Genomic DNA, 230686 nt, shown 5'->3' on the forward strand with positions numbered 1-230686 from the left:
CGGCATCCGGATAAATGGAGAAAAAGTAAAGGATATCCACGATGCTGTTCATGTAACAGACGGACTCATCATACAAGTAGGAAAGCGGAAATTTATAAAATTGCAGGCCGGGGAAGTCTGACAGGCAGCTGGGAAAATGAAGTGCGGCAGGGGCAGATCCGTTTTCAATACTGACAACGTGGACAAAAATAAGTCTTATGTGAAGAAATTTCTTCTTTCCTAATAGGGGAGCTGCATCGCGGGCATGGCTCATTTTCTCTGCCGTGAACGTACATTTGATAGCGTCCCGTTTTGCCATCTCCCACGTGCAGCGGATGTTCCATATAACCTCCCTGCTCAATCCCTTTATGAAGGATAAACCGGATCGACTCATACAAACGGGCGAGTTGCTGATTGTCAAGATGACCTGCTTTTTGATCCGGCCGCAACTGCGCGTGCCATAGCATTTCATCGGAATACCGGTTTCCAATCCCGGCCAGCACTTCTTGATTAGTTAATACTGTTTTAAGAATGCCTCTTCTTTGCTGCATCCGTTGTTGAAAAGCAGCTAATGTAAAATGGGGATCAAGCGGTTCGGGGCCGATTTTTTCAAACGCCGCCTGAACCGCTTCCGGTGTTAATAGGTGCAGGTATCCTAAACGCAAACCAATGAAAAACAAGTGCCGGTCTCCAAAAGAAAGTTGGATTTGTATTGTCCGGTCCGGTTTGTCTTCCTCTTTGCCAAAAAACATCCACCCGCCGAGCATTAGATGCAGAAGCAGGCACGAACCGTTTTCGAGCTGGAAAATTAAATACTTTGCGCGCCTTGAAATCGATTGGATCTTCTGATTAGTCACTGCCTTCATAAACTTGCCGGCAGGTATATTTATCGATTTTTCCCGCTGAATCATGGCATTTGTAATGGTCCGGCCGCCAATCAATGACGCCAGCCATGTTTTATAGGTCTCCATTTCCGGCAATTCAGGCATCACGTTTCCCCCATTCATGCGAACTGTATTAAACAGTTTCCCCGAATGGCGGGGATTCATGAATCATGTTTGGCTGTCCTGCCACTTGGCAATGTGCGGGGATTCAATGAACCGGGGATTCCGGCAGTAAAATTTGTCGCATAGCAAAAATAAAGAGCGGCGTTTAACGAGAAACAGCACGGGGACAAACCGGAATTTTCCTGTTTATCCTCGTGCTGCAGCATGACTTCTCTTATAAGCTGAAATTTGCTATATATGAACTGAAGTTTTTACATCCAGCGTGTGCACCATTTGCATGAGGGTTATTTTTTATAGCAGGCAACAGAGCCGAGATATTTTGTTCAGTTTATATTTTTATAAACTAAACTTCTGGAGAGACTCATTTATTTTATGGGCTAATTGATGCTGGTGGTCTACCATTTCTGCCGTTTCTTTCATTGCCAGTGACACTTCGGAAATATTAAATGACATTTCCTCCGTACCCGCAGCGGATTGCTGGCTTGTGGAAGATACATGTTGTATCGCCTTGTTGACTTCCTCAATTGCGTTTGCCATGTCATTCGAAGCCTGGGCGATTTCAAGCGACATACGGTCTAAAAATTCCGCATCGTGTTCATACTGTTCCCCTATACGGACCATTTTTTCATAATCGGGATTCACTTTAGTGTCTACATAGTCCAGAATTTCTTTTGAATGATGAATAAGGTTTGAAAAGGCTTGCTGGACCTGGCTGGTGACAACCCGGATATTTTCAACCGATTGGGTGGATTGTTCAGCCAGCTTTCTGATTTCTTGAGCGACTACTGAAAAACCTTTTCCTGCTTCCCCTGCCCTTGCCGCTTCGATCGATGCATTTAAGGCAAGGAGATTGGTCTGATTCGCAATGTCTCCAATCGTATCAGCCAGCATTTTGATTTCCTCCACAATTTCCGCTTGTTGAATGGATTTCAAAATATTCTCCGCTTTTTCCGTATAAATTTGATTGGAAGAGCCTGCAGATGCTGTTGCTTCCTCTCTTACTTTTGTCCCGCGTTTCTTAATTTCCTGCGCGATATTTTTTCCTTCATTTGCTTTTTCTGCTAATTTCTTCGTTGAACTTTCAATTTGTTCAGCAGATGCGCCAATTTGCTGCGTACTTGCACTTAGTTCCATTGCGCCTTGCTCCATCTCATTTATCGTTTCTTTCACATCTTCCATCACATAAAACAATTCCGTCATGGTTGCCGATAATTCATCTGAATTGGCATCTACACGATCTATTCCTTTTTTTAAATCTCCAACCAGATTTCGCATATTGCTTGTTGCATTATTTAAGAAGTTAGAGATCGTGCCAAATTCATCTGCACCTAAAATTTCCAGCGATTCAGCCAGGTTTCCCGACTCCAGGCTGGAAGCGTATTGCTTCATTTTTAATAACTTCCCGGTTAACCGGAAAGATGACCATAAACCTACACCAAGATAAAGGATTGCGGCAACAGACACAAACCAAATGGTTAAGTATTGGGGGATGATGAACATGCTGCCAACCAACAAAATGCCAATGAGAATATAAGGCAGGATAACGGTTTTGATTTGGCCCATTGTAATGGCTTTGGACAATTTTTTAATTCCCATGGTACGGCTCCCTTCATTTGAAACAGATTCAATACATTTAATGTTTATACAACATGGCACAAGCAGAAGTTCCCGCACCAACCGACCAAAATATGGCATAGCTGCCCCTCGTTATCCGGCCGGTGCTTACAGCTCGTTCAAAAGCCATAAACGGGCTAGCGGCTCCTGTATAGCCATATTCCGTGCCCACAATTGGGAACTTGCTTATGTCTTCTTTGAAGATTTCCTGGATTTTGTATATATTTTTCCGTGACAATTGGGAAAAGCAAAAAGCCTGAATATCCTTCGCGGTTAAATGATTCCGGCTGAGCAATTTTTCAACAAGCGCGGCAGTAGACAGAAAAGCATTGTCATTGTTTACATTCTCCCATTTTATTTTTCTATTCTTTTGTTCGGCTTTTCCCTCAACCAGTTGGGATACGCCACAAGCCGGAAAAGTAATTTTATCAATTGATTCTGTGTTCACTTGATAGGCTGAGTCGATAAACCCTGTTTTAACATGATGGCTTTTTTCCAGCAATACTGCAGCGGCCCCGTCTCCGAAACTGGCATATGTAACCGCATCCCCCTCGTTTGCAAAGCGGTGCATTTGCTCGGAGCCCACGACAAGCGCACGCTTGATATGCGGATTTGCGAGCATATTGCGGCTTACTTGATCCACTGCTACCACCATTCCGACACATGCCGCATTCATATCATAAACAACAGCTTCTTCTTTTCCGCCCAAAGATTGATGAATGGCAACCGCATTCGGTGGCCAAAAGTATTCAGGTGTCCCTGATACAAATACAATCATATCGAGATCCCGGCCGGCCAACCCGCTTTTTTCCAGCACTTTCTTTGATGCTTCCACCGCCATTGTTAAAGTGGTTTCAGTTTTATAATCTGCTATGTATCTGTTTTCTCTGCCAAGCGCTTGCAAAAGTCTTGTAATATCTTTTCCTTGCTGGCGAAAATGGGCCAGGTAATAATCGTTATGGCGCACCTTTTCAGGATGATAGACAGAGACTTCTCTTATTGTCACACTCGAATCCATTTTTACTTAACTCCTTCAAGCTGTTTTTAACGTGAAAGTTCCAATCCCGCTTGTAAACTATTGATAAATTCACCCGTAAAATTCACTTTTTTCGCGATTCTCTTCAGCTGTAAACGCGGCGTCACCCTTTTCGGTGTAATCATCAGGATTTTTTTAAATCCTAAACTCATATACAACGCATAGCTCTTTTCAAGCACCGGCAAAATTTCGGGCTTAAATGTCCTTAAATCGGATGAATCCACAATTAACGAATAATTTTTCACATTAATTTTTGAAACTTCTTTTTTTAAATCGTCTACAAACGTAGATGCCTTTTCTGTTGCGGCAAATCCGCCTAATGTAATGATAAAAGCTTTATGCTTGTTATCTGTTTGAAACTGTGCCATCCTTGCTTCCTCCTGCTTGTTAAATGAAGTTCTTCACATTTGATATCCGCACAACGAAAAAAGGACTAATCCCCTACCGATTAGTCCTTTTGATGTAAAATCGGTAACTGGCTGACATGGTCATCTGACTTTAGTCCCTTTAGCTTTGCGTCTCCACCTTTCGATGAATTTGCCTTTTTCAATTTTTATTGGAATTTTGCCGGAAAGCATGGAAATCCTGCCAAGTATTTCCACAGCCTTTATCATTATATAAATATATTATTATGTATGTCAATAGAATCATTTTTTCGGACTGCATTAAGCATAATTGCCGCATTTTTTTTGAAAAAATGAATGAACCGGCTTTCATAGTTTTAAAATTGTGGATAACTTCAAATGAGATTCATATGACATGGTCGTTTTCCAAGCAGCCAAAGTCCCGGAAGGTCTCATCCTTTCCCAAAACTGCAGAAAGAGGCAGCCTGCTAAAATTTGTAGTTTCAACGCATATTTGATTTTTGAGATAGAGGTGATATCATTCACCTTAAAGGTGCCCTCCTTTCTGGTTGGCTTTTTTGCTGTTCGGGGCCCACCTTTTCATTTTAAGCTTCTGTTTTACTTTCATCATTCAGGTCTATAACAATAATGAAACGGTATCGCCTTTTTCATTTGGTGATATTATCTGCCAACACTATACCAAGCAAGACATTAATCAAAACAGCATGAATCAAATTGGCGCTTTTGACCTTGAACTCGAACAGGGAACAAATCGATACATTTGCGAATCAGGGTTATTCTAAAATAACCATTGAGTTAGATATTTTGGTCGGGATCATAAGCAGACAAAAAGAAGCGTAATGGGAAAAGTTTTTACAAGGAGGGAGTAACCTTGAGGCAAACTTCTTTATTTGAGAACGACAATGACCAAAACCGTCCCTTGGCCACGCGAGTACGTCCTAAAAATTTAGACGAATTCGTTGGACAAAAGCACCTGATAGGTAAAGGAAAAGTGCTTAGAGAAATGATTGAACATGACCGTCTTTCTTCCATGATCTTCTGGGGTCCCCCCGGCGTAGGCAAGACAACATTGGCGAAAATTATTGCAAATCAAACGCAATCGGAATTTATTAATTTTAGTGCTGTTACCAGTGGGATTAAAGATATTCGAAACGTTATGAAAGAAGCTGAAGAACGCCGGCAATTAGGCGAAAAGACAATTTTGTTTCTCGATGAGATCCACCGATTCAATAAGGCACAGCAAGATGCCTTTTTACCGTATGTGGAGAATGGTAGCATTATCCTTATCGGCGCAACCACTGAAAATCCGTCATTTGAAGTCAATTCGGCCTTGTTATCGAGGACTAAGGTTTTTGTCCTACATAAATTAACGAGTAGTGAAATCGTGGAATTATTAAAACAGGCCATTGTAAATCCCCATGGGTATGGCCTTCAAAAGATTGAAATTGAAGATCAAACTTTATTGGCCATTGCAGAATTTTCCGATGGGGACGCCCGTACTGCGTTGAACACGCTGGAAATGGCTGTTTTAAATGGGCATAAGCAGGAGGATACCATCATCATCAGGAAAGAAGACCTTTCCCAAATGATCAACAGAAAATCATTATTGTACGACAAAAATGGTGAGGAGCATTATAATATTATTTCTGCCTTGCATAAGTCGATGCGAAATAGCGACGTGAATGCGGCGGTCTATTGGTTATCACGGATGTTGGAAGCCGGAGAAGATCCGCTGTTTATTGCGCGAAGATTGGTCAGATTTGCAAGTGAAGATATCGGTTTAGCCGACAATCGGGCTTTAGAAATTGCGGTATCTGTTTTTCAAGCATGTCAATTTATTGGTATGCCTGAATGTAATGTACACTTAACCCAAGCTGTCATTTACCTTTCACTGGCACCAAAATCTAATTCAGCATATTTAGCTTATATGAGCGCAAAGAAAGATGCACTGAACTCAATGAATGAACCTGTTCCCCTCCATTTACGCAATGCCCCTACCAAATTGATGAAAGATTTAAATTACGGAAAAGGATATAAATACGCGCATGATACAGAAGAAAAATTAACAACGATGCAGACGATGCCGGATTCGTTAGCAGGGCACGCGTATTATCATCCGACAAATCAAGGTTCAGAGGCCAGATTCAAACAAAGACTTGAGGAAATCTCAGAATGGCATAAAAGGAACCGTAAATCGTAGTGTGAACGAAGATGTTCGATCGTAAAAAAACCATTGTGAGGCAATCTTTATGATTCAGCTGTTGAATGTTTTTGCCATCCAAAAATAGCCGAAAGTTGACGGTGTTGCCTGTCACTTTTCGGAAATTATCGCGTTTCGACATACTCCGGAAAGGGGTAGATACCCTTCATTTGGATCTTCTGATTAGATTACTGGTATACAATTTACTCGAAATCTTTATTGGCAAAATGAAAAGCATCCACTCATTTGGATGCTTACTTTTTTAAAATATTCAAATTGCTTATATATCTATCATTTTATCCAAAGTGAAAGGAAACCCATATCCTTTCGTGGTGTTTTGTTGGATATTCAAGCAACATTTTCACTTAAATGATGTTCAGCAACCATAATGAGTAAGAAGACCTTCATATCGTTTCCCGTTACGATTGATAGGATTGCTTGATTATCCGAATTTCAAATTAACCCTCCCCCTTAATATAGGTGGGGGATTTTCGCGAGTACCACTACGTTTAGAAAGTGTGTAGCAGCTTCTATTGTCTTCTTTACAGAGCATCCCGTCATTACCTTTTCTGCCTGTCCCAGTATTTTTTTCGGGCCCACACAACTAATAACCCAGCAGCCACGACAAGCAAAGAAACATCCACTATTTTTTCCATCATACTATTGGCCCCCTATACTACCCCTTCCAGCCTAATTCCCAGTTTACCTTTTTTATTGTGATTCACTCTGTTCAAGATAAGATACTGGTGGAAGGCTTTCCAATTGATTGTCAGCTTCAGAATTTGAATGATTCATTCTATTTCTGAGACTTTTCTTATTCTTATTACAATTGTAATGCATCCGTTATTCAAATGCGAGTTTTGTATGCTAAATAAATATAAATTTCTAAAAAAAGAAAAAGGCTTATTTTGACCGAATGCTCTTGAAACGAGAAATTTGAATTTGGGGAAAAGGAGGATCATGATGGCTATTTTCTTCCAAGGACTGGCTTACTTTTCTTCAGACTCCACCAAAGATCCAGTACCATTGAACCATATTTTCTTAAATCCTTCATCCCCCAAAAAATTTCACCCCAATGAAAAAAGCATTTTTTACACTGTATCGTGAATACTTCTTTACATGGCCGGTGTATCTACCTTAAATTGTTCAGCGACATATTTCGCATACGTTTCATGCGTACGTACCAATTCATCATGTGTACCTGATCCTGTGACTTGACCTTTTTCAATAAAGTAAATCTTATCGCTGTCCACAATGGTTGCCAAGCGGTGGGCGATGACTAAAGTCGTACGACCTTTCATCAAGTTTGTTAAGGCTTCTTGGACTTTCATCTCTGACTCACTATCAAGACTGGCAGTGGCTTCATCCAGCATTAAAATCTTGGGGTTGCGCAAGAAGGCCCGGGCAATGGCAATACGCTGACGCTGGCCGCCGGAGATTTTCACGCCGCGTTCCCCCACTTCTGTTTCAAGCTTGTCAGGCATTTCTTCAACAAATTTGCGTGCAAAGGCTAAATCTAAAACGTTCCAAAGTTGTTCATCCGTAAATGTACCATCTAATCCGTAAGTCAAATTGTCACGGATTGTACCGGCCATAATCGCAGAATCCTGTGAAACGTATCCGATTTGGCTGCGGTAATTTGTTAAATTGATCTCTTCAATCTTCACATCTCCAAATTTGATTGATCCGCTTGTAGGTGCATAGAAACGTTCAAGCAAACTAAAGATTGTCGATTTGCCACCGCCGGAAGGACCTGCAAAAGCAATGATTTCATTTGGATTTGCCGTAAAGGATACATCTTTCAGAATGGGTTCATCCGGCGCATCTTCGTAGGCAAAATCCACATGTTCCACTGATAAGGTTTTACCAGCCAAATCCAATTCAATGCCTTTCGTAAAATCTTCCGGCTTTTCAGCAAGCAATTCTTGTACACGGCGCGTTGAACCGGCAGCCTTTGCCATTTCTGAAAATAGGGTTGCAATGACCGGCATGGCCCCAATCAAGTTAAACAAATACATCAAGAAGCTCATTAATATGCCGATTTGCATTTCACCAATTGCAATCCGGTGCATCCCATAAGCAAGAAGCCCAAACACCATACTCATAAATACCATCATCATGATGGGTTGCATCGTTGCATCAAAGACCGCTTCTTTTTTTCCAACTTTAAACAATTTATTTATTTCTTTATTGGCACGAACTTGTGCTTGCTTTTCTGCATTTGAAGTTTTTACCAATCGGATTTCACTTAATGTTTCACTCGCAATCCCATTAAATTGAGCCATTGCCTCTTGACGGATATGTCCTATTTTCGTTCCAAATGCCATGATTGGTATCATGAGGATCACGACGACCGGTACAGCTACAATCATGGCTGCAGTCATGTGCCAGTCCATCTTGAACATCATGTATACTGTCCCAATAACTGTAATGATGCTCGCTAATGTTTGCGGGAATGTTACAGCCAGCAATTGTTTGACTTGCGCTGTATCATTTACCAGACGGCTTGAAATTTCACCAGCCTTGACAGTGTCAAAATAGCTCACTTTCAAAGTGGTTAACTTTTGCCACAAGCTTTTTCGTAAGTTTTGGATTACATTTTCTCCAAAAATCCCCAGAACCGTTCCGCCAATTGCAGAAACAATAGCTGAGATAACAAATAGTGCTACGACTTTCCCTAATAACCCATAGTCAATTCCTTTTGAAAAATGATTGACAAGGGATGACGCTAATTTTGGCACATAAATTTGTATACCGGATGAAACAACCAGCAATAAGACACCCATTGCCAGCAACAGATATTTCGGTTGCGTCGTTTTGATGAGTTTTATAAATTGTCCAATTGAAAATTTGGTTTGATCTTTACGGACTGAACCATTGAATCCTCTTTCCATTATCTTTTACGTCCTTTCTTCCAGCCATCGAACCCGCCGCCCATAAATCCGCGGCCGCCAAACCCACCAAACCCGCTGCGTTCCAACATTTGTTCTCGTGCACGACCGAAACGGGCACTCATTTTTCCAAAAAGTTCCCAGCGTTTATCATTGCTGAAGACTTCGAGGAGCTTATCCTGAAATGCTTCACTTGAAATATTGGAAACCATGCGTTCAAGATATTGATCCAACATTGCAAGCTCATCCTCTGCAAACCCTTGGAAGAGGACATCTTTTAGCGTCGTTGAAATGGAACTGCGCTCTTTTAAGCTTTCACGTCCTTTATCCGTAATTTTTACAATCGTTACACGGGAATCTTGCCCGGATTTTTCACGCCGGGCAGTGCCGGCTTCTTCAAGTTTCTTGATAATTTGCGTCACACTTGACGGCTTAATATCAAGCATTTCAGAAATGCGGCCCGCTGTCACGTTTTCTTCCGCTGCCAACAACTTCAACGTTTCAAAAGCATTATCTGTTTTTTCTTCTACTTCATTTACAAAAATGAGAAATGGCTGATGCGTAATTTCCAATAATTTGTCCAGAATTTCATCTTTTTTCATTTTAGAACCTCCAAGGATATTTACTTAGTTTTCATTCCTATTAACAAAGTAAATAATATACTGGTTTATTTTGTTTGTCAACAGAAAAACTAAGTAAAAATGAGAGAAAGAAAAGGAGCATCAGGAAAAAGCAGGGATGATACCGTTTGGACAAAAAAAGCCCCTGAAATCGGAATGTTTATGATTCCGAAAACAGGGCCTTTTTGCTAATAATTAAATATCTTTTTATTTCCATTGTAATCCATCTCACCAGCTACTAGAGGCAAGTGATCATCCATATGAAATTTCATACTTTTCTTCGCACGCCTAGATATGGCTGCTCAATTACCTTTATTTCTTCATTATTCGTATGAAAAATGTATAACTCCCGGTTTTGATTTTCCGCATGTAGTTTTTTATACACTTTCCATGCTGCATTGCCGTTTTCAAAGTCATCAATGACTGACATTTCCTCGATGATTCTTTCTTTTCCTCTTGTTTCGGATTTTAATGCTTCCACTAAGACACAACGTTCTGGAAAATGTTCACGAACTTCAGACCATTTCATACATATGCGCCTCCGGTTTCATAAATGATTTTTATCAAATTAACCCAGAAAAGGAATCCGTATTGGCTTTTAACATCTATCACATCTGTTATGGCCTTAAGTGAACAGTCCTATTTCTCCACCCTTGACATCGAGACCACACACTCTACGTGCACCGTTTGCGGAAACATATCTACAGGCTGCATGTAGGCTACGTTATAAGCCTTGCTCAATATGTGTAAGTCCTTCGCCAAAGTGGAAGGGTTGCATGACACGTAGACAAATTTCTTTGGCTTTACCTTCAAAATCGTCCGTAAAAGGGATTCGTCACAGCCCGAGCGCGGCGGGTCGACGATGACAACGTCCGGGCGCCAGCCTTCGTTCAGCCATTTTGGCAGGAGGACTTCTGCTTTACCGGCAAAGTAATGGGCGTTCGGGATGTTGTGGGCGGCGGCGTTTTTCTTAGCATCTTCAATCGCTTCCGGAATCACATCCATACCGCGGATTTCGGATGCGCCATCCGCGAGCCACAAGCCAATGGTGCCGACACCGCAGTAGGCATCCGCAATTTTCTCCTTGCCGGTCAACGCAGCGGCTTTTTTCACCTCATTGTAAAGCTTCACCGTCTGGATCGGGTTCAACTGGAAAAAGGCGCGGGCGGAGAGTTCATATGTGAATTCTTGGAGCCGTTCTTCAATGATTTCTTTTCCGGATAAATGAATTGTTTCGTCGCCGAAAATAACCGACGTTTTTTTGGCATTCACATTTTGCGCAACCGATACGACTTCCGGCAGGCGCTTTTTAATCTCGGAAAGGATGACATCTTTGCGCGGCAGTTCCCGCTTGGCCGTAATCAGCACAACCTGAGCCTGGCCGGTCTCGATGCCGACCCTTGTGACAATGGTTCGCACGATGCCTTTCCCGGTTTTTTCATTGTACACCGGGACATGGAAATCATTTAAAATTTGTGTCACCACTTGTGTCACTTTGTTTGTCAGCGGATGCTGGACAATGCATTCCGGGACGTTGATCAGCCGGTGAGAATCAAGGCTGTAAAGGCCGGAAATGATTTTCCCATGGTCTTCACCGAGCTGGAACTGGCTTTTGTTCCGGTACAGCCATGGGTTAACCATACCGATCGTCGGGCGGATATCGAGTTCGTCCACTTTTAACTTTGTATGGCGTTCGAGCGCCTGGATGACAATGTCGCGTTTTTCGATGAGCTGCTGCTTGTACGCAAGGTGCTGGAGCTGGCAACCGCCGCACTGCTCGTAGACGGGGCACGGGGCTTTTACCCGGTGGGGCGAGCGTTTGCGCACCTTTTTGACAATGCCTTCCACATATTTCGGGTGTATCCGTTTGGCTTCCACGACCACCTCTTCGCCCGGCAGCGCACCCGGCACGAAAACGACGGTCCGTTTAAAATAGCCGACCCCTTCCCCGTTGATGCCGAGCCGTTTGATCGTCAAAGGGAATTGCTGTTTTGGTTTAATGGTGACTTGTTTTTGCATAAAATCCGTCCTTCTATTCAATGCTGCGCCATAAGTACAGGGAGGCATAGCTCAAATACGGCTCCCAGTCTTTTGCGTAAGCGTCCATTTCTTTATAAGTCGGTTTTTTCTCAAGCTGGAAAAGTTTTTTCAATGCCTTTTGAATGCCGATGTCAGCTTTTGGAAAGTGATTCAGGCGGCCGAGTCCGAACATGAGAAAATTTTGCACGGTCCACGGGCCGATGCCGCGGATTTTCACGAGCGTTTTTAAAATTTCTTCATCCGGTTTCTTTTCAAGTGCCACCAGATCTAATTCGCCTGATGCCACCAATTTGGAAAGCCCGATCACATACTCCGCTTTCCGCTCGCTAAACTGCAGGGCGCGTAAATCTGTAACTTGCAATGCAGCCGTTTTTTCCGGAGACGGATAAAACCAGACACCGTCTTTTTGGAAACCAAAGTTATAGACGAAACGCTCTGTCAACGTGTGAGCAAATTTCATATTGAGCTGCTGGTGGATGATGCATTTGACCAGGCAGGCATATGGCGAAAAGTCTAGCACAAACGGCGTGCCGCGGTGTTCTTTAAAAAGCGGTTCAAGGGCAGTGCCGGTAAAATGCTGTGAGATCCCGGCGATATCGGTATCCCATTGAAATAAATGGAAAATCCGTTTTTCCACCATCTGGGCTGTGTCCGCGTTTTCCCCCTGAATCCGGAATTCTGGTTTTTCGGTTGTGCCGGTTGCGGTAATGACTGCTACCTCCGGCTGTTTGTCGTATATCGGGATTTTCACTGTCCGGCTAAGCGGATCCACCGCCTGCAACGGGTCGAGGCTTAATCTTTCGAGCGCACGGTCAAAATTGTACGGGCCATTGATTTTAATGATTTTCTCCCACATGGCGTCCTCTCAATTCGTTTTTAAGTATTATAGCACAAGCGCTCGCCCTTTTCATTGCCGATTCAACGCGGCATGAAAACATCACAGGATAAAAAGACCCGGCCGGTTATCTGTCTAATTAGGTTTTCAATGGGACAAATGCAGGAGGGATGCGCGGGCATTTGTACAGTTAGACCTTCCAACAATGAGACAAACGTGGGCGAGCAGCACGGTCATTTGTCTAATTAGCTTTTTCAATTAGATAAAAGCAGGCAAGCGGCACGCCCATTTGTCTAATTAGCGTTTCCAATTAGACAATTGCAGATGAGCGGCGTGGTCATTTGTACAGTTAGAGCTGCCAATTAGACAAAAGTGGGAAATCGGCACGGTCATTTGTCTAATTAGCTTTTTCAATTAGACAAAAGCAAAAGATCCGCGTGCGCATTTGTCGAATTAGACGCCCATGCGGCAGTGAACGCGGCACCATAGGAACTTTGCTTATGCAGCAAACCCTCATTCGACCCGGCAAGCACTTTTTCTTCTGGCCGGCAAGAAAAACAGAGCTGCCCTTCACTTTTAAGGCAGCCCTCTTTGGTTACTTTTTCAATTTCTCGGTTTTCATGAACTCATCCATGCTTTTGAATTTGTAGCCTTGTTTTTTCAAGTCTTTGATCACGCGTTCCAAAGCGTTGGCGTTGTCTTTTGACACGGTATGGAGCAAAATAATGGCTCCGGGGTGGATTTGCGACATGATACTGTCATAGGCAAATTGTGTGCCGCGCTGGCGGTTCACATCCCAGTCGAGGTAAGCCAGTGACCAGAGGACATGGGTGTAGCCTTCTTCATTGCCCAGTTTCAGCGTCCGCTCGCTCAGGATGCCGCGGGGTGGGCGCAAATATTTCATTTCTTTCTGGCCGGTAAGGCGGGCGGTTTCCGCTTTCACTTTTTCCAATTCTTCACGTACTTGCGCATCGGAAATCTGTGTCATGTCCGGATGGCCCCACGAGTGGTTGCCTATGATATGGCCTTCTTTCACCATCCGTTTCACCAGATCCGGATGTGATTTTAAATAGTGGCCGGTGACGAAAAAGATGGCGGGGACTTTTTCTTTCTTCAAAACATCGAGTATTTTCGGGGTGTACCCATTCTCGTATCCATTGTCAAACGTCAAATACACATACTTGTCATTCGGATTGCCCTTATAAATGCCGCCGTATTTTTGCAAAAGGGCGTTATAAGCGGCGCCGGCATCCGCCTGCTGCCCGTTTTTGCCTTTGTTAAATCCCCAGTTGATCGGGGCGTTGGAAATGGCAAAAGCATCTCGCTCTGGGCATACTGAAAAAAACAGGAACACTGCAAAAAGTGTCGCAAAAACTTTTCTCATAACCAAACTCCTTTGTTGTTTTCCTTATCTTTTTCATTTCTGCAGGCGGAAATGCTGGCAGTTTCTGTTAGCGCTGAAAAACAGGGCAACATCGTTCCAAAACGGCATTCCTCCCCCGGTCCACACCCGAATTCCCCGCTGCCAGATAAAAAACCGGCCTTTACAAAGAAGGGGCCGGTTTGCGCTTTTTAAATTGGTCTATTTTCAGTTCGATTTCATCGATCATTTGAATAAGCCGATCTATATCTTCAAGGCTTGCCGCTTCCGGATCAATCGAATCCAGAACCTCCAAAAAGATATTCAGCCGTTCCCTTAAATAAGTCAGTTGCTGGTCCTTATCATATACCGCTTTCCCCAAAAAAATCCTCCTCACGTACTACTTTCTTATTATAGTATACCCCATTTCCGGCACAGAAAAAAGCTGCCGTTCAGACAGCTTTTTCTTATTGGCGTTTGCCCATAGAAAATTGGCATGAGACAGGCCTCCTCAGCAGCTAAACCAAAAACCGGTGAACCTGCCCGGGCCAATCTTAATAAACTTCCTTATTTTGGCTGTTCGCTCACAGAAAAACTGAACGAAACATAGTCCTGAATGGGAATCCAGGCGCCAATACCGTGGGAAGTGACGTTTTTAACTAAAATTTCCCGTTTCGTCCCTTTAAGAACAAGGTACACTTCGCCGTATGTGACTTTTCCTTTTTCATTCACAGCCGGGGCATAAGCATACAAATAGCCGAGCCGTTTTTTCGGGACATTGTATTCATGGCCTTTTTTTGTGCCGGCCCCGATAATCGTGTCAAAGGAAAGCGGCAACTTCGAGTTTTCCATTGCTTTTAACAGCATCATTTTCTTGACATCGTCCGCTTGCGGAATCCTGGCAGTCAGGCCGCCGCGCACGATCTTTTGCGCTTCCTGGACGTAGTGCATTTTATAATTGGCATCGCCGCCGCGGTTATCAAAGTAGTTCGTATTGATTTTTTGGTATTGCCAGTTTGGCGACGTTTCGCTGGATTCATAATTCAGCGGCCATTCGCCCAGGTAAATTTTCGCGCGCAGACCGAGCGATAAAAACGAACGGTTCACGCTTGTTTCATTCAACATCCGCACGAGATTCGGGTTTTCAATTCTCACATTGGATGTTTTCAGCAATGTTTCGGTAAACTTGCTTGGCTGCAAGTAGGGCAGATCCTGTGACGAGTTCGGATACGTATTTTCTTTTGTAATGTTTAGGACCGACTGTGGAATTTGCACCTGTTTTTCTGTCGGCTTTGCTTCTCCCGCCGGCGCAGCAAAAAGTACGGCGAGCAGGAAAATCAGGATCGTCCGCATCCATTTCATTGATGTTATCTCCTTTCACAAGAGGTTCACGAACGTACCGTTATTTTTTCCTGCCCGGATTAAAATATCCGCTTCCAGCAAATAAAACCTGATCCCTATATGCATCGTGCACTCGCCGCTCTGTGCAAGCTTAACGGCCGGTAACATTCCGGCGTTACTAAAAAAACTGGTTAGCCGCATGACAACTTCTGGCATTACAGCAAGTAAAAGCCGATCCCCATGATAATGTAGGCTGCCAGCATAGTAGCCCCTTCAAACCAGTTTGTTTCGCCGTCATTTGCCAAAATGATCGTAAGCATGACCGCAGCGATCATCGAGACGAGCTCCGGTATGGAAAAGACAAGCGGCATGGCTTTTTCAAAAAACAAAGATGCAAGCACAAGGACAGGGACGACAAACATAGACACTTGAAGTGTGGAGCCGAATGCAATTTCAACCGCAATGTCCATTTTATTTTTCACCGCCATCAAAATAGCAGAAGCATGTTCCGCAGCATTCCCGACAATGGCGACGATGATAATCCCGATAAACATTTCGCTCCATCCGAAACTTTTTGCAACGGACTCAAAAGTATGTACGAGATTTTCCGAGATATAAGCCACTGCAAGCGTCGCAAGGGCAAGCACAATGATTGATTTTCCTTTTGACCATTCCGGCTCTTCGTGTTCTTCCTGCTCCTTGACCCGGGCTTCCCTGTCCTGGTAAATCCCGCGGTGTGTCACCAGTTTAAAAAACAGGGCAAACAAGTAAAGCAGGATTAAAATAATGGAAATGCCAATGCTGAGGCTGACCGTCTTCCCTTCTGACATCTTCATGGAAAAGATTTCAGGAATCACAAAAGCGACAAAAATCGCGAAAATTAAAAGGCCTGAGTTATGCCGTGCATCATATACGTTGAATTTTTGGCGTTTGTATTTGATCCCCCCGAACAAAAACGACATGCCTGCAACAAGCAGCAAGTTTCCGAGCACAGAGCCCGTCAAAGAAGCAAGCACGACTTGATGGAGCCCGGCCGCTAGGGAAAACAATGAAATAATCAATTCTACCGCATTCCCGAATGTGGCGTTTAACAAACCGCCGATCCGCGGACCCGCTATAATGGCGAGACTTTCGGTTGCCCGCCCCATAAAGCTGGCCAGTGCAATGATGGTCAGGCAGTAAACGGCAAACATCAACACGTTCGGCCAGTGCAGAAGTGCTCCAGCAACCGAGACGGGAACCCCGATGATCACCATAATGGCAAACATTTTATTCATAGCCATCCTCCTATCTGCTTTCTATAAAATTTTACAAAAGATCGGTTGGCTTGCCAAATTTTTCTGATCTGATTATGCTATAGAGAGCGAATGCACAACGAGAACAAGCCGGGTGAGAGCAATGAATCGTTATGAAAATATGCGTTTTTGGATTTTGGTGTTGATGACTTCTGTTTCCGGATTTACACAGGGCATGCTTTTGCCGCTGATTTCCATTATTTTTGAAAAAGACGGAATTGATGCATCATTGAATGGGCTAAATGCAACCGGCCTGTATATCGGTGTTTTATTTGCGTCCCCGCTCATGGAAGCGCCGCTGCGGAAATTCGGATATAAACCGCTTATTTTAACAGGCGGGCTGACCGTTTTTGCCTCACTGCTTTTATTTCCGTTCTGGAAATCGTTATGGTTTTGGTTTATTTTGCGCCTTTTCATCGGCATTGGAGACCATATGCTGAATTTTTCGGCGCAGACATGGATCACGTCTTTCTCCCGGAAAGGGCGGCTCGGGCGGAACATCGCGCTATACGGGCTTTTTTTCAGCCTTGGATTTGCCGTCGGGCCGTATATGACAAGGCTTGTAAATGTGGATGAACGCCTTCCTTTTATTACCTGCTCCATCATCAGCCTTTGTTTCTGGCTAACCGTTTTTCTTTTAAAAAATGAGCACCCGGAAGCGGATTTAGAAAATGTTTCTTTTCTGGCCACATTTCAGCGTTTTGGAAAGGTGTGGAAATTGGCGTGGGTTGCATTGCTCCCGCCGCTCGGTTACGGATTCATGGAATCGTCTTTAAACAGCAGTTTCCCGGTTTATGCATTGAGAAACGGAATAAATGTCGATGCCGTTTCCATGATTATCCCTGCCTTCTCGATCGGAAGCATTGTTTTTCAACTTCCGCTCGGCATGTTAAGCGACCGGTTCGGAAGGCGAAAAGTGTTGATTGCAGTCCTTTTGATCGGCTGCGCCTGTTTTGCGGGGGCTGCTTTTAGCAAATCAAACGCCATCGCGCTGTTTGCCTGCTTTTTCGTTGCCGGTATGGCCGTCGGCTCGACGTTTTCCCTCGGGATCAGTTACCTGTCCGATCTGCTGCCGCGGCCGCTGCTTCCCGCCGGCAACATCATGTGCGGCATTCTATACAGCTTTGGCAGCATGGCCGGCCCTTATCTTTGGGGCGTGATCATTAAATATACAAAAGGGCCCGTATTTTTCCTGCTGATTTGTATGCTATTGCTTGTTTTGTCCGTTTTGATTTTCCGTTTCAAAAAAACGGCCGCTGCTGTTCCCCGGCACTCCTGACAGCTGCCCGCTTCCGGCTTTGCCTTTTGTCCGCCGTTCTCAGCAACCTCCTTTGCTGAGAACGGCTACGATAAGATCTACCTGAAAAACCGGCCGCGATCTTAACCCGGGGATCTCTGCGTTTATCGCTTGGCATTTTGACTGCCTTCCTCTAACGAAGAAATTTGTCCGCCTTTCTTCACTTAGAACGCTTCGATTTTTTATTAAGATGTCACGGTAATTTTCCGCTTTTTTAATATGCGCATAAAAGCAATGATCCAAATTAGCAATTTTTGTGTTTATCATTTAAAACGGCATTCAGTTCACCGCCAAAAATGAGGATGATGCCGCTAATATAAAACCAAAGCATCATGATGATCATCCCGCCGAGGCTGCCGTATGTGGCATTATAATTTCCAAAATGGCTGACATAAAACGATAAGGCGAGTGACGCCACAATCCAGCCGACTGTTGCAAAAATGGCTCCGGGGACAACCGTCAGGCAGCCAAATTTTTCATTCGGCGCAAAAAAGTATAACAAGGAAAACACGATAAACAGCAGTACCGGCGTAAGCGCCCATCTTAAAATATTGATCAAATTTTTCAAATCATTCGGCAGCCCGAAGTAAGAAAACACATAATGGATGAGCTGCTGGCCGAACACAGGAATTAAAATAACGGCTATAAACACGATGATCATCCCAAGTGTCAGCATCACCGACATGAGCCGTTGCATGACAGGCGGGCGTGATTCCTCTACTTTATAAGCCCTGTTTAATGCTTTAATGACCGCGTTCATTCCGTTTGAAGCGGACCACAAAGTCGCGATCATCCCGAAAGAAAGCAGGCCGCCGTGCCGATTGATCAGCACTTCTTTCAAGGTGGTTTCGATCAGCTTGAACGACTGGCTTGGCGCAAAATGCCGAACCATATTTAATACATCATCCGTTTTAATCGGCAAATAAGGAAGCAAGGTAAACAAAAAGATCAATAGTGGAAATAGAGATAAAAGAAAAAAGTAAGATAACTGCGCAGCCATCCCGGTAATATCGTTCCGTTTTGAGTTCTCAAACAAAGCCGCAATGGTTGAACGCTTTTTTTCTGCCTGGAGTGCAATTTTATCCAATTTTATCACCCTCTGTCCGTTCGGTTTACCATTATATTTCCCTCTCCGTTTCGTATGAAACGTTTCCGGATCGGTAGTCATGCGGTATAATAAAACAAGAAAAACACGAAAAGGGTGAAAACGTTGGATCTTTCGGAAAAATCAGCGCAAAATATGGCCTATATGGTACAGGCAATCACAGCGAAATTAAAAATGGTCAATACGGCGGCACTGCAGTCGTCCCAGTTTAGCATTGACCGTTATGACGATTTGTTTGACTTATACGAAATGGTAATGAAAAAAAATACATTCAGCCCGAATGAAATGCAAGCCATTGTGGAAGAGCTCGGAAGCCTGAAAAAAGATTGATGCCGGCTGGTTTTAGAATGCAAAAAATTGGGAGCCTTTATTGTCTCCCTGATTTTGGGATCGAAGCATGGGAAGCCTTTGAAGGTTTCAGAATGTAAAAAAGCTGGGAGTTTTATTGCCTCCCAGCTTTTTTAAGTTTCCGGAATAGAAACCCGGATCCGTGTTTCAGTGCAGCATTAATCTTCCTGATCGGTAATGATCACAATGCCGTCTTTTGTAATCGCAATGGTGTGTTCATACTGGGCGGAAAGGGATCCGTCCATGGTTCGGGCTGTCCAGCCGTTGTCATCCATCTTCGTTTCATAGCTGCCGATATTCACCATCGGCTCGATCGTGATGACCATCCCTTCTTTGATGCGCGGTCCTTTATGCGGCAGCCCGTAGTGCGGCACTTCCGGTTTTTCGTGGATCGTCGGGCCGATGCCATGGCCGATAAAATTGCGGACAACCGAGAACCCCTGTGCTTCCACATACGTCTGAATGGCGTGGCCGATGTCACCGATCCGGTTGCCCGGTTTGGCCTGTTCAATTCCTTTATAAAGCGCTTCTTTTGTAACATCAAGCAGTTTTTGCGTCTGCTCACTTACTTTTCCGACCGGATAACTCCAGGCGGAATCAGCCAGCGCGCCGTTCAGGTTGACGACCATATCAATCGTGACGATATCTCCTTCCTTTAACGGCGTTTTCCGCGGAAACCCGTGGCAAATTTCATCATTGATGCTTGCACATGTCGCATACTGATAGCCTTGGTACCCCTTTTGTTCAGGGGTTGCCCCGTGCTCCCTTAAATAACGGTCAACAAATTCCTCAATTTCCCATGTTGTGATCCCCGGCTTGATCATTTTTGCAATTTTTTTATGCGTATCAGCAAGCAGTTTGCCTGCTTTTTTCATCATGTCAATTTCTCTTTGCGATTTCAGTGTAATCATCTTCTACTTCCTTTCATTATGGCAACATTATTCTATGTAAAAGTTCATTTTCTGTTTCCCCGCTCCATTTATCATATCCCTAATTTGCATTGTGCGCAAAGTAAAAAAACTGCTGCCCGGAAAGAGGCAGCAGTTTTTACATACAAGCTCATCCGTTCAGGAGTTTCAGCGATTCCCTGTTAAATGCAGGGATGTCATCCGGCGTACGGCTTGTGACAAGTTGGTTTTGGCATACGACAACTTCTTCGTCGCGGAAGTTCGCACCGGCATATTCCATGTCAACACGGATCGATTTGTAACCTGTAGCAGACCGGCCTTCTAATGCTTTTGCTGTAATCAAAAGCTGCGGGCCGTGGCAGATTGCAAACACCGGTTTTTTCGAATCCATAAACTGTTTTACAAATTGGACAAAGCGATCGTCGGCGCGGAGTTGGTCCGGAGAAAAGCCACCCGGAATCAGAAGGGCATCAAAATCACCCACGCTGACATCATCGATGCCTTTGTCAATATGGATTTCGGTGCCGTGTTTCCCTTTTACCGTTTTTCCGGCTTCCATTTCAATATTGACAATTTCATGGCCGGCTTCCTTATATGCTTTCACCGGTTCGGTGTACTCTGAATCTTCCACTTCATTGGTGACAAGTACAGCGATCTTTTTAGCCAATCGAACCATCTCCTTTTCTAATCTTTGGGACGTTTATATTTTACCTCGTTTGTGCGGTTTTAAACAAACAGTTTGCTTCACGGAACGATGGGGCGATTGGAAATACGGATCCGGGCGCTCTTTTTGCGTGGTTTTACCAGTCGCTTCCTTCCTCATTTTTCGGGAGAATGAGTACTTCCACCCGCCGGTTTTTTGCCCGGCCATCCGGCGTATCATTCGATGCAATCGGATGGTATTCCCCATATCCTTTTGCCGAAAAATATTTCGGATTTAAATTTTTGTTTTCTAAAATGATCTTTAAAAAATTGGTTGCGCGCATCACGCTTAAGTCCCAGTTTGATTGAAAGACGGAGTTGTGGATCGGCACATTATCCGTATGGCCGCTCACGATAATGCTTCTTGGCGGATCCATTACGAGCAAATTGGAAAGGGCTTTGGCTGTTTTGATATCTTCTTTCCGGACCTCCGCTTTTCCCGAATCAAACAGGACATTGTCTCGGATCGTAATCAAAAGCCCTTCGCCTGTCAAAGACGTTTCAAACTTTCCTTCCAATTTATTGTGCGCTATGTACGTGTTGATTTTTTGCTGGGTTTCTTTTAATTGGGCGTCCCCTTGCCCATTTGATGCATTTGTTGTGCTGTTGCTTTTTGAACCATTTGTTGTGCTGTCCCCATTCTTTTGTGCATCATTTTTCTTTTGCTCGATAAATTTTTCTGTGTCGGATGTGCCGTTATCATCTCCGGATGTCTGCTTCGTATAATCGAAAAAACTCGTCCCGCCAACAAACACCCCGTTTAAGACTTTAGAAAATCTTTGAAACTTCTGGGCATCGATGGAACTCATTGCAAACAGAACGATAAACAGTGCAAGAAGCAATGTCAAAAGGTCGGAATAAGGCAGGAGCCATGCCTCGCTGTTTTCCTCTTCTTCTTGTTTTTTCTTCCTCTTTTTACTCATTTGTTGCCACGCTGCCTTCTGTAATCTCTTCCATCAGTTGTATGCGTTCTTCATTTGGCAAATAAGACGCCAGTTTCTGTTCGATCACGCGCGGGGATTCTCCTGCCAGAATGGAGAGAATCCCTTCCAGCATCATTTCCTTGTTTTTTGCTTCGTTTTTGGACTTCCGTTTTAATTTATTGGCAAACGGATGCCACAATACGTAGCCGGTAAAAATTCCGAGCAGTGTGGCCACGAATGCGGCTGAAATGGCATGCCCGAGCACTTCTGTGTCCGACATATTTCCGAGGGCAGCGATCAGCCCCAATACAGCACCGAGCACCCCGAGTGTCGGGGCATACGTGCCTGCCTGTGAAAAAATGGCAGCCCCCATCTGATGCCTTTCTTCCATTGCTTCAATTTCTTCGCTCAGCACATCGCGGATATATTCGGCGCTCTGCCCGTCAATCGCAAGGCTCAGGCCGTTTTTCAAAAAAGCGTCATCGACTTCATCCAGCCTTGCTTCAAGCGCCAGCAGCCCTTCTCTCCGAGCAGTCTGGGCCCAGTCGGAAAAAAAGCGGATCATTTCTTCCGTGCTCATCAGTTTTTGTTCCGTAAAAATAATCTTCAACAGTTTCGGAACTTTTTTCAATTCACTCATTGGGAAACCGATAATGACGGTCGCAGCCGTTCCCGCCAGTATAATCAAAAGGGCAGCCGGGTTGACGAGGACAGCCGGGCTTACCCCTTTTAACACCATGCCGGTACCAATTGCCACAACACCCAGAATTACGCCGATAATTGATGATTTATCCATTTTTTTCACCTGAATATCATAATGTCTTCTTTCATTATATCGGATGGATGGCGGCAATTTATAGTAAAAAAAGCGGGAAAAATGATGCGGTTTTTAAACGCCCTTGTAAATGGGACAGCTGATTTCAGTTCCCTAGTCTTTAGTAAGCGATTACAATTCAACAGCACCCTGTACCATATCCGGGACGCCGCCCATTTTCTAACGGGCTGCCTGAAACGGAACCGCTTCACTTCCGGTCGTGTTCGCGGCGTCCCTTAATCAAACAGCTTTTTTTCAATTTTATCCTGATAATTTTTAAAAATAGCGCTGTTTGTTTTGATCCGTTTTTTGGAGAGCATTTGGTTATACGCCAGCAGTTTCTCGCTCAGTTTCTTTTGTAATCCTTCTTTTTCCATTTCATTTTCAGATTGTTTGATTAAATCTTCAATGGAAAGCAGTTCTTTCTTTAAATTGGCTTCTTCCGGGGAAAAACCGGCATTCTGTAAAATCCGGTAAGCCATCCGCAAATCTTCCGGCACGCCGGAAAGCGGGTCTTTCGGAAGTGGCTTTCCGTACCCCGGCAGATTTTCAAATTGCCCTTCTTCATACGCTTTCCGGATTTTATCTTCCGTCATTCTCATGAAATCCACAGGTCGGCACCCCTTTCGCTTTTTTACTATTATACCGTATTCGGGTACATATTTCCTTTTGTTTAAGGGACGCTATAGGCAGGAAGGGGGAACGATGATGGGACGCGGAGAAATGTTCGACCATAAAAGAAAAGGTCATCCGGGTCGTTTTCCGAAAGACCAGATGACCGATGAAAAGCAGCACAAAGACAGCAACTATGACGAAGAGCAAATGATCCCGCACGAAGCGTTTAAAAACCGTATGCACAACCCATAATAACAGGCGCCGCAACGTATGCGGCGCCTTTCGATTATGCCCGTCCTTCGAGGTATTCTTTTAACACCACCGCCTGGTTGTGCTTTTCGTCTTTTGCCGCGTAGAGCAATGTCACCGTTCCAGCCTTTCCCCATTCGATCAGCCGGTCCAGTTCCGTTCTGTCTTCCAGCCGGTCCAGCTCTTCCTTATAAAGCGCAGCAAATTCAGCAAAAAGCGCAGGATTATGATTGAATTTTTTCCTGAGGGAACTCGTTGGTGCAACTGTCTTCATCCAGGCATCGAGTGCCGCTTTTTCTTTTGATATGCCGCGCGGCCAGAGCCGGTCGACCAGCACGCGTCTGCCATCCTCGCCAGGTTCTTCATAAATTCGTTTTATCCGGTACATTTGGCAAGCCCCCTTTCAATCCTTGCCCAGTCCTTAACTTTCTTCATTGTTTTCCCCGCTTTTTCTGGTATCATAGGATTGATACCAATTCTGGACAGATGAGGAAATATTTATGAGAATACGTGATTGGGATCAAAATTTAAAAGTCCGTCTGCTTGGGGAATCATTGATGAATATCACCTTTTGGATGTTTTTCCCCTTTCTGACCATTTATTTCACCGAGGCGTTCGGGGCCGGGCTTGCGGGTGTCCTGTTGATTGTCTCACAAGTTTTTTCCGTCATTGCCAATTTACTCGGAGGATACTACGCCGACCGCTTCGGCAGAAAGAAAATGATGGTGGTGGCTTCAATCGGGCAGGGCGTGTCTTTTTTCATTTTCGGATTTGCCAACTCGCCATGGTTTCATTCCGCCGTGACAGCTTTTATTTGCTTTACGGCTGCCGGCGTTTTCGGTTCTTTTTATTATCCGGCAAGCCAGGCAATGATTGCCGATGTTGTCGATGAGAAAAACCGCAGCCATGTGTTTGCCGTTTTTTACACCTCCATGAATATCTCCGTCGTTATCGGCCCGGTAATTGGCGGGATATTTTTTGCGGATTATCGTTTTGAACTGCTTGTTTTTGCTGCTATTGCCTGTTTTCTGCTTGGCGTTTTGCTCGTCAAATATACGCGGGAAACAGCACCGGTTTGGGCAGGCGGGCAACATCGCGTCCGTAAAAAATGGTACAGTACGCTGATTGAACAGGCAAAGAGCTACCATGTGATTGTCAAAGATAAAATATTTATGTTGTTTATTTTTGCCGGAATCCTGATTTCCCAAACGTATATGCAGCTTGATTTAATTTTGCCGGTATTCACGAAGCAGGCCATTCCTGAAACAGATTTGCTCCATCTGCTTCACTTTACCGGCGAGCAGCTGTACGGTTTTATTTTATCCGAAAACGGGCTAATTGTCGCGCTTTTTTCAGTAGCGGCGACGAAATGGGTAACAAGGTACCGGGAACGGAATGTGTTTGTCCTTTCCTCCCTCCTGTATGCCATTTCGATTTATTTGTTTGGCGTCTGGATTTCAAGCATTGGCTTTATTTTCTCGATGCTGTTGTTCTCGCTTGGCGAACTGATTGTAACCGGGATCCAGCAAGACTTTGTGTCGAAGCTTTCCCCGCCTGAGATGCGCGCGCAATATTTTGCCGCTGCCAGCTTGCGCAATACAATCGGGCGCACAATTGCCCCTGTTTCCATCCCGCTTGCCGGCTGGATCGGCTATAAAGGAACGTTTTCCATCCTGGCCGTGCTTGCGGTCATGAGCGCGGGGATGTATGTGCTGATGTTTCGCCAGTATGAAAAGAAACGCCTGTCTGCTTGAAAAAACGAGCACGATCCATGCACAATATGCTAAAAAGTCTGTCTGTTTAAACGGGCAGACTTTTTTTCATGAACAGCGGCATTTTGAACCATACTAGTTTTAGAAAAGTTTGCGGACTTTTTCCCGGTGGTAAATAGACTCTAACACGATTGAACCCATCTTTTTTAAAGAAAGAAGTGGTGAGTATGCTGACTAAAGAACAACTGGCGCATTTCCGTTCCATTTTAACCGCGCAGCTGAAAGAATTTGAAGCGGAATTCGGGAAAAATGACCATTTCCAAACGGAAACGGCACACCCTTACGATTCCGTTGGGGAACTGTCCAGTTACGATAATCATCCCGCCGATACCGGTACCGAACTGTTCGAGCGGGAAAAAGATATTGCTTTAAATGACCACGCTGAATATGAAGTGGAAAAAATCAAAGCGGCCCTCAAAGCCATTGAGGACGGCACTTACGGAAGATGCAAAGAATGCGGCAAAGAGATCCCGCTTGAGCGGCTTGAAACGCTTCCTTCCACGCTGTACTGCAAAGAGCACACCCCGGATCGGACCATTCCAAAGCACCGCCCGGTTGAAGAAAACGTGCTGAATCCGCCGTGGGGAAAATTCGTTTTTGATAATGGAAAAGATGAATCGGTCGCTTTTGACGCGGAAGACTCCTGGCAGGCTGTCGCAAAATGGGGCACATCCGAGTCCCCTTCCGATTTTGAAACCCCACCAGACAGTTACAATGATATGTATACGGAATCAGATGACCATGACGGCTATGTGGAAGATTTTGAAAACTTTTCCGGCAATGACATCAACGGAAAAAACGTGGAAATCTATCCAAATGAGGAATACAAAGAATATGAAGAAGAATTGGATGAAACCCATACGATGACGCCGTTCGGGGATCTGCCCCGCAACGAAAAAGATCCTTATGTGGAAGACGAGAAAAAAAAGAAATAAGCAAGCAAAAATCAGGTTGAAGTGCCGGACCTGATTTTTCTTTTGAAAAAATTCCGGATGAAAGCCTTTTTTCTATACATTTTTGTTCGTATATGCCAACTGATTTTGCTATAATTTTCTATATGGTAAAAGGAAATTTAGATCGCGTTTGACAGCGCCGACATAATGGAGTGAGACTTTTGGAAGACAGACCGAAAAGATACATGCGGGAAACCCGTACAGTAAGAACCAGTTATGTTTTTCCCCCGGACACAAACCATCTTGGCACACTGTTCGGAGGAAAACTGATGGCGTATATTGATGATACTGCATCGATCGCCGCGGCCAAATTGGCAAGATGCACCGTTGTCACGGCTTCGACTGACTCTGTTGATTTTATCGCACCGATCCGCGTCGGAAACGTCGTTACGGTAGAAGCCATGGTCAGCCGGACAGGGCGGACATCAATGGAAATATTTGTAAAGGTCACCGCGGAAGATTTGAAAACAGAAGAGACAAAAATTGCCGCCATTTCTTTTTTGACCTTTGTCGCACTGGATGAGGATGGAAAACCTACACCGGTGCCGGAAATTATCCCGGAAACCGACGAGGAACGATGGTTAAACCAAACAGCCATCCAGCGTGCCGAACAGCGGGTGCTGCGGAAACAACAAAGTGAAGAATTGGCGCGCTATTTGTCCAAAATGCCGCTGTAATGCTTCTGTAGAAAAAATTCCTTTTGAAACAAAAGGAATTTTTTCCTATCCTCCATTGTGAACAAAATTACAAAAAGATTAAATTTGGGGTGCCGGCTATAGCTGTTTTTCGCATATTTTATGGACTTGCCGCGATCATATTTTTGTAACATAAGAGAATGGAAGAAAATGTAACCTTTCAGAACGAAGAAAAAAAGCTATACTAAATGGGAGAGACTACAGTTAATCCGTGCGAAAAGATGATAAAGGTTAGGTGACATGCATGTTTTCAGGGAATGAAATTGGGATCGATCTAGGAACTGCAAATGTTTTAGTATATTCGAAAAAAGAAGGCGTTATTTTAGACGAGCCGTCCGTTGTGGCGATTGATCATTCGACAAGGCAGGTGCTCGCTTTCGGGCAGGAAGCCAAAGCGATGATCGGAAAAACACCTGAAAAAATTACTGTCATCCGCCCTTTAAAAGGCGGGGTGATCGCTGATTTCGATATGACAACAGAAATGCTAAAGCAAATTATGAAAAAAATCAATCAGCAAAGCGGCATCTCGATCCGCAAACCGAACGTCGTAGTATGTGTCCCGTCAGGCGCAACATCGGTTGAACGGCGGGCCATTGAAGATGTCGTCAAAAACAGCGGAGCAAAAACCGTCCATTTGATTGAAGAACCGGTTGCTGCCGCCATTGGTGCCGATCTTCCCGTAGACGAGCCGATCGCCAATGTGATTGTCGATATCGGCGGCGGCACTACGGAAGTCGCCATTATTTCCTTCGGCGGCGTCGTGACGTATAACACGATCCGCATCGGCGGCGATAAAATGGACGATGATATTATGCAGCATGTCAGAAAAACGTATAATCTGCTGATCGGCGAACGGACAGCGGAAAAAATTAAAATGGAGATCGGGCATGCCCTTGTCGACCATCCGGAACAAACGATGGATATTCGCGGGCGCGATCTCGTGGCAGGACTGCCGCGAACCATTACATTAAGTTCATTGGAAATTCAGGCTTCGCTCCGTGATTCCCTGCTCCAAATTTTGGAAACGGTCCGTGCCACGCTGGAAGACTGCCCGGCAGAGTTAAGCGGCGATATTGTGGACCGCGGGATTGTTTTAACAGGGGGAGGCGCCCTCCTTCAAGGCATGCAGGAGTGGCTGAGCAATGAAATTTCCGTGCCTGTCCATCTCGCGCCAAACCCGCTGCAATCTGTGGTAGTCGGCGCGGGCCGCTCCCTCCAGTTCATCCATAAAATGACTGCAGGGGCAGGAAAATAACCGGACACATTTAATTTTTAAAAGAAACGGCGTGCTTTTGCCTTTTGATTTGGCAAAAACACGCCGTTTTTTTCACCCTTTTGTGCTTTGTTCCAAGGCTTCCGGTTCTGGTTCCGCTGTTTGTTGCGGCTTAATCCCGGAAAGGCCTTCCAGCATTTCCCGGACATCAATGCCGCTTGAAGCTTTCAACGTTTCCTGTAAGGTCGACATCAAATCGGTTGCATAGCCGGTGATTTTATTCGCACCGCCGTTTGCGCCGCTTCCTGTATCAACAACGGTGATTTGGTCAATATTGGAAAGCGGGCCTGCTACTTGTTTCGCATACTCAGGCAACACTTTCAAAATCATATCGAGCACAGCCGCCTGGCCGAATTGTTCGTATGCTTCCGCAATTTTTCGTTTTGTTTCCGCTTCGGCCAGCCCTTTGAGGCGGATGACTTCGGCTTCCGACTCCCCTTGGGCGCGCTGGGCATCGGCTTTAGCCGTCCCATCAATGCGGACGCGTTCCCCTTCTGCCTTCGCCATCGCTTCCACCCGGTATTTGTGGGCGTCGGCTTCCGCCATTTGTTTCGTTTTTTCTGCAACTGCAGCCTGTTCAACCGAATAACGATCTGCATCCGCTTTTTTCTTGACTTCGGAGTCGTATTGCCGTTCGCGCCGCAAAATTTCTTTTTCTTCGAGCTCGATTTGTTTTTGCCGCTCGATGATTTTGATTTCCATTTCCTGTGCGGTGACATCCTGTTTCGACCGGGCCGTTTCCAAATCGTACGCCTGGTCGGCTTTTGCCCTTGCGATGTCCTGTTCGCGGCGGAACTCGGCAATTTTCAACTGGTTGAACTTCTCCGCTTCCGCAATTTCAGTTGCCCGCTCCAGTTCTGCGCGTTTTGCTTCTTTTAATGCTTCCGCTTTCCGGATTCTCGTTTCTTTTTCGGCTTCTGCCGTGGCAATATCCGCATCGCGCTTGACCTGGGCAATCCGCGGTTTGCCAAGCGCATCAAGGTAGCCGTTTTTATCCTTCACTTCTTTAATCGTGAACGACACGATGATAAGCCCCATTTTTGCCAAATCCTGTGAGGCAACACGCTGGACTTCCTGTGAAAACTTATCACGGTTTTTATAAATTTCTTCAACCGTCATCGAACCGAGAATTGAGCGCAAATGGCCTTCCAAAACTTCCCGCGCTTCATTTTCGCGGTCTTCTTTTGATTTCCCGAGAAATTGTTCGGCAGCTGTGGCAATTTCACCGATCGACCCGCCGATTTTAATAATGGCAATTCCATCTGCCATCACCGGGACACCTTGTTCGGTGTAGACTTCCGGGGTGGTCACTTCCAGCTTGCTCGATAATAAGCTGAGCGGTTTTGCCTGCTGGAATACCGGGAACACAAATGTACCGCCGCCACGAATGATTTTAATTTTATTTCCAGCTTCGTCGACATGGACATTTTTACCGCCAAGAAAACTCCCTGTCACGATTAACGCTTCATCCGGCCCTGCAGTTCGGTATTTTGAAATAAAGACGCCGATAAGGGCAAGCACCAAAAATACAACAACACCGATGACAATCCAAATTCCGCTCGCAAACATGCGGATCCCTCCTTATCATTGACTAAAATTTTCAATTTTCAAACGATAATTCTCATAAGGTACAACATATAACACGCCTTTTTTCACTTCAATCACCAATACCTGCGTCCCTTCTTTAATTTCCTCGTCCTGTATGCTGGCTGCCGGCTTGGAGATGGTTCCTGTTTTGCTGTCAATCACCACTTCACCAAAACCGGCTTTCGGAATCGAAAGAATCGTTTTCCCAACCCTCCCTTTCAGCGAATCTTCCGTGTAAACAAGCGATTCTTCAGCCGAAGACAGCGGAACAAGTACAAACACATTGAGCAGAATATCAAGAATCACCGCGATCACGGCGGAAACGACCATAATCAGCACGTGGGAAAGCGGTGTCACTTTTTCCAAAATATACCCGCCTGCCGAGAAAAAAGTAAAAAATGCCAAAATCAAAGCTGGATGGATAAAATTGATGGCGTCTGCCATTCCTCCAAGCAAGTCATTGAACAAAAGGTAAAGCACCGTCAGGCATCCCGCAATGATCAGTACAGCCAAATACGCCGTCTCTATCGGCACGCCGAACACTTCCATAAACATCACACCCCTTCCTTGATTGGGATTTTCTTTCAGATGACGCCGGCTATGATTGCTTACTCATCATTACGTTTAAAAATGGTTTAAGTTTCGTGAAAGAGGAAATTTTTTTAAACTGTGGATTTGTCGTTGCGGGCTGGCGGCATTAAGTTTTATACCAAGCCGCGCACCAATTCGCAAGATGATTATGTTTTACAGCAGGCAAAAACGTGGTAAAAATTTTTTCATTCATTTCGTCAAGACCAGGCGGTAGGAAACAAAGCACCAACATTTTCCATTTGATAACGTTACAAAAAGCCTGCTTCCCCATGAGAGCAGGCTAACTTTTTACCTTAGCGCATTTTCCAGATCTTCCAACAAATCTTCGACGTCTTCAATGCCGACTGAGATGCGGATAAGCCCGTCTTCGATGCCAAGTTCGAGACGGCGTTCACGCGGAATGGATGCATGCGTCATAAGCGGCGGGAGCGAGATCAGGCTTTCCACCGCACCGAGGCTTTCCGCCAACGTAAAGTAACGCGTTTTTTTCAATATTTCAAGGGCTTTTTCCTGGGATGACACTGTAAAAGAGGCCATGCCGCCGAATCCGCCGGCCTGGGAACTGTGCACTTTATGCCCGGGATGATGGATAAGCCCCGGGTAATATACCTTTTCAACGGCAGGATGTGCAGAAAGAAAATCAACAATTTGCTTTGTGTTGGATTCAATTTCTTCCATGCGTATGCCGAGTGTTTTAATACCGCGGATCAACAGCCAGCTGTCCTGCGGCCCGAGAATGCCGCCGGTTGAGTTTTGGATAAAATGCAAGTCTTCTGCAAGCGCTTCGTTTCGTACGACAACAAGGCCTGCGACCACATCACTGTGCCCGCCGAGATACTTCGTCGCGCTGTGCACGACGATATCCGCACCTAAAGTGAGTGGATTTTGCCAATACGGGGTGCTGAATGTGTTGTCCACGATAAATGTTAAGCCGTTTTCACGGGCTACACCGGCAATGGCCCGCAAGTCTGTTATTTTTAATAGCGGGTTCGTCGGCGTTTCCACGTAGATGGCTTTTGTATTCGGGCGGATCGAGGCACGGACCGCATCCAGATCGCTCGTGTCCACAAAAGTGACGTCGATATGGAAACGGTTCATCACTTTTGTTAAAACGCGAAAAGTACCGCCGTATACATCATCGGTTGCCAAAATATGGTCGCCGGCCGAAAACAGCTGGATCACCGCTGTAATCGCGGCCATTCCGGATGCGAATGCAAAACCGTGTGTACCTTCTTCAATATCCGCAATCAGTTTTTCCAAAGCTTCACGCGTCGGATTGCCGGTGCGTGCGTATTCGTATTTAAAATGGCCGACGCCATCCTGCTTGAATGTGCTCGCATGATGGACGGGCACCGAAACTGCGCCTGTATATGGATCACGGCTAATGCCGGCATGAATGAATTTTGTTTTTTTACGCATGACAAACTCCTTCTCATCAAGAATAAATGCTGCGGCTGAGATACCGTTCGCTGCTGTCCGGAAAAATGGTGACAATATGCGTGCCCGGTTTTGCCTGCTTTGCTTCGCGCAGGCTCGCCTCCAAAGCAGCACCTGAGGAACTGCCGATCAAAAGGCCTTCAAGCCGGGCTGCTTCCGCAAGCCGTTTAAAAGCTGTATCGTCGGGAATCGTATGGATGGCATCAAAAAATGTACGGTCCATAAATGGCGGTAAAAATTCCATGCCGATCCCTTCCGTACGGTGGCTGCGCGGCTCGCCCCCGTTTAAAATCGAGCCTTCTGGTTCCACGATGGCTGCCTTCAAGCCCGGATTTTTCTCTTTTAAATAGCGGGCAGTCCCCATAAACGTGCCCCCGGAACCGGCACCTGCGACAAAAACATCGATATGGCCATCAAGTGCTTCCCAAATTTCAGGCCCAAGCGTCTTATAATACGTTTCCGGGTTGGACGGATTTTCAAACTGTCCCGGGAAATACGCATTTGGTGTTTCAGCGACTAGTTTTTTTGCTTTCGCAATTGCGCCTTCCATACCAAGTTCGGTCGGCGTGTTCACGACTTCAGCCCCGAGCGCCCGCATCAGCGTCTGTTTCTCCACGCTGAATTTTTCCGGCACAACAAAAACAGCATGCACGCCGTAACGAATCGCAGCAAGCGCAAGCCCGATGCCCGTGTTGCCGGCCGTCGGTTCTATGATCGTCCCACCGCGCTTCAGCTTACCTTCCCGAAACGCGCGCTCTACTAGATAAGCGCCGAGTCGGTCTTTTATGCTGCCGCCTGGGTTAAAGTATTCCAGCTTTGCAAACAGCCGGACGCCTTTTGGCAAATCAAATGCGGTTAATTCAACCAATGGCGTGTTGCCAATCAGTTCGTGTACGCTTTTCGCATACTTCATTTCACTCGTCTCCTGTTATCAGGCAAATACTTGCGTCCACTCATCGCGTTTTGCCAGCATTTTCCGGGCAATTTCCTTTGCGCCTTCCAAAGAATGGCTTGCCGCCCAGCCGCACTGTGTTTCATTGCAGGCCGGTACTTCTGTGGCATGCAATACATCGTTTAACGTTTTTTCAATGATGTCAAGCACCTCGCCATCATCATCCAAATTGATAACGGAAAAATAAAAACCGGTCTGGCAACCCATTGGGCTGATGTCGACAATTTTATCCGTGTAATTGCGGGCGAATTCCGCCATCATATGCTCGAGCGAGTGGAGCCCCGGCATATCCATATGTTCCTTGTTCGGCTGGCAGAAACGGATATCGTATTTGCGGATCACATCGCCGTGAATCCCTTCTTTTACTCCTGCAAGGCGAACATATGGCGCTTTGACTTTTGTATGGTCCAAATTAAAGCTTTCTACGTTCATTTTTTTCATCTCTGTCATGATGATCATGCTCCTTTCATTTTTGCATCCATTAGCCACACAAACCGGTTCATCTTCCGGAAAGAGACATCAAAACCATTTTCCTCAAAGATGGAAGATAAAGCGGGAATGGTGGTGTAATATTCCGTTTCAAGATCTTCCGCAAGCCGGCAGAATCCCCTTGCTTTGGCTTCCTTGATCATCTCCTGTTTTGCTTCTTCCGTCTCAAAAACCGTATCGGCGAACACGATTTTGCCGCCCGCCTTTAACCGGGTGTGGAAAAGGGATATGGCAGCCCTTTTTTCTTCGTCTGTTAAATGGTGGAACGCATACGTGCTGGCAAATGTATCCGCCTTTTCCTGCACATGAAAATTCAAAAAATCCCCGTCTATTATTTTAACATCCGGATGCTTTTTTTGAGCGATTTTTCTCATATTAGCAGAAGGTTCTATCCCGATTATCTTTAGCCCTTTCTCCAAAAGCTTGCCCGTCAAATTGCCTGTTCCCGGGCCGAATTCAACAACAAAACCGGTTGCCCGGTCTCTGACGGCATCCAAAATTTTATCGTATTGATAGAATACTTCTTCGTATTCGGCATCATTACCGGTAACGGTTTGATCATAGGAGCGGGACCATTCATCAAACAGCGCGTCAAACTCCCTTCCCAATCAAATCCCCCATTTCCCATAAAATAACTCTGAATTAAATGTAACACGCCCCTGGTTTTTTCGCAAACCATAAGGTGAAGGATTTACTCCCATTTTTAACGTGTATACTTTTATTTCCGGCCATTGTATTTTAAAATATGCTTAAAGGAGTGAGATGTGATGACATTGTTAGATGAAGTACTTGCATTTAACCAGGAATTTGTGGAGAAAAAAGCTTACGAGCCTTACCTGACTTCCAAATTCCCCGACAAGCGGATGGTGATTTTCACATGCATGGACACAAGGATCATTGAATTGTTACATAAAGCAATGAATATTAAAAACGGGGACGCAAAAATCGTAAAAAATGCAGGCGCCATTTTAACGAGCCCGTTCGACAGCACGATGCGGAGCCTGCTTGTTGCCATCTATCAGCTGAAGGCGGATGAAGTGTTTGTGATCGGCCATTATGACTGCGGCATGACCGGGTTAAAAGGCGAAACCGTGCTTGAGAATATGAAAAAACGCGGGGTTGACGAAAATGCGATTGAAACACTCGTTCATGCGGGAATCGACCTTGACGAATGGCTGAGCGGTTTCGACAAGGTCGAAAGCAGCGTAAAAAAGAGTGTCGGCATCATTAAAAACCACCCGCTGATGGATAAAAAAGTGCCGATCCATGGGCTTGTCATTGACCCGGAAACCGGGAAACTTGATCTGATCGTAAACGGCTACGAAAATTAATCCCGGGCGCCAAATCCATGGCGGAGACCTTGACGGGGTTTTCTTCATTTTTTAATCGAAACTTCATGAAATGATGATGTTGCTTTCATTGTTTTTTAGGGTAACCGGTTTACAATTAATCATGTAGCGAGGACAGCAGAGCAGTAAGCATGCTGGACAAATACCCACTGTTTTATCCCCTTTTTAAGCCGGCCTGTGTGCCGGTTTTTTTGTGAGCAGAAATTTAAGGGAATTTTAAAATGGCGTTAGGCTAATAAAATGAGCGTAAGTTTTTACATGAAGACCAAGGATCAGTTTGGTTTGCTGATGATGACGGTTTGCAGCGGAAACGGTGTAATCCACGTTTCGTTCATTTTATATAATAGGGTATATAAGCTGCTGAAAGACGGGGAGATTAGGGAAACAGGAGGAAGGTGTTTCAGACAAAAAACGGGTAAAGGCCGCTTGTACGGCTACTTTACCCGTAATCTTTCCCCCACACGGATGGTATAATCATCATCTAGATTATTCCATTTCTTTATTTCTTTGATGGTCGAACCGTATTCTTTGCTTAAAGCGTAAACGGTATCCCCCTTAACGACTTTATGATACGTTGCACCGCTTTTCTTTTTGAGCTCGAAAGCTTTTGCCAGCCCGTTGACATGCCCCTGTGCCACGTCTTCAATCCAGCTGCTTTTCTTCATTTTTTTCGCATCACTTGCTGTGTCAATAAAGCCGTTTTCGGTAAGAAGTGCTGGCATGATCGATTCCCTGAGCACATGAAAATCGGCCGTTTTTCTGCCCCTGTCTTTTAAATCATTCAGCTTCACCACTTCCTGGTGGATGGTTTTCTGGTAGGTTGCCGTAGCAGAGCCTGATTTTGGATAAATATAGCTTTCAAAACCCGTTCCATTTCCTGAATTGATATGAATGGAAAGAAAAAAAGTGGCGCCCCAGCTGTTGGCGGCATCCGTCCGCTCTTCCAAAGAAACAAATTTGTCCGTCGTCCGCGACATTTTTACTGAAGCATTTTGGTAATGGTTTGTTAAAATGTCCTGAATCTGTTTGGCAATCTCCAAAGTGATGTCTTTTTCTTCCAGCCCGTTTCCCTCAGCGCCCGGGTCTTTTCCACCATGTCCCGGATCAAGAAACAGTTTAAACAAATACTTCACCCCTTTTCAATCATGCTCAATTTCCACATATCTTTTTTAAAGTTAAATGGTTACTTTCCTGTCATGTTTTTTTGCACAAATGGAAACCATCCTTTTTGCCGGCAGCCGGAATGGCAAGCGGCCGGCAAAATTTTACCGGGCATCCGGCAAGTTGAGGCGACAGGGGCAGATTGCAAATACAGGTCAATACTTCGGTAGAAAAACCTTTATCTCACGCAGAGAACCAAATCTCTATCCTATCGTATGTAAAGCATGTGCCATTTGTGACAGGTTGTCCGCCTGTTTTGGTCCGTAAGCGTTTTAAGGAAGAATTTGGATATTGGGAAATAGAATTGTTTCTTTAAGTGTTTTGGCAGTTGAAGCGGGAAGAACCATGTTTTTTCGGAAAAGCGTATGTGTAAAATATTTTACTCGAAGGATCAGGCGAGTGAAAAAAATGGGAAGGCACTCTATCATCTAAATGTACACTTTGAGATAAACATCTAGAGAGCGGTCTACAGGGGTATTGACACAAAACGACAGATTCACTATAATATTTAAGGTGACATCGAACGGATATTAGCAATTTACGGCTCCGTAGCTCAGTGGATAGAGCGTCGGTTTCCTAAACCGTGCGTCAGAGGTTCGAGTCCTCTCGGGGCCGCTTAACAGCAACGCCCGCAGACCTTTAATAGCAAGGGTTTGCGGGCGTTTTGCATTTCTTCTGTGCAAAATCCGTGCAAAATTATTTTGTTTCTGCAAAAGTGAGTGCCTTAACATTTGCGGGTGCGGGAGAATTCTTTCGGCGAAAAAATCTTTAAAAAATCCCATTATTTCCGTTTCCTTCTTATTTGTCAGAGAATCAGCCCATTTTCACTAAAATTCTAGTCGAACTTAGCTAAGCATGATCCAGATTCAGCGCCGTGATAAACATTTCGAAGAGAAATTGTGTGAAGAGAGCCAGCTGTATTGTGTAGAAAAAAGAGCAGGCCGAAACCTGCTCTTGCAGGCGTTCTTCTAAAAAAGATTTAACAAAAATAGGGGGGTATTTTTTGTTGTTAAACTTAAACACTTAATCGAAAACCTTTTTACGCCTGCATAACAAATTATAAGAAAATTGATTTATTTTGTCTAGATCTCCCATTTTTTTGGGAGACTTTTATTTTGTCAAATTTACAGCCCCCGTAAATTCGGGGGCTTTGAACTTTGCAGCAGACTCTAGGATGTAAAAGTATTTTACCCGGACTTCGATCATTTTACACACAATTTTTTACCTACGTAGGATTTGCTGTATAAGCAAAATCCCCAAATTTGGCATGGATGCTGACCGCTTTGGCAAAAATTTTTACAACAACTCCAGGGAAAAGCTAGCACTCGAAAACCGACTCAACGTATTAAGAAGACAAAATTACACATTTTCGCAAATGGATTCTTCTATACTTTGAGACAGGGCTTGCTGACAAATTGGGTACAAACTCAAAATCGGATTCGTTCAGCAAGCCCTCATGACTTCGCCTTTTAAAAAAAGTGCATAACGGAGGAAAATGGCGAGTTCAATGAATCAGCCCAAGCCGCATTGCTTTTACAGCGGCTTCCGTCCGGTTTCTAGCGTGAAGCCGCTTCATCAGGCTTGAGACATAATCCCGGACCGTATACTCGCTCAAATGCAGCATTTCCGCTGCTTCCGTCGTCGAGGCCCCGTCCGCCAAGAGCTGCAAAATATGGATTTCCCGGGCGGACAGCTGGACGAGTTCCGGCTGCTTTTCGTCCCACTGGTTCGCTTTTAAAAACTTGGCCAGCAGTTCACCTGCGCTCTGACCGAATTTCAACAGCGCCGTAAATGTGCTACTGTCCACTTCAAAAAACTTCCCCGGCCCCTGGTCCAAAATGGCACCGCCAATTAACACCCCTTCTGACGGCACATAAATCGGGGCAACCACGACCGATTCCAGCTCAAACTCCTTCACATACTGCATCGGAAACTCTTCTGACGCTTTTGGGATATACAGCGGCTGGAAATGCTGTACCATATTTACCTGCTGCCCTTTCCCCAGCAATATTTTGGAAATGGAAGGAAAACGGTCGATCGTCTCCTTTATATTCCGGATTGCCGTATTGTTAAAATGGTAGCCGAACAGGCCGAATCCCGCGGCATCGCTCTGCGAATAACGGAACAGGGCACAGCGCTCAAACGGCAAATATTGTGCGTAACCAAAAGCGATGTTTTGGATCGCTTCATTTAAATCCTGGGAGCGCATAATCCATTCGTTAAATAAAATGACTGCATCTTTCCACTGGTCGCCCGCATATACTTTTCCGTTTCGTTCCTCCTCCATCTGCAACAAATGCATCGCATAGGTTAAAAACGGGATTGTGGCCGAAACATCCTGGTCGCTCATACAAAAAATCAACGTCTCGTTTTTCCACGGAACCGGAAACACATCCCGCCTTTCATCCGGTTTCCGGCGCGGCGTCCGCTTCAGCAGCGCTTCCGACAGCCAAAACCATGAAGGATCCGTCCGTTCAAACAGCCCGCTGTCAATCGCGTTCTCCTCCATCCCGATCACTTTCTTCAGCCGGTACCCCCCATCCACATGGCTGACCCTTGCAATCCACTCGATCCGGAGCTGCTCGGATTTGGTTAGCTGCTCACAAAATGAATCCATTTGAAAAGTTTCCTGTTTGGAAATGAGCAGCATTTCTTCGCAGATTTTCGAAAACAGGTACTGGACGGAAGGATGTAAATGAAAAGACCGGGTCGTGCTTTCCTTTATGGCTTTATGAACAGAGTTTTCAATCAGTGTTAAAATAAAGATGAGAACATGCGGTTCCGGCGGGCGGTGGAATTCCTTCACCCATTGCGACCGGATATCGTCAATCAGCGTCTCAACCGATTGCTGGCCGGAACGGAAAAAGGCGACAAAACAATTGAAAGCGAATTCAAAAGCATCCGCACTGCCTTTATGTGTTTCTCTCAAATACTGCAAAATTCCCGTACATTCCGCAATAATTTGCTGCTGGTGCGAGCGCAAAAGGTCCACTCCATGTTTCATGACCATGTCCATATGCGCATTTAACGACAGCGACACCTTTCTCCCTCCTTTGTCTAACCCCTTACCGGTCTTTTTTCCTATAATATTATCATAATCATGCCTGGTTGGCGCGCAAAAAAACATACCGGCTTTCCGACACGATATTTGTAGGCCATAAGCCATTGAATTCCCTACAATAATAGGAATATATTTTTTTGTCCAAAATGAATAAAATAAAGAAAAATGTAAGCGATATCATTTGGAAAGGAGGGGATTTTTCACCTAAATATTTTAGCGTACCATCTTTTTTAAATGATCAAGTTTTAAAGGGGAGGATTGTTACATGAACGAAGGGGCATTAGTCTTACAAGGACAAGGGAGAACTTCAAAAAAATGGTTTTTTACCGCTCTGCTTTCAGGCCTTATTTTTTTGGGGGGACTTTTAGCTGTACTCGGCATTAACGGGGTTGCCGTTGCAGCAACTGTCGGCGGCATCGGCAAATTCAATGTTTCATTCAAACAAATGCAAGGTACCGGGTTTAAATTATACGGGAGTTTATACGGGGATCCATCCAAAGGGGAGGACCATGTCAAACCGGTCTTTGTCAATGAAATTGATAAAGTGACGATCCAGGACTTGGTTATTTCAAAAGATGTTAAGATTCCGGTTCTTGGCGATTACCAGGTGAAAATTACGGCGGGCGACGGAAACACACCTGTACACCTTAATGGGCTGATTCAAAAAGCTGCGCTTGTCCAGGGGGATGCAGTCTTCACCAATATGAATATTTCAGAAAATTATGTCACTGCCGATGACCCTCAAGCTGCTTCCAAGGCTTTTACACAAGGGGCAGATACTTTAACGATCAAAAACGGCAGCCTGGATACACATTACCTATTCCAAAAAGTCGCAAATCTTCCGAACCTAAAAGTGCAGTTTGTCAAAAAATAGGCTTTTCTTCAAGGAGTGATCATAATGGGCAAGTTCCATATGTTCCGCATGAAATTTAGAAACTGGAGAAGAAGCCGGCCATTCTGGGGGGCAACGTTTACGTTGCTCTCCGGGATGATCATTTTATATGTGCCGGTTCAACTTCTTGAAATTGCAGCTGCGCCCGGAAGCATGGTGTCGATCGGCCTCATTTTCGGTGGCTTGATTTTTCTGATCGGCGGAATGGGTTATTTTTTTCCGAAATTTAATATGGTGTTCGGCATTTTGGCCATTTTTCTGTCTGTTCTTTCCATCATGGGGGCGATGGGCGGATTTTTCATTGGAACCCTGCTCGGTATAATCGGCGGGTCTTTATCTGTTTCATGGCGGGTAATCAGGCAGGAGGAAGTGCCGGCTGGTGTGGGCCCGATGGAAGAAATTGCCGCAGGGAGTGCAGAAGAAAGATAAAGACTATACACAGAAATGGTGAGGCAAGTGAAGAAAACAAAATCTTTCCTATTGACAGCCGCATTTATTGCATTTAATTTTTGCTTTTTTACAAACATTTCAGTGGCTGAATCCCCCGTAACAGACGGCTTCATCATTGAAGCAGACCGCGTGGAAGGCGCGATGCTTCCGCCCGGGATTACAGCAGGCGATACAGCGACAAAACAAAATCAGGTCATGCTCCGCCTGCAGTATGCGGATGTCACCATTTACGGCCTGAAAATCACAAAAGTGCTGCAAACGCCTGAGGGACCGGTGACGATCCATATGAATGCCCCCGGCCCGATTCAATTGAAAAATATGCGGGTCGATGCCACAAAGGTGAACTTTGGCGGCATTTACGTTCCGGAAAAAGCCAGACAGATCGGCATGAAAAACGTCCGCCTTGTTGCCCATCAACAGCTTGCTGACAATGCCGATCTGCCGGGTCTTAACCTATCGATGGAAACCGGCGCAGCCGATATTGACACTTCCGGTTCAGATGAGGAAACATTGCGAAAGCAGGCTGATCAGCTGACACAACTGCTGCAGGGCGGCACTCCTGAAAAAAACAAAGAAGAAAAAAACGACAAGTCTGATACGGCTGATAAAGCGAAGGATGGCACGCAGGATAAAGCGAAAACAGAAAAACAGGATACAGAAAAACATAACGATGCGAAAACGGATGGCAAGGTTACGGATCAAAATAAAAATAAGGAATCAGAAAACACAGATGATACAAAATTGGACAACACTGGCACAGAACCTGCTTCCGGTCAGGAAACGGAAAAGAATCGCACCACTACAAAGACTGCTCAGGATCAGGGCAGCACAGATCAAAATGTTCAACAAAAAGAAGGCAGCAGCGCCGGAAATTAGGGGCGCACTGCCTTCTTTCCCATTATTGGAATAATCCCCGGATCGCGTCAAAGATGTTTTGGAAAAAGTCTTTTACGCTTTGCCAAAAATCTTTGTCTCCGGCCGCTTTGTTGATCTTATCGCTCAGTTTGTCGGACAAGGAACTCAATTCGCTTTTGACCGAACCAAAATTGATGTTGAGCTTACGCATCTGGTCGAATAAATCATACAGCAGCTGGCGGTCGGAATCGCTCAAATTGATGTTTAAATCCTTCAATTTATCATCAACGATTTTTTCAATATCTTCTTTTGTTGCCGGATGCTGGTTTGCAATTTCCTGCTTAATTTCCGTAAGAAGCTGGGTCACTTGATCATTGCTTAACCCTTCCTTTTTCGCCAGATCCGTTGCAACACTCAGTTCCTGGCTGGCCACTTCCGTCCGGTCTGAATTAAGTTTATCCCCGGATTTATCCGAATTGTCGTAAGCTTTATAAATACCGACAAGCGCTGAATGTCCGGTTACTTTGAGCGGGGAAGCCACTTCCACTTCCGCATTTTTAATTCCAGCAGTGAGCAGCGCATTTTTATACATATCTGCCGTTACTTCTGTAATATTTTCCGGTGTTACAATATTCACCTGGATACCGCCGGAATCCGTTCTTGTAATTTTTGCGGATGAATACATATTCGAATTGCGGTTGCCATCAGGGATGTAATGGACAAGATCATCGCCGGTTACGGTAATCTCTTCGACATTGTTTGCATCGTCCACGCCAAGTTCCTTTTCCACCTCTGCTTTTTGCGAGGCAGAAAGAGCCGCGCCTGTCGCAACGATCGGTTTCCCGTATTTTTCATCGATCACTGTACTGTTATCGCCGGACGCTTTTGCCACGCCGTTCATGGTGAACCCAAGCGCAATCATAGCGATGAACCAGATCCATCCCAATCTTTTTAGCATTCTTTTTTTCCTCCCTTTTTGAAATGTTGCGGGCTTGCCGCGCTGCCATTTCAAAAGCCTACAAACCTGCTCATCATGATGCATCATTTCTATTATACACGATTGCACCTTCCGTTTTCCCTAAAAATATGATGAGAAAACCAGGGCCTAGTGTGGGGAGGTGCGACAATTTTAACCATGTACGGAAAGTTTATTTAGAGCGTCCCTATGTTAAGATAGACGCAATTTTTCATGCCCCTCCTTCACTTAGAACGCATCTACTTTAAGATAGATGCAGATTTTCACGTGCTTCCTTAACATAGAACGTCCCTATGTTAAGATAGACACGATTTTTCATGCTCTTCCTTCACTTAAAACGCATCTACGTTAAGATAGACGCTGGTTTTCACGTGCTTCCTTTACTTAGAACGCATCTATGTTAAGATAGACATGATTTTTCTCCAGCTTCCTTAACATAGAGCGTCCCTATGTTAAGATAGACACAATTTTTCATGCCCCGCCTTCACTTAGAACGCATCTACTTTAAGATAGATGCAGACTTTCACGTGCTTCCTTAACATAGAACACCTCTACGTTAAAATATGCCCCGCCGTCCTCTTCCTTCACTTCAATGCCCATGCCGCAACAAAGGCGGCATGGGCAAATTAGTTTCGACTATATAAAGTAAACTTGGACCCCAGCACGTTTTTTTGCAGCTCGGCGGTCATTCGAACAATATCCGGATCCGGTCTAACGATGGATTTTGCCTGTTGATTGTGGATGGCATATACCGGTTTCGCCTCCGATTGTGCCTGCGTCATCTCCCACTTCTCTCCCTTTTTTTCCAAAGTGAGACTGATCACACCGAGATGACTCCCCCACTTGCCGGGCATTACTGCTGGCACGCCATTGATTGTCCCTTTCCGGATATCGACGCCGGGGACGCCGGCAAAAAATTCGCTTGGGAACACCCTATGCTGATGCCCAAACAGAATGGCATCGATCCCTTTTACCTCGCTTAATAAATATACGGCATCGCCTGTATAAAACGGTTGTTTCGCAGCCGGATCCACACCACAATGGGCAAGCGCGATGATCAGGTCGGCTCCTTCCGCCTTCATTCGCGGGACAAACCAGGCAGCCGTATGCAGGATGTCCTTTGCTTTGACTTTGCCGCCAAGGCTCGGTTTTTCCCATTCAATGACTGAAGGCGTAACAAATCCGATGACCCCGATTTTCAGATGATGATGGTGCCCGCTCCGGTCTTCCACTTTTTTATCCAGAATCACATAGGGTTTGAAAAAATTTTGGTCATCTGTATCATTTTTTTCGAAATTATAGTATATATTGGCATTTACAAACGGAAACTTTGCTCCATTGATCGTCTGTTTCAAAAAATCAAGTCCGTAATGAAAATCATGATTGCCCACGGTCGCTGCGTCGTAATTTAAATGATTCATCACGCGGATAAACGGATGAATTTCCCCTTTTTTTAACGGGCGCCGGGCAACATAAGCAGCCATTTCGTTCCCTTCAAGTAAGTCCCCATCATCAAACAGCATCGTATTTTTTGCCGTCTTCCTCTCCGCTGCAATGAGTGAAGCCGTAAGAGCAAGACCATAAGTCTCCGCCTCAGTGCGAGCGGCATAATCATAATTCAGCATATAGCCGTGCAAATCCGATGTCTCCAGCAAACGCAAGTCGACAGTGGCCCGTTTCGATTGAAACCAAAAAGCCGCATCCGCATGTTCCGTCCGGGGAAAAAGAGCGAGGGACAGTACCGCTACCCACAGTAGCATTTTTTTGTCCATCTTTATCCCTCCAAAAAATCAATACATGCTGCTGTGAATAGTTTGTGCCCTAGGGCGCTCATTATTTCAGTCCAACCGGTAACAATCCTTGGAAAGAGAGGCACAATTTTTCCCGACAAAAATCTGTACCGCTCCAAAATCAAAGCCGATCAAGGTAAGCATTTCTTCTGGCGACACATCAAGAAGGAGTTCAACTTATACGGATGAAGTTTTCACACCGAGTCCAAGCGCCAATTTGCATCATGACTCCAGTAGGCAACAGAGCTAGCATAATTTGATGGAAATGTAAAAAACTACCGACGTTCTTTACTCGCAAACAAAAAAGGCGCGCTGCCTCTATTCCGGCAGTGCACCTTTTTTAACTTCATCGCTCATCTTAAGATTCCGTTACATATTTGTGATCTTTGGAATCGTGCCCGCCACCGCTGATTTCGGCAAGGTACGCTTCTGCTTTTTCTTTATCATATTTTCCTTCCCATTTTGACACAATAATGGTTGCAAGCGTATTGCCAACGACATTGCAGGCTGTTCTTGCCATATCCAGAATACGGTCAATGCCAGCAATAAATGCTAAGCCTTCAAGCGGAATCCCGACCGTCCCCAGCGTCGCCAAAAGGACAACGAATGAAACTCCTGGAACACCGGCGATGCCTTTTGATGTAACCATCAGCACAAGCACCAGCGAAATTTGCGCACCGATGGACATGTGAATCCCGTACATTTGCGCAATAAACAGCGCCGCCAGCGACTGGTACAAGGTCGAGCCGTCCAGGTTGAATGAGTACCCGGTCGGAATCACCAGTGTAGTGATCGATTTCGGGCAACCGAATTTTTCCATTTTCTCCATGAGCCTTGGCAGCACCGCTTCCGAGCTTGCAGTGGAATAAGCAAGGATCAATTCGTCTTTCAGGATTTTGAAGAGATTGAAAATATTTACACGGAAAAGCCAGGCAATCAGGCCAAGCACGACAACCACAAAGAAAATAATCGTGCCGTAAACCGTGAAAACAAGTTTGCTTAGCGGAATCAATGACTTGAGGCCGAATTGTGTAACGGTTACACCAATCAGGCCGAATACACCAATTGGAGCCACTTTCATGACCAAATTAGTGACATAAAACATTGCTTCACTGACACCCTGGAAAAAGCGGAGCACCGGTTTTCCTTTTTCCCCGATGGCTGCCACCCCAATCCCGAACATGACAGAGAAGAAAATGATCGGAAGCATATTCCCTTGTGAAAGGGATTCAAACAAGTTCGTCGGCACGATACTTAAAATCGTATCGACTATGCCATTGTGTTGCGTCTCTTTTGTTGTTTCCACATAGCTGCTGATCGATGTTTTTGCCAATGAGCCCATATCCACCCCTGTCCCCGGATGAAACAAGTTTCCGGCCAGCAGTCCTACTACAATCGCGATGGTCGTGACAATTTCAAAATAAATCAATGCTTTCAGGCCAAGCTTTCCAACCTGTTTCATATCGCCTGCGCCGGCAACACCGACAATCAAGCTTGAAACGACAATCGGAATCACAATCATTTTAATCAAGCGCAAAAAGAAGTCGCCAAACGGCTGGAGAATATGGGCCACGGTGTCATTGCCGTGGAAAATGCCGCCAATCGCAATACCTAGTATCAGGCCGATAAAAATCTGCCAGGCTAAGCTCACTCTTTTCATGAAGTTTCCCTCCCAGATGCCAATATTTTTCAAAAAGCGCAGTACGCAAGCTGCATACCGGATTGTTTGTAAAACTCAAATCGCAAGTCCTGCCAGTTTCCGGCTTTACCCCGAAAACCAAATTTGTGAATTAAAAAAACCACGAAAGAGAGAAATTCCTTCGCAGCATTTTTGCTTAAAAGGCGTGTCCAAAAAACACACACAGTTCTCTCCAGACGCTTACGAGGTTAGCTGACGGATTAGGGAATAAAGAGTTTCCCTACCTTTCATTGAAAGGTTTCACCCCTGGTGCATAAAACACCTGTTGGTTCCCCCGTTTACATAAACATGTAATTGAGCGATGATATGAAGTTTTTAAAAAATAAAAAAACAACTCATCCTTCTTCAATGTTTTAGCGTCCTTTGTCATTATATAATATTTTACTCAACTTTCGCACCTAGAAAATCATAATAAATTCAGTGCTGGCTAATGTCTATTACGTCTCAGATACAGCACTTGACAGTAAAATTAATATATGAAAAAACACCTCTACTTTTGGTATAGTTGATTTATCGAAAATCACTACCAAATAGAAGAGGTGTCTCCTACTATGATAGCGAAAAACAGCCTGAATAATCAACTACCAAATGAAATAAAATCAACATTTAAAGAGTTGAATATGTTGAAACACTTGCGAATCGCCGGTATTACGAAGTCCTTTGGTTTTTCTTGTGCCTACATTTTTCAATTGATTTTTTGTATGATCTTTGAAAACAAAAACTGGTTCAGGATGTTGGAAAGTAAGAAAGCTACAGACATTCCAGCCAAAGATACCGTTTATCGGTTTCTCAACCAATCAACGTTCAACTGGCGTCGTTTCCTCCTTTCACTGGTTGCCTCAGTGATTGGAAAAGTTTCGAAATTGACACGTCATGACCGTCCGAAAGTATTGATTTTAGATGATTCATCTTATGACCGGAACCGAAGCAAACACGTTGAGCTTCTGGCTCGCTGCTTTGATCATGCATCTCAAAAAATGCGTTTTTACAAAGGATTCCGCATGTTGACATTAGGATGGTCTGATGGCGCAACATTCCTACCCGTTGACTTCTCATTATTGAGTTCGAAAAAGAGCCAGATCAACGGCATATCCGAAAATATCGATAAACGCAGCTCCGGTTATAAGCGCCGAAAAGAAGCATTACAAACGGCACCAGAACAGATTCCTGGCATGATTGCCCGGGCGATGAATTCTGGTATCGATGCTTCCTATGTTCTAATGGATTCGTGGTTCACCCAACAACCTCTCATCAAGGAGATTACAGAACAAGGTCTTGACGTAATTGGTATGGTCAAAAAATTAAAACAACGCTATTTTGTCGATGGTAAGCGTGTTAGCCTAGATGAATTGTATCGTCTAGCTAAACCGACTAGTGGAAAGAAAGGAATCTTGCGTTCCATCCATACAACGCAGGCCAATGGCGTGCCAATTAAAGTTGTCTTTGTTCGCAACCGCAACAAGAAAAGCGACTGGTTGGCGATTTTGAGTACAGACTGTACACTGAGTGACCAGGAAATCATCCGTATTTACGGGATGCGTTGGGATATTGAGGTTTTCTTCAAAACAACAAAGTCCCTATTAAAACTACAAAAGGAATTCCAGAGTCGTTCATATGACGCGCTTATCAGCCACACGACCATTGTGTTTGCAAGGTATATTGTCTTGTCATGGCAAAACCGTTGCAGTGTAGATGACAGAACATTAGGTGGCATGTTTTATGAATTATGTGATGAAATAGATGACCTTGATTGGGCTGTTGCATTGCAGCAGTTAGTCGAGATTCTTGAAGATACTCTGGATAAAAGTAATAAGAAAATTCAACAACTGATCAAAAGTCAACTACAACAATGGATTGCGGGTCTGCCGAATTATATCAAGGTATACCTACCTGTTTCAGTCTGCGAAAGTTGAGTATTTTAATATAATATAGCAAATAAATTTTTTATAGGGAGGGCTCGGACGCAATCGTGTTGCATATCCGGCAATTCGGTATTTGTAAAACTTTACTTGAAGCGGCGAATGAGTGAAAAAATGAGAAGACACTCTATCACCTAAATGTACACAGCTAAATGAACATCTAGAGAGTGTTCTTCTCATGGATTATGAAAGGAATCTTATTGACCGGAAATAGCATTCCACTCCTCAATTTGTTAAAATAAAACCAGTTGATACTTTGTGAAAAGGGGTACATTATGACACTTTTTTATTTTGTGCGCCATGGCCAGACAGAATGGAATGCCGACCGGAACAGATATTGCGGGAGAAGCGATATCGGTTTGTCGCAGACCGGCGTGCGGCAGGCGGAACTGGCGGCAGGGTTTTTAAAGGACATTCCGTTTAATGCTGTTTATGCATCCACATTGGGCCGGGCTACCCGTACGGCAGAAATTCTCGTTGAGGGGCGGAATTTGAAAATCCATCAAGATCCACGTCTTGTCGAAACGGACTTCGGTGCCTGGGAGGGAGAACGCCAGGAAGATTTTTCCGTTAAATATGCGGATAATTGGGAGGCCTGGCTAAAAGATCCGGGTGCGACACATGCAGGTTATACGGGGGAAACGGCCATTCAGGTCTATAACCGTGTCCGTGCCTGTATCGATGAGCTGGTGGAGAAACATCCGGAAGAAACTGTCCTTGTTGTTGCCCACAGCATGGCAATCCGCTTTTTCGTCGCCGGAACCCTTGAAGTCCCGTATAAAAATTACCGGATGATCCCACAAGACAATACTGGAATTACGATTTATAAAGAGACACCGGAAAACGCCGGATTTCTGGCCATTAATCTTAATACGCACTTATCTTCCATAAAAAATTGAGAGTTGCACCTATGCTGTAGAACCCTGCCCATGCCGGTTGAACAATGGAACCGCATGGGCAGAGGCTATATTGGGGCTGGGGCATTTTGAACGTAAGCTACAATGCTTTTTTATAATTGATTTCCTCTAAACCTGGGATAAGGTTGGTGGACATGAACGTCATGTAAAGGAAAACAGGGAATGTCGATTTTATAAAGGCATGGAACTGTCCTGCCTGCTTGAAGGGGTTACGAACCGTGGACTTGATAAAGAGACTGACCGCTTATCCGGACTTATCTTTGCCCGCATAAGCCGGTTCAACGTATAGAGAAGGTAGCATCCCCCATTTGCGACAGAGGCATCCTTCTATATATTGAGGCAAAGCCAGAATGGAATTCGTTCAGCAAACCTTTTGCGTGCCAGTATGGGACTAGCGTCGTTAACGGTGTTATGGAAGGGTGGGTAAATAGACCCGTCATTTTAATGAAAGCGTTTACAATTTAAAAAGGGGTTAAAACAGCATCGTTTTCATGCTAAACTGGAAGGGAGACTGTAAAAAAAGAGCCTGGAGACCATATTACTCTTACTTTGAATTTGGGAATAGTAAGTAAGAATTATGAGAAAATAGGGGGGTATTTTTTGCTGAAGCATCTATTTTCTTTGTGTCTCCGGCTCTTTGTCAACTTTTTGTACAGATGCTCATCAACAAAATAATTTCTATACACTTATATTATACACAATTATTTTGGAAGTCAACCATCTTTTTTGATTTTTTTTAAGGAGCAGTAGCAATGGCCGATCATGGGAATGAAAACATGGAAAACGTTAAAGAAATATTCGCAGCCCGATTGAAAAAAGTGCGGACAGCTCAAGGCTACAGCCAGCCTGAACTTGCGAAAAAAGTCGGGGTAAGCGACCGGAACATTTCGAACTACGAAACTGGATACAGTTTTCCTTCTATTAAGGTGCTATACCGAATTTCGCAAGTGTTGAAAGTTTCAATTGATTATCTTTTGGGCCTTACCAACCATGCCGGCCTGAAGACAAATGAAGCGGTCAGTAATCCGGAAAAGAAACTGCTTGAAACGTTGAGCCATGAGCCGGATTTATACCAAATGATGCTGAAAGATCCTGAGAAAATGGCAAACCGGATTTATCAGACTTGGAATTTGATCAGGGAACTGGACGACGAGGATGACAGAAATACATAATCGGGGGCTGCTGAATAAGGAAAGCCCTGGTCCCGGTTCCAGGAACTATAAAAACAAGAGTTACTTTACAAAAAGGGTTTGTCACTGGTATCTGCGCGTTCAGCGCCACTTTTCGGGTCTAAGGTTGATGGAAGGAACAAAGAAGGCGGCATCAACCAGATTTGCGGCTGAGCGAACCAGATACAAGGCTTTGTCTGGTTTGCTCAGCAAGTATTCATTAGGGAGCGACTTGATGATCCTAGGGATCGCAAATACAGCAAACGATTTCAATCCACGCCCCCATGTAGGGAGCGACGGGTGAAGGTTGACGATCTATACATATTGGAGGAGATTTCAATCCACGCCCCCATGTAGGGAGCGACCTGCAAACTATGGGGATGTTTCCGCGTATTTAAAGATTTCAATCCACGCCCCCATGTAGGGAGCGACTACAAGCGTGGACGGGGTGGAGCATGGAGGAATGATTTCAATCCACGCCCCCATGTAGGGAGCGACAAAGTGGGAAAGATTAAGGCTCCCTGCCATTGCAATTTCAATCCACGCCCCCATGTAGGGAGCGACTAATGCTGGATAGCTGTATCCAGGTCCTCCGGCAATTTCAATCCACGCCCCCATGTAGGGAGCGACGTGCACCATATTGAAGCACTCAAGGATGCACCGATTTCAATCCACGCCCCCATGTAGGGAGCGACCCAGTATTCAGTCAGTCCCGTGCATTCAAACAGATTTCAATCCACGCCCCCATGTAGGGAGCGACCCACTCATCCCATACTTTATCCCTGATCGTTTGGATTTCAATCCACGCCCCCATGTAGGGAGCGACAGCCCTGTAAATTGTCTGACGTTAACTGTTCCAATTTCAATCCACGCCCCCATGTAGGGAGCGACACCGCCCATTTGCCAACGTGCTTTCCGCTTGATATTTCAATCCACGCCCCCATGTAGGGAGCGACGTTGACGAGTGAAATTCATTTGTATTTGTCGGCGATTTCAATCCACGCCCCCATGTAGGGAGCGACAGCGGAATTTGGTCAAAAAGGCGAATGTACGTTTTTAAAACAACCAAATTTCGCCATTTCCTCTGATAAACAAAGGACTATTTTTCCACATTTAACCAATATATGTAAAATATTGGTTAGCATATTGGTGCGAACACACGGGAAAATCGTGTGCACTACACCTTCGCACTAAAAGATCAAGGGGTCTTCTAAATCCAAAGATGGTTTTGCCCCGATATGCATTACTTTATTTTTATAGTTGTTTCCCAACTGATAAAATCTCAGGCTATCTTCATCTGGGTCAATAATATTAGACAGTTCAATCTTCAAAGAGGCAAATTGTGTTGCATCAACGAAACACTCAAAAACGGAATTCTGGACACGCTGGCCATAGTTTTGACAAACTTTCGCTACTTTTCTTAACCTCTTCTGCCCTGCTCCGGTCAAAGTACTCACATCATAAGTAATGACAACAAGCAAAATTTTCCACCTACTTCCACAGAAAAGGAGGATACTCATCTAAATCTCCTCTTAAAAACCGGGCCAACAACAGAGCTTGTGCATGGGGAACCAGTCCCCATGAAATCTTTTCTCCAAGAAACGGATGAGTAATCTTTTCCTGTTTTTTATTTTGCCAGGCTTTTAGAAACTTTTTTCTTGCTTCATCTGTCATAATGACGGTTCCATTTTCCTTTTTTAAAAAATCATCTTTATTGATTACCTTGGTATTGATTAATGAAAGTACAAAACGGTCCGCATACACACCTCTTAATTCTTCCATTAAGTCCAGAGCAAGTGAAACCCTGCCCGGTCTGTCTTGGTGCATAAATCCAACATAGGCATCAAGACCTACTCCTTCCAGTGCGGAAGCTGTGTCATTTGCCAGTAATGTATAAGCAAAGGACAACATGGCGTTCACGTTATCCAAAGGCGGCCGGCGTGAACGGTGATGAAAGAAAAAATCATCTTTTTGCTGTAGAATCATTTGGTCAAATAATTTATTGTAATTGATGGCAGCCTGTCCTTCTAACCCCCTCAATGTTTCTAAACTATCGCATAGTCTGACCTGTTTGATAATGGCGGATAAAAACCGGGAAACATCCTTAAATTGCGTAACATCAATACGCAACGGATAATCTCTTGTCATTCTTTCAAGAATCCATTTTTGGTTGTATATCTTCCCGATAATAAAATTCCTGGCAATTTGAACCGAAGCGATTTCATCATCTGAGATACGGTATTGTTTTTTTCGCAAAACAACATTTCCCCTGCTTTTACCAATTACTCTGGCAAGAAAGCGGCCATTCATTGTAAAGAAAATGAGAGAAATATTCCTTTCGGCGCAATACCCCATTAAGGCAGGGCTGGCCCCTGTATAGCCAAAAGCAACGACCGATTCCAAATTGTGCAGTGGCAGTCGCCCCAATTGTTCCTTCTCTTTTAAAAGCACAATATTGTCTCCATCCAAGGATAAATAAACTTCCGGCTGCGTAATAAATAAAGTGTTCAGGAGTTTTTTCACTCATTTATCTTCCCTTCTATATAACTGGAAACAGCACGTTTACGAATGATATTCGGCAAACAAATATTCTGGAGGGAACATTGGTTGCAGAAGGGGCCGGTTTTTACTTTTGGCGTATAACGGCGTTGATAGTAATCTTGCATCTCAGCAGCAATCTTTCTAACTTTATTTTTTTCATCCAAGGTTATCGGAATTTCAATCCGGCGTTTGATTTCGTTATAAAAAATATAGCCCTTGTTAACCTCACATAGAAGCATTTCCTCAAGACACATCGCCTGCGCAACAAGCTGTAAAATATCCGAATCATTCTTTTTCGGTTTGCCGCGTTTGTATTCAACCGGATAAGGAATATATTTTCCTTCATTCCCATAAATTTCAACGCCATTCTTATCCTTCACAAATTCAACAACATCACATATTCCAGTCAATTTCAATTCATTTGATTTAATTGGCATTGCCCGGACAATTAATTTACTACCTCGCTTTTCACGGATAAAGGGGCTATCCGTTTTTTGATGGATATTTTGCCCCTCAACCGTTCTTACATTTTCTTCCCACGCTTGCTCTATATGAATCAATGCCCATTGCCGCTTGCAAAATTGAAAATGTTGAATACCCGACAACATTAAGTATTCATCTTCATCAAATGCCATCGATGACGTCAACCTTTAAACCGCTCAATTCATTTAAAGTAATTTCATAGTCCTCAAACGTTTTAGGATTATCCACAAGTGGTGTAACAGCTAATGACCGATGCACTTTCGCCGACGAATACTGGCCCAATTTGGACTGGTGTTCCCACCAATATACTTTTTTGACTTCCATGCTCCCTTCAGGACGTGCAGAAGAAGCATCATTTTCAAATAACGTGACCAAGGCCTGCTTAATTTTCTCGGCATCCTCATTTGAAAATCCTGTTTTTTCGGCCAACTGTGGATTGATACTTCCATAAAATACATAGACACCAAAGTCTACGCGGTGTTTCATTCCCATAGTGTCGGAACCCCGGTCTTTACCAGGCTCAGAGTTTACACTTTTGGTAATTTGCATGCTTGTAATATCAATTGGGGATACACTGGTAGCAGTATGGATTGAAACAGGGCCTCTTACCCCTACAGATACACCTTTATTGCCGGATCCTTTAAATGCAAATACTTGGCCGAAACTGCGGACATCAATCCACTCTTGGCATGCGATAGCAGCAAAAGTTTCACCTGATCCGTCTTTGGACTTAAAAATCTTATTCAATTCCGGATTCGCATCCGCCCGTTCTTTTAAACTGTTGTACGAATCATTTTTTCGATCGTTTGATTGCACAAAAATTGATTCGCCCATGTCTTGTAGACGGTTTCTGATTTTGCGTTTAATCGCAACATCAGAAATTTCCCCGTAACCATCATAATTTTGGCGCGGGCGGTTTCCGTTCAACGGATCTCCATTGGGATTAGCTTTTGTAACAGACAACACAACGGCAAAATCAATCTTATGATCTAAAGCTGGCATAATTAGTCCCCTCTCAATCTTTTATTCTTTAGTTTGTCCAACAGTACTGGTATCTTTCTTCTGATATAAATCATAGCGCTGGCTATAAAAGCCAAGCAAAAACTTACCCGATAAAGGCCTGTCATTAAAATCTTCATATTTAAGTTTAGAAGCGACTTCATCTATTAACATGGCGTAGTACGTCCCTTTTTTCCCCAGACGGACTTGATATGGCTGCAAACTGGCCTGAATCGTTCCCCAAGTTCGTGCAGGATGCTGTGAAAATGCATTCATATATCGGATGGCATTGGTAGCACGATTTTCGCCGGAATCCAAAGCATTTCGTTCGAGTACATCCGCAATTGCGAGCAACCTTCCGAATAAATAATCGCGGTTGGTATTTTCTTTATCAAGTGCCAAATTATATCCCTCCTCTTTATTAATAAGTGCACAAGCAATGCTTAATGTTTTTTCCCATTCCCATTTTTCCAAAGCGACCGGATTAGATGCACGCCGAAGGGCACTTCTGACAATATCTGTTGGGATTCTTCTCCCTTCCACAATACACGGAAGCATTCTTTCCATTAAGCCCTTTACAACTTTATCACTTGCATTTGGACCATACGCTGCGAACGCGATATCTTTCGTCGAAGGTGCACCGAAAAATGAAATCGGTTGGTTGTCCTCATTTTTTCGATAACGGTGGAGCCAGGCACAAGTTGTATGCCATTTTACTAAATTTTTAAAATAAATCTCTTTATTTAAATTTCGATAATAAAGGACAGCCATTCTTCCGGTTGTTGCCGAATCTAAAACCAAAATATTAATACTGGCTTCAGTCGAAAGATTGCTTTTATATCCATCCATTGCCTTAGAAAATTCACGTGCAAATTCCTGGTTTGTAAAAGCTATTTTTGGATTGCTCCCATTTGCAAAAGGATCAAGACTGGTAATGTCATATGAATCTTCGGTGACCGACGGCACTTCATTTCCGCCGTTTTCCCATACAAGAAATACTCTGTTATCGATTATTTTTCCCTGCTTGTTGATCAACCATTTCAGCGCATTATGAGCTTTTTGCGATGCTTTATAACTAATACTTGCCACTTGTTTGCTTTCAGTAAATCTTCCTCTGTACGTAAACCCTCTTGAGTCATTCGCAGATATCAGTTTGGCTTTATCTCCGGAATTTCTGATTTTATTAGCATGCCTCTCTGTGCTTGGCAAAAATTCACCCGTTACATAACAAAGATCCCGGTCACTTAAATGTTGATTGTAAAATTTTATAAATGATTCGTACATTTCCGGATCTTTCCATACTTTGGTCAGGATTTTTTCAGGCGAATAAACAGTAAACCTTACAAAAGTGCTCTCAACACTCCCTGTAACTGTTGAATATAATGGAGGCTTATCACCATACTTACTGTCCCATTTATCAATTAACTGCCCGTTGTTATCCAAAAACAAAATTCCCGCTTCTACAAGATCGTGGATTAACTGTTTCTTTTTTAAATATGCATAGATACTCTGCACTTTCGCATTACTAAACGGAGAATTTGCCCACTCACCTAATTGTTGAATATAATAAGAGAAAGGCTCTTCTATTTTTCCTCCATAAGCCACAAAGTCGCCGGCTACATAAATCAATTTATCATGCAATGGGTAAGGAGCTATTTTTTTACCGGCACGGCTGGATGATTCTTCTGTGCACGGGATTAATGTAACCGCATCCTTTTTATCATTAATTACCTCCGCATAATAAAAATTTCCATCCTCCGTTACCTGCACTTCTAAATGTGCAGTTTGTGTGGTATGTGAAACCGGAAGAAGCGTGTACTCCTGATCATTTCTTTTCTTTTCAATTTTCCCGACCTGCTCTTCATTCGCTTGATAAGTCTCATATAAGTTTAGTAACCAGCTCACTCACAATTCCCCTCCCCTCTCTAGTTCTTTTAAAAGCACATCGGCAGACTCCACATTATCCTTGGTAAAGGCTTTCATTTCCATTTCTGCAACTCTTCTCACCAGTTTACACTCGTCCGGCCGGATAAAATGAATCACGCCGTTTTTCATAACAGGGTTCCACAATCTGACTTCCATTTCATTACGGCCGGTTTCATCTGGATAATTTATGCCGTGAACCATTGTTCCAAAATACACTTCTTCTGTTTGGTCATAGTAACCCTCACCTTCCTCGAATACACAGGGTTCCACATAACCCTGGCACTCCCGGGCGCCAAGGAAAATGTCTCTTCTTCCGCCAGCTTTCAAGGATCGTTTCAGAATATTATGATGCTTATGTTCGTTACGATCAAATGCCAAATCCGGCCTGTGTGGGTTAAAGATGAAATGAGCCCTCACTTTGTAACGCACATCACGCAAATATGTGTAATTTGCCAGTGTATTGCCGCCGTTGTATTCAATCGGCCTGACACCCTTAGACTCCATCTTGATAGGATTCATCACACGCAAATCATCAATTATCATTAGAATAGTAGGTTTCCAGTAGATCGATTCGACTATCCCCTTTAGCGCTTGGTAGGTCGGTATTTGGTAGGATAATTTTTCACCTCCCATTTTTGTCAACGGATCAGTAAACAAAGCATATTTGCCATATACCTCAAATTCAATAGAATTCCTCATTTTTCCCCTCCTCTCATTTTTTGGCTGTTTTGATAAATTCAGTATACAATGTGCCTTTTTTTAAGTCAATAATTAATTATATATTATATGAAAAAATTTTTCTTTCCCTTTTTGTGTTATGATAATATAGTCGCTGGTAAAGCGCGGATTGAAATATATATTATATGATTTAAAAACCTATCTGTTATGATAGGTTTTTAAATTGACAAAAAATCCAATTCGCTGTCATTCTCCACATTCAAACCGAATTCATGATCATATGCACCTTCTTTGAGAGCCAATATTTTACCGTCAAACAAACTTATGATTCCGCCATTTCTTTCAAGCTTTCCAAGTTCCTGGCTGTAAAGGTTAATAGTGTACTGTTGTGCCTTTTTCATGAGTTTGCTGAGATCTTCAATGGTTGCGTTGCTGCTTAATTCGGCTATTACGTCATTTCCTTTCCCAAATGGAACAATAACGGAAGTTGTCTTATCATCTATCACACGAAATTTTTCTGCAGCTGTATAAAAACTGCTGCTTAAGAACAAGGGATACTTCTTTTTCGTATTACTGCAATAAGCCCTCACATAACTATAGTTGTTGGGATCAGTTGTTAACATTTCCACCATATTCTTCTGAAGAGACGGAACATTGTAATCTAAATTTGCATCAAACGCTGTATAAAACTCTTTAAAATATTTTTCCATTGCTTGGATAGACAGAACATTTCCATTATAGATAGATGGTGTATTTTTTAAATCGATAAAAATTCGCTTTGAAGTCTCTTTTCCCTTTTTTATTTCCGGAAGCCTGCTTAAATTTTCTTCTTCATGGTTGATCACATATACAAAACCGGTCTCTTTCTCTCCATGCCGATTGCAACGTCCTGCCGCCTGTGCAATTGAATCCAGACCGGCTAAGGAACGGATGACACACTCGAAGCTCACATCAACACCCGCCTCAATTAATTGGGTGCTTACACATATTACTTTTTTACCGGCATCCAGACAGTGCCTTACCTCTTCTAAAATTTGATTACGGTGGGCTGCACACATAGACGTACTTAAATGGAAAATGTTGATATTATTATCGTTTGAATTTAAATGTTCATATAATTTTTTTACAACACCCTTGGTATTCAATATAACCAGAACACTGGAAACCTCCGTCATTCTTTTCTCAATAAAGTTTGCAAGCTTTTCGGTGTTAAAGGTTTCATCAGTTGCCCTGTCAACAATTTCAACTCTTTTAAAGGCGTCTATTACGTTATCCAGACCACGGATAATCTCCGGATTTGGGCTGACCTGTAATTGATGTTCAACATAATTTAATGCCGGCTGGGTTGCCGTACAAAGCAGAATGCTGGAATGGCAATATGTTTTTAAAAAATTTAGTGCTTCATTGAATAAGGAAATGCAAGGCACCGGAACTTTTTGCACTTCATCAAAGATTAGCACCGCTTCACTCATATTGTGAAGGCGTCTAATATTTCTACTTCCCTTCGCATAAAATACATTTAAAAATTGCACCATCGTGGTAAAAATGATCGGAACATCCCAATTATCCTTTGCAAGTTTCAGTCTTTGCTGCACACTCATTATTCCGTCCTGTTGTTCATCATTCTCATCAGCATCTTCGACGACATTTGAATGATGCTCAAGAATATTTACATCGTCTTGCAAAACTTTCCGCACTTCCTCAGCATTTTGTTCGATAATTGTTGTAAAAGGCACGATATAAATGATACGCTTTTTGTTATAAAGTTGGGCATGTTTTAATGCGTATCGCAGGCTGGCAAAAGTTTTTCCTCCTCCTGTCGGGATCGAAAGCGTATAAATACCAGACGGTTTCTCGGCAAAGGCATCGCATTGCTCGGACATTTCGGATCTTAATCGATTGATACGGGCATTAGCGCTCGAGTTTTCCTTATAACTGTCTAAAGTAAGTAACAGTTTTTCATAGTATTGATTAAACAACTTTGAAACCGAAAATTGTTCTTTTTCTGGTTTATTTTCCTCAAACAATCTCGTATTCGTCCGGTCAGCATCAATTAATGCACTGAAAATATACTTCGTTAAAAACATCATCTTATGTGTGAGCGTTTTCGATGCGTCTTTCATAATAAAGTTCTTCAATTCAATTTCAGCCTGATTTACATAACTGGAAAAGCGTGTTGGGCTCATGACTTTTTCAAAGAAATTTTCTTTTGCCGTTTCAAATTCGTCAATTTCCTTACTATCAACTCTGTTTAAATACTTTAGGTCCATTTCCGGGCTGATAAAATCCTGCAAATAAGAATGGTGAGAAATGATTGCATTACCCACAATTTCAGCTAATAATGCTTTATGAGGGCTGGCTTTTCCTGAATGGAACATTTTGAATAAAAGCTTTCCTCCGGCGGTAGAATGGTCTACGCTTCCTCTTTTTGGCGGATGATCAGGGTTGTTTACCGCTTCCAAAACATAATTGCGGAATGCACTTGTATATTTCCCCAGATCGTGAAGCAGAGCAGCAAGCCCGGTTATGTGCTTCACACCAATCTTTTCTCCATAAGTTTCAGCTAATTCCTTTGCTGCCAATAAGTGTTCTTCAACTGTCTGTACCTTCTTGTCGCTTTCCCGAATATGCGCAATGTACTCCATGATTTTCCTCCTTTCATCCTCCATTATATAACAATAATCGGAATTACTTTTTGAATAAAAATAAAAATTTCCATTTATTAACCGCCCCTCCCATCCCAAAAACCCCCCGCAGCCAAATAACCGCGGGGGGTTTTCTTACATATCGGTCGCCACCAGGCTGGGAAAGCTCCAACCAGGTATGCGCAAATTCTCTTTTATACACCCAGCCATCTCCCGGGGAAGGGAAAGCCTCGCAATCGGGAGGCCTGAAGCATCCTTGCTGAAAGCTGCGAAAACTTTGTTTAGGGCGTCAGCAAAGGCTTCCCGTAATCGGGAAACCTGAAGCATCCTTGCTATCCTTGCTGAAAGTCCCGAAGTTTCAATTCTCGGCCAGCTGCTTTTAATTTTCAAAAATGCCGATCTTTGAATGTTCAAAGCCTCCTTACATACCGGTCCCCACCAGGCCGTAAATGCAAACGCATCAGCATTTTCTTTACATGCCTAGCAGTTCTTTAATTTCCTCTTCATTCAGGCTGTTCAGCATGGTTTCGCCCGGCTGGATGACTTGTTCGATCAGTTCTTTCTTTTTCTGCTGGAGTTCGTATATTTTTTCCTCGATGGTGCCGCGGGCGATCAGGCGGATGACCTGGACAACGTTTTTCTGGCCGATGCGGTGGGCGCGGCCGGCTGCCTGTTCTTCAACAGCCGGGTTCCACCACAAATCATACAGCACAACAGTATCGGCGCCGGTCAGGTTTAAGCCGGTACCACCGGCCTTGAGCGAAATCAAAAAGACATTTTTCTCGCCGCTGTTAAACCGGTCTGCCATTTCGACCCGCTCCCGTGACGGCGTCTGGCCATCAAGATAAAAAGAATCGATGCCCTCGTCAGAAAGCCGCGTCCGGATCATCTGGAGCATGCTGGAAAACTGCGAAAAAATCAGCAGCCGCTTCCCGTTTTCAATCGCCGTATGCGCCAATTCAACGAGCTGCTCAAGTTTCCCGGAGTCGCCCCGGTAATTTTCCACAAACAGCGACGGATGGCAGCACAATTGGCGCAGACGGGTAAGCCCCGCCAGAATCTTAATCCGGTTCCGGTTAAAATCCCCTTCAGCCAGCGTTTGGGCTGTTTCATGCCGGATTCTGTCCAAATACGCCAGATAAAGCTCTTTTTGCGGTTTCGTCAGCTCGGACAAATGATTGGTTTCAATTTTATCCGGCAGCTCCTTCAATACATCTTTTTTGACGCGCCGCAGAATAAACGGCCGCACCATCCGCGAAATTTTTTCCTGCTCCATTTTCCGGAATTCAGGCAGCGGCGGGAAAAAGCCCGGGAGAACCGCCTGAAAAATCGACCATAGCTCATCAATGGAATTTTCAATTGGCGTGCCGCTCAACGCAAATCTTCTCCCCGCCTGCACATTCCGGACGGCGGCGGCTGTTTTTGTCGCATAGTTTTTAATCGCCTGGGCCTCATCCAAAATCAAAGTATCGAATTCAATCTTTTCGTACTCCTCGATATCCTGGCGCAGCGTCGGGTACGAGGTGATCAACACATCCGGCAGCTCGCCCGCTTCAAAAAAGGCTTTCCGCTCGGAAGGCGTGCCGGCAATAACCATCGACGACAGCCCCGGTGCAAATTTTTCAATCTCGCTTTTCCAATTGTAAATAAGGGATGCCGGCGCCACAACCAAAAACGGCTTGATATCCGGATTCGCTTCTTTTTCTGATAACATGTAAGAGATGCTCTGCAATGTTTTCCCGAGCCCCATGTCATCAGCCAGAATCCCGCCAAGACGGTAAAAGGCGAGCGACTTGAACCATTGAAACCCGGTCACCTGATAATCACGCATCTTTGCCTCAAGCCCTTTTGGCAGTTCGAAATCCGTATCTTCCGGATTTTTCAGCTGCTGGACGAGCTTCCGGAACGCTTTGCCGAATTTAACAGCATATTTATCACGCGTCTTCATCAGCTCTTCCACCTGGAGCCCGCGGTAAAGCGGAACTTTCAGGCGGTTGTCTTCAAGCTCTTTCTTCGGGACATGCAGTTCTTCGAGAAGCTGCCCGATATGTTCGAATGCATCGCTTTCAAGGGAGACAAAAGCCCCGTCCGGTAGCCGGTAATACCGTTTTTTCTCGATTACGGACCGGAGCACATTGCGGATTTCTTCTTCATCAATCCCATCCATGTCAAAATTGACTTCCAGAAAATTTCCGCTCGTATCCATATCCACCGATGTAACCGGCGTGTAGCGGCTCGTCTGGAAATACGATTTGATGCCGCCTGCAATATACACTTCCACTTCTTCTTCAAGCTGCGGTAGAATCGTAAAAATAAATTCGTACAGCGCTTCTTCATCGTCTTCCAAATACAGCTGTTTGCCGTTATATTTGAGCGGCGACTGCTCGATCATCATCATGATTTTCTGCTCTTTTTCCACATCGCGTAGCAAAATCTTATCATCATCCGGCGTTTCTTCGTCCGTAAACGGATCAATGACACGGGATCCGTAATGATGTTCAATCCGCAGCGTAATCTTTTCGTCTTCGTTGTCCATAAAAATTTTCGTTTGCAGTTTTGGCTGGACGATTTTCCCTTTGATTTCATTTGCGAGCCTTACTTTGCCGATCCGCTTTAGGCCCGGCAGCACATTGGAAAGGAACGGGCTCATCTGCTCTTGCTGGACCTCTACTTCATCGCCACTTTTCTTGTAAAAATCTTCAAGTGCCGCTAAAAGGGTAAGCTGGTCCGGGGACAGCTCATAAAATCCCCCTTTGTAAAATGCAAGCCCGTATTGTTCAAATAAAAGCAAATCCTTTAAGCTCTTCAGCTGCAGTAAAAAGCCCGGACCGTCTTGCCTATTGCCGTCAAGCCGGAAAGAAAGCGGTAGTTCTTCTTCCTGATGCAAGACAATCGAATCTGCCGCGTAACGTTCATATTTGAATTTGCATTTGCGGTTTGCCAGTTTCTTTATAAGTGGCCTTGCGATAAACGGCGGAATGACCAGTTCCCGCTCCAATGCAAATCTGTACCAACGATCCATGGAAGCCTCGTACAATTGCTGGGTGGACAGCATATAAAGCAGCATCTCCACAATTTCCTTATCTTCTTCTTCGAACGCATGTTCATCCGGATCATAAATGAAGTTTTTTGTAAATGCATGCGGGTTCCCGCGGCTGACATTGCCGAGGAAATCTTTTATGTCGCGGACCACATATGTCCGGCCGGGCCCGATTTTAATTTCAATGGTTAAAAAGTGGTCAGAGCCAAAGCCGGAAACGTTCGTAGCTTTTAAAAAATATTCAAGACGGAGTGGCTTTCTCGCGGCATTGTGTTTTGTTTCCATCATGCTTTGTTGAAGGCCGGAAAAAATATTCATCAATTGTAAAGTTTTCATATGCTGGTGCGTCTCCGAAACATCGCCAATATTCGGTTCTGCCGCCTCTTCCTCCCCATTTGCAATCGCAAGCATGGCCGCTACTTCATGCTTGCACTCGCCGTATTGTTCATGTGCCGGGCATGTACATACGTTTGAAAATTCCCCGAATTCTTCGTCATAGTAAATAGTGACGTAATAGGTTTTGGACCCTTTTACGATTGCCGTCCAGGTGGAGTCTTTATTAAAAATCAATTTTTTGACCCGGCCCTGCATATAATAACTCATTCCCCGATGGAAAATAGCAGGGGAATACATCATCTCGACATCTTCTTCGAAAAGCAAATAATCAACCAATTCAGATCATCCTGTTCGTATTTTCTCCTAGGTCTATTATACAATATATAGGTGCACAAATACATTTTTCGTCCGAGTTGAATCGTTTGTAGATCGAGTTGAAGTATTTTAATATAAAAAAGATACGACATCAATAAGGAGGAGTCCCCATGGTAAAAACATTATCGCCGCGGGAAGCGCAATATGATATCGATCCAGTCTATTTGGAAAGATGGTCACCGCGTTCTTTTTTGGAAAAAGAAGTACCGGAAGAGGTGCTTTTGAGCCTGTTTGAAGCAGCACGCTGGGCGCCGTCCGCTTATAACCATCAGCCTTGGCGCTTTATTCTTGCACGTACAAAGGAAGACAGGGAAAAAGTTCTGTCGTTTCTCGGGGAATACAACCGGATGTGGTGCAAGAACGTCCCCGTTTTTGCGCTTATTCTCTCGAAAACAGAAAATGAAACCGGCCCGATCCGTTCGCATGCTTTTGATGCAGGGGCCGCGTGGGGATACCTCTCCCTTGAAGCCGTCAGAAAAGGGCTCGCTACGCATCCGATGACAGGCTTTGATTTTGAAAAAGCACGTGAAGTATTGAACATCCCGGCTGATTATGCAATTGATGCCCTTATTGCCATCGGATACCAGGGTGAAAAAGAGGCGCTGCCTCCTTCCCTGCAGGAAAGAGAGACGCCTTCTGCACGCAGGCCTGTGAAAGAATCGGTTTTCGAAGGAAGTTTTGGAAATCCGGTAAAATAAGGAACCGGAGCATGATCAAAACGGCAACGGACCTTGGGTAAGCGGTTTGCGAATGGAAAGGGAAGGAAACGAATCAAAGCGGTAAGCTTGGCTTGCCGCTTTTTTAATGTTTTGTTCACAAATGTGAAATATATCACAAATTCTTGACAACTGTCCGGAATCCATTGTAATTCCGTTGCAAACGCTGTATTCTAAAAATGTAAGATATGTGAAGAAATTCACATGTTATCATCATTTATCCTAAGGGAGATGTTAAAAATGAAATGGTATCATGATTCCAAAGTCAGCATTATCTGGGCAATCATCCGTATTTGGCTCGGCATTCAATGGCTTGAAGCAGGTTTGCATAAATTGACGGGAGGGTTTGATGCTGCTGGATTTTTAAAGGGGGCACTGGCAAAAACGGCTGGCGAAAATGCCGAAGTTCAAGGCTGGTACGCAGCGTTCCTCACCCATTTTGCCATACCGAATGTCCATGTTTTTAATGTGCTGATCCCTTATGGGGAAGTACTGGTTGGCCTCGGCCTGATCGTCGGGCTGGCAACCATCCCGGCTTTAATTGCAGGCGCGTTTATGAACCTGAACTTTATGCTTGCCGGCACAACGAGCACCAACCCGGTCCTTTACACCGTCGCCATCATTCTGCTGTTTACAGGCAGTGCATCTTACTACTGGGGACTTGACCGTATCGCCATCCCGGCAATAAAAAATTATTTCCAAAACCGGGCCCATAAACCACGTCCTGCCCATTAACCGGTTCATATTAAAGCAAACCTTTTGCGGGTTTGCTTTTTCATTTTGGCTTTAAACTGTTTAATTCCGCATGCAAGGGGAAAAGTACAAACATACGAAAAAAGAAGGGATGTGGTGGATCATGAAAAAATCGATGGCCATGACAGCAGTCGCTTTAGGTGCTGCCTACTTGTTGCGGAATAAAAGATCACGCAGCAAACTGATGAACCAACTGTCAAATTTTGCAGGCGCGAAAAAATAAAAAATCCCGGCCTCCCAAAAACGGGAGCCGGGGTTTTTTATGCAGCCGGTTCACATTCCTGACCGGGACTTTTATACTCGTGTCTCCACCGGTCTAAAACATACAACGTTTACATCTGCCAAAGGCGGTTAAAATTTCCAAAACCAGGTGAAATTCTCGCCTCCCGCCGGCTTAAAATATCCCGCGTTTACATCTACAAAGCTGGTTCGAGTTTCCAAACAAATAATTTTATGATCATTTCACCGCGGTAAAATTTCCGGACCGTGTTTTTTATACTCATGTCTCCACAGGTCTAAAACATCTGGCGCTTTCAACTGGAAAAGACAGGTAAAATTTCTAATCAAATTATTTTGATGGCCATTTTACCCGGGTGAATTCTCGTCTCCAGCCGGCGCATACATTTGTCAAAATCGATTACAATTTCCAAACAAATATTTTTATGATTATTTCACCGCGGCCCCGGCTTAAATAACCGGCGTTTACATTTGGCGAAAACGGTTAAAATTTCTAAACAAATATTTTTCCGCCCGAAACTTCCGGGCCAGCCGGCTTCAAATTTCTAAGCAGCGGGGTTGTCTTGATAGATTTTTCTAGCCCATCTATTTGTTTCGTCAAGCTTATCAATCCAAACCGGCACGCGTCCAAACCAGGCCATTATTTACATTTTTTTCAAAAGCGGTGTTTGTTTCAAAGCGGACAAGTCTTTTGCCCCGATTCCGAACATTGCAATCTTCAGCTCAAGCTCTGTTTGTTCATAAGTAGAAAGCAGTGCATCCACTGAATGGACGGCATCATGCAACAGCTTTCTTCCAAATCCCGCCAAGTCAGCTCCGAGGGCGATAGCTTTGGCGGCATCCACTCCGTTTTTCAAGCCGCCGCTTGCGACCAAAGTACCTTGAAGGCCAAGGTTGCGGGCTTGGGTGATGCACGCCGCCGTCGGGTTTCCCCAGCCGGAAAATGCCTCTGCTGCCGCTTTTTTCAACGGATCGGACGTTAAATATTTTTCCACCTGGCTCCATGATGTCCCGCCTGAGCCGGCAACATCGACAAAAGAAACGCCAACGGAATAAAGCTTTTCGGCGAGGCGGCCGTTGATGCCCCACCCGACTTCCTTGCAGCCGACCGGCACTTCTAGGCGGCTGCAAAGGTCTTCAATTTTCACAAGCAGATCTTTAAAATTCGTATTGCCGCCTTTTTGAAAGACTTCCTGTAAGGAGTTGAAATGCAGGATTAAAGCATCCGCCCCGGTCAGTTCCACGATCCGGCGGCACTCGTCAATTCCGTAGCCATAATTCAACTGGACGGCACCGAGGTTGGCCAAAACCGGAATATGCGGCGCGACATCCCGCACTTGAAACGTATACGCCTGTTCCGGGCTTTCTAACGCAGCCCGTGTTGACCCTAACGCAAACGCCCAGCCTCTTTTCTCCGCCGCCTGCGCCAGGTTCCGGTTAATGGTGCGGGCCTGAGCAGTGCCACCGGTCATGGAGCTGATCAAAAACGGGGCTTTCAACGGCTTACCGAGAAAAGTCGTTTCCGTCGAGATTTCTTCAAAATCTAGTTCAGGCAGCGCCTGATGCTCAAAACGATATTTTTCAAAGCCGGTTGTGGTGTCTTTCCCGGCAACATTTTCCTCAAGCACAACGCGGATATGTTCCGCTTTCCGCTTTGATATAGATGATTCTTCCATTTTTCACTTCACCTTTCGTATGAGAGCCATATCTTCCTGTATCGGTTTACATTCCTTATAGAAGCCGCTTCTGCTGCTTACCCAGCATTTTCATTAAGCTTTTTATGACCTCATCGCCTCTGCGAATTTTTTTGTAATCAGCTGCGGCCTTGTAATGGCTGAACCCACCACAACTGCAAACGCCCCGAATTCGAGCGCTTTTTTCGCTTCAGCCGGCGTATCAATATGCCCTTCTGCAAAAACGGGAATCGTTAAAGCGTCCACAAGCTTCTTGAGCAACGCAAAATCGGGCTCTCCCTGTTTCGGAGAATAGGAGGTGTAGCCGGAAAGCGTCGTGGAAACGCAATCCGCACCGAGCCTTGCTGCCTGCAATCCTTCTTCCTCTGTGGAAATATCGGCCATCACCGGGAGACCGGCTTCATGGATATATCCGATTAAACCGGAAAGCGTTTCGCCGCCCGGGCGTTTCCGGCCGGTCGCGTCAAGCGCGATCATATCCGGTTTTACGGCAAGCAGTTCGTCAATTTCTTTTTTTGTTGGAGTAATATACACTTCCGAACCTTCATAATCCCTTTTGACAATGCCGATAACAGGCAGCCCTGTTTCCGCTTTGATGGCCCGGATATCTTCAGCGCTGTTTGCCCGAATGCCGGCCGCTCCGCCTTCTTTTGCTGCAAGCGCCATTTTCGACATGATGAACGGACTGTGCAAAGGTTCATCCTCCAGCGCCTGGCATGACACAATCAGCTTTCCTTTTACCATATCAAACATTCCAAATCCTCCAATATCCGTTTAGTCCTCGTCTTTGATGTCCGGATCTTCCGGAAGCGGTTCATTCAGCCATTCTTCCACAAGTTGCCTGTATTTTTCGAGCTGTTGCAAATAGATATCAAACTGATCCCGGTTAATCAAATACTGTTCTCCATCATGCACGGCGCGTATGCGTCTTTGCAAGATCAATTTTTCAATCACCGGTTCCGGAAAAGACAGATATTCCGCTGTTTCCTGAATGGTTAAATACATTGCAGGCACCCCGATTCATCTTTTTTTGAAATACGGAAAATACAACGAGGCTTTCAATCCTGGATCATGTTCACTATACAAAATGACGCCGGGTTAACAATAGAAGCGGCCAGATTACGCCATTTTATACCAGCCCGTGTGCGGAAAAAGCGGTACAAAGGTCAGTCCTGAAAGGCTCCCGGATGCCGCAATCGTTCCGGCACAGGCTTCTAAGATGATTATATCATGCATGGAGTTGATGTTCTTCCATCCAATACACTTCCCGGATATTGATTTGCTTGCGGAGTTTGCGGGCCGTCTCCCTTGAAATTTTCCCCCGTTCAAACAGCGCCTGTACAGCGTTTCGTTCGGCCTGAAAAGCCTTTTCCTGCAGCTCCCTTTCCATCTGGGTATACTTCAGAGATGCCTCCATATTTTTCGGCCTGCTCAAAATTCTGATAAACTTCCGGTATTCGCTAATGACTAGAAACGAAATTTCCCTGTTTTCCTCTGTCATCCCAGATTTAATGGCCCGGATCGCCGCTTCCGCCATTTCAATTTTAATTTGTCTGATTTTCGCATAGCGGTTAATCCGCTGTTTGCGGCGTTTTTCCTTATTCGGGTAAAAGAGGAAAAGAAACCTGGGGGCGCCTTTCCGGAAAAGGGTCCATAAATTCAAAAACCTGAACTTCATTTTATCGGTAACGGCAATTTCCATCCGGTGAATATATTCAAGGAACAAAAAAGCCATCTCTTGGTCAATGCGTTTTGATTTCATCAAAGCATTAATATATTCTGTTTCCGCCTCCAGTGCCTTCATCCTGGTCTCCGTTTCAATCCGTTTGAATTCAAGTGAATCTATTTCACTTTCTTCCGCTTTCAATTGATGCAGCATATTTTGATAGTTGTCAATCACAGCCGCTGCCGCTTCCCGGTTCTCGTCATTCACTTCCTCACGCACAGACTGGATTGCCGCTTCCCCGATAAAGATTGAAGCATTTTTTTCCGCTTTCCGTTCTGAACGGTCCGCCTCATTTCCTTCCCGCCTCGCCAAAAGCGGCAGGAACACACTTGCGATCACAAGCGTCAGCAGGATGACACCGGCCGCAATAAAAATCAGCAAAGAACGTTCTGGAAAAGGCGCTCCGCTTGCAATGGTGTACGGAATAGAGAATGCGCCGGCCAGCGTGACCGCCCCCCGGACGCCAGATATCGTTGTAATCGCCGTATGCTTTAGGGAAGGCTTTGCAAGGCGCTGTTTTTTTGATTTCCATCCGGCCCACCACACGGCGTACACCCAGAGAAACCGGAGCAGCAAAAGGGCGGCCGTGACCACAATGATATACAAAATCACCGTGCCGTTATTAAAAGCCGAGCTTGTCCAAATTTCGCCGAGTACAGCCGGCATTTGCTGGCCCAAAAGGACGAAGACAAGGCCGTTTAAAATATAGGCTAAAACCGTCCACGTGCTGCGCGAAACGATCTGGTAGGAAAAATTCGGCGACTGTTCCCGTTCACGCTCAACAGCATGGACCATTCCGCCGGCGACAACCGCCAAAATGCCGGATAAATGAAAATGTTCCGCAGTAAGGTAAATGAAAAACGGAGTTAAAATTTGGATGAGCATATGGACCGTGACATCTTCCATCCCGAGGCGGCGAATCAGCACCCTGAAGCGGATAATGAAAAATGCCAGCAATGCCCCGCCTAAAAAGCCGCCGATCGAGATGAGCAAAAAACTGCCACTGGCTTCAGCAAGCGAAAACGACCCGGTGACCGCTGCCGCAATCGCAAATTTAAATGCAACAAGGCTGGATGCATCATTTAACAGCCCTTCTCCCTGCAGCAGGTTCATGATCACGCGCGAAATTTTTACCCGCTCGGAGATGGCGCTGACCGCTACAACATCGGTCGGGGATAGAATGGCGGCCAGGGCAAATGCGGCCGCAAGCGGGAGTGAGGGAATCATCAGATGGGTAATATACCCGACCGCAAACACCGTCACAAAAACAAGCCCGAGCGCAAGCAGCAAAATCGGATTTCGCAGTCTCCACATCGCTTCGCGGGATACATTTCTTCCATCATGAAACAACAGTGGCGCAATAAATAACACGAAAAACAATTCCGGTTGAAGCGGAACATGCGCCCCGACCGGCACGGCTGCGAACGCAAGCCCGAGTGCAATTTGAATAAGCGGCACCGGAATAAATGGGATAAAATGATTTAAAATGTCGGAGATGCCAACAAGTAAAAGTAAGATCAATAAAATCAGAAACATGTTCATATGGAATAATTTCCCCTTATTCTCTTTGTCTTATGTCTAATAAATCCACTAATACAACTATACCCAAATATCCGTAAAAAGCGTGTAAAAAAACGAGCTGTACCGAAATTTTTTGGCGAAGATGGCAATATCTTGATGATTTTATGTTAACGCGGACCGGCCGTTGCTTCAATCTTTTGCCCTGCTGAAGCAGAAAATGGACGAAACAATGGGTGAACCTGTTTTCGCAACGGAAGTCAGCACCAGTACAAGCGATTTGGCCGGACCTGTTAAAAAATGTCAGAAATTAAAAAAAGACCGGTCAGAAATACCGGTCTTTTTTCGCTTTCCAATTAACTTTATATCCAAAATATCTTTCACTGCATTAACCGTTTTTCTGTGCAACAGGCCGTTTCCACATCCCGAGAATCAGGCCGGAAACAATGGCACCAATAATAATGGAGACAAGGAACAAGATTGCATGGTTGGCAAGGAATACAACGAAAATCCCGCCGTGCGGAGCCGGTATGTTAATATGCCAGAATTGCGTCAGCCCGCCGGCTATCGCCGAACCAACAATGCTTGAACCAAGGACACGGAGCGGATCGGATGCCGCAAACGGGATCGCCCCTTCTGTAATAAAGGACAGCCCGAGCACATAGTTTGTAATGCCTGCTTCTTTTTCCTGATCCGTAAATTTATTTCTGAAGAACGTGGTGGCAAGCGCAATCGCAAGCGGTGGAACCATCCCACCGGCCATTACAGCAGCCATCATCAGGCCGTTCGTGTTGCCGCTCGAAGTAAATACCCCGATCGCAAACGTGTAAGCCGCTTTGTTGAACGGGCCGCCCATATCGATGGCCATCATGCCGCCCAGAACGATACCAAGCAGGACAGCATTGCCCGTGCCAAGGTTATTCAAACCACCGATTAGACCGGTGTTGATCCATTTGAAAATCGGGTCAAAAATATAGTACATCAATCCGCCGGTAATCAGGAGGCCTAAAACCGGGAAAATCAAAATCGGCTTTAATCCATTCAGCGCCTGTGGCAGCCCTGCAAATACTTTTTTCAAAAAGACGATAATATACCCAGCAAGGAAACCAGCTGCGAGACCACCGAGGAAACCGGCATTCGAGCTAGACGCAAGATAGCCGCCGACCATACCAGGCATGAGTGCTGGGCGGTCACCAATGCTCGATGCGATAAACCCGGCAAGAATCGCAATCAAGAAGTGGAATGCCCCTGTATCGCCGCCTGCAATCGCACTCAGCATTTTAAAAATCGTGTTATGTTCACCAGCTGTTCTTTCAATCAGGAACGAAATCGCAAGCAAAATCCCGCCGCCAACAACGAATGGCAGCATGTGCGAAATCCCGTTCATCAAATCTTTGTAAATGGTTCCCCATACCGACTTTTTCTCTGCCGGCTCATCGTCATTGCTGCGGTCCGTGCTGTCTGCATGGTAAACAGGCGCATGCTGTTCCAGTACCCGGTTGATCAAATCTTCCGGCTTGCGGATGGCATCGCTGACAGGCGTTTGCAGCACGCGTTTGCCGTTAAAGCGCGCCATTTCAACTTTCTTATCGGCTGCGACAATGACCCCGACAGCACGGTTGATTTCATCTTTTGTCAGTTCGTGCTTAACACCTTCCGAGCCGTTTGTTTCCACCCGGATCGGAATGCCCATTTCTTCCGCTTTTTTCTTCAACGAATCTTCTGCCATATACGTATGGGCGATCCCGGTCGGACAGGCGGTAACAGCAACGATCAATTTGTCATCCGAACCATTGCCGGCACCCGTTTCCGCTGCTTCTTTTCCTTCTTTTTCCGCTTGTTTTTCATCGAACAGCCTCGCCACTTCAGCCGGCGTTTCGGCCTGTTTTAATTGCTGTACAAACTCCTGGTCAATCAAAAGCCTCGACAATGCTGCCAATGTTTGCAAATGCGTATCCGCTGCGTCTTCAGGCGCTGCAATCATGAAGAATAAATAGGATGGCTGGCCGTCCAGCGCCTCGTAATCGACGCCTTTTTTGCTGCGCCCGAATACGACTGTCGCTTTATTGACCGCTTTTGTTTTTGCGTGCGGCATGGCGATTCCGTCGCCGATTCCTGTACTCGACTCCTGCTCGCGTTTTAAAATCATTTCTTTAAAAAGAACCGGGTCATTGATGCGGCCGCTTTTTGACAGGCTTGCAATCAATTCGTCAATTGCTTCTTCTTTTTTCGTCGCCTGCATATCCATAACCATGGTCTCCTGGACCAATAAATCGGTTATTTTCATTTTATTTCACTCCTTTTTCCAGTACAGAAAAACAATACCTCTTATCATGACATCCAAACCGGATGCCTGAGACAGCCATTTTTTATTTTGTTTCAACTGCGGGCTTTTATCATGGCGGAGGAAAACTTTTTTATGCGCCGCTTTGCTCACATATTACCTTCGTTTTACTTAAAATGGAAGATTTTAAGGAATCCGGTAATTCATCCGTGATAATATAAGCCTCCGAAATGTCAAACATCTTGCAAAAAGCTACTTCCTGAAATTTGCTACTGTCTGCAAGCACATAACACTGTTCGGAAAGTTCTTTTGCCCGCCGCTTGATCAATGCTTCTTCCGGGTCCGGCGTGGTAAAGCCCATTTCAGGGTCAACGCCGTTTGCCCCAAGAAATGCTTTGTCAAACCGGAAGCTGTTTAATGTCTGCATGGCAACGCTACCGATCACCGCCCTTGTCGTCCGTTTCATCATCCCGCCGAGAAGGTAAGACTTGATTTTTTTCTCGACAAGTGCTTCCACATGCGGGAGCCCGTTCGTGACAACGATTACATTATTCCCCTCTATATAAGGGATCATTTCAAGCGTGGTCGTTCCGGCGTCCAGGTAAATGCAGTCATTGTCATTGATCATTTTTGCCGCCAATTGGGCGATGATTCTTTTCTGTTGAACGTTTTTGAGCGTTTTCGTATCCATATCCGGTTCTTCACTTCTGCGTTGCAAAAGCGATGCGCCGCCGTGGATGCGCCTGAGCAGATTCATTGCTTCCAGGTCCTGAAGATCACGCCTGACCGTCGATTCTGAAGCATTAAGCAGGTTAACCAGCTCCTGCACTTTTACGATATGCTTTTCTTGCAAATGCCGCAAAATGATTTGATAGCGTTCTTCTGCTAACATCCTTCATTCCTCCGTCTGATGATATTTTATCACATAGTTATTCATAATCAACCGTTTTCAATCAAAAAATATCATTTTTCTTCAAAACACATCATATTTCTGTCACATTTTGTCGATACAGCTCTATTTTACTTGTTATTCCCCGAAAATTGAACGTTTTTGAAAAAGTATGGATGATAGGATGAAAGGGTTTTCTTATTTGCAAAAATAAGTTATGATGGAATTGTGCTTGTTATATTTTTCACAAAAAGAGGAGGCATTTCTATGACGAAAATCATTACCTCTCCAAGCAAGTTTATACAAGGCCCCGATGAATTGTCCAGGCTTTCGGCGTATACGGAAAGGCTTGGCAAAAAAGCATTTATTATTGCGGATGAATTTGTCACCGGCCTTGTCGGCAAAACGGTCGAAGAAAGCTATGCCGGCAAAGAAACGGGGTATCAAATGGCATTATTCGGTGGCGAGTGTTCTAAACCGGAAATCAAACGGCTTTGTGATGCCTGCAAAGCGCAAGAAGCCGATGTCATGGTCGGGATCGGTGGCGGAAAAACATTGGATACCGCAAAAGCAGTCGGGTATTACAATAACATTCCGGTGATTGTCGCGCCGACCATCGCTTCCACCGATGCCCCGACAAGCGCCCTGTCTGTTATTTACAAAGAGAACGGCGAGTTTGAAGAATACTTGATGTTGCCGCTGAACCCGACTTTTGTCATTATGGATACGAAAGTGATTGCCTCTGCCCCTGCCCGCCTGCTCGTTTCCGGCATGGGAGATGCGCTTGCGACGTATTTTGAAGCGCGCGCCACTAAGCGGGCAAATAAAACGACGATGGCAGGCGGTCATGTTACGGAAGCGGCGATTGCGCTTGCAAAACTTTGTTATGACACGCAAATTTCGGAAGGTTTAAAAGCAAAACTGGCAGCGGAAAAACATCTTGTTACGGAAGCAGTGGAAAAAATCATTGAAGCGAATACTTATCTGAGCGGAATCGGTTTTGAAAGCGGCGGCCTTGCTGCGGCACATGCGATCCATAATGGGCTTACCGTGCTCGAAGAAACCCATCATATGTACCACGGCGAAAAAGTGGCATTCGGTACCCTCGCCCAGCTGATTTTGGAAGATGCGCCGAAAGCGGAAATTGAAGAGGTGGTCTCCTTCTGCCTGAGTGTCGGACTTCCCGTCACGCTCGGGGATTTGGGCGTGAAAGAACTGAATGAGGAAAAGCTCCGGAAAGTGGCTGAACTTTCCTGTGCGGAAGGCGAAACGATTTATAACATGCCGTTTGAAGTCACGCCTGACCTTGTGTACGCAGCAATCGTTACCGCAGATTCCGTCGGGCGGTATTATAAGGAAAAATGGGCATGACAGTAAAAAGGGGCTGCTCCCGGTTCCGGGGCAGCCCTTTTTGCCCATTTTCACTGTAATCCAGTTGTACAGACTTTTTCTTCCAACTCGTCTTTTTCAGCCGCTGATAGCAGGTTTTCAGCCATTGGAAACAGGACGTTTTCTTCTTTGAAAAAATGGTTTGTGAGCAACTCATACATTTGTACGATATAGGAAGCGAGCACTTCGGCCTGGTCTTCATCCATTATTTTCGTGCCATTTAAGAAAATCTCAATATATTTTTCTGCTTCATCATGCTCGTATTCCATCATGGCGATCGGCCCGTTTTCGCGTCCAATGTAACGGGCCATCATGGTAAATAGCACGTTTTCTTCCCGTTCGGCATGGTGTTTCAACTGCGCGGAAAAGGATTCAGTCCCTTTCCGGAGTGCGTCAAGGGCTTCTCGCTTATTTTCGAGTTCACCGTTTATTATCTGCCCTGCCGTTTCATACAATGCGCGTTTTCGTTCATTCAAGTGCCCATGCTCATTTTTCAACTGGTTGAGGCCTGCGCACAATGCAACATCACTCGCGCCGCCGACCATGGCACAATGCGGCATTTCCATGTGGATTCCCTCTTTCTTTGTCATATCCTTTATTTTAAACAAGACGGCGTAAAAATGGCGTGATGCAGATCATAGTTTGCAAATTTGTCCTATTTGGAAGATACCGTTTAGGGTCGCCCAAATAGGGGGAGTTGAACTTTTTACCTTATGAAAGTACACTCAATACAGAGAAGAAAAAAGATAGGAAAAGACTGAATATTATTTTTAAGAAGGACAACCTGTCTGTAAGATACATCACAAAAAACCAAAAGCCGAACAGTTAAAACTTTTTTAGAATGGGGTTTGATCCAATTGAAGAAAAAGAAGCAGGAAAGGGAACATGAAGATTTTGGGCGTGTGATGTTTTACTGTAAGCACTGCAACAAGACTTTCGATATGGAATGGGAAACGATTTGGGATATGCAGGAGATGACGCACGGCTATGTCGGGTATCATTTGTATGACACCTATATTTGTTGCCCGGATTGCGGTGAACTCGCTGAAGCACTGGAGCAGCCCGGCCCGAATCCAATTTAAAGAAAGGTGCCTGCCTTCCGCCGGCGGGCACCCTTCTTTTTTACGACAACACCAGCTTCTCAATTGCATATGCGACGCCGTGTTCGTTGTTCGTGCGCGTTTCGAAATCGGCAATCGCCTTAACTTTCGGGACAGCATTGCCCATCGCCACCCCGCAGCCGGCATATTCAATCATAGTCAGGTCATTTTCATTATCGCCGATACAAACCACTTCCTCGCGGCGAATGCCGAGATGGCCGGCAAGGAGTTTCACAGCATTGCCTTTGCTCGCCTCTTTATGCAAAATTTCATAATAAAATGGCATGCTTCTGACCATCGTGTATTTCTCCTGCACCCAGTCCGGAATCGCTTCAATTGTCCGGCTCAGTTTCTCCGGCTCGTCAATAAACATCACTTTTGGAATTACCATATCCCGCGGCAGCTCTTCCAATGTCCGGTAATGCACCGGCATCTGTGTCAAATAAGATTCCACAACTGTATAAGGACTGAGATCCCGGTTCGGTGTATACAAATGTTCCGGATCAAAAAAATGCATCGGCGTTTTCAGTTCGAGGCTGAGCCCGTACAGACGCACCAAATCCCCGTAACCAATCGACCGTTCCGCGACAACCCCGTTCGTATGCGTATTTTGCACAAGCGCACCGTTATAGGCAATGACATAATCATCCTCTTCGTTCAGCAATAAATCTTCAAGAAAACGGCGGACGCCCCCGATCGGCCGCCCTGTGCACAGTACGATTTTGACGCCTCTCTTTTTCGCTTTATGTAAAGCTTCCCGGACTTCCGGAGTGACTTCATGCTGGTCGTTTAAAAGCGTTCCGTCCATATCAATGGCAATCAATTTATACATATTTTTCTGCTCCTTGGTGATGAAAGAATTTCATACGGTTTTATCATAATATATTCAGCCGGATAAATCCATTTATGTAAAATCATTTACAAATCATGCATCACCCAAACTTATTTTTTTAATAAATGCCGGATGGAAAAAACGGGATGGTACAAAAGCATCCACGGGCCGGAAAAACGCATGACCGCCCTGATTTTTTCACGGTAGTCTTTCCGGTAGCAATGGACCTTGCAGTTGGAACACGCGCTTTTTTCCTCGCCAAACCGGCAGTAGGAAAGCCTTTTTAAGCAGTAGTTTTGTAAATCGAGGCATTCTTCACAAAGCGTCTTGCGGTGGTGTTTTTTCCGGCAATAAATGGCAATCATTTGTGACACGGTTTCCTTTTCTTTTTGGATGACCGGCCCGTTGTTTAACTCCCTTTTTGGCATGGCGATCGACCTCCTGTTTTCACCATACCACAGCCACGGAAAAGCAATTTTAACGATTTTTCTACAATGCACACAAAAATGCCGTAAAGAACAAAAGCCTTTACGGCATTTCTATGTCCCTTTTAACAAACGGTAAAAAATGGGAGCCACCTTCTTTAAAAAAGATTATTCCCGGTTCCCTGATTTCATTTTTACCCGCATCACCCAGTCATCGAGGCCGATTGTCTGAGCCGGCGGGACTTCCATGCTTTCGACTTGATCCATATTGGCAACGGAGACAGAGGAGTAAAGATTTTCTGTTTTGGCATCTGTCAATTGAAAGGAAAATTCCATGAGCGGAGTTCCGGCGGTAATGTGATCGCCTTCTTTGACCATGATCACAAATTCTTCACTTTCCATAGCGGCTTCTTCTGTATTGAGGCGAATTGTAATTTCAAGCCCCTGGTCTGTCAATATACTGATGGCGTTATCTTCCGGAGAAATATGCGTAATTCTTCCTGCTGCGGGCGAATGCACCCTTCCTTCAAGCGGCTGGATGGCAATGCCCTTACCTGGCTGGCCCGTATCTTTGCACGGAATCATATTGCCGGCTATCGGGGAAACAAGTGTAACCACTTTTGAATTTTTTCTTTTCAGCCAGTTGAACATCTCACAACACCTCCTTTAGTCAGTAAAATCTGTATTTTTCACTTCTATTATACACCTATTTTGAAACACTGTCTTGTTCGGCGTCAGGAAACTTTACATCTTTTTGGAAAAACTTCTTATTCTATTATATGTTCGGACAAGCGAAAAGGGCCCGCGCCGGACCCTTTTCGAAAAATTTTTTACCGGTCCATGCCGCTGTGATGTAAGTGCTGCGGCCGGTTGCTCCGGTTAAAGGTTGATTTTCTTCTGCGTGCAAAGTAACGCTCCTTCCGCGCATGGAAACTTTGCTCAATTTCTTCAAGCGACCGACCCTTCGTTTCTGGTACGAATTTTTTTACAAACAGGATGGAGAGGATGCCAAACCCGGTAAAAATGAAGAATGTTGCCGACAGGCCGATTGCGTTTAACAAAACCGGAAACAACAGACCGACAAGGAAATTCGTCATAAATAGACAGAAAATCGAAATCCCCATCGCAAGTCCTCTTAAATGGATCGGGTAAATTTCCGACTGCATGAGCCATGTTACCGGAGACACGCCGCCTTGCTGGGAAGCGAGAAACAGGACGGTCAGGCTTAAAATGATAAACGGCAGGGCCGGACTGTTTTTTAACGTGATGGAAAAAATTCCGATCAAAAGCAACGCGGTGCTTGTCCCTGCAAGCCCTGTGATCAGCATTTTTCTTCTGCCGACTCTGTCCAAAAGTGCAATACCTGCAAAAGTTGCAAGAACGGAAATCAAACCGTTGGCAATATTTCCAATCAGGGCTGCGCCTGTCGAAAACCCGGATTTCTTTAAAATTTCCGTCCCGTAATACATAATGGAGTTCACGCCAGTCAGCTGCTGGATCATTGCGATGCCGACACCGATCAAAATGATGCGGCGGACAAATGGAAGTTTTAAATCTTTCAAAGTTGCCTTTTTCATTTTGGCATCTTCTTCGACCGTTTGGCGGATCTCATTCAACTCCATTTGCGCCCGTTTTTCCTTGCGTATTTTCCGCAAAACATCAAGCGCGATCGCAAATTTGCCTTTTGCCGCGAGCCAGCGTGGGCTTTCCGGCACAATTAGCATGCCGAGCCATAAAACGACAGCCGGCAATGTTGCGATTGCCAACATGTATCTCCAAATGTTTCCGGCTTCCCCGAACGTGTTGGCCAGTATTGCATTAAAAATATAAGCAAATAATTGTCCGGTGACAATCATCAGTTCATTTTGTGTAACGATCCGTCCGCGGTGTTCAGCAGGTGACAATTCTGCCAAAAAGGCCGGGACTGTGACGGATGTCGCGCCAACGGCAAGGCCCAAAATCATCCGGAAAGTAACCATAGTGGCCACATTCGGCGCCATCGAACAGCCAAGCGTGGCGATGACGAAAATAAAAGCGACGCTTAAGATCGTTTTCCGGCGCCCTTTCCGGTCAGAAAGTCTTCCGCCGAACACGGCGCCGAATGCTGCCCCTAAAAGCAAAGTACTTGTGACAAGCCCTTGTGTAAACGGCGTTAAATCAAGTTGATCGGCCCTTGACATGAATGGCAGTGCCCCGTTGACAACGCCAGTATCATAGCCGTATAGTAAACCGCCAAACGTAGAGATAATTGTAATCAGACGTAGAAAAGTTTTTTTGGAAAATGATTTTTTTCTTGTTCCCGCTTCTTCGGTACGGACTGAAACACGCCTGCCCTCGTCTCCATCATCTTTTCCTCTCATTACGCTCATTCCTTTCCTATCTTGTGATCTTCATATATTGTTAAAATACTTTTTCAGCATATAATTGCTGTACCCTATACCTACCCTGTTTGTTCGTTTTTTTAAACGTAAAAAAACCCGCTCCGCTTTGGATAAAATCCAAAATACGGGCGAGCTCGCTGTTACGCCGTTCTGTTTGCTTTTTTGATCTGTTTACTGCGGAGCTGGCCGCATGCAGCATCGATGTCTGTGCCGTGTTCCTGGCGCACAACGCAGTTGATGCCATTTTTTTTGAGCGTATCGTAAAATGTCATAATCGATTCTTTTTCGCTTCTTTGATAACCGTGCTCATTAACAGGGTTGTACGGAATGAGATTGACATAGGCAAGATGACGCTTGTCCTGCAGCAGTTTTGCAAGCTGCAGCGCTTCTTCCTTATGGTCGTTGACATCTTTCAGCAAAATATATTCGAACGTGATTCTGCGATTTGTTTTTTCTAAATAATAATCGATGGCAGGCATCAGTTTTTCAAGTGGGTACGCGCGGTTAATTTTCATGATGCGCGACCGCAGTTCATTATTCGGCGCATGCAGGGAAATGGCCAAATTCACCTGTAGGTCAAGATCAGCGAACGCATAAATTTTCGGTGCAAGGCCGCTTGTGGAAACGGTGATATGGCGCGCACCGATCGCCAGTCCCTTTGGCGCATTGATAATTTTAAGGAAGTTCACCACATTCTCAAAGTTATCGAACGGTTCTCCGATCCCCATGACAACAACATGGCTGACCCGTTCGCCCTTTCCGGCTTCATCAAAATGTTTTTGAACGTACATAATCTGCTCGACAATTTCCCCGCTTTCAAGATCGCGGTTTTTGCGGAGCAGGCCGCTCGCACAGAAGGAACAGCCGATATTGCAGCCAACCTGGGTCGTCACGCAAACCGACAAACCATAATGCTGGCGCATCAAAACCGTTTCAATTAAATTGCCGTCCTTCAGCTGGAACAAAAATTTTACCGTGCCGTCCTTTGATTCCTGTTTCACCACTTGTTTTAACGTGTGAATATGGAAATGTTCTTCGAGTAACGCAAGGCAGTCTTTATTGACATTCGTCATCTCTGCAAAGCTTTTCACTCTTTTTTGGTACAACCATTCCCACACTTGTTGGGCGCGGAATTTTTTCTGTCCGTGTTCAAGCATCCAGCCGGTCAATTGATCTATCGTCAATCCAAAAATGGATTTCTTTTCCATTCTACCCCTCTTTTCTGGCGTTTTTCGCATAATTCCTATTGTAATCGAATTTGCCGCCGATTTCCACAGGCAGATGTTGCAAAATGGGCCGCAGCGAAAGCAGGAATTCTGGCGGCAGGGAACGAATATAGTTTAGATAACTACATTTTTTCAGGGAGAGACAGACATGGGCACAAAAACATTATTCCTGCCATACCGATGGACCGTTGTCATTCACGAATCATACCATTTGTACACAAATCAGGAAGACCAGTATGCCTTTGCCGTGCTGGATGGCGAACTGGATACGGTGGTTGCTTTCTCTGTTCGTGATGCATCCGTTCAGGTGTCAAACTGCGGATACGATGTGAATTTGGACATCAACGTGGAGACGCGCTTAATCACAATCGGGCACGAACCGGAAAGAGAATAGCTTTTTTAGGGTGCTTTTAAAAATTTGAAAGCGCTAATGTATAAAAAAGGGGCAGCCCGCTATATTGTTAGCAGCATGCAAAGTGTTTCGGTTTCGCCCGTTTTCCGGCTATTCTCACCAAGAAGCCGCATGGCGAGAAAAACTTGCATGGAAACGCCCGGCCTATCGAGCGGGCAAAAATCCCCACGCATCCAGACAAACGAGCGTAAAAATGCCGCAGGAGTGTTGGATTTTCCCATCCGTCCATAAAAATTCAAAGAATCCGCACGCCATCAACGGGCCGTGCGGATTTTACCAAAGCTCTTTTTTTCTGTTTTGCTCTTCTTCCAAAAAGTGGATAAAATGGAGGAAAATATTCGTCGGTTCTTTTTCAATTAGTGCCGCATAGCGTTTTTTCACCGAGTCCGGGACAATACTGCTTTTTTCAATCCGTTTTTTCATATAGGAAAAACTGAGTTTCGTAATTTCTTTTCTCAAAACGCGCGCTTCCTGCGACAGCGCCATGCCGAACGCCCCAGCAACCGCACAGAAAAGGAGGAGCGGAATCGAGCGGTCCTCCGCCGGCATCACGAGAAGCAACAAAAACAAATTGAGCGCTGCCACAAAGATCAGCGGTTTGGACCAAAATGCATACTGGTTGGCTTTTTTCAGTTTCGGGGCGATCATTTCCCCTAATTTCTCCATTTCAAACCGGACAAATCCCGGCATTTCGTTCAAATTAATGATCAAATGGATCCCTTCCCATCCGTTTCATTTAAGGCCGCTTTTAAAAAATCTTCAGGGATTCGAAGCTTTTCAGTATCTACAATCAGTTGGTGCACGCTGTTTTCACTGTTTCGTTTTTTGACTTCCTTCATTTCTTTTTGGATATTCTCCATTTTTACATCGAGTTGTGCTGCCTGCAGTGCTGCTTCTTTCAGTTCTTCCTTCAAATGTTGCGGCACATCCTCATCGTATTTATAGTATATTTTATGCTCCAGGCTTGCCCAAAAGTCCATGGCGATTGTCCGGATCTGAATCTCAACATACACTTCTTCCGACCTGTCCGACATGAAAACCGGAATTTTGATGATCATATGGAGGCTTTGGTAGCCGTTCGGTTTCGGATTTTGAATGTAATCCTTGCACTCAATTAACTTTACATCTTTTTGTTGCTGGATCATTTTGCTGATCTCATATATGTCTGAAATAAACGAACATGTAATCCGAATGCCGGCAATATCGCGGATGTTTTCACGGATTGAATCAAGCGATAACGCACAGCCTTTCCGGTACGCTTTATTCAGAATACTTTCCGGTGACTTTAGGCGTGATTTTACATGCTCAATCGGATTGTAGTCATGGACGTACTGAAATTCTTCTTTTAAAATATCAATTTTTGTCATCACTTCATGGAGCGCGAATTTATACGACATCATAAACCGCGTCAACTCTGTTTTGACTTCTTTCATCTGCTCAAAATCTATCGGGATGGCAACTTCCATTTTTGTCTCTCCTTCAAATTTGCAATGCAAATCCGTTATCCCCATCTTAAAGGCAGGAGGGGGTTTTGTCAAAGAATCGCATTGCCCGCCTTATGCATATCAGGAGGGATCATGGCGGTTTTATTCGCTGTTTACCCGCTATCCAAAAGATGAATCAAAAAACGATAAATTTTCCTTAAAATGCGTTTGTTTTTTTGCAATATTTGTAATATCATAATCTTGTAAAAGGACCATAATGACAGATCGGTTACATCCATATCATCAACTAATAAAAAGGAAGCGTTAAAATGACAAATGCAAATGTATACTCTTCTCTACCGGGGCCGCTTTCGAAAGAACTGCTGGAAAGAAGGGAAAAAGCCGTTCCCCGCGGTGTCAGCAACGGCATTCCGGCTTTTGCAAAAGAAGCAAAAGGCGCGCTTGTTACAGATGTGGACGGCAATACGTATATTGATTTTGCCGGCGCAATCGGCACGCTGAATGTCGGGCATAACCACCCGAAAGTTGTCGCAGCTGTCAAAGAACAGCTTGAACGTTTTATCCATACCGGCTTTAACGTCATGATGTATGAACCTTATATTGAACTGGCTGAAAAATTGGCAGCGCTCGCTCCGGGGAATGCGGAGAAAAAGGTCATCCTTTTAAACAGCGGGGCAGAAGCCGTCGAAAATGCCGTTAAAATTGCCCGCAAATATACGAAGCGGCCGGCCATTATCAGCTTTACCCGCGGCTTTCACGGCAGAACGTTAATGACGATGTCGATGACAAGCAAAGTGAAGCCGTATAAATACGAATTCGGCCCGTTCGCTTCTGAAGTTTATAAGGCGCCTTACCCTTATGCTTACCGGAAACCCGGCAATTTGACCGATGAAGAATATGAAGACTATATGATCCAAGAGTTCCGGAATTTCTTTCAAAACGATGTTGCCGCTGAAACGGTTGCGGCTGTGGTCATGGAACCAGTACAGGGAGAAGACGGATTCATTGTGCCAGGCAAAAAATTTGTAAAAGCGGTTTATGACTTCTGCCAGGAAAACGGCATTTTGTTCGTATCGGACGAAATACAGGCAGGATTCAGTCGGACCGGGCGCTATTTTGCCATTGAGCATTTTGATGTTGTGCCAGATTTGATTACCATCTCGAAATCTCTTGCAGCAGGCGTCCCGTTAAGCGGTGTAATCGGACGGAGCGACATAATGGATGCGGCAAATCCGGGTGAACTTGGCGGGACCTATGCGGGAAGCCCGCTTGGATGCGCAGCCGCCCTTGCCGTACTGGACATCATTGAATCTGAAAAATTAAACGAACGGGCGGAAAAAATCGGGAGACATGTGCTTGATACGTTCCGCAGCTGGCAGAAGGAGTTTACCTTTATCGGGGATGTGCGCGGACTTGGCGCCATGTGTGCATTTGAAGTCGTAAAAGACAAAACGACAAAAGAACCGGATAAAGCATTGACAAAGCGGATTGTGAAAGAAGCCAACAAGCGGGGGCTGCTTCTTTTGGATGCCGGGATTTTCGGCAATGTCATCCGCATTCTAATGCCCATTGTCATTACAGACGACCAGCTGCAGGAAGGCCTGGATATTTTAAAACAGTCCATTGCCGCTGCCGCAAGCGTAGAGGAAGAAGTCACTTTATTATGACATTGAAAGTGGCGTCCGGTTTTTTCGTAAATCTTTAACAGGCATACAGCCCGAGGTCCGTTTTTTCTTAATGGTCTTTTGAACGCCGTACAGCGTGGGAGGCAAGGCGACCGGTTTTTCGTGAACCTTTTACATGCATGCAGCGCGGGATTCCGTTTTGTTGACGGCCTTTCAAACGCCATACAGCGTGACGAGCAAGGCGGCCGGTTTTTCGTAAATCTCTGACATCCATACAGCGTGGGCGTGCAAAATAGACTTTAAAATGGGAGACAAGTGGCCGGTTTTTCGTGAATCTCTGACATGCATACAGTGCGAGGTTCGTTTTTTTCTTGATGGCCATTTTTTAGAACAGGCTTTTAAGGCATCCGTTTTTTCGTGAAAACTTGATGAAGGCTGCCCCACGTTTCATGGCCATTGGGGCAGTCGCCTAGTTCCTATGTTTTTCCACAAAAAAGCAATGCCCGGACCGTTCATACCGGCCCGGGCTATTTTTTATTTTACCTTTAATGGTTCCAGCTGTTTTAAAATTTCTTCCAGTTCTGCATCTGCCTGGATCAGCGCGGCAGCTGTATAGGCACTTTCGACAAAGGCAGTGTCCATCAGACGGATGTATTTATCCGACATTTCCATTGCCATTTCCAAATTCATTTTGGCGCTGCCGAGGTCGTAAAAAGCAAACAGATCATCCGCTTTATTTTCAGCTATGGCGGCATTAATTTTGTCAAAACTTGTGCCAACACCGCCGTCATCGGTCCCGCCCGCATACGTAATGGAAACGTCTTTGGCCGCTTCCTTTAACAATGTGGCAAGGCCGGCTGCGATTTCAGGAATATGAGAAACAATGACAATGCCGACTGGTTTTTTACTCATCCAGAATCCCGCCTTCCAACAAAGCTTCAAACAAATAGCTGCTCGACACCGCTCCTGGATCAAGATGGCCGATGGAACGCTCACCAAGATAAGATGCGCGCCCTTTTGTCGCTTTCATCTCTTTTGTCGCCTCCACGGCAGATTGAATGACCTCTTTTGTCAGCGATCCGGACGCGAGTGCTTCACAGGCTGGCATCCAGACATCGACCATCGTTTTCTCGCCTTTTTCCGCTTTCCCGCGTTTTTGGATGCCTTCAAGCCCGGCTTTTACAATTGCCGCAACATCTTGTTCATTTTCCCCTGCCTGTTTTGCCATCGCAATCAGCGCCGAGCCATACAGCGGCCCCGAGGCACCCCCGACTTTTCCAAGCAACGCCATCGCCGCTGTTTTCAAGACGTCCTGGACGGTGGCAAAACCGCCAGCTGCCAGTTTTTCTTCCATAGCCGCCACCCCGCGCGCCATGTTTGAACCGTGGTCACCATCTCCGATCGCACTGTCCAGTTCGCTCAAATAGGCTTTGTTTTCATTGATTTTTTCTGCAAAACGATGCAGCCAGTCTGTTGCTGTTTCTGCTGTTAACATATTTCCGCCTCCTTACACCCATGCCGGAACGGATACCGGTCGTTTTAAAAATTTAAGCCACGCCTCATCTTCCAGTTTTACAAGCGTGAGGGAAAGGCCGGCCAGATCAATGGACGTCATCAAATTGCCCACTTTTCTAAACGGAACGGTAAGGCCTTCCCGGTCAAGCAGGGCATGCACATCCTTGGTAAAAATATACTGTTCCATCAGCGGCGTAGCCCCAAGCCCGTTGACAAGGAGCGCAAACCGGTCCCCTTCTTTCCAGTTGAACGCATTTTTCAGCCGGGTAACGAGTTCTTCCGCGATCGCTTTTGACGACTTGATTTTTTCCCGCCGGTAACCCGGTTCCCCGTGAATGCCGACACCGTATTCCATTTCATCTTCTTGAAGGACAAAACCCGGCTTTCCGACTTCTGGAACCGTTGCCGGCGAAATCGCGACGCCGATTGTCTTCACATTGGGCACAAGCCGTTCAGCCAACGCCTTGATTTCCTGAAGCGTCTGCCCTTCTGCTGCTGCCGCGCCCAGAATTTTATGAACAAGGACGGTACCGGCAACGCCGCGCTTTCCTGCTGTATAGGTGCTGTCTTCTACCGCGATGTCATCGTCAACCACGATCTTCTCCACCTGAATATCTTCCATTTCAGCTAATTCCTGGGCCATGTCAAAATTCATGACATCCCCTGTATAATTTTTCACAATCATGAACACACCGGCGCCCTGGTCGGCTTTTTTAATCGCTTCAAAAATCTGGTTCGGCGTCGGCGAGGTAAACACTTCACCGCAAACTGCCGCAGACAGCATTCCTTCCCCGACAAAACCGGCATGGCTCGGTTCATGCCCGCTGCCGCCGCCGCTAATGAGCGCCACTTTCCCTTCATCCCGGAAAGTACGATAAATGACGCCTGTCCCTTCCAATCGCTCCACTTTTCCTTCATGGGCGTACACAAATCCATCCAGCATCTCATCGACAACTTTTCCAGGGTCGTTTATAATTTTTTTCATGGCGTATCCCTCCGCATCCTTATGTCCTTTCTTTTGCCCGGCACAACACCTTCTAAAACACCACTTTTATTATACCGCTTCCATCGTGAAAAAAAATCATTTTTCATGCCATGCCAGCAATCACGGATTTCAATTGTTTCAATCATATCTGAGATTGTTTTCGATCACTTTTTTATATAGGGCTTGCTGAACGAATCCAATTCTGAGTTTGTACCCAATTTGTCAGTAAGCTCTAGAAGAAGCCATTTTTGAAAATGCGTGATTCTGTCTTTTCTATACATTGATTCAGCTTTTCCCTGGATTTTTTATAAAATCCTTGCATTTGAATTTTTGCCAAAGCTGTCAGCATTCTTGCCAAATTTAGGAATTTTGCTTATTTAGCAAGCCCTATATATAAGCTGAACTAAACATTATTACTTCTTTATGTGTTGCCAAAAGCAATGTCTATCCCGATCGTAATTGATTTTGGCACGAAAAACTTAAGTTCATATTATATGGTTTTTAGCACTTTTATGCATATGTGCACACACGCGGTAAAGTATTAAAAATTTTTGTTGACTATAATCTGAATGTTTTATATAATCATACGCAAACAGACAAGCATCGGCGCTTATCCGGCAGCGTCAGCAGCGAGGTCAAAACAAAATGGGGGCTTCCAATAATGAAAGATTTCTTTAGCAAACTGTTAAACGGAATGAGCATAGGCATTGTCGTTTCTCTGATCCCAAACGCCTTACTCGGGGAGATATTGAAACTGATTATCCCGCATGCGCCTTATTTGCAGCATGTTGTTGATGCAACCGTTATCATCATGAGCATGCTGCCTGTATTGATTGGCGTTATGGTCGGCATTACCTTTCAATTGACACCGATCCAAATTGCAAGTGTCGGCATTGCCGCAATGGTTGGGAGCGGCGCGATCCAGAAAACGGCTGCCGGTGCATTTGCTTTAAACGGGATCGGGATTGTCATCAATACAGGGATTACAGCGGCATTGGCGGTTTTATTCGTCAAGTGGGTCGGAACAAGGTTAAAGGCTTATTCCATCCTCCTGGTCCCGACATTGAGTATTTTAATACCGGGCATGATCGGACTTACAATTTTGCCATTTATTAAAGCGGCTACCGGGCTGGTCGGCGTCGGGGTGGCACATGTGACAAGCATGCAGCCTGTCGTAATGGGCGCCATTATTGCCGTCATTTTTTGCCTGATTATTTTATCGCCGATTTCAACAGTCGGCGTAGCAACCGTTATTATGCTTTCAGGTGTCAGTTCAGGGGCGGCAAATCTTGGCATTTGTGCCGCCGGGGTCGGGCTTGCCATCGCCAGCTATAAAGCCAACTCGCTCGGTACCGCCCTTGCCCATGTACTTGGCTCGCCGAAAATTCAGATGCGAAACTTCTTTATGAAACCGAAAATTGCTTTCCCGATGCTCATCACTGCTGCCGTTCTCGGTGCGCTCGCCGGCGTCTTTCATATTCAGGGCACGCCTTACAGTGCAGGATTCGGGTTGTCGGGCTTAGTCGGCCCGCTCAATTTCATGCATCTTGCTGAAGGCGGCTGGACTGCGAAAAATATTGCCATTATGCTGAGCACTTTCTTTGTGCTGCCGTTTATCTTAAATGTCGGATTCATTTATGTTTTTTCAAAAAAATTAAAGATGATCAAATCGGAAGACTATCAGCTTAATTTCGAATAGCAAAAAACACTGCAGCCCTCCGGATCAGGGTTGCAGTGTTTTTTTCATCGGACGGAAATTCCGGGACTTCAGAGGTTCGGCCGGCGCGATATAGCAGCATGCGACAATTACGTTTGTGCAAAATGAAATCGAACGCCTTCACTGACTTCGCCCCCCCTGGCATCATAAAGGCGGATATATAAATAATGGAGAAGGGTAAAATGTTCTTCCGCCCTCCGCATGAACATACTCGAAGTTCAATTTGGGTATACCAAAGCGAAAATAGGTTAATTTAGCCTTAATCAAAATATTTTTTGGCAGATCATTGTGGCCATGCTGGACAACAAGCACCTTTCATGCCGGCCGTTTTTTTCTGTGCTATATTTGAACATACAGTGGACTCACCAAAGACAGGAGTGTAAAGGAATGAATACCATCATTGAAACGATTCTCAATCACCGGTCGATCCGCCATTATGAAGACCGGCCGCTATCTGATGAACAAATCCGCCTGATTGTGGAATCCGCGCAGGCAGCCGCCACTTCTCATTTTGTCCAGGCCTATACGATTCTCGGCATTCAGGATCCCGGGCGGAAGCAAAAGCTAGCAGAACTGACCGGGAACCGACATGTCGGAACATGCGGCCATCTGCTCATTTTCTGTGCCGATCTCCATAAACATGAACTTGCGGCACAAATGGAAGGCGTAGAGGCGCAAGATACACTTGAGACAACGGAAAAATTTATGGTCGCGCTTATCGACACGGCACTGGCCGCGCAAAATGCCGCGCTCGCTGCGGAATCGATGGGGCTTGGCATTTGTTATGTCGGAGGCTTGCGCAACCGGCTGCCGGAAGTGGCCGAACTTTTGAAAATTCCGCAATATGTCCTTCCGCTATTTGCGATGACAATTGGCTATCCGGCCGATCCGTCTGCGAAAAAACCACGCATGGAGGCTGAGCACGTTTATTTCGAAGATGAATACCCGGCTGATGAACGTCTTTTGCGCGATCTGAAGGAATACAATGAAACGGTTTCGCAATATTATACAAAACGCACAAACGGAAAAAGGAACGATACCTGGACAGGCCAAATGGCACAATTTTTTAAAGAACCGTCGCGCGTTTTTATGAAGGAATTTGTAGAACGACAAGGGTTTGATAAAAAGTAAGCTGAATAGGGGATCCGTCCGCGCATTTTCCTCTTCTTTCGGCCCATCGCGGAGCACAAGTTAAATAGAACGACATGTTCAAATATGGATATTCAGCGCTTCGGCAACCATCCCGGGACACATATTAAACAGAACGGCGAGATACTACGATGAGTGGTGTCCCGCCGTTTTTTGCATTTTGCTTTGGTGTGAAATGAGGGTGGATCTGTCATCCGGCGATTCCATTTTTTTGTATATCAATATTCCTTTTTTTCTGCTAAAATAGAATAAATGCTTTAGCACTGAAAAGCGTTTATCTAAAACAGAAAAGTGAGATTGATAGAAATGGAGAAAAACAAACATCATTTGCAAAAAGGCTTATCACCAAGGCATGTCCAGTTCATCGCATTGGCCGGGATGATCGGAACCGGCATTTTTAAAGGCAGCTCCGATACCGTCAGCCTTGCCGGCCCGAGTGTTGCCGTTTCTTACCTGATCGGCGGCGCACTTTTATTCATTGTCATGTCAGCACTTGGGGAAATGGCGCTCGTCCACCCCGGCTTAAACGTCCAAAATCTGATCCACAAAGCATTCGGCAGCCGGGTTTCTTTCATTATTGGCTGGCTGTACTGGATCAACTGGGTCATTGTTACAGTTGTGGAACTGCTTGCAGCCGGGAGCTTCCTGCAATTCTGGGTTCCCCAAGCGCCATTGTGGCTACTCAGTTTGCTCTGTGCTGCTTTCGTGGTCGGCATCAATTTAATTGAAGTGAAGTACTACGGCGAATTTGAATTTTGGATTGCCGGCATTAAAATTATCACGTTGATCGTTTTTATCCTGCTTGGTGCTCTGATTTTATTCGGTTTATTCCCCGGGACATCTTCCACGGTGTCTAACTATACCGCGCACGGCGGTTTTTTCCCGAACGGGCTTCACGGTACGTTCAGCGCTTTTCTGATCGTTATGTTTTCATACGGCGGCGCGGAACTAATCGGCGTTACCGTTTCGGAAACGAAAGACAGCGAAAAAGTGCTGCCGCGTGTCATTAAACAGACCGTTGTCCGTGTCATGCTTTTTTATATTTTGCCAATCCTGATCATTTGCGGCATTATCCCATGGAACCAGGTTTCTTCCGTGGAAAGCCCGTTTGTGCAGGTATTCAGCCGCACCGGGATCCCTGCTGCCGCCCATGTGATGAATTTTGTGCTCTTAACGGCCGTTCTTTCTGCCGCCAATTCCGGTATTTATGCCACTTCGCGCACACTGTTTAACATGGCGCAGTCCGGAGAAGCGCCGCGCGCCTTTTTAAAAATTTCCCGGAAAGGCGTCCCGCTCACCAGTATTTTGCTGACCTCGCTGTTTATTTTAGCCGGCGTGATTCTGGCCTATCTTACGCCGGATGAGGTCATCAGCTATTTGATGACCATCCCGGGATTTACCGTCGTCCTTGTCTGGATCGCCATCTGTGCAGCCGAACTGCGGCTCCGGAAGTCGTATGCAAAATTGCCTTCCTTCCGTGTAAAAGGGTATCCTTTCATGGTCTGGATTGCGCTGCTTGCACTCTCGGGCATTTTCCTGTCCTTTTTGCTGGGCGGCGGCAATCCGATTGGAACAAGCGTCTGCCTCGCTATTTTAATCGTGCTGGTCGTCCTGTCACTGAGAATCAAAGGAAAGGAATAGGCTCCAGCAGGCTGTGTTGATAAAACCGGTTCACTTGGGCGGGGAGAAGGCAGAAATCCAACTGCGCGATAAGCGGGCACCAACGAGCGGTGTTGATAAAACCGGTTCACTCGGAGGGGGGGCAGGCACGGGTGTGCAGCGCGTATCAAACTGCCAGAATGGGCGGCACGCTAACCCGTTTGGACTCTTTTTCGTTTTGTGAAGCGAATGAAAGCGGCCATGATGCCCCGCCTGGTCCTGATGACCTGCTTTTTAAAACCCATCCAGCGTAAAGAAAAAAACTCCCGACAGAGCGTGATCTGATGGGGAGTTTTTTCTTTATCCCCTCATTCGTATAAATCCGATAAAAAAACTTGCAATAATTATATTGACTTCCATTTATTTTCTGATAAAATTTTAAACAACAACAAATTACTTATCAAGAGCGACGGAGGGATCTGGCCCTATGAAGTCCGGCAACCTGCAGCGAGCAGCAAGGTGCCAATTCCAGCAAAATGGGTACCATTTTGAAAGATAAGCGCTTATCCTTTACTCGCTGTCTTTCCGTAAAAATGGCGGAAAGATTTTTTATTTCTGCAAGGCCGGCCGTTTGAACCAGGATAGGCCCTGATGCGTATAATTCCTCTACATCAGGATGAATCAAATTTATGGATGAAGAAAGCGGGGAACATGAACATGCAAAAATTAATTGTCTTAGCACTTGTCGGCCTTGCCGCACAATTGGTGGATGGATCTCTCGGAATGGGTTACGGGGTGACTTCAACCTCACTTTTGCTGGCTTTCGGGATTGCGCCGGCTGTCGCATCCGCTTCTGTGCATTTGGCGGAAGTTTTTACAACGGCGGCTTCCGGGGTTTCACATATGAAATTTGGGAATGTCGATAAAGGGATCATTTGGAAACTGGTTGTACCAGGAGCTGTCGGTGCCTTTCTCGGGGCAACCGTTCTTAGCCATCTTCCTGCGAGCACATTAAAACCGTACATTTCTATTTTTCTGATCGCCCTTGGCCTCTATATTCTTATCCGGTTTCTGATCAATGCGCGCGGGGCGTTGAAAGTCAAAAAGAAGACCGGTTCAAACGTATTTTTTATCCCGCTCGGCTTTGTCGCAGGATTTTTTGATGCAACGGGGGGCGGCGGCTGGGGTCCTATCGCCACACCGGCTTTGCTTTCCAGAAATGACATCGAACCGCGGAAAGTGATCGGCTCGGTGGATACCAGTGAATTTGCCGTATCCCTAGCATCAAGCATCGGTTTCCTTTTATCCCTCGGCGCTATGCAGATTAACTGGATTTGGACGATCGCCCTCATGCTTGGCGGCCTGATCGCCGCACCGATTGCAGCCTATCTGGTTAAAATCCTGCCGGCTCATTTGCTGGCTGTCATAGTCAGCGGCATGATTGTGTTCAGCAACGTGCAAACTTTATTAAAAATGGCGGGCGCCGGTAGCGGCTGGTACGGCGTTACCTATACAGCCATTGCGGCAATATGGGCCATCCTCATTTTCTATACAATCAGAAGACACAAACGGGCAGTTGCCAGCGCCAGCGTAAGCGTCACAGAATAAGGAATGTTTTCGGGCAAGGGATCCATTGCCCGGATTGTTTTTACCTAAACAAATTTTGGCAAAGAATGAACATAGACGCTTCTATTTGAAGGAACAGTGCCTTTTTTGCTCGCTTCCTTAATGTAGAGGCGCTCTATGTTAAGAAACAACGTCTTTTTACCGCGCTTCCTTTACGTAGACGACCTCTATGTTAAGAAACAAAGCTATTTTCGCTCGCTTTCTTAACGTAGACGCGCTCTATGTTAAGAAACAACACCTTTTGACCTCGCTTCCTCAACATAACCGGCCATGCCGCTACCACGTAGCACCAGCAAAAATTATCCATCATAATTTTTTTCGAGATAGCATGCCTAAGTAAAGGCAGCCGCAACTCTTTTAGTGACAAACAAAAAGCGTTCTGCATGAAGATCGCCCAGAAATTTTTTGCGGATCCAAACATAGCTTAGCCCCTGCCACATATATATCATTTAAATAGAGGCAAAAAACATGGCTTAACCCGCGCCCCGTCCGGTTTGCAACCCCTGTTTATGCCGCTATCCGCCATGCCCGCTATCCCTCCCTCGTCCGCAAAGTGTATTATGTTTAAAATGTAAAACCTGTTTTGCTATAATTATATTTACTGGTATTTTCCATTTTTTGAACGGAAAGAACGGTGTGTCTATGAAAACATTGATTTCGTCGCTGCAATGGATGGCATTTATGATCGCCGGGTCGATCGCGGCCCCGATTGCCATTGCGGATGCTTTCCATTTCAGTGCAGGTGAGACTGCCCTGTTTGTGCAGCGGACGCTTTTTGTACTCGGGATCGGCGGCCTTTTGCAAGGAATTTTCGGCCACAGAATGCCCATCAATGAAGGGCCGGCCGGGCTGTGGTGGAGCGTGTTTGCCATTTATGCAGGGCTTGTCGGCAGCTTGTACAGTTCAAGCACTGAATCTCTGCAATATTTGGCAGGCGCACTGATTGTAACCGGCATCTTTTTCTTTCTACTCGCTTTTACCGGCTTTGTGGACCAATTAAATAAACTGTTTACGCCGGTAGTAACATTTATCTATTTGCTGCTTTTGGTGCTGCAGTTGAGCGGCTCTTTTATGAAAGGGATGCTCGGCATTACGGGTGCCCATCAGGAAGTCCGGCCGCTTGTTGCCGTTTTGAGCCTTGTCACCGTATTGCTTACATTCTATTTTGGCCATGTAAAGAAACCGTGGGTCAAGCAATATTCGATCATGCTCGGCTTGATTTGTGGCTGGATTTTGTTCGCGCTTTTCGGTGAAGCACCGGCTATTACATTTGGGGAAAGCTGGTTCTCTCTTCCCGCTGTGTTTGATTTTGGAAAACCGCGTTTTGATTCCGGTGCCGTCACAACCGGTGTATTCATCGGGCTTTTGTTAACTGCGAATATGATTACGTCTGTGCGCGTCATGGGAAATGTGACGGGAGTCCGCCAAGAGCGGGTGCGGAGCAGTCTGTTCATATCCGGCATCAACCAGCTGCTTGCCGGCATCTTTTCCGCTGTCGGTGCGGTTCCGATTGCAGCAGCGGCAGGCTATGTTGCACAAACCGGTATAAAAGTGCTGAAACCATTTTTGTATGGTGCTTGTTTCGTTTCCATCATTGCTCTGCTGCCACCGCTCGTGCATATCATGTCTGCGATTCCCGCGCCGGTTGGTTATGCCGTTACCTTTGTGGTCTTCACACAATTGGTTGGCCTTGCCTTAAATGATCTTGAAAAAAGCCCGGACAAAGAGATTGCCCACACAACAGCAGGCATCTCCTTCCTGGTCGGAATCGGGGCGATGTTTTTGCCGGCTCATGCGACCGAACATTTGCCAATGATGATCGCTACTTTTTTAAACAACGGCTTAATCCTTGGATCTGTGGTCGGCATTTTGACAGAACAGCTGCTGATTTGGAGGAAAAAAAGAAATACGCAGGAAAACAGCATCCGCGAGCAGTAAATCTCGGGAATGCTGCCAAACAGCAAGGAGGCTCTGCTCCCATTCGCACGGGGCACCAACCGGATGGCACCTTTGTTGCAGTCATCCAAATGGCCTGGGGCGTTCCAATTCAATAAAAAGGGGCACAGGACTTGATCGCCGAATCCCTTGCCTCCGTACAACGTGAGCCTGTTGCGGCGGTCAGGGATATAAAAAATGCCGGGAAATTCCCGGCATTTTTTATATCCGCTTCCGTTTTTCCACACACGATTACAGATCGGCTTCCTCGAGCAGCCCTTTTTCGATGCAGGTGAGGGCAGACAGTTTTATCGTCCGTTTTTCAAACCGGATGGCAAGGGTGTCACCATCAATATCAACAATTTCACCATGACCAAACACACGGTGCTGGATTTTTTTACCGGCCACAAAAGCGGATGCGTCCTTAATGGCATTCGGGTTCTGCGGGATGGAGACCGTCTTTTTGCCGATTCGGGCAACTTCTATTTCTGGCTTTGTTTTTCCGGCCTTTTCAACACTGTTGACAATTCCCTTCACCGCTGCCACAAACGGTGAGTCCATTGCCCGGCTTCCGTTGCGTTTTTCATAGCTGACCATTTCCAGTGACTTTTTCGCGCGCGTCATTGCCACATAAAAAAGACGGACCGATTCTTCCATCAGTAAATCATCTTCTTTTTCATCGTTACCCGGAATGATCCCATCAACCAAGTCAATCATATACACCTTTTCAAACTCCAAACCTTTTGAACTGTGGAACGTCGAAAGCGTCACAGCATGCCGGCCTTTGTTCCCTTTCGCCGTTTTTAAAATGTGCGCCAAGTGCTGAAGGCGGGCGGCAAATTCCTCCATGGTGGAAAGCGTGTCCGCAATTTCTTCGAGTGTGTTTAAAATGCCAATCAGGGGATCCTTTCGAAATCCTAATCTTTTACACATGTTTTCGAGCGCTTTTTCATAGCCGAGCCTGCCGCGAATGACATGAATCGCATCCAGCGGCGGCATGCCCCGCATTTCCCGGAGCGTCTCCTTTACTTCACGCACTTTTTGGACCTGGTAGTCCTTCAAATGCGCGTATTGGATTAAATTGTCAAAAACAGATTGGTTATTATGGATCCCCTTTACCGCTTCCATCTGCTGTTTCGTAATATAACCGTCCAGTTTCGAATGGACCTGCGCGAGGATATCCGCCCGTTTATCGGTAAACGTGAGCCGCATCACATTCAAAATATCCTGGACGACCCAGTGGGAGAAAAAGCGGTTGTCGGTATCTTTGATATAAAACGGAATCCCTTCCCGGTCAAATTCGTTGATCAGGGCAATCGAAGACATATTGTTGCGGTACAGCACGGCAATTTCCGAGAAATTTTCGGATGCGGCAATGTTTTGGGCCAAATATTTTGCCTGGTATTTATAATCCGGCAGGCGCACAAACCGGATCGGCCCGGCAGGCGGGTTTTCCGTGAACATGTTTTTATCATAGCGGTGCTTGTTGCGCTTGATAAACAGGTTGGCAGCCGTGACAACCTCTTGAGATGACCGGTAATTTTGTTCCATAAATAAAATTTTCGCATCCGGATACACCTTTTTAAAATTCAACAGGTAGGACGGCTCCGCACCCCGCCAGCTGTATATCGACTGGTCATCATCGGCGACGACGCACAAATTCCGGTGCCGCCGCACAAGTTTTTCAACAATGGCATGCTGCACCATGGAGGTATCCTGGCTCTCATCCGTCAGCACATAGTCATAACGCCCCTGATACATACAGAGAAGATTCGGATCACGCCTGAATATTTCATTCGCATGCGTCAGCATATCATCAAAATCAAGAAGCAGCTGACCGGTACCCTGCTTTTTAAACGCCTCATACTCTTTTAAAATCCGGGCAGCTTCCGGCACACCTGTCGCAATCTTCCCCCATTTTGCAGGCGGGATCATCTTGTTTTTGATGTAGCTGATATACGTCTGCAGTTCCTCCAGCTGGTCTTCCGTGATCCTCTCCCCGTTAATGGCCTTGTATACATCCCGCAAAATTTTTTTCTTATGGTACGGCCCCGCCTCGCCTTCAATCAGCAAGAAAGGGACATTGGTCCGTCTGAAAAAAACGCGAACGAGTTCAAAAGCAAGGCTGTGGATCGTTGAAAAATCAACGGGCGGAAGATTCGGAAAAAGCTTTTGGAACCGGTCTTTCATGTCAGCGGCAGCGGCACGGCTGAACGTAATGGCTTTAATCCGTGCAGGCGCCACCCCTTTTTCTTCAATTAAATAGCCGATCCGCATGATGACGGTTGTCGTTTTTCCGGAGCCAGGGGAAGCCAAAAGCAAAAGCGGACCTTCCGTTTGCTTTACGGCCTCTTGCTGCACTGCATTCACCACAATTCCGGACTCCTCTTTTTTACGGGTAAAAAAGTCTTGGTTCGTGTTCATTGCCATTGCTCCGTTCCAAATGCTTTGATTTAATAGTAGCATATTGAGTGGAGTGTTGGCATAAAATCTACCTATTCAGTTTTGACAACGGTCTCCTATGTATAAAAATTTTCTCGATCGCATTGGAAGCCTGCCTTCAACATCTCACAATCGAGAAAAACTTGACACATCTCTCGTCATAAAAAGTTTTGCCTATGACGGCGTTTTCGAATATCCTCCCCTTTTTTCATTTTCTATAAAAGAAAAATTTCTGCATGCATGCCGAAATTCCTTTTAAAAAAATCAGAAGGGAAAGGTTTTGGATTTCCAAGTAAACATGCCGGCTGTACTGGAAATCAAGGTACCCGCTCCGCCTACGCGGTGTACCGATGATGGCCACGCTTGCCATCCCCGCTGATTTTAGCGTACCACCGATTTGTTAAATTATGATGAAGAGGGATTAAAGAATTTACAAAGATGCGGAAAGAACGGGGATATGTATCCCGTGCCCCGAAAAAAGGGGAGCGGGGAAGGCTTACCAGCTGGATTTCTTTACGCCCGGAATCTCGCCTTTATACGCAAGTTCCCGGAAACAGATGCGGCAAAGTTTGAATTTCCGGTATACCGAATGAGGACGCCCGCACCGCTCGCAGCGTGTGTAAGCCTGAACTTTAAATTTCGGCTCACGTTTTTGTTTGACAATCATAGATTTCTTTGCCATGACGTTCGCCTCCTTTCTATGTGCTAACAGTTTATTTTACTATAAATTCAATAGAAAAGATAGTGGTATATTTTGGCAGATTCTTTCTAAATCATTTTACAAATAACATACCTATTGTTGGCTAATACCGTTTTTTGGAATTATAATTTGACCCGATTGTTTTCCTGGTTTCGGGAGCCGTGTTTATCGCAATAACATCCTCACTTATTCAGAATACAGATGCTCGCCGCAAAAAAAGCAGGCCCAACTAAGCCTACTCTACTTTAAAACTCATGAAATTTTTTTTGCCTTAGATTTCGCCCAATTTCTAAACCAAATAATGAAAGAGAGAATCAATAATAATATACCAAAAATCAAAAAAAATCTTGGAATCAATAATATTTGACTAATCAGCGAGTTTCCGAGCTCTACAGTTGAATAACCATCAACAAGATGAACCAAAAACATCATACATAGTCCTGTAAACGCCATCACAAATCCACATTGAAAAATTCGATACATGAACCTCAACTCCCCGTTTTTTAAAAATTCGGTTTATTTTTTGGATATTTTTATCTATTGTAATCATAAATTCCATTTTTAACAATCCTCCCATGGAATAGGAAAGACGGCTTTACGCAAAAAAGGTTTGATGATTGCCTGAATCCCGCGTGTACCGGCTGCATCCCCAGTGCCCGGCTTTGCAGTGGGTGGTTTGATTTTGGAAAAACAATAAGCATGTCAGAATGCTTGATCTGCGACGAATTCTTTTCAGTTCCAGCCCGCATTGAAAAAAAGCAAACGAAAACCGGGCGGAATTTTGCCCGGTTCGTTTACAACGGCTTATTTTCCTAAAACATCGTGGTCGACCCAGCGTTTGCCGTCGATTTCACTGATGAGGTTGACAGCCACTTTAGCGCCGTCGCCTGCTGTGATAATGGTGTGCATGGAGACGCCGGCAACCGTGCCGCATGCCCATACATTCGGGACATTCGTTTTTCCTTGCGCATCCACTGCAAAAACGGTTTTTACGCGTGGTTCTGTTGCCGGTTTGGCTTTGACGCCAAGGGCTTCCCCGAGGCTTGCAATCATGCCGGTTGCAAGAATAACGTATTTGCTTTCGTACGACCCTTGTTCTGTTTTAATGGTAAAACCATTTTCCGTTTTTTCAATTGATTCGACTTTTTCGTCGACCAGTTCGGCCCCGAATTGCGCTGCCTGTTTTTTACCGGTTTCGACCAGGTCTGGTCCGGTTATTTCTGTTACGCCGTAGTGATTTTTCAGCAAAGCCCGCTTGGTAGCGCTCGTGCCACCATCAAAAAGCACTGTGCTTTTCCCGGCTTTGGCCGTAAAAATGGCGGCACTTGCCCCGGCCGGACCAGCTCCAATAATGGCAATTTCATACATCGTACATTCCTCCTTACTATTTTAAGTATAGACCGGCAGATGGGGAAGTTCAAAATATACACTTTGGAAGGCACAGAAATGTAAGGCCTTATTTTCTAAGTGTTTCTTTGGACAAATCAAAGTAGCACTCAAAAGAAACCGTGGATGGAATTTGATCGGTAAACAATGAATTAAAGTTCAGGTCTTAATACAAAAGATAGCATTAACAAATTTACGCAAATATTCATCAAATGATCAATATCAATATGATCATTTCCTTCACAAAAAGCTTTAAGCACATCGCAAGGCACATTGGCATACTTACCTAATGTTTCATAGGAAAGATTATAATCTCCTATCAAATTAGCCTCTATTATCGCTCTCATTCTCTCTTTTGAGTCTATAAAAGAGAATCCTGTACTTAAAAACGGTAAACGATAATGGATTCTTTTTAACTCCCCTTCATCAAAGTAGCATGGCTTTCCAGAGAGAATTTTTGTAGTTTTCTCATCGGAAATCCCAAATAGTGTAGCTAACTGCTGATCTTTTAACTGAAACTTATTTTTAATATGAAGGAATTGACTTTTAAATATTCATGACTTCCATCTGAATAGACATTGGAATTTGTATCGTGAACAAAATCAGACATTTTTTCCGACTCCTTTAAAACATTATATAATTTTCATAATAAAATGAAAAGGAAAATAGAATTTGGAATCGGATTACCGGTTTTTCTCATTCTCTCCTTTCATCATAAATGTAGTTCCATCCATTCATCCACTTCCTGGAAACCGAATTTTTCATACAATGGCTTGCCCATTTCCGAAGCGCCGAGCCAGATGTTGGAGATGCCAGCCTTTTTCACCTCATCCATCAGTTTTTCCATCAATTCTTTCGCGATCCCCTGGCCGCGGTATTCTTCTTTTGTATAAACATTTGTAATATAGGCTTTCTTCCCGCTTTTATTCACATAGCTCGGCGGAAATTCGTAAAAAATGACAGCCCCGCAGGCAACGATTTCTCCTTCGTCTTCCGCAAGCCATTGGACCATGGAGCCTTCTTTTAATTTCTTTTGAAAAAACTTTTCCAAATCGGCATCAATGTCCGTCTTCGGTTCGATGCCTTGGGCAACTTGCTGCTGCTTTCTAAGCTCTATTAAATGATGAAGATCATCCAGATTGGCTTTCCGAAATTCCATAGATGCGCCTCCTCGTTGGCATTTGATAATACATTCATACCCCGTTTTAAGGAAGAAAAGCGCACCATTGGTCTTTTTCCGTTGCCATTTTTGTTTTCCGGGAGCCGTATTGAAAAGCAGCTGCGCCCCTGCAGCTGCTTTTCAATGTTAAACCGGGTATACCGGGTGCTTTGGTTTTGAAAATTCTTCCTGCTTCCCGCTGTACATTTCAAGCCGACGTTCGAGTTCTTCCCGCAGTTCATTGCCCGGTACGACGTCATCCACAACCAGTTCGGAAGCAAGCCGGTAAATGTCAATGTCTTTCACGTACTCCGCCCGCTTTTCCGCGAAAAATGCCGGCCGTTCCTCTTCCGGGAGTGCGGCGATTTTATTGGCGTATACGGCATTGACCGCGGCTTCAGGGCCCATGACCGCAATCGATGCAGACGGAAGGGCAATGCAGCAGTCCGGTTCAAACGCCGGGCCTGCCATTGCGTATAAACCGGCACCGTACGCTTTCCGGACAATGACGGACAGTTTCGGAACGGTTGCTTCGCTCATCGCAAAAATCATTTTTGCCCCGTGGCGGATAATGCCGGCCCGCTCCACTTGCGTCCCGATCATGAAGCCGGGGACATCCGCGAGAAACAAAAGCGGAATATGGAACGCATCACAAAGATGGATAAACTTTGCCGCTTTATCGGCGCTGTCGTGGAAAAGCACGCCGCCTTTCACCCGCGGCTGATTCGCAATGATTCCGACAGGCCGGCCGCCAATCCGGGCGAGACATGTAATCAGTTCGGGCGCAAACTTCTTTTTAATCTCGCAGATCGAATCTTCATCCACAATCCGCTCGATCAGCTGGTACATGTCAAACGGGGCATTTTCATTTTTCGGGATCAGTTCCTCAATCGTTTTTTCAAACGCAGCCGGCGCCTTTGCTTCTGTTCTTGCCGGTTTTTCGGAAAAATTGTCCGGAAAATAGGTTAAGTATTTTTGCACATAACGGATTGCTTCTTCTTCCGTTTTCACTAGCACATCGCCGCAACCCGAAACGGTGCAGTGCATTTTTGCGCCGCCCATCTGCTCGAGCGTCACTTTTTCACCGATCACCATCTCGGCCATCCGCGGCGAGCCTAAGTACATGGACGCATTGCCCTCGACCATTACGACAATATCGCAAAATGCAGGAATATACGCCCCGCCGGCAGCAGACGGCCCGAACAAGAGGCAAATTTGCGGTACTTTCCCGGACAAATGCACCTCGTTGTAAAAAATCCGCCCTGCTCCTCTTCTGCCCGGGAACATCTCGATCTGATCGGTAATCCGTGCGCCTGCGGAATCGACGAGATACAAAATCGGGCAGTTGAGTTTCGCGGCTGTCTCCTGGATACGGATGATTTTTTCGACCGTCCGCCAGCCCCACGAACCGGCTTTTACGGTCGAATCATTGGCCATAACGCAAACGGTGCGGCCGCCGATTTTTCCGAGCCCGGTGACGACCCCGTCTGCCGGCAGGTCCCCCGCAAGGACATTGGCAAACATCCCGTCTTCAGCCTTGAGCCCGTCATCCAACAGCATTCGCAAGCGTTCGCGGACAAACCATTTGCCCTGTTCGCGGTTTTTTTGGTGGTATTTTTCCTTTCCGCCCTTTAAAATTTCTGCTTTTTTGCTTTCGTAGTCCATTGCATTACCTCCCTTTATACACCGGGGTGCGCTTTTCCGCGAATGCCCGCAAGCCCTCGAGCCTGTCTTCGGTCGGAATGAGCGCGTTGTAGGCGAGTTCTTCGATTTTCAGCCCTGCTGAAAGGCCGGTCTCTGTCCCTTGATCGATAGCCGTTTTTGCCTGTCTAAGTGCAATGGGGCCGTTTTTTTGCATTTCCCCCGCCAGTTCAAACGCTTTTTCGATTACTGCTGCACGCGGCACAGCGTATTCGAGCAGGCCGATTGCCGCTGCTTCTTCAGCAGTCAGCCGTCGCGCCGTATAGATCAGTTCTTTCGCTTTACCAACCCCAATGAGTCTTGGCAGCCGCTGTGTGCCACCCGCCCCCGGGATGATCGCGAGCGACGTTTCGGTAAGCCCGTATTTTGCTTCGCGGGCGCCAATGCGAAGATCACATGCCAGCGCCAGCTCCAGCCCACCGCCGAATGCCGACCCGTTTAGCGCCGCAATTACCGGCTGGGGCAGCGCGGCCGTTTCATTTACAACCGCACCGATCTTCCGTACGGCCTGCAGCACCTCTTCCTCGTTCATGCCTTTCCGCTCTTTTAAATCCGCTCCGGCGCAAAACACTTTTTCCCCGGCGCCGGTCAGGATCACAACGCGCGTGCTCTGGTCTTTTTTTACTTCCGATAAAGCTTCATGCATATCCGAAAGCATTTCTTTGGATAATGCATTTGCAGCTTCCGGCCGGTTCAACGTCATCACGGTGATGCCATCTTGTTTTTCCAATAAAACTGTTCCTGTCATGTTCTTTTTCCCCTCCTGCCTGTTTGCCTGCAAGCGCCCTTCCGATCGGCTTTGCAATCTGTTTTGCGGTTCCGGGCTGTTCTGGATCACCACGCCAGTGCCTTTTGCTTTTTCCGGCAAAACGTTCCCGTTATGCTCCTCCTGCCATCCTGTAAATTTCCATCTGGTGGCTTGCAAGCGGCCTTCCGATCGTTTTTTCAATCTGCTGTGCGGCCTGGATGATGCGGCCAAGATCAACGCCGGTCTCAATGCCCATCTGCGCGAATAGGTACAGCAAATCTTCCGTGGCGACATTACCGGCTGCCCCTTTCGCATACGGGCAGCCGCCCAGGCCACCTGCTGCGCTGTCAAAAACAGTAATCCCCATTTCGAGCGACTTGACAACATTCGCAAGTGCCGTCCCTCTTGTATCGTGGAAATGCATCGCCAGTTGCCTTGCATGAAAATCCTTCAGCAGTTCGCCGAGCAACCGCTCAACATCCGTCGGCACGCCGGCACCGATCGTATCCCCGAGAGAAATTTCATCCACGCCCATCGCAAACAAGCGGCCGGCCACTTCTTTTACTTGCTTTGGGGAAACCGGTCCGTCATACGGGCAGGCAATCACCGTCGAAATATATCCCCTTACCGATTTCCCGGCGTTTTTCGCTTCCTTCACCACTTTTTCCAAGACCGGATAGGTTTCCGCAATCGTTTTATTAATGTTGCGGAGGTTATGTCCTTCGCTTGCCGACATGAAGACGCTCACTTCATCCACACCTGCATTTAATGCCCGTTCAAGCCCCCTCACGTTCGGGACCAGCGCGGCATATGTCACGCCCGGCTTCCGTCTGATTTTTTCCAGCACCGCTCCGGTATCGGCAAGCTGCGGGATCCATTCCGGCCGGACGAATGATCCTGCTTCGATGTACGTCAGGCCCGTATCCGACAATGCGTTCACCCATGCAACTTTTTCTGCTGTCGCCACGACCGCTTTTTCATTTTGTAGCCCGTCGCGCGGCCCGACTTCTTTCACGGTCACTTTTTCAGGCAGCTTCACATCCCCGCCTCCTTCAGCAAATTGCGCTACTCCAGTTCCACCAGCACATCGGATTCGTTGACAAATTCGCCTTCCTGGACATGGATTTTTACCACTGTGCCGTCTTCCTCGGCAGCAATCGGGATTTCCATTTTCATGGATTCAAGGACGACCACATCGTCGCCTTCCTTCACCTGGTCGCCTTCCTTTACGAGCACTTTCCAGACACTTCCTGCCATACTTGCTGTAATTTCCATCTGCTTTTCCTCCTGTTTTAGAAAGTCACTGTCAAATCGGGTAATGGCCGGGACCTTTTTGCATGTTCTCCCTGCCTCCCCTCATCCGGCCATCTTCATACGGGGGCTCTGCCTGGTTTAAAAAGCCGGCATATCATTGAAAGGGATGGCAGCCCTCTTTCTTTCGGATTCCCCCCTTTTCGGGCCCCTGGCGCCTTTTAACCGGCCGGTGCGCCTACTTGCGGGACTCCGCTTGTTTTAAAAAGTCATTGACAAAATGCGTGGTTGTGTACCCTTTTAAAAATTGTTCGTGGCGCACGGTATCAATCAGCATCGGAATATTCGTTTTAATCCCTTCCACTTGATAGTTTAAAAGCGCATTTCTGATCCTTTTGCAAGCTTCTTCGCGCGAGCTGCCCCAGGCAATCAGTTTTGCGATCATCGGGTCGTAAAAAGGGGTCACTTCAGAACCCGCTTCCACGGCCGTCTCGTTGCGGATGCCTTCCCCTTCCGGCAGCCGGAAAGCTGTAATTTTGCCCGGCGATGGCAGAAACGTCTTCGGATCTTCAGCATAAATACGCACTTCAATCGCGTGGCCGTTCCGCTTGAGCGTCTCCCGCGTGATCGTGAGGCGTTCGCCTGAAGCGATTTTCAACTGCTCTTCCACAATGTCCAGCCCGGTAATTTCTTCCGTCACCGGATGTTCCACTTGCAATCTTGTATTCATCTCAAGAAAATAGAAATTCTGGCCCCGGTCCACGATCATTTCCATCGTGCCGGCATTTATATAGCCGATGGATGTTGCTGCTTTTACTGCCGCATCCAGCATCTTTTGCCGGGTCGCTTCGCTGATAAAAGGCGATGGCGCTTCTTCGACAACTTTCTGGTGGCGGCGCTGGATCGAACATTCCCTCTCCATAAGCGGCACAACGTTTCCATATTGGTCTGCCAGAATCTGGATTTCTACATGATGCGGTTCTTCAATATATTTTTCAATGAACATCGCGCCGTCCCCGAAAAACATTTCCGCCCGTTTTTTGTTGCCGGCAAACGCTTTGCGCAGCTCTTTTTCGGTTTGGACCACCTGCATCCCGATTCCGCCGCCGCCTGCCGAAGCCTTCAGCATTGCGGGATAACCGATTTTTTCAGCCGCCCGGACCGCCGCTTCTTCATCTTCAAGCGGATCATCCACCCCTTCAATCACCGGCACGCCTGCTGCTTTCATGGTACGGCGCGCTTCAATTTTGCTGCCCATCGCAGCAATGATTGCAGGAGAAGGCCCGATAAAAATGAGCCCCGCCTCAATGCATTTCCGGGCAAAAGGCGCATTCTCGGACAAAAGCCCGTAACCCGGATGGACCGCTTCCGCCCCGCTTTCTTTGGCCGCCCGGATGATCGCGTCGGCATTTAAATAGCTTTGATTGACAGGCGATTTGCCGATGCAATATGCTTCATCCGCCTCGCGGACAAAAAGGGCCCCCGCATCCGCCTCGGAATACACCGCTACGGACTTAATACCGAGCTTTTTACACGTCCGGATCACCCGCCGCGCAATCTCTCCCCTGTTGGCAATCAGAATTTTTTTGAACAAATGGCAACGCTCCTTTCTGCTCAATTTGCTTCAAAAATTTTGTGATTTCCCGGCCTCTCATATTTCACTCGCATTTGAGATTCCGACAGCCATTTTCATCTCATCGCTGATTCTCGATGTTAAAAAATGCAAAGACAGCTTGAAATCTTTGAAACGGATCCGTGTATCATGCAAAAGCAGTTTAATTTGTGGAACGCATGGATGGTTTTCTATCTTTTCGCCTAGCAGCCAAGCTTTCGGGCAATAACCAGCCGCTGGATTTCGGATGTGCCTTCGCCGATTTCCATCAGTTTGATGTCGCGAAGATGACGCTCCACGTCGTACTCGCGCATATAACCGGACCCGCCGTGGATCTGGATCGCCTGGTTGCAGACGCGGAATCCCATCTCCGACGCAAACAGTTTTGCATAAGCGGCTTCTTTGCTAAACGGTTTTCCCTGATCTTTTAGCCATGCCGCTTTGTACACGGCATTGCGAGCAAGATCGATTTCCATCGCCATATCGGCAAGTTTGAACTGGATCGCCTGGAATTTTGAAATCGCTTGGCCGAACTGCATCCGTTCTTTCGCATATCGAAGTGCTTTTTCGAATGCAGCTTGGGCAATCCCGACCGATAATGCGGCGATGGAGATGCGTCCACCGTCCAGCGTGTACAAAAACTGGCTGAATCCTTTCTTTTCGTCGCCAAGCAAGTTTTCACGCGGGACACGGACGTTTTCGAGCACGATCTGGCACGTGTTGGATCCGCGAACGCCCATTTTTTCATACGGGCTTGTAATCGTCACGCCCGGTGCATCGGTCGGCACGATGATGGCGGAAATGATGTTACGACCGTTTTCCCTTTTGCCGGTTACGGCTGTCACGATCACTTGGCGGGCGTATTCGGCGTTTGTAATCCAGCATTTTTCGCCGTTGATCACCCATTCATCGCCGTCAAGCACCGCTTTTGTCCTTGTTCCGCCGGCATCGGATCCGGCGTTTGGTTCCGTAAGCCCGAATGCGCCGAGCGCTTCGCCTTTTGCCATCGGAACGAGCCACTTCTGCTTCTGTTCTTCGGTGCCGAAATAGTAGATCGGGCTTGCGCCGAGGCTTGTATTTGCGGCATAGCTGAGCCCTGTTCCCCCGCATGCCTTGCCGATTTCTTCGACCGCGATGCAATAAGAGATGGTATCCCCGCCTGCTCCGCCGTATTTTTCCGGAAAAGGGATGCCTAAAAGGCCGAGATTGCCGAGCTTTTGAAACGTCTCCATCCGCATTTTCCCGGTTTCGTCTACTTCTCTTGCATACGGTTCGATCTCCTTCTCAGCAAAGTCCCGAACCATCTCCTGCAGCATAATCTGTTCTTTAGACAATTCGAAATCCATAGGCTTCCTCCTTTTGCGGCGCAGGATAATCCGGTGCGCCGGTTTTTTTGCATTCTTGCTGACTTTTCAGGTGCAGCCGCCGGGATTGCGAAAAAATCAACCGCCGCATGCTCCTTTTTCCAGTTCGCTTCCGATTCCCTGTAAAACGCTGCAAGGGACCGGCGGGCAAACAGTAACGCCCTTCTTTTTACTGGCGGCCCGGCCGGTTCCCTGTCAAAAACATTGATTTCGCAAACCTGTGGGCGAACCTTCCTTTTTATCTTTCCGCCCTGCGACTGGCCACCAGCTGTTCAATGCGCGCAATGGTTGCGGGGTCCTCGAGACCGGTCATATCCCCTGTAGCCGCCCCGTTTACGACAATTTCCTTTAACAACCGGCGCATAATTTTCCCGCTCACTGTTTTGGGCAACGTGTCCGTAAACAAAATCGTTTTCGGCACGGCAATTTTCCCGATTTGATCGACAATCCGGGCCTTGATCGCTTCTTTCAGTTCTTCACTTTCCTCCGTCCCGTCGCTCAAACGCACAAAGCAGACCGGCACCTCGCCCTTGATTTCATCCGGCACGCCAATGACAGCGGTTTCAGATACACCCGGGGTTTCGAGCACCGCACTTTCCATTTCCATCGTGCTCAGCCTGTGCCCTGCAACATTGAACGCATCATCCGAACGGCCGGTGACCCATACGTAGCCATCCTCATCGATCATCGCCAGGTCGCTTGCATAGTAGCAGCCGTCTACCTGGCTGAAATACGAGCCAAGATAGCGTTCCGGCTCTTTCCAAAGCGTGCGGCACAGCATCGGAAACGGCTTTTGAATGACAAGGTTTCCGAGCGTCCCCCGTGGTACCGGATTTCCTTCCTGATCGACGACACCGATTACAGCGCCTAAAAATGGCCTGCCCGCAGAACCCGGCTTCATCGGCGTCAGCCAGGCGGCACCGGCAAGCGGCGATCCGGCTGTTTCCGTCTGCCCCCATGTGTTGTTCACGCAAATCTTTTTTCTGCCGAGCACTTCATATGTCCACTGCCATGTTTCCGCATCAAACGGCTCGCCGACAAGGGAGACGACATCAAGGCATGACAAATCGTATTTTTCAAGCGGACGCTCCCCCATGCTTTTCAACATCCTCAATGCAGTTGGAGCGGTGAACAATTTATTCACCCGGTACTTTTCAATGATCTGGTAAAACCGGTCTTTTTCCGGATAATCAATCGCCCCTTCGTAAAAGATGGTTGTAACACCGTTTGAAAGCGCGCCGGCAATGCCCCAAATATGCATCGTGAGCCAGCCGATATCCGCCGAGCACCAGAGCACATCGTCATCGTGATGGTCCATATGGTACTTTGCGTAAATGTAATTTTGTACGACAAACGCCATGCCGGAATGGACAACGCCTTTTGGTTTCCCGGTCGTGCCGCTTGTGTAAAACACAATGCCATACTCGTTCGCTTCCAGCCGCTCCGGTTCACAATGGATGCTTGCCTTCCTTGTTTCTTCATGCCACCAACAGTCGCGGCCCGCCTGCATATTGACATCCGTCCCAAGCCGGTCCACAACAACGACCGCTTTGACAGACGGAATGTCCGGAACAACACGGTCGACTTTTTCCTTAAGAAAAATCTTTTTCCCTCTTCGTTCGGTTGCATCGGCCGTCACGATGACTTTCGGTTCAAAATTCACAAGCCGGTCTTTCAGCGATTTTTCCGAGTATCCGGAAAAAATCGTATTGTAAATCGCGCCAATCCGGAAGCATGCGAGCACAGCAATCACCGCTTCCGCTAAGTTTGGCAGGAAAATCGCCACGCAGTCGCCTTTTTTTACGCCGAACCCGCGCAACACATTGCTGAACCGGTTTACTTCTGCAAGCAGCATATGATAAGTGAAAAACTTCGAATCGCCGTTTTCCCCTTCCCATATGAGCGCCGTCCGGTTGCCGGCACCGTTTTCGACATGGCGGTCAAGCAGGTTCACACATGGGTTGCTCACACCGCCTTCAAAAAAGCGGAACCCGGGGAGGCTGCCTGTCATTGTTTCCTTCCACGGTTCATACCAGGTGAGCTTTTTGGCAACGCGCCCCCAAAATGCTTCCGGATCCGTTTGCGACAGGCGCAGCAGTTCCTCAAATGCTTCGCTTGAACCGATTTCGGTTGAACGGATTTTATCATCACTTGGATAAACGAGTTTGCTTTTGGCAATGCCGCTTTGTTCCATGGACATGCTCCTTTCCGGTGATCGGTCGGGAAAACGAAGTTCCCTTTTTAAGAAAATTCCTGCATACGCGATTCACTCGCTTTTATCAAAGCCATTCTCCTATTCTGTCCACTAAAAGATTTACAGCGTTTGAATGCGACTCTTCCCGGCACAGTGGCGAACACCTTCTTTTATCCAACATTGAATTCCCGGGCGTTTTTATCCGTGCTTTTGGGATACAAACGCCTGATGCTGCACCAACCTGAGAACAGCGTTGGTTGACTGTTTTTTTGCCAGACTTACGGGCACGACCTGTCATTCCGTGGTGAATTCCCGGGCGTTTTTATCCGTGTTTTTGGGGATACAAACGCCTGACGTTGCACCAACCTTATAACGGCGTTTGTATGGCCACTTTTTCTGCCAGACTGACGGGCGCGACCTGTCAATCCCGTGGTGAATTCCCGGGCGTTTTTATCCGTGTTTTTGGGGATACAAACGCCTGACGTTGCACCAACCTTATAACGGCGTTTGTATGGCCGCTTTTTCTGCCAGACTGACGGGCGCGACCTGTCATTCCGTGGTGAATTCCCGGGCGTTTTTATCCGGGCAATCAAAAGGTTGGTATTTTCTCCCCCGGTCTCTGCAAACGGTTTATAGCAGTGGGAAAATATTCCTCTTCTTCATCCCGCGCCAAACTGTTCGCGAAGTTTGAACTTCTGCACTTTTCCGGAAGGCGTGCGCGGAATTTCTTTCACGAAAATGACCTTGCGCGGTTTTTTATAGCTTGCAAGATGGCGTTTGCAAAATTCGGCCACTTCTTTTTCTGTCAGCCGCGCGCCATCTTTTTTTACAATAATGGCGCAAACCGTTTCCATGTACTTCGGATCGGGGATACCGATCACAGTGACTTCTTTTACCGCTTCGTGGCGGTAAAGCACATCTTCTATTTCAGCAGGATAAATATTTTCTCCGCCGCTCCGGATCATATCTTTCTTCCTGCCGGCAATGGTTAAAAACCCTTCCGAATCAAAAAAGCCAAGATCCCCTGTTTTGCACCAGCCATCCGCAAACGTCTCCATGGTCGCCTCCGGTTTTTTCCAATACCCTTCTGAAACAGCAGGGCTCTTAATGAGAATTTCGCCCACTTCTCCTGCAGGAAGCGGGTTTCCGGCATCATCTGCAATTTGAATCGCAGTCAAAGGCATCGGTTTTCCGACTGTACTGCCTTTTCCTGCGGCATCCTGCGGGTCGAGTGAAGCGGCAATCGGCTGCCCTTCTGTCAAACCGTACACCTGGACGACGCCAATGTGCGGAAAATGCGCCCGGATGCTTTCCAAAGCCCACGGCATGAGCGGATCCCCGCCGGTGTAAATCGTCTTCAGCGTTTCCAGCCGGTACTGTGCCAGATCCGGTAAGTGCAGCATGTCATAAATCATAAAAGGAAATAAAAAACAGCATGTTACCTTTTCCTTTTCCATGACAGACAGGACTCTTTGAATCTCGAAGTTTTTACTTTTTGTAATGATGACAGTTCCGCCCCGCATGAGAACCGGCAAAGCAATGTCTTCCATTGCGCCGACATGGTAGAGCGGCCCCGTTGTCATGGCCGTTTCCCGGGCTTGAAATCCCCATTTCAAAGCTTGAATGGCTGAAAACCAGAATGTCGTATTATGCGTCCAAATCGCACCTTTTGGCCTTCCCGTCGTCCCGGACGTATACATCAGCATCACCGGGTCATTTAAGTGGATGGATGACACAGCGGGGTCTTCCTGCTGCCCTTCCCCGAGCACGGAAAACGGTTGCGCCCATCCCGGAACGACTGATGCTTCCTCCTGAAGGCAGATAAATTGTTCAACTGGCACCTCGTGTTGAATCGGCTCAATCCGCCCGGCAAGACCTGCGTGAAAACATAATATTTTTGTGCCGGAGTCGTTTAAGCAATAGACCAGTTCGGGGCTTGACAAGCGGAAATTCAAACGGACTGCAATTGCCCCGATTTTCGCCGCCGCAAAATAAAGGCCGAAATACTCAAGGCAGTTATAGAGCAGAATGCCGACCCGGTCTCCTTTCCGAACGCCAAGCTGTGTAAGCTTGTTTGCATAAGCATTGGAAATCGCGTGCAATTCCTTGAAAGTCCATGCTCTTCCGGCTTCTTCCTGCACCGCAGTTTTTCCGGAAACAAGCGGGTCCGGATCCTCTGCAATGTTCTTGATCATCCAGCCAACGTGCAACCATGTTCCCCCTTTCCAACACTTTGATGCCCTATAAAAAGCAAGAAGTATGCCAGCTTGAAAGAGGCGAAAAACAGCATGTGCGTGTTGGAAAAGGCGGCTTCGTTTCCCGTTTTCCGTAACGTTCTTTACCAATCTATGATGCAAACAGCGGCTTTATGGCAGAAAAACAGATTCGGAATTTCAGAAGGCCAATCTGGATTTCCGGATGATTAAAAAATAGTGCTCATGCAAGTGGATGTTTGGGCTTGATGTCAAAACTTAAGTTCATTTTACATAGGGCTTGCTGAACGAATCCGATTCTGAGTTTGTGCCCAATTTATCTGCAAGCTCTGTCTCAAAATATAGAAGAATTCTTTTGCGAAAAGGGGGGATTTGATCTTCTCCATACATTGAATCGGCTTTCGAGTGCAAGCATTTCCCTGGATTTGTTTAAATGGTTGCCAAAGCTGTCAGCATCCTTTCCAAATCCAGGAATTTCGCTTATTCAGCAAGCCCTATATAGAAGCAATATCTATCCTGATCGTTTGACGTGAAAAACTGCGTTCATTTTACCTCAATACGAAGCTTTTTCATTTTGTCGTAAAGCGTGGAGTGGCCAATCCCGAGGGCTTTTGCCGCACGTTTTTTATCAAAACAGGCAGCCCGCAGCGCTTCCTCAATCATTTGTTTTTCCGCTGCCTCCATTCTTTCTTTCAAACTGCTTTCTTTTTTTCTGTTTAAGTGTTCACGGATTGCTTCAGGCAGGTCCTCTAACCCGATCGCATCCGAAGAGGCCATGTAGACCGCTGCGTGAACAGCATTTTCCAGTTCGCGGATGTTTCCCGGCCAATTGTACCCTTCGAGCGCGGAGAGGGCTTCAGGGCTGAAACCGGTGACCCTTTTGCCGAGACCGGATGATGCTTTCTTTAGGAAATGCCGCGCCAAAAGTGGGATATCTTCCGCCCTGGTGCGGAGCGGAGGGATATCCAGCTGGATGGCATTGATGCGATAGTACAAGTCTTTTCTGAAACGGTTTTGTTCGACCAGTTCTTTAAGCGGTTGGTTTGTTGCCGCGATGATACGGACATCGATCGGTTTTGGATGGACCGCGCCAACCGGTTCGATTTCTTTTTCCTGCAGCACGCGCAATAGTTTTACCTGCATCATCACTGGCATGTCGCCGATCTCATCGAGAAAAATCGTCCCCCCTTCCGCCGCCTGGAACTTGCCGGGCTTGCCGCCTTTTTTCGCACCGGTGAACGATCCTTCTTCATATCCGAACAGCTCGGATTCCATGAGATGTTCGGGAATCGCGCCGCAGTTGATTTTGATAAACGGACCACTGCTCCGGTCGCTAGAGCTGTGAATGCTATGAGCAACCAGCTCCTTTCCGGTTCCGCTCTCTCCGGTAATCAAAACGGTGATATCTCCGCGCGCCACCTTTTTGATTTTTTCTTTCAGGAGCGCCATTTGCCGAGAACTACCAATCAGATCGTTGAGCATATATTTTACGCCGGCTGCACGGGGCTGCTTCTCAAGTAAAAACCGGCTTTGCGACAGCATATGCCGGATATGGGTGTTCAGCTTTTGCCAATCATATAGATCTCTGAAAATGATAATCCCGACAGCCCCGAGAATTTTTCCATCTTCTATGATCGGAATGCGGTTTGCGATGACATATTCGCCTCTTAAAAACTGCAGCTGGGCAAGTTCGGCTTTTCCCGTTTTCACCACAAGATGCATTCTTGTATTTTCAATTGTATGGGTCACGTGTTCGCCAATCACTTCGTTTCGTTCCACTTTCAAAAAATCGCAAAAATTGCGGCTTATGTAACGAATATATCCTTCGTGATCCACGATCAATGTGCCGGAGTATGTTTTTCCAAACACGATGTCCAACAACCTGGTATTGAGAAACTTTTCGCTGATCATGCCATTCCCCTTTTCCATGCTGAAGTTTATGGACTTATTTTTGAAAGCGGTTACAATTTTAATTGTATCTTCCCCACGAGTTGAGATCAACTGATAAACATGCTGCCGGCACAAACGGAAGAGGAAAAAGGTAAATAAGAAAATAGTCAATTCATTATCCCCTCCTTCCACTTTCCTAATGCCATCCAAAAAGCGTCATCACAACACGACATATCCACAGTGGCTTCCGGGCCATATGTAAAAGGAGCATTTTTACTTCCATGCCTGTAGTGGTAAATAAAAATACTGAAATAAATATGGGATGCAGTATACATGGGATTATTTTGCAACTTCAAATAATATGCCGTGCTGATTAAAAAAGCGGTTCATTTCTTCAGTTACTTCTTTGTCAGTAATCAATATATCGATTTCCTCCGGCTGAGCAAATGTAGCAAAAGAACTCTTGTCTATTTTACTGTGATCGAGCAGTGCAATGACCTTATGTGATGCTGCAACCATCTTCCTTTTCAATTCCACTTCATAATAGCTAAAATCTGTTAGTCCGTCATTCATATTAAAAGCATAGGCAGACGTAAACAAAATGTCGATATTAATCTTGCGCAATAGTTCTTCACCCAATAGTCCTTCAACGGAGTTAGAGGAATTTCTCACAATTCCACCAACAATAATAACGGTTAAGTGGGGGTTTTCTTTTAACATGACAGCAGTCGAGATACCGCTTGTAACGACCGTTAGTTTCATGTTGATATCTTTTAAATAACGGGCAAACTCAAAACAAGTGGAACTTGCGTCAAGAAGAATACATTGGCCTTCTTGCAAAAATTTGAGCGCAGCTTTTCCAATTCTTTGTTTTTCTGCACGGAATTTTTTTTCGCGAATCTCATAATTATTTTCACCCAAGTCAGGTTCCTGGCTGTCTTTTTTTATTGCCCCGCCATGCGTACGGATCAACAGGCCTTGCATCTCCATATGGTTAAGGTCAGAACGGATGGTTGCTGCAGAGGTGTTTAATAACCCTGTCAACTCATTAACAGTTACTGTTCCTTTCTCCGCTAATAAATCTTGAATAGCTTTTCTACGTTGATCAGCAAACATAAAGGCATCCTCTCCTCTAGCTTCAGTGACATAAAAGTTGAGACAATATAGATATATAAATCGGGGTGTTTTACATGCTTTTATTTATTTTTCTTATTAGACTTTATCATAGGAACCGATAAAAATCGATAAAAAAGGGAAATTTCTCATTTTCGCTATATGCTTTATCTGCACTTTTTCTTGTAAAGTGGAATAATCCCATCTGTTTACAGATGGGATTATTTACCGGGTGTACATAAAGAATGATAACGATCCTCTATTTTCAGCTTGTCATTTTTTTAAATAAATGTGTATCAAGAGATTTTAGGATGTACTCGAAACTTTCTATATCCCAAGCTGCCCTGCCAATAAATAATCCATTTACATGCTCTACATCAATATATTGAAGAAAATTATCTTTGTTGACGCTTCCTCCGTACAAAATTGGAATTTCTTTTCCTACAGAAGGATAAAGTTGATTTAACGTATCTCTCAGAAAAGCATGCACTTCTCTAACATACCCAGCATCCGCTGGTACTCCATTCTCTCCTATTGCCCAAACCGGTTCATATGCAATCATTACATTTAATGCCTGTTCTTCCGGAACGTTTCGCAAGCAAACTTTTATTTGTGAGGCCAGCACTTCTTTGGAGATACCCTGATCTTTTTGTTTCCGATTTTCTCCGATACAGATTAACGGCCGAAAATGATATTTTAATGCGGCATGTACTTTTTTGTTTAAATCCTCATCTTTTTCATTAAAATATTGTCTGCGTTCAGAATGTCCCAGCTCAATCAGATTAATGCCGATTTCATCCAGCATTTTCGGGGAAATTTCACCGGTAAATGCACCACTGTCTTCCCAATGCATATTTTGAGCGCCCAATTGTATGCGGGAATCCCTTATCACGCCTTTTATTGTAACCAAAGACGTGTAAGGAGGGATAATAAATAACTCAATATTGTCAGAAATCATTTCAGAGATACGTTTCAGCTCTTTTGTATAAGAGATGCCTTCTTCTATTGTCTTTGTCATTTTCCAATTGGTACCAATCCAAATTCTTTTCAAATTCCGTCCCCCCAGGCTCACTGATTATTGGGTCGCTTTTACAGGTTTTTTCTCCAATTTTTTATAATAAGGTGAGATAGCCGGTGCATCGTAATATGCCTTTAACTCATCATCTAATTTCAACAAAGTTATGGAAAATCCACCCATTTCCTGTGTTGTACAGTAGCTGTTTACATCGATGTCATATGCTCGAATCCCTTTTTCCTCAAGGATTTTGGTGACTCTCCGATTGACAATGAATAATTCCATTAATGTGGTGGAACCCAAACCGTTTACCAATACACAAACTTCATCTCCTGCAGTGATACCGCTTTCTTTCAACAGTGTATCCATTAAGTTGTCCGTCAGTTCATCAGCAGGCAGCAATTTGGTTCTTTTTACGCCTGGTTCTCCATGAATCCCAAGACCCACTTCCATTTCGTCATCTCCGAGTGTATATGGCGGTTCAGCTGCACCCGGAATGGATCCCGGCGTCAATCCTACACCAATTGAAAAGGTGTGGTCATTTGCTTTTTGTGTAATCCTGGTTACTTCTTCCAAAGATAAACCTGTTTCTGAAGCGGCGCCGGCAATTTTTACCACAAAAACGTCACCCGCAATGCCCCGGCGATCCGTTTTTCTATCTGCAGGAGCGGAAGCCACATCATCTGTAACCCGTACTGTCCGGCATTCAATCCCTTCCAATTCCAAAAGTTCAGTTGCCATATCGAAGTTCAAGATATCTCCGGAGTAATTGCCGTATACAAAAAGAACGCCTTTGCCTTTATCTGCAGCTTTTGCAACTTCCTGAATGTTATATGGATTCGGAGCAGCAAACACATTTCCCAATGTTACGCCGTCAGCAAGACCTTCTCCAAGTAAACCGATAAATAATGGTTCATGTCCGCTTCCCCCTCCAGTAACAACGGCTACCTTTTCCTTGTGATCCCTCCGTACAACACCATTGACATCATCAACTTTTCGGAATTGATCTTTATATGCTGCAAGGAACCCTTCGATTGTTTCTTCAACAACATTGGCAGGATCGTTGATTACTTTTTTCATATAAACGCCTCCGATTTTCTTTTATTATCATTTTATTTCATTTTCTTTTATTCTGATTATAAGGATTTGTTTACCTTTTGTCAAAATTGTCAAGTCAGAGAGTGATTGATATAAACTTGATAGGCTTCCTCTGCTGTTCCATTGAGATGGATGATTTTGTTTAGCCCCGCAACGAAGTCAGCCGGATCCTCGTTTTGAACAATATTTCTTCCAATCGCAACACCTTTAGCCCCAACCTCTATACAATGTTGGATGAACATAAAATACTCCAGCATATCGTCTGCTTTTGGACCCCCAAGTGCGATTACCGGCTTTTTAGCTGATTGAATCACCTGTATATCTTCCGGTTTTCTGGTTAATCTCATTTTAATAATATCTGCTCCCTGTTCCGTACCGATACGGGCGCCAGCTGCAATGGAAGCAGGATCATTTGATTTTTCGCCTATCCGGATTCTTCTACATCGCAAAGCAAAGGGCACAGGAAGGCTGGACATCCCGGCCTGAAGCGATTTTTCCTGTGCCGCATTTTTGTTATTGAAGTGTTTCTTCTAATAAACCAGCTTCCGATAAAATCTGTTTCAACGCCTCTTTTTTCTTCTCATCAAGCGGGCGGGAAGGCGGAAGAACATAGCTGGAAATATCTAATCCTTTATATTTCATTGCTTCTTTTACAACACTGATAAACGGGGAATCAAGTTTGTATATCGCCGGCAAAAATGCCAGTTTTTTATGCAATGCAATGGCTTTGTCATATTGCTTTTCCTGAAAGGCATGGTAAATCCCAATTGCCAACTCAGGCGCAAAATTGACACTTGCACAAATCGCTCCGTCTCCGCCAATTGTAAGCGTCTGTAGCAGGTGATCATCGAAACCGCAAAAGACCGCAAAGTCCGGATGTTTCTTTTTAACGATTGAAATCATATCCCGAATATGGGAAACCTCTTCCACCGTTTCTTTTATTCCGACAATATTTTGATGGTTTTCCACCAGTTTCAGTACAAATTCCGGATTTAAATCCTGGCCGGATAGTGTTGGAAAATTGTAGAGCAATACAGAGATTTCAATGGATTGTGCAATATCATGATAATGCCGATATAAATTCTCTTCGGTTAAAGGCCAATAGTAAGGGTTAATCACGACAACTCCATCAGCACCGACTTTTTCCGCATGCTGGCTCAATAAAATGGATTCGCGCGTGTTCGTACTTCCTGTACCAATCAGTACCGGCACTCTACCATTTACATACTCCGTTGCAAATGATGCAACTTCCATTCGCTCTTCCGTCGACATCTGTGTAAATTCCCCACCGCTTCCAAGGAAAAAAAGCCCGTTCACGCCGGAATCAATTAAAAAGTCAATTACAACTGCCATTCCTTTTTGATCAAACTTGCCGTTTTTATCAAAAATAATTGAGACGGGCGGAATAATACCATGAAATTTTGCAACCATATCTTTTCCTCCTCTCTTCTTTTGCTTTTGCTACTTATGAAATACCAAAATTATATTCGGGGTTATACAGATAAATTTTCAATGTATTCTTTCATTGATTTAAAAATGATCCATACCGTTGTAGCTCCTGCATCCTGATGGCCAATGGCTCTTTCTCCGAGCGTCTTTGCCCTTCCAAATTTTGCTATATAAGATTTCGTTTTTTCTACGCCTTGGGCAGCTGCTTCCTCTGCTGCTTTCAGACAGGCAAGCAAACCAGCATCATTTTCAGCTTTTTGTTTTAAAGCAAGAACTGCTGGTTCAAGGGCATCGATCATTGTCTTATCTCCCAAGTCCGCCTTTCCGCGTTGTTTAATAGCGTTTAATGCATTCTCCAGAATATTTGCCAATAAATTCGAATCCAATGTTTCTTGAGGGTCAAGACCTTTCAGCCCGCCTGTAAACAACGTTCCGAAAATGACGCCGGATGCGCCGCCCATAGAGGAGATCATGGACACTCCTATTGTTTTAAATATTTCATTAACGGTTGTAAATTCTGTTTCCCTTAATTTTTCATTTGCTTTCTTAAAACCTAGAGACATGCCAATTCCGTGATCCCCGTCTCCAATAGCGCCATCAATTTTCGTGAGTAGTTGCTTGTTTTCCTGGACTTTTTCTCCTGTATAAATGAAAAGTTTCTTTACTTGTTCCACTGTTAAACTGGCTTTTTCTAAACTCTTTTCCACTCTGATTCCTCCCTCTATAAATGTTGATTTATCAACATTTCAAGCCGTTGCGGATCACTTGGTTTTCCGTGAATACCCATGTTAACATGTAAAACTGTAACTTCACTGTAAAAATGAAGAATAAGGTTGAAAATTAAATTTTAAGATTCTATCTCAATTCTTTCAACTTTACCTATCAAGAATAAATATGATAGTGCTCCGATCAATGCAACAGCACTGACAAAAATGAGAGCTCCTCCAAAATGTTGACTTTCACCAATAATCATACCAATTACAATAGGTGTAACAATGCCTGAAAGGTTTCCTGCAAAATTAAATATTCCACCAGCTAGTCCCATTAGTTCCTTTGGTGCAACGTCCCCAATTAGTGTCCATGAAATCCCCGACATTCCTTGTGCAAAAAAAGCCACAGACATAATTGTAATAACTAGACCAATGGATGATGTATAGTTTGCCAATACAATTGTACATGCTAGGAGGAGACCAATAATAACTGGCGTTTTCCTGCTAAAACTGGTAGAAAAACCACGGCGGATGAACCAATCGGAAAGCGCTCCACCAAATAACACACCACAAAAAGCAGCAATATACGGAACCATTGCATAAAAGCCAGCATGTATAATTGTCATATGTTTTTCATTTACTAGATAAGTAGGAAACCAAGTTAAAAAGAACCATAACGTTGTTGTTACTCCAAATTGGCCAATATAAATTCCCCAAAGTGTTCGTTTCTTAAAAAGTATGCTTATTTGTGACCACGTTAATTTTTTCTTTTCTTCCGTATTCTCTGTAATGCCGTCACCTTTAGCGATATAATCGAGTTCTTCTTCGTTTACATAAGGACTGTCTTTAGGCTCATGTACAAATTTAAACCAAATTGGAATAAATAGGAAACCAAGTACCCCTGTGACAATAAAAATGGCCTGCCAGCTAAAATCAGAAACAATCCAAGCAAGGACCGGTGTTAAAAAAGCTAGCCCAACATATTCTCCAGCTGTATAGAAACCTGTAGCAAAGGCCCGCTCTTGTTTTGGAAACCAGGTGGAAACCAATCGGTTGTTTGTAGGAAATGCAGGTGCTTCAGAAAGCCCCAGTCCCAGTCTTAAACCAAAAAGTGAGGTAAATCCTTTTGCAAAAGCCTGGAAGAAAGTAAATGCAGACCAAACACCCAATGCAACTCCATATAAACGGCGGGGGCCAAACTTATCTAATAACCAACCCCCAGGTATTTGCATTATGGCATAAGTCCATCCAAAAGCGGAAAAAACCAACCCTAAAGCTACAGGATTTAAGTGAAGATCACCTTTCATTAGTGGTGCTGCAACAGAAATATTAGTTCTATCGAGGTAGTTTAGTGCAGTACTTAAAAATAAAACGAATAATATAATATACCTTGCCTTCGTCTTCTTCCTTGCTTTTTTGACAGGCACTGCATTTCTAAGTTCCATCCCACATTTCGCACGTCTTAAATAAAATTCATTTTAATTTTTGAATGAACTATATTTAAACATTTTGGTGGGATGATATCTTCTTATTTTTGAGGAATTTTCGATAAAGTTCTATTGAATTCGACATTCTTTTCATGAATTCCTCCTGTTGTGTGTTATTCGCCTTTGTTTTCGACATTTTTTGACACGTATATTGATAGATCATACCCGCATAATTCAATGATTTTTTTGGCTTGTGAATCAATATTATCGGGTAAGAGCCTTAATTTTTGTCGATTTTGATTTATAAGGATCACGGTGATATCTTCTAATTGCTCTAACAATGCTTGACCTGTGGGTTGATAGAGTTTCCTTTTTCCTTTCAAGATTAGAGATAGGTTCTTTTCTTTCAGTTCTTTTCTAACTCGATATTCTAAAATTCCATAGATTAATAAAGCCATCACATACACAATCCCTAAGGCCTCAACCCTTTCCGGGGTTTTCAAGTAAATGGCATCAATCATTTGTGAATCTTTGATTAATCGGAAACGGGTCTCAACGGCCGACTGTCCTTTATAAACCCTCAAAACTTCTTGATTGGATAGTGTCTCCTCGTCTAATTTATTTGTGATTAAAACAAAAGTGCTGAGCATTCTTTTCTTATTTTCGATAAAATCATGATCTTTTTCAAACGATTCCAGTTGTATCTGATAGATTTGTTCTCGTTTTGTCTGTTCGTCCTTTTTAGGTCTTCCTCTCTTTTTTCGTTTGATAGGTTGATCACTCATCTGGACGTTTAGTTTATAACAGAAATATGAAGCCTTTTGTTTTTTCTTAAAAGATTGAATTGCTTCTAGTGCGTCCTCTTTACAATGAAAGATAACTTTACTTAGTTTTTCTATCTCTTTTTTTAATTTTATTTCTTCCTTTTCGATCGCCCGATTTAGGGTTTTCTCTTTTCGTTGATCTAAATTGTTTGAGTGGACAACAAGAAACCGGTAAGGAAGGTTTTGAATTTGTCTTTCAAAAGCTTGAATTTGGTAAATAGCTGCGTCTTTTTTATTGCTAAGTGAGCCTACCCTTTCCCAGTTATTGAGCAACCATGCCTCTTTCTTTAGTTCTGTGCTTAAACCGAATGTATCAGGTAAACGGGAAATAAACGATAAATTTTGTTGTTGAATTTCCGCTAGATTTTCCGTTGTGATTAATGCAGAATCGGCTTGATAAATGAGATTTTTCCAATCTTCATGGGAAAGGATTTTTCTCATCTTTTGAATGAATTCCACATTCCAAGATTTATCCGAAGTATTCCCATTTTCTACTTTTGCAAGAATAGGAATTCGTTCAGGTGTGACCCCCATCCCCAGAACGATTTGTTTTAAGTCAGGCCTATGGGCCTTACTATACCCGTACGTAATTTGCAGTCCATCTTCCTTCGGTTGTTTATATTCACCGTAAACAGAAATTGATGTTGTATCGTTATGGAGTACACCAATAGGAAGATTCAATTTTTTTAATGCTTTTAATGCAAGGGTGGAATATACTTTCCATGCTTCGGCTTTATACAAGTAATCTAATGCTCTTCCTAATGCATCATCATTTAATTGATCGGGTGAAATCGATGTATCGAAAAGCATCTCAGAATCTAGGTTTTGATAGAATTCATGAACCTTATAAAGGGGCTTGCCACTGCATAAAATGTTTAAGACAAGGGCTTTAATCCTTGTTCCGGGTGAGATATGACAACGGACAGAATCCCATTTGACTAAATTATTAATGGTCTTTTCGAGTTCTATTTCATCACACAGTTTAGATAAAAGTTGAGACGGCCCCACATGTAAGGTTAAAATTTGATCTGACATAAAAATTTCCTCATCTTCCTCTAGTTAGATAATCATTCAATTCTACAAAGAAGGAGAAAATTCCTTTAAAAAAATCACAAAATAGAAAAATTTACGTGCGGAATATGCGTTCCATTAATGGTTCCTCCTACTTTTATGATATGTCACCGCTTTCAATCTTGCAAATACATAATCTATCTAAAATAAATATTATAAGTTCTGATGTTGTAATAAGCATCAGTCTTTTCATCCCTTTCAATTTTGCTATAAGCCATATGCACTGTGTAAAAAAGTTTATAAGAGACGAAAAGGACCGATGCCGAAGAAACGAAAATAAGGTAAACTAACAAATACTATTATTTTACAGACTGTTTTTCCTCTTTGATATCTTTTTTCAACCAATGTATTAACTCTTTTTCACGCTCGTGTTCCATTTCTGCTGTGAATTCAGATGGCCATTCATAAAATCCCCTTCCAGTCTTTGGTCCAATATGGCCATTTTCGACTAATGCTTTCATAGTAGGGAAAATTTCTTTTCTATCACATAAATCGTTAAAAAGATAAGATGTAATAGATGCATTTGTATTTAAACCACCCATATCCATTGTCATAAATGGACCTGTCACTCCAAAACGTCGCCCTATACTATATCGAACTGCTGCATCCACGTCCTCCATGGAAGCAATTCCATTTTCGACAATATATTGTGCCTCTCTAAAAATTGCATATTGCAGGCGATTTCCTACTGATCCCAATACATCTTTCTTCACAAGAATTGGCTTTTTATTCATAGCCTTTAATAGTGATAATGCCCGCTCAGCAGTTTGATCAGATGTGTGCTCACCGCGAACGACCTCTACTAACGGCATTAAATGTGCAGGATTCCAAAAATGGGTTACAACTGTCCTGCCTGGATTCTTTGTCAGCTTTGCAATTTCCGTTGCACTTAATCCTGACGTATTACTTGCAATGACTGTTTCTTCTAGACATATTTCATCTAATTGTCTAAAATAGTCCTGCTTCAAATCAAGATTTTCAGGAATTGCTTCGATTACAAATGTAGCTTCTTTAACACATTCAGTTAAAGATTGTGTAAAACTGATATTGTCTATGATTTTTTGTTTTTCGTTTTCCGACAGAACCTCATATCCTTTTAGTACTTCTAATTTTTGTTCAAGTCCTTCTTTCGCACGATCAATGTCTTTTTCATTTGTTCCCCAAAGCCTGACTCTAAATCCAGCCCATGCAGCAGTTAGAGCAATTGAGTGCCCCATAATACCACACCCTACGATTGATAATTTCTCCAACTTCGTCATAGTATTTCCTCCTCGTAAATAAAATTTTATCTTAAATGTTTACAATTCACTTTGTAGGAGTACCGCTAATTTCGCTAATTTCTGCAATTGGAAGCAAACTCTTGTTAACATACTTGTAAATAGTAAAGTTAGCTGTATCTAGGGCAATCCTAGCTTCCGAAGTTTTCTCTTCTACCATTATCTAGCCTTTATATCCATAACTCACAAGATCACCACAATTTTTGAAAAATCAATTAGCCTTTCCCACTTCCTTCAAACTTTTCTTTGAGCTTTTCAGGCTCTGCCAAGAAAGCTTTTTTATCTAGGAAAGAAAACTTCTGTACAGATCAGTGAAAGAATGATATGGCTCATCTTACAATCTCCCCTCTTACAATAGGCTGTAAGTTTTTCTCTACATATTTGCTAATATCAAAGACGCACTGATCCGCAGCTACTTTTGCTTCGTCTGTCTCTTCCTCAAAGATGATCCAGCCATCGTATCCATAGTTTACGAGTGTTTCAACAATGGCAGGAAAATCGATATCGCCGTAGCCCATTTTCTTCCATTCAAATGATGAAGAGCAATCTTTGAAGTGGACGTGTTTAATAATCGATAGATGCTCTTTAATGATTTCAAGAGGGTCCATTCCGCCTGCCATGATATGACCAACGTCTGGAGTATAACCGACATATCTCGTATCCAGTTCTTCAAAGAGGACATCGTAATCACTTTTAATTCTAAAATAAGAATTTGCCGGGGAATGCGGATGGAAAGAAGCGACTACTCCGTTTTCATACGCCCGTTTTCCGACTGCATTTACACAACTGATAATATCTTTTTGCCTCTTCAATAAATTATCACGGTTCGGCCCGACTCTCGCGGGAAGATTTAAAAGTGCATTTGGAAAATGCTTCAAATAATCAATATAGTAATCTGCACGTTTTTTCTCTTCCTCGGATTCCACATTACTTTCCCAGCTGAAAGGCAATGTTAGCGCTGCCAATTTAAGGCCCATGCTATCCAGTTTTTCTTTTAGCTGTTCCGGAGAGTCGTTATATTTCCCCAATAAAGCGTACTGGACATCAACACCCTTAAAGCCTGCTTTTTTTACGGTGTCCAGTATATGGTCCAATCCGTCTACTTTTTCATCATAGTCAAGTACCCAAGTCGTACCATGACACCCAAAATTAATTGTCATCAGAATCCTCCTTTTAAAAGATTAAAATAATCCAAAAATTAAGTTAAGCTTTACAATTAGGATATTATCATTCGTTATCGTTTTTGTCAATTGTTTTTTTGATTTATTTAAATAGAATAATAAACGATCAAAAATGAAAGTATCATCTCTAAGCTTCTGTGCTGTGTATGGCTTGGTATGTAAGGGATTACGCAGACTTTTCTTTCCCTTCATAAACGCACCCTCTATTACGACAGGGCTTTTTATGTTCCTTTCTACGCTACTTTCGTTTTCTTTTATTATTTTTTGGTTTGATGAATTACGAAAATAAAAATTGACAAAATCGAAAACAAATGAAATAATGTGACTATAATTTGTTAAAAATCAATTTATGGAGGGATTTTTTATGCGCATCGCGGTAGGTGCTGACCACAATGCTTTTGATCTTAAGGAATCTGTGAAAGCCTATATCACAAGCCTTGGTCATGAAGTAGTGGATTATGGCTGCTATTCTAAAGACGAAATTGATTATCCAGGTGTTGCTTTTAAAGTTGCCGGAGAAATCAATAATGGAACAGTTGAAAGGGGCATTTTATTTTGCGGAACAGGGATCGGCATGGCAATTGCAGCAAACAAAGTGCCTGGCATCCGTGCAGCCCAATGCCATGATGTATATTCGGCAGAACGTGCGCAACTCAGCAACAATGCGCAAATTATTACAATGGGTGCAAAAGTGATCGGTGAAGAAGCTGCCAAAAAAGTGGCTAAGGCTTACCTGAATGTAACATTTCAAGGGGGAAACTCAGCAAGAAAGATTGATCAAATTATGGAAAAAGAAAGCGAAAATTTAATTCAAGGTGCAAATGCCGGCTGCTAATGTGTGGTTCTGATCCAAGCAAAGAAATGGAGGGTTATAGATGAAATTTTTTCTGGACACCGCAAATATTGAAGAGATTAAGAGAGTGAATGCTCTTGGCCTTGTAGATGGCGTTACGACGAATCCTTCAATCATTGCGAAAGAGGGTAGGCCGTTTGAAGAAGTCATTAAAGAGATTTGCAGTATCGTAGATGGCCCTGTTAGTGCCGAAGTCATCGGCTTAACCTCTGAAGAAATGGTGAAAGAAGCCCGGGTTCTCGCCGGATGGGCCCCGAATGTCGTTGTAAAAATTCCAATGACAGAGGAAGGACTAAAAGCTGTACACATTTTATCCAAAGAAAACATCCAAACAAATGTTACATTGATCTTTTCTGTTGCACAAGGTTTAATGGCTGCCAAAGCTGGTGCAACTTTTATCAGCCCGTTCCTTGGAAGACTGGACGATATTGGCGTGGATGGCATCGATTTGATCAAACGACTGAAGCTGGTTCTTGCAAATTATGAATTAAAAACCGAAATTATATCTGCAAGTATCCGCCATATCGGGCATTTGGAAGCCGCTGCAGAAGCAGGCGCCCATATCGCAACGATTCCCGGTTCCTTATTCCCGAAACTTTGGAGCCACCCGCTGACAGACAAGGGAATTCAAGGATTTTTAAAAGACTGGGAAGTATTTAATCAGCGTTTGGAGGGAAAAGGGCATGCAGCCGTCAGATGAACAAATCGTCCAAACTCTCCGCGTTCTTTCTATTTAATCGATAAGTGGTTAGAAGTTTCTCCTCTCCTTGTGGAAACGAGGTTCAGAAAGGTTACAATGTTTCAGTTATCAGCACGCCGAGCTGGGAACTGTTTGAAAATCAAAGTAAGGAAACCAGGAGTCGATCCTGCCTTCTTGTAACCAACAAAGACATGCTTGTGAGTTGGGGGCAACTTTCGGGTGGCAAAAATATGTTGCCCAGGAAGGAGCTGTTGTTGGAATCGCTGCTTTTGGCACGTCAGGCCCTGGGGAACAATCGATCGAACACTTTGGGTTCACTGTTAAACATATTGTAGAACAAACAATGGCAATCATAGATGCCAATACCGTTGTCAGTAGAGAATAAGTTTAACAAGAGCGAACCGAGGAGGTACATTCCATGCAGACAGAAACCACCTTATCTGAGTCCATTTGCACTCAGAATCTTGTAATGAGTTTTCTCGCTGTCTCCCAACAAGCTGCCATTGCCTGCTATCCCTTAATAGGAAGAAGCGATAAAATGGCGGCAGATGACGCAGGTACAAAAGCAATGAGAAGCCGGTTGAACAGAATCAACATGGATGCCGTCGTCGTGATTGGCGAAGGAGAAATGGATGAAGCACCTATGCTTTATATTAATGAAAAGCTGGGAACGGGCAGCGGCCCGAAAGTTGACATTGCTGTTGATCCTGTAGAAGGCACAAATTTAATGGCAGCCGGCAAGGATAATGCTTTATCTGTCATTTCCGCAGCAACAAGGGGGAGCCTGCTCCATGCTCCGGACATGTATATGAAAAAAATTGCAGTCGGTCCCCAGGCAAAGGGCTGTATTGATATCGATAAGTCTCTAACTGAAAATATGAAAAATGTTGCCCGTTCACTCGGGAAAGATATCAGAGAACTGGACGTTATGATTCAGGAACGTCCCCGGCATCAGGAATTGGCACAAGAAGCTGTGAAGGCAGGCGCCCATGTAAGATTTTTCTCTGAAGCAGATGTGACTGCTGCCATCGCTACTGCATTTGACCATTGCGATGCTGATATTTTTGCGGGCATCGGTGGAGCGCCAGAAGGTGTAGTTGCTGCCACTGCATTAAAAAGTTTGGGCGGAGACTTTCAAGGAAAACTGGTACCGCAAAGCAAAGAGGAAATTGAACGGTGTATAAAAATGGGAATTCCTTTTCCAGAGAAAAAGCTCACAATGGATGATATTGTAAAAACGGATGATTGCTTTTTCGTAGCCACTGGAATTACAAACGGAATGCTTCTGGACGGGGTAAAGCAAACTGCATCCGGAAAACTGATAACCCATTCTATCGTCCTTACTGGTGGTAAAATGAAATACGTACAATTTATACACGGCCAATTTTCAGGCGACAGTGAATTTTAACAGAGCTTTAGGCCTGCAGCAAAAGAATATACTGCAGGCTTTTCATATTACACAGATTCCCTTTTCTAAAAAGCCGCCCCACCGTTTGGCAGAGCAGGCTTCTGATCATTTTTTCTCCTCAAAAACTTTCCGGATTCGTTCAACGGCCCATTCTAGCTCTTCTTCCGTTATGACGAGCGGCGGGGCAAAGCGGATGACGTTTTCATGCGTTTCTTTGCAAAGTAGCCCTTCCTCTTTCAATGCTTCGCAATAGGTGCGCGCCGGTTCTGTGAGCTCCACGCCGATGAAAAGGCCACGGCCGCGGATTTCCTTAATCGACGGGTGCTTGATTTCACGCAGTTTCTCCAGGAGCACCTGCCCAAGCCGGAGCGAGCGTTCCACCAGTTTTTCTTCTTCAATCACCTCAAGGCTTGCGATCGATACTGCACATGCAAGCGGATTGCCGCCGAACGTCGAGCCGTGCGACCCCGGGTTGAATACGCCCAGAATTTCTTTATTCGCTGCTACACAGGAAATCGGCATGACGCCACCGCCAAGCGCTTTACCAAGAATGAACACATCCGGCGTAACGCCCTCCCAGTCAACTGCAAACAGCTTGCCGGTCCGGCCTAACCCGGTTTGCACTTCGTCGGCCATGAAAAGCACCCGGGACGCGCGGCAAATGTCCGCTGCTTCTTTTAAAAATCCGGTCGGCGGAATGTTGATGCCAGCTTCCCCCTGAATCGGCTCGACAAGGAACGCTGCCGTGTTCGGGGTGATGGCTTCCCTCAGTGCTTCCGCATCCCCGTACGGAATGAGCTTGATACCCTCAATCATCGGCCCGAAGCCGCGTTTATATTCTTCTTCCGATGAGAGCGACACCGCAAGCAGCGTACGACCATGGAAGTTCCCGGTACAGGCGATGATCTCCGCTTTATTGTCCGGCACCCCTTTCACATCGTATGCCCAGCGCCGCGCAGCTTTGACCGCCGTTTCCACCGCTTCCGCCCCGGTGTTCATCGGCAGCACCATATCCTTTTTCGTCAGTTGACACACTTTTTCGTACCATTCGCCGAGTTTGTCGTTATAAAACGCACGCGATGTGAGCGTTACACGGTCCGCCTGGTCTTTTAATGCCTGAATGATCTTCGGGTGGCGGTGCCCCTGGTTCAGCGCCGAATAAGCGCTCAGCATATCCATATAGCGGCGGCCGTCCGGATCCTTCACCCACACCCCTTCCGCTTCCGAAATGACAACGGGAAGCGGCGCGTAATTATGAGCACCGAACTGTTCCGTTTTTTCAATCACTTGCTTCGCCTGGTCTTTTACTTGTGCCATTTTGTTTCCCCCTTCTTTTCACTGTCCCTATCCATTCATATGCAAAAAGAATGCCATCATGAAAAAAAGGCCTTCGTGCGGTTTTTTCAGTGAAAATGCAAAAAAATTTTGCAGAAGCCCGCAAAATATTTTAAAATTTTTATAACCAAAGGGGGATGCAACATGGAAGAAACAAAAGACGTACGCCTCGCGTTGTATGAAACAATTATGAATCTCGTTGATGCCGGCATTCATGCGATAGATGAAGAAGGGCGGACGATGATTTACAATCAAAAAATGCGGGATATTGAGAGGATGGACAGTCGTGAAGTACTGCATAAAAAATTGGAAGATGTTTTCCGCTTCCGCAGCAGTGAAGAAAGCACCCTGTTAAAGGCGCTCAAAACCGGAGAAGAAAGTCATCTTGTCAAGCAGACGTATTTTAACAATAAAGGCCGCGAAATCACCTCCGTCAACCATACGTATCCGTTTTATTATAAAGAGAAATTGATGGGTGCTGTTGAAATTGCGGAGGACATTACGAAAATCGAGCGTCTCATCCGTCGGAACCATGAGCCCCATACCGGTTACACATTTCATCATATTATCGGAAAAAGCAAGGCGGTTTCTGAAGTCATTGAATTTGCAAAACGCGCCGCCCGCACTTCCTCCTATGTGCTGATTATCGGCGAAACCGGGACGGGAAAAGAGTTGTTTGCACAGAGCATCCATTATGAAAGCGAAAGAAGCCGGGGACCGTTCATCACGCAAAACTGTGCAGCGCTTCCCGATAATCTCATTGAAAGTATCTTATTTGGCACGAAAAAAGGGGCATTTACAGGGGCTGTTGACCGCGCAGGGCTGTTCGAACAGGCGGACGGCGGCACGCTTTTGCTCGATGAAATCAATGCATTGAACATTCATTTGCAGGCAAAACTTTTGCGGGTGTTGCAGGAGAAAAAAGTGAAACGGATCGGGGGCACGCAGGAAAAACCGGTCGATGTGCGCGTGATCGCCACCATGAACGAAACACCATACGAAGCAATTGCAAATCATCGTTTGCGCAAAGATTTGTACTACCGGCTTGGTGTCGTGACGCTGCTTATCCCGCCGTTAAGGGACCGGCTGGAAGATTTGCCGCTCCTCACTCGCCACTTTATTCAAAAATACAACACTCTTTTTCAAATGAATGTCAGGGGAATAACACCGGAAGTACTTACTTTCTTCCATTCGTACCGCTGGCCGGGCAATATACGTGAGCTGGAGCATATCATTGAGGCAGCGATGAATGTCATGCTGGATGAAGACATGATTGAACTCCGCCATCTGCCCATGCAGTACCGGCAGTCCGGCCACTACACTCCGGCGGCGGAAAAATCACCGCTTTTAAAAGACCGGCTGTTTGAGTATGAGAAACAATGCATTTTAGAGGCGCTTGAGGCAAACGGGTCGAATATATCAAAAGCAGCAGAGCAGCTCGGATTGAGCCGGCAAAGCCTCCAGTACCGGATGAAACGGCTCGGCATTTGACGTGTGTAAAACACAGCCGGCTTCAAAGATCACCTCTAGCCAGGCAGTTAGAAAAAAAGGCAGGGGACTCAACAAACAGCCCCTGCCATGATTACGCTTATTTCACTTGTTCCTGCAGCACTTCTTTTAATAACTCGATCGCACTTTCTTCAGTCGGGTCGTTTGTTCCAAGCTCGCCACGGAAGGCTTTGGAGAGGATGGATTGTTTTAACTATAGCTTCATAATCGTTGTATGCGGATCCTGATAAACATTTTTCTCAGCCGTTTCACCCAAATTTGCAAGAACATCCCATTTCCCTTTAAAAAATGAAAAGTTGCTTTTCACTTTTATCACCGTTTTCTTTTTACTTTGCTTTTATTATACAACAAAATATTCATACGCTGGGCGTGCGGGAAAATGCTGTCATTGGATTGAAAACTGGTGGCTGAACAATCTCCCGCTTTATTTTTGCGTAAAAAAGAGGTATTTTGGTTTCAACTGTGCCTAACGCTCGGTGTGCAAAATGTCCCTGCATTTACAAACGCATGGCATTTTTATTCGCACCCCGGCAGGAATCGGGCCACCGGGGTCTCCTGCTCGCCACCTCTGAGTGCCTCGGAGACGCCACATCGTCTCCTGTTCGCCACGTCTATGTGTGACCCCCCTTTGGCGTTATTTTACGCCCACATGCAAATTGATTTTGCATCCTGAACTGTGGAAAGGCGCCCCCATTTGCGGCATGTAAAGCAGCATCAACAAAAGCGTTCGCACACATGCAAAAAATTTTTGCATATGCAGTGTTTGCTTCACGAAAAATGGTTCCTCACCCTTTGGCATGAAAATTGCAAATAGTCCTGATATGATAATATATACAGATGTATTTTGTAAGCGCTCTTACGAAACGAACGAAGGGGGAAAAGAAAAATGGAATTGGAAAAACAGCAGGACATCCATCTTCCAAAGCAGCAGGGCAGAACACTCCGAAAAGGATTGAAGGCACGCCATTTAACTATGATTTCAATCGGAGGCGCCATCGGAACCGGCTTGTTTCTCGGGAGCGGCGCGGCGATCCATTCGGCGGGACCGGGCGGAGCACTTGTGGCATACGCACTGGTTGGCGCAATGGTGTATTTTGTCATGACAAGCCTCGGGGAAATGTCCGCCTACATGCCGACAAGTGGCGCATTCAGCACATATGGGACAAAATTCGTCGATCCTGCTTTCGGATTTGCACTCGGCTGGACATACTGGTTTAACTGGGCGATGACGATTGCCGCCGAACTGACTGCTTCAATTATGATCATGAAATTCTGGTTTCCGCACAGCCCGTCACTATTATGGAGCATGTCCTTTTTTGTACTTATTTTTCTACTTAATTATTTGACTGTCAGAGGTTACGGCGAAGGGGAATACTGGTTTTCTTTCATCAAAGTGGCGGCGATTATTCTTTTTATCGTTGTCGGCTTATTGATGGTTTTTGGCCTTCTTGGCGGGGAAGCAACCGGCGTAAAAAATTTCACAACAGGGAATGCACCGTTTCCGGGCGGGTTTCTCGGCACTTTTCTCGTCTTTATTGCGGCCGGTTTTTCGTTCCAGGGGACGGAAATTGTCGGGGTTGCCGCCGGAGAAAGCGAAGATCCGGCGAAAAATGTGCCGAAAGCGATTAAAAATGTTTTCTGGAGAATTCTATTATTCTATGTGCTTGCCATCCTTGTCATCGGGCTCCTTGTCCCCTATACAAACAGCAATCTGAAAAGCGAGAATGTTCTCGTCAGCCCGTTCACTCTTGTCTTTAAAAAAGCCGGCCTTTCCTTTGCGGCTTCGATGATGAATGCCGTGATTCTGGCCGCCGTTCTGTCAGCCGGCAATTCCAGCCTGTACGCATCCACGCGCATGCTTTACGCGATGGCAAAAGAAGGACAGGCCCCGCGCATTTTTTCAAAGCTTGACAGGCGCGGCGTTCCTGTTCCGGCCATGATTTTAACCGCAGTTGTCGGCATGCTTGCGTTTTTCACTTCCATTTTCGGGGACGGTGTTGTGTATATTTGGCTTATGAATTCGATCGGCATCACCGGCTTTATTTTCTGGCTTGGCATCTGCGTTAGCCATTACCGGTTCCGCAAAGCTTTTCTCGCGCAAGGGCACTCGCTCGATGAACTTCCTTACAGAGCGAAATGGTATCCGTTCGGACCGATTTTTGCCATTGCCGTTTGCCTGATTGTGACACTCGCCCAGGACTACCAGGCATTCCTCGCCCCGCATATCAACTGGGGAAATGTCATTGCGGCCTATCTCGGCATTCCATTCTTTCTCGTATTGTGGTTCGGGTACAAAGTCGCAAGAAAAACAAAAATCGTGCCGCTTGATGCACACGATTTCCATGCGATTGCAGAACCCAATGAATAAACCGGGATCTAAAGTAGTCCCAGGCTTATCATCTCCGGATGAACATACTTTTATAAAAAAGGGAAAGGCTTGCACTTGAAACGCACCCTATATGAAGAAAGGACGTCATTTTTTCATGCTTCCTTCACACATAGACGATCTCTATGTGAAGGAACAACACTTTTTTTGCGCGTTTCCTTAACGTAGACGCGCTCTATGTTAAGGAAGAGCCTCGTTTTATCGTGCTTCCTTAACGTAGACGCACCCTATATGAAGAAAGAACGTCATTTTTCTATGATTCCTTAACATAGACAGTCTCTATGTTAAGGAACAACGCACTTTTTGCTCGGTTCCTTAACGTAGACGCGCTCTATGTTAAGGAAGGCCTTCGTTTTTCCGTGCTTTCTTAACGTAGACGCACTCTATGTTAAGGAAGGCCTTCATTTTTCCACGCTTCCTTAACATAGACGCGCTCTATGTGAAGAAAGGCCTTCGTTTTTCCGTGCTTCCTTAACGTAGTCGCGCCCTATATAAAGAAAGGACGTCATTTTTCTATGCTTCCTTCACATAGACGGGCTCTATGTTAAGGAACAACACTTTTTTTTCGCGTTTCCTTAACGTAGACGCCTCCTATGTGAAGGAAGACCTTCAATTTTCCACGCTTCCTTTACATAGACGCCCTCTATGTGAAGAAAGGCCTTCGTTTTTCCGTGCTTCCTTAACGTAGACGCGCCCTATATGAAGAAAGGACGTCATTTTTTCATGCTTCCTTCACATAGACGGGCTCTATGTTAAGGAACAACGCATTTTTTTCTCGGTTCCTTAACGGAGACGCACTCTACGTTAAGGAACATCGATTTTTTTCCTCGCTTCCTTAACATAGGGCTTGCTGAATAACCAAAATTCCTATATTTGGAAAAATTTAATGCGAGGTGCAAGGGTTTTAGAAAAATCCAGAGAAAAGCTTGCGCTTGAAAGCTGATTCAATATATAGAGAAAAAAGAATCGCATTTTCAAAGATGGATTCTTCTATATTTTAAGACAGAGCTTGCTGACAAATTGGGTACAAACTCAGAATCGGATTCGTTCAGCAAGCCCTAATTAGACATTTCACTGATCCAGGCATCCAGACCGCAACGTGCGCTTTTATCTGTTCTGCACAAGGGAGCGAACGGTGCACAAGGCATTCAGGGACTGTCCTCCTTTATCTTCCGCACCCCGTCCATCACAAACCGGACAACGGATTCAATCTCAGCCTCTTCATCCTGGGATCCGTTCAGCCCGAAGACAAACTTAAAAATAAATGTGCCGCCGATTGAAAAAAAGATATGCCTTGCCATGGTTTCAGCGGGCTGGTCTGAAAGCTCCCCGCGTTCCTGGAAAGTTCGGATCACCTGCACCAGCCGGGAACCGATATTTTCCGCAAAATACGGTATCAGTTCATGGCGGATTTCTTCATTATAAAAAAACTCTTTTACGATGATTTGAAAAATCTCCTTGTTCTGTTTTAAAAAAAGAAGCCGGTCCCGGAGCAGGTTCCGCAAAAAGTCCTCAAAACGGAGCTCATGGTTTGACAGCAGTTTTTCAAAAAGCTCTTCCGCCATCAAAGGAATCGAATCTTTTAAAAACGGGACGATCAGCGAAACGAGCAAATGGTCTTTCGTGCCGAAGTGCCGAAAAATCGTCCCTTCTGCAACGCCGGCCGCTTTGGCGATTTCGCTTGTCGGCGTATTGCCATATCCTTTCTCTGCGAACAGAGAAATTGCTGCCTCCATGATTTTTTGTTTTTTATCCGTCAGCTTTACGTCCGTCTTCGTTTGTTCCTTCATTGCTTCCAGAAGATTATATTTTAGCAAATTTTCTCCCCCCTTACAGCGCACGGTAACGCCGTAACGCGATAATATTAAGCAGAATAAAAATCACTGCAAAAACAACAAGTGCCGTTAAGTCTTTCCATACATCCCCAAGGCCCATGCCTTCATACATAACCCGCTTTAAGGCATCGGCACCGTAATAAATTGGCATCACTTTTGCAAGTGCCTGCAGCCAGACGGCCATCCCTTTTAACGGAATGATGCCGGAGAAAAAGATCTGCGGCACCACAACAAGCGGAATAAACTGTACCATTTGAAACTCTGAAGCCGCAAAAGACGATAATAAAATCCCGAGAGACAGCGCCACAAGCGCGAGCATCAAATTAACGAGCAAGACATTCCAGAGTGAACCGGCAAGCACCATATCCAGCACGTTCACCGCGTAAAATACGACAATCACGGTCTGGATGACAGCAAAAATGCCGAAACCCACCAAATAAGCAGCCACAATTTCGCCCCGCTTGACCGGCGTTGCCATCAGGCGGTCGAGCGTGCCAGATGTCCGTTCTTTTAAAAGTCCGATGCCGGAGATTAAAAATACGAAAAAGAAAACGAAGAAACCAACCAAAATTGGGCTCAGCACATCAAAAAATACCGTATGGCTGCTGCCGTATACATATTTTGCCGATACATCCGGTTTAGAAAAGGCCACTTTGACCGGCGCCTGCAACTGTTGTTTCGTTTTTTCCGCCTGTTCTTCCAGCTGCTGCACTTTCCCAAAGGCCGGTGACTGCGTGGGAACCTGTTTCATCAATATATGCTGTGCCTCATTTTGCAAGGCAATGATTTTCTGCACGCCTTGGAGCGTCTTTGCCTGTGCTTCGATTTGTTTGGCCAGCTGCTGCCCGGATTCCGCCGCGATTGCCTGCTTTACTTTCATCTGCAGCGATTTGGCAGTAGACGGATCATTGTTTTGCAAAGTGAGGACGTACGCTCCGCCTTTTTTCACAAGCAGCCCGTCAAGATTTCCATCCAGCACGGTTTGCTTTGGATCTTTTACCGTTTCATAGTGTTTGATTTTCATATCCGCTTTATCCAACACTTTTACAAGGCTTGCGTCCACATGGCTGATCCCGAGTTTCGGGCTGGTTGAGCTGCCGTTAAAGAAAAAGTACATGAGCGTCAAAATCAATAGCGGCGCGAGAAACAACAGCGTCAATGTGCGTTTGTCCCTCAGCATTTCCAACATAATTCTTTTGATGAGTGCGGCTGTCCTCATTGCCTGGTCCTCCCCGCTTTCAAAAATATCCGGTTTCTATCGTCTGTCTGAAACCGTTCTTTTAATCCGGCTGTATCTCGCAAAAAACGGGTTCTCCTCATTGCACGGCCCTCCCCGCTTTCAAAAACACTTCATTCAAGTCGGCTGCTTCATACATTGCTTTCAACTCGCCCGGTGAGCCGTGCGCCAAAATTTTTCCTTCCCGGATCATGGCGACCGTATCGCATTTTTCCGCTTCGTCCATCACATGCGTCGTGACGATCATCGTTTTGCCTTCTTCGTTTTTGAGGCGGAGCAGTTCATCCCAGATACTCGCCCTTAATTCCGGGTCAATGCCGACAGTCGGTTCGTCCAGAATGAGCAATTCCGGATCCTGGATCAGCGCAATCGCAAGCGACAGCCGCCGTTTCATCCCGCCGGAATAGGCAGACACTTTTTTATTAAGGTCATCCTGCAAATGGACAAGGCCCGCCGCGTAGGCAATCCGCTCATGCCGTTCCGCTTTCCCCATTTTATAAAGCGATGCGAAAAATTTCAGGTTTTCCTTCCCGGTCAGCTGCATATACAATGCATCTGACTGCGCCATATAGCCGATATGCTGTAAAACTTCAAGGTCAGGCATTTTTTCTCCCAGCACATGGACCGTGCCGGCATCCGTTTTTTCCATCCCGACCATCATTTTGACCAAAGTGGTTTTCCCTGCCCCCGACGGCCCGATCAAACCGTAAATCCGGCCCTTCCCGATTTTCAAACGGATATCGTTTAACACAGGCTTTTTCCCGAACTGCTTGCTTATATGTTCCATCACAACCGCAGCTTCCATCCCTGGGCCTCCCTCTTTTTAGAAAAGTGAGTAATGACTCACTTATTATATTGCCATGATGAAAGTTGGCTGTCAATAAAAAAGTGAGTGGTCACTTTCATTTTTCTTTAAAACCTGCAAAAATCCGCCCTATTCTCCATTTTTTTGTTTATTATTGGAGCCTTTAGGACAATCTTAACATTAGAATATGGGAAACGATTCCACATCCAACATAAAGGAGCGAAAACATGTCAGGACCATCTTTAAGGCGCGCCGACAGCCATTCGTCCATCCATGAAGCGGCTTTAAATGAAGCCCGCGATTTAACGGATTTGCTTGCACAGCTGCTCGGGAAAAAGATGCACGCGGAGGCGCTGAAAACCGCTTTGATTTTGCTTGAACATTGGGAAACAAGGACGCTCGCGCACGCCCAGGCAGAGGAGGAAGGCCTGTACCCGGAACTGCTTGCCGAAAATGAAAACATGAAAGATAAGCTCACCGCCCTTGCCCGCGACCATGATCTGATGCGGAAACTGGCACAGGCAGTGAAAAAGGATTTGCAGCAGGAAAAGCTGGGCCGGCAAACCGTCCGTCAATTTTATGCATTGATTTGTATCGATGAAATACATAATCACGAAGAAGAAAGCGTACTCCCCCATCATTAAAGAGGTGAAGTCATGAAAGAACAGCAGGAAAAACCGCTGTTTTCCGTCTCCCCGCCACTTTACCATACGTTCATGCAGACATTTGAACTGCATCATATTCATCTGTATGACGCAGATCCGGCGGGCGTTGAAAAGGAAAACGGGATTGAAGTGGTGTTACGCTACGGCGATCGTTTTCAACATGAAACAAGAAAATGCTTCTCCTTCTCCGATATTGAAAACAAAGCGCCGGAAGTGGCGGAATTTTTCAAACAAGCGGCGGAATCATGCAAAGAAGTGCTGATTGCAGATTACTACAAAATGATGAAAAGCTGATAAGGAAAGGTGAAAACATGTTCCAGTTTGAAGACGCAGATTTAATCCAAGACCGCGAAGATTTGATTGCCATCATGCGCATGCGTTTCGGCGATATCCCCCCGGCATTCATTGAAACCATTTATCAATTGAACGATCCGAATACCCTGCAGCGGCTGATTCTGGCGAGCGCCAATGCCCCGGACTTCGAAATTGTGGCAGAAGAACTCCGGGCCGAATCCGGCAGTATCCGGTTAACGGGCGAACGCTTCAATCCATTCGGGAAAGGAAATGACGGCCATGTATAAAGACAACAAGCTGCTTCAGCGGCTGCGACATTTAAAACACGGAAAACGGATCAACGACGGCTGGACGGAAGAAAGCCCGCGCTCGCGTGATGCAGAAAAATATTACCGCAGGCGTTACGGCTACGACAACATTGTCCGCTCCACGCACGGGATCAACTGCACCGGTTCCTGCAGCTGGCGGATCTACGTGAAAGACGGGATCATCACAGCCGAGACGCAGCACACCGACTATCCGACAACCGGCAGCGACTTCCCGGAATACGAGCCGCGAGGGTGCCCACGGGGAGCGAGTTTTTCCTGGTATACGTACAGCCCGACCCGCGTAAAATTCCCCTATATTCGCCAGGACTTAATCGAACTGTGGCGGGCGGAAAAGGAAAAAGGCTATGACCCTGTCACGGCGTGGGCGAACATTGCCGGAGACGAAGCAAAACGCGCCCGGTATGTCAAAGCCAGAGGAAAAGGTGGTTTTGTCCGCACCGATTGGAAAACAGCGTGCGAAATCATCGGTGCCGCCTCGATTTACACGATAAAAACATACGGTCCCGACCGGATCGCCGGCTTCAGTCCGATCCCGGCGATGTCGATGGTCAGCTATGCCGCCGGCACCCGGTTTTTATCCTTGATCGGCGGTACAATCCTGAGCTTTTACGACTGGTACGCCGACCTCCCGCCCGCTTCCCCGCAAATCTGGGGAGAACAGACGGATGTTCCCGAAAGCGCGGACTGGTATAATGCCAAATACTTCATCATCTGGGGCACAAACCTGCCGCAAACGCGGACGCCGGATGCCCATTTTATGGTGGAATCCCGCTATAACGGGACAAAAATTGTCGGCATCAGCCCGGACTACGCCGAATACGACAAATTTGCGGATATTTGGCTGCCTGCACGCGCCGGTACGGACGGAGCGCTTGCCCTTGCGATGACGCATGTCATTTTAAAAGAATTTTACATTGACCGCGAAACGCAATATTTTTCCGATTACGCAAAAAAATATACGGATCTCCCCTTTCTCGTTGAAATTGACGAAAAAAACGGGGATGCCCGGTCCGGCCGTTTTCTGCGGGCAACGGATCTCACGGACGGCGAAAAACTCGGCGAATGGAAAACGCTTGTCTGGGACAAGGCGACAAACAGCCCCCAAGTTCCGAACGGCAGCCAGGGCTTCCGCTGGGACGGCAGCAGCAAATGGAATCTCGAGCTGACAAAAGACGACGGCAGTGCCATCGATCCGAAGTTAAGTTTTATCGATGACTATGATGAACCCGTCATGGTTACGTTCCCTTACTTTGCTGATAAAGAAGGCGGCACGATCAAGCGGGCGGTGCCAGCTAAACGGTTAAAGACAAAAGACGGGCAGACGGTGAAGTTTACCACTGTGTTTGATCTTTTCTGCTCGCACCTCGGCGTGGATCGCGGCCTGCCCGGCGATTTCGCGGCGGATTACAATGACGCAAACGCACCGTACACCCCGGCCTGGCAGGAAAGCATTACCGGCGTGAAAAAAGCGCACGTCATCCAGGTCGCGCGCGAGTTTGCCGACAATGCCGCCCGCACAAACGGAAAATCGATGATTGCCATGGGCGGCGGAACCAATCACTGGTACCACAGCGACCAAATTTACCGCTGCATTTTAAACCTTGTCATGCTGACGGGATCACAAGGCGTAAACGGCGGCGGCTGGGCCCATTATGTCGGGCAGGAAAAAGTGCGCCCGCTCGAAGGCTGGCAGCAAATCGCCTTTGCCAATGACTGGACAAAACCGCAACGCTTCCAAAACGGTACATCCTTTTTCTACTTTGTAACCGACCAGTACCGGTATGAAGCGCGCATCAACGACAACCAGGAAGGCTGGGGCGGCCGTTTTAAAAACATGCATCCGGCAGACGTCAATGCCCTTGCAGCAAGGCTTGGCTGGCTCCCTTCTTTCCCGCAGTTTACAAAAAATTCGCTTGACCTTGTCAAAGAAGCCCGCGAAAACGGCGCAAAAGACGACCAGGAAGTCATCCAATATGTCGTGGAGCAGTTAAAGCAGGAAAAACTCGAATGGGCAATTGAAAATCCGGATGATCCGCGCAATTTTCCAAGGGTATTTTTCAACTGGCGCTCGAATCTTTTGGGCGACAGTGGAAAAGGCCATGAATATTTCGTCAAACATTTTATTGGCGGTGACGATGCCGTAATGACCGATACGGCCAACTCGTGGCAGCCGGAAACGATCAAAACAGAAGGTGAGCCGCCGCGCGGAAAAGCCGACTTGTTTGTCAGCATGGATTTTCGGATGACCAGTTCCGGCCTGTTTTCGGATATTGTTTTGCCGGCTGCCACATGGTATGAGAAATTTGACCTCTCAAGCACCGACATGCACCCGTTCGTCCACCCGTTTAACGCGGCGATCTCCCCGCCGTGGGAATCGAAAAGCGACTGGGAAGCGTTTAAAGAGATCGGAAGAACATTTTCGGAACTCGCAAAAGAGCATTTGCCGGCGTGCGAAGACCTTGTTATGATGCCGCTCGGCAAAGACACACCGAATGAAATCGGCCAGCCGTTCGGAGAAGTGAAAGACTGGCGCAAAGGCGAAGCGGAGGCGGTGCCGGGAAAAACGATGCCGAACTTCGTCATTGTCGAGCGCGACTACCCGAACGTTTTTCAAAAAATGACCACCCTCGGCCCGAACATTCAAAACGGATACGGCAGCAAAGGCATTCAGATACCCGGTGAAGGCGTTTATAAAGATTTGCTTTCCCGCCTTGGAAAATCGCGGCGGGAAGGGGTTGGAAAAGGGCTCCCGGATTTATCGTCCGATAAGCAGGCAATTGAAGCAATTCTCTTTATGTCCGGCGCCACCAACGGAAAACGAGCGGTTGAAGAATGGAAAGCACTTGAAAAGAAAACAGGACAAAAACTGGAACACATTGCCAAAGGCCGCGAAGACGAAGACTTCACCCTGCTGGATATTACCGCCCAGCCGCGCCATACGATTTCCGCGCCGGTCTGGAGCGGGCTTGAAAATGATAACCGCCGTTATGCCCCGTTTACAATGAACAAGGAATACAACATCCCGTGGCGGACACTGACAGGAAGGCAAAGCTTTTACCTGGATCATGAAGTCATGCTCGACTTCGGTGAAGGGCTGCCGCTTTATTTGCCGCCGCTTCGGCACGGGCCGTATTTAAAAGGCGAAACAGCGGCACCTGAAAACGGCAAATCGATTACGCTCCGCTACTTGACGCCGCACCAAAAATGGGGCATCCATACAATGTTTACGGATACGACCCAGATGAACCATTTGTTCAGAGGATTCCAGACGGTCTGGGTGAACGAGCGTGACGGGCAGTCCATCGGCATTAAAGACAACGACTGGATTGAAGTGTACAACCGGAACGGCGCGATTGCCGCGCGGGTCGTCCTCACTTACCGGATTCCGCAGGGGATGGCATATATGTACCACGCCCAGGACCGGGTATTGGGCGTTCCGGGCACGGCCGTCAGCCAAAAGCGCGGCGGTACCCATAACAGCGTCACACGCATTTCGCTGAAACCGACCCATATGATTGGCGGTTATTCCCAGCTCAGCTACGGTTTTAATTACTACGGCCCGACCGGAAGCCAGCGGGATACCCTCGCCATCATCCGGCCGCTAAAGGAGGTTAACTGGCTTTGAGAGTAAAAGCACAAGTCGCAATGGTGATGCACCTTGATAAATGCATCGGCTGTCACACCTGTTCCGTCACTTGCAAAAACATGTGGACAAACCGGCCAGGGATGGAATACATCTGGTTTAACAATGTCGAAACCCGGCCCGGTGCCGGTTACCCGAAACAATGGGAAAACACGGACCGTTTTAAAGGCGGCTGGGTGTACAAAGACGGGAAACTGAAGCTGCGCGCAGGCGGCCCCGTCACGAAACTGGCGCAAATTTTTTACAACCCGAACATGGCTAAAATAGATGATTTTTACGAACCATGGACATATGATTATGACCATCTGATCCACAGTCCGAAAAGCGACCATATTCCTGTTGCGAGACCGCGCTCGATGATCACCGGAAAACCGATTGACAAGCCCCGGTGGAGTTCAAACTGGGATGATGACCTTGCCGGCGGGAGCGAGACGACGGCGCTTGACCCGAATATGGAAAATTTGCAAAACCATATCACCGGCGAGTACGAAAAAACGTTCATGATGTACTTGCCGCGCATTTGCGAACATTGCCTTAACCCGTCGTGCGTCGCTTCCTGCCCGACCGGCGCGCTCTACAAACGCGATGAAGACGGGATTGTCCTTGTCGACCATGAAGCATGCCGCGGCTGGCGTTTTTGCATGAACGGCTGCCCGTACCATAAAGTGTATTACAACTGGAATACGCATAAAGCGGAAAAATGCAATTTCTGTTATCCGCGTACTGAAGCCGGCCTGCCGACGATTTGCTCGGAAACATGCGTCGGCCGGATCCGCTACATCGGCGTGTTGCTTTACGATGCGGACAAAGTGAAGGAAGCTGCATCGGCCCCGGATCCGAAAGCATTGTACGAATCCCAGCTGTCCGTCTTCCTTGATCCGTTTGACCCGGAGGTGATAGAGGAAGCCCATAAAGCCGGCATAACCGACGCATGGGTGAAAGCCGCGCAGGATTCCCCGGTCTATAAAATGGCGATGAAATGGAAAATTGCGCTTCCGCTCCACCCGGAATACCGGACGCTGCCGATGGTATGGTACGTGCCGCCGCTCAGCCCGATTATGAACCATCTTGAAAATGAAGACGAGTTGTCCACGGACGGCTACATCCCGGCCATTGACCAGATGCGGATCCCGATGGAATACCTTGCTTCGCTGTTAGCGGCAGGCGATACGGCAGTAATCCGGAAAGTGCTGCTGAAAATGGCGGCGATGCGCGTCCATATGCGCGCCAAAACGGTCGGCGGCGTGGATGAACTGAACAAAAGCAAACTGCTTGAAGAAGCCGGCATGACTGCAGAAGAAGTGGAAGATATGGCACGCCTGCTTGCCGTTGCCAAATACAGGGAACGGTTCGTCATCCCGACAGGCCGCCGCGAAATGAACGGTGACCTGTATTACAAGCAAGGCTCCTGCAGCATTGAAGAACTCGCCCCACCGGAAGGCATGGTTACGTATCCGTTTGAAAGGGGAGCAAGCAATGAATGATCGTGAAAAACTGATGTTGGCCATTGCTTCGCGGATGCTTACCTATCCGACAGAGACGCTTTACGAGGAAAAAGAGGCGGTCATCGCGGCGGCGAAAGAAACAGGCGCGGCGCTTGAAAAAGCTGCTGCCGCCCTGTTTTGCCTCCCACTTTCCGAAATACAGTCTTTGTATGTGTCCACATTCGACCTTCAAGAGAAAAACGGACTGTACTTAACGTACCATGAATTTGGTGACAGCCCGAAACGCGGCGCCGCTTTCATTAAACTGCAGAAAATGATCAACGAGGCCGGTTTTGAACGCAACGACGGGGAATTGGCCGATTATATACCAATGCTATTTGAATTTCTGGCCGTATCGGAGCCGTCACGCGAAACGGAACGCCTGTGCAAAAGGCTCGCCTATGCCGTCCAGCGGATTGCCGGCCATTTATCAGAGGAAAGCTTATATATGCCGGTTTTCTCCGTGCTGATGGAACAGATTTTTGAACAACCGAGCAAAGAAGAGATTGAAGCATTGGAACAACAGAGGGAAAAGGCCGATCTTGAAAATCTGCCTTACCCGATCATGTATTAAAGGAGGTACATACATGGCTTCTATCTTTTTATGGGTCATCTTCCCCTATGTAATGGGCACCATCATGATTTTCGGGCTGTTGTACCGGTATGCGTTCCGGCAAATCAGCTGGGCGGCGCCCTCCACTGAAATTTTCGAGAAAAAATGGCTCAGCATCGGCTCTCCCCTTTTTCATTGGGGCATTGTCTTTGCCTTCATCGGCCATATCATGGGCGTCCTCATTCCAAAGCGCTTTTACGAAGCAGCCGGCGTGCGGGATGAACTCTATCATGCCGGTGCCATCATCGGCGGCGGCATTGCCGGGCTGATGGTGGTCGCAGGGCTAGTAATTTTACTCATCCGGAGAATCAAATTTGAACGGGTTCGCATCCATGCCACGTTCGCCGAATTTTTTTCCATCATTGCCCTGCTTGTGGTCGGCGGGCTTGGCGCCTATATGACCATTGTGTACAATACGACGGTCACCGCATATGAATACAGGGCAACCATCGGCCCGTGGTTCCGGAGCCTGTTTGTTTTCCGGCCAAAACATGAACTGATGGACGGCGTACCGCTCCTATTTAAAGTGCATGTTATCGCGGCGTTTCTGTTTTTCGCTTCGATCCCGTTTACGCGCCTTGTCCACCTGTTCAGCTTTCCGGCGCGCTATCCGGTACGCGCACCACAGCAATACCGGTCCCGCGCCGGTTACAAGCGTATACCGGAAAAATGAGATGAAAGGATAAGCATATGAAAAAGATTCAACTCCCATTACAGACAATTAGTTTAGTGGCAGCTTTTATGATTTGGGTCATCCTCTCTTCTCTTCTTACCTATATAAAAGGGGACATCCCGCTGACACCGGGCGAGACTTCATGGGTGACCTCTATTCCGGTTATTCTCGGATCGCTGTTCCGAATTCCGGTCGGGTTTTATGCAAACAGGCTCGGAGCAAGGGTGCTGTTTACATTCAGTTTCCTGTTCCTTTTGATTCCGGTGTTTTACCTGAGCATTGCCCAGTCTTTCTGGGGCCTTGTGGTCAGCGGATTTCTAATCGGGGTTGCAGGCGCCACTTTTTCGATCGGTGTCACTTCCCTTCCGAAATATTACCCGAAAGAGCGGCACGGGACGATCAACGGGATTTACGGTATGGGGAATCTCGGCACCGCTGTCACCACCTTCGCCGCGCCGGTCATTGCCAATATGGCGGGATGGCGAACCACTGTCAAGCTTTTCTGCATTCTTTTGATCGTCTTTGCTTTGCTGAATTTCTTCTTTGGAGACCGGCATGAGCCAAAAGTCAAAGTTTCGTTTGCGGAAGAATTTAAAAAAGTGTACCGTGACAGGCGGCTCTGGTTCCTCAGTATTTTTTACTTTATTACATTCGGTTCGTTCGTCGCCTTTACGGTCTACCTGCCAAACTTTTTGGTGTCGAATTTTTCCCTCGCCAAAGTGGATGCCGGCATGCGGACAGCAGGATTTATTTTGCTGGCAACATTGCTGCGGCCACTCGGCGGATTTCTGTCCGATAAATTTAATCCGTATACGGTGCTGGCGTTTACTTTTATAGGACTGACCCTTTCCGGCATCCTGCTTTCCTTCAGCCTCGGGATTACGCTGTTTACGATCGGCTGCCTTGCCGTCGCTTTCTGTGCCGGTATCGGAAACGGCGCGGTTTTCAAGCTCGTTCCGCTTTATTTCTCAAACCAGGCGGGGACGGTAAATGGCATCGTCGCAGCTGCCGGGGGGCTCGGCGGTTTCTTCCCCCCGCTCCTTTTAACATTCGTTTACGGGCTGACCAAAAGCTATGCGATCGGCTTCATGTCCCTTTCGGAAGTGGCCCTCGCAAGCCTTGTGCTCGTTTTCTGGATGAGATTCAGCGAGCAAAACCGGGTGCCGGGATAACCGCCCGGCTTCTTTTTTAGGGGCACGCAAAGGAATCCGAATTAGAATGAATATATTATTTTTTTCTCCCAATCAGTAGTGTTATGCTTATGCATAGAGGTTTCTTTTTCATTCATCGGGATATGAAGAAAAAGAAGCCCTTCAAAAAACCTTATAAGGAGAGATCATGATGAACCAAACGCAGTTCGACAAAGTCAAGAACGGAAAAGGTTTTATTGCGGCGCTCGACCAAAGCGGCGGCAGCACACCGAAAGCATTGGCAAACTACGGCGTGCCGGAAGATGCCTATTCAAACGAAGACGAAATGTTTGATCTTATCCACCAAATGCGGACAAGAATCATCACTTCGCCAGCTTTTGACGGCAAATACATCCTCGGCGCCATTTTATTCGAACAAACGATGGACCGCCAGATTGAAGGCTTGTACACTGCGGAATACCTGGCTGAGAAAAAAGGCGTTGTCCCATTTTTAAAAGTGGACAAAGGGCTTGCAAATCTTGAAAACGGTGTTCAACTGATGAAGCCGATCCCGGATCTTGATGCCACACTTCGGCGTGCAAATGAACACCATATTTTCGGAACAAAAATGCGCTCTGTCATTAAGGAAGCCAACCCGGAAGGCATTAAAGCTGTGGTTGACCAACAGTTTGAATTGGCAAAGCAAATCCTCGCGGCAGGCCTCGTTCCGATTATTGAACCGGAAGTAGATATCCATAGTGCAGACAAAGAAAAATGCGAAGAATTGTTGAAGACAGAACTGCTCAACCATCTGAACCAATTGTCGGAAAATGATAATGTGATGCTGAAGCTCACCATTCCGACAGTGCCAAACGTCTACAAGGAATTGGTTGAGCACCCGCGCGTTGTCCGCGTTGTTGCCCTTTCCGGCGGCTATTCCCGCGATGAAGCCAATCAAAAGCTGAAAGAAAACGATGGCATCATCGCAAGCTTTTCGCGTGCTTTAACCGGGGAACTCAACGCCAACCAGACAGATGAAGAATTTAACGCAGCTTTGGAAAAAGCAGTAAAATCGATCTATGATGCTTCGGTTAATAAAAACTAACAGAAACCAGCAGGGCGCCCACAGTCCTGCTGGTTTTATTTAAAGGTGCAGAAATAACACGACTCAATCTGGCTGCTCTCCAATCTTGAGAAACAGGACTGGACCACTGCATACCCGTCCGGACAAGGCACTTTACATCCACTACCACAGCTACCGGTACATCTTCCCGCTTTTTGTGCTGGGGAATGACAGGAGGAAATACAGCACGCTTAATTGTGTTGCGGGAAAAGGGGCATATTTAGGATAAATGCCCCTTCCTTGTTTTTGGTTTTAAACGCTCACCCTTGTGCTCATATATTTCGTATAGTCATTATTTGCATTTCTGTTTGGATCCAACCCGTTGATTTCCGGAATAAATACCGAAAGAATTTGAATAACCATAGTAATCCCTAAAACAGATTGGGTATATGGGTGATGCTGTATATTGATCACCATTGGATCTTTTATTTTTTTTCGCTGGGCATTAATCATCATGACTTTATCTGTTTTTGTCCGTAAATAGCGGAATGTTTTTTCGATAAAAGGAGCGTTGGAATTTTCACAGTTTAATAGGATGACACTGCTGTTTTGATTGATTGCCCTGTGCATTCCGTGAGGAAACTCCTCAATATCATTAAAAGCAGCCGGCATGCACATCGTTTCCATTAACTTTAACTGTCCTTCTAAAGCCGTTCCGTAATTCATCCCACATCCGAGTACAAACACGTTTTTCATCCCGTTCCCGAATTTCGTGGCCTTGCACCAGTCAACTGTGCGTGCAAAAATATCCGGCAGCTCCTCTATGGAAGACAACAGTTCATGGTAAATAGTATGAAATTGATTTGCGCCTATCTTCCTTTTTTTGCAGGCGAGATGCACAGCAAAGCGTAACAGTACAACGAGTTTAGCACTGTACCCTTTTGTTTTGGCATTGCTTTTTAGCCGACTACAACGAGCAGCTGAGAAAAGGTGCTGAACCAAAACCGTCTTTCCTTTTCACTCACTATACTACCGTTACAGGAGTAGGTGCGGCAGTATTTAAAATTTCGCTGCATTGCATAAAGACCATTTAGAAGTCATAGAAAAAAATGGCAAAGTAAAATATGTTTTTAAATTCGGATGGAACTTTAATGCTAAAAAAGCATTTGGACGAATTGTTAAAAGGTGGAGATCATAAATGGTGGAGAAATTAGCAGAATTACTACGTGTATTAGAAAATATTCATTCAAATGTAAATGTTTTAACCAAAGAGGACTTTAACGAACAGTACGATAACCTGAAAGATTTTCAAGCCTTAATCAAAGAATTAGAGAAAGTAATAAGCGATTTTAAAAAAGTTAATCCTAACGATGGGAACAAGGTAGAACAATATTTACTAGAGTTTCATAGAATTTTAACAACCTTTGAGTGGCATTTTTCGGAAATCAACGATATAAATACAAAAATACTAAAGAATTACAAAGATAGAATTGCAGGTAATACTAAAGAAATTTAACTTCCGAATACCTCGGCAATGAATATGCCAGAGGGACATTTATGGCGGTCATAAATGTATCACTGGTGGAAAATCGGGATCCTTGAGGAAATGGCGCATTATCGTGAAATGCAAATGGGGCGCATCCATGCATGGAATACCTCTTCATTCGTTTTTGATAAACTCGGTAAATAACCCGAAAAGGCAGGTTTACTGCTCAAGAGGCAGGGTAGCTGTTGATATTAGAGGTGCAATGTACCTTTTTATGATGTCTGTACAACTTCATTCGATTTTTAAGCATGTATTATAAACAAACCTATCTCAATCAATAGCAATGCACGCCCCATTTACAAACCTTTTTATTGTTGTACCTCTATATCCCTAAGCCTCCTTCTTTTCAATCTCTCCAAAGTATGATGTTGCAATGTTGTCCAGCTGTTCAGCAATGTTTCCAAAGGCAGTATTTAAATCCAGCGTTTTTACACTCATTTTATTTCCACTCATCATAAAGTCGGCGTCTGGCACAATGGTTTCTTCGGTTCGGGCATACAACAGCATACCCGCTACATTGCCGGTGTTGCCGACATCCTGATTCTTTACATAGGTAAAAATCTGATACAGGTTGTTGGAATGAAATGTCCTGCTGCCATACCTGCTCTGAACTTGCATGGTATGCGCATAGTACTTTGTATCGATGATCAGTACTTTGCTGTATGATTTTAGTACGATGTCTGTCTGCATAGTCGGAAGGAAATCAGTCGTCCCCGCATCAATGTTCCATGCTATCTGTGGAGCAGCTGCCCGCAAACTCGGATAATGATAGCGGTAATATTCCAGCACAAATTTCTCAAACAGACGTGACATGTGCTGCTCATCCAAGAAATTGGCCATTTTGTACTTGCCTTTGTCTGTGGAGAGCAGTAAGCCATCTAAAACAAAATAGCAAATGTTCAGGAGCATTTTATAGCTTTGATTGTTTTTCTGAAATCGCAGGATGTTCCATTTTATGCGCGTTGGCTCAATCATATCCACACTGTCAAAATGTAGCATCACTTTTTTCAAGGCTGTTCTCCGTTTAACGTTTACAGATGGCTGCTGCATGAGTATGACAGAGGTGGTTTTCAGAATTTGGTTAAATACATTATTTTCGGACAGCTCATCATATTCGCAGGAGAGCTTTTGCTTCCGCTGCAGTTTATGATGGATGGTCCCATGAATGTCTAGTTTACCGCGTAGCACGGAAAGGTCATCACAATGTGAGACATATTCCTTATACAAGCCCTGTTTCAGTTGTCGGGAGATCCCTTTAGCAAGGATGGCAGCAAATAGATCTTGGATATGCTCAAACTTTTCTGACCCTATTTCATCGTAGTTTGATCGTTTCAGCACACGAAAGGCGTAAGAGAGCATATAATAGATGTTTCTAATCAGAATGCCTTTATCTTTCATCATTGAAAACACCGCGCAGTATGTTTTCCCAACGCTGCAATTTGTCCGGCTCATCAAACCAATATTCATGCAGCATCGGAAGAATATCGTATTCGACCACTTCCTTCAACCACTCATCCGTACATTCAGCCTGTCCGCAAAAATAGCTGTGGCCGATGCGGAAACCTGGTCCAAGTGAACTGTCGGCAGCAATTTCCTGATTTAATTCCTTAATGCGTTCAATTAAAATGTTGAACGTGTCATGATCCAATGCAGACTGGTAGGATTGAAACCCAGCAGAGTGAAATCCCGGCTCAATTTCAAAAAAGCTAAAACGGCGACGCAAAGCATAATCGATCATTGCAAGACTACGGTCGGCGGTATTCATCATCCCGATCAGGTACAGATTCTTTGGAACGGTGAACGGCATGCCGTTATAAGCAAGCGTTGCCTTTGTGCCACGATAATCTTTTTCAATCAACATAAGCAATTCACCGAATATTTTACTCATGTTGCCACGATTGATTTCATCGATGATAAAAAAGAACGGTTGATCAGGCATGTTCGCTGCCTTTTGACAAAACTTATAGAAAATGCCGTATTGTAATTGAAACCCTTCCTCCTTAGGTTTATATCCCATCATGAAATCCTCATAGGAGTAGTTCTGGTGAAACTGAATCAATTCAATGCGGCTGTCGTCTTTTAATCCCATCATTGCATAAGCAAGCCGCTTTGCTGTAAAGGTCTTGCCAACACCCGGAGCTCCCTGCAAAATGAGGTTCTTTTTATGCTTCAGCAGAGAGATGAGCGTTTCGTAACGTTCTTCAGTCATATATACCTCTTCCAAAAATTGATCTTTGGAATAAGTTTCCATATTTTCTTTCGGCGTAATCGGGTTTTCCTCGCGAATAATGTCTTCAATAAAGTCATATTCTTCCTTCGTCAGCTTGAAAAGACTGCCCTGTGGATTCTGGAAATACTCCATTTTTTCCAGCTCAGGACAATTTTTCAATGTTGCATAATCGATCGGTGTGACAAGCCCTTCTGTTTTTTCAAAATAAAGATATTCTCCATCACTTTCTTCCAGCACTTTCGCAAGTGCTACCACCTGTTTCACCGGGTAAGATTCATATCCAATAATAAGGTCGCCAGCCTTCGCATCCAAGAAGTTTTGAAAAATGCGGCGTTTGTTGCCATTTTCATTATACAGTGTATATCGCTGCGTCTCGCCGATGTCGATATCCGAGAAACGCCAAATTTTAGGATTAGCATTGAGCCACCAGTAACCCTGCTTCTCTTTACCTTGGCTGATTTTAGCTTGTGGCTCCTCTTCATACAAAGGAATTTCAGAAAGGTCAAACTGATCCAGTGCTTTGCTCAATTCATCACGCAGTTTCCACATATAATTACCTGCCATATCTTTGTCTGCATGCTTTCCAACATATAAAATCGGCCACCATTTTGCATTATCGTTATGAGATGTCATCAAAGGACATTCCGTCGTCTCGGCAACACGCTTTGCAAGAGCAGAAGATCCACTATTATAATAGTTCGAGTTATTCCCATATTTTTCTGAAAGCTGCTTACAAGTGGCCATGCCGCCACAGTCTTTTATGCGCTTCATGATTTTTAGACTTTTTGTGTTAAAAACACGTTTATCTGCAAGCAGTGCAAGCCATTCCTCCGTTGTAATATTTGGGCTATAGTCCATTGGAAACCACTCGGCATGATCTTCAGTAGACTTTTTTGTATAAAAACGGCTGATATAAAAGCCAAGATCCATCATCAATGTCTTCAGCGCTTTATCCGGGTAGCAACGATCCGTAAGCACAGATTGCAGCATTTGTACCAATTCCTTATCCTTTTTCAATTGCTCGCAAATTTCATTGTAAAGGTGGAATTCCCCTACGAGATTGCGAGAAGAAGCGCTTTTTTTTGGAATAAAATCGCTGTCAAGCACTTTTGCCACTGCCCGGCATTCCGAGTACTTGTAAATATAATATTTATCCGGATAACGGAGCCAAAGGTATGTGCTGATGGAATTCAGCGTTTGAAAATGCTGCCTCCATGTGCCTTGATCATATTTTACACGCATTGCTTCGGCATCGGACTGGAATTTTTCAACTCGTTCCGCAAAATGCTTGGACTCATCATACAGATTGATAAACATGGCTCTTGTCGCTTCTTCATCTGCCGCAGCGTACAACTGAATCATTCTTCTTGGGTAGTTGTTCACGGAAGCGAGCAAATTATTGGTTTTGTCTGTTGCTTTCGTGAACATCTCAGCAAAGTCAGAAGCATTGATATCCCAATGATCCTGAAAATGCTGGACCGCTTCCCATTTATATTTTTCATTTTCCCAGTGCGTTGAGAAGTTTTGTTTATATGCTGCGATCACCGCTGCTAACGAATTTTTGTTGATCATAAGCCATTTCACCTAATTTTTCATTATATCTTAAACATGGTTCATCATTAACTATACTTTTGCTTCGTCTCAGCAATCCATTGTGGCAATTTAGTCGTGAGGATCATATTATGTCTTAACAAATTGCCAGCCGTTTGATTGGTTGCCTTGTTGAAATCAACACTGCGAATGAGATCATTGATAAAAGGAACAATATCAGGCTCAGAAGTGGAATATGAATTCACCGCTTTTATAAGTAATTCACTATCTAATCCCCACTCCGAAGAAAATTGAATGACCGTATCGCGCAGCTTATCCGCTTTCCAAATTTCAAATGCCTCATCAAAGTTCAAATTGCTTGATAAGTTACCAGGTACAAGCTCAGTATCCACAAATTCCTTTAATAGTTGTGCTTGCTCATGGTCTCCCATGTTACTTAACTCTTGAATTTGTTCGTAAATAATGCGGAGGGTTTCACGATCCACCGTTTGCACGCCGTACGGTGAAGTAACTTTTGAACCTATTAATTTTATAATATGGTTTGCATCAATGACTTGTGTTCCTGCCAATTTCGTTTTCCCAGCAAGCGGATGAACGGTTGATGGCGCAGGTGGGGTTCCGGGCTTCCTTGTTAAGTTTTTATAAGCACCGACATACTGCAGCCAAGTGTGCTCGTCTATTCCAAAAGCGTCATCATTCCACTTAAATTCATAGTACTGTTCTACCAAATTTAACTGCTCAGCAGCATCTTTAAAAGCAAGGATAAAGGCTTCCTTTTTCTTCTCATCCTGTTCTATTTTTTGCCATTCAGTAGGGTCAGGTAAAGTCGGGATCATTTCAGATACTTTGATTTCCAATTTCTTTACAGCCGTTTGGTAAGTATCCACAATGGCCTTACTGCTCTTCCCACCGCTTCCATATAGCTTCAAAGCTTGATTTACCATTTCTTCAGTCATTCGAGGGTATTGGAAGTTGATAATCGTTCCAAATTCTTTTTTCGAACCAAAGACACGATTGGTGCGTGAGTAGGCTTGGATCAGACCTTGAAGTTCAAGGGTACGGTCAACATAAAGCGTATTCAGACGTTTCGAATCATAACCTGTCAACAGTTGGTCTGCCACAATGACGAGGTCGATATTTTTCGGGTTTCGTCCACTGCCTCCTCGTGTCGCGCGCTCTACAAGGTCTTCAAAATAAGCATCTTCTCCATGTTTTTTATCCCCCGCTATAAACTCAATACCTGTAAAGGCAGCGTAGTCCTGAAACATCTCTTTGACAATTTCAGGGTCTAGTGGCTTAGGATCATTTTCGTTACCGAAACTAAACGTCATCGCTACATTTAGCTTTTTCCCACGTTCTTTTAGTTGTTTTTTAAATTCATGATAATAAGCAATTACACGGTCTTTATAGGCAACCGTCAAAATTGCATTAAATTCTCTTTCTTGTGATTGGGATTCCCAGTTATTCAGAATTTCTTCCACTACCCGTGGAATATGCGTTTCGTCTTGGTATACAAGCAGCCCTCGTTTTTTTGCTTGCTTTTCAACGTCCGCTTCTGACATTTCTTGAACTTGGCGTTCGATTTCTCTGTCCGTCCATTCAGAATGTTCTTCCTTCATTTGTTCAGCGATCTGGTCTCTTAAATCATCATAACTTTTGAATTCTCCGGTGTTGATATAGTCAACGTGAAAACCTAATACGTTTTTATCAGCAATCGCCTCGTCAATCGTATATTGATGTAACATCGGCCCAAATAACTTTTCAGTGGTATTGATGACTTCGCTTTTTTCATTGATCTTTCCTTTGACCTTATTTTCATCAAATAAGGGGGTGCCGGTAAAACCAAAGAAAAGCCCATTTTTCTTGAAATAGCGTTTTATCGTTCCCATCATCTGTCCCATTGTCGTACGATGGGCTTCATCGATGATAAAGACCATTTTCTTTTCTGCCAAACGATTGTCGTGCGCTTCTTCTAGTTCCTTCACTAAAGCATTAAGTTTGAATGTTGTCGTGACCACAATGCCATTCTTTGCTGACATCAGTTTCTTTTTTAGCTGGTAGGTGTGTTTTGTATCATCAACAGAAACCGGCTCATAGGCAGCATATGCTTTGAAGTTTTCACTGGTACGATTATCTAGCTCACGTCTATCAACAAGAAAGACGACTTTATCAAATCCTGCTCTTGTCGATAAAAACAAAGCAGTCTTGAAACTTGTGATTGTTTTTCCTGAACCAGTCGTGTGCCAAACAAAACCGCCATGAGGTATTTTTTCAGCATTGTCCCATCCAAACGCAGCCCCTTCAACCGCCTGCAGAGCATGAACTTGATAGGGGCGCATTAACAAATGTCGCCTATTTTCCTCATCACGCGCTTCATCAATGACTAAGTAATCGCCGACCATCTGATGTGCCATTGGAATCATCAAAAATTGTTCAATTACTTTTTTCCAATCGTTTATTACATGGTTATCTTTATCTGCCCAATGAAAGACGAAACTAGGATTAAAATCTTCTATTGTTTTAGGTGTAGCAAAATAGCGAGTGTCAATTTCAGAAGTGATGACCATCATCTGCGAAAAAGCCATAAAGTTATGACTGTATTCCCCGTCACGGTAGTAGCGCATAAATTGTCCAAATGCCTCGTCCAACGTTTTGTCCGTGCGTTTTTGTTCGATATTGATTAAGGGCAAGCCGTTGATCAGCAGAACAATATCAAAACGGTTGTTGTTGGGGGTCTGTATTTCTCTCGCAATCCGATAGCTCGAGTCCCCACCACGTACTTCAGCTTTTTTAAAAATCGTCAACGTGATTTGTTTTCTCGTGATTTTCGGATTGTCATCACGGTAGATGCCATCGATCTTGCCCTTTGATCCTTCAATAGCCAAAATCTTCGCAGCCTCATAGCTATTGCTGATTTGATTGACCTTTGCCATCACTTGTTTGAACTCATTATCCGTTAATTCAACGCCTTCAAGCTGGTCAGCATTGATGCGGTTTAGTTCACTCCGCCAGTGCGAAACCAAGTCCGCAACCGTTACTTTTTGTTTATTGCCGTTTAAGAACTCGGGTGCTTCCCATTTATATTTCTGCAGTTCCTTGACAAAATTCTCTTGAAAAGTTTTCTCCGCCGCACTCTTCGGTGTATTGCTCATAATTTCTCTCCCCCTTTATACAAACATCTCATTGAGGTATGCTTTTTTGATGTATTGTAGTTTTTCAAGCTTACGTTGATGAAGGGTGATGAGATTATCTAGTTTTAAAAAAAATGTGCCAATTTTTTCTTGTTCCTCAATACTTGTGTATGGTATTACAACATCTGAAACGATTTGTTTATTCAAACCACCACGAGTTCCGTCACCTGATGAGATCACTCGCAATTCATCATATCGTTTAATTAAGTTCTGAAATATAAACTCATAATGTAAAGTTTTATCAGGAACAATGGCAGCGATAGATTGATTGGTTGTCAAAGGAATGTTGTTAATAGCAACAGTTCCACGAGTCTTTCCCTGTCCTGCCAAAGCAATCAAAACTGAATGTTCTTTAACCCATCTTGTACTCGAGTTATTTAAACCTTCTTCAGAAATCATATTATCTGTTTCATCTATTCGTCTTTTATTAACTTCTCCTGATGACATCCACGGTATTTCCTTTGGCTCCCAATATTCAAGTATTGAAGTGTTTGGAGTGCCACCAGTCAAAATTTCAGCGTGATCTCCTAACCGTCGATGTTCCCAAGCTTGCGTAAATCCTGCAAATCTCCGTTTTGGCACACGCTCGCCTTCAGCAGGGAACATTTCAGAAAGATAAGCTGATTTTAATGCTTTCATTTTTTCTAACTTACGCTGATGAAGGGTGATGAGGTTCTCTAACTCCTTGTAAAAAGCCCCAACTTTCTTCTGTTCTTCAAGGGTTGGAACAGATACAAGCATATCCATAACCTTGTTTTTTGAAATGTTGTAGCGTGAAATACCTTGAGCTAAGAACATAAATTTTTTACGAACAACTGGTGAACGCAACATAAACGCTAAATAGTAGGGGTCAAATTCAACTGTTGGTCTGTACCCAAAACAAAAACTATTTAGATAGACGTTTTCAGTATTTTCAAGCCATACAGACGACATCCCGACTTCTTCAGGTGTTTCTGATGACGTTGTAAAAAATACATCTCCATATTTCACTTCTTTTTGTTTACTATCAATTTCAACGCTTTCAGTACCATATGGGTCAGAAATTGGATTGCTAAATACATTTATATACGTGACAAATTTTGCGTCACCGTGCCCGAAATCTTCTTTGGTTTTTCCAGATAAACCTGTGAACGTATCCCCCATTTCCCCAAGTTTCCGCTGTTCCCAAGCGGAAGTATTTTGAAATTCCTTAAATCGCCTTTTTGGCACCAATTTTGTTTGTTCCATTATTCTTCCACCACCAATTCACTCATCATGGCTTCAAGTGTTGATTCTGAGTCTCGAATTTCTTCATCAATTGCTGACAAGGTATCAGCATAGCGATTGTGTAGCATTTGCAATGTATCCAACTCTTTTTTTATCGGTTTCCATTCCAAACCAACTATGGCATCCACCATATTGCCGAACCATTTTTCATACATCAGGTTGTCGATTTCTTCGTTTGTCAAAGTCAAGATACATTCTTGCACGGATTCTTTGAGTGCTTTTTCATCCGCTTTCACGGCTTTGTTAAGCGCTGATTTATCTGCAAATAATTTTTCAACTTTTTTCAGTAGATCATATTCAACGGTTTCCTTGCTTGCCTTTTTTAACGCAGCCTTGATTGATTTGCTTTCAAAAGCCTCACCTGCTTCATTCAAGCATTCGCCTAGAGCATTGGCTTCATCGCTATCTTCCTCTTTCGCAGCCTCAACCAATTCAGATAGCTTCGTTTCAATCTCCTGAATGCGGGCTTTCTTTGATTCAATTTCTTTTCGTTCATCACTGTATAAATTTTTTGCAATCAACTCATTTGGTACAATACTGCCAACCCAGCCGTCTTGTTCTTCACGTTTTTTATTTCCGGATCCTTTCGTTACCATATTGGGCTCACGCGTGCGACCAGCTGTATAGAAACCACTTGATTTAATGATTTCCGCATCATGTGCCAGTGTATTTTTCCATATCTCCGCCACAATTTGGTAGCCGTCATACACATCAATATATTGGAAGGATGAAAGAATCTGCTTGATCTCAACCAGCATTTCGTCCATTAACTGCGTCAAGCTACTGCTTTTGTCAACATTTCGCAAAACGTCCCAGTATTTATCGATATAGTTTTTTGTTTTGCTTTCGATTTCTTTTGATATTTCAACAATGCGAGCATCACTCAATACATCATTAGAAATTTCCTCAACGGGTTTTAACAGTTCGACATATCCTTCACGAATTTCTTTTAATGATCGTTTCAAAACATCTGGCACGGTAGACTGTAGAACCTTTAAATCGTCGATATTCCTTTGAGGAATCCCGCCAAGTAGGTGAGCATCCACATCGTGCGGAATTTCTTCTTCATTTACTTGGATATAGCGAGGAATGTTCATGTTATACTCATTTTCCATTATTTCCTCGCGTGTCGCTAGGTGACTGTACCCTTCCTCTTCTCTTCGTTCAACATATGTATCCACAATTTTTGCAATGTCCTTTTCTTGCAGGACATTTTGTTTTCCAACTTTAATAAAGCTATGAGATGCGTCAATGATTAAAACAGGATCGTCAAATTTTCGGTTCTTCTTCAAGATGATGACAACGACTGGAATCCCTGTATTGGTAAATAGATTACTTGGCAAGCCGATAATGGCATCAATGTAATTTTTTTGAAGCAATCGTTTGCGAATTTCGCCTTCTGCTGAACCACGAAATAGCACCCCATGAGGCAAGACAATCGCCATCGTCCCGTTTTGTCCTAAGTGGAATAATCCATGTAATAGGAAAGCAAAATCCCCTTTAGAATCTGGTGGCAACACTCCAGCAACTTCAAAACGAGGGTCGCTGACTTTTAACCCTGATCTGTTCCAATTTTTCGCTGAATATGGCGGGTTCATCACCACTGCATCAAATTGCACGCCTTCATTCGGACGTTCTGGATCTTCTGGCCAGTCTTGGGAAAGTGTATCACCGTTTTTAATGGTCATTTTATCTGGCCGAACATCGTGCAGCAATAAATTCATACGGGTTAGGTTATAGGTTGCTGTGTTCTTTTCTTGCCCGTAATAGCTCAAATTCTTTTGTGCATCTTCATCTAAGTGCTTTCCAACTGTTAAAAGTAGCGAACCAGAACCAACAGTCGGGTCATAGATTGACTTGATATCTGATGTTCTCGCTACAATTTGTGCCATGACTTCGCTGACTTGTCGTGGCGTGTAGAATTCCCCAGCTTTCTTTCCTGACTCCATCGCAAACTGTCCGATGAGGTACTCATACGCATCACCCAGTACATCGCCTTTTTGCAATGCTACCATGTTCAAGTCTGCAAACAGCAAAATCAGTGCTTTAATATTTTTGCTCCGTTCGTTTAAATTGCTGCCTAAAGCCGTATCCGTTAAATCAAGCGTTGAACTTGAGAATAGTCCTTGAAAGTCATCCGAATCACCAGACACGGCAATCGTACGCTCAAAGTGATTCAAGCTATCTATTACTTTTTGGACTTCAAAATCACCCGAATTGATATCTTTTATCCAAGTCTGATAAAGATACTCAGGAGAGACATAATAACCGAGTACGTTTTGAATCATTTGCTCTAGCATTTCGCCGTATTCTGCTTTTGCCTTTGTGTATGCTTCCACCAGCTCAAACTCAGACATTTGCCCGATGCCACTGGCCACTTTGAACGTTTCCAATGTCTTATCGCTCAAAAACTTGTAGAACATTAATCCAAGCATATAATCTTTGTAACGGCTGGCATCCATTGAACCACGTAGTTCATTGGCCCCATCCCATAATCTACGTTTAATTTCTTCTGATGTAATCAAGTTGTATCCCCCATTGATTTTTTTATATTTTCCCTTAGTATTGCCTATATTTCCATTGCTGCTGTATAGGCGTTACGGTATTTGACAAAGTCTTGATCAGATTCCGTCAGTTCTTCCAATTTTCCCTAAAACGTGTCCAATATATATTTTAAAAAGAGTAGTCCCAAAACAACGTGCTTCTATTCAGCGGCGTCCATATTGGTACGTAGCTTGTTCGCTGCCGACCATCCTTTTTCTTCAAAGTTGATTACTGCGTGGCTTAAGCCCATTTTATGAGTCAGGTTGAATTTGCTTCTATTATATCAAATATATCAAAAATGGATTTCAATCAATGGGGAAAATTTTATTTTCACCTGTCTTTTCATTCGAAAAAACAATACCGAAAATCCCTTCTTTACCTACATTTGGAAAATATCTACTGAACAAACATAAATTTACCTATAAAAATACACACTTCCGCAATCTTCGTCCCCCCTTCTGCTTACCAACGTCACAAAATTGACAGCGTTATCACAATCCTTGATACTAGAAGTAAATCAATGACGAAAACAGTCGTGAAGACATATGGAAGAATGAAATTAGAGTCAAAAAGGCTGTTCATGTCATGAAGGAAACCATGAGCGATTGGTATCAGGTTTGAAAGGCCGGTCGATGAGCAAGCCAACAAGTTGGAAAAAGTTAGATTAAAAGATGATGCTGGGGGAGAAGAAAAATGAACACGGAAAACATGGAAAACATTTACCAAAACATAGCAAACGTTTTAAATGATATGCTACCTGAAGAATGGTCTAGGATTCTTCTATATGCAGAAATAAGGGAGGGGTATGCTCACATTTTCTTTTATTACTATCCGATAAATTCAAAAAAGCCTATTTACAGTTTAAAAATAGAAGAAAAATTTAATTTAGATATTCAAAGATACAGTGAGTTAGAAAACCAATTATATGATTATTGTGAGGAGTTATGGCATGAATTTGGCGTACAACAACAGGAAGAATGGACAAGTTTAACTTTCATTCTCGATAACAACGGAAAAATGAAAGTTCATTATCAATATAATGACTTATCAGAGATCGACCCAACCTCAAAAAGAAAACAATGGGAAGAAAAATACTTGCCATAAATTGAATTTTATAAGTTGTTCTTTTTAGTAAAGACTGCATATCAGTGCCAACAAGAAAATTATACTGGAAGGCCGAAGCAGCAATTGGGAAAACTTATTCAGGATGGCGTCATACCCACACTGGAAAAAATAAGGCAGATCATCCATGTCGATGCCAAAAGCGGTGCGAAGTTCTGCACTTTGAGGGAAACGAAAAAACTTTCGAATCTTATTTATCATATAAAGGAAAGTGATAATATGAAGAATAGATTATTCGATTTACTTAACGAAATGTGGGCTGCGATTATTGAAAGTTATGAATTTGACATCTTGAAAAACACTATTAGTTTCGAGTTAAAAACAATAGATAACGGTTATGAAAATAAGTATAAAGTGGTTTTTGAAGGAGTAACAGCATGGTATTTCGTTGAAAATACTGGTGATGAAAGACTTAATATAAAAGCTAATGTCGAGGAAGATGACTATTTAGAATTAACGTCAATTGACTTTTATATGGGGGGAATAGGAGAAATTAAACCCTCATCAATAAAAGAGGATTGGGTAAATCAATATTATTCTAATGCTAATTTTGCGTTGGAAATATGGGATGCATTATTATTAATTGAAGCAAACAGCATCATAATAAATGGAAATAAATATCCTGTAACCTGATTCGGTGAAGAAAATTTAACAAATGTTGGTAATATGTCGGTATTGCAAGCGTGCGGCGGAAACCGAGTCTTTGTATTTCACAGTTTAAACAGGCGATACATTCAATCCGATCAGCCAGACTGCTTTTTATTTCATATGATCCCGCTGTGGACATTGGCCGTTTACGCAGGCGCATCTTCTTTGTTTTTCAATTGCATCGCCATCAGCAATGCTAAACAAAAAACCTACACACAAAGAATCGACCGCGGTGATGATAGACTTGCAATGACGATGGCGGGCTTTTCATTGCCAGTATTTTTGAAGGCTCCGGAGAGATTAATAATTTAGTGCCAATGGATGCCAGACTGAATCGTAGTGAATACAAAACACTAGAAAACAGCTCTGGCAAAGGAGCAAATTGTAGAAGTTAGAATTAAACCGATATAGAAAGGTGACGCTCTCAGGCCACACAGATTTGAAATAGAATATAAAATGAATGGAAGGAAAGATAAGGCCAGCTTAATACACTATACAGAGACCAGGAGTAAATAATGATGGAAACTTCAAATATGGAAACCATTTATCAACACATAGCTTACATTTTAAACGCTATGATACCAGAGGATTGGGAGAAAGTTTTATTATACGCAGAAATGAGAGAAGGATATGGACAAGTGTTTTTTTATTTTTATCCATTAGGTTCCAACATCCCTGTTTATAGTCTGGATATCGTGGATCAGTATATTGTAGATTCCCGAAACTTTGGAAGCTTAGAAGATCAATTATTTGATTGCTGTGAACAATTATGGAATGAGTTTCATCAACAAGAACAAGAGCAGTGGACCTGTTTCACCTATATTCTCAAGCATACCGGGGAAATGAAAATACAATATAACCTGAAATATTCATAGCTACAAATCCCATTTGATAAATTTTGTTAAATTAGTTGAAAATAACGGTATTTAATTAAGAACCGTAGCCAATTCATAAAATAACTGAATTTTCAATAGAACAACTCTGGTATTTTGGGCATACTTGCCCCTTGACTGAAAAATTTATTTTTTTCAGTTATGAGAAGTATTCTATTGGTCATTCCAATTGTAGCTTTTGAATTCGATTCAGTACATCCCAAAAGAAATTTTGATACACAAAACTCGATGATAGTTTGAAGTAAAGGGATCTGCCTGATTTCACGACTTTACTTGCCGCTTTAATTAACCGAGTACGTATCGTATCAATTTGCATAGTTTTTTGACCTTCCGGAAAACAAAGAGTTCGTAACCAATTGGTCAAATTATATGCAAGAAGTGTTAACATCATTTTTACTTCGTTCACTAGAAAAGCGTGGCTATTCATATGATCAAAGTAAAAGCCATTTTTTGCTTCTTTGATATAGTTTTCCATCGTCCCTCTTTTTTGATAAGCTCGGACGATATCTTGAGGAAAAGCTAATTCAAAGTTAGTAACAAAAAAGGAATGGGTAAAGAACAGCTCACCTGCAGGACGTACCGATTGAATAATCACCCTTCTTGGTTTTGACCATGATTTTGCTTGGTAAATCGTTTCTTCATAATAGGTTTCCGTCTTGGAAACATCTAAAGGTGCGGAAGAAGGATGGTATTCCTTCGCTAAACTTTGTAGTTGTGAATTCGATTTCAACCGAATAATATACAAAACAGATTCTTCTTCACACAGATCGTATAATCCCGGAACAGCAAACCCGCTATCTCCACGAAGAAACAGGGTAGTTTCCGGAAACATTTCGTTATAATGTTTAATGAGAGGCCGAATAAATTCCACCACACCATTTGATGTATAAACATTTCCGGGACGGAGTTGTGCTTTCAAAAAGTCACCAGTCGCACCATCAAAGGCGACTAATGGATGAAAACCCATCGTGCCATAATGAGTATTATATGACGAAGATTCTTGGTCCCCATATGTATCCGAATGAGTCGAATCCAAGTCGATAAATAACTCTTTCGATTGTCGAAAACAATGAATCTTATCAAGCATTTCTTGGTTAGCCAGATTTAATTGTTCAATTGAATCTTTATCAAATCGTGTATAAAAGCGAGACAAACTGGGCTGCAGTTCTGAAGAGTAAATTCATCAATTTTTAGATGTTTTATGATAAAATGACTTATCCACATTTAGAAAATTTTTCCATCTATTTTTTCTGCTTTCAAAGTCAAAAAGAGCCGAATTTGCAAATTTCTTTTTTAAAATTGTGGATAACTTCAAAAAAACCTTTTTTTACATCACATCCTTTGCTATAATATAACCATTAAGTAAACCTTACTTGTATTGGCTTACTTAAATGGGTGAAATCCTCGTCTGTTAAAATGCGTGTCCGAAACGATTCCAACAGATTTGAGGATTTTTCTTTTGCCGTTTTTTTGAGTGCTTTTAAGATTGACGAACCTTTTTCAAACAGCTGTCTAATAATATCTGTTATTTGAACTAATAAATAATGATTTTTCATGGCTGTGTAGTTTTGGCTATTGGCATGTTCTATATTGTAACGATTATTTTTTTGTTCGTTAAATCCTTGATTTTCAATCTTCCAGCGGCTTCTTCCTGCAGCGATGAGTCGTTCCACGTTCTTTTTCGTGATTTTAATATCCGTTATAAATACATACTCTTTCGATTTCCCATCCTCTGTTTTCATTGTGGCCTCCATCAGATTGACCGTTCTGTCTTTGTAGGCAATATCATTCACCCAAACTAATGAATTCTGATCCTTACTTTGTTCCAGCTCTTTTATTGCCTTAAACTCCGTCGAGATACTTTTAATTCTCCCTTCCTTAAATCTGCATATATATTTCCATTTGTGCGCCCTGCACAGATTAAATACCGTTTCACATGCATAGAGACTATCTCCCAAGATACAAATCGGTAGTCTTTTAAATATTTTTTTTATTTTCTTTGCCAGCCTGTCGAAGGCTTTTAATTCACAATCTTGCTTAGAAACATTTTCTGATTCATTTTCGATAAATTCGGAGGCAATACTGAAGACCATATCCCCCACGACAAGCTTGGCTTCAAGTACATGGTGCATATAAAGTACGTTCGTTTCTCCTGTTTCTTTATTTGTATATGCCCGTCTCAGGCAGTGTTTACAATGTTTCTCATGAAAGGTGTGTAATCCAGTTCCATCAATGATGACACCCCAGTACTTTCCTTCAATTCGATAAGACTCGAGAGACCTTTTTTTCAATAATTCTTTAATCATATACGTTCTAATTTTTTCTAATTCATTTACATCTAAGCCAGATAAAAAGTCGTTAATTGTATCATAATGTGGAAGTTCTTCAAGAGAATCTAAGCCTAACACCTTCCCTACATTTTTAATACATTCTTCTTTATTAAAACTCTCACTCATGTTTCTCATGGATTTTAGGCCGGTCATATTTTTCAACATCATCGTAAATAAAAGGACCTCTGGACCATAAGTGATATAGCTTTGATGTCGGTGGTCTGCTACCTTTTTTAGGTTATTCATCAGGTCTTTGAAAAAATGCTTCTGAATTTTAAGGAACTCGAAAAAATAATTTGCTTCTTTTTCACGATTTCTTTTTTCTTTTCTAGTAACCAAAATAAAAACCCCCTCAAAACAGCCAAGTTTAATTAGGGCTTGCTGAACGAATCAAATTTTAGCTTGTATTCGACTTGTCACTAAGCCATGCCAAAATATTCGTCCAGCAAGCTCTAATTATTTAAATTATTACATATTTAGCCGCATTTTTGGGGGGGAATAGTTAAATTATCACGAAAAATTTTTACTCCTCAGAGCTGAACTGGGCTGGGAAGCAAGTGTTGGAGTTTCAATGATTTCCTTAAACACAGGATCATGAGTCAACTGATCAGCCGCATCATCTTCCGCATACCCGGCAATGATTTGATAGACTTTTTGACGTAACAAGTTTTCATTTGAATGAAGATAATATTTCCTTGAATCGTTAAGTCTCAAGTACTTAACTAAAGTCTTTGAAAAACCAATTTTTTCATCGAATTCTCTAAAAAGAAACTCACCTGTATCGGAGGAAAGAGAACCTCCATCATTTGACAATTTAATTTTATGATTGAAATCAAGTGTTTTTTGCGTTAAAGTAACCATATAAAGAGTCCTTTCTGTTTGGTTTTTGTTTTGGTTACTTTAACTTTAACAGAAATGGATTCTTTTTTCATTTTTTTAATGAATTACAATAAAGCCGAAAAGGCTTGGTAATCCATAAGTTATAATAAGTTTCTGAATTTCTGTGAATAATTCAGGTATAATTAGGGCTTGCTGAACGAATCAGATTCTGTCAGATACAAGCCAAATTACGGTTATTAAAATATAAAATAGTGTTGTACAAAAATTTCAAAAAAAGAACCCTGAGCTTCCGCTCCAGATTCATTATAAGGAATTGAAGGGCTACTACTGTTTCACTGGTCTCCTGAAGGCGTGCTCGAATAAGGCCTAGCCCATACTTGCGCTTGCCTTCGCCAAATTTGCTTTCAACGGCATTACGTTCGGAGGCATCCTGCCTTGCCACGCGTTCTAAGGTTTTGTCTTCCGTTTTGGATGGGCGTCCCAACCTTGGCCCACTCAGACGAATGCCAAGAGATTTACAGTATGCTAGGTTGTCACGGTTTCGGTAGATTTTATCTGCTAAAATCGCTTCTGGATAAAATCCGAACCGGTTGTAGTAGTTCTCAATAGATTCTCTAAGGGTGATCCCTTCATTGTAATTTTCCCAGTCGAGTTGCTCAATCAAGGCATAGCCATCTACAACGCTAATGGCGACTTTTGAGCCGAATTCCACGTTCGCTTTTGCCTTGCCACGCACAATTGGACGGACATGCGGCTGGGAAATGCTCACAATCCGGTGGTCAATCCGATGTGTTTTCTTTTTGTACATTTCTGCCTGTTGGCGGTAAAGTTCATGAATCACGAGGAGTTGTCGGTATTCATCTTTGCTCAAAAGAGACAGGGAGCTTTGGGAAATGAGATTTCCAATGATCTCCAGATTCCGTTTCACATATCCAAGTTGTTTGCCGACAGCTTTCCGGATTTTCCGGGCTCCAGCTTTGCGTTGCTTAGCGACAGAAAGATAGTCCCTGCGGGCTCTTTTTCTGTAGGTCCGTGGCTTTGGTAATTTTCCTTTGTGCGGTTCATGCAGTACATCAATGATATGTTCCAGTTTCTCACGGGCTTCGTTCAAAAGCCCCAGATCAGTAGGGTAAGCAATATCAGCCGGTGCACAGGTTGCGTCCAGAATGAGCTTTCCTTTGTTCTTCGTTTTAGGAGAAGCCGATCCAGTTGAATTCTCTTCCGAAGCAGGACCGGAAGGTTGATGATCACCACTACTATGATCGTCATCATCATGGTGATCATCATCGTTGTCATTTTCCTTAGATGCTTCTTCCGATTGGCGTTCTTGTTCTTCCAGAACAATCCATTCATTCAGTTCATTGATGATGTTTGCACCCAAACGTTTTCTAAAACGAGTCATCAGAGAATGATCGAATGGGGCTTTTTCCTGGAATTCAGGCAACCCGATAAAATACTGAAGATACGGGTTTTCCGTGATCTGTTCGACTGTTTCCCGGTCAGATAGCCCAAGCCGTTCTTTGATATAGAGAGCCCCAAGAGCAACTCTGACAGAATAAGCCTTTTCACCTTTGAACTTTTTCTTGAAGGACTTGGCATACTTTTCTTCAGCCTTCCACCAAGGGATTAATTCAGCAAGACGGACCCAGCGATTTTCTTTATTTAATTTTCCACCGAATGGTAGAAAAAAATCTTCTACAAAAGTTAATTGATGTTCAGTCTTTTTGTACATCGTAACGGCCTCCAAGTGCAAGGTTTTTTACACGTTTCCTATAAAATCCTTACACTTTATATTCGACAAAAGTGGCCAAAATCCTTGTCAAATCTGGAATTTTTGTTTATTCAGCAAGCCCTAATTATGATGATGACCTTTCCCAACTAGATCCAACTACAAAACGGGAACGTTGGGAAGAAAAATATTTAACCTGAAGGAGTTGGTTGGACTGTGGCAGGAACCATATTGATGTCTTCAAAGTTGATTGCTGCGTGCTATTAAGCCCTCTTTATGAGTCAGAATTTGCTTCTATGTATATCAAAAATGGATTTCAATCAATGAAAAAATTTTATTTTCACCTGCATTTTCATTTGAAAAAACAATACCGAAAATCCCTTCTTTACCTTTCCAGATCTGTGGTTTTCATATATTCCAATTTGAAGTCCATCAACTCAACCCCTTGAAGACATCATAAAGTCATTTATCTTTTTTCTCAAATTTCCCGATTAATTATTAATTTTGATGCCCTTTCCCAACTATAAATTAATACTTAATCCTGCGACAAATAGTTAAACTTTTCGTTAGTCAAGGAACTAAAATCTATGTTATCGTTAACTCCTTTAAGAAAAGGCTTAATATAATCAACAATAGGCACCATATCAAACGGATAATCATATGTAGGTTCTTTGTCTGAGACGATGATATCCATAAAAAATGAACAATCAGGCTTTGTTTCAATTAAACCAGAAACAAATAAATGAACTTCCTCCTTGAATTGCTCACTCTGCTCTTCCCTCGTAATAATAATCACTTTAATGAAATTCGATGCACTTTCAAATTCTTCTTCCTCTTCCACTTTTGAAATAATTGGATTATCAGTAAATTTAGAAGGTTTTCTTGTATCAATAATTAAGATATATCCTAGAGAATCCCCGCAATACGCCTGATATATTTCATAAAACTCAACATCTCTTGTATTTAAGAGCCTGACATAATGCATGAATACATTGCCTCCCTATTCTCATATCATAAAGAATTATGTACGTAAAATTCTTACTTGCCTTCAAAACCGTAACAGGACCTTGGCATTTGAATGTGGTTTTTTGAAGGTTAATTGGACGGGCTTTCCAATGTAAAATCAAGGTGAAAAACATTCAGACCAATGGACCGTCTCTTCAATGTCGGAATGGCCGCAGTCATCATGGCAGCATCTCCTCTTTTTCTGATCATAGCACTCTGAACGAAAATCTCAAACCATCTGGCCATGAAAAATCCTTGAACCGAAACCAGCTCTCAGGCTCGGGCCAGAATATTCCCGGCAAAAAAATAGCAAGGGCGCACTTATACACCTACTTTTGACGGCTGGAACATCAAACCCCAAAAGAAAAGCCCTCACTCCTAAAGAGTGAAGACCCGTTTTCAATGCATGCCTTTCCATTCTCCCTGGTTTTTGGATGATTTCATCTTTTTTGCTTTTTCTTTGTGCATACGGTTGGCCGCCGCGCTGCCTGCCCCATCGCCCAGCTGCTGCAATTCCCTTGAATACTCGGAATCAGTCCTAGCCGAGTCAAAGCCTTCTTTGTTCTTTTGTTCCGCATCATGCTTCCGTTTTGGCATGTTCATCCCTCCTTGCCTTTAGTATGGGAATTGAAAAAACAAATATGCGAAAGATGAACATTGCGGAAGCAGCGGTTTACTTTTTCTGCCGCGACAGGAATGTTTTCTCGCCGAAGATCTCAGACAGCATATAGCAAATGGTGTGATGATAAAGAATGCCGCATGCATCAATGAGAAATTTTGCAACAGGCTGTATTACGTTTCGAAAATTAATCAAACAAATCTGTCGATAAATATCTCAGCCCGGTATCCGGCAGAATGGCAACAATGCGCTTTCCTTTATTTTCCGGGCGCCTCGCCAGCTGTGTTGCGGCAAAAATGGCTGCCCCTGAGGAAGTGCCAACCAAAATGCCATCTGATTTTGCGACAGTCCTCGCCGCTTCATATGCTTCGAATGTCTCTACCTCGATCACTTCATCAATGACTTCCATATGGACATTTACCGGTACCCGCTTTTCCTCTACATCAGAAAACCTGTGCACACCTGTAATTTCTTCAATATCGGGATTTTCCAAAGTCGCGATGGAAGCCACCCCCGGCTCCACTCCGACAATTTTGACACACGGATTTTTCGATTTTAAATAAGCTCCCGTGCCGCTGATGGTGCCGCCTGTTCCTATGGCTGCCACAAGAATATCAATATCTCCCCCTGTGTCTTCCCAAATTTCCGGGCCGGTTGTTTCCCAATGAATCCTTGGATTTGCTTCATTTTCAAGCTGATTCAGAAATACGGCATTTTCCTCTTGGTCCACCACCACTTTTTGAAAAACTTTCGTGACCTCAACAAAATCACCCTCCGTTTTCTCAATGGCTTCGGCAACTTCTGGTACTTCTGAAAAGGGGATAACTTCTGTTCCGTACGCTTTCACCACTTTTGTCCTTTCCTCACTCACCCCATCCTGCATGTAAATTCTAAGTTTATACCCTTTTGAAGCTGCAATAGCTGCCAATCCGATACCCGTATTGCCGCTTGTTGTTTCAAGGATCGTCGCCCCCTCTTCTAAAAATCCTTTTTTCTCCGCATCCTCGATCATCGCTTTTGCAATCCTGTCTTTAATGCTGTTTGCGGGATTAAGATACTCAAGCTTGCAAACAATCTCGGCTTCCAGCTGTTTTTCCTGTTCATAATTGGTAATCTCCAACAAAGGCGTCCGTCCAACAAGCTCTGTGATTGATTTTTTAATATTCCCCTTGATAACGGCTTCACTCATTTTGTTTTCCTCCATTTCAAGTCTTTTGTCCAACCCGGCAGTAAATAGGGCTTGCTGAACGAATCAGATTCTGTCAGATACAAGCCAAATTACGGTTATTAAAATATAAAATAGTGTTGTACAAAAATTTCAAAAAAAGAACCCTGAGCTTCCGCTCCAGATTCATTATAAGGAATTGAAGGGCTACTACTGTTTCACTGGTCTCCTGAAGGCGTGCTCGAATAAGGCCTAGCCCATACTTGCGCTTGCCTTCGCCAAATTTGCTTTCAACGGCATTACGTTCGGAGGCATCCTGCCTTGCCACGCGTTCTAAGGTTTTGTCTTCCGTTTTGGATGGGCGTCCCAACCTTGGCCCACTCAGACGAATGCCAAGAGATTTACAGTATGCTAGGTTGTCACGGTTTCGGTAGATTTTATCTGCTAAAATCGCTTCTGGATAAAATCCGAACCGGTTGTAGTAGTTCTCAATAGATTCTCTAAGGGTGATCCCTTCATTGTAATTTTCCCAGTCGAGTTGCTCAATCAAGGCATAGCCATCTACAACGCTAATGGCGACTTTTGAGCCGAATTCCACGTTCGCTTTTGCCTTGCCACGCACAATTGGACGGACATGCGGCTGGGAAATGCTCACAATCCGGTGGTCAATCCGATGTGTTTTCTTTTTGTACATTTCTGCCTGTTGGCGGTAAAGTTCATGAATCACGAGGAGTTGTCGGTATTCATCTTTGCTCAAAAGAGACAGGGAGCTTTGGGAAATGAGATTTCCAATGATCTCCAGATTCCGTTTCACATATCCAAGTTGTTTGCCGACAGCTTTCCGGATTTTCCGGGCTCCAGCTTTGCGTTGCTTAGCGACAGAAAGATAGTCCCTGCGGGCTCTTTTTCTGTAGGTCCGTGGCTTTGGTAATTTTCCTTTGTGCGGTTCATGCAGTACATCAATGATATGTTCCAGTTTCTCACGGGCTTCGTTCAAAAGCCCCAGATCAGTAGGGTAAGCAATATCAGCCGGTGCACAGGTTGCGTCCAGAATGAGCTTTCCTTTGTTCTTCGTTTTAGGAGAAGCCGATCCAGTTGAATTCTCTTCCGAAGCAGGACCGGAAGGTTGATGATCACCACTACTATGATCGTCATCATCATGGTGATCATCATCGTTGTCATTTTCCTTAGATGCTTCTTCCGATTGGCGTTCTTGTTCTTCCAGAACAATCCATTCATTCAGTTCATTGATGATGTTTGCACCCAAACGTTTTCTAAAACGAGTCATCAGAGAATGATCGAATGGGGCTTTTTCCTGGAATTCAGGCAACCCGATAAAATACTGAAGATACGGGTTTTCCGTGATCTGTTCGACTGTTTCCCGGTCAGATAGCCCAAGCCGTTCTTTGATATAGAGAGCCCCAAGAGCAACTCTGACAGAATAAGCCTTTTCACCTTTGAACTTTTTCTTGAAGGACTTGGCATACTTTTCTTCAGCCTTCCACCAAGGGATTAATTCAGCAAGACGGACCCAGCGATTTTCTTTATTTAATTTTCCACCGAATGGTAGAAAAAAATCTTCTACAAAAGTTAATTGATGTTCAGTCTTTTTGTACATCGTAACGGCCTCCAAGTGCAAGGTTTTTTACACGTTTCCTATAAAATCCTTACACTTTATATTCGACAAAAGTGGCCAAAATCCTTGTCAAATCTGGAATTTTTGTTTATTCAGCAAGCCCTAAATACAAAACAAAATCCGCTTTGAGCATATTTTGAAGCCGGGATAGCAGGATAAATTGGATTCATAAAAAAAAGAGATGCTAATACCCAAATAGCGCGTTGGGTCTTTAGCATCTCCGGTGGTCCGGTCGATTTCCTATTTTTCTGATCTATATGATAGGTTATTATGATGGATCATTGTATCGCCGTCAATAGGCTATCCATAAAAATATTTTTATCATTCCGATAAAAAAGCATAATATTTGTCCTGTTTCACCCCGTTATCTTGCTGTCCCTTCCGATTCAGTCGGAAAATGGAAAAATGAATGCTGGATTTCCGTCATCAAATCTTTTACAATTTGCGACAGCCCCTGTTGCTTTTCATTTAACAATATCCCGATCGGCGGATGGATTTCGACGTCTGTAATCCGAATCACTTTTGTGCCGCTGACGGTGTACAGGGTGGCGGTTTTCGTTAAGATGGAAATGCCAATGTTTTGCTGGACATAAAATTTATGGGCGGAACTGCTTGTCACCGTCATTTTTTTATAATCATTTCCGATTTTCCGGTGCAATGCCTGCTCAATCTGAATTCGGATCGGGCAGTTGACCGGCGTAAAAATCAGCCGTTCGCCGCGCAAATCTGCCAGCGAAACGGCTGCGCGCTTTGCCAGCGGATGGGCTGCCCCTACAAGCAGTACCAGTTCATCTGAATAAAAAGGATCATAGTAATTTTCAAGCTTTATTTCCGGTTCGCCGCAAACTGCAAAATCAATCTCCCCCTTTTCAAGCCGCTGGCTGCATCCGTTCGCATCATCCACATACACATCCACTGAAACTTCGGGATGGCGATTCAAAAAATCCGCCAAAACAGCTGGGAATTTCAGGCTCGCAAACGGTTCTGAGATGCCAATGCGGATAAAATCCCTTGCACCGGCCCGCAATTGAGACATTTCAGCATCCAGCGCCTCGTAATCCTGCAGCAATTGTTTTGACTGGTTGTAGAAAATCCTGCCTGCACTCGTTAATTTGAGTGTCTTCCCCCGTTCAAATAATTTTACCCCGAGATCCTTTTCCAATTGTTTGATCCGGAAAGTGATCGCAGGCTGGGAATAGTTCAATTCCTCTGCGGCCTTTTGAAAACCGCCAAGTGCCACAACATAATGAAACGTTTGGATCGCGCGGATTTCCAACCTGATCCCCCTCCTTCTGGTAATTTCTATTATTCTTACCATTTTACTATGAATTCAGCCGATTGCAACTATAAATTTTCTTTATACAAAAACAAAATTTTTTCAATTCGCCAAACATAAAAAAATCAGTTACAATAAAGCCAATCAATTCCTACTAACGTTATAGGAATAGTAAATGGAGGGGTTTGATGAAGAAAATTGCTTTGATTTCGGGATCTTATTCTCTCACATCCCGGCTAAACGGGCTGGCGGCGTATGCACAATCCTATTTTGGCTCACGTGCCCGCCTCGATGTGATCCACGTCCATCAATTGCCTGCCGGTGCATTGATTTCGGCAGATTACAAGGATCGGAAAATTACAGAGGCCAACAAACTTGTTGCAGAAAGCGACGGAGTGATCGTCACAACACCGATTTTTAAAGCATCTTTTTCCGGCATTTTAAAAACCTATCTGGATTTGCTGCCGCAGCACGCCCTTGATGGAAAAGTGGTGCTGCCGCTGGCTTTGGGCGGCTCACCGGCACATGTGCTGGCCATCAAATATGCTTTGGAACCTGTCCTTTCAGAACTGGGTGCACAGCACATCATACAAGGCGCCTATACCATCGACCATCAAGTGAAACGTGCCGACAATGGGCGCTTTGAAATGGAAAGAGAAGCTGCCAGGCGGTTGGAAAGAGCACTCCGCCAATTTGAAGAAAATTTGCAAAGACTGGAAGCATCACCAGTCATTTCTCATTAAAAAGGGGTGGAAAAATGGGAGAAGAAATCATTCGGCTTGCGACATTGAACGATGTCGTTCCGTTTCACGAGCTGATCAAAAAATCATTTCAATCCATAAAAGACTTAGGCATTACATGGCCGTCCACCAGAGCGGACCATACGATGATCGCAGAAAATATTCAAAATAACGCTGCCTATGTGCTGGAAAAAGACGGGAAACTGATTTCCACTATTACCATACGTTTCCCATGGGAAGGGGAAGAACCCATCTCCCAATACCCGTTTGTATGGTGGTTTGGAACCGATCCGGCATATGCCAACAAGGGGTACGGGAACCGGTTGCTGACGTATGTAGAAGAAGTGATTTTGCGTGGGACATTAAAAGCGCCGGCCGTCACGCTCGGAACCTCGGCGCGCAAGCACCCATGGCTGTTGGAAATGTATAAACGGAAAGGATACTACCCTTGCCGGTACCAGGAATCAGAGGACGGGGATCTTAGCGCGCTGCTTTGCAAAATTTTAATCCCTGAATTATTTAATGAAAAAGTGCTCGGATATTCACTCGAGCAGCCGGTATTTATCGCCGGAGGGCAAGTATGAGAAAGCGATGGTTTTTTGTCATTTTTTCCGTCTTGCTTATCGCAGCATCCGGCTGCTCGGCCACTTCCGGCACTGCAAAATCAGGCCCGAAAACAGTCATTGTCGGAACAGGCACACAGTTTCCAAACATTTGCTTTCTGGATCAAAAAGGGCATTTGACAGGCTACGACGTTGAAGTGGTCCGCGCCATTGACAAGAAGCTGCCGCAATACAACTTTAAATTCAAAACAATGGAGTTTTCCAATTTACTCACAAGTCTGGCCGCCAAGAAAATCGATATGGTCGCGCACAATATGGCAAAAAATGCAGAACGGGAAAAACAGTTTACATTCAATAAAATTCCTTATAATTATTCGCCGATGTACATTACGGTTTTAAAGAACAACCAGTCCATCCATTCCTTGAAGGATTTATACGGCAAAAAAGTGATCGTTGGTGCCACTTCAAATGCTGCGGATTACATCACCCAATATAACAAAGAACATGGCAATCCGATCAAGCTCGTCTATGCCGGACAGGGAAGCAATGACCCGGCACACCAGTTAAGCACAGGAAGGGCCGATGCCACGGTCGCAGCGCCTTTTGCCGTAAAGTTTCAAAACGAGACGAGTTCTATTAAGGAAAAAACGGTCGGAAACGTGCTGCTCGACACAAAAGTATATTTTATTTTCGGGAAAGGCAATACCGAATTAAGCCGCGCCGTTGATAAAGCCATCAAAGAACTGGAAAAAGACGGGACATTGAAAAAGCTGAGCAAAAAATGGCTTGGCGGAGATTACTCCAAATCAAGCTTTTAATACGGGGGAGAATACATGAAAAAGAGAAAGCTTGCGCTGTTCGCCGGTTGCATACTTATTCTCATGATCGCCGGTTGCGGAAAAGCGGGCGGGCAGGAAGAAAAAGTCCAGACGGTAACAGTCGGAACGGGTACGCAATTTCCAAATATATGCTTTATCCAAAACGGGAAACTGACCGGCTATGACGTGGAACTCGTACGCGAAATCGACAAACGGCTGCCGGGTTACAAGTTTAAATTTAAAACGATGGATTTCTCAAACTTATTGACAAGCCTGAGTGCAAGAAAAATCGATATGGTCGCACATGAAATGGAAACCAATCCCGAGCGGAAAAAGCGCTTTTTATTCAATAAAGTCGCTTATAACTATTTTCCGCTACAAGTGACAGTCCTTGAGAGCAACAACACGATCAAAGGCCTTGATGATCTGGACGGAAAGACCGTGATTACAAGTGCAACATCCAATGCCGCCACGCTGCTTGATAAAATCAATAAAGAACGCGGCAACAAGTTCAAAATTGTATACGAAGGCACGGGCGCAAACGAAACGGCGAACCAATTGAAAACCGGGCGCGCTGATGCAACGGTCTCCACGCCGTTCGCAGTGAAATTCCAAAATGAAACAAGTTCGATTAAAGAAAAAGTGGTGGGAAATGTGCTGTCCGATTCAAAGGTGTATTTTATGTTCAACAAAAGCAATCAAAAATTGAGCAATGAAGTAGATAAAGCTTTAAAAGAAATCACAAAGGACGGGACACTGAAAAAATTAAGCTTGAAATGGCTTGGAGCCGATTACTCCAAATCCAGCTTCTAAAAAAGGGGGGGAATATTTTGCAAGCTTTTGAATGGCATATGGTCGTGAATTTTATTCCCACTCTGCTCAAATATCTGCCTTTAACACTATACATTTTGGGCGTCTCTCTTATTTGCGGATTTATTTGGGGAATCATCGTGGCACTTCCAAAGGTTTATAAAATTCCAGTCTTACAGCAGCTTTCCAGCATTTATATCTCTTTTTTCAGGGGAACACCCATCATGGTCCAGCTGTTTGTTGTGTTTTATGCAATTCCCGCATTAACAGCTGCTGTGGGAATTGACACATCAAAGATGGATCCGCTCTATGCCGCGATTGCTACCTATGCGTTAAGCAGCGCAGCTTCCATTGCGGAGATCATCCGTGCCGGCATCAACAGCGTCGATAAAGGCCAGGCGGAAGCTGCGTACAGCATCGGCTTAACAGGAAGACAAACCTTTTTCCGGATTGTCCTCCCGCAGGCACTTGTGCAAGCGGCACCGAATTTCTGGAGCTTGATTATCGGTTTTTTAAAAGACACTTCGCTCGCCTTTTCCATCGGTGTCATGGACATGTCAGGCCGGGGTCAGACGCTCATTACATCGAGCAACCATTCGCTGGAAGTCTATATTTCGCTGGCCATCATTTATTATCTCACGGCCATCGTGCTGGAAAAAATCTTTGCCTTCGTGGAAAAACATATAAAGCGGAATGAAACGCGCTTGCTTACGATATTTGATATGAACATCCAATAGGGAGGCGGACAAATGCATCTTGATTATCCATTTATTTGGACGGCGTTTAAATTCCTGCTGGCCGCCGTTCCGCTGACGCTATTGATGACGATTCTTCCGATTTTATTCGGTTTCATCATTGCGTTGCTTGTGACTTACATCCGGTTATACAAAATCAAAGTTTTGGCGGCTGTTGCGGGTGCTTACGTCTCTTTTTTTCGAAGCACGCCTGCCATTTTGCACGTTATGCTGATTTACCTAGGCATTCCTGTTCTTATCATAAAGTTCGGCCACATCTTCGGCATCGGGTTTAATGCCAATAAAATCCCGGTTTTCATCTTTGTCATTGCGGCTTTGTCCTTAACAGCCGGCGCTTATTTATCCGAAGCAGTCCGATCCGGCATTTTGGCAGTGGATACCGGTGAAGCAGAAGCGGGATATGCCATCGGGCTTACACACGGCCAGGTCATCCGGCGCATCGTGCTTCCGCAGGCACTTTTCTATGCATTGCCCAATTTCGTGAATTTGTTTGTCGGCTTTTTCCATACTACATCGATTGCTTCCATTGTGGCGGTTCCAGAAATCACCGGGAAAGCGATTATCGCAGCCTCGAATAATTATGAATTTCTGGAAGCTTATATTGCGGCCGCCATCATTTATTGGGGCATCACCATCCTGTTTGAATGGCTTGCCCATTTGACAGACCAAAAGCTGTCACAGCTCAAAGGAGGAATAACATGATCACGATCCATAATGTCCACAAGGCTTTTGGCAGGCATCAAGTCTTAAAAGGCATTCATTTAACCGTTCAAAAAGGCGAGGTCGTCACCATTTTGGGACCAAGCGGCTCGGGAAAAACAACGCTTTTACGCTGCATCAATTATCTTGAAAGACCGGATGAAGGGCAAGTGGAGTTTGGCGGCAAAACCATTGATTACAAACATCCGTCGAAAAAAGACATTTTATTTTTGCGGCGCCATACAGCAATGGTTTTTCAGCAGTATAACCTGTTCTCTCATAAAAATGTTTTAGGCAATGTGACAGAAGGGCTGACGGTTGCCAGGAAAATTCCAAAAAGGGAAGCGGAAGAAATCGCCATGGCACAGCTGGAACGGGTAGGACTTGCAGATAAAGCCGGACACTATCCGAACCAGTTATCCGGTGGACAAAAGCAGCGTGTCGGCATTGCCCGTGCACTTGCCATCAACCCGGATGTCATTTTATTCGACGAACCGACAGCCGCCCTTGACCCTGAGCTCGTCGGTGAAGTACTTGAAGTGTTGCTCGAAATTGCCGAAACCGGTGTGACGATGATTGTGGTCACCCATGAAATGGAATTTGCCCGTCGAGTGTCAGATCATGTTATTTTCATGGATCAGGGCGTCATTGTTGAGGAAGGCTCGCCGCACCAAATTTTTTACCAGTCAAGGGAGGAGCGCACCAAAAAATTTCTTCACCGCGTCTCCCCTGCTTATCTTTACCAGCAGGTTTAACAAAGGAGGAAAAAAATGGGGATCCAAATCAGCATTTTAGACCAGACGCCGCGATCAGATGGCCAGACAAGCGCCGAAGCTTTCTCGGCTACCTTGCAACTGGCTCGGCAAGCTGAAGCATGGGGTTTTAAAAGATACTGGGTATCCGAGCACCATGATTCGCACCGGGTCATCAGCTCCGCCCCCGAAATTCTGCTTGCCTATCTCGCGGCGCATACTTCGTCGATCCAGCTGGCATCAGGGGGTGTGATGCTTCAGCACTACAGCCCATATAAAGTGGCCGAACAATTCCATGAACTGAGTGTCCTCTCCGGCGGCCGCATTGGGCTAGGGATCGGCAAAGCCCCGGGCGGTTTGCAAGCTTCAACCGCTGCTTTGCAGGAAAACCAGGCGGAAAAACCGGATTTTTATCAAAAGCTGGAAACACTCACCCATTTTTTACGCAGGGACTTTCCGGAAAGTCATCCGTATGCCGCCCTTTCCGTTGAGCCGGAAACAGAACATGAAATTCCCGTTTTTCTTCTCGGCGGAAGCGTGGAAAGTGCCAAACTTGCTGCGAAGCTTGGGATTGAATTTGTTTATGCTTATTTTATTAATGGGGATGAAGGCTTGTTGAAGGCAGCCCACGCCGCATACTTGGATCACTGCCAGAACACTGGCCGGCCGGCAAAATTCCATTTGGCTTCTATCGTTGCCGTCACCCCTTCAGTGGAAGAAGCGAAAAAATATAAAGATAGCGGAGCCGGCTATAAAGTCGTTTTAGAAGACGGACACAAGGTGAACCTCGGAAGCAAGGCACAGGTGGAAAAATATCTTGAAAGCGTCCGCCAGCCTTACCGGGTCATTGAGCAAAAGCCCGGCATCATTGCGGGGACAGAAGCGGGAGTTGCGGATAAGCTTCGTGATTTTCATCAGAAATATGGCATTGAAGAATTTATTGCACTAAGCCCGATTGAAGACTTGGATGAAAAACTGGCTTCTTACGGACGACTGGCGGCAGTTGTCCGTGAAATCAACAAACAACTGATTGGAAACGGAGTGGGATGAAATGTCGGAACAAGCACAAACCATTGTCGTATGGAGCAAACAAGGTTGCCAATACTGCCAAGCTGTAAAAGATTATTTGAAGGAACAAAATCTTTCTTATACGGATGTGGACATCACGGAACAAGACCATCTTCGCGATGTGCTCGAAGCAAAATACGGCGTAAGATATGTGCCGGTTGTCGAGATTGGCAGCCGGGACAAGCGAAATTATTATGCCGTAACGGAAATCGGCGTTGAGCATCTGGAAAAAGCACTGGGAAAAGGAGAGAAAATCCATGGCGCGTAATGACAAATTGAAATTTGGGGCCATCGTACACGGTGTAGGGGGGACAACGGACGGCTGGCGGCATCCAGATATGGATCCCGGAGCGAGCACCAGTTTTGCATATTATAAAAACCAGGCGCAGACGGCAGAGCGGGGCTTGTTCAGTTTTGTTTTTATTGCAGACGGCCTGTTTATTTCCGAAAAATCAATCCCGCATTTTTTAAATCGATTTGAACCGATTACGATTTTATCGGCGCTTGCAACGGTGACACAACATGTTGGCCTGATTGCGACAATCTCTACCTCTTTCAGCGAACCTTTCACGATTGCACGGCAATTGCTTTCGCTTGACCACATTAGCGGCGGGCGGGCCGGATGGAATCTTGTTACATCGCCGCAGGAAGGCGCGGCTCATAATCACAGCAAAGCCCATCTGCCGGAGCATGATGAGCGCTATGCGATTGCTGAGGAACATGTCGATATCGTCAGAGGATTATGGGATTCCTGGGAAGATGACGCGTTTATCTACAATAAAGAAACCGGCCAATTCTTTGATCCTGAAAAACTGCATGCCCTGAATTTCAAAGGTAAATATTTTCAAGTACGCGGGCCATTAAACATTGCCCGTTCCAAACAAGGTTACCCGGTCGTCTTCCAAGCAGGGGCATCCGATCGGGGCCGCCAGTTTGCAGCGGAAAAGGCAGATTCCATTTTCACTCACTCAGAAAATCTTGAAAGCTCGAAAAGTTTTTACCAGGATGTGAAAAACCGGGCAAGGCGGGCCGGACGGGATGCCAGCCAAATCAAAATTTTCCCCGGCATCTCCCCTATTATTGCAGATACAAAGGAAGAAGCCGAAACAAAGTACAAAGAACTAAGCGCGCTTATCCCATACGAACGCGCCCTGACTTACCTGGCAAGATACTTTGATGATTATGACTTTTCCCGTTTTGATCCGGACGCACCTTTTCCCGAACTGGGCGACATCGGAAAAAACGCTTTTCAAAGCACGACCGATTATTTGAAACAGCACGCAAAAGAAGAGCATCTGACACTGCGCCAAGTTGCCCATGAGGCCGCCTTCCCGCGCAGCCAGTTTATCGGCACGCCGGAAGAAATTGCTGACCTCATTGCATTATGGTTCAATGAACATGCTGCAGACGGTTTTATCATTGGTTCCAGCTACCCGCACGCATTGGAAGACTTTGTTGAGAAAGTCATTCCGATTTTACAAGAAAGAGGCTTGTACGAAACTGCTTATGAAGGAAGCACGCTGAGGGAAAACCTCGGGCTGCCTGTTCCAGAAAACCGCTATGCCGCCGCCAAGATCGGAAAACTGTAACATACGAGATGAGGGCTGTCCTGTTCAAAGGGCATCCCTTCTTTTGGCTATTTGCAACGAGCATGGGCACATTAAAAGCAAAAATTCCTTTCTTTTCCAAAAATGGCTCCCTCTCGTTTCTTCCGCACAAGTAAGACAATCCATCCAGAAGCCGCTCACATTTTTAAAGAAAGGCGGCAAATGATAACACAAAACTAAAAATAGCTTGTAAGAATAGAAAAACAATGAGCCGGGGATGAACAACAAATAAAAAATCCCCCCAAAAATTCTTTGCCACTTCGGCGTTTTTAAATTATCCTCTTAAAATTCACCTGGTTATTCGTGGCCGATGCCTACTAAATACAGACTTTTCACGGCTTGATACCCGAAATGTATGCCAAATCCAATTAAGGCAATCCCGGCAATGACAGACAGCCATTTTAAAAAACGCTGATCCAAAATGAACGGAAGAAGCTACCGTTATATCCCAGGCAGCTATCCCAATAAAAATCGCGCTGCTGTAAAGTAAAGCTTTTCCCGAATTTACCGTATTTAAAATTGTGGTTAAAACCGACCCATAAATGCCAATCCAAAATATAATATTCAGTGGATTAGAGATCGCAATCAAAAAGCCTGACAGAAAAGATTGCAGCAAATTTCCTTTCTTTTTCTCCTCTGATATGGTGATTTCTCTAAAAGCATCTCTAATGCTCTCATAGCCTAAGTATACGAGAATGATACACCCGAAAATCCACATAATCAGCTTTGCAACTGGTGTAGTTAAATATGTAGATACACCGAAATAAATCAAAAACATTAAAACAACATCGGCGGACATCCCGCCCAAGCCGACAAACCAGGAATGCAAAAAGCCTTTCTTGATCCCCCTCTTGACCATTTCGATCGTAATGGGGCCAACCGGCACTGAGAGGGAAAGCCCTAAAACAATGTAGCTAAAAATATTCATGTGTTCACCTTTCTCCCTGCAATTAAAACTCCATCCGTCTCTGACAGCTAACACTGCCAACCGTTGTTTGTTAAAATGGCATCTTCATTTGCCGCTGATCAAAAAACGGGCACCATCATCCCCCCCTTAAAAAAGTATGTATCTTCATACACCTATTTTAATATTTATCCGGTCTGAAATAAATCATTTTTTGCAATTTTTTACCACTCCACTCATTTACTTTCACACCTTGAACAGTTGGTGTTGGAACCTATTTTGATATCGCCCTAACAACAGAGCCACAAAACCAGGCCGTGATATAACCATCCCATCATTTGACATGTCCCCACATTCACTTTACGATAATGACAAGAAATAAAATTTCCGGGGAAAAGGAGACTGATTATGTCCATTTATGACTATTCTTTTGAACGGCTTACTGGAGGCGAGGAAGAGTCCTTGTCCGAATATAAAAACCAGGTGCTGCTCATTGTCAATACGGCAAGCAAATGCGGATTTACACCTCAGTATGAGGGGCTTGAACACCTTTACGAAAAGTACAAAGACAAGGGGTTTGCCGTGCTTGGCTTTCCGAGTGACAGTTTTATGAAACAGGAGTTTGACGAAAGTGAAAAAATTGCAGCATTTTGCAAAGCCAACTACGGCGTAACATTTCCGTTGTTTAAAAAAAGCAAAATGAAGGGGAAAGAAATGAACCCGCTGTTTGCCGAACTGCTCGAGCAGACAGGCGAGAAGAAAATTACATGGAATTTCAATAAATTTCTCGTCGACCGGCACGGCCACGTCATTGGCTATTACGGATCGCGGACAAAGCCGGAAGACCTGGAGGAAAAGATCGAGGAGCTGCTGCAGGCATAAACATAAAAAAAAGCGGGAAGTTTCGGCATCCCGCCCGTATCGCTACGCTTTTCTTGCCCGAGCATTTGATATAGCATAAGAACATATCCTTTTTAATGGGAAGACATCGTTCTAAATGTATCCGTGCATTTAGATGGGCGTGTGTCTTCCCATTTTTCATCTGTATAAATTGAACAAAATATCGCAGCTCTGTTGCCTGCTGTAAAAAGTAGTCATCGTCGCAAATGGGTATCTTGATGTAAAAACTTAAGTTCATTTTATCTGCAAGAAAACTATTTCATTTTCACCGTCAACAATACCGATTCGCCGCGTTTTACCGATGTTTCAGTCGTTTTGGTTAACGTGTCCACGGCATCGAAATTGGTGATGACAACAGGGGAGATGATGCTTTCCGCACGTTCCCTGATTTGTTCAAGGTCAAAGGAAACCAGTTTATCACCGGCTTTTACACGATCCCCCTGTTGAACAAAGCCTTCGAACCCTTCTCCGTTCAAAGCAACGGTCTCCATGCCGATATGAATCAATATTTCCAATCCGCTCTTTGTTTTCAGCCCGACCGCATGCTTCGTTGGGAAAAACTGGACAATTTCCCCATCCACCGGTGAGACCACAACGCCTTCATCCGGCTCAATGGCAATGCCATCCCCGATCATCTTCTGGCTGAACACCTCATCCGGCACATCCTCTATTTGAACAACCTTCCCGCTCATTGGCGCAACAAGTTCTTCCACTGCCGCTTTTTTTGAAAAAAGTTTAAACATGTGATCCCCTCCCGAATTTTAATGAATACCCTTACTTTAACATAAAAAGGGAAAAAATGGTGGCTCTGCGTCACCGACATACCCATATAAAAACAAATCGCTATATAAAACGAAGCCTTGTAACTCTGCTGTCTCGTGCAAAAGTCATCATCATGCAGATTGATGCTTGGTCTTAATGTAAAAATTTAGGCTTTACCTTATATACTCAACTTTCGCAGACTGAAACAGGTAGGTATACCTTGATATAATTCGGCAGACCCGCAATCCATTGTTGTAGTTGACTTTTGATCAGTTGTTGAATTTTCTTATTACTTTTATCCAGAGTATCTTCAAGAATCTCGACTAACTGCTGCAATGCAACAGCCCAATCAAGGTCATCTATTTCATCACATAATTCATAAAACATGCCACCTAATGTTCTGTCATCTACACTGCAACGGTTTTGCCATGACAAGACAATATACCTTGCAAACACAATGGTCGTGTGGCTGATAAGCGCGTCATATGAACGACTCTGGAATTCCTTTTGTAGTTTTAATAGGGACTTTGTTGTTTTGAAGAAAACCTCAATATCCCAACGCATCCCGTAAATACGGATGATTTCCTGGTCACTCAGTGTACAGTCTGTACTCAAAATCGCCAACCAGTCGCTTTTCTTGTTGCGGTTGCGAACAAAGACAACTTTAATTGGCACGCCATTGGCCTGCGTTGTATGGATGGAACGCAAGATTCCTTTCTTTCCACTAGTCGGTTTAGCTAGACGATACAATTCATCTAGGCTAACACGCTTACCATCGACAAAATAGCGTTGTTTTAATTTTTTGACCATACCAATTACGTCAAGACCTTGTTCTGTAATCTCCTTGATGAGAGGTTGTTGGGTGAACCACGAATCCATTAGAACATAGGAAGCATCGATACCAGAATTCATCGCCCGGGCAATCATGCCAGGAATCTGTTCTGGTGCCGTTTGTAATGCTTCTTTTCGGCGCTTATAACCGGAGCTGCGTTTATCGATATTTTCGGATATGCCGTTGATCTGGCTCTTTTTCGAACTCAATAATGAGAAGTCAACGGGTAGGAATGTTGCGCCATCAGACCATCCTAATGTCAACATGCGGAATCCTTTGTAAAAACGCATTTTTTGAGATGCATGATCAAAGCAGCGAGCCAGAAGCTCAACGTGTTTGCTTCGGTTCCGGTCATAAGATGAATCATCTAAAATCAATACTTTCGGACGGTCATGACGTGTCAATTTCGAAACTTTTCCAATCACTGAGGCAACCAGTGAAAGGAGGAAACGACGCCAGTTGAACGTTGATTGGTTGAGAAACCGATAAACGGTATCTTTGGCTGGAATGTCTGTAGCTTTCTTACTTTCCAACATCCTGAACCAGTTTTTGTTTTCAAAGATCATACAAAAAATCAATTGAAAAATGTAGGCACAAGAAAAACCAAAGGACTTCGTAATACCGGCGATTCGCAAGTGTTTCAACATATTCAACTCTTTAAATGTTGATTTTATTTCATTTGGTAGTTGATTATTCAGGCTGTTTTTCGCTATCATAGTAGGAGACACCTCTTCTATTTGGTAGTGATTTTCGATAAATCAACTATACCAAAAGTAGAGGTGTTTTTTCATATATTAATTTTACTGTCAAGTGCTGTATCTGAGACGTAATAGACATTAGCCAGCACTGAATTTATTATGATTTTCTAGGTGCGAAAGTTGAGTTATATATTATTGTTTTTCTTATACCGGTTACGAGCAAAAACCGGAACGATTCGGACATCTTTTCAACCAGTTGCCCCCACTCCTCGCCTTCGACCTTTTTTTATACTGGTCCTTATCATGAAAAAGGCGAAAAGCCCGCATTCCTTTTCGCCCCTTCCGTTATTCAACCCTGGCTGGTGTTTTGAATCCGGTTCGTTTTTAAAAAGGCCAGTGATGCCACGATGTTTGACATCTGCCTACCACATAAGCCTGCGTAGCTGTCAGTGCAATTCCGGCCAGTATTCTTTGTTTGCTTCAATTAAATCATCCAGCAATGCTTTTGCGACTTTTGCGCTTGGCACGGTTTTTGAAAGGGTTAGCGCCTGCCACAATTTTTGATAGCTGCCTTCGACATAAGCCTTCACGACCAGTTTTTCCACGGTGACTTGCTGGTACATCAGCGCCCGTTCGAATTCCGGGATTTTCCCCTGGCTCAGCGGTTCCGGTCCGTCCGTTCCGACAATGCAGGGAACTTCCACCATCGCATCATCATCAAAGTTTGCGATCGCGCCGTTATTTTCCACAATCATGACCATTCTTTCATGCGTATTATAGGCAATCGCACGGGCAAGATCGACGATGAATGTCGCATGGCTACCGGCTGAAAAAGATTCATTTTTAGCGGTTCCCTTTTCAACGATTCTTTCCGCAGCAGAGAACACTTCTTTTTCCCTTCCGTCGATGACTTCGTTTGCCCTCGTGTAATGGATATCGGAATGTTCCACGACATAGTCCGGGTAAAAATAATATTTCAAGTACGTATTCGGTAAAAATCTCGGATCGACCGCCAAAAGGTCTTTCGCTTTTTTGTGCGTTTCCTGCCAGCTTTGGTCCATATGCTGCGTATCTACTTCAACTTGGGTCAAATAACCGTGTTTCGCGACATAATCGCGGATCTCCGGCAAATATTCGTGGCCTTCTTTATCTTTAATACTCGTCCACCAGCCGAAATGGTTCAGCCCGAAATAGCGCACATCCAAATCTTTCGGCTGCTTGCCAATGATTTGCGACATTCTCCGCAACGTCCCGACCGGCATATCGCAAATATTTAGTACTTTGGCTTTCGGGCGGAGCACGCGGCACGCTTCAGCGACAATGGCGGCCGGATTGGAGTAGTTCAACATCCAGCAATCCGGTGAATATTTTTCCATGATGTCAATCAGTTCGATCATATCGCCAATGCTGCGCATGCCGTAAGCAATTCCGCCGGGCCCGCATGTTTCCTGCCCGACCACCCCGTGTTTTAACGGGATTTTTTCATCCAGTTCCCGCATTTTATATTTCCCTGTCCGGATATGAGCAAAACAGAAATCGACGTCTGTAAAAGCTTCGTCGGGATCGGTTGTAAAAGCATATTCAATTTCCGGCGCATTTTCCCTTAATACAATCTCCAATGCTTCCCCGATCACACGCTGCCTTTCTTCGTCATTGTCGTACAATTTCAATTTTCGGATCGGAAACTGGTCCAAATTGTCGAGAAGCATCGTGACAATCCCCGGTGTATATGTGCTGCCTCCGCCTGCAATGACAACTGAAAATTTATTCATTTTCTTCATTCCTTCCTATTTGTTATTCTTCGTTGTTTCGGCCTAAATACTGGTCCACTGCTTTCCGCACGCTTGTTACTTGCAATCCGTATACGACATGGACATTATGGTCTTTCTTAATGACGCCGCTTGCGCCGGTTACATTTTTCAGCACCCCTTCATCCACTAATTCCGGGTTTTCAAGCGTCAACCTGAGCCTTGTATAACAATTGGTAACCGTGTCAATATTGCTGGGGCCGCCGAGCGCATTGACAATCACGCTTGCTATGCCGCCATCTTCCACTGCTGCGCCAGCTTGTTTTTTGGCGCTTCCCTTTTTTTCGTTGTATTCTTTTTTGGAATACAGTTTTGTTTCCTGGCCCTCGTCTTCACGGCCGATCGTTTTAAAATTGAATTTTACAATTAAGAACCGGAAGACCGCATAGTAGATGGCAAAAAATACAAGGCCTGTGAGAATATATAACGGCCATCTCGTTCTGCCGATACCGAGCGGCAGATTGTACAGCAGGAAGTCGATCATGCCGTTCGGACCAATGGCGCGCACGTTCAGGAGATTGAGCACAACCATGCTTAAACCGCTTAACCCGGCATGGACGACGAACAGAAGCGGCGCGACAAACATAAATGAGAACTCAATCGGTTCGGTTACACCGGCAATCAGCGAAGTCACCGCAGCCGGGATTAAAATCGCTTTCGCTTTTGCCTTATTTTCCGGTTTTGCGGTATGGTACATGGCAAGGCACGCGCCGAGCAAACCGAACATTTTGGATATCCCGCGGGCATCCCAAATGACGCTTTTATCCAGAAGGTGCGAAGTCGGATTGGCGAGTTCCGCATAGTAAATATTTCTTGCCCCCTGATAAATATGGCCGCCGATTTCCGCGGTACCGCCTAATGACGTATATAAAAATGGAGTGTAGACCAAATGATGCAAACCGGTTGGGATGAGCAATCTTTCCAGGGCGCCGTATAAAAACAGCCCGAAGTTTCCACTCCTATGAATCAACGTCCCGAGTGCGTTGATGCCATCCTGCACAAACGGCCAGATATACGTCAGTGAAACCGATAACAAAATAACGGTTGGGATTAACACGATAAAGACAAATCTTGAACCCCCGTAAATCTGCATTGCGCCTTTAAATTCGGTGTCAATAAATTTGTTATGGATGTAAACCGTGACGAGCCCAAGAATAATGCCGAGAAAAACACCCATATCCAGCACCTGGACACCCAAAACGAGCGTTTGACCGCTGCCGCCGCCTGCAAGTGCCTTCCCGTCAACGAGCAAGCCCCTGAGCTGCATAAATTTATTCATCGCATTGACAAATACGAGGTAACTTAACACTGCTGTAAAAGCCGCGGTCGCTTTTTCTTTTTTTGCCAACCCGAGCGTAATCCCGACACAGAAGATGAGTCCGAGGTTTCCCAGTATAGGAACAAGGGAACCTGATAAAATCGTGCCAAATCCTGTAAAAAATGGATTATCTAAAAAGGGAACGCTTTCAATTAGCTTCTGATTGGTAAAGACATTCCCGAGTGCAATTAAAATACCAGCAATCGGCAAAATCAAAATAGGGATAAACATTGCTTTGGAAAACCGCTGCATGGCATCCATCACTTTTGCCTTCACCTGCTCCACCTCCAAATGTGAACTTCGTTTACATTGAGTAGTTTAGTCCTTTTATTTTAGACTGTCGATCGTTTCCGGACAGGAAAAAACGCGTTTCACAGATTGAAACACGTTTCACGGATCGAGGTCCAATTTGGCAGGGGACAATGACTCTGCTATTTTAGGGCTTGCTGAATAAGCGAAATTCCTAGATTTGGCAAGGATCCTGATAGCTTTGGCAACCATTTAAATGTAAGGGTTTTACAACAAATCCAGGGAAATGCCTGCACGCGAAAGCCGATTCAACGTCCGGAGAAGATCAAATCACCCCTTTTCGCAAAGGGATTCTTCTATATTTTGAGACAGAGGTTGCAGATAAATTGGGCACAAACTCAGCGTCGGATTCGTTCAGCAAGCCCTATTTTATTTGTTGAAAATATTCCTTGATCATATATTCGAACAGGATTAAGACATTCGGGAAGAAGAGATTTGGCAACATATTCCGGTCGTCGAGTTTATATTGGTCTGTTATTTTTAAGTTCAAATCAGACAACCCGGCTGCTGTGTTTTCTGTTTCTTTTGTAAAAGAGACGGTAAAAATCCCGTGTTCCTTTGCCAAAAATAGTTTGTCGATCACTTGTTTCGTTTCTCCCGATTTTGAGATAACAATCAGTGCTCCGACATCATCGAGATTATTTTCAAACACCCCGATCGAATCCGTCCCCGTCGCAAAAATCGCCTTTTTTCCAAGCACCAGCAGTTTTTTGTACATATACTCCGCAATAATGGAGGAAAAACCGGTAGCATAGATGAAAATGAATTTTTCATTTAAATGCAGGACATTTTCGATAAATTTTCCGATATTTTCTTTTGAATTGTACTGTAAAGCCGACTGTCCTTGTTCAAACGCTGACTGGCCGTCCTGTTCAAGCTCCACTTTTTTAATGAGCGGCAGCAGCTGGTAGTACATGTCTACGAACCCTTTATACCCCAGCTTTTTCGATAACCGGATCACGGTGGCGGGAGACGTATAGTTTTCCTTTGCAATCTCCCGCACCCCCATCTGCAGCACGTGATCAATGTTATCAACAATATACTTTAAAATCTGCTCATCCAATTCAGTCAGTTTTTTCCCTTGGATCATTTTCTGAATATCGGCCATATTTCCCTCACGTCCGTATGTTTATGCTTCTATTATACCCGGTTTGAAAAATGATTGAAAACGGCAGACCCCACCCCAATGTGTAAAACCTGTTCTTCAATTGCGTTAAGACGTTTTTTTCTTTCCTCATCCAGCGATTTGTGATATTATATCCGTGGGAAGACCTCAGGAAGACCTCTCTCTAGATGTTCATTTCAAGGTGTACATTTAGACAATAGAGTGTCTTCCCTTTTTTCACTCGTCTGCTTTTTCGAGTAATTTTACATATACGACCCCAATCCATGGTACAAAAGCCACCTGCAACAGAGGTTTAACCTGTTCTTCAATTGCGTTAAAACGCTTTTTTCTTTCCTCATCCAGCAATTCGTGAAATCATATCCATCTAGATGTTCATTTCGCTGTGTACATGTAGACAATAGAGTGTCTTTCCTTTTTTTCACTCGTCTGCTTTTTCAAGTAAAATTTTACATATACGACCCGGCGGAAGCTGCGCCTTGCTTTGAGATTTTCTTTTTATGTAAAAACAGGAGACTGCCATTTTGCAATCTCCTGCTCGGTGGTACGGGATTTTGGCCCGCATTCAATAAACTGAATCGTTACAACGTGCATCATGTTTTGATTCCTACTAAATAAACTGAATCACCTGCATTAAGACAGGGACAACGACGACAAACAACAACGTACTCGTCGTGACCACATTTGTCGCATAATTGACATCACCGTGTGCTTCTGTGGCCAAAATCGGCAGAACAGCAAGCATCGGGGTTGCCGATTGGACGATTTGCGTTTGCTGCAACATGGCAGGCAAATGGGTGCCGGAGAAGTGGGTGCCCGTTAAAATCAAAACAATCAAAACGGCCGGTGATAACACAAACCTTCCTAAAAGCGCGAATATCGTATCCCGGTCAAACCGGATGCTTGAAAGGCCAGCGTTATACAGCACAATGCCGATATAAACAAGAGATAACGGGGTTACGATACTGCCCACATACGTTAAAGTGGAATCGATAAAGCCGGGTATTGGAATATTGAGAAGCAGGAAAATAAGCCCTGCGATAAAACCCAGTAATGGCGGCGGAAGAATTTTCTTCCAATTGATTTTATGTTTGCTCCCTTTTGATTTATCCTTTGTCGGATCATCATTGGAAATCAAAAATACGCCGAAAGCCCATGTTGAGACCGTATTAATGATATAGTAAATCAAAAAATACGGCAGGCTTTTTTCTCCAAACAACGCGATGTTTAGCGGCAGGCCGATAAAGATGGTGTTCGCATTGACAACAGCGTTCATAAAGATGCCACGGCGGCCCGGCCGGATTTTTAACAATTTGACGAGCGCATAGGATATACAGTAAGAGACGACGACCGAAATCGCCGGGTAAACCAGGCTGCCGGAAAGTTCCACCAAACTATTGCGGGTAAATTATTTTAACACCGATACGAAGATGGATGCTGGCAGGGCAATTTTCGTAATCAGAGATGAAATACTTTTTCCGAAATTGTCATCAAACCATTTAAACTTTTTCAAAAAATAGCCCAGTGCAATCATTAAAATAATCGTGATCACACTTTGAATTGATTGTAAGAAGACCATATTTTTCACCCTTTTCCCACTGGCTTAGCTGAATACCAGCTCTTTATATTCGGCCTCCCATTTGATATCCCGGATCGCTGTTTTGACGTCCGTAATTTTTTTGCGATTTAAATTTTGATCCAGGACACTTTGGGCGACGACTTCGGCAATCCTTTGCGAAAACGCGGTCAGCTTGGAAACCGGCGGAAGAACGGCAGCGCCGGGCTTTGTTGTGTCCACAATTCCGCCTAATGCATGGCTTGCCTGCGATAAAATTTCCCCGTTTACAAGCCTTGCCGTAGAGGCAATCAAGCCGAGTCCGAGGCCCGGATACATGAGGGCATTGTTCGCCTGCCCGATCTCATAGGTGACCCCTTTATATTGGACAGGACGCGCCGGAATCCCGGTTGCGATCAGTGCCCTTCCATCTGTCCAGGCAATCAAATCTTCTGCTTTTGCCTCCGCCAATTTGGTTGGATTCGATAATGGGAAAATCACCGGACGGCTTGTATGGGCAGCCATTTCTTTAACAATCGACTCTGTAAAAGCACCAGGCTGTGTCGAGGTCCCAATCATAATCGTTGGATGGACGGCTTTCACTACGGCTTCAAGATGCGTGAGTTCACGGCTGTTTGGAAATTCCGCGCGGCTGCGGACAAAACCTTTTTGACCGGGGGTTAAGCCTTCCGTGTCTTCAAACAACAAGCCTTGTTTATCAACCAGGAAGAAATGCTTCCGCGCCTCTTTTTCAGACAACCCATGGCGCATTAATTCATCTAAAATCTGATTGCTGATACCGACACCGGCTGTCCCGGCACCGAAAACGAGAATGCGCTGATCGGCTAGTTTTTCCCCGGAAATGTTCATTGCTCCTAATATGCCAGCCAGGACCACAATGCCTGTGCCCTGAATATCATCATTGAAAGTTGGAATTTGATTTTGGTATTTTTCAAGAATCGTGGCGGCATTGGAACGTCCGAAGTCTTCCCAGTGAATAAGCACTTCCGGAAATAATGCCGTTGCCGCTTTTACAAACAAGTCAATAAAATCGTAATACCGCCCGCCGCGGACACGTTTGTGCTTATTGCCCAAATAAAGCGGATCGTTTAACAATTTTTCATTATTGGTGCCGGCATCGATGACAACCGGCAGCACGTGGGCAGGATTGATACCGGCTGCGGCGGTGTAAACCATTAATTTGCCGATCGCAATGTCAACGCCGTTTACGCCCCAGTCGCCCATGCCTAAAATCCCTTCCGAGTCCGTTACCACAATCAAGCGAATGTCTCGGCCCCCGGCTGCATTTTTCAACGTATCCGCTACATTTTCAGGATCATCAATGGACAAAAAGGCGGCATCTTGCGGGTTCATAAAAAGTTCATGATAATGTTCAATCGAATCGGCAACTGTCGGGTCGTAAACGATCGGCATAAACTCAACAATATGTTCATCCATTAAATGGTAAAATAAAGTGCGGTTTGTATTGTACAGCGTCATGAGAAAAATTCTTTTCTCTAAATCTGTTGGTTTGCTTTGATATTGGTGATAAGCCTGAACGGCCTGTTCTTCAATGGTTTGCACTTTTGGAGGCAATAGCCCCTCCAGATGGTAAGCTTTTCTTTCTTCTTCGGTAAAACCTGTGTTTTTATTGATAAAAGGATTATTCAAAATTTCTTGAGGTCTGATTGCCATGATGGATATTTCCTCCTTGACTGCATAATTTCTAATGAGTACAGTGAAAACTATAGCAGCGCAAAAAATTTATAGTCAAAACAAGGAGGTAAGCAAAAAAATATTTATATGAGGAAGACATGATTTTGCGGAAATCCGTCTCCTGTGCTATGTGAAGCGCTTAACAAACATTAGGGCCATTTGCACAGAACGAGGGAACGCGGGAGCACCTTTTTTGAACAGAATGTGAATTTTTTATTGGACGTGAGATTTTTTATGAACATCAAGGATTTACAATATTATCAAAAGCTTTACCAGGAGAAACGTTACACAAAAGTGGCTGACTATTTTCATGTCAGCCAGCCGGCAATTACCGCTGCCATCCAGCGACTTGAAAAAGAGCTTGGTACGCAGCTGATTATTAGGGACCAGTCCCATCACGAGATACGTTTTACAGAAAGCGGCCGACAATTTGAAAGGCATGCCACCCAAATGCTGAAAGAACTGGATATTGCCCGGCAGGAAATCAAGGCATTAAAAATGGAAAAGGTCTCCATTGGCTTGCCGCCGATTATCGGGAACTATTATTTCCCGGCCATTTCATCCATGCTGGCCAAAGAGCACCTGCTTCAAAATATCAATGTATACGAAGATGGTTCACAATCGCTGTTTCACAAACTGTTAGCCGGCAAAATTGATATGGCTTTGCTGGGAGCGATCCATCCGCTAGAAGACGAACAGATAACCAACCATTTGCTTGCTCGCAAAAAATTTAAAATTATTGTCAGCCCAAAACACCCGCTTGCCACAAGAAAATCCGTGGCTTTTCAAGAACTCAAAGACGAAACGTTCATTCAACTGAGCGACCATTTTATTCATCCGCTAGCTTTTGAAAGGCTCTCAAAACAAGCCCATATTCATCCCCCTGTTATTTACCGGACAAATGATATTCAAATCATTAAAGGCATGGTTGCTGAAAATGTCGGCATTAGTTTTTTTACAGAAATCGCCGTCTCGGATTATGACCCTGTCATGGCGTTGCCGCTTTCTGACCCTGGCCAGCCAGAATTCCTCATTTCTCTGGCCTACCGGTCCAATCACATTTTAACGCCTTTGCAGCAAAAGCTGGCGGACGTGCTGACGAAGTGGGAACAGCGAATGAACGGTTCCTGATGAAGTTTGCGGCATGGAGGTTAAGTGAAGGAAACATCGATTTTGCTGGATGTCTTAATGTAGGGGGCGTTCTATGTGAAGGAAGCGAGGGAATTTTATCGGATATCTTAACGTAGACGTGCCCTAAGTAAAGAAAGACCTTCGATTTTGCCGGGTATCTTAACTTAGAAGCACTCTATGTTAAAGAAGACACTCGTTTTTGCCGGGTATCTTAACATAGACGCGTTCTATGTGAAGGAAGCCCTTCAATTTTTACGGATATCTTAACTTAGAAGCACTCTATGTTAAGGAAGACACTCGTTTTTGCCGGATATCTTAACGTAGACACGCTCTATGTGAAGGAAGATCCTCGTTTTTGCCGGGTATCTTAACGTAGATGCGTTCTATGTTAAGAAAGATACTCGATTTTGCCGGGTATCTTAACGTAGATGCGTTCTATGTTAAGGAAGACACTCATTTTTGCCGGGTATCTTAACATAGAACGCTTCTATGTGAAGGAAGACACTCGTTTTTGCCAGGTATCTTAACGTAGACCCACTCTATGTTAAGAAAGGCCTTCAATTTTTACGGATATCTTCACATAGAAGCACTCTATGTGAAGGAAGATCCTCAATTTTGCCGGATATCTTAATGTAGAACACTTCCCATTATGGAATACGGGAAAATTCCGGCCATAACTTTGCATGCAGCGATTAAGTCCGTATAATTGTGTAAAAAGAAGGAGTCATTTTATCAACTCTTGGCAACACTGTTTTCAACGACGATAAACTAATGAAAAGAGGAGATAAAATGACTCACTTACAGTTTAACTTAAATTTGGATGTTTTAAAAGAAGCCATCATGACTTCCGATCTTGACGCGGTAATTAAATCAGCGGTTGTCCTCGTGTTAAACGAGTTTATGGAAAAGGAAAGGGATGACTATTTAAAAACGAGCCCTTATGAACGCGCTGTTGAACGCCGGGATTACCGGAACGGTTACTATGAACGCGAGCTGTTGATGAGCATCGGCAATGTTACATTAAAAGTTCCCCGGACACGTAATGGCGAATTCTCAACTACCTTATTTGAAAAGTATGCCAGATGTGACCAAGCTTTCGTCCTTTCTATGTTGGAGATGGTCATCAATGGCGTCTCTACCCGTAAGGTCACAAATGTCGTAGAACAGCTTTGCGGTAAGAATGTATCCAAGTCGTTTGTCTCTTCCCTTACGCAAAAACTGGATCCCATTGTGAATGCTTGGGCCGAGAGACCGTTGAATACAACCTACTACCCTTATGTGTTTGTGGACGCCATGTATATAAAAGTACGGGAGCACCATAAGGTCATATCAAAGGCTGTTTATATTGCGACTGCCATTACAGAGAAGAATACACGTGAAATACTGGGTTTAAGCGTTGACCATGCAGAAAGTTTGGAGAGTTGGAGTTCATTTTTTAAACAACTTAAATCACGTGGACTCCAATCACCAAAACTCGTTATTTCCGATGCTCACATGGGCCTTCAGAAAGCAATACAACGGGAATTCATTGGCACTGCTTGGCAAAGGTGCAATGTTCATTTTAAACGCAATATCATTGAAAAACTGCCCAAAAAAGATACTGCAGAAATCCGGGTGATGATTAAGCGCGTGTTTGAGGCCGTTACGATTGAGGACATACGCAAGTTTAAAGATGAATTAATAAACAAATTTGGTACAGAAGCAAGATTTGAAAAAGCCCTGGCCATTTTAGATGAAGGTTTTGAAGATACTATCCAATACATGAACTTTCCTGAGAATATTCGTATGCACATACGGAGTACTAATTCCCTCGAGCGGCTTAACCAAGAGGTTCGTAGAAGGGAAAGGGTCATTCGCATTTTTCCTAATACCCAATCTGCTTTTCGTTTGGTTGGTGCCGTTTTAATGCAGTATCAAGATACAGAATACTCGAAGAGGAAGTCACTTATGGGAAAGAATAGTTAGCAGCATTTTCAGCTTAACTTCCATCATGGATGATTTCATCTCCGGGAAGGGATGTCAAATTGAAAGGCATTTGACATCCCTTCCCGGAGATGAAGAAAAAAATCCATGGAAGTTAAGCCGAAAAAATGAAGGGGTGGTTGAAAACATTTGCCCATAAATTTACACAATAACCTGGACTTGACTCATGCAGCGCACAATTCCGTAGATTGGGCGCTGTATGCACTCTATTTTGTATTGGTAAACCCACCGTCAATTCGGATGACTTCCCCGTTGATGTACTCCGCTTTAGAAGTTAACAAGAAAGTAACCAGTTCTGCCACTTCTTCCGGCGTACCGAGCCTTTTTTGCGGAATTCCGCGTGTAGCGTTCTCTTTCATTTCCGGATTTGCTTCATAAAAAGCTTTTACCATCGGGGTTTCCGTCGGGCCAGGTGCAATGGCATTCACGCGCAGCCCATCCTTTGCATACTCAGCCACCAAACTTTTCGTTAAACCTACAATCCCATGTTTCGTCGCAGAATATGTTACAACAGAATCTTGACCGATGACGCCCGCACTTGAAGAAGTATTGACTATGGATCCGCCGCCGTTATTCACCACCACTTCCCCAACGTAATGGGCACCGTAAAGCGCTCCCAATAAATTGATGCCGACAATTTGATTGATTTCTTCAATCGTCGAATCAAGAAAAAATTTTCCGCTCCCTGAAATGCCGGCATTGTTAAAGAAGTAATCGATTGTGCCAAACCGGTTTACAGTTTGATCCACATAGTTTTTCACTTCTTCCGGCTTTGAAACATCTGCTTTCACGAAGAAGGAATCAACCCCTAACGCCTTTACTTTTTCTACGGTTGCATTTCCGCCTTCTTCTTGAATGTCCACCACCACAATATGAACCCCTTCTTTTTCCAGTCTTAAGGCAACGGCCTGGCCTAAACCGCTCCCACCGCCTGTCACAATTGCCACTTTGTTCATATAAGCATCCTCCTTGGTTTGAAGTTCTTCCCCATTATAATACTTCACAGCGGCAAATGGAAATTTTTGGATTCCCTTTCAAACAGGAATGTTTTTTAAAACGTTTGCGATCCCAAAAAGGGGCTGTCCCAAAAGTCGTTACCGGCTGATGGGAGCCCCTTGTAAACATGATACAGTTGGTTGTTTATGACCGTTTATTTCAGTCACGATTCCCACAAGAGTTTCATGAATTTCACGATCATCAGTGCATGAGCCAAATATTGGGACAGTCCCTTTTTTATAATATGCCCCATTCTCGCTTATGACTGACGAACCGATTGTGTTTCCGGGCGGGCAGCGAATGCTTCATTTGGATGGAATTCTTTTTCCCATTTGGAAACAACAATACTGGCAAGGCAGTGGCCCGGTGTATTGCAAGCCGTGCGCGCCATATCAAGCACCCGGTCAATGCCGGCAATAATCGCCACACCTTCAGCAGGTAGTCCGACAGCAGTTGCGGTAGCCAGAAGCACAACGAGGGAACCCATTGGAACAGCTGCAATGCCTTTTGAAGTCGCGATCAGAACCGCCATGACAATCAGCTGCTGTTCAAGGCTCATCGGTATACCGAACGCCTGAGCAATAAAAATGGAAGCAACGGACAGGTACAGTGTGGAGCCGTCACAATTTAACGATAGCCCGGCAGGAATAACGAATGAGACAACACGCTTGGAACATCCGAATTTTTCCATCCGCTCCATGAGCTGCGGAAGAACTGTCTCTGTGCTTGTCGTTGAAAAAGTGATCAGAAATAAGTCCCAGACCATCCGAAATACTTTGAAATAAGGAATTTTAAACATCCAGGCAATTAGCGGGAACAGGCCGAAAATGACGATTGCCAGGCCCAGATAGACAACCCCGATCAGTTTAGCCATCGGAATGAAAAGACTGATGCCAAACTGGCCGACGGAAGACGCCATAAGGGCACAGACACCAATCGGAGCGGTAACCATGACCATCTGTGTTAATTTAAACATTACTTTTGAAACCGACTCCATAAATTTCAATGCCGGCTCCGCTGCTTTCCCGATTGCCCCAGCTGCAACACCAAATAAAATGGCAAAGAAAATAACGGCCAGTAAATTATTTTGATCCATTGCATTCACGATATTGCTTGGAATGATGTTGACAATCATCGTTTTAAAATCAACCACTGTAGACGCGTTTGCTTTTACTTGGGAAATATCTGTTTTGGCCAAATGCGAAAGGTCCACCCCAACACCGGGTTTTAAGAGATTCACAAGCAGCAGGCCGATACCCAAAATAAGCGTCGTAATCAGCTCAAACCAAATCACCGTCTTTAGCCCCAATGAACCCATCTTTTTCATATTCCCGTTTCCACCAGAAGCCCCAACGACAATCGTCGTAAACACAATCGGAATGACAATCATTTTGATCAGGTGAATAAACATATCCCCGACCGGCCTCAATTTCGTCCCGAATTCAGGAAAAATGGCACCTAAAATGGCACCTACTATCAAGCCAATCATCACTTGAAAAGCAAAAAATTTTTTCATGTGACATCCTCCCCTCCAAATGATAGATGAATCGCACTTAAAAATATGGAAGCTGAAATTCTACCCTTTGTCAGTCCAATTATGTGCTAATTGAAAATCTTCACAATCTATTATACCCGAGATTCAGGCGCCTTTAAATTTTTAACTGCTAATCTGCTTTTCTAAACCGTTTCCAAGTAAATCGGTAGTCGATAAAATTGAGCTATCATACTATCCGTTGAAAGATTTCGGGCTGCCCAAATGAATAAAAGGAAGAAACGGCAGCAACTGCTTTGCGCGTTTCTTCCTTTTTTGTTTCTTCATTCGCCGGAACTGAATGTCCATTTCCTTTTTTATGTATATCTTTTTTTAAACAGTCATCATCGAGTATATTTTTGCCAACCCAAAACCCTGTGCGGGAATCGTTGTAAAACGCTACCCGCACTCGGCGGATCGGTACGACGTGGAATTTAACGTAAGCCTAAACCGGTTATTCGCAAAAATAAATAACATAACTTAAAATGAGTACCCATATAAAATATCCAATGATTGTCCCCGTAACAATTTTCATTGACCTTGTAAAACTTTTCATACAAACTCCCCCATTTGGATAGCGGTTATCCCACTCGTTCGATATACTTTTCTTTACCCTATGGCTGGAGGGTTAAAACAGATAACAGTAGCAATTTGTTTCTTTTATTCCAAAACCGGTAAAATTCTTTCCATTCAGCCAGTATTCTTTCCATCAGTCATTCGACAGCTTTGATTCATGATAAGTGAGGCAATTGAAACAATACTTTAGTATAGTTTTTTAAGATTGATATATTAAAATGTATGGTTCTATTAATCTACCGTTTGGGGAAATCTAGTAAAATCTTCCAATCATTTACTTTATAAAGCAAAAATGTGAGCCTATACCAAGTTAAAGCCATGCATTGCCATTTGGAAATGCGTAGCAAACCTGGCTAAAGATGTGCCAAGAAAAATGATGACGAAGATGACGGATGGTTCCGTTTATAATGAAATCTCTCATCATATTATTCATCCGAACAAGCTAGGTTATACACCGGCAAAAGCGGAGAGATGGCAACCATCTCTCCGCTTTTGCTTTTGATTAAAACGACTTTTCCATTTCCCGCTTTGTTGTTAAATCAATGATCCGCTGATTTCTGCTCCCGCGAAAGGATAAGGTTAAATCACGCTCTGCCAATAGAAACGGGCCATCAACGAGCACATCACAATATCGCAGCAACTCCTGTTGATAGAGATCATCGGAAGCAATTAATTGTTCAAATGTATAGCCTGAGTAAACCCAAATATTTTTTCCCAGTGCTTTTAATCGTTTTGCCACTTCGCATACTTCTCGTGCTTGAAAAAAGGGTTCTCCTCCGGAAAAGGTTACATCTGTCAATGGATTGCCAGCCACTTCTTCAACGACATCTTCAACCGGCATCTCTGTCCCATTATGGATATTCCAACTCCTTGGGTTATGGCATCCCTTGCAAAAGTGCGGACAGCCTGCAAAAAAGATCACGGTTCGCAAACCTTCACCATCAACAACCGAATCGTGGATGATATTCATGACCCTCATTGATGTTTCACCCTTTCACTCTCTTCTGCACGTTTGGCTGAATTCCACCTTTTCATATCGCCAACCAGATAACCGGTTATTCGTCTAATGCGTCCAATCTTATTTTCATCGGCATTGTGGCAAACCGGGCACTCATTATCAATGATTCCCGAATAACCGCAGACGCCGCACTGGTCGACGGGATGATTGATGGCACCATAGCCAATATCATATTGCGCCATGGCTTTTACCAATCGATCCAAAGCACGGACATTTTTTGAAACATCTCCATCACACTCAATATAAGTAATGTGACCGCCATTACACAATTTATGAAAAGAACCTTCAATTTTTATTTTATCAATCGCCTTGATTTTATAGTAAACCGGGATATGGAATGAGTTCGTATAATAGGACCGGTCCGTCACCCCGGGAATTTTTCCAAACTCTTTTTGGTCATTTCGCGTAAACTTCCCTGATAACCCTTCTGCCGGCGTTGCAATTAAGGAAAAGTTTAAATCATAAGTCTCACTTGCTTTGTCCACTTTCTCCCGCATATGCTGAATGATACGATACCCTAATTGATAAGAATCATTGGACTCCCCATGATGTTTGCCTGTCAGTGCAACCAGTGCTTCAGCCAGCCCAATAAAACCAACACTTAATGTGCCATGCTTTAATACTTCTCCTACTTCATCATCCGGTTTTAAGTTTTCGCTATCCTTCCATATATGCTGACCATACAAAAAGGGGAAATTCTTTGCCTGCTTTTTTGCCTGAAAATGAAACCGTTCTAACAATTGTTGAATGGCAAGGTGAAGATAACGATCTAGTATGTTAAAAAATTCACATTCATTTTTAGCAATCAGCGCTATTTTTACAAGATTAATAGAAGTAAAGGACAAATTCCCGCGGCGGATACTATTTTCTTTTCCATGGCGGTTTGCCATCACACGGGTGCGGCAGCCCATATACGCAATTTCTGATTCCGGCGTGCCGTCATAATAGGGACGATTAAACGTGGAATCTATAAAGCTAAAGTTCGGAAATAAACGTTTTGCCGTCGTTTCAAGTGCTAATTGGTATAAGTCATAATTTGGTTCCCCCGGTTCAAAATTAATCCCTTTTTTCATTTTAAAAATTTGAATAGGAAAAATGGGTGTCTCCCCTTTCCCGAGTCCGGCTTTCGTTGCCAACAACATATTTTTTACCAGCAATCGCCCGGCTTTGGACGTATCGGTGCCGTAATTAATGGAGACAAACGGGACTTGCCCGCCCCCACGGGAATGCATCGAATTACAATTATGAATAAAAGCTTCACATGCCTGGTACACATCCCGGTTGGTTTCTTCCCAGGCTAATGCCTCAAGCTCTTCGTTTGTATAGCTGTTGACATAGGTTTTCAAACGTTTTCTATTTTTATGGAAGGTTTTCTCTATGTAAGGCGCAAGATCATAATCAAACATTGGGAAACTTTGTCCGCCATGCTGCATATTTTGATTGGCTTGGAAAATAATTGCTGCTAAAGCCATCGCGCTGCCAATGTCTTTCGGTTCACGCATATACCCATGTCCGGTATTAAATCCACCCTTTAATACTTCGCCCAGCGGAATCTGGCAACATGTTGTCGTACCTGTTACCATAAAATCAAGGTCATGGGGATAAATAAAATTGTCATCAATCGCCCTTACGACCTCTTTACGAAGCAACATTTGCTTTGCATAATATTTGCTGACTTCAGAAGAGATCTTTGACATTTGCCCCATTGGCGAAGATCCATCCATATTTGCATTTTCTTGCATTAAATCATGATTATGTGAAAACACAATCTCATTTAAGGCTTGCAGGGGAAAATCGCCACTGGTTTCTTGTTCATTTTTTGTAATCATTTTACCGATTCTCCTTTCTAACGCACCGGTTTTTGGGCATGAAGAAAACTTGAACGTCCGTTTCTTTGGTGGCACACCATGCATTTTCAATGAAAAAGGGCTGCGGTGTAGTGGCTTAAAATTCCCGCAACATCCTTGGCGAACAACTCGTTCAACCGCGGAATAAACGGCGGCAAAAGCGGTAAAAATTTCATCCTCCGAAACATCAAGTTCTTACCTCTAAAACGCTTCTGATGGGCAATACAGCGGAACAGTTTTGTAGACAGCTCCGGATTTAAACTGGATTCCTTTTCAGACAGATATTGCCTTCTCACCCAAAACACTATATTTAGTATTTATTTTTGAAACAGCCAACTACATATAGTATCCTATCATAGTGTGTTTTGTATTTCAACACAAAATGAGGAGCGTTCCCGGAAAGTACATTTATGATTCGCGTCTTTCTTTTTCTTATACCTGCGGCCAATTTAGGAATCCGTTCCATTTTTAATACGTTGTAGCAACACCGGGGCGCGGGAAACCGGGAAAGTCGTAATATTTTTCAACAAGACGATGGCTCCTCATGTGATGCCTTTCATCAGGCAAATCGGTACCTGAGGAATCGCGTAATGACTTTCATCACTATCTCGAAAAATTGCACTGGCTGCTTTTCATTCCTCTATTGGTGTCGCGTTCACTCGGCATGAGCGTCTACTATGAAAAACACGAACCCTCTCGATGCCTTTCATTTCCTCCCCAAAAAAAGAATGCCGCAATTTCCCGGCGGCATCCCATTTTATCACGATTGCGTTTGCAAACGTTCAGCTTCCTGAATATCTTGGTTGATCTTGAGATAGATCTGATCCACTTTCGCGAAGTCCAGTGCCTCATGGTAGTACATTTCCAGTTCATCATTCAGCACTTTTGCCTCATGCAGCCAAGCGGTTCCTTCTTTCATTTTATCTTTGTACCGCTTATGGGCAGCTTGAATTTCGTTTGCGTATTTTTCATCCGTACCCGGCGTCACCGCAGCCGCGTACATATCGATCACTTCGTCCCCATTTCGCTCAGGGAAATATTCGTGCGGATCGGTACTGTCAAAAATGCAAAACCCGAGTTCCCTGACGATGACCATATCCAGGCTGTTTGGATCAAATCCGCAATGGTAAATCTCAGTCGTGAAACCTTTTTCTGACGCTTTGGACGCAATTTTTCTCAGCATCGTGGATTTGCCGGTGCCGGCCCGCCCTTTTATAAAATAGCGTTTCGATAACCCCTCCGTCAGATTTGGGATAAAGTCAACTGCTCCGTTTGGTGTGGCTGCCCCGAGAAAACGGTGGTACGCCGTTTGGCTCCCGTCCCCGGTTTTCCCGCCAAATAGCTTTTCAATCAGCTGCTGTGTCACCTGGCCTGCTTTTTCAAAGTCCATTTCTTTTAAGTAAATTGCCTCCAAGTCATCATGATGGCGCAAACTTTCCGCAAACGAATGGTACGCAGATTGATAGGCTTCCTGTATACGGCGATTCAGCTCTAATGCATCCCTTTCATATTTGGCGTCCAATGCGTCCTCCAGCATCATAACCGAATCATTTGTTTTCGGTTCAATCACATACGGCGCGTTTCCATCCACGACGCCTGTTTTTAATCCCGGAATCACTACGCCATCCAGCGAATCAGGAGCAGACGGGCAATGAATCAGTTCAAGATCATAACCTTTTTGCTTCCACACTTCCGCCAGTTTTTCCATGATATATGATTTCCCTGTCCTGCCATTTAAAATAAACACGCGATCCAAACCTTGCAAACTTGAATCCAAATAATGCGTAAACCCTTTCCCGGTATTGCCGCCTGCAAAATAGTGCAACACTTTTCCAGCCATATCCCGTCACTCCTCTGTTTGGGTAATTAACGGTTCTCCACATTAGCCTATGCGTCCCGCGAAAAGGTTGTGATTTCTTCTTGCAAAGAAAAGAGCCAGCCCGGAATCAGTCCGGGCTGGCCTCTTTAAACCGTTTATTTCTCCCCGCTCAATTTAACCAAAATTTTCGCCTGGGTTTTGTCTTTGGTCAAAGCTTCGAAACCTTTTTCAACGATTTCTTCCAATTGGATATGGCTAGTAACGACGTCTTGCGGTTTCAATTGGCCGGATGCAATCAGGTTAATCGTTTGTTGGAACGTTTTCTTCGTGTAAACAATTGATGCTGTAACGCTAACACCTGTATTCGTCAACTGCATCGGGTTCCATTCTATCGGACGTGCAAAGATAGAAATGACATCGACAATCCCGCGTGCTTTCGTTGCATCAAGTGCTTGTTTGAAAGTCGGAGCAACGCCGGCCACTTCAAATGACACATCTACGCCACCTGGAACAAGATCACGGATGGTTTGGAAGGCATCTTTTTCCCCGGAGTTAATAATGTCGGTCGCGCCTGCTTTTTTCGCAAGATCCAGACGAGGTTGCGACAAATCCGCTACGATAATCCGGCTTGCACCTGCTGCACGTGCTGCAACAATGGTCAATAATCCGATCGGGCCTGTACCAAAAATCGCAACCGTATCGCCAAATCTTAAACCACTATCTTTCACAGCCTGTACAGCAACCGCGCTAGGCTCAACTAATGCAGCTTCCTCCAAAGACAAGGAATCCGGCACGCGGTAAATATTATTTTCTGGAATGTTGGCGTATGCCGCAAATCCGCCATTGCTATGTAATCCAATAAAAGCGTAGCCGTCATAACGATCGAATTCATCCGGTTTGATTCCGCGGGTAATCGTCGGGTTAATAACAACCCTGTCGCCTGCTTTATACTTGGTAACTTTTGATCCGACTTCTTCAATCACACCGGCAAATTCATGCCCCATCGTGAGCGGCGCTTTTTCACCGGTAAATTCATTTTCTTCGCCAACAGGAATAAATACCGGCCCTTCCTGGTATTCATGCAAGTCACTGCCGCAAATCCCGGCCCATGCTACTTTTACTTTCACTTCATTCTCTTTTAACGGGCGCAATTCAACATCTTCCACACGAATATCTTTTTCTCCGTGCCATACTGCTGCTTTCATTTCTTCCACTCCCTTTGCCAAATTTTCCGCTGAATATCGTTTACCACAAATATTCTATTTTTATAGTAATATTGTTATATATAAATAGCAATTAATACGCTTACATATTTTGGATTTCGGACCAAAACGAGGTAAAATTGGGCTTTTTTATGATTCAATCAGGGAAACAGTTTTTATGAAATATCTTTAAGGATCCGGATTCAATATGCATGATCCCATCGACTTTCACATTCAGGGAAGGTAATCATCTTCTTATCCCCGTGGCCAATTTAATAATTTGGCAATTTTAAAACTTTCGTTTCTCTTTTTGGAATTTGAAATAAACGAAAACAAGCATCTGCCCCGCTCCGGTTTTCATTACACTTTACATATTTTTTACCGGTCATACGCACAAGAAAAAAGCTACCACATGTGCTAAAATGGTTCATAAAAACGGGAGGAAAATGGCGTGGATCAGTGGCTGACGAAGGAACTTGCCCAAAAAATTGTAAAAAAAATGATGCTGGATATTCCCTACAGTATCAATATTATGAATGAAAAAGGTATCATCATCGGCAGTGGCGATCCACAGCGGGTAGGCACCTTGCACCAGGGCGCGGTAAAGGCGCTGAAAACCGGGAAGATGGTTGAAATTTACGATGATCATCGATACGAGAAAAAAGGCACAAACGAACCGCTCGTTGTAAACAGTCAGCCGGTTGGCGTGATCGGAATCACTGGTGATCCGCAAGCCGTCCGCCCCTTTTGCAAACTTGTCAAAACAGCCGTGTCTTTGTTGATTGAACAAAATATGCTCATGGGGAACCAGGAAGCCGAACGGAATCGGAAAGCCGCTTTTCTTGAAACCATCCTGAATGAAAAGAAAAACTACCCGCAAGAACTGATACAGGAAGCGGAACGTTATCGTATTCACCTGCATGAAGAAAACAGCGTGGTCCTCGTGAAGCCAAAGGAAAAAAGCAGCCGCTTCGAAACGATATATAAGCCCTTCCCTTTTTTCAAAAAACCAAATGAAAATCTGTATATCCTCATTTTGCAAAATCGAAAAGATATTCAAAAGATAGCTGAAAGCATATGGACATTCGATCCGCTTGCCATTGTCGCCGCCGGCCTGCACGGTTTGAATATTGCTTCCGGTTATCGCCAGGCAAAACTTTGTCTGTCCGTTTGCGAAAAGCTTCATTTACAAAACCGGTTTTTCGATTACGCTGATTGGAAATTTCCTGCTGAATTGTCTCAAACCCGCATTTTTCAGGAAACCTTTGAAGAAACCTTGAATTTGCCCGATCTGTATTTAGAAACTTTAACGGCTTTTATCAGCCATAATGGCAATCCTGCGGAAACGGCCCGGGCGCTGATGATTCACCGGAATACGCTGTATTACCGTCTCGGCAGGATTAAAGAATTGACAGGAAAAAATCCATTTCTACTGTTTGATCTGTTCGAACTGACATACCGGTTGCTGCGCAGGTGAAAAGCACAGCCTTTTTGCGGTCTGCGCTCGTTTGCGACTTTGTATGGAGGCTATGGGTTGTACAATGGCTAATATCCAGTACCGGAATTTTTAACGACATCCATTGGTTTGTATCATCAGGGTGTCTATCTTGAAAATATACGCCGGCTGATTTTTTTGATGGTGCCGCGTTCACTGTGGCATGGGCGTCTCATCACCGTTAACTCTTGAAGTCGTTTCGTGAAAATATGACACGCCCTTTACTGCTTCGCTTGCACGAGGAGACGCGCGATATTTTCGCATGTTCTCTCAATATTTGCAGCACCCGTTTGCAAAGCGTCTTCAAGCGCCATTGGGTAGGGCAGGATGCCAAAGATCGCATCAATGCCTTTTTCATATAAAACATCAATTTGTTCCCCGACATAACCGGCAACAGCAATCACGGGTTTCCCATGTTTTTTTGCTGCCTGGGCCACGCCATAAGGGGTCTTCCCGAACTGCGTCTGGAAATCGATGCTGCCTTCGCCGGTCAAAACGATATCAGCATCTTTTACTTTTTGCTCCAATCCGGTGTATTCCACGACAAGCTCGATACCGCTTTTTAACCTGGCACCCGCGAACACCATCAGACCGGCACCGAGGCCGCCTGCAGCCCCTGCCCCCGGGACCTCCGCAACATCTTTGCCAAGCTGTTCTTTAATGATGGCGGCATAATGCGAAAGGTTGGCATCCAAGAGCGCAACCATTTCTTTCGTCGCGCCTTTTTGCGGCCCGAATACATGGGAGGCGCCATTTTTCCCGCATAAAGGATTGGTAACGTCGGATGCGACAAAAATTTGCACCTCTTTCAAGCGCGGATCAAGGCCGCCCAAATCAATTTCCGCCAAATCTCCGAGTGCACCGCCGCCAAACGGAAGCATCCTGCCCCTTTCATCTAAAAATTTTGCGCCGAGCGCCTGTGCCATCCCGGCGCCCCCGTCGTTTGTGGCACTGCCGCCAATGCCGATCAGAATCTGTTTTACTTTTTTGTCCAGACAGGCTTTAATCAGTTCTCCGGTGCCGTAGGTTGTGGTAACCAACGGATTTTTCGTTTCTTTTGTAACCAAATGAATGCCGCTTGCAGATGCCATTTCAATTACTGCCGTTTCCCCGTCTCCGAGAATCCCGTAACCGGCCGTGACCGGATGTCCAAGCGGCCCTGTGACGGCTTGCTGATAAATCGTTCCGCCTGTTGCATCCACCAGCGATTGAACCGTTCCTTCTCCGCCGTCTGCCATTGGCACCTGAATGCAAACGGCATCCGGAATCGCTTTTTTAATCCCCGCTTCCATTGCGGCACATACCTCTTTTGCCGTCATGCTTTCTTTAAACGAATCCGGTGCTAATAAAAAAACTGGATTTTTCATCATTTCACCCCATTAAAATAGAAATCCGTATAAAACGGTTGCCACAATCGCCATCGTTCCCCCGACAAGTGCCTCGTACGGAACGACGCTCATTCTTTCTTTTATGGACATATTCATGCTGCTGCCTGTGACATGAAAGTAATTTCCCTGCGGCAGCTGGTCAATGACTGTAGCACCGGTATGAACCATTGCCGCAGCTGCAATCGGAGCAGTCCCCATGTCCAGAATCGCTTTGCTGAATGAACCGGTTGCCAGGATGACCCCTGTTGAAGTGGAAGCTGTAGCTGCCGCCATTAAAATACCGGAAATGGGCGCCAGGAACGTCCCCGAGATGCCGGATGCTTTAATCAGTGCCACCACCTCAGTCGAAAGATTGGAAGCAGAAATGAGCCCGGCAATGGCACCGGCTCCGATTAAAATCAGCACGGTTGCCGTCATATTTTGCAGGCCGGACGCTGAATAAGCCAGAATTTGTTTATGGTGGCCCATGGCGATCATTCCCAGAACACCGGCAATCGGTAAGATATACATGGCATCCACTTTAAATGAAGCCAGTACAGAGATATGAAAAATCTCACCGATTGGATTGATCATCAACAATACAATTGCAACAACCGGGGCGACGATTGCCCGCCTTAATGAAGGAAGATCACGGTTGTTGTGATCTGTTTCAATCATATCAGATGCAGTGATTTTTACGCCTTTGTGTTTGACTAAAGTTGCCACAAGGACCGTAACGGCCAAGCCAAAAACAGCCGGAATAAAATCGTAAATCATTAAACGGCTCAATTCCACATGAAACCCATGTGCCGCTGCAATTGTATTCGGATTTGGCGATATCACGTTCCCCGCTTTGCCGCCCCCGGAAAGCGCCAGTAAAAGGGCAAGCTTTGAAATGCCCATTTTCTTTCCGACTGATAATGCGATCGGGGCCACAATTAAGACTGCAACGGGGATAAATACACCCACTGCCGTAATCACCATTGTTGCAAGGGCAAGGGATAAAATGGCTTTTCCTTCGCCAAACTGATTGACAATGGCTTGTGCAATTGTCTCAGCCGCTCCCGATTTCATCATTGTCCCGGCCAATATACCGGCGGCAAGAACCCGGATCACCGTTCCCATCACACTTTGTGTACCGGCAACCAGTATATTCACCGTATCTTCAAGGTTCGCTCCTCCAATCAGCGCTCCCAAAATTGCGCCTAAAAACAATGCATATACGGGATTCAACTTTTTTAAAATAAGAATAATGGCAATCGCCAGCCCGATCAATGCACCGATCCAGCTGATTGTAACACCGCCCATGATGTAGCCTCCTTTGCTGTTTGTCTTTATAATAGTGAAACCCTTTTCAAAATAAAATTGGAAAAGAAGAGAATTTTCTTGTGCATATGCACAAATCCAGGGTAGAAGTGATTGAATTCCTTCTGCGTGATAAACTGCCACAATGGGACGCACAGCTGGTGAAGGATTCTCCCACCTGCATTTCAATACCATTTGTCTTTCATAAAAATGATGAAGGACGTTTTTCATTACGTTTCTTTGCATTTGTCCTTCATAACATGGATGACAGACATTTCAAACCTGGATCCAGACCAATTTGTCCTTCATGAACTCGATGAAGAACATTTCACGCTAAGCTTCAGAACAATTTGTCTTTCATGAACCCAATGAAGGACATTTCCGGCCGAGTTTCAGAACAATTCGTCTTTCATGAACCCGATGAAGGACGTTTCACACTTGGATCCAAAGCATTTTGTCTTTCATTACACGGATGAAGGACATTTCACGCGTGGATTCAAAACATTTTGTCTTTTATCACCCTAATGAAAGACATTTCCCGGCCAAACTCAAAAAATAGTAACCTTCATCCCAATTGGTAAACTATCTAAACATCAAAACAGCACCCTCTTATTAGGATGCTGTTTTAGTCTGGCTATCGCCCATCTCATTCCAGGTGCGGTATAAAGGCCAGACTCTATCACCTAAATATTCATTTGTCTCTGACTCTGCGGCTTTGTAAATTATGTAAATGGAAAACAGAATCAAGTGCCAAAGGATGTAGATCAAAAATTTTACAGCAGAATATTTGACAAAGATTAAATAATCCTGCTGAACGAACCAGATACGCAAGGAGATCCAGTCCGTTCAGCAGGACAAACTTATTTTTCCTTTACCAATTTTAACGGCACAGCAATACGTCTTTTTCCTTTTTTCCCTTTTAATATTTTTGAAGCAGCCTGAACGGCCTCTTCTCCGATCAGTACAGGCTGTTGGGCGACTGTCGCACTCAACTGCCCTTGTTTAACAGCTTTTAATCCATCATCCGTTCCGTCAAATCCCACCACAATTATATTTTTTCCTGAACTTTTAATCGCTTGGATGGCCCCTAAAGCCATTTCATCATTTTGGGCAAAAACAGCCTGGATGTCTTTGTGCCCTTGCAAAATATTTTCCATTACGTTCATGCCCTGCGTACGGTCAAAATTAGCTGTTTGTTTCGTAACAATATTTAATTCTTTATCTGCAATGGAGTCAAATCCCTGTCCCCGTTCACGTGAAGCAGATGCACCGGGTGTTCCCTGCAACTCTGCAACTTTTGCATCTTTCCCAACCTTGCTTATGATATAGTTTGCTGCCATCTTTCCGCCTTTCACATTATCTGAAGCAACTAAAATTTCCACTTTCCCCTTATCTGCAGACCGGTCAAGCGTAATCACCGGAATGCCGATGTGATTCGCGCTTTCAACTGCGGATGAGACAGCCGCAGAGTCTACCGGATTGATAAGTAAAATATCTACACCTTGCTGGATAAGATCTTCTATATCATTAATTTGCTTAGCGGAATCATTTTGGGCATCTGCCGTAATCACTTTCATTCCCTTTTTCTTTGCTTCCTGGAGCACACCGTTTTTCAATGAAACAAAGAAAGGATTATCCAAGGTAGAAACACTTAAGCCGATTTTCATATCCTTTAATTCTTTATGATGGCCCGGTTTTGCCCATGATGGCGGTTCCATGGAACAAGCAGCTAAAGACAATATAAGCAAACATACAGTCATCATTTTCATCATCTTTTTCATCATCTGCACCCCGCTTTACGATTTTTTCCGGTCAATTAAGACAGCAATTAAAATGACGACCCCTTTTACGACCTGTTGATAAAAAGAAGAGACTCCCAGAATGTTTAATCCATTGTTTAATGTACCAATAATAAGTGCGCCGACCAGTGTGCCGAAAATTCTTCCTTTGCCGCCTGACAGACTTGTCCCGCCTAAGACAACCGCTGCAATCGCATCCATTTCATAAGAAGTGCCTGCTGTCGGCTGGGCCGAATTGAGACGCGAAGTTAAAATGGACCCGGCAAGTGCTGCCAATAACCCTGCCAGACTGTAGATTAACCACTTTACCCGGTCCACTTTAATCCCGGAAACAAGAGCAGCTTTTTCATTTCCGCCCACTGCATATGTTTTTCTACCAAAAGAAGTTTTGTGCAAAATAAACCATAAAATGAAAAATGTGATGACCATCGTAATGTCCGGGACCGGAATGCCTAAGAAATAGCCGCGGCCAAACAGCTGGAATGCGAAGTTGTCACCAAGTCCGGTAATTGGATTTCCGTTTGTATATACCATTGTCAAACCGCGGTATATCGTCATGGTAGCCAATGTTGCAATAAACGGGGCGACTTTTCCTTTTGTAATAAACAAACCGTTCACAGCGCCCAACAGCGCACCGATCAAGGCTGAAAGAACGATTGCTAGAAGGGGATTCAGACCTGCAACAATCATTCCTGCCATGAGGGCACTGGATAATGCCAGCGTTGAACCAACAGATAAATCGATTCCGCCGGTTAATATCACAAAAGTCATGCCAAATGCAATCAATCCGTTAATCGATACTTGCCGCAATAAGTTGAGCAAATTCAAAGGAGCAATAAATGAAGGATTTAAAATGGCAACAACAATAAATAACAAGATAAAAGCAAGTAATGGACCGAGTTTTTGCAGAACAACCGTGCTTCTTTTAGTTGCTTGTTCCATGTTTTTTTCCTCCCGTCGCTAAGAACATGATATTCTCTTGTGTAGCTTCCGCTTTGTCCAATTCGCCGGCAATTTCTCCTTCATGAATAACAAGAACCCGGTCACTCATCCCAAGGATTTCCGGTAATTCAGAGGAAATCATGATGATGGCCATACCCCTTTCCGTTAATTCATTCATCAAATAGTAGATTTCACGTTTTGCGCCTACATCAATTCCTCTTGTCGGTTCATCAAGAATCAATACTTTTGGAGCTGTTCCAACCCACTTTGCAAGAACCACCTTTTGTTGGTTACCACCCGATAGATCTCCGGCAACTGTTTCTGAAGAGGAGGTTTTAATTTGCAGCCTCTGAATCATCATGTCAACAAATGATTTTTCGTCAGCCGCTTTTATCACGCCATTTGGAGCAAAGCTTTCCAAGTTTGACAGCGCAATATTGTCGCGAATGGTAAAGTCAAGAATCAGCCCCTCATCTTTCCGGTTTTCTGTGATAAAAGCAATGCCTTTTTGTACCGCATCACTTGGATTTTTGATCCGGACCTTTTTCCCTTCAATAAAAATTTCGCCGGCATCGTAGGGATCAATGCCAAACAATGCGCGCATAATCTCTGTTCTGCCTGCCCCCATTAACCCTGCAACTCCAAGGATTTCCCCGGACCGGACCGAAAAATGGATATCCTTGAATTTTTGCCGGCTGGAAAAATGGCGGACTTCTAAAATCGTATTTCCTTGACGGGCTGTTCTTTGTGGAAATTGTTCTTCTAAATCACGGCCCACCATTTTTTTAACGACTTCCTGATAACCGGTATCTTTCGTCCGTTTTGTATCGACTGTTTTACCATCCCGCATCACTGTAATTCTGTCGCTGATTTGAAAAATTTCATCCATTCTGTGAGAAATATAGACGATCGAAACATGATTCTTTTTCAGTGATTCGATGACAGAGAATAAAGATTGAATCTCACGGTCGGTTAAAGCAGCCGTTGGTTCATCCATAATCATGACTTCAGCATCTGTAAGCAAGGCTTTCGCAATTTCAATCATTTGTTGTTCCCCCACCGAACAGGCACCGGCCAGCCGGTCAAATGGCAAGGAAATGTTTAAACGATCGAACACACCCTTTGCTAGCGCTTTCATTTCCTTCGTTTTTAAAACGCCAAAGGGACGTGTTATTTCTCTTCCGATAAATAAATTTTCAAGGACAGTCATTTCCGGCCAAATATTTAATTCCTGATGAATGAATGCAATGCCGGCCTGTTCCGCCTCTTTTGGATTTTGAAAAAGTGTTTCTTTGCCATCAATAATAATTTTGCCTTTATCTTTTTGATGGAGGCCAGTTAAAATATTCATTAAAGTTGATTTTCCAGCACCATTTTCCCCCATTAATGCATGGACCTCGCCGGGCAACAGCGAAAAATTTACACCTTCAAGCACCTTATTGGCACCAAAAGATTTATAGATGTCATGCATTTCAATTTGCATCGGGTTCCCTCCCTTTATTTTTGGCATCCCTTACTTTGTCGCATGCTTAGAAAAAAACACCCGCCTGTAAAATACAATTTGAATAAGCCGTCATTTCCCCGGTACGGATCACCGCTTTTGCTTTTTCTATCATTTTTTTAAAATCCTCATGTGGAACGAATGCTATCAAATTCGGAAACTGTTCATTTAAAAACGCCAGCTGGTCCGGGTTTCCGTCTTTCACTTCTTCTGCCGCAATGACTTTTTCTATCACCATGTCATCACAGACAGCCTTGACCACACTTTTAAACGAAGGGGTTCCCGGAGTTAATGCAAGGTCAATTTTCGGAACGCCTTTAGGAACCGGCAGTCCGGCATCGGCAATCACAAGCCAATCTGTATGTCCCAGGTCCGCCAAGACTTTTGTAATCGAGCTGTTCAACATTCCGTGCTTTTTCATCATCTTTTCCTCCCGTCTACTTCTTCGCGGGTGGGCATGCCGCCTTGTGCCCCGAATTTTGTCACCGACAACGAGGCAGCACGGTTTGCAAACAGGAGCGCTTCTTTTATTTCTTTCCCTTCTGCAACGGCTACTGCAAATGCGGCATTAAAAGTATCACCGGCTCCAGTGGTATCCACTGTTTCAACTGGAAAACTTGGCACGACAATCTCTTCTCTTCCGTCATAAAATCTTGCCCCGTTTTTCCCTTCTGTAATGATTAACTGGTTTGGATGCCGTTTTAATGCTTCGGACCTGTCTATCCCGTTGAAAAGGAAATTGCACTCATGCTCATTTGGCGTCAAGTATGCTGTTTTTTCAAGAATGGCTGGGGAAATTTTTCGTGCCGGTGCAGGGTTTAACAAGAGCGGAATCTGTTTTTTTTCACAAAGTTTCGCGACATATTCAACCGTTTCATATGGAATTTCTTGCTGGATTAAGACAATAGAAGAGCCTTCAAATGCTTCTTTTGCCTTTTCCACATAATCCGGTGTAACAAAATCGTTTGCTCCCTTGATAAAAATAATACTGTTGTCCCCTTCCGCCAACGTAATATGCGCGGTACCGGAACTGCAATGTGTAACCGGTTCCACATATTGTGTAGAGACATGATTTTGACGCAAATTTTCAATTAAGGCCGGACCATACACATCATCCCCAACACAGCCAACCATGTTTACCTTTGCCCCAAGCCTTGCCGCAGCAACGGCCTGATTTGCTCCCTTTCCGCCCGGCACCGTCTTAAATGAGTGCCCTAAAATGGTTTCTCCTGCCTGTGGCCTTCTGTCAGCTGTCACGACGAGATCCATTGAGATGCTTCCGACCACTGTAATTTGCACCATTTCTATCCGCCTTCCTTTCTTGTTGTTTCCCTGTCTTTAAATGCAATCGAGAGTTTGATCTTCTTTTTCAAATTTGTCTGTTGATGCATGCATTCCAGCAAAAGTTTGGCAGCTTCCATTCCCATCTCATAAGCCGGCTGATGAATGGTAGAAAGCGCAGGGTATACAAGCTGGCTGATGGGAATATCGTCAAAGCCGATGATTTGCAGTCCATCGGGAATTTTTTTCCCTCTTGCCAATGCCTCCCGCAAGACAGCTGCAGCCACCATATCATTGGCTGCAATGATTCCATCTGTATCCGGGTAACAGTCAAACAGCTGCTTTGCTGTTTCAAGGGCATGATGATACGAAAACGCGGTGTTCAATACTTGAAACCTTGCACTGGACCGGCCAAGTTCAGTTAACGCCGCCAAAAACCTTTCCTGGGCAGTGCGCAAATGATGCGGTCCTCTCATCAGTGTGATATTGCGGCTTCCCCGTTCGAGCAAAATTTGCGCAGCCAATTTTCCCCCAGCTTCCTGATCCGCGCAAACGGAAGGAAAGTCATCCTGAATTCGGTCTAGCAATACAACAGGAATGTCCAAACCGGCCCACTGTGAGATGTCATCGCTTGATGTACTGATAATCCCCATCACATTATGCTGTGAAAAGGCTTCTATATAATTCACTTCCTTCTCACGGCTTTCATCACTATTGCCAATCATGACATGGTACCCTTCTTCCTGGAAGAAATCCTCCACGCCCCTGGCAATCTCGGGGAAAAAAGGGTTTGTAATATCCGGGATAACAAGACCGATCAGCTTCGATTGATGGTGATAAAGTGAACGGGCCACTTCGTTTGGTTTGTACGCTAATTTCCGGATGGCAGCCTCAACTGCCTTCCGGGTATTTTCATTGACATATCCCTTTCCGTTCAGCACGCGGGATACCGTCGCCACCGACACACCCGCTTCACTTGCCACATCTCTGATCGTTGCCAAATGCCTCACCTTTCCTGTGTAACCGGTTACAGACAGTATAATATATCTCGCGAAAAAATTCAATCCATACACGGTGATTTTAATGAGCTCCAAACAGCAATGGAATTTTCTTTGTTTAAAAGATTGCTTATAAGCGCGTGCCCAGATTTGAAAAAGTGCTAGGGACTTAAGCTCCGGTCATGGCAAGGTAACGGACTGCCTCCCGCAAGAAACAGCCCGTTTTTAACGGATACCTGACTTCCAGCTTATGCATGTTCCAATCGCTGTTTTATTTTTTTCTACTTCTGTGTGGCTGAGCTCGTTCATGTCAACAATCAATTGTGGCTCCACGCCATTCTTGAGCATCCCGGTCACAATGGTTTGTAAGAATGCCTTTCTGCCCTTCCTTATACTCCTTTTTCAAATAATTCTTTAAATCCCTCCTTAAATCCCTCTTTAAACCCATCTTTAAATCCCTTTTCATACCCGAGGTCATAATAATAGTTCGGCAAGTCTAAAACAACTTCTTTTCCATCCACACCAGGCAGCCTGACTTCCATCTTATGAATGCTCCAATTGTTGTTTTATTTTTTCCACTTCTCTCTGGCTCAGGCCAGTTTTTTCCACAATTAATTGAAGCTCCATACCCTCCTGCAACATTTTGATGGCAATTGGGATCGTTTGCAAAAAATTCTTTTCTTTTTTCTTCTCTCCCCCTTCTTATGCCGCGGTCAAAATAGGGATTCGGCAGCTTCAATACTTGCTCTGCTTCGTCATAACTCGGGTTCAAGGCTTTCCCCCTTCTATCTGCCTTTTGATTTTCATGATCTCGTCTTCACTCAAGCCAGATGCCTGGACAATGACCTTCACATCCACTTGATTTTTTAGCAAGTTAACAATAAATCTTCTTAACCTTTTTTCCTTCTTCTCTTTCTTCTTCTCTTTCTTCTTCTCTCCCCTTCTCTACTCCTATTTCAATTCCTTCCTCTTTCCCCTTCTTATACCCGCGGTCAAAGTAAGAATTCGGCAATTTCAATACTTGCTCCGCCTCATCATAACTCTGATTCAAGGCTTTTCCCCTTCTATCTGCCTTTTGATCTTCATGATCTCGTCTTCACTCAAGCCGGATGCTTGGGCAATGACTTTTACATCCACTCGATTTTTTAGTAAATTGATAATCAATCGTTCTCTTTCTTCTTCTCTTCCCTTCTTATACCCGCGATCAAAATAGGAATTCGGTAATTTCAATACTTGCTCTGCTTCGTCCGGATCCAGCATTTTAATGTTTTCCATTACTTCCGCCTCCTCTTTTTCGTTCAATTTTAAATAATAATCAAAGAAACCGTATAGCAGCCTCATTTTTGCAGGGTCGAGTTCCATCCGGGCCAGCATCCGCAGAAACTCCAGTTTGACCTGCACCCGTTCTTTTTCTGTATACCCCATTTTGCTTAATAATGCCGCAGCAACAGGGTTGTTGCTCCGGATATAATTTCTCCAATTTTGCTTCATCAGATGAATGGATAAATAGTGAAAACGAAGAATTTCAATGTTGTGGAACGCAAAGGTGTACGTATCAGGGGTTTCTGTTTTCTCCTCGTAACTAAAAACGGCAATCGGCAATACCGGTTTCCGGTGCCGCAGACTGATCATCATGTAATAACGAAACATGCGTTCAGGAAAAGGTTTCTCGTAATACGACTGCGGCTCTACATGGATGAGAATCACCGTGTCTTTCCCTTTTACCTTCGTTTCGGCAAGGATGTCAACCCGTTTTTGCTCACCGCCCGGAAAGTCCGTAAACTGTTCCTGCGACAAAAACCTCACCCGGCGGTAGTCAAGATCCGTTGACACATCCGGAAAAAACGCCTCCATAAACTCCTGAAAAAAGTTTTGGATCAGCTCTTTAAAAAAACGATCATGCACGTGATAACCGGCATGTTTTTCCATTACAAGTTCCAATGGCAGCACTCCTTTTCTTATTTTTCAGTTTTATTTTAGAGGACGATTGTCCCTATTTCAATACCGACTATATAAGTTGAACTAAACATTTACTACTTCTCTATATGTTACCAAAATCAATGTCAATCGTGATCGCCATTGATTTTGGCACGAAAAACTTAAGTTCATTTTATATAGCAGAGATACAGGGAAGCCGGACTAACCGGCTCTTCTGTATTATTTAAATTTCAAAGTTTCGTTTAAATGGTCATCATCGGTCTCATTGCCAACCACTCTGTTAAAGAAATGAATGACCATCTTCGCGAAGTTTCCGGAATCCCAGTACTCGGCAGATTTCACATTCACTTTTAGCAATATTACGTTTGGATCATCGTAACTCGTTTTCAAGAGTTTCTCATAACCGGCGCTCCAATATTCTTTCTTCTTTGCGGGGTCTTCGACAATCTCGGCAGTGCCGCGGACGGACACATAAGACTTTCCAGCGTAGGTAACATTTACTTCACGGTTGTGTAAAATTTCATGAAACTTATCCGTATCTTTTTTTGTGAAAAACCACAAATCTCCATCAAACTCAACATCTTGCGTCTTCATTGGGCGTGCGACAAGGCCTTTGTCCGACATTGTAGTCAGCATGGCTGTGTCAATATCTTTTATTAATTCCCGTAGCTTGGAGACTGCTTCCCTATTTTGTTCAGCATTTCCCATGTCATCACCTCATTCTTTTACTTAAATTATTCCCTTAGGAACTTTGAAAAAACCGCAAACCATGGTCTTTTTAAATGAGTTTGAGTAACAGGGGTCTATCAGAGAAGACGAATTTCTTCACTTTCCAATCTGTTTTTATTTTTATGGGTTTACAATCAAACAGGTGATAAGAAGGGGCTATTGCTCCTACCCCTCTATCTACCTTTTGATTTTCATGATCTCGTCTTCACTCAAGCCGGATGCTTGGGCAATGACCTTCACATCCACTTGATTTTTTAGAAAGTTGATAATCAATCGTGTTCTTTCTTCTTCTCTTCCCTCCTTTACTCCTTCTTTAAATCCTTCTTTAAATCCTTCTTTAAATCCCTCTTTAAATCCTTTTTTATACCCGAGGTCATAATAATAGTTCGGCAAGTCTAAAACAACTTCTTTTCCATCCACACCAGGCAGCCTGACTTCCATCTTATGAATGCTCCAATTGTTGTTTTATTTTTTCCACTTCTCTCTGGCTCAGGCCAGTTTTTTCCACAATTAATTGAAGCTCCCTACCCTCCTGCAACATTTTGATGGCAATTGGGATCGTTTGTAACATTTCTTTTCTCTCTTCTTCTCTCCCCTTCTCTACTCCTATTTCAATTCCTTCTTCTCTTCCCTTCTCTACTCCTATTTCAATTCCTTCTTCTCTGCCTTCCTCTTTCCCCTTCTTATACCCGCGGTCAAAATAGGAATTCGGCAATTTCAATACTTGCTCTGCTTCGTCCGGATCCAGCATTTTAATGTTTTCCATTACTTCCGCCTCCTCTTTTTCGTTCAATTTTAAATAATAATCAAAGAAACCGTGTAACAGCCTCATTTTTGCAGGGTCGAGTTCCATCCGGGCCAGCATCCGCAGAAACTCCAGTTTGACCTGCACCCGTTCTGTTTCTGTATACCCCATTTTGCTTAATAATGCCGCGGCAACAGGGTTGTTGCTCCGGATATAATTTCTCCAATTTTGTTTCATCAGATGAATGGATAAATAGTGAAAACGAAGAATTTCAATGTTGTGGAACGCAAAGGTGTACGTATCAGGGGTCTCTGTTTTCTCCTCATAACTGAAAACGGCAATCGGCAATACCGGTTTCCGGTGCCGGAGACTGATCATCATGTAATAACGAAACATGCGTTCAGGAAAAGGCTTTTCGTAATACGACTGCGGCTCAACATGGATGAGAATCACGGTGTCTTTCCCTTTTACCTTCGTTTCGGCGAGGATGTCAACCCGTTTTTGCTCACCGCCCGGAAAGTCCGTAAACTGTTCCTGCGACAAAAACCGCACCCGGCGGTAGTCGAGATCCGCTGAAAGATCCGGGAAAAAGGCATCCATAAACTCCTGAAAAAAGTTTTGGATCAGCTCCTTAAACAAACGGTCATGCACGTGATAACCGGCATGTTTTTCCATTACAAGTTCCAATGGCAGCACTCCTTTTCTTATTTTTCAGTTTTATTATAAAGGACAAACGTTCGTTTTTCAATACTCATTTTTGCGTTTATCTCCCAATTTTTTAGAACGACTCACGTACATAAACAGAATCTGCCCGATTAGCCGTTTCTGTTAAGGAAATGGGTAGCCAATCCAGGATATTGTAAACGGGGACCGCCTAAGCCTTTCACGCGATCCTTGTACTGCTGCTGATTACCACCTTTTCCGCCTGCACTTATTTGTTTTACCGAAAACGGGACTTAAATATGTGATATATAGCGGGAAACTTTTGCTTTACCGCTTTTCTGCCATTTACAATCCATGGAAGAAAACAGCGCCTGCCACCCTGAGCGATGACCGGCGCACATTATTACTTTTTCCGAAAGGCCATGATCAAGGCAACCAGTGATAGCACAACCGATACGATTGACAAGATGAGCGGCAGGGTGTTGGATGAAGAGCCGGATGTTTTGTCGTCGTTGGTTGTTGTATCATGGGTTTGGGCTTGACCGGTGTCCGAACCTTTTACTATTTTTGTAATTGAATGGGGGTTGTCGCCGTTTTTGTCCTGCGTCCACTCGACAATACTGCCGTCTTTGTAATATTGGTACGCATCCCAGGCGATTTCGGTCTCACGATTCGGGTTTGTAGCAACAATTGTAAACTGCTGGAACTGTCCCGGTAAAATGCCTTTTCCATCAGCCTTGAAAGTAAAGGTCTTGGTTTTTCCGTCTGAACCTTTTTCAGCTGAATAGGTCCAACCCGGCACCGGTTCATATGATTCAATTTCGACGCCCTTTGGTGTTTTAATTGTGACTTTGGTCGTTGGAATATTTTTTTCTGTCGGCACTTTAATCGTATAGGTTTCCCACGCGCCGGTTGTAGATGTGGCCGGGCTCACGGTTACGTGGGCACTTGCTACACCTGCAAACAGAAATAAACCGAAAAATGCCGGCAGCACGACTCTGGCAAACTTCTTCAACATTTTTCCTTTTCTCCTTTCATTGGAACCACTTTTTGAACGCCGTCTTTCCCTCTCAGTCAGGCTGGCTTGCGACACGAATGGAAAAATCCAAGTCAATCGTGTTCAAGTCTTTCCAAAACTTAGGCATGCACGTTCCAGCCTAATACAGAGAAACTGATCTTTTTTCCCTCAATCAGGCTGGCTGCCAACATGAACAGAGAAATCCGTGTCGATGGTATTCAAGTCTTTTTTCAAAACGTGGACATGCACGTTCCAATGGCCTGCCATATTGAAATCCATTCCTTTTGCGCGGTAGTAACCGTCTTTGACTTTTTTCAATACTTTCGACTCGCTGCCCATTTCCATTTCAAGCGAAGTAAAAGTTAATGTCACTTGCTCGATATGCTCTATCGGCCGTCCATTGCGGTCTTTCAACGACAATGTAAATGTATTTTCCCCTATCACATTCGGAGTAGCCGAGAACGTCACTTCTTGTTGGTGGACAGTTTTCGTTTCTTTGAACGGTCCGGGTGCCGCCGTCGCAGTCGGTAAGTTTGTCAAAATGACAGAGAGGACAAGTACGGCAATCCCTGTTGCCAGTTCACCCGATACGGATGCAAAAAGTCCTTTTTTTCTGCTTCGCCTTCCGTTCCAAAAATTCAACGCGGCAAGCATGACCATCACGAGAAGCAACAGGATTTTAGCAAACAGCACTTTCCCATAAAAGGTCGTTACGAGTGATCGCAAGTTTGGCACATAGGTGATGCTGCCCAAAACGCCTGTCACAGCAAGAACAACGACAAGGGCAATACCCCATTTTGAAAATGCTCTGATCATCTGAAAATAATGCGGCTTTGTATTCTCATGCCTTGCCAATGGCATAAAGACGGAGAACATAGCCAGGCTGCCAATCCAAATTTCTGCCGAAAGCAAATGGAGAAAATCCAGCGTCACCTGCCATACAGGATGCGGGGCTGATGCAGCATGGCCAATCAACGCTTTGGTGAGCACCCATCCAAGCGCGGGAACGAGTGCTGCAAAAAACAAAGCGGGATTTTTCGTCTTTGAATGGAAAAATACCGAAGCAGCCAAGCACAGCAACAGGGCCATCTGTACCAGCCATATATGCCCAAAAGCCGTACTTGTCGTGAAGCTTTTTAATACGCCGGCATGAAGCACATGGCGCCATGAAGTCGTGAGTTCAATGGACGCCGTTAAAGGCAAGCTCAATAAAGTGCCCACAGCCAGGAACAAAATACCCATTTGCAGCATCTTGCCGGACGCTTTCTTTATATATGGATTGTGGCCGGCCTCCCGCGGAACAATGAACAGGGAAAAGAAAAACATGCCGGCAATACACGCAAAACTGGCATATTGCAGCCAGCGGATCAAAATCAAGTCGATTTTGGGCGTATACCCTGTTTCCGTTCCGGGAGTGGATGGTTGCTTCGCCTCATGTCCGGATCCAACTTGAAAAGGGATAACGCCTTGGACAGGGTGCCCGTCACCGGAAACCGCTTTCCATTGAATTTGATATGTACCTTTTGGCAAATTTGTGCGCAAGCCGCATTCCAAAACAGCCCCATTGCGGGAGTTGATCCTTCCGTCTTTCCGGTCAACCCGCTTCCCATCCTCATCAAATACTTGAATGGAATAATTGACGGGCTGGATTTTTTCATCAAATTGGATGGTCACCTTTTTCGGCGGTGCTTTCCATACTTCATTTTCAGAAGGGCTGGATTTTACGATGTACGCATGCGCAGACGCCATGGAAGGTAAAATCAGCACCCCAAACAAGAGCAAAACGGCAAATAAAAAATACTTTCTAGTCTTCAAATGAACCTCCCTCCTTTCAAAATGAGATACGCGCAATTTTCCCGCGATCAAATCCATCGTATACTTAGAAAAATGCAATAGATACCAGAGGACCGCTCCCCGAGGAAAGACACTATTAGCTTAATACATGATTTCACGATTTACAAATGAGAAGGATTTTCAACAAGTGTTTGTGAAAAAGGAAGTACTTGCCACCCCCGCAATCTGCCAAACATCATTTGGCGCTTTACAGGTGACGGGTACTGTAACGGTAAATGCGTTCCTTTTCTGGGTTCGTTTTCCACATTTCAGTTCTTATGCTTTATACTCATCAAAAGCGATAGAATTTAAAACAAAAGACCTGGTTCCCTTCACATGAAAACCAGGTCTTGCCTTTATGGATCATTTGTCAATGCCTGTGGTGATTTGATCTCAACCGATTGTCAAGCCTTGATATTTTTTTATTTCTTCCAATGTTGGAATCGCGTCTTGTCCGCCGGCACGTGAGACTTTGATACCGGCCGCAACCGATGCAAACCGGGCCGCCGCCACAAGATCGTCCGTATCGATTAGCGCATCGGCAATGGCACCGGCATAGCAGTCGCCTGCCCCAACCGTATCCACAGCCTGCACTTGGATAGAATCGACAAAAGTGATTTTGCCTTGCTGAGAAACAAGGCTGCCTTTGCTTCCCATTTTAACAATGGCATTCGGGACTCCGAGTTCATGAATCTTTTGAGCCGCAAGCAGCGCACTTTCTTTATCCGTCACTTTAATACCCGTGATCGCTTCCGTTTCCTGGCTGTTTGGCAGTACAAGATCAGCATATCGGAAAGCCTCCGGTGTAATGCCGCCAGCCGGTGCCGGATCGAGAATAACATACATGCCGCGTTGTTTTGCCAGCTTCATGGCTGCTAAAATCGACTCTTTGCTTGTTTCCATTTGTATCAATAAAATTTTCGCTTTCAAATTCGCGAAAGCTTTTTCAATATCTTGCCCGGTTAATGCTTCATTGGCGCCGATTGTGCCAACCATCGTGTTTTCCCCTGACTGGTCCACAAGTGCAATAAACGTCCCGGTTCCGGCTTTATCTGTCTTCATAACGCCGGTGACATCCACACCCCGGCTGCGCAAATTTTCAAGCATCTGGTTGCCTGCGCTGTCATTGCCGACCGAACCAACCATTGCAACCTTTTTGCCAAGTGTTGCTGCGCTGGCTGCCTGGTTGGCACCTTTGCCCCCCGGCAGCATTTTAATCGATTGGCAAAATTCCGTATTCCCGTATTTCGGATAAGTTTCACAGTTTACCACAACGTCCATGTTAATGCTTCCTACCACCACAACATCGAATTCCATTGTCGGTTCCTCCTCTGTATGTCCGTTATTAATGATGCAATTGCCACAATGCCTCATCCATATATGCCGGCTGATTTTCGTTTTTCTGATGGTGCCGTGTTCACTGCAGCATGGGCGTCTAATAAGTTTCTCGTACGCTCCACATTTTCCCGCAGCGTGCCTTCCTTTTTAAACACGGCGCTTGTTCCGCACACATACATTGTGGCGCCGTTTTCTTTGCAGGCCGGAATCGTAGATGCACCGATATTCCCGTCTACCTCTATCTCAATATTAAATTTGTTGCGTGTGATAGTTTCATGGAGACGGGCAATTTTATCATACACAGCCGGAATAAATTTCTGGCCGGCAAATCCCGGATTCACCGTCATTACAACAACGTAATCGGTTACGTCATAGACATAATCCAGCACATCAAGCGGCGTTGCTGGATTAATGGCAACACCGGCTTTTAAACCCTTGTTCTTGATCCTGGCAAGTGCTCCCTGCAAATTATCGGTTGCTTCTGCATGAATGGAGATCATATCTGATCCGCAGTCAGCGAATAAATCAATGAATCTTTCAGGCTGTTTAATCATTAAATGTGTATCCAATGGTTTATCAGTCAGCTTTCGGACGGTCCGGATAAAATCGGGTCCAAGTGTGAAATTCGGCACAAATAAGCCGTCCATTACATCAAGATGGTAAAAATCAACACCGGCTTCATCCATCTCTTTTATGTTTTCTGCTAAACGTCCCAAATCTGCACACATCAAAGACGGTCCTATTTTATTCATCTTTTTCACTCCTCGTATAACCCCGCACCATGGGGGGTTTTTCTTTTTAAAACGGAAACCGAAACAGGGGCAACGCCCACTTACATGAAGCTAAAATTGAAAACCTTGCCCCGGACTCATCATTTCCTTTTTTGCTTAACAAATGGGGACGGAAATACCTTCTTCCAAAGAATCAAGGTGCGTTTTTCAGCCCTCCATCCCCCGGAACCTGCCGGCTATCAATCAACCGATGACTCCCGTACAACAAGTTCAGGTTTTACTTCATATTTCCTCGGTTTTTCGTTTTCGTTCCGGATTAACCGGATCAATTCCTCAATCGCCAGCCGGCCTGCCTTATGTTTTTGCTGGTCAACCGTCGATAACTGCGGCGTAGAGAATCGCGAAAACTGGATATTATCATAGCCAACGATTTTAATATCGGAAGGCACTTTTAACCCGGCTTCCGTACAAGCGCGGATGGCCCCTAACGCCATGGCATCGTTCGAACTGAAAATGCCGTCAAAGGACGCTCCGCTTTTTATCAGGCCTTTCACCGCTTCATATCCGCTTTCCATGCTGAAATTCCCGTAAACGACCTGTGGCACTTGCCCATGCCCATCCTCTTTTAAAACTTCCAGGTAGCCGGTTAAACGGTCATTTGCACTTTTTTCATCTTTCGGGCCCGACAGATGGACAATTTTACGGCATCCGCCTTCTTTTATAAGATGCCGTACCGCAAGCCTTGCTCCTTTTTTATGATCCACCGTAATGGAAGAATAAGGGTGGTCCGACTGCGACCTGTCGATGGTAATGGTACGGACTCCCCGGCTTTCAAGGAAATCGAGATCTTTTGTTTTCACGTACAGTGAATTAATAATCGCACCTGTTACATAGCTGCTTAGAACGGAATCCAAGTAGTATTTTACTTTTGAACGTTCATCATCGCTGTTGCATAAATACACATGGTAACCATAAGCATTGGCAGCTTCCTCAATCGCCTTCACCAATTCCGGAAAAAAAGGATTTTCCAACGAAGGAATCAGCAAAGCAATTAAGTTTGTATTTCCTTTTGATAAACTTTTTGCCAATGTATTAGGCTTATAGTTCATTTCTTCTGCTATTTTACGTACGCGTTCAATCGTTTCCGGGCTGGCTTCGCCTTTATTGTTCAAAATTCTGGATACCGTTGCCGTTGAAACACCAGCTGCTTTTGCCACATCGCGTATTGTTACCATGAGCATAAACTCCTTTTCGTCTTACGTAACCGATTACGTTACTAATGTAAGCCTTTTTCTTTATTTTGTCAACGGTTTCTTTTTGTAAAATCATTTTTTCTGTATATTTCCCGGTTTCCTTCTAATATTAGATGCTCATGACATATTAAATAGGGCACCCGCGGAAGAATGAAAATTAGCCGGTTAATATTTTCAAGAATTCGATTTACCAGCAACATGCATTTCAACAGCAGATATAAAATGAACTTAAATTTTTCGTGCCAACATTTAATGATGATCAGAATAGACATTGCTTCATATAAAGAAATAGTAATCACTTCTATAGCTGCAAAAAACGTTTGATTTCTCCTCTCCCTCAACTTTTGCGTACAAAGTTCTATGCATTTATGTTAGCAAAAGCCGCCAGAATTGTGCCAAGCCTAAACTTTTTGCCTATTCAACGCTGGCTGAAAAGCGAAAGCCGTTCCATTTTCCCGCAAAAAGGCCGCCTTTCAGAAAAGGGATCAAAATGCTAGAGGAAATTTGGATATATTTTCTTTTATGAAAACGGTTGAATTTTTTTTGGGAGTTTGCTATATTATAGACAATCCTTTTTGTTTCGTTTACGTAACCGGTTACGAGGCAAAAGGAGGGACACAACCATGATGATTGTCGATAAATTAAACGAAGGTTTTCGCTTTTTTATAGACTTAGGCGCACCAGCCATGATGTTTTTTATCATTACCATTTTATCTTTGTGTGTAGGCGTATCCATCTCGCGTTCCATTGAAGGCGGGATTCGGATGGCATTGGCGCTCACAGGTATGAGTGCCGTCATCTCATTATTGACAAGTGCGTTCGGCCCGGCCCTTCAAAACTTTGTGAAGGCAACCGGCGTATCGCTTGGCATTACCGACCTAGGATGGGCGCCGCTCGCGGTCATCACCTGGGGATCGATTTACACACTTTATTTTGCTTTTATTTGTCTCATCACAAACTTCATTCTTTTGATTACGAAGACAACCAGCACATTAAATGTCGACCTGTTTAACATTTGGAACATTTCCGTTCTTGGATTGCTCATTTTGCATTACTCCGGAAACAATATGATTGTCACAACTTTGTTTGTCGCATTTGTTTACGCGCTCATGCTGATCAATTCGGATGTCATGAAACCAACTATTAATGAGCTCCTTGATTATGACCAAACCAATATTACAACAACGGCACACCCGTCATTGTTAGTCGCTCCAGTTGCGATGGTGTTTAACAAGGTGATTGACAAATTTCTCCCGTTTATTGATAAGTTTGACTTTAATGCCGAAACCCTCAATAAAAAAATCGGTTTCTGGGGAAGCAAATTTGCGATTGGTGCATACCTCGGGATTTTCATCGGTTTATTGGGGCAGCAATCTCTCAAAGATACTTTTGCGCTTGCTTTTACCGCAGGGGTTTCGCTTGAATTGTTTGCTTTTGTCGGCGGATGGTTTGCCCCGGCGATTGACCCGCTATCAGACGGGATTACCCAAATCATGAGCAAGCGATTGCGCGGAAGAAAACTTTTAATCGCCATTGACTGGCCGATTCTTGCCCCAAGAGCAGAAGTTTGGGCGGTAGCCAACATTCTTGCGCCGATTCTGTTAGTGGAAGCCATGTTTTTACCAGGAAACCACGTCTTGCCGCTTGGAGGGATTTTGCTGACGGTGCTGACGCCGGCACTCTTGATTGTTACCCGTGGAAGAGTGATCCGGATGACCATTATCGGAACGGTGATGATCCCATTGTTCCTTTGGGGGGCAACACTCATTGCCAAATTCTTAACATCAGCATCGATTGCCATGCACAGTTTTCCGGCAGGGCTTTCAAAAGGCGCACTCTTCTCATCTGTTGACTCGGATCCAATTGAGAAAATGCTCGCCATCTTGTTTGGGAAAGCAGCTAATACGCTGGATTTGAAGCTTATTGCTTTTTCCATTCTGGCACTGGCCGGATACATCCTGCTGTTTGCCTGGTACCATAAACAAATGCGGAAAAGAAACGCAGCCATTGACGAGACGATCCAAGCACAATCCGCCCAAAACCAAAGTTCCAGTGTAAAAAAAGTGCTTAAAGCGGAATAATTGAGAAATACCGCCCTGAAAACGGAAAGAGGTTTTCAGGGCTTTTTTAGCTATGGGCGGCTCTTCATCAATTTCCCAAACGGCAGACAAATATTTGCACGCTGACAATTTACCGTCTTTGTTTCACGGCTTGGGCATCGTTCACTGGGGATTTCATCCATCTCCCGTCCGTGCGTTCTCTCCCATCAGCAAAGCGCTTCACCTCCCCTGCCGCCGGCTTGCGTTTCGAAGCGGCAGGGCTTATTTTCCTATATCCATAGCAGCACTCCCTTTTTTACAAGATTCACCAATATTCCCTTGTTTTTAAACTTCGGGTATGCGATCAGCCGGTTCAGATCTTTTACGGTTAATGCAGAAGGCGGGATGGCGAGTTCGTATTCGCCCCGCAACTGATATACGAGTGACAGCGCATATTCCGTTTGTTTAGGTGTCAGTGAATAATCTTCCGCACTGGCAGTCTGCCCGGCTTTTGTTTTGCCCATTTCAGCCAAAAGCGCTTTTAATTTGGCATCGACAAGTGCTTCTATTTTTTCCTGGCTGATTTGCTCCTTATCCCGCCTTTTAAGCCATTTTTCCAAAAACCCTCTAAGCAATGACTTTCTTCAAAAATTGTCCCTGATACTATTTTACCAAGCCGGCCAGGGATTTTTCTATATTTTTAGTGTAATATGTATTTTCATAGGAAAATTGTCGCAGCCGGTATAGTATAATGAGTAAACAAGATGGTTTGGAAGGAATTGGAATGGCCGTTACGATTCCTGAGTCAATCAGGTCTTCCGCAACAGCGGGAGAGCGCTGTTGTTCCGTGCGCTGAAACCATCCGGAAAGCACGGTTAGAAAGAAACGGTTTTGCGGAAGCAGGTCAGCCAATAAGCATTGCTGGGCGCAAAAGCAGGAAAAAAATCGATGTGCAAAAACGGCGGGACACTTTATGTTGCCCGCCGTTTTGGATGGCAATACGATGGAAATCCCCGCCAGATTTGGCGGTTGCCGCGCATTTCAGGCTCCGGCCCGTTTTCCAAAAGCGAAGTGCTAGTCCATGTTTAATATCCCGTTTTGTGGAATCTCAATTTGAAAATGGGTTCCTTCCGTTGAACTTTCAACGATCCGGATATTGCCGAGATGCTCTATAACGATCTTTTTTACATAAGGCAAGCCTAATCCCATTCCTTCAGATTTCAACGACAAAAAAGGGTTAAAAACACTTTCCCATTGTTCCTGCCCAATCCCTGTGCCGGTATCTTTAAAATGAATCATAATCATTTCCTGGTCCACTTCAATCTGGATCGCAATTCTCTTGTCTTTTCTATCTTCAGGAATCGCCTCTATGCTGTTTTTAATGAGATTGATAAAAACTTGTTTCAAGTTTGCTTTATTGACGTACGCATCAAGGGAATGATAACAATTCTTCAGTTCAACTTCAATATGATGTTCTGTTAAAATGACTTGGGAAAACGCAAGAGACTCCCTGATAATCGATTCCAGATTTTCTTTCTTAAAAGTGGTGGAAGATGACTTCAAATACGTCTTGTAGTTATCTACTAAGTCATCTAAATGCTCAGAGGATTTTTCTATCATATTCAAATAAACTTTATCTTTTTCATCCATACCGGCGCTTGCATTTAACATTTGGGAAAAGCCCTTAATGATTTGATTCGCATTTTTTACTTCATGAATCAAACTTCCGGCTAAGTTGCCGGTATAATCCAATTTCATCTGCCTTTCCATAAGTTCATAATAGTTCGCCTTTATATTGGCACCTAACTTTATGAACTCCATGACGATCAAGGTTGAGAAAATGATCACCCCGATGCTGCTGGAAATACCGCCGGTTTCAGGAGAGAAGTTTAAAAAACCGAATATGTATAAAAGCAGGGAATACAGGCTAAACCTTGCCAAGAATCTTTTCATATTTTGATTTACCATTCTTTTCGTCATCAAAAATATAAGGATTAAAAACAGTAAGAAGCTGCCCATATGTAAAATATACAGCCAGATCAGCGGCCCGTATTCAGGAAATAAAAAGATGGCATTTTCTCCATTTTTATGCGCCACATACAGGTCTTTTGTACCTAAACTTGTCCAGTTTATAAAATAAATAACCGTACTCCAGAAAATTAAAAAATATAAAACCTTTTGATTGAGTAAAACATTCGATAGTTTGTCCAGCCATTTCCGTCCTGCCAGAAGTGTCGGCTGGCCTTTTATAATAGAAAAAGCAATGTAATATACAACTGGTATGGAAAAAGTCGTCCCGCCTCGAAGAAATTTAAAAAGAACAAGGATCGTTTCCTTGCTTAATACTTTTCCGAGAAAAAGGACGCCGATATCGAATTGCCAGGCCGTGATCAAAAGCATATAGAATCCCAATACCAAAGACAGCTTTAACTCTTTATATAATGATTGCATGCTCACGGCCAGGACAATCGGAATGAATCCTATCGTAAAAATCAATACCCCAATAACGATAGTACCTCATCCCCTTTCTAACTCTTGATGTATTTCTTCATATAGGCACATGCGTTATTGCCGCCAAATCCATGGTTGGTGATGGCCACTTCATGAACCTCCCGATAGATGGTCTCTGTTATAATATTCATTTCTTCATACCCGCGTCTGGTTGTTCGGATTGTTGGCGGGATAAAGCCGTATTGCAAACTTAAAAGCGATGAAATGACTTGTAATATGCCAATGACGCCAAAAGGATTGCCATACATGCTTTTGATTGAAGTATAGGGAACTTCATGGTTAAACAACTGTTTGGAACAGCGCTGCTCGATTTGGTCGTTCAGTTCAATGCCAAGTGCCTGGCTGTTGATGTAATCCGGCATTCTTCCCATTGTGACTTCTTTTAATGCGTTTAACATTTGGTCCCCGGATTCGTCCAATGAAAAAATATTGATCCCATCATTATTGGAAACGACATCAACTATTTCGCCTTTTATATCTGCTTTTCGTTGAACGGCATCTTCTTCCCTTTCCAGCACGATTGCCCCTGCCGCTTCTGACATTGCAAACCCCTTGCTTCCTTTTTGAAACGGCACAGCGCCTTCTTCAAGCGTCTGGTTAAGCGGGATCGTTTTTGTTTTTGCAAACGCATAAGTCGTCGCATTACATATAGGGCTGTCCGTTCCGCCAACAATGGCCACATCCACTTTTCCACTTTTCAAGTAAAGGATTGCATCTTCTACTGCTTCCAAACTGGATGTGCAACCTGTTGTAATCGTTTTTTCGACGCCCCTAGCCCCGATATAATGGCCAATGGCAGCCGTGATACTATGGTAATTCGCATAGTGGGAGAAGATGAGTGATACTTTTCGATACAGTTCTTGATTGGCGTAGTGGATGGAATCCTGGTACAGTTTCTCTCCCGTAGCACCAAGGGATGATCCAAAAAACAAGCCTACTTTTTTATGCCGGACATCCAGCCCGGAAGACGCAATTGCTTCTTTTACTGCAGCAACCCCCATTTTTGTTACTTTCGGGAGGCGCTTTAGTTTATCATCTGCTTCTATTTGTTCCAGGTCTTCATCTTGGATAAGCCCAGCAATGGTTGATTCTCCTTTTGGCCCCATGCCCTCCACCACTTTTAATGTACAAACGCCGTTTTTCAAGTTAAACAAATACTGATCAATGCTCCTCGTATTTGGTGCAAATATCCCGTACCCAGTACATACTATTTTCATAACGGCCCCACCTATCGAGTATTTTACTTGTCTATTATAGCAAAAACACGGTCATTTTTATTTATTGTTTTGAAAAAATACAATGGTTTTGCAAATTGTGTTGCCCCTTACATGAAAATGATTTCTTTTAAAGCTGCCCATCCATGCACAGGCGGATGGATTACAACAATTTTTTAAAAAATAGTTGCAATCTCCTCCCGCCTGAGGTATACTAAAGAAGAATTATTTTTGTTCGGTGTAAAGAATGGCATAGTGAATGACTTTTCATCTTGATGACCACCTTGGACAAGGATAGTAACACATTGTGTGCAGTTGCACACCAGGAGGCAATATAAATGGAACAAGGTACAGTAAAATGGTTTAACGCAGATAAGGGCTTTGGCTTTATTGAACGAAATGGTGCAGACGATGTATTCGTTCACTTCTCTGCTATCCAAGGTGAGGGCTTCAAAACTTTAGACGAAGGTCAAAAAGTATCTTTTGATGTTGAACAAGGTGCTCGCGGACCGCAAGCTGCAAACGTTGAAAAAGCTTAATATAGAAAATGATAAAAAACAGGCTCTGATAAGGAGGGCCTGTTTTTTTATTTCTTCAAAATCAAAAACACGCTCACTTATGTAGCAGGAAGCTGAAACAAAAAGACGCCCATGCCATTTGGCACCTGTAACAGAATAAAAAACAGCCCCCACAAATTTTCAGCACAAGCATTGATGTTTGATTAACCGTAATCAGCTAGTAATGCCTTCATTGTCAGGATTCCCTCTTCCATTTCTTCAAAACTCGGATATGCGAAGGACAATCGAACCGTATGGTGATGATCATCATAAATAAATCCAGGATTTATCAATACGCCAGAGTTTAAACATTCCTTGAATAATTTTCTTGTATCTATATTACCTTTAAAAGCTACCCATATGAAAAATCCGCCTGAAGGTTTGGACCACGTTGCATAATCTGCCAAATGCCGGTTTAGCAATTGTAATAGAAAATCTCTTTTTTGTTTCAACCGGGTTCTGGTCCTTTCCATATGTTT

General features: G+C 44.5%; 193 protein-coding genes, 1 tRNA gene, 6 pseudogenes, 1 CRISPR repeat array and 3 riboswitches (2 of these 204 only partly in view). Of the genes and pseudogenes, 63 read left to right on the top strand and 137 right to left on the bottom strand.

The window, feature by feature from the left end:
* Positions 1 to 121 carry the 3' end of a S4 domain-containing protein gene (locus OF158_RS14070; RefSeq protein WP_225620916.1) on the top strand. The gene continues 191 nt to the left of window position 1, outside the view, so 121 of the gene's 312 nt are visible here — the last part of the coding sequence; the start codon falls outside the window, past its left edge; the stop codon is at positions 119 to 121.
* Between the two features lie 43 nt (positions 122 to 164).
* On the opposite strand, the gene mutM is transcribed toward OF158_RS14070, so the two are convergent.
* From mutM to OF158_RS14090, 4 genes are all read right to left on the bottom strand, one after another.
* Positions 165 to 968 carry a bifunctional DNA-formamidopyrimidine glycosylase/DNA-(apurinic or apyrimidinic site) lyase gene (mutM, locus tag OF158_RS14075; protein WP_035183760.1) on the bottom strand — a complete coding sequence of 268 codons (804 nt, stop codon included), beginning with the start codon at positions 966 to 968 and terminating at the stop codon, positions 165 to 167.
* A gap of 354 nt (positions 969 to 1322) precedes the next feature.
* Positions 1323 to 2582: a methyl-accepting chemotaxis protein gene (locus OF158_RS14080; protein ID WP_014097274.1), complete on the bottom strand. Its 1260-nt coding sequence runs from the start codon at positions 2580 to 2582 to the stop codon at positions 1323 to 1325.
* Positions 2583 to 2619: 37 nt separating this feature from the next.
* A complete protein-coding gene (locus OF158_RS14085; RefSeq protein WP_014097273.1) occupies positions 2620 to 3618 on the bottom strand; it encodes a 3-oxoacyl-[acyl-carrier-protein] synthase III C-terminal domain-containing protein in 999 nt (332 codons plus the stop codon).
* A 26-nt stretch (positions 3619 to 3644) separates the two neighbouring features.
* Positions 3645 to 4004 (bottom strand): hypothetical protein, encoded by a 360-nt coding sequence (locus OF158_RS14090; RefSeq protein WP_014097272.1) that lies wholly within the window; start codon positions 4002 to 4004, stop codon positions 3645 to 3647.
* Positions 4005 to 4103: 99 nt separating this feature from the next.
* A riboswitch (cyclic di-GMP riboswitch) is annotated at positions 4104 to 4188 on the bottom strand.
* Positions 4189 to 4872: 684 nt separating this feature from the next.
* On the opposite strand from OF158_RS14090, the gene OF158_RS14095 reads away from it, so the two are divergent.
* The gene (locus tag OF158_RS14095) at positions 4873 to 6201 is read left to right on the top strand and encodes a replication-associated recombination protein A (RefSeq protein WP_014097270.1); all 1329 of its coding nucleotides are present in this window, start codon (positions 4873 to 4875) and stop codon (positions 6199 to 6201) included.
* A gap of 1115 nt (positions 6202 to 7316) precedes the next feature.
* Here the strand turns inward: OF158_RS14095 and OF158_RS14100 are convergent.
* The 9 genes from OF158_RS14100 to cax all read right to left on the bottom strand — a co-directional run bounded on the left by OF158_RS14100 (position 7317) and on the right by cax (position 16565).
* Positions 7317 to 9095 carry an ABC transporter ATP-binding protein gene (locus OF158_RS14100; protein ID WP_035183758.1) on the bottom strand — a complete coding sequence of 593 codons (1779 nt, stop codon included), beginning with the start codon at positions 9093 to 9095 and terminating at the stop codon, positions 7317 to 7319.
* Positions 9095 to 9694: a MarR family winged helix-turn-helix transcriptional regulator gene (locus OF158_RS14105; protein ID WP_035183756.1), complete on the bottom strand. Its 600-nt coding sequence runs from the start codon at positions 9692 to 9694 to the stop codon at positions 9095 to 9097. The genes OF158_RS14100 and OF158_RS14105 overlap by 1 nt, the downstream gene beginning before the upstream one ends.
* Before the next feature lie 286 nt (positions 9695 to 9980).
* On the bottom strand, positions 9981 to 10241 hold the full coding sequence (locus tag OF158_RS14110; protein ID WP_035183753.1) for a hypothetical protein: 261 nt from the start codon (positions 10239 to 10241) through the stop codon (positions 9981 to 9983).
* Between the two features lie 110 nt (positions 10242 to 10351).
* On the bottom strand, positions 10352 to 11731 hold the full coding sequence (gene rlmD / locus OF158_RS14115; RefSeq protein WP_035183751.1) for a 23S rRNA (uracil(1939)-C(5))-methyltransferase RlmD: 1380 nt from the start codon (positions 11729 to 11731) through the stop codon (positions 10352 to 10354).
* 13 nt (positions 11732 to 11744) lie between these two features.
* Positions 11745 to 12608 (bottom strand): DNA-3-methyladenine glycosylase family protein, encoded by an 864-nt coding sequence (locus OF158_RS14120; RefSeq protein ID WP_035183749.1) that lies wholly within the window; start codon positions 12606 to 12608, stop codon positions 11745 to 11747.
* Between the two features lie 574 nt (positions 12609 to 13182).
* A complete protein-coding gene (gene pdaA, locus OF158_RS14125) occupies positions 13183 to 13971 on the bottom strand; it encodes a delta-lactam-biosynthetic de-N-acetylase (RefSeq protein WP_035183746.1) in 789 nt (262 codons plus the stop codon).
* A 160-nt stretch (positions 13972 to 14131) separates the two neighbouring features.
* Positions 14132 to 14329 carry an SE1561 family protein gene (locus tag OF158_RS14130; protein WP_035183744.1) on the bottom strand — a complete coding sequence of 66 codons (198 nt, stop codon included), beginning with the start codon at positions 14327 to 14329 and terminating at the stop codon, positions 14132 to 14134.
* A gap of 185 nt (positions 14330 to 14514) precedes the next feature.
* Positions 14515 to 15309: a YfkD famly protein gene (locus tag OF158_RS14135; RefSeq protein WP_026684476.1), complete on the bottom strand. Its 795-nt coding sequence runs from the start codon at positions 15307 to 15309 to the stop codon at positions 14515 to 14517.
* Positions 15310 to 15503: 194 nt separating this feature from the next.
* The gene (gene cax, locus OF158_RS14140; RefSeq protein WP_014097241.1) at positions 15504 to 16565 is read right to left on the bottom strand and encodes a calcium/proton exchanger; all 1062 of its coding nucleotides are present in this window, start codon (positions 16563 to 16565) and stop codon (positions 15504 to 15506) included.
* A gap of 112 nt (positions 16566 to 16677) precedes the next feature.
* Here cax and OF158_RS14145 point away from each other — a divergent pair, with 112 nt between their 5' ends.
* A complete protein-coding gene (locus OF158_RS14145; protein ID WP_035183739.1) occupies positions 16678 to 17862 on the top strand; it encodes an MFS transporter in 1185 nt (394 codons plus the stop codon).
* Between the two features lie 262 nt (positions 17863 to 18124).
* On the opposite strand, the gene OF158_RS14150 is transcribed toward OF158_RS14145, so the two are convergent.
* A complete protein-coding gene (locus OF158_RS14150; RefSeq protein WP_035183734.1) occupies positions 18125 to 18967 on the bottom strand; it encodes a YihY/virulence factor BrkB family protein in 843 nt (280 codons plus the stop codon).
* Positions 18968 to 19090: 123 nt separating this feature from the next.
* Here OF158_RS14150 and OF158_RS14155 point away from each other — a divergent pair, with 123 nt between their 5' ends.
* Positions 19091 to 19315, top strand: a complete 225-nt coding sequence (locus OF158_RS14155; protein ID WP_035183725.1) for a DUF1128 domain-containing protein — start codon at positions 19091 to 19093, stop codon at positions 19313 to 19315.
* Positions 19316 to 19491: 176 nt separating this feature from the next.
* Here the strand turns inward: OF158_RS14155 and map are convergent, their stop codons facing one another.
* The 5 genes from map to OF158_RS14180 all read right to left on the bottom strand — a co-directional run bounded on the left by map (position 19492) and on the right by OF158_RS14180 (position 23291).
* A complete protein-coding gene (gene map, locus OF158_RS14160) occupies positions 19492 to 20244 on the bottom strand; it encodes a type I methionyl aminopeptidase (protein WP_035183718.1) in 753 nt (250 codons plus the stop codon).
* Positions 20245 to 20392: 148 nt separating this feature from the next.
* Positions 20393 to 20908: a type 1 glutamine amidotransferase domain-containing protein gene (locus tag OF158_RS14165; protein ID WP_014097235.1), complete on the bottom strand. Its 516-nt coding sequence runs from the start codon at positions 20906 to 20908 to the stop codon at positions 20393 to 20395.
* Between the two features lie 133 nt (positions 20909 to 21041).
* On the bottom strand, positions 21042 to 21866 hold the full coding sequence (motB, locus tag OF158_RS14170) for a flagellar motor protein MotB (RefSeq protein ID WP_035183717.1): 825 nt from the start codon (positions 21864 to 21866) through the stop codon (positions 21042 to 21044).
* A complete protein-coding gene (gene motA, locus OF158_RS14175) occupies positions 21859 to 22662 on the bottom strand; it encodes a flagellar motor stator protein MotA (RefSeq protein ID WP_017551469.1) in 804 nt (267 codons plus the stop codon). Before motA ends, motB begins: the two co-directional genes overlap by 8 nt.
* Before the next feature lie 254 nt (positions 22663 to 22916).
* The gene (locus OF158_RS14180; protein WP_035183716.1) at positions 22917 to 23291 is read right to left on the bottom strand and encodes a DnaJ family domain-containing protein; all 375 of its coding nucleotides are present in this window, start codon (positions 23289 to 23291) and stop codon (positions 22917 to 22919) included.
* Positions 23292 to 23388: 97 nt separating this feature from the next.
* On the opposite strand from OF158_RS14180, the gene OF158_RS14185 reads away from it, so the two are divergent.
* Entirely contained in the window at positions 23389 to 23547 is a 159-nt protein-coding gene (locus OF158_RS14185; protein WP_014097231.1) for a hypothetical protein, read from the top strand.
* Positions 23548 to 23581: 34 nt separating this feature from the next.
* Here OF158_RS14185 and OF158_RS14190 read toward each other — a convergent pair whose 3' ends face one another.
* Positions 23582 to 23932 (bottom strand): DUF488 domain-containing protein, encoded by a 351-nt coding sequence (locus OF158_RS14190; protein WP_026684483.1) that lies wholly within the window; start codon positions 23930 to 23932, stop codon positions 23582 to 23584.
* Positions 23933 to 24044: 112 nt separating this feature from the next.
* On the opposite strand from OF158_RS14190, the gene OF158_RS14195 reads away from it, so the two are divergent.
* From OF158_RS14195 to mreBH, 4 genes are all read left to right on the top strand, one after another.
* A complete protein-coding gene (locus OF158_RS14195) occupies positions 24045 to 25298 on the top strand; it encodes an MDR family MFS transporter (RefSeq protein WP_035183713.1) in 1254 nt (417 codons plus the stop codon).
* 185 nt (positions 25299 to 25483) lie between these two features.
* A complete protein-coding gene (locus OF158_RS14200) occupies positions 25484 to 26251 on the top strand; it encodes a TraR/DksA C4-type zinc finger protein (RefSeq protein ID WP_035183711.1) in 768 nt (255 codons plus the stop codon).
* A 179-nt stretch (positions 26252 to 26430) separates the two neighbouring features.
* Positions 26431 to 26946, top strand: coding sequence for an acyl-CoA thioesterase (locus OF158_RS14205; RefSeq protein WP_017551466.1), 516 nt, complete (start codon positions 26431 to 26433; stop codon positions 26944 to 26946).
* A gap of 262 nt (positions 26947 to 27208) precedes the next feature.
* Entirely contained in the window at positions 27209 to 28219 is a 1011-nt protein-coding gene (mreBH, locus tag OF158_RS14210) for a rod-share determining protein MreBH (RefSeq protein ID WP_026684487.1), read from the top strand.
* Positions 28220 to 28291: 72 nt separating this feature from the next.
* Here the strand turns inward: mreBH and OF158_RS14215 are convergent, their stop codons facing one another.
* The 6 genes from OF158_RS14215 to OF158_RS14240 all read right to left on the bottom strand — a co-directional run bounded on the left by OF158_RS14215 (position 28292) and on the right by OF158_RS14240 (position 33901).
* On the bottom strand, positions 28292 to 29806 hold the full coding sequence (locus OF158_RS14215; protein WP_035183710.1) for a flotillin lipid rafts scaffold protein FloT: 1515 nt from the start codon (positions 29804 to 29806) through the stop codon (positions 28292 to 28294).
* A 15-nt stretch (positions 29807 to 29821) separates the two neighbouring features.
* On the bottom strand, positions 29822 to 30379 hold the full coding sequence (locus OF158_RS14220) for an NfeD family membrane protein (RefSeq protein WP_035183707.1): 558 nt from the start codon (positions 30377 to 30379) through the stop codon (positions 29822 to 29824).
* 324 nt (positions 30380 to 30703) lie between these two features.
* A complete protein-coding gene (locus tag OF158_RS14225) occupies positions 30704 to 31834 on the bottom strand; it encodes a bifunctional cystathionine gamma-lyase/homocysteine desulfhydrase (RefSeq protein WP_035183703.1) in 1131 nt (376 codons plus the stop codon).
* Positions 31835 to 31850: 16 nt separating this feature from the next.
* The gene (locus tag OF158_RS14230; protein WP_035183701.1) at positions 31851 to 32765 is read right to left on the bottom strand and encodes a PLP-dependent cysteine synthase family protein; all 915 of its coding nucleotides are present in this window, start codon (positions 32763 to 32765) and stop codon (positions 31851 to 31853) included.
* 18 nt (positions 32766 to 32783) lie between these two features.
* Positions 32784 to 33254 (bottom strand): S-ribosylhomocysteine lyase, encoded by a 471-nt coding sequence (locus OF158_RS14235; protein ID WP_014097222.1) that lies wholly within the window; start codon positions 33252 to 33254, stop codon positions 32784 to 32786.
* Between the two features lie 5 nt (positions 33255 to 33259).
* On the bottom strand, positions 33260 to 33901 hold the full coding sequence (locus OF158_RS14240; RefSeq protein ID WP_014097221.1) for a class I SAM-dependent DNA methyltransferase: 642 nt from the start codon (positions 33899 to 33901) through the stop codon (positions 33260 to 33262).
* Positions 33902 to 34060: 159 nt separating this feature from the next.
* Here OF158_RS14240 and OF158_RS14245 point away from each other — a divergent pair, with 159 nt between their 5' ends.
* Positions 34061 to 34624 (top strand): beta-class carbonic anhydrase, encoded by a 564-nt coding sequence (locus tag OF158_RS14245; RefSeq protein ID WP_035183696.1) that lies wholly within the window; start codon positions 34061 to 34063, stop codon positions 34622 to 34624.
* 452 nt (positions 34625 to 35076) lie between these two features.
* On the opposite strand, the gene OF158_RS14250 is transcribed toward OF158_RS14245, so the two are convergent.
* Positions 35077 to 35766: an N-acetylmuramoyl-L-alanine amidase gene (locus OF158_RS14250; RefSeq protein WP_035183689.1), complete on the bottom strand. Its 690-nt coding sequence runs from the start codon at positions 35764 to 35766 to the stop codon at positions 35077 to 35079.
* A 579-nt stretch (positions 35767 to 36345) separates the two neighbouring features.
* On the opposite strand from OF158_RS14250, the gene OF158_RS14255 reads away from it, so the two are divergent.
* Positions 36346 to 36418 (top strand) — tRNA-Arg (locus tag OF158_RS14255).
* 889 nt (positions 36419 to 37307) lie between these two features.
* On the opposite strand, the gene OF158_RS14260 is transcribed toward OF158_RS14255, so the two are convergent.
* Positions 37308 to 38843, bottom strand: coding sequence for a response regulator transcription factor (locus OF158_RS14260; RefSeq protein WP_014097217.1), 1536 nt, complete (start codon positions 38841 to 38843; stop codon positions 37308 to 37310).
* 286 nt (positions 38844 to 39129) lie between these two features.
* Between OF158_RS14260 and OF158_RS14265 the strand changes: the two genes are divergently transcribed.
* The 3 genes from OF158_RS14265 to OF158_RS14275 are packed head-to-tail and all read left to right on the top strand — an operon-like array spanning position 39130 to position 41082.
* Complete coding sequence (locus OF158_RS14265) at positions 39130 to 39738, top strand: DUF6230 family protein (protein ID WP_014097216.1); 609 nt, start codon at positions 39130 to 39132, stop codon at positions 39736 to 39738.
* Positions 39739 to 39762: 24 nt separating this feature from the next.
* Complete coding sequence (locus OF158_RS14270) at positions 39763 to 40185, top strand: DUF6114 domain-containing protein (RefSeq protein WP_017551460.1); 423 nt, start codon at positions 39763 to 39765, stop codon at positions 40183 to 40185.
* Between the two features lie 27 nt (positions 40186 to 40212).
* Positions 40213 to 41082 (top strand): hypothetical protein, encoded by an 870-nt coding sequence (locus OF158_RS14275; protein ID WP_225620917.1) that lies wholly within the window; start codon positions 40213 to 40215, stop codon positions 41080 to 41082.
* Between the two features lie 22 nt (positions 41083 to 41104).
* Here the strand turns inward: OF158_RS14275 and OF158_RS14280 are convergent, their stop codons facing one another.
* The 3 genes from OF158_RS14280 to OF158_RS14290 form a co-directional block, all read right to left on the bottom strand.
* Positions 41105 to 42019 (bottom strand): DUF1002 domain-containing protein, encoded by a 915-nt coding sequence (locus tag OF158_RS14280; RefSeq protein WP_017551458.1) that lies wholly within the window; start codon positions 42017 to 42019, stop codon positions 41105 to 41107.
* A 644-nt stretch (positions 42020 to 42663) separates the two neighbouring features.
* Complete coding sequence (locus OF158_RS14285; protein WP_026684954.1) at positions 42664 to 43809, bottom strand: metallophosphoesterase; 1146 nt, start codon at positions 43807 to 43809, stop codon at positions 42664 to 42666.
* 376 nt (positions 43810 to 44185) lie between these two features.
* Positions 44186 to 45487: a cation:dicarboxylate symporter family transporter gene (locus OF158_RS14290; RefSeq protein ID WP_026684953.1), complete on the bottom strand. Its 1302-nt coding sequence runs from the start codon at positions 45485 to 45487 to the stop codon at positions 44186 to 44188.
* 202 nt (positions 45488 to 45689) lie between these two features.
* Positions 45690 to 45837: riboswitch (cyclic di-AMP (ydaO/yuaA leader) on the bottom strand.
* 240 nt (positions 45838 to 46077) lie between these two features.
* On the opposite strand from OF158_RS14290, the gene OF158_RS14295 reads away from it, so the two are divergent.
* From OF158_RS14295 to OF158_RS14305, 3 genes are all read left to right on the top strand, one after another.
* Positions 46078 to 47439: an IS4 family transposase gene (locus OF158_RS14295; protein ID WP_043052472.1), complete on the top strand. Its 1362-nt coding sequence runs from the start codon at positions 46078 to 46080 to the stop codon at positions 47437 to 47439.
* A 281-nt stretch (positions 47440 to 47720) separates the two neighbouring features.
* Positions 47721 to 48344 carry a histidine phosphatase family protein gene (locus OF158_RS14300; RefSeq protein ID WP_035183678.1) on the top strand — a complete coding sequence of 208 codons (624 nt, stop codon included), beginning with the start codon at positions 47721 to 47723 and terminating at the stop codon, positions 48342 to 48344.
* Positions 48345 to 49114: 770 nt separating this feature from the next.
* Positions 49115 to 49534 (top strand): helix-turn-helix domain-containing protein, encoded by a 420-nt coding sequence (locus OF158_RS14305; RefSeq protein ID WP_035183676.1) that lies wholly within the window; start codon positions 49115 to 49117, stop codon positions 49532 to 49534.
* A 197-nt stretch (positions 49535 to 49731) separates the two neighbouring features.
* Positions 49732 to 50553: direct repeats of the CRISPR family, unit length 32 nt; unit sequence ATTTCAATCCACGCCCCCATGTAGGGAGCGAC.
* 168 nt (positions 50554 to 50721) lie between these two features.
* Here the strand turns inward: OF158_RS14305 and cas2 are convergent.
* The 8 genes from cas2 to OF158_RS14345 all read right to left on the bottom strand — a co-directional run bounded on the left by cas2 (position 50722) and on the right by OF158_RS14345 (position 62515).
* Entirely contained in the window at positions 50722 to 51012 is a 291-nt protein-coding gene (gene cas2, locus OF158_RS14310; protein WP_026684595.1) for a CRISPR-associated endonuclease Cas2, read from the bottom strand.
* A 10-nt stretch (positions 51013 to 51022) separates the two neighbouring features.
* Positions 51023 to 52054, bottom strand: coding sequence for a type I-C CRISPR-associated endonuclease Cas1c (gene cas1c / locus OF158_RS14315; RefSeq protein ID WP_026684594.1), 1032 nt, complete (start codon positions 52052 to 52054; stop codon positions 51023 to 51025).
* Complete coding sequence (gene cas4 / locus OF158_RS14320; protein WP_026684593.1) at positions 52051 to 52707, bottom strand: CRISPR-associated protein Cas4; 657 nt, start codon at positions 52705 to 52707, stop codon at positions 52051 to 52053. Before cas4 ends, cas1c begins: the two co-directional genes overlap by 4 nt.
* Complete coding sequence (gene cas7c / locus OF158_RS14325) at positions 52697 to 53557, bottom strand: type I-C CRISPR-associated protein Cas7/Csd2 (RefSeq protein WP_035183668.1); 861 nt, start codon at positions 53555 to 53557, stop codon at positions 52697 to 52699. Before cas7c ends, cas4 begins: the two co-directional genes overlap by 11 nt.
* 21 nt (positions 53558 to 53578) lie before the next feature.
* Positions 53579 to 55459 (bottom strand): type I-C CRISPR-associated protein Cas8c/Csd1, encoded by a 1881-nt coding sequence (cas8c, locus tag OF158_RS14330; RefSeq protein ID WP_035183665.1) that lies wholly within the window; start codon positions 55457 to 55459, stop codon positions 53579 to 53581.
* On the bottom strand, positions 55460 to 56179 hold the full coding sequence (cas5c, locus tag OF158_RS14335) for a type I-C CRISPR-associated protein Cas5c (RefSeq protein ID WP_035183662.1): 720 nt from the start codon (positions 56177 to 56179) through the stop codon (positions 55460 to 55462).
* A gap of 197 nt (positions 56180 to 56376) precedes the next feature.
* Positions 56377 to 58803 carry a CRISPR-associated helicase/endonuclease Cas3 gene (locus OF158_RS14340; RefSeq protein WP_026684589.1) on the bottom strand — a complete coding sequence of 809 codons (2427 nt, stop codon included), beginning with the start codon at positions 58801 to 58803 and terminating at the stop codon, positions 56377 to 56379.
* A 472-nt stretch (positions 58804 to 59275) separates the two neighbouring features.
* A complete protein-coding gene (locus OF158_RS14345) occupies positions 59276 to 62515 on the bottom strand; it encodes a DEAD/DEAH box helicase (protein ID WP_035183658.1) in 3240 nt (1079 codons plus the stop codon).
* Positions 62516 to 62664: 149 nt separating this feature from the next.
* Between OF158_RS14345 and OF158_RS14350 the strand changes: the two genes are divergently transcribed.
* A complete protein-coding gene (locus OF158_RS14350) occupies positions 62665 to 63252 on the top strand; it encodes a nitroreductase family protein (RefSeq protein WP_035183657.1) in 588 nt (195 codons plus the stop codon).
* A gap of 258 nt (positions 63253 to 63510) precedes the next feature.
* Positions 63511 to 64005, top strand: a complete 495-nt coding sequence (locus OF158_RS14355; RefSeq protein WP_014097192.1) for a DoxX family protein — start codon at positions 63511 to 63513, stop codon at positions 64003 to 64005.
* A gap of 899 nt (positions 64006 to 64904) precedes the next feature.
* Here the strand turns inward: OF158_RS14355 and fni are convergent.
* From fni to OF158_RS14385, 6 genes are all read right to left on the bottom strand, one after another.
* Positions 64905 to 65936 carry a type 2 isopentenyl-diphosphate Delta-isomerase gene (gene fni / locus OF158_RS14360; protein ID WP_017552104.1) on the bottom strand — a complete coding sequence of 344 codons (1032 nt, stop codon included), beginning with the start codon at positions 65934 to 65936 and terminating at the stop codon, positions 64905 to 64907.
* Positions 65937 to 66038: 102 nt separating this feature from the next.
* Positions 66039 to 66707, bottom strand: coding sequence for an N-acetylmannosamine-6-phosphate 2-epimerase (locus tag OF158_RS14365; protein ID WP_017552105.1), 669 nt, complete (start codon positions 66705 to 66707; stop codon positions 66039 to 66041).
* Between the two features lie 21 nt (positions 66708 to 66728).
* Positions 66729 to 66959: an excisionase family DNA-binding protein gene (locus tag OF158_RS14370; RefSeq protein WP_017552106.1), complete on the bottom strand. Its 231-nt coding sequence runs from the start codon at positions 66957 to 66959 to the stop codon at positions 66729 to 66731.
* 223 nt (positions 66960 to 67182) lie between these two features.
* Complete coding sequence (locus OF158_RS14375) at positions 67183 to 69222, bottom strand: Na+/H+ antiporter (RefSeq protein WP_035183656.1); 2040 nt, start codon at positions 69220 to 69222, stop codon at positions 67183 to 67185.
* A gap of 364 nt (positions 69223 to 69586) precedes the next feature.
* Complete coding sequence (locus OF158_RS14380) at positions 69587 to 71485, bottom strand: PTS fructose transporter subunit IIABC (protein WP_035183655.1); 1899 nt, start codon at positions 71483 to 71485, stop codon at positions 69587 to 69589.
* 130 nt (positions 71486 to 71615) lie between these two features.
* Positions 71616 to 72374 carry a DeoR/GlpR family DNA-binding transcription regulator gene (locus OF158_RS14385; RefSeq protein ID WP_035183654.1) on the bottom strand — a complete coding sequence of 253 codons (759 nt, stop codon included), beginning with the start codon at positions 72372 to 72374 and terminating at the stop codon, positions 71616 to 71618.
* Positions 72375 to 72638: 264 nt separating this feature from the next.
* Between OF158_RS14385 and OF158_RS14390 the strand changes: the two genes are divergently transcribed.
* Positions 72639 to 73742: a glycerol dehydrogenase gene (locus tag OF158_RS14390; protein ID WP_035183652.1), complete on the top strand. Its 1104-nt coding sequence runs from the start codon at positions 72639 to 72641 to the stop codon at positions 73740 to 73742.
* A 50-nt stretch (positions 73743 to 73792) separates the two neighbouring features.
* Here OF158_RS14390 and OF158_RS14395 read toward each other — a convergent pair whose 3' ends face one another.
* Complete coding sequence (locus OF158_RS14395; protein ID WP_035183650.1) at positions 73793 to 74326, bottom strand: hemerythrin domain-containing protein; 534 nt, start codon at positions 74324 to 74326, stop codon at positions 73793 to 73795.
* Between the two features lie 291 nt (positions 74327 to 74617).
* On the opposite strand from OF158_RS14395, the gene OF158_RS14400 reads away from it, so the two are divergent.
* Positions 74618 to 74842 (top strand): hypothetical protein, encoded by a 225-nt coding sequence (locus tag OF158_RS14400; protein WP_017552111.1) that lies wholly within the window; start codon positions 74618 to 74620, stop codon positions 74840 to 74842.
* A 40-nt stretch (positions 74843 to 74882) separates the two neighbouring features.
* On the opposite strand, the gene yidA is transcribed toward OF158_RS14400, so the two are convergent.
* The 5 genes from yidA to rlmN all read right to left on the bottom strand — a co-directional run bounded on the left by yidA (position 74883) and on the right by rlmN (position 79706).
* The gene (gene yidA, locus OF158_RS14405; RefSeq protein ID WP_035183649.1) at positions 74883 to 75692 is read right to left on the bottom strand and encodes a sugar-phosphatase; all 810 of its coding nucleotides are present in this window, start codon (positions 75690 to 75692) and stop codon (positions 74883 to 74885) included.
* Between the two features lie 110 nt (positions 75693 to 75802).
* Entirely contained in the window at positions 75803 to 76120 is a 318-nt protein-coding gene (locus OF158_RS14410) for a nitrous oxide-stimulated promoter family protein (RefSeq protein WP_013860417.1), read from the bottom strand.
* A 165-nt stretch (positions 76121 to 76285) separates the two neighbouring features.
* Complete coding sequence (locus OF158_RS14415; RefSeq protein WP_026684843.1) at positions 76286 to 76768, bottom strand: PTS glucose transporter subunit IIA; 483 nt, start codon at positions 76766 to 76768, stop codon at positions 76286 to 76288.
* A gap of 179 nt (positions 76769 to 76947) precedes the next feature.
* Positions 76948 to 78477 carry a sugar porter family MFS transporter gene (locus OF158_RS14420; RefSeq protein WP_017552114.1) on the bottom strand — a complete coding sequence of 510 codons (1530 nt, stop codon included), beginning with the start codon at positions 78475 to 78477 and terminating at the stop codon, positions 76948 to 76950.
* A gap of 161 nt (positions 78478 to 78638) precedes the next feature.
* The gene (gene rlmN, locus OF158_RS14425; protein ID WP_014097179.1) at positions 78639 to 79706 is read right to left on the bottom strand and encodes a dual-specificity RNA methyltransferase RlmN; all 1068 of its coding nucleotides are present in this window, start codon (positions 79704 to 79706) and stop codon (positions 78639 to 78641) included.
* 166 nt (positions 79707 to 79872) lie between these two features.
* On the opposite strand from rlmN, the gene OF158_RS14430 reads away from it, so the two are divergent.
* Positions 79873 to 80118: a hypothetical protein gene (locus tag OF158_RS14430; RefSeq protein ID WP_014097178.1), complete on the top strand. Its 246-nt coding sequence runs from the start codon at positions 79873 to 79875 to the stop codon at positions 80116 to 80118.
* A gap of 291 nt (positions 80119 to 80409) precedes the next feature.
* Here OF158_RS14430 and OF158_RS14435 read toward each other — a convergent pair whose 3' ends face one another.
* Positions 80410 to 80847: a YwnF family protein gene (locus OF158_RS14435; protein ID WP_014097177.1), complete on the bottom strand. Its 438-nt coding sequence runs from the start codon at positions 80845 to 80847 to the stop codon at positions 80410 to 80412.
* On the bottom strand, positions 80844 to 81602 hold the full coding sequence (locus tag OF158_RS14440) for a GTP pyrophosphokinase (RefSeq protein WP_014097176.1): 759 nt from the start codon (positions 81600 to 81602) through the stop codon (positions 80844 to 80846). The genes OF158_RS14435 and OF158_RS14440 overlap by 4 nt, the downstream gene beginning before the upstream one ends.
* A 287-nt stretch (positions 81603 to 81889) precedes the next feature.
* On the opposite strand from OF158_RS14440, the gene gabT reads away from it, so the two are divergent.
* Positions 81890 to 83248: a 4-aminobutyrate--2-oxoglutarate transaminase gene (gene gabT, locus OF158_RS14445; RefSeq protein WP_035183646.1), complete on the top strand. Its 1359-nt coding sequence runs from the start codon at positions 81890 to 81892 to the stop codon at positions 83246 to 83248.
* Between the two features lie 492 nt (positions 83249 to 83740).
* On the opposite strand, the gene dhaM is transcribed toward gabT, so the two are convergent.
* The 3 genes from dhaM to dhaK are packed head-to-tail and all read right to left on the bottom strand — an operon-like array spanning position 83741 to position 85706.
* Positions 83741 to 84118, bottom strand: a complete 378-nt coding sequence (gene dhaM, locus OF158_RS14450; RefSeq protein WP_017553523.1) for a dihydroxyacetone kinase phosphoryl donor subunit DhaM — start codon at positions 84116 to 84118, stop codon at positions 83741 to 83743.
* The gene (dhaL, locus tag OF158_RS14455; protein WP_035183644.1) at positions 84111 to 84701 is read right to left on the bottom strand and encodes a dihydroxyacetone kinase subunit DhaL; all 591 of its coding nucleotides are present in this window, start codon (positions 84699 to 84701) and stop codon (positions 84111 to 84113) included. Before dhaL (OF158_RS14455) ends, dhaM begins: the two co-directional genes overlap by 8 nt.
* A gap of 12 nt (positions 84702 to 84713) precedes the next feature.
* Positions 84714 to 85706 (bottom strand): dihydroxyacetone kinase subunit DhaK, encoded by a 993-nt coding sequence (gene dhaK, locus OF158_RS14460; RefSeq protein WP_035183642.1) that lies wholly within the window; start codon positions 85704 to 85706, stop codon positions 84714 to 84716.
* Positions 85707 to 86367: 661 nt separating this feature from the next.
* On the opposite strand from dhaK, the gene OF158_RS14465 reads away from it, so the two are divergent.
* The 5 genes from OF158_RS14465 (at position 86368) to OF158_RS14485 (ending at position 93735) form a co-directional block, all read left to right on the top strand.
* Positions 86368 to 87405 (top strand): PTS sugar transporter subunit IIC, encoded by a 1038-nt coding sequence (locus OF158_RS14465; RefSeq protein WP_035183640.1) that lies wholly within the window; start codon positions 86368 to 86370, stop codon positions 87403 to 87405.
* A 405-nt stretch (positions 87406 to 87810) separates the two neighbouring features.
* Positions 87811 to 88554, top strand: coding sequence for an oxygen-insensitive NADPH nitroreductase (gene nfsA / locus OF158_RS14470; protein WP_035183638.1), 744 nt, complete (start codon positions 87811 to 87813; stop codon positions 88552 to 88554).
* 324 nt (positions 88555 to 88878) lie between these two features.
* On the top strand, positions 88879 to 90213 hold the full coding sequence (locus OF158_RS14475; protein ID WP_035183636.1) for an amino acid permease: 1335 nt from the start codon (positions 88879 to 88881) through the stop codon (positions 90211 to 90213).
* 412 nt (positions 90214 to 90625) lie between these two features.
* Positions 90626 to 90733: riboswitch (SAM riboswitch) on the top strand.
* Between the two features lie 149 nt (positions 90734 to 90882).
* Positions 90883 to 91779, top strand: coding sequence for a sulfite exporter TauE/SafE family protein (locus tag OF158_RS14480; RefSeq protein ID WP_225620918.1), 897 nt, complete (start codon positions 90883 to 90885; stop codon positions 91777 to 91779).
* A gap of 660 nt (positions 91780 to 92439) precedes the next feature.
* Entirely contained in the window at positions 92440 to 93735 is a 1296-nt protein-coding gene (locus OF158_RS14485) for a purine/pyrimidine permease (RefSeq protein ID WP_035183633.1), read from the top strand.
* 249 nt (positions 93736 to 93984) lie between these two features.
* Here the strand turns inward: OF158_RS14485 and OF158_RS14490 are convergent, their stop codons facing one another.
* From OF158_RS14490 to OF158_RS14600, 24 genes are all read right to left on the bottom strand, one after another.
* On the bottom strand, positions 93985 to 96156 hold the full coding sequence (locus OF158_RS14490) for an ATP-dependent helicase (RefSeq protein ID WP_035183631.1): 2172 nt from the start codon (positions 96154 to 96156) through the stop codon (positions 93985 to 93987).
* A gap of 514 nt (positions 96157 to 96670) precedes the next feature.
* The gene (locus OF158_RS14495; RefSeq protein WP_013860453.1) at positions 96671 to 96856 is read right to left on the bottom strand and encodes a type Z 30S ribosomal protein S14; all 186 of its coding nucleotides are present in this window, start codon (positions 96854 to 96856) and stop codon (positions 96671 to 96673) included.
* An 822-nt stretch (positions 96857 to 97678) separates the two neighbouring features.
* Positions 97679 to 98242, bottom strand: coding sequence for an FAD-dependent oxidoreductase (locus OF158_RS14500; protein WP_035183627.1), 564 nt, complete (start codon positions 98240 to 98242; stop codon positions 97679 to 97681).
* 170 nt (positions 98243 to 98412) lie between these two features.
* Positions 98413 to 98814 (bottom strand): HTH domain-containing protein, encoded by a 402-nt coding sequence (locus OF158_RS17655; protein WP_342476229.1) that lies wholly within the window; start codon positions 98812 to 98814, stop codon positions 98413 to 98415.
* Between the two features lie 158 nt (positions 98815 to 98972).
* Positions 98973 to 99419, bottom strand: coding sequence for a GNAT family N-acetyltransferase (locus tag OF158_RS14505; protein WP_014097147.1), 447 nt, complete (start codon positions 99417 to 99419; stop codon positions 98973 to 98975).
* A 147-nt stretch (positions 99420 to 99566) separates the two neighbouring features.
* On the bottom strand, positions 99567 to 101084 hold the full coding sequence (locus tag OF158_RS14510) for an acyl-CoA carboxylase subunit beta (RefSeq protein ID WP_035183624.1): 1518 nt from the start codon (positions 101082 to 101084) through the stop codon (positions 99567 to 99569).
* Positions 101085 to 101088: 4 nt separating this feature from the next.
* Complete coding sequence (locus tag OF158_RS14515) at positions 101089 to 101868, bottom strand: enoyl-CoA hydratase (RefSeq protein ID WP_035183672.1); 780 nt, start codon at positions 101866 to 101868, stop codon at positions 101089 to 101091.
* Positions 101869 to 101998: 130 nt separating this feature from the next.
* Positions 101999 to 102907, bottom strand: a complete 909-nt coding sequence (locus tag OF158_RS14520; protein WP_035183621.1) for a hydroxymethylglutaryl-CoA lyase — start codon at positions 102905 to 102907, stop codon at positions 101999 to 102001.
* Positions 102908 to 102933: 26 nt separating this feature from the next.
* The gene (locus OF158_RS14525; RefSeq protein WP_017551842.1) at positions 102934 to 103143 is read right to left on the bottom strand and encodes an acetyl-CoA carboxylase biotin carboxyl carrier protein subunit; all 210 of its coding nucleotides are present in this window, start codon (positions 103141 to 103143) and stop codon (positions 102934 to 102936) included.
* Between the two features lie 214 nt (positions 103144 to 103357).
* Positions 103358 to 104713, bottom strand: coding sequence for an acetyl-CoA carboxylase biotin carboxylase subunit (locus OF158_RS14530; RefSeq protein WP_035183618.1), 1356 nt, complete (start codon positions 104711 to 104713; stop codon positions 103358 to 103360).
* Positions 104714 to 104934: 221 nt separating this feature from the next.
* The gene (locus OF158_RS14535; protein WP_035183614.1) at positions 104935 to 106077 is read right to left on the bottom strand and encodes an acyl-CoA dehydrogenase family protein; all 1143 of its coding nucleotides are present in this window, start codon (positions 106075 to 106077) and stop codon (positions 104935 to 104937) included.
* A gap of 256 nt (positions 106078 to 106333) precedes the next feature.
* Positions 106334 to 108289, bottom strand: a complete 1956-nt coding sequence (locus OF158_RS14540; protein ID WP_035183610.1) for an acetate--CoA ligase — start codon at positions 108287 to 108289, stop codon at positions 106334 to 106336.
* Positions 108290 to 108948: 659 nt separating this feature from the next.
* Positions 108949 to 110499 (bottom strand): class I adenylate-forming enzyme family protein, encoded by a 1551-nt coding sequence (locus tag OF158_RS14545; RefSeq protein ID WP_035183593.1) that lies wholly within the window; start codon positions 110497 to 110499, stop codon positions 108949 to 108951.
* 546 nt (positions 110500 to 111045) lie between these two features.
* The gene (locus tag OF158_RS14550) at positions 111046 to 112413 is read right to left on the bottom strand and encodes a sigma-54 interaction domain-containing protein (protein ID WP_035183602.1); all 1368 of its coding nucleotides are present in this window, start codon (positions 112411 to 112413) and stop codon (positions 111046 to 111048) included.
* A 318-nt stretch (positions 112414 to 112731) separates the two neighbouring features.
* Positions 112732 to 113508, bottom strand: coding sequence for a DeoR/GlpR family DNA-binding transcription regulator (locus OF158_RS14555; RefSeq protein ID WP_035183591.1), 777 nt, complete (start codon positions 113506 to 113508; stop codon positions 112732 to 112734).
* A gap of 262 nt (positions 113509 to 113770) precedes the next feature.
* Positions 113771 to 114556 (bottom strand): triose-phosphate isomerase, encoded by a 786-nt coding sequence (locus OF158_RS14560; protein ID WP_035183588.1) that lies wholly within the window; start codon positions 114554 to 114556, stop codon positions 113771 to 113773.
* 24 nt (positions 114557 to 114580) lie between these two features.
* Positions 114581 to 115600: a dihydroxyacetone kinase subunit DhaK gene (locus OF158_RS14565; RefSeq protein WP_035183585.1), complete on the bottom strand. Its 1020-nt coding sequence runs from the start codon at positions 115598 to 115600 to the stop codon at positions 114581 to 114583.
* 89 nt (positions 115601 to 115689) lie between these two features.
* A complete protein-coding gene (locus OF158_RS14570; protein ID WP_157660067.1) occupies positions 115690 to 116079 on the bottom strand; it encodes a beta/alpha barrel domain-containing protein in 390 nt (129 codons plus the stop codon).
* Between the two features lie 52 nt (positions 116080 to 116131).
* Positions 116132 to 117049, bottom strand: coding sequence for a dihydrodipicolinate synthase family protein (locus OF158_RS14575; protein ID WP_035183583.1), 918 nt, complete (start codon positions 117047 to 117049; stop codon positions 116132 to 116134).
* Between the two features lie 62 nt (positions 117050 to 117111).
* Positions 117112 to 117774 carry a dihydroxyacetone kinase subunit DhaL gene (dhaL, locus tag OF158_RS14580; RefSeq protein WP_043052476.1) on the bottom strand — a complete coding sequence of 221 codons (663 nt, stop codon included), beginning with the start codon at positions 117772 to 117774 and terminating at the stop codon, positions 117112 to 117114.
* A 140-nt stretch (positions 117775 to 117914) separates the two neighbouring features.
* On the bottom strand, positions 117915 to 119222 hold the full coding sequence (locus OF158_RS14585) for an MFS transporter (protein WP_035183580.1): 1308 nt from the start codon (positions 119220 to 119222) through the stop codon (positions 117915 to 117917).
* Between the two features lie 155 nt (positions 119223 to 119377).
* Positions 119378 to 121063, bottom strand: a complete 1686-nt coding sequence (locus tag OF158_RS14590; protein ID WP_014096930.1) for an IS1634 family transposase — start codon at positions 121061 to 121063, stop codon at positions 119378 to 119380.
* Between the two features lie 335 nt (positions 121064 to 121398).
* The gene (locus OF158_RS14595; protein WP_035183569.1) at positions 121399 to 122358 is read right to left on the bottom strand and encodes a 3-hydroxyacyl-CoA dehydrogenase family protein; all 960 of its coding nucleotides are present in this window, start codon (positions 122356 to 122358) and stop codon (positions 121399 to 121401) included.
* 347 nt (positions 122359 to 122705) lie between these two features.
* Positions 122706 to 123536: a sugar phosphate isomerase/epimerase family protein gene (locus OF158_RS14600; protein ID WP_052042153.1), complete on the bottom strand. Its 831-nt coding sequence runs from the start codon at positions 123534 to 123536 to the stop codon at positions 122706 to 122708.
* 385 nt (positions 123537 to 123921) lie between these two features.
* Here OF158_RS14600 and rpiB point away from each other — a divergent pair, with 385 nt between their 5' ends.
* The 3 genes from rpiB (at position 123922) to glpX (ending at position 126518) form a co-directional block, all read left to right on the top strand.
* Entirely contained in the window at positions 123922 to 124392 is a 471-nt protein-coding gene (rpiB, locus tag OF158_RS14605) for a ribose 5-phosphate isomerase B (protein ID WP_035183565.1), read from the top strand.
* Positions 124393 to 124432: 40 nt separating this feature from the next.
* Positions 124433 to 125110 carry a fructose-6-phosphate aldolase gene (gene fsa, locus OF158_RS14610; protein ID WP_035183561.1) on the top strand — a complete coding sequence of 226 codons (678 nt, stop codon included), beginning with the start codon at positions 124433 to 124435 and terminating at the stop codon, positions 125108 to 125110.
* A gap of 418 nt (positions 125111 to 125528) precedes the next feature.
* On the top strand, positions 125529 to 126518 hold the full coding sequence (gene glpX / locus OF158_RS14615; RefSeq protein ID WP_043052475.1) for a class II fructose-bisphosphatase: 990 nt from the start codon (positions 125529 to 125531) through the stop codon (positions 126516 to 126518).
* Between the two features lie 105 nt (positions 126519 to 126623).
* Here the strand turns inward: glpX and OF158_RS14620 are convergent, their stop codons facing one another.
* A complete protein-coding gene (locus OF158_RS14620) occupies positions 126624 to 127835 on the bottom strand; it encodes an ornithine--oxo-acid transaminase (protein ID WP_035183558.1) in 1212 nt (403 codons plus the stop codon).
* A gap of 162 nt (positions 127836 to 127997) precedes the next feature.
* On the opposite strand from OF158_RS14620, the gene OF158_RS14625 reads away from it, so the two are divergent.
* Both OF158_RS14625 and OF158_RS14630 read left to right on the top strand, forming a co-directional pair.
* Positions 127998 to 129344, top strand: coding sequence for a sigma-54 interaction domain-containing protein (locus OF158_RS14625; RefSeq protein ID WP_043052474.1), 1347 nt, complete (start codon positions 127998 to 128000; stop codon positions 129342 to 129344).
* Between the two features lie 904 nt (positions 129345 to 130248).
* On the top strand, positions 130249 to 131730 hold the full coding sequence (locus OF158_RS14630) for an amino acid permease (protein WP_043052473.1): 1482 nt from the start codon (positions 130249 to 130251) through the stop codon (positions 131728 to 131730).
* Between the two features lie 1166 nt (positions 131731 to 132896).
* Here the strand turns inward: OF158_RS14630 and OF158_RS14635 are convergent.
* The 3 genes from OF158_RS14635 to OF158_RS14645 all read right to left on the bottom strand — a co-directional run bounded on the left by OF158_RS14635 (position 132897) and on the right by OF158_RS14645 (position 135625).
* The gene (locus OF158_RS14635; protein ID WP_035183538.1) at positions 132897 to 133565 is read right to left on the bottom strand and encodes a TetR/AcrR family transcriptional regulator; all 669 of its coding nucleotides are present in this window, start codon (positions 133563 to 133565) and stop codon (positions 132897 to 132899) included.
* Positions 133566 to 133578: 13 nt separating this feature from the next.
* Positions 133579 to 134802 (bottom strand): ABC transporter permease, encoded by a 1224-nt coding sequence (locus tag OF158_RS14640; protein ID WP_035183536.1) that lies wholly within the window; start codon positions 134800 to 134802, stop codon positions 133579 to 133581.
* Between the two features lie 97 nt (positions 134803 to 134899).
* Entirely contained in the window at positions 134900 to 135625 is a 726-nt protein-coding gene (locus tag OF158_RS14645) for an ABC transporter ATP-binding protein (RefSeq protein WP_035183531.1), read from the bottom strand.
* 227 nt (positions 135626 to 135852) lie between these two features.
* On the opposite strand from OF158_RS14645, the gene OF158_RS14650 reads away from it, so the two are divergent.
* From OF158_RS14650 to OF158_RS14690, 9 genes are all read left to right on the top strand, one after another.
* On the top strand, positions 135853 to 136269 hold the full coding sequence (locus OF158_RS14650; RefSeq protein ID WP_014097125.1) for a hemerythrin domain-containing protein: 417 nt from the start codon (positions 135853 to 135855) through the stop codon (positions 136267 to 136269).
* Between the two features lie 12 nt (positions 136270 to 136281).
* On the top strand, positions 136282 to 136584 hold the full coding sequence (locus OF158_RS14655; protein WP_035183526.1) for a hypothetical protein: 303 nt from the start codon (positions 136282 to 136284) through the stop codon (positions 136582 to 136584).
* A gap of 17 nt (positions 136585 to 136601) precedes the next feature.
* Entirely contained in the window at positions 136602 to 136871 is a 270-nt protein-coding gene (locus OF158_RS14660; protein ID WP_035183524.1) for a hypothetical protein, read from the top strand.
* Entirely contained in the window at positions 136864 to 140538 is a 3675-nt protein-coding gene (locus tag OF158_RS14665) for a nitrate reductase subunit alpha (RefSeq protein ID WP_035183521.1), read from the top strand. The genes OF158_RS14660 and OF158_RS14665 overlap by 8 nt, the downstream gene beginning before the upstream one ends.
* Positions 140535 to 142040: a nitrate reductase subunit beta gene (narH, locus tag OF158_RS14670; protein WP_026684106.1), complete on the top strand. Its 1506-nt coding sequence runs from the start codon at positions 140535 to 140537 to the stop codon at positions 142038 to 142040. The genes OF158_RS14665 and narH overlap by 4 nt, the downstream gene beginning before the upstream one ends.
* Positions 142033 to 142614: a nitrate reductase molybdenum cofactor assembly chaperone gene (gene narJ / locus OF158_RS14675; protein WP_035183518.1), complete on the top strand. Its 582-nt coding sequence runs from the start codon at positions 142033 to 142035 to the stop codon at positions 142612 to 142614. Before narH ends, narJ begins: the two co-directional genes overlap by 8 nt.
* A gap of 13 nt (positions 142615 to 142627) precedes the next feature.
* Positions 142628 to 143326 (top strand): respiratory nitrate reductase subunit gamma, encoded by a 699-nt coding sequence (gene narI / locus OF158_RS14680; protein ID WP_035183516.1) that lies wholly within the window; start codon positions 142628 to 142630, stop codon positions 143324 to 143326.
* Positions 143327 to 143343: 17 nt separating this feature from the next.
* Complete coding sequence (locus OF158_RS14685; protein WP_035183513.1) at positions 143344 to 144498, top strand: nitrate/nitrite transporter; 1155 nt, start codon at positions 143344 to 143346, stop codon at positions 144496 to 144498.
* Positions 144499 to 144667: 169 nt separating this feature from the next.
* The gene (locus OF158_RS14690; protein WP_035183511.1) at positions 144668 to 145561 is read left to right on the top strand and encodes a fructose bisphosphate aldolase; all 894 of its coding nucleotides are present in this window, start codon (positions 144668 to 144670) and stop codon (positions 145559 to 145561) included.
* 270 nt (positions 145562 to 145831) lie between these two features.
* Here the strand turns inward: OF158_RS14690 and OF158_RS14695 are convergent, their stop codons facing one another.
* On the bottom strand, positions 145832 to 146521 hold the full coding sequence (locus OF158_RS14695) for an SIS domain-containing protein (RefSeq protein WP_053070835.1): 690 nt from the start codon (positions 146519 to 146521) through the stop codon (positions 145832 to 145834).
* A gap of 196 nt (positions 146522 to 146717) precedes the next feature.
* Between OF158_RS14695 and OF158_RS14700 the strand changes: the two genes are divergently transcribed.
* Positions 146718 to 147035 (top strand): hypothetical protein, encoded by a 318-nt coding sequence (locus OF158_RS14700; RefSeq protein WP_035183509.1) that lies wholly within the window; start codon positions 146718 to 146720, stop codon positions 147033 to 147035.
* A 360-nt stretch (positions 147036 to 147395) separates the two neighbouring features.
* Here the strand turns inward: OF158_RS14700 and mcrC are convergent, their stop codons facing one another.
* The 6 genes and pseudogenes from mcrC to OF158_RS17660 form a co-directional block, all read right to left on the bottom strand.
* A complete protein-coding gene (gene mcrC / locus OF158_RS14705) occupies positions 147396 to 148466 on the bottom strand; it encodes a 5-methylcytosine-specific restriction endonuclease system specificity protein McrC (RefSeq protein WP_035183506.1) in 1071 nt (356 codons plus the stop codon).
* Entirely contained in the window at positions 148453 to 150411 is a 1959-nt protein-coding gene (locus OF158_RS14710) for an AAA family ATPase (RefSeq protein ID WP_225620921.1), read from the bottom strand. The genes mcrC and OF158_RS14710 overlap by 14 nt, the downstream gene beginning before the upstream one ends.
* Before the next feature lie 503 nt (positions 150412 to 150914).
* On the bottom strand, positions 150915 to 153998 hold the full coding sequence (locus OF158_RS14715) for a type I restriction endonuclease subunit R, EcoR124 family (protein ID WP_035183502.1): 3084 nt from the start codon (positions 153996 to 153998) through the stop codon (positions 150915 to 150917).
* 15 nt (positions 153999 to 154013) lie between these two features.
* A complete protein-coding gene (locus tag OF158_RS14720) occupies positions 154014 to 155264 on the bottom strand; it encodes a restriction endonuclease subunit S (protein WP_035183500.1) in 1251 nt (416 codons plus the stop codon).
* A complete protein-coding gene (locus OF158_RS14725) occupies positions 155264 to 157828 on the bottom strand; it encodes a type I restriction-modification system subunit M (RefSeq protein ID WP_035183497.1) in 2565 nt (854 codons plus the stop codon). Before OF158_RS14725 ends, OF158_RS14720 begins: the two co-directional genes overlap by 1 nt.
* A 128-nt stretch (positions 157829 to 157956) precedes the next feature.
* Positions 157957 to 158097: pseudogene (locus OF158_RS17660) on the bottom strand (type I restriction-modification system subunit M N-terminal domain-containing protein); the annotation flags it as partial.
* A gap of 443 nt (positions 158098 to 158540) precedes the next feature.
* Between OF158_RS17660 and OF158_RS14730 the strand changes: the two are divergent.
* From OF158_RS14730 to OF158_RS14745, 4 genes are all read left to right on the top strand, one after another.
* Positions 158541 to 158951 carry an immunity protein YezG family protein gene (locus tag OF158_RS14730; RefSeq protein ID WP_017551160.1) on the top strand — a complete coding sequence of 137 codons (411 nt, stop codon included), beginning with the start codon at positions 158541 to 158543 and terminating at the stop codon, positions 158949 to 158951.
* A gap of 84 nt (positions 158952 to 159035) precedes the next feature.
* Complete coding sequence (locus OF158_RS14735) at positions 159036 to 159602, top strand: YxiG family protein (protein WP_225620922.1); 567 nt, start codon at positions 159036 to 159038, stop codon at positions 159600 to 159602.
* Between the two features lie 314 nt (positions 159603 to 159916).
* Complete coding sequence (locus OF158_RS14740) at positions 159917 to 160012, top strand: DNA/RNA non-specific endonuclease (protein ID WP_235221900.1); 96 nt, start codon at positions 159917 to 159919, stop codon at positions 160010 to 160012.
* 123 nt (positions 160013 to 160135) lie between these two features.
* Complete coding sequence (locus OF158_RS14745) at positions 160136 to 160492, top strand: immunity protein YezG family protein (RefSeq protein ID WP_035183541.1); 357 nt, start codon at positions 160136 to 160138, stop codon at positions 160490 to 160492.
* Positions 160493 to 160670: 178 nt separating this feature from the next.
* Here OF158_RS14745 and OF158_RS14750 read toward each other — a convergent pair.
* The 9 genes and pseudogenes from OF158_RS14750 to OF158_RS14790 form a co-directional block, all read right to left on the bottom strand.
* Positions 160671 to 161672 (bottom strand): annotated as a pseudogene (locus tag OF158_RS14750) (IS1380-like element ISBco1 family transposase); the annotation flags it as partial.
* A gap of 196 nt (positions 161673 to 161868) precedes the next feature.
* Positions 161869 to 163179, bottom strand: a complete 1311-nt coding sequence (locus OF158_RS14755) for a transposase (protein ID WP_013858128.1) — start codon at positions 163177 to 163179, stop codon at positions 161869 to 161871.
* Between the two features lie 201 nt (positions 163180 to 163380).
* A pseudogene (locus tag OF158_RS14760) lies at positions 163381 to 163701 on the bottom strand (transposase); the annotation flags it as partial.
* A gap of 190 nt (positions 163702 to 163891) precedes the next feature.
* Positions 163892 to 165412 carry an IS5-like element ISBco3 family transposase gene (locus OF158_RS14765; RefSeq protein ID WP_043052461.1) on the bottom strand — a complete coding sequence of 507 codons (1521 nt, stop codon included), beginning with the start codon at positions 165410 to 165412 and terminating at the stop codon, positions 163892 to 163894.
* A gap of 532 nt (positions 165413 to 165944) precedes the next feature.
* Entirely contained in the window at positions 165945 to 166394 is a 450-nt protein-coding gene (locus tag OF158_RS14770; RefSeq protein WP_017551163.1) for a hypothetical protein, read from the bottom strand.
* A gap of 419 nt (positions 166395 to 166813) precedes the next feature.
* Positions 166814 to 167011, bottom strand: coding sequence for a hypothetical protein (locus tag OF158_RS14775; protein WP_017551165.1), 198 nt, complete (start codon positions 167009 to 167011; stop codon positions 166814 to 166816).
* Between the two features lie 209 nt (positions 167012 to 167220).
* Complete coding sequence (locus tag OF158_RS14780; RefSeq protein WP_017551166.1) at positions 167221 to 168222, bottom strand: PLP-dependent cysteine synthase family protein; 1002 nt, start codon at positions 168220 to 168222, stop codon at positions 167221 to 167223.
* Positions 168223 to 168295: 73 nt separating this feature from the next.
* The gene (locus OF158_RS14785) at positions 168296 to 169816 is read right to left on the bottom strand and encodes an IS5-like element ISBco3 family transposase (RefSeq protein ID WP_043052461.1); all 1521 of its coding nucleotides are present in this window, start codon (positions 169814 to 169816) and stop codon (positions 168296 to 168298) included.
* Between the two features lie 382 nt (positions 169817 to 170198).
* A complete protein-coding gene (locus OF158_RS14790) occupies positions 170199 to 171110 on the bottom strand; it encodes a LysR family transcriptional regulator (protein ID WP_017551167.1) in 912 nt (303 codons plus the stop codon).
* Between the two features lie 188 nt (positions 171111 to 171298).
* On the opposite strand from OF158_RS14790, the gene ssuE reads away from it, so the two are divergent.
* The 10 genes from ssuE to OF158_RS14840 all read left to right on the top strand — a co-directional run bounded on the left by ssuE (position 171299) and on the right by OF158_RS14840 (position 178904).
* Positions 171299 to 171853: an NADPH-dependent FMN reductase gene (gene ssuE / locus OF158_RS14795; RefSeq protein ID WP_035183483.1), complete on the top strand. Its 555-nt coding sequence runs from the start codon at positions 171299 to 171301 to the stop codon at positions 171851 to 171853.
* Between the two features lie 14 nt (positions 171854 to 171867).
* A complete protein-coding gene (locus OF158_RS14800; protein ID WP_035183480.1) occupies positions 171868 to 172434 on the top strand; it encodes a GNAT family N-acetyltransferase in 567 nt (188 codons plus the stop codon).
* Positions 172431 to 173231, top strand: coding sequence for an amino acid ABC transporter substrate-binding protein (locus tag OF158_RS14805; RefSeq protein ID WP_017551170.1), 801 nt, complete (start codon positions 172431 to 172433; stop codon positions 173229 to 173231). The genes OF158_RS14800 and OF158_RS14805 overlap by 4 nt, the downstream gene beginning before the upstream one ends.
* A gap of 63 nt (positions 173232 to 173294) precedes the next feature.
* Positions 173295 to 174044: an amino acid ABC transporter substrate-binding protein gene (locus tag OF158_RS14810; protein ID WP_307189395.1), complete on the top strand. Its 750-nt coding sequence runs from the start codon at positions 173295 to 173297 to the stop codon at positions 174042 to 174044.
* Positions 174045 to 174058: 14 nt separating this feature from the next.
* Positions 174059 to 174778, top strand: coding sequence for an amino acid ABC transporter permease (locus OF158_RS14815; protein ID WP_026104591.1), 720 nt, complete (start codon positions 174059 to 174061; stop codon positions 174776 to 174778).
* A gap of 12 nt (positions 174779 to 174790) precedes the next feature.
* Positions 174791 to 175498, top strand: coding sequence for an amino acid ABC transporter permease (locus tag OF158_RS14820; RefSeq protein ID WP_035183477.1), 708 nt, complete (start codon positions 174791 to 174793; stop codon positions 175496 to 175498).
* Positions 175495 to 176250, top strand: a complete 756-nt coding sequence (locus OF158_RS14825) for an amino acid ABC transporter ATP-binding protein (protein ID WP_035183474.1) — start codon at positions 175495 to 175497, stop codon at positions 176248 to 176250. The genes OF158_RS14820 and OF158_RS14825 overlap by 4 nt, the downstream gene beginning before the upstream one ends.
* A gap of 15 nt (positions 176251 to 176265) precedes the next feature.
* The gene (locus OF158_RS14830) at positions 176266 to 177297 is read left to right on the top strand and encodes an MsnO8 family LLM class oxidoreductase (protein WP_035183472.1); all 1032 of its coding nucleotides are present in this window, start codon (positions 176266 to 176268) and stop codon (positions 177295 to 177297) included.
* 1 nt (position 177298) lies between these two features.
* The gene (locus OF158_RS14835) at positions 177299 to 177583 is read left to right on the top strand and encodes a glutaredoxin family protein (protein ID WP_035183470.1); all 285 of its coding nucleotides are present in this window, start codon (positions 177299 to 177301) and stop codon (positions 177581 to 177583) included.
* Positions 177573 to 178904, top strand: coding sequence for an LLM class flavin-dependent oxidoreductase (locus tag OF158_RS14840; protein WP_035183467.1), 1332 nt, complete (start codon positions 177573 to 177575; stop codon positions 178902 to 178904). The genes OF158_RS14835 and OF158_RS14840 overlap by 11 nt, the downstream gene beginning before the upstream one ends.
* A gap of 315 nt (positions 178905 to 179219) precedes the next feature.
* Here OF158_RS14840 and OF158_RS14845 read toward each other — a convergent pair.
* A pseudogene (locus OF158_RS14845) lies at positions 179220 to 179850 on the bottom strand (LysE family transporter).
* 384 nt (positions 179851 to 180234) lie between these two features.
* On the opposite strand from OF158_RS14845, the gene OF158_RS14850 reads away from it, so the two are divergent.
* Positions 180235 to 180708, top strand: a complete 474-nt coding sequence (locus OF158_RS14850; protein WP_017551179.1) for a glutathione peroxidase — start codon at positions 180235 to 180237, stop codon at positions 180706 to 180708.
* A gap of 272 nt (positions 180709 to 180980) precedes the next feature.
* Here OF158_RS14850 and OF158_RS14855 read toward each other — a convergent pair whose 3' ends face one another.
* The 7 genes and pseudogenes from OF158_RS14855 to OF158_RS14890 form a co-directional block, all read right to left on the bottom strand.
* Entirely contained in the window at positions 180981 to 181469 is a 489-nt protein-coding gene (locus tag OF158_RS14855) for a PTS sugar transporter subunit IIA (protein ID WP_017551180.1), read from the bottom strand.
* Between the two features lie 205 nt (positions 181470 to 181674).
* Positions 181675 to 183036, bottom strand: a complete 1362-nt coding sequence (locus tag OF158_RS14860; RefSeq protein ID WP_043052472.1) for an IS4 family transposase — start codon at positions 183034 to 183036, stop codon at positions 181675 to 181677.
* 428 nt (positions 183037 to 183464) lie between these two features.
* Positions 183465 to 184790 carry a 6-phospho-alpha-glucosidase gene (locus tag OF158_RS14865; protein ID WP_035183458.1) on the bottom strand — a complete coding sequence of 442 codons (1326 nt, stop codon included), beginning with the start codon at positions 184788 to 184790 and terminating at the stop codon, positions 183465 to 183467.
* 22 nt (positions 184791 to 184812) lie between these two features.
* Positions 184813 to 186420, bottom strand: coding sequence for a PTS transporter subunit EIIC (locus OF158_RS14870; RefSeq protein WP_035183457.1), 1608 nt, complete (start codon positions 186418 to 186420; stop codon positions 184813 to 184815).
* Between the two features lie 397 nt (positions 186421 to 186817).
* Positions 186818 to 187561, bottom strand: coding sequence for a MurR/RpiR family transcriptional regulator (locus tag OF158_RS14875; RefSeq protein ID WP_035183455.1), 744 nt, complete (start codon positions 187559 to 187561; stop codon positions 186818 to 186820).
* Between the two features lie 625 nt (positions 187562 to 188186).
* Positions 188187 to 189155: pseudogene (locus OF158_RS17665) on the bottom strand (AEC family transporter).
* 24 nt (positions 189156 to 189179) lie between these two features.
* Positions 189180 to 190829 (bottom strand): malolactic enzyme, encoded by a 1650-nt coding sequence (locus tag OF158_RS14890; RefSeq protein ID WP_272864725.1) that lies wholly within the window; start codon positions 190827 to 190829, stop codon positions 189180 to 189182.
* 252 nt (positions 190830 to 191081) lie between these two features.
* Here OF158_RS14890 and OF158_RS14895 point away from each other — a divergent pair, with 252 nt between their 5' ends.
* Together OF158_RS14895 and OF158_RS14900 are read left to right on the top strand one after the other, a co-directional pair.
* The gene (locus tag OF158_RS14895) at positions 191082 to 191978 is read left to right on the top strand and encodes a LysR substrate-binding domain-containing protein (RefSeq protein WP_035183461.1); all 897 of its coding nucleotides are present in this window, start codon (positions 191082 to 191084) and stop codon (positions 191976 to 191978) included.
* Positions 191979 to 192767: 789 nt separating this feature from the next.
* A complete protein-coding gene (locus tag OF158_RS14900; RefSeq protein WP_017551449.1) occupies positions 192768 to 193943 on the top strand; it encodes an IS256 family transposase in 1176 nt (391 codons plus the stop codon).
* A 224-nt stretch (positions 193944 to 194167) separates the two neighbouring features.
* Here the strand turns inward: OF158_RS14900 and OF158_RS14905 are convergent, their stop codons facing one another.
* The 6 genes from OF158_RS14905 to OF158_RS14930 form a co-directional block, all read right to left on the bottom strand.
* The gene (locus OF158_RS14905) at positions 194168 to 194917 is read right to left on the bottom strand and encodes an SDR family NAD(P)-dependent oxidoreductase (protein ID WP_035183449.1); all 750 of its coding nucleotides are present in this window, start codon (positions 194915 to 194917) and stop codon (positions 194168 to 194170) included.
* 299 nt (positions 194918 to 195216) lie between these two features.
* Positions 195217 to 196473 carry a dicarboxylate/amino acid:cation symporter gene (locus OF158_RS14910; RefSeq protein ID WP_035183448.1) on the bottom strand — a complete coding sequence of 419 codons (1257 nt, stop codon included), beginning with the start codon at positions 196471 to 196473 and terminating at the stop codon, positions 195217 to 195219.
* Positions 196474 to 197566: 1093 nt separating this feature from the next.
* Positions 197567 to 198043 carry an anaerobic ribonucleoside-triphosphate reductase activating protein gene (gene nrdG, locus OF158_RS14915; RefSeq protein ID WP_035183446.1) on the bottom strand — a complete coding sequence of 159 codons (477 nt, stop codon included), beginning with the start codon at positions 198041 to 198043 and terminating at the stop codon, positions 197567 to 197569.
* Positions 198040 to 199911, bottom strand: a complete 1872-nt coding sequence (locus tag OF158_RS14920; protein ID WP_035183445.1) for an anaerobic ribonucleoside triphosphate reductase — start codon at positions 199909 to 199911, stop codon at positions 198040 to 198042. Before OF158_RS14920 ends, nrdG begins: the two co-directional genes overlap by 4 nt.
* Positions 199912 to 200689: 778 nt before the next feature.
* Positions 200690 to 201769: a PRK06851 family protein gene (locus tag OF158_RS14925; protein ID WP_035183444.1), complete on the bottom strand. Its 1080-nt coding sequence runs from the start codon at positions 201767 to 201769 to the stop codon at positions 200690 to 200692.
* Between the two features lie 134 nt (positions 201770 to 201903).
* Positions 201904 to 202953 carry a 2,3-butanediol dehydrogenase gene (locus OF158_RS14930; protein ID WP_264302929.1) on the bottom strand — a complete coding sequence of 350 codons (1050 nt, stop codon included), beginning with the start codon at positions 202951 to 202953 and terminating at the stop codon, positions 201904 to 201906.
* 448 nt (positions 202954 to 203401) lie between these two features.
* On the opposite strand from OF158_RS14930, the gene OF158_RS14935 reads away from it, so the two are divergent.
* Positions 203402 to 204427 carry a CdaR family transcriptional regulator gene (locus OF158_RS14935; protein WP_052042148.1) on the top strand — a complete coding sequence of 342 codons (1026 nt, stop codon included), beginning with the start codon at positions 203402 to 203404 and terminating at the stop codon, positions 204425 to 204427.
* Positions 204428 to 204666: 239 nt separating this feature from the next.
* On the opposite strand, the gene OF158_RS14940 is transcribed toward OF158_RS14935, so the two are convergent.
* From OF158_RS14940 to OF158_RS15030, 19 genes and pseudogenes are all read right to left on the bottom strand, one after another.
* Entirely contained in the window at positions 204667 to 205812 is a 1146-nt protein-coding gene (locus tag OF158_RS14940; protein WP_035183442.1) for a glycerate kinase family protein, read from the bottom strand.
* A 12-nt stretch (positions 205813 to 205824) separates the two neighbouring features.
* Positions 205825 to 207120: a GntP family permease gene (locus OF158_RS14945; protein WP_035183440.1), complete on the bottom strand. Its 1296-nt coding sequence runs from the start codon at positions 207118 to 207120 to the stop codon at positions 205825 to 205827.
* Positions 207121 to 207977: 857 nt separating this feature from the next.
* Positions 207978 to 208898, bottom strand: coding sequence for a ribose ABC transporter substrate-binding protein RbsB (gene rbsB / locus OF158_RS14950; RefSeq protein WP_035183439.1), 921 nt, complete (start codon positions 208896 to 208898; stop codon positions 207978 to 207980).
* Between the two features lie 15 nt (positions 208899 to 208913).
* Positions 208914 to 209858, bottom strand: coding sequence for an ABC transporter permease subunit (gene rbsC, locus OF158_RS14955; protein ID WP_035183438.1), 945 nt, complete (start codon positions 209856 to 209858; stop codon positions 208914 to 208916).
* Positions 209842 to 211341, bottom strand: a complete 1500-nt coding sequence (locus tag OF158_RS14960; protein ID WP_014097053.1) for a sugar ABC transporter ATP-binding protein — start codon at positions 211339 to 211341, stop codon at positions 209842 to 209844. The genes rbsC and OF158_RS14960 overlap by 17 nt, the downstream gene beginning before the upstream one ends.
* Before the next feature lie 46 nt (positions 211342 to 211387).
* Complete coding sequence (gene rbsD, locus OF158_RS14965; protein WP_035183437.1) at positions 211388 to 211780, bottom strand: D-ribose pyranase; 393 nt, start codon at positions 211778 to 211780, stop codon at positions 211388 to 211390.
* On the bottom strand, positions 211780 to 212661 hold the full coding sequence (rbsK, locus tag OF158_RS14970) for a ribokinase (RefSeq protein ID WP_014097051.1): 882 nt from the start codon (positions 212659 to 212661) through the stop codon (positions 211780 to 211782). Before rbsK ends, rbsD begins: the two co-directional genes overlap by 1 nt.
* Before the next feature lie 2 nt (positions 212662 to 212663).
* Complete coding sequence (locus OF158_RS14975) at positions 212664 to 213641, bottom strand: LacI family DNA-binding transcriptional regulator (RefSeq protein WP_035183435.1); 978 nt, start codon at positions 213639 to 213641, stop codon at positions 212664 to 212666.
* 493 nt (positions 213642 to 214134) lie between these two features.
* Entirely contained in the window at positions 214135 to 214410 is a 276-nt protein-coding gene (locus tag OF158_RS14980; RefSeq protein WP_014097048.1) for a hypothetical protein, read from the bottom strand.
* A pseudogene (locus tag OF158_RS14985) lies at positions 214407 to 214689 on the bottom strand (hypothetical protein). Before OF158_RS14985 ends, OF158_RS14980 begins: the two are co-directional and overlap by 4 nt.
* A complete protein-coding gene (locus OF158_RS14990; protein WP_048339777.1) occupies positions 214686 to 215579 on the bottom strand; it encodes an RpnC/YadD family protein in 894 nt (297 codons plus the stop codon). The pseudogene OF158_RS14985 and the gene OF158_RS14990 overlap by 4 nt, the downstream one beginning before the upstream one ends.
* A gap of 216 nt (positions 215580 to 215795) precedes the next feature.
* Positions 215796 to 216284 (bottom strand): pyridoxamine 5'-phosphate oxidase family protein, encoded by a 489-nt coding sequence (locus tag OF158_RS14995; protein ID WP_014097045.1) that lies wholly within the window; start codon positions 216282 to 216284, stop codon positions 215796 to 215798.
* 198 nt (positions 216285 to 216482) lie between these two features.
* Positions 216483 to 216746 (bottom strand): hypothetical protein, encoded by a 264-nt coding sequence (locus OF158_RS15000; RefSeq protein WP_017550090.1) that lies wholly within the window; start codon positions 216744 to 216746, stop codon positions 216483 to 216485.
* A gap of 1 nt (position 216747) precedes the next feature.
* Positions 216748 to 217737 carry an RpnC/YadD family protein gene (locus OF158_RS15005; protein ID WP_014097043.1) on the bottom strand — a complete coding sequence of 330 codons (990 nt, stop codon included), beginning with the start codon at positions 217735 to 217737 and terminating at the stop codon, positions 216748 to 216750.
* A gap of 379 nt (positions 217738 to 218116) precedes the next feature.
* On the bottom strand, positions 218117 to 218731 hold the full coding sequence (locus OF158_RS15010; RefSeq protein ID WP_014097042.1) for a YcnI family copper-binding membrane protein: 615 nt from the start codon (positions 218729 to 218731) through the stop codon (positions 218117 to 218119).
* A gap of 168 nt (positions 218732 to 218899) precedes the next feature.
* The gene (locus OF158_RS15015) at positions 218900 to 220546 is read right to left on the bottom strand and encodes a copper resistance CopC/CopD family protein (protein ID WP_014097041.1); all 1647 of its coding nucleotides are present in this window, start codon (positions 220544 to 220546) and stop codon (positions 218900 to 218902) included.
* Positions 220547 to 220957: 411 nt separating this feature from the next.
* On the bottom strand, positions 220958 to 221881 hold the full coding sequence (locus OF158_RS15020; protein WP_014097039.1) for a PfkB family carbohydrate kinase: 924 nt from the start codon (positions 221879 to 221881) through the stop codon (positions 220958 to 220960).
* 53 nt (positions 221882 to 221934) lie between these two features.
* Positions 221935 to 222654, bottom strand: a complete 720-nt coding sequence (gene rpe / locus OF158_RS15025; protein ID WP_017552347.1) for a ribulose-phosphate 3-epimerase — start codon at positions 222652 to 222654, stop codon at positions 221935 to 221937.
* A 218-nt stretch (positions 222655 to 222872) separates the two neighbouring features.
* Positions 222873 to 223868, bottom strand: a complete 996-nt coding sequence (locus tag OF158_RS15030; protein WP_014097037.1) for a LacI family DNA-binding transcriptional regulator — start codon at positions 223866 to 223868, stop codon at positions 222873 to 222875.
* A gap of 641 nt (positions 223869 to 224509) precedes the next feature.
* Between OF158_RS15030 and OF158_RS15035 the strand changes: the two genes are divergently transcribed.
* Positions 224510 to 225967, top strand: a complete 1458-nt coding sequence (locus OF158_RS15035) for a PTS transporter subunit IIC (RefSeq protein ID WP_063613106.1) — start codon at positions 224510 to 224512, stop codon at positions 225965 to 225967.
* A 248-nt stretch (positions 225968 to 226215) separates the two neighbouring features.
* On the opposite strand, the gene OF158_RS15040 is transcribed toward OF158_RS15035, so the two are convergent.
* The 3 genes from OF158_RS15040 to OF158_RS15050 all read right to left on the bottom strand — a co-directional run bounded on the left by OF158_RS15040 (position 226216) and on the right by OF158_RS15050 (position 229653).
* Positions 226216 to 226545: a hypothetical protein gene (locus OF158_RS15040; protein ID WP_014097035.1), complete on the bottom strand. Its 330-nt coding sequence runs from the start codon at positions 226543 to 226545 to the stop codon at positions 226216 to 226218.
* Between the two features lie 454 nt (positions 226546 to 226999).
* Positions 227000 to 228421 carry a sensor histidine kinase gene (locus OF158_RS15045; RefSeq protein ID WP_017552342.1) on the bottom strand — a complete coding sequence of 474 codons (1422 nt, stop codon included), beginning with the start codon at positions 228419 to 228421 and terminating at the stop codon, positions 227000 to 227002.
* Between the two features lie 32 nt (positions 228422 to 228453).
* Positions 228454 to 229653, bottom strand: coding sequence for a beta-ketoacyl synthase N-terminal-like domain-containing protein (locus OF158_RS15050; RefSeq protein WP_017552341.1), 1200 nt, complete (start codon positions 229651 to 229653; stop codon positions 228454 to 228456).
* 335 nt (positions 229654 to 229988) lie between these two features.
* Here OF158_RS15050 and OF158_RS15055 point away from each other — a divergent pair, with 335 nt between their 5' ends.
* Positions 229989 to 230189 carry a cold-shock protein gene (locus tag OF158_RS15055; RefSeq protein ID WP_017552339.1) on the top strand — a complete coding sequence of 67 codons (201 nt, stop codon included), beginning with the start codon at positions 229989 to 229991 and terminating at the stop codon, positions 230187 to 230189.
* Between the two features lie 182 nt (positions 230190 to 230371).
* Here the strand turns inward: OF158_RS15055 and OF158_RS15060 are convergent, their stop codons facing one another.
* On the bottom strand, positions 230372 to 230686 hold the 3' portion of the coding sequence (locus OF158_RS15060) for an aminotransferase-like domain-containing protein (RefSeq protein ID WP_017552338.1). 261 nt of this gene lie beyond the right edge of the window; only the last 315 of its 576 coding nucleotides appear in the window; its start codon lies beyond the right edge, outside the window — the gene reads right to left on this strand; it ends in the stop codon at positions 230372 to 230374.

It is taken from the genome of Weizmannia sp. WK01, from assembly GCF_025905465.1.
GTDB classification, from domain to species: Bacteria; Bacillota; Bacilli; order Bacillales; family Bacillaceae_C; genus Weizmannia; species Weizmannia faecalis.

Coding starts and splice junctions, on each gene's coding strand:
- OF158_RS14780 (WP_017551166.1), bottom strand. CDS start 168,222: ATGAGTGAAGCCGTTATCAAGGGGAATATTAAAAAATCAATCACAGAG.
- OF158_RS14200 (WP_035183711.1), top strand. CDS start 25,484: ATGCTGACTAAAGAACAACTGGCGCATTTCCGTTCCATTTTAACCGCG.
- OF158_RS14860 (WP_043052472.1), bottom strand. CDS start 183,036: ATGATAGCGAAAAACAGCCTGAATAATCAACTACCAAATGAAATAAAA.
- OF158_RS14855 (WP_017551180.1), bottom strand. CDS start 181,469: ATGTTTAAACTTTTTTCAAAAAAAGCGGCAGTGGAAGAACTTGTTGCG.
- OF158_RS14865 (WP_035183458.1), bottom strand. CDS start 184,790: ATGAATAAATTTTCAGTTGTCATTGCAGGCGGAGGCAGCACATATACA.
- pdaA (WP_035183746.1), bottom strand. CDS start 13,971: ATGAGAAAAGTTTTTGCGACACTTTTTGCAGTGTTCCTGTTTTTTTCA.
- OF158_RS14745 (WP_035183541.1), top strand. CDS start 160,136: ATGGAAACTTCAAATATGGAAACCATTTATCAACACATAGCTTACATT.
- OF158_RS14485 (WP_035183633.1), top strand. CDS start 92,440: ATGAAAACATTGATTTCGTCGCTGCAATGGATGGCATTTATGATCGCC.
- OF158_RS14910 (WP_035183448.1), bottom strand. CDS start 196,473: ATGAAAAAATTTTTTGCTTTTCAAGTGATGATTGGCTTGATAGTAGGT.
- OF158_RS14340 (WP_026684589.1), bottom strand. CDS start 58,803: ATGGAGTACATTGCGCATATTCGGGAAAGCGACAAGAAGGTACAGACA.
- rbsC (WP_035183438.1), bottom strand. CDS start 209,858: ATGGAACAAGCAACTAAAAGAAGCACGGTTGTTCTGCAAAAACTCGGT.
- OF158_RS14440 (WP_014097176.1), bottom strand. CDS start 81,602: ATGGAAGTTGCCATCCCGATAGATTTTGAGCAGATGAAAGAAGTCAAA.
- OF158_RS14085 (WP_014097273.1), bottom strand. CDS start 3,618: ATGGATTCGAGTGTGACAATAAGAGAAGTCTCTGTCTATCATCCTGAA.
- OF158_RS14805 (WP_017551170.1), top strand. CDS start 172,431: ATGAGAAAGCGATGGTTTTTTGTCATTTTTTCCGTCTTGCTTATCGCA.
- OF158_RS15050 (WP_017552341.1), bottom strand. CDS start 229,653: ATGAAAATAGTATGTACTGGGTACGGGATATTTGCACCAAATACGAGG.
- OF158_RS14535 (WP_035183614.1), bottom strand. CDS start 106,077: ATGGATTTCGAATTGTCTAAAGAACAGATTATGCTGCAGGAGATGGTT.
- OF158_RS14720 (WP_035183500.1), bottom strand. CDS start 155,264: ATGGAACAAACAAAATTGGTGCCAAAAAGGCGATTTAAGGAATTTCAA.
- cax (WP_014097241.1), bottom strand. CDS start 16,565: ATGAATAAAATGTTTGCCATTATGGTGATCATCGGGGTTCCCGTCTCG.
- OF158_RS14270 (WP_017551460.1), top strand. CDS start 39,763: ATGGGCAAGTTCCATATGTTCCGCATGAAATTTAGAAACTGGAGAAGA.
- cas4 (WP_026684593.1), bottom strand. CDS start 52,707: ATGGCATTTGATGAAGATGAATACTTAATGTTGTCGGGTATTCAACAT.
- yidA (WP_035183649.1), bottom strand. CDS start 75,692: ATGTATAAATTGATTGCCATTGATATGGACGGAACGCTTTTAAACGAC.
- OF158_RS14685 (WP_035183513.1), top strand. CDS start 143,344: ATGAAAAAGATTCAACTCCCATTACAGACAATTAGTTTAGTGGCAGCT.
- rpiB (WP_035183565.1), top strand. CDS start 123,922: ATGCGCATCGCGGTAGGTGCTGACCACAATGCTTTTGATCTTAAGGAA.
- OF158_RS14430 (WP_014097178.1), top strand. CDS start 79,873: ATGGGCACAAAAACATTATTCCTGCCATACCGATGGACCGTTGTCATT.
- OF158_RS14395 (WP_035183650.1), bottom strand. CDS start 74,326: ATGGAAATGCCGCATTGTGCCATGGTCGGCGGCGCGAGTGATGTTGCA.
- OF158_RS14420 (WP_017552114.1), bottom strand. CDS start 78,477: ATGAGAGGAAAAGATGATGGAGACGAGGGCAGGCGTGTTTCAGTCCGT.
- OF158_RS14505 (WP_014097147.1), bottom strand. CDS start 99,419: ATGGAATTTCGGAAAGCCAATCTGGATGATCTTCATCATTTAATAGAG.
- OF158_RS14640 (WP_035183536.1), bottom strand. CDS start 134,802: ATGAGGACAGCCGCACTCATCAAAAGAATTATGTTGGAAATGCTGAGG.
- OF158_RS14925 (WP_035183444.1), bottom strand. CDS start 201,769: ATGGCTGGAAAAGTGTTGCACTATTTTGCAGGCGGCAATACCGGGAAA.
- OF158_RS14825 (WP_035183474.1), top strand. CDS start 175,495: ATGATCACGATCCATAATGTCCACAAGGCTTTTGGCAGGCATCAAGTC.
- OF158_RS14900 (WP_017551449.1), top strand. CDS start 192,768: ATGACTCACTTACAGTTTAACTTAAATTTGGATGTTTTAAAAGAAGCC.
- fni (WP_017552104.1), bottom strand. CDS start 65,936: ATGGAAGAATCATCTATATCAAAGCGGAAAGCGGAACATATCCGCGTT.
- mreBH (WP_026684487.1), top strand. CDS start 27,209: ATGTTTTCAGGGAATGAAATTGGGATCGATCTAGGAACTGCAAATGTT.
- OF158_RS14620 (WP_035183558.1), bottom strand. CDS start 127,835: ATGGCACAAGTAAAAGACCAGGCGAAGCAAGTGATTGAAAAAACGGAA.
- rpe (WP_017552347.1), bottom strand. CDS start 222,654: ATGAATAAAATAGGACCGTCTTTGATGTGTGCAGATTTGGGACGTTTA.
- OF158_RS14945 (WP_035183440.1), bottom strand. CDS start 207,120: ATGGGCGGTGTTACAATCAGCTGGATCGGTGCATTGATCGGGCTGGCG.
- nfsA (WP_035183638.1), top strand. CDS start 87,811: ATGAATACCATCATTGAAACGATTCTCAATCACCGGTCGATCCGCCAT.
- gabT (WP_035183646.1), top strand. CDS start 81,890: ATGACAAATGCAAATGTATACTCTTCTCTACCGGGGCCGCTTTCGAAA.
- OF158_RS14235 (WP_014097222.1), bottom strand. CDS start 33,254: ATGACAGAGATGAAAAAAATGAACGTAGAAAGCTTTAATTTGGACCAT.
- dhaK (WP_035183642.1), bottom strand. CDS start 85,706: ATGAAAAAAATTATAAACGACCCTGGAAAAGTTGTCGATGAGATGCTG.
- cas7c (WP_035183668.1), bottom strand. CDS start 53,557: ATGCCAGCTTTAGATCATAAGATTGATTTTGCCGTTGTGTTGTCTGTT.
- OF158_RS14380 (WP_035183655.1), bottom strand. CDS start 71,485: ATGAAAATAACCGATTTATTGGTCCAGGAGACCATGGTTATGGATATG.
- OF158_RS14295 (WP_043052472.1), top strand. CDS start 46,078: ATGATAGCGAAAAACAGCCTGAATAATCAACTACCAAATGAAATAAAA.
- OF158_RS14895 (WP_035183461.1), top strand. CDS start 191,082: ATGAACATCAAGGATTTACAATATTATCAAAAGCTTTACCAGGAGAAA.
- motA (WP_017551469.1), bottom strand. CDS start 22,662: ATGGATAAATCATCAATTATCGGCGTAATTCTGGGTGTTGTGGCAATT.
- OF158_RS14770 (WP_017551163.1), bottom strand. CDS start 166,394: ATGCATTATGTCAGGCTCTTAAATACAAGAGATGTTGAGTTTTATGAA.
- rbsB (WP_035183439.1), bottom strand. CDS start 208,898: ATGAAAAAGATGATGAAAATGATGACTGTATGTTTGCTTATATTGTCT.
- narJ (WP_035183518.1), top strand. CDS start 142,033: ATGAATGATCGTGAAAAACTGATGTTGGCCATTGCTTCGCGGATGCTT.
- OF158_RS14960 (WP_014097053.1), bottom strand. CDS start 211,341: ATGCAAATTGAAATGCATGACATCTATAAATCTTTTGGTGCCAATAAG.
- OF158_RS14940 (WP_035183442.1), bottom strand. CDS start 205,812: ATGAAAAATCCAGTTTTTTTATTAGCACCGGATTCGTTTAAAGAAAGC.
- OF158_RS14475 (WP_035183636.1), top strand. CDS start 88,879: ATGGAGAAAAACAAACATCATTTGCAAAAAGGCTTATCACCAAGGCAT.
- OF158_RS14290 (WP_026684953.1), bottom strand. CDS start 45,487: ATGAAAAGAGTGAGCTTAGCCTGGCAGATTTTTATCGGCCTGATACTA.
- OF158_RS14630 (WP_043052473.1), top strand. CDS start 130,249: ATGGAATTGGAAAAACAGCAGGACATCCATCTTCCAAAGCAGCAGGGC.
- OF158_RS14220 (WP_035183707.1), bottom strand. CDS start 30,379: ATGTTTATGGAAGTGTTCGGCGTGCCGATAGAGACGGCGTATTTGGCT.
- OF158_RS14625 (WP_043052474.1), top strand. CDS start 127,998: ATGGAAGAAACAAAAGACGTACGCCTCGCGTTGTATGAAACAATTATG.
- OF158_RS14245 (WP_035183696.1), top strand. CDS start 34,061: ATGACATTGTTAGATGAAGTACTTGCATTTAACCAGGAATTTGTGGAG.
- OF158_RS14600 (WP_052042153.1), bottom strand. CDS start 123,536: ATGACAATTAATTTTGGGTGTCATGGTACGACTTGGGTACTTGACTAT.
- OF158_RS14350 (WP_035183657.1), top strand. CDS start 62,665: ATGGTAAAAACATTATCGCCGCGGGAAGCGCAATATGATATCGATCCA.
- OF158_RS14490 (WP_035183631.1), bottom strand. CDS start 96,156: ATGAACACGAACCAAGACTTTTTTACCCGTAAAAAAGAGGAGTCCGGA.
- OF158_RS15010 (WP_014097042.1), bottom strand. CDS start 218,731: ATGTTGAAGAAGTTTGCCAGAGTCGTGCTGCCGGCATTTTTCGGTTTA.
- OF158_RS14365 (WP_017552105.1), bottom strand. CDS start 66,707: ATGTTTGATATGGTAAAAGGAAAGCTGATTGTGTCATGCCAGGCGCTG.
- narI (WP_035183516.1), top strand. CDS start 142,628: ATGGCTTCTATCTTTTTATGGGTCATCTTCCCCTATGTAATGGGCACC.
- OF158_RS14715 (WP_035183502.1), bottom strand. CDS start 153,998: ATGAGCAATACACCGAAGAGTGCGGCGGAGAAAACTTTTCAAGAGAAT.
- ssuE (WP_035183483.1), top strand. CDS start 171,299: ATGAAGAAAATTGCTTTGATTTCGGGATCTTATTCTCTCACATCCCGG.
- rbsD (WP_035183437.1), bottom strand. CDS start 211,780: ATGAAAAAGCACGGAATGTTGAACAGCTCGATTACAAAAGTCTTGGCG.
- OF158_RS14305 (WP_035183676.1), top strand. CDS start 49,115: ATGGCCGATCATGGGAATGAAAACATGGAAAACGTTAAAGAAATATTC.
- OF158_RS14375 (WP_035183656.1), bottom strand. CDS start 69,222: ATGAACATGTTTCTGATTTTATTGATCTTACTTTTACTTGTTGGCATC.
- OF158_RS14995 (WP_014097045.1), bottom strand. CDS start 216,284: ATGGGAAATGCTGAACAAAATAGGGAAGCAGTCTCCAAGCTACGGGAA.
- mutM (WP_035183760.1), bottom strand. CDS start 968: ATGCCTGAATTGCCGGAAATGGAGACCTATAAAACATGGCTGGCGTCA.
- OF158_RS14835 (WP_035183470.1), top strand. CDS start 177,299: ATGTCGGAACAAGCACAAACCATTGTCGTATGGAGCAAACAAGGTTGC.
- OF158_RS14800 (WP_035183480.1), top strand. CDS start 171,868: ATGGGAGAAGAAATCATTCGGCTTGCGACATTGAACGATGTCGTTCCG.
- OF158_RS14585 (WP_035183580.1), bottom strand. CDS start 119,222: ATGGAACTTAGAAATGCAGTGCCTGTCAAAAAAGCAAGGAAGAAGACG.
- OF158_RS14105 (WP_035183756.1), bottom strand. CDS start 9,694: ATGAAAAAAGATGAAATTCTGGACAAATTATTGGAAATTACGCATCAG.
- OF158_RS14300 (WP_035183678.1), top strand. CDS start 47,721: ATGACACTTTTTTATTTTGTGCGCCATGGCCAGACAGAATGGAATGCC.
- OF158_RS14215 (WP_035183710.1), bottom strand. CDS start 29,806: ATGTTTGCGAGCGGAATTTGGATTGTCATCGGTGTTGTTGTATTTTTG.
- OF158_RS14100 (WP_035183758.1), bottom strand. CDS start 9,095: ATGGAAAGAGGATTCAATGGTTCAGTCCGTAAAGATCAAACCAAATTT.
- OF158_RS14480 (WP_225620918.1), top strand. CDS start 90,883: ATGAACATGCAAAAATTAATTGTCTTAGCACTTGTCGGCCTTGCCGCA.
- OF158_RS14830 (WP_035183472.1), top strand. CDS start 176,266: ATGGGGATCCAAATCAGCATTTTAGACCAGACGCCGCGATCAGATGGC.
- dhaL (WP_035183644.1), bottom strand. CDS start 84,701: ATGTTAACAGCAGAAACAGCAACAGACTGGCTGCATCGTTTTGCAGAA.
- OF158_RS14930 (WP_264302929.1), bottom strand. CDS start 202,953: ATGAAAGCAGCAGTATGGCACGGAGAAAAAGATATTCGTGTGGAAGAT.
- OF158_RS14230 (WP_035183701.1), bottom strand. CDS start 32,765: ATGAAGTATGCGAAAAGCGTACACGAACTGATTGGCAACACGCCATTG.
- OF158_RS14565 (WP_035183585.1), bottom strand. CDS start 115,600: ATGAAAAAAGTAATCAACGATCCTGCCAATGTTGTTGAAGAAACAATC.
- OF158_RS15055 (WP_017552339.1), top strand. CDS start 229,989: ATGGAACAAGGTACAGTAAAATGGTTTAACGCAGATAAGGGCTTTGGC.
- OF158_RS14840 (WP_035183467.1), top strand. CDS start 177,573: ATGGCGCGTAATGACAAATTGAAATTTGGGGCCATCGTACACGGTGTA.
- OF158_RS14515 (WP_035183672.1), bottom strand. CDS start 101,868: ATGACAGGAACAGTTTTATTGGAAAAACAAGATGGCATCACCGTGATG.
- OF158_RS14510 (WP_035183624.1), bottom strand. CDS start 101,084: ATGGACTACGAAAGCAAAAAAGCAGAAATTTTAAAGGGCGGAAAGGAA.
- OF158_RS14265 (WP_014097216.1), top strand. CDS start 39,130: ATGAACGAAGGGGCATTAGTCTTACAAGGACAAGGGAGAACTTCAAAA.
- motB (WP_035183717.1), bottom strand. CDS start 21,866: ATGAGTAAAAAGAGGAAGAAAAAACAAGAAGAAGAGGAAAACAGCGAG.
- OF158_RS14225 (WP_035183703.1), bottom strand. CDS start 31,834: ATGCGTAAAAAAACAAAATTCATTCATGCCGGCATTAGCCGTGATCCA.
- dhaM (WP_017553523.1), bottom strand. CDS start 84,118: ATGAGTAAAAAACCAGTCGGCATTGTCATTGTTTCTCATATTCCTGAA.
- OF158_RS14410 (WP_013860417.1), bottom strand. CDS start 76,120: ATGCCAAAAAGGGAGTTAAACAACGGGCCGGTCATCCAAAAAGAAAAG.
- nrdG (WP_035183446.1), bottom strand. CDS start 198,043: ATGAGGGTCATGAATATCATCCACGATTCGGTTGTTGATGGTGAAGGT.
- OF158_RS14690 (WP_035183511.1), top strand. CDS start 144,668: ATGAACCAAACGCAGTTCGACAAAGTCAAGAACGGAAAAGGTTTTATT.
- OF158_RS14775 (WP_017551165.1), bottom strand. CDS start 167,011: ATGCCAAAACGGAAGCATGATGCGGAACAAAAGAACAAAGAAGGCTTT.
- OF158_RS14390 (WP_035183652.1), top strand. CDS start 72,639: ATGACGAAAATCATTACCTCTCCAAGCAAGTTTATACAAGGCCCCGAT.
- OF158_RS14110 (WP_035183753.1), bottom strand. CDS start 10,241: ATGAAATGGTCTGAAGTTCGTGAACATTTTCCAGAACGTTGTGTCTTA.
- OF158_RS14730 (WP_017551160.1), top strand. CDS start 158,541: ATGAACACGGAAAACATGGAAAACATTTACCAAAACATAGCAAACGTT.
- rlmN (WP_014097179.1), bottom strand. CDS start 79,706: ATGGAAAAGAAATCCATTTTTGGATTGACGATAGATCAATTGACCGGC.
- OF158_RS14810 (WP_307189395.1), top strand. CDS start 173,295: ATGATCGCCGGTTGCGGAAAAGCGGGCGGGCAGGAAGAAAAAGTCCAG.
- OF158_RS14655 (WP_035183526.1), top strand. CDS start 136,282: ATGAAAGAACAGCAGGAAAAACCGCTGTTTTCCGTCTCCCCGCCACTT.
- OF158_RS14280 (WP_017551458.1), bottom strand. CDS start 42,019: ATGCTAAAAAGATTGGGATGGATCTGGTTCATCGCTATGATTGCGCTT.
- glpX (WP_043052475.1), top strand. CDS start 125,529: ATGCAGACAGAAACCACCTTATCTGAGTCCATTTGCACTCAGAATCTT.
- OF158_RS15000 (WP_017550090.1), bottom strand. CDS start 216,746: ATGGAAGTCAGGCTGCCTGGTGTGGATGGAAAAGAAGTTGTTTTAGAC.
- OF158_RS14595 (WP_035183569.1), bottom strand. CDS start 122,358: ATGACGAAGTTGGAGAAATTATCAATCGTAGGGTGTGGTATTATGGGG.
- OF158_RS14645 (WP_035183531.1), bottom strand. CDS start 135,625: ATGGAAGCTGCGGTTGTGATGGAACATATAAGCAAGCAGTTCGGGAAA.
- OF158_RS14905 (WP_035183449.1), bottom strand. CDS start 194,917: ATGAACAAAGTGGCAATTGTGACAGGCGGTGGGAGCGGTTTAGGCCAG.
- OF158_RS14665 (WP_035183521.1), top strand. CDS start 136,864: ATGTATAAAGACAACAAGCTGCTTCAGCGGCTGCGACATTTAAAACAC.
- OF158_RS14090 (WP_014097272.1), bottom strand. CDS start 4,004: ATGGCACAGTTTCAAACAGATAACAAGCATAAAGCTTTTATCATTACA.
- fsa (WP_035183561.1), top strand. CDS start 124,433: ATGAAATTTTTTCTGGACACCGCAAATATTGAAGAGATTAAGAGAGTG.
- OF158_RS14765 (WP_043052461.1), bottom strand. CDS start 165,412: ATGTACAAAAAGACTGAACATCAATTAACTTTTGTAGAAGATTTTTTT.
- OF158_RS14850 (WP_017551179.1), top strand. CDS start 180,235: ATGTCCATTTATGACTATTCTTTTGAACGGCTTACTGGAGGCGAGGAA.
- OF158_RS14550 (WP_035183602.1), bottom strand. CDS start 112,413: ATGATCAGCGAAAAGTTTCTCAATACCAGGTTGTTGGACATCGTGTTT.
- OF158_RS14500 (WP_035183627.1), bottom strand. CDS start 98,242: ATGTATGAAATTGCCATTATTGGAGCTGGTCCGGCCGGGGCAAGTGCC.
- map (WP_035183718.1), bottom strand. CDS start 20,244: ATGATTACACTGAAATCGCAAAGAGAAATTGACATGATGAAAAAAGCA.
- rbsK (WP_014097051.1), bottom strand. CDS start 212,661: ATGGTGCAAATTACAGTGGTCGGAAGCATCTCAATGGATCTCGTCGTG.
- OF158_RS14495 (WP_013860453.1), bottom strand. CDS start 96,856: ATGGCAAAGAAATCTATGATTGTCAAACAAAAACGTGAGCCGAAATTT.
- OF158_RS14080 (WP_014097274.1), bottom strand. CDS start 2,582: ATGGGAATTAAAAAATTGTCCAAAGCCATTACAATGGGCCAAATCAAA.
- OF158_RS14875 (WP_035183455.1), bottom strand. CDS start 187,561: ATGGCCGATATTCAGAAAATGATCCAAGGGAAAAAACTGACTGAATTG.
- OF158_RS14465 (WP_035183640.1), top strand. CDS start 86,368: ATGAAAGATTTCTTTAGCAAACTGTTAAACGGAATGAGCATAGGCATT.
- OF158_RS14385 (WP_035183654.1), bottom strand. CDS start 72,374: ATGTTAGCAGAAGAACGCTATCAAATCATTTTGCGGCATTTGCAAGAA.
- OF158_RS14540 (WP_035183610.1), bottom strand. CDS start 108,289: ATGGAACAAAGCGGCATTGCCAAAAGCAAACTCGTTTATCCAAGTGAT.
- cas5c (WP_035183662.1), bottom strand. CDS start 56,179: ATGAGGAATTCTATTGAATTTGAGGTATATGGCAAATATGCTTTGTTT.
- OF158_RS14415 (WP_026684843.1), bottom strand. CDS start 76,768: ATGTTCAACTGGCTGAAAAGAAAAAATTCAAAAGTGGTTACACTTGTT.
- OF158_RS15030 (WP_014097037.1), bottom strand. CDS start 223,868: ATGGTAACAATACGCGATGTGGCAAAAGCAGCTGGTGTTTCAACGGCA.
- OF158_RS14575 (WP_035183583.1), bottom strand. CDS start 117,049: ATGGTTGCAAAATTTCATGGTATTATTCCGCCCGTCTCAATTATTTTT.
- OF158_RS15020 (WP_014097039.1), bottom strand. CDS start 221,881: ATGGAATTCGATGTTGTGGTGGTAGGAAGCATTAACATGGACGTTGTG.
- mcrC (WP_035183506.1), bottom strand. CDS start 148,466: ATGATGAAAGATAAAGGCATTCTGATTAGAAACATCTATTATATGCTC.
- OF158_RS14355 (WP_014097192.1), top strand. CDS start 63,511: ATGAAATGGTATCATGATTCCAAAGTCAGCATTATCTGGGCAATCATC.
- OF158_RS14120 (WP_035183749.1), bottom strand. CDS start 12,608: ATGTGGGAGAAAATCATTAAAATCAATGGCCCGTACAATTTTGACCGT.
- OF158_RS14135 (WP_026684476.1), bottom strand. CDS start 15,309: ATGAAATGGATGCGGACGATCCTGATTTTCCTGCTCGCCGTACTTTTT.
- rlmD (WP_035183751.1), bottom strand. CDS start 11,731: ATGCAAAAACAAGTCACCATTAAACCAAAACAGCAATTCCCTTTGACG.
- OF158_RS14555 (WP_035183591.1), bottom strand. CDS start 113,508: ATGTTTGCTGATCAACGTAGAAAAGCTATTCAAGATTTATTAGCGGAG.
- OF158_RS14700 (WP_035183509.1), top strand. CDS start 146,718: ATGGTGGAGAAATTAGCAGAATTACTACGTGTATTAGAAAATATTCAT.
- OF158_RS14190 (WP_026684483.1), bottom strand. CDS start 23,932: ATGTACCGGATAAAACGAATTTATGAAGAACCTGGCGAGGATGGCAGA.
- OF158_RS14660 (WP_035183524.1), top strand. CDS start 136,602: ATGTTCCAGTTTGAAGACGCAGATTTAATCCAAGACCGCGAAGATTTG.
- OF158_RS14820 (WP_035183477.1), top strand. CDS start 174,791: ATGCATCTTGATTATCCATTTATTTGGACGGCGTTTAAATTCCTGCTG.
- OF158_RS15035 (WP_063613106.1), top strand. CDS start 224,510: ATGATGATTGTCGATAAATTAAACGAAGGTTTTCGCTTTTTTATAGAC.
- OF158_RS14650 (WP_014097125.1), top strand. CDS start 135,853: ATGTCAGGACCATCTTTAAGGCGCGCCGACAGCCATTCGTCCATCCAT.
- OF158_RS14285 (WP_026684954.1), bottom strand. CDS start 43,809: ATGGACAAAAAAATGCTACTGTGGGTAGCGGTACTGTCCCTCGCTCTT.
- OF158_RS14785 (WP_043052461.1), bottom strand. CDS start 169,816: ATGTACAAAAAGACTGAACATCAATTAACTTTTGTAGAAGATTTTTTT.
- OF158_RS14525 (WP_017551842.1), bottom strand. CDS start 103,143: ATGGAAATTACAGCAAGTATGGCAGGAAGTGTCTGGAAAGTGCTCGTA.
- OF158_RS14920 (WP_035183445.1), bottom strand. CDS start 199,911: ATGATTACAAAAAATGAACAAGAAACCAGTGGCGATTTTCCCCTGCAA.
- OF158_RS14185 (WP_014097231.1), top strand. CDS start 23,389: ATGGGACGCGGAGAAATGTTCGACCATAAAAGAAAAGGTCATCCGGGT.
- OF158_RS14195 (WP_035183713.1), top strand. CDS start 24,045: ATGAGAATACGTGATTGGGATCAAAATTTAAAAGTCCGTCTGCTTGGG.
- OF158_RS14370 (WP_017552106.1), bottom strand. CDS start 66,959: ATGTATTTAACCATTCAGGAAACAGCGGAATATCTGTCTTTTCCGGAA.
- OF158_RS14590 (WP_014096930.1), bottom strand. CDS start 121,063: ATGTCAGATCAAATTTTAACCTTACATGTGGGGCCGTCTCAACTTTTA.